The sequence below is a fragment of the Paraburkholderia sp. BCC1886 genome, from assembly GCF_900996245.1.
In the GTDB taxonomy this organism is placed as follows: Bacteria; Pseudomonadota; Gammaproteobacteria; order Burkholderiales; family Burkholderiaceae; genus Paraburkholderia.
On record NZ_CAAJGK010000107.1, the window covers coordinates 57,672 to 285,030 of the forward strand.

208 protein-coding genes, 4 tRNA genes, 1 other RNA gene and 1 pseudogene (2 of these 214 only partly in view) are annotated in these 227,359 nt (G+C 62.8%); 121 read left to right on the plus strand and 93 right to left on the minus strand.

Annotated features, from left to right (window positions below; translation table 11 throughout):
* The 6 genes from rluB to truB form a co-directional block, all read left to right on the plus strand.
* Positions 1-1,048: the 3' portion of a 23S rRNA pseudouridine(2605) synthase RluB gene (rluB, locus tag FQ746_RS30660; RefSeq protein ID WP_144113570.1), read on the plus strand. Its footprint begins 872 nt before the window's first position; only the last 1,048 of its 1,920 coding nucleotides appear in the window; its start codon lies beyond the left edge, outside the window; its stop codon occupies positions 1,046-1,048.
* A gap of 402 nt (positions 1,049-1,450) precedes the next feature.
* A complete protein-coding gene (gene rimP / locus FQ746_RS30665) occupies positions 1,451-1,909 on the plus strand; it encodes a ribosome maturation factor RimP (RefSeq protein WP_144113571.1) in 459 nt (152 codons plus the stop codon).
* Positions 1,906-3,381, plus strand: coding sequence for a transcription termination factor NusA (gene nusA / locus FQ746_RS30670; RefSeq protein ID WP_144113572.1), 1,476 nt, complete (start codon positions 1,906-1,908; stop codon positions 3,379-3,381). The genes rimP and nusA overlap by 4 nt, the downstream gene beginning before the upstream one ends.
* A 94-nt stretch (positions 3,382-3,475) precedes the next feature.
* The gene (gene infB, locus FQ746_RS30675) at positions 3,476-6,436 is read left to right on the plus strand and encodes a translation initiation factor IF-2 (RefSeq protein ID WP_144113573.1); all 2,961 of its coding nucleotides are present in this window, start codon (positions 3,476-3,478) and stop codon (positions 6,434-6,436) included.
* A 132-nt stretch (positions 6,437-6,568) separates the two neighbouring features.
* The gene (gene rbfA / locus FQ746_RS30680) at positions 6,569-6,934 is read left to right on the plus strand and encodes a 30S ribosome-binding factor RbfA (RefSeq protein ID WP_144113574.1); all 366 of its coding nucleotides are present in this window, start codon (positions 6,569-6,571) and stop codon (positions 6,932-6,934) included.
* A 95-nt stretch (positions 6,935-7,029) separates the two neighbouring features.
* A complete protein-coding gene (gene truB, locus FQ746_RS30685) occupies positions 7,030-7,965 on the plus strand; it encodes a tRNA pseudouridine(55) synthase TruB (RefSeq protein ID WP_144113575.1) in 936 nt (311 codons plus the stop codon).
* 84 nt (positions 7,966-8,049) lie between these two features.
* Here truB and FQ746_RS30690 read toward each other — a convergent pair whose 3' ends face one another.
* The 4 genes from FQ746_RS30690 to FQ746_RS30705 all read right to left on the minus strand — a co-directional run bounded on the left by FQ746_RS30690 (position 8,050) and on the right by FQ746_RS30705 (position 13,041).
* On the minus strand, positions 8,050-9,612 hold the full coding sequence (locus FQ746_RS30690) for a DHA2 family efflux MFS transporter permease subunit (protein ID WP_144113576.1): 1,563 nt from the start codon (positions 9,610-9,612) through the stop codon (positions 8,050-8,052).
* Positions 9,613-9,651: 39 nt separating this feature from the next.
* Positions 9,652-10,872, minus strand: coding sequence for an EmrA/EmrK family multidrug efflux transporter periplasmic adaptor subunit (locus FQ746_RS30695; RefSeq protein WP_144113577.1), 1,221 nt, complete (start codon positions 10,870-10,872; stop codon positions 9,652-9,654).
* 86 nt (positions 10,873-10,958) lie between these two features.
* Positions 10,959-12,476, minus strand: a complete 1,518-nt coding sequence (locus FQ746_RS30700; RefSeq protein ID WP_144113578.1) for an efflux transporter outer membrane subunit — start codon at positions 12,474-12,476, stop codon at positions 10,959-10,961.
* 46 nt (positions 12,477-12,522) lie between these two features.
* Positions 12,523-13,041, minus strand: a complete 519-nt coding sequence (locus FQ746_RS30705; RefSeq protein WP_144113579.1) for a MarR family winged helix-turn-helix transcriptional regulator — start codon at positions 13,039-13,041, stop codon at positions 12,523-12,525.
* A gap of 320 nt (positions 13,042-13,361) precedes the next feature.
* Here FQ746_RS30705 and typA point away from each other — a divergent pair, with 320 nt between their 5' ends.
* Entirely contained in the window at positions 13,362-15,188 is a 1,827-nt protein-coding gene (gene typA / locus FQ746_RS30710; protein WP_144113580.1) for a translational GTPase TypA, read from the plus strand.
* 112 nt (positions 15,189-15,300) lie between these two features.
* Here typA and FQ746_RS30715 read toward each other — a convergent pair whose 3' ends face one another.
* Positions 15,301-16,158 carry a hypothetical protein gene (locus FQ746_RS30715; protein WP_144113581.1) on the minus strand — a complete coding sequence of 286 codons (858 nt, stop codon included), beginning with the start codon at positions 16,156-16,158 and terminating at the stop codon, positions 15,301-15,303.
* A 657-nt stretch (positions 16,159-16,815) separates the two neighbouring features.
* Here FQ746_RS30715 and FQ746_RS30720 point away from each other — a divergent pair.
* From FQ746_RS30720 to FQ746_RS30740, 5 genes are all read left to right on the plus strand, one after another.
* Positions 16,816-19,677, plus strand: coding sequence for a 2-oxoglutarate dehydrogenase E1 component (locus FQ746_RS30720; protein ID WP_144113582.1), 2,862 nt, complete (start codon positions 16,816-16,818; stop codon positions 19,675-19,677).
* A gap of 125 nt (positions 19,678-19,802) precedes the next feature.
* Positions 19,803-21,086 carry a 2-oxoglutarate dehydrogenase complex dihydrolipoyllysine-residue succinyltransferase gene (gene odhB / locus FQ746_RS30725; RefSeq protein ID WP_144113583.1) on the plus strand — a complete coding sequence of 428 codons (1,284 nt, stop codon included), beginning with the start codon at positions 19,803-19,805 and terminating at the stop codon, positions 21,084-21,086.
* Between the two features lie 171 nt (positions 21,087-21,257).
* A complete protein-coding gene (gene lpdA, locus FQ746_RS30730) occupies positions 21,258-22,688 on the plus strand; it encodes a dihydrolipoyl dehydrogenase (RefSeq protein ID WP_144113584.1) in 1,431 nt (476 codons plus the stop codon).
* A gap of 90 nt (positions 22,689-22,778) precedes the next feature.
* Complete coding sequence (zapE, locus tag FQ746_RS30735) at positions 22,779-23,876, plus strand: cell division protein ZapE (protein ID WP_144113585.1); 1,098 nt, start codon at positions 22,779-22,781, stop codon at positions 23,874-23,876.
* Positions 23,877-24,060: 184 nt separating this feature from the next.
* A complete protein-coding gene (locus FQ746_RS30740; RefSeq protein WP_144113586.1) occupies positions 24,061-24,513 on the plus strand; it encodes a transposase in 453 nt (150 codons plus the stop codon).
* Between the two features lie 126 nt (positions 24,514-24,639).
* On the opposite strand, the gene FQ746_RS30745 is transcribed toward FQ746_RS30740, so the two are convergent.
* The 3 genes from FQ746_RS30745 to FQ746_RS30755 form a co-directional block, all read right to left on the minus strand.
* The gene (locus FQ746_RS30745; protein WP_144113587.1) at positions 24,640-25,122 is read right to left on the minus strand and encodes a DUF2147 domain-containing protein; all 483 of its coding nucleotides are present in this window, start codon (positions 25,120-25,122) and stop codon (positions 24,640-24,642) included.
* 234 nt (positions 25,123-25,356) lie between these two features.
* Positions 25,357-27,057, minus strand: a complete 1,701-nt coding sequence (locus FQ746_RS30750) for a ShlB/FhaC/HecB family hemolysin secretion/activation protein (RefSeq protein WP_144113588.1) — start codon at positions 27,055-27,057, stop codon at positions 25,357-25,359.
* A gap of 569 nt (positions 27,058-27,626) precedes the next feature.
* A complete protein-coding gene (locus FQ746_RS30755; protein WP_144113589.1) occupies positions 27,627-29,168 on the minus strand; it encodes a collagen-like triple helix repeat-containing protein in 1,542 nt (513 codons plus the stop codon).
* Positions 29,169-29,839: 671 nt separating this feature from the next.
* On the opposite strand from FQ746_RS30755, the gene FQ746_RS30760 reads away from it, so the two are divergent.
* The 14 genes from FQ746_RS30760 (at position 29,840) to FQ746_RS30825 (ending at position 43,804) form a co-directional block, all read left to right on the plus strand.
* Positions 29,840-30,013 (plus strand): Flp family type IVb pilin, encoded by a 174-nt coding sequence (locus FQ746_RS30760; protein WP_144113590.1) that lies wholly within the window; start codon positions 29,840-29,842, stop codon positions 30,011-30,013.
* Between the two features lie 152 nt (positions 30,014-30,165).
* A complete protein-coding gene (locus FQ746_RS30765; protein ID WP_144113591.1) occupies positions 30,166-30,666 on the plus strand; it encodes a prepilin peptidase in 501 nt (166 codons plus the stop codon).
* Entirely contained in the window at positions 30,663-31,160 is a 498-nt protein-coding gene (locus FQ746_RS30770) for a TadE/TadG family type IV pilus assembly protein (protein ID WP_144113592.1), read from the plus strand. Before FQ746_RS30765 ends, FQ746_RS30770 begins: the two co-directional genes overlap by 4 nt.
* 91 nt (positions 31,161-31,251) lie before the next feature.
* A complete protein-coding gene (gene cpaB / locus FQ746_RS30775) occupies positions 31,252-32,214 on the plus strand; it encodes a Flp pilus assembly protein CpaB (RefSeq protein WP_144113593.1) in 963 nt (320 codons plus the stop codon).
* Between the two features lie 41 nt (positions 32,215-32,255).
* A complete protein-coding gene (locus FQ746_RS30780; RefSeq protein WP_144113594.1) occupies positions 32,256-33,716 on the plus strand; it encodes a type II and III secretion system protein family protein in 1,461 nt (486 codons plus the stop codon).
* Positions 33,717-33,848: 132 nt separating this feature from the next.
* Complete coding sequence (locus FQ746_RS30785; RefSeq protein ID WP_144113595.1) at positions 33,849-35,090, plus strand: fimbrial protein; 1,242 nt, start codon at positions 33,849-33,851, stop codon at positions 35,088-35,090.
* A gap of 3 nt (positions 35,091-35,093) precedes the next feature.
* Positions 35,094-36,485, plus strand: coding sequence for a CpaF family protein (locus tag FQ746_RS30790; protein WP_144113596.1), 1,392 nt, complete (start codon positions 35,094-35,096; stop codon positions 36,483-36,485).
* Positions 36,478-37,524 carry a type II secretion system F family protein gene (locus FQ746_RS30795; protein WP_144113597.1) on the plus strand — a complete coding sequence of 349 codons (1,047 nt, stop codon included), beginning with the start codon at positions 36,478-36,480 and terminating at the stop codon, positions 37,522-37,524. The genes FQ746_RS30790 and FQ746_RS30795 overlap by 8 nt, the downstream gene beginning before the upstream one ends.
* A gap of 10 nt (positions 37,525-37,534) precedes the next feature.
* Entirely contained in the window at positions 37,535-38,536 is a 1,002-nt protein-coding gene (locus FQ746_RS30800; RefSeq protein WP_144113598.1) for a type II secretion system F family protein, read from the plus strand.
* 116 nt (positions 38,537-38,652) lie between these two features.
* Positions 38,653-39,450 (plus strand): tetratricopeptide repeat protein, encoded by a 798-nt coding sequence (locus FQ746_RS30805; RefSeq protein ID WP_144113793.1) that lies wholly within the window; start codon positions 38,653-38,655, stop codon positions 39,448-39,450.
* A gap of 25 nt (positions 39,451-39,475) precedes the next feature.
* The gene (locus FQ746_RS30810; protein ID WP_260854224.1) at positions 39,476-39,832 is read left to right on the plus strand and encodes a DUF3613 domain-containing protein; all 357 of its coding nucleotides are present in this window, start codon (positions 39,476-39,478) and stop codon (positions 39,830-39,832) included.
* Positions 39,833-39,908: 76 nt separating this feature from the next.
* Positions 39,909-41,636, plus strand: a complete 1,728-nt coding sequence (locus tag FQ746_RS30815; protein WP_260854225.1) for a TadG family pilus assembly protein — start codon at positions 39,909-39,911, stop codon at positions 41,634-41,636.
* A gap of 15 nt (positions 41,637-41,651) precedes the next feature.
* The gene (locus FQ746_RS30820) at positions 41,652-43,043 is read left to right on the plus strand and encodes a sigma 54-interacting transcriptional regulator (RefSeq protein WP_144113599.1); all 1,392 of its coding nucleotides are present in this window, start codon (positions 41,652-41,654) and stop codon (positions 43,041-43,043) included.
* 47 nt (positions 43,044-43,090) lie between these two features.
* Positions 43,091-43,804 (plus strand): DUF2968 domain-containing protein, encoded by a 714-nt coding sequence (locus tag FQ746_RS30825; RefSeq protein WP_144113600.1) that lies wholly within the window; start codon positions 43,091-43,093, stop codon positions 43,802-43,804.
* Positions 43,805-43,942: 138 nt separating this feature from the next.
* Here FQ746_RS30825 and FQ746_RS30830 read toward each other — a convergent pair whose 3' ends face one another.
* From FQ746_RS30830 to FQ746_RS30875, 10 genes are all read right to left on the minus strand, one after another.
* On the minus strand, positions 43,943-44,143 hold the full coding sequence (locus FQ746_RS30830; protein WP_144113601.1) for a hypothetical protein: 201 nt from the start codon (positions 44,141-44,143) through the stop codon (positions 43,943-43,945).
* A 169-nt stretch (positions 44,144-44,312) separates the two neighbouring features.
* Positions 44,313-44,852, minus strand: a complete 540-nt coding sequence (gene hfq, locus FQ746_RS30835; RefSeq protein ID WP_144113602.1) for an RNA chaperone Hfq — start codon at positions 44,850-44,852, stop codon at positions 44,313-44,315.
* A 277-nt stretch (positions 44,853-45,129) separates the two neighbouring features.
* Positions 45,130-46,050, minus strand: a complete 921-nt coding sequence (locus FQ746_RS30840) for a DUF1571 domain-containing protein (protein ID WP_144113603.1) — start codon at positions 46,048-46,050, stop codon at positions 45,130-45,132.
* A 75-nt stretch (positions 46,051-46,125) separates the two neighbouring features.
* Complete coding sequence (locus tag FQ746_RS30845; protein ID WP_144113604.1) at positions 46,126-47,913, minus strand: AMP-binding protein; 1,788 nt, start codon at positions 47,911-47,913, stop codon at positions 46,126-46,128.
* 124 nt (positions 47,914-48,037) lie between these two features.
* Positions 48,038-49,339 (minus strand): acetyl-CoA C-acetyltransferase, encoded by a 1,302-nt coding sequence (locus tag FQ746_RS30850; RefSeq protein WP_144113605.1) that lies wholly within the window; start codon positions 49,337-49,339, stop codon positions 48,038-48,040.
* 96 nt (positions 49,340-49,435) lie between these two features.
* Positions 49,436-50,383, minus strand: a complete 948-nt coding sequence (locus tag FQ746_RS30855; protein WP_144113606.1) for a MaoC/PaaZ C-terminal domain-containing protein — start codon at positions 50,381-50,383, stop codon at positions 49,436-49,438.
* Between the two features lie 2 nt (positions 50,384-50,385).
* Positions 50,386-51,834, minus strand: a complete 1,449-nt coding sequence (locus FQ746_RS30860; RefSeq protein ID WP_144113607.1) for a 3-oxoacyl-ACP reductase — start codon at positions 51,832-51,834, stop codon at positions 50,386-50,388.
* A gap of 130 nt (positions 51,835-51,964) precedes the next feature.
* A complete protein-coding gene (locus tag FQ746_RS30865) occupies positions 51,965-54,463 on the minus strand; it encodes an acyl-CoA dehydrogenase (RefSeq protein WP_144113608.1) in 2,499 nt (832 codons plus the stop codon).
* 273 nt (positions 54,464-54,736) lie between these two features.
* On the minus strand, positions 54,737-55,618 hold the full coding sequence (locus FQ746_RS30870) for a TetR/AcrR family transcriptional regulator (protein WP_144113609.1): 882 nt from the start codon (positions 55,616-55,618) through the stop codon (positions 54,737-54,739).
* A 378-nt stretch (positions 55,619-55,996) separates the two neighbouring features.
* Complete coding sequence (locus FQ746_RS30875) at positions 55,997-57,217, minus strand: MFS transporter (protein WP_144113610.1); 1,221 nt, start codon at positions 57,215-57,217, stop codon at positions 55,997-55,999.
* Between the two features lie 407 nt (positions 57,218-57,624).
* Here FQ746_RS30875 and FQ746_RS30880 point away from each other — a divergent pair, with 407 nt between their 5' ends.
* The 4 genes from FQ746_RS30880 to FQ746_RS30890 all read left to right on the plus strand — a co-directional run bounded on the left by FQ746_RS30880 (position 57,625) and on the right by FQ746_RS30890 (position 60,723).
* Positions 57,625-57,996 carry an MAPEG family protein gene (locus FQ746_RS30880; protein ID WP_144113611.1) on the plus strand — a complete coding sequence of 124 codons (372 nt, stop codon included), beginning with the start codon at positions 57,625-57,627 and terminating at the stop codon, positions 57,994-57,996.
* 143 nt (positions 57,997-58,139) lie between these two features.
* Positions 58,140-59,438 carry a chloride channel protein gene (locus tag FQ746_RS30885; protein ID WP_144113612.1) on the plus strand — a complete coding sequence of 433 codons (1,299 nt, stop codon included), beginning with the start codon at positions 58,140-58,142 and terminating at the stop codon, positions 59,436-59,438.
* Between the two features lie 267 nt (positions 59,439-59,705).
* Positions 59,706-59,879 (plus strand): hypothetical protein, encoded by a 174-nt coding sequence (locus FQ746_RS34960; RefSeq protein ID WP_186310880.1) that lies wholly within the window; start codon positions 59,706-59,708, stop codon positions 59,877-59,879.
* 7 nt (positions 59,880-59,886) lie between these two features.
* Complete coding sequence (locus tag FQ746_RS30890) at positions 59,887-60,723, plus strand: AraC family transcriptional regulator (protein WP_144113613.1); 837 nt, start codon at positions 59,887-59,889, stop codon at positions 60,721-60,723.
* Here FQ746_RS30890 and FQ746_RS30895 read toward each other — a convergent pair.
* Entirely contained in the window at positions 60,720-61,598 is an 879-nt protein-coding gene (locus FQ746_RS30895; RefSeq protein WP_144113614.1) for an NAD(P)-dependent oxidoreductase, read from the minus strand. The two genes, FQ746_RS30890 and FQ746_RS30895, sit on opposite strands and share 4 nt — an antisense overlap.
* Positions 61,599-61,727: 129 nt before the next feature.
* Positions 61,728-62,270, minus strand: a complete 543-nt coding sequence (locus tag FQ746_RS30900; protein ID WP_260854226.1) for a LysR substrate-binding domain-containing protein — start codon at positions 62,268-62,270, stop codon at positions 61,728-61,730.
* Between the two features lie 87 nt (positions 62,271-62,357).
* Here FQ746_RS30900 and FQ746_RS35390 point away from each other — a divergent pair, with 87 nt between their 5' ends.
* Positions 62,358-62,867 (plus strand): MFS transporter, encoded by a 510-nt coding sequence (locus FQ746_RS35390; protein ID WP_144113616.1) that lies wholly within the window; start codon positions 62,358-62,360, stop codon positions 62,865-62,867.
* Between the two features lie 107 nt (positions 62,868-62,974).
* On the opposite strand, the gene FQ746_RS30910 is transcribed toward FQ746_RS35390, so the two are convergent.
* Together FQ746_RS30910 and FQ746_RS30915 are read right to left on the minus strand one after the other, a co-directional pair.
* Positions 62,975-63,061: transfer RNA gene (locus FQ746_RS30910), tRNA-Leu, on the minus strand.
* Positions 63,062-63,224: 163 nt separating this feature from the next.
* A tRNA-Leu gene (locus FQ746_RS30915) sits at positions 63,225-63,311 on the minus strand.
* A 326-nt stretch (positions 63,312-63,637) separates the two neighbouring features.
* Between FQ746_RS30915 and rnr the strand changes: the two genes are divergently transcribed.
* The 3 genes from rnr (at position 63,638) to rpiA (ending at position 67,934) form a co-directional block, all read left to right on the plus strand.
* Positions 63,638-66,178 (plus strand): ribonuclease R, encoded by a 2,541-nt coding sequence (rnr, locus tag FQ746_RS30920; RefSeq protein ID WP_144113617.1) that lies wholly within the window; start codon positions 63,638-63,640, stop codon positions 66,176-66,178.
* A gap of 247 nt (positions 66,179-66,425) precedes the next feature.
* Positions 66,426-67,172 carry a 23S rRNA (guanosine(2251)-2'-O)-methyltransferase RlmB gene (rlmB, locus tag FQ746_RS30925; protein WP_144113618.1) on the plus strand — a complete coding sequence of 249 codons (747 nt, stop codon included), beginning with the start codon at positions 66,426-66,428 and terminating at the stop codon, positions 67,170-67,172.
* A gap of 66 nt (positions 67,173-67,238) precedes the next feature.
* On the plus strand, positions 67,239-67,934 hold the full coding sequence (rpiA, locus tag FQ746_RS30930; protein WP_144113619.1) for a ribose-5-phosphate isomerase RpiA: 696 nt from the start codon (positions 67,239-67,241) through the stop codon (positions 67,932-67,934).
* A 97-nt stretch (positions 67,935-68,031) separates the two neighbouring features.
* On the opposite strand, the gene FQ746_RS30935 is transcribed toward rpiA, so the two are convergent.
* Positions 68,032-69,282, minus strand: a complete 1,251-nt coding sequence (locus FQ746_RS30935) for a glycosyltransferase family 4 protein (RefSeq protein WP_260854227.1) — start codon at positions 69,280-69,282, stop codon at positions 68,032-68,034.
* Positions 69,283-69,493: 211 nt separating this feature from the next.
* Between FQ746_RS30935 and FQ746_RS30940 the strand changes: the two genes are divergently transcribed.
* Together FQ746_RS30940 and FQ746_RS30950 are read left to right on the plus strand one after the other, a co-directional pair.
* Positions 69,494-70,711, plus strand: a complete 1,218-nt coding sequence (locus FQ746_RS30940) for a glycosyltransferase family 4 protein (RefSeq protein ID WP_144113621.1) — start codon at positions 69,494-69,496, stop codon at positions 70,709-70,711.
* Between the two features lie 443 nt (positions 70,712-71,154).
* Positions 71,155-71,580, plus strand: coding sequence for a type II toxin-antitoxin system HigA family antitoxin (locus FQ746_RS30950; RefSeq protein WP_144113797.1), 426 nt, complete (start codon positions 71,155-71,157; stop codon positions 71,578-71,580).
* A gap of 61 nt (positions 71,581-71,641) precedes the next feature.
* Here FQ746_RS30950 and FQ746_RS30955 read toward each other — a convergent pair whose 3' ends face one another.
* The 10 genes from FQ746_RS30955 to FQ746_RS31000 all read right to left on the minus strand — a co-directional run bounded on the left by FQ746_RS30955 (position 71,642) and on the right by FQ746_RS31000 (position 84,931).
* Positions 71,642-72,160, minus strand: a complete 519-nt coding sequence (locus tag FQ746_RS30955; protein WP_144113622.1) for a hypothetical protein — start codon at positions 72,158-72,160, stop codon at positions 71,642-71,644.
* A 179-nt stretch (positions 72,161-72,339) separates the two neighbouring features.
* On the minus strand, positions 72,340-74,727 hold the full coding sequence (locus FQ746_RS30960; protein ID WP_144113623.1) for a polysaccharide biosynthesis tyrosine autokinase: 2,388 nt from the start codon (positions 74,725-74,727) through the stop codon (positions 72,340-72,342).
* 102 nt (positions 74,728-74,829) lie between these two features.
* Positions 74,830-75,783 carry a glycosyltransferase family 2 protein gene (locus FQ746_RS30965; RefSeq protein ID WP_144113624.1) on the minus strand — a complete coding sequence of 318 codons (954 nt, stop codon included), beginning with the start codon at positions 75,781-75,783 and terminating at the stop codon, positions 74,830-74,832.
* Positions 75,784-75,785: 2 nt separating this feature from the next.
* A complete protein-coding gene (locus tag FQ746_RS30970; protein WP_144113625.1) occupies positions 75,786-77,192 on the minus strand; it encodes an undecaprenyl-phosphate glucose phosphotransferase in 1,407 nt (468 codons plus the stop codon).
* Between the two features lie 35 nt (positions 77,193-77,227).
* Positions 77,228-77,962, minus strand: coding sequence for a Crp/Fnr family transcriptional regulator (locus tag FQ746_RS30975; protein WP_144113626.1), 735 nt, complete (start codon positions 77,960-77,962; stop codon positions 77,228-77,230).
* Between the two features lie 629 nt (positions 77,963-78,591).
* Entirely contained in the window at positions 78,592-81,156 is a 2,565-nt protein-coding gene (locus FQ746_RS30980) for a glycosyl hydrolase 2 galactose-binding domain-containing protein (protein WP_260854236.1), read from the minus strand.
* 77 nt (positions 81,157-81,233) lie between these two features.
* Positions 81,234-82,301: a DUF1839 family protein gene (locus FQ746_RS30985; protein WP_144113628.1), complete on the minus strand. Its 1,068-nt coding sequence runs from the start codon at positions 82,299-82,301 to the stop codon at positions 81,234-81,236.
* On the minus strand, positions 82,298-83,398 hold the full coding sequence (locus tag FQ746_RS30990; RefSeq protein ID WP_144113629.1) for an amino acid--[acyl-carrier-protein] ligase: 1,101 nt from the start codon (positions 83,396-83,398) through the stop codon (positions 82,298-82,300). Before FQ746_RS30990 ends, FQ746_RS30985 begins: the two co-directional genes overlap by 4 nt.
* Before the next feature lies 1 nt (position 83,399).
* Entirely contained in the window at positions 83,400-84,683 is a 1,284-nt protein-coding gene (locus FQ746_RS30995) for an acyl-CoA dehydrogenase family protein (RefSeq protein WP_144113630.1), read from the minus strand.
* Positions 84,680-84,931 carry an acyl carrier protein gene (locus FQ746_RS31000; RefSeq protein WP_144113631.1) on the minus strand — a complete coding sequence of 84 codons (252 nt, stop codon included), beginning with the start codon at positions 84,929-84,931 and terminating at the stop codon, positions 84,680-84,682. The genes FQ746_RS30995 and FQ746_RS31000 overlap by 4 nt, the downstream gene beginning before the upstream one ends.
* Positions 84,932-85,281: 350 nt before the next feature.
* On the opposite strand from FQ746_RS31000, the gene FQ746_RS31005 reads away from it, so the two are divergent.
* Genes FQ746_RS31005 through FQ746_RS31030 form a run of 6 tightly spaced genes read left to right on the plus strand, consistent with a single transcriptional unit; the run spans position 85,282 to position 93,312 of the window.
* Positions 85,282-85,815 (plus strand): GNAT family N-acetyltransferase, encoded by a 534-nt coding sequence (locus FQ746_RS31005; RefSeq protein WP_144113632.1) that lies wholly within the window; start codon positions 85,282-85,284, stop codon positions 85,813-85,815.
* Positions 85,816-85,856: 41 nt separating this feature from the next.
* Positions 85,857-87,371 (plus strand): O-antigen ligase family protein, encoded by a 1,515-nt coding sequence (locus FQ746_RS31010; protein WP_409932450.1) that lies wholly within the window; start codon positions 85,857-85,859, stop codon positions 87,369-87,371.
* Between the two features lie 56 nt (positions 87,372-87,427).
* Positions 87,428-88,612, plus strand: a complete 1,185-nt coding sequence (locus FQ746_RS31015) for a glycosyltransferase family 4 protein (RefSeq protein WP_144113634.1) — start codon at positions 87,428-87,430, stop codon at positions 88,610-88,612.
* Positions 88,609-89,802, plus strand: coding sequence for a glycosyltransferase family 4 protein (locus tag FQ746_RS31020; RefSeq protein WP_144113635.1), 1,194 nt, complete (start codon positions 88,609-88,611; stop codon positions 89,800-89,802). The genes FQ746_RS31015 and FQ746_RS31020 overlap by 4 nt, the downstream gene beginning before the upstream one ends.
* Before the next feature lie 13 nt (positions 89,803-89,815).
* On the plus strand, positions 89,816-92,212 hold the full coding sequence (locus tag FQ746_RS31025) for a hypothetical protein (RefSeq protein WP_144113636.1): 2,397 nt from the start codon (positions 89,816-89,818) through the stop codon (positions 92,210-92,212).
* Positions 92,209-93,312, plus strand: coding sequence for a glycosyltransferase family 4 protein (locus FQ746_RS31030; RefSeq protein ID WP_144113637.1), 1,104 nt, complete (start codon positions 92,209-92,211; stop codon positions 93,310-93,312). The genes FQ746_RS31025 and FQ746_RS31030 overlap by 4 nt, the downstream gene beginning before the upstream one ends.
* 64 nt (positions 93,313-93,376) lie before the next feature.
* Here FQ746_RS31030 and FQ746_RS31035 read toward each other — a convergent pair whose 3' ends face one another.
* Positions 93,377-94,852, minus strand: a complete 1,476-nt coding sequence (locus tag FQ746_RS31035; RefSeq protein WP_144113638.1) for an oligosaccharide flippase family protein — start codon at positions 94,850-94,852, stop codon at positions 93,377-93,379.
* 179 nt (positions 94,853-95,031) lie between these two features.
* On the opposite strand from FQ746_RS31035, the gene FQ746_RS31040 reads away from it, so the two are divergent.
* From FQ746_RS31040 to lepB, 5 genes are all read left to right on the plus strand, one after another.
* Entirely contained in the window at positions 95,032-95,979 is a 948-nt protein-coding gene (locus FQ746_RS31040) for a glycosyltransferase family 2 protein (RefSeq protein ID WP_144113639.1), read from the plus strand.
* A 130-nt stretch (positions 95,980-96,109) separates the two neighbouring features.
* Complete coding sequence (locus FQ746_RS31045; protein ID WP_144113640.1) at positions 96,110-97,987, plus strand: serine aminopeptidase domain-containing protein; 1,878 nt, start codon at positions 96,110-96,112, stop codon at positions 97,985-97,987.
* Positions 97,988-98,454: 467 nt separating this feature from the next.
* Positions 98,455-99,174 carry a FadR/GntR family transcriptional regulator gene (locus FQ746_RS31050; protein ID WP_144113641.1) on the plus strand — a complete coding sequence of 240 codons (720 nt, stop codon included), beginning with the start codon at positions 98,455-98,457 and terminating at the stop codon, positions 99,172-99,174.
* A gap of 84 nt (positions 99,175-99,258) precedes the next feature.
* Positions 99,259-100,284, plus strand: a complete 1,026-nt coding sequence (locus tag FQ746_RS31055) for a Gfo/Idh/MocA family protein (RefSeq protein WP_144113642.1) — start codon at positions 99,259-99,261, stop codon at positions 100,282-100,284.
* A 202-nt stretch (positions 100,285-100,486) separates the two neighbouring features.
* Positions 100,487-101,188 carry a signal peptidase I gene (lepB, locus tag FQ746_RS31060; RefSeq protein ID WP_144113643.1) on the plus strand — a complete coding sequence of 234 codons (702 nt, stop codon included), beginning with the start codon at positions 100,487-100,489 and terminating at the stop codon, positions 101,186-101,188.
* Here lepB and FQ746_RS31065 read toward each other — a convergent pair.
* The 7 genes from FQ746_RS31065 to FQ746_RS31095 form a co-directional block, all read right to left on the minus strand.
* The gene (locus FQ746_RS31065) at positions 101,182-101,841 is read right to left on the minus strand and encodes an amino acid ABC transporter permease (RefSeq protein ID WP_144113644.1); all 660 of its coding nucleotides are present in this window, start codon (positions 101,839-101,841) and stop codon (positions 101,182-101,184) included. The two genes, lepB and FQ746_RS31065, sit on opposite strands and share 7 nt — an antisense overlap.
* 224 nt (positions 101,842-102,065) lie before the next feature.
* The gene (locus FQ746_RS31070; protein ID WP_144113645.1) at positions 102,066-102,869 is read right to left on the minus strand and encodes a cystine ABC transporter substrate-binding protein; all 804 of its coding nucleotides are present in this window, start codon (positions 102,867-102,869) and stop codon (positions 102,066-102,068) included.
* Positions 102,870-103,002: 133 nt separating this feature from the next.
* Positions 103,003-104,025: a quinone-dependent dihydroorotate dehydrogenase gene (locus FQ746_RS31075; RefSeq protein ID WP_144113646.1), complete on the minus strand. Its 1,023-nt coding sequence runs from the start codon at positions 104,023-104,025 to the stop codon at positions 103,003-103,005.
* Between the two features lie 99 nt (positions 104,026-104,124).
* Positions 104,125-104,946: an arginyltransferase gene (locus tag FQ746_RS31080; protein WP_144113647.1), complete on the minus strand. Its 822-nt coding sequence runs from the start codon at positions 104,944-104,946 to the stop codon at positions 104,125-104,127.
* Between the two features lie 130 nt (positions 104,947-105,076).
* Positions 105,077-105,814: a leucyl/phenylalanyl-tRNA--protein transferase gene (gene aat / locus FQ746_RS31085; protein WP_144113648.1), complete on the minus strand. Its 738-nt coding sequence runs from the start codon at positions 105,812-105,814 to the stop codon at positions 105,077-105,079.
* 9 nt (positions 105,815-105,823) lie between these two features.
* Positions 105,824-106,369 (minus strand): NUDIX hydrolase, encoded by a 546-nt coding sequence (locus tag FQ746_RS31090; protein WP_144113649.1) that lies wholly within the window; start codon positions 106,367-106,369, stop codon positions 105,824-105,826.
* Between the two features lie 235 nt (positions 106,370-106,604).
* A tRNA-Met gene (locus FQ746_RS31095) sits at positions 106,605-106,681 on the minus strand.
* Between the two features lie 217 nt (positions 106,682-106,898).
* Here FQ746_RS31095 and FQ746_RS31100 point away from each other — a divergent pair.
* A complete protein-coding gene (locus FQ746_RS31100) occupies positions 106,899-107,396 on the plus strand; it encodes a heme-degrading domain-containing protein (protein WP_144113650.1) in 498 nt (165 codons plus the stop codon).
* 10 nt (positions 107,397-107,406) lie between these two features.
* Positions 107,407-107,739 (plus strand): DMT family transporter, encoded by a 333-nt coding sequence (locus FQ746_RS31105; protein WP_409932453.1) that lies wholly within the window; start codon positions 107,407-107,409, stop codon positions 107,737-107,739.
* A gap of 22 nt (positions 107,740-107,761) precedes the next feature.
* Here FQ746_RS31105 and FQ746_RS31110 read toward each other — a convergent pair whose 3' ends face one another.
* Positions 107,762-108,103: a hypothetical protein gene (locus FQ746_RS31110; protein ID WP_144113652.1), complete on the minus strand. Its 342-nt coding sequence runs from the start codon at positions 108,101-108,103 to the stop codon at positions 107,762-107,764.
* A 66-nt stretch (positions 108,104-108,169) separates the two neighbouring features.
* Complete coding sequence (locus FQ746_RS31115) at positions 108,170-108,361, minus strand: hypothetical protein (protein ID WP_144113653.1); 192 nt, start codon at positions 108,359-108,361, stop codon at positions 108,170-108,172.
* Positions 108,362-108,674: 313 nt separating this feature from the next.
* Here FQ746_RS31115 and FQ746_RS31120 point away from each other — a divergent pair, with 313 nt between their 5' ends.
* Positions 108,675-108,950 carry a hypothetical protein gene (locus tag FQ746_RS31120; RefSeq protein ID WP_144113654.1) on the plus strand — a complete coding sequence of 92 codons (276 nt, stop codon included), beginning with the start codon at positions 108,675-108,677 and terminating at the stop codon, positions 108,948-108,950.
* Complete coding sequence (locus FQ746_RS31125; protein WP_260854230.1) at positions 108,950-109,414, plus strand: DUF1488 domain-containing protein; 465 nt, start codon at positions 108,950-108,952, stop codon at positions 109,412-109,414. The genes FQ746_RS31120 and FQ746_RS31125 overlap by 1 nt, the downstream gene beginning before the upstream one ends.
* Before the next feature lie 7 nt (positions 109,415-109,421).
* On the opposite strand, the gene FQ746_RS31130 is transcribed toward FQ746_RS31125, so the two are convergent.
* Positions 109,422-110,390, minus strand: coding sequence for an NAD-dependent epimerase/dehydratase family protein (locus FQ746_RS31130; protein WP_144113655.1), 969 nt, complete (start codon positions 110,388-110,390; stop codon positions 109,422-109,424).
* 133 nt (positions 110,391-110,523) lie between these two features.
* Between FQ746_RS31130 and FQ746_RS31135 the strand changes: the two genes are divergently transcribed.
* Both FQ746_RS31135 and FQ746_RS31140 read left to right on the plus strand, forming a co-directional pair.
* Positions 110,524-111,243 (plus strand): TetR/AcrR family transcriptional regulator, encoded by a 720-nt coding sequence (locus FQ746_RS31135; RefSeq protein WP_144113656.1) that lies wholly within the window; start codon positions 110,524-110,526, stop codon positions 111,241-111,243.
* 149 nt (positions 111,244-111,392) lie between these two features.
* Positions 111,393-112,523 carry an enoyl-CoA hydratase/isomerase family protein gene (locus tag FQ746_RS31140; protein ID WP_144113657.1) on the plus strand — a complete coding sequence of 377 codons (1,131 nt, stop codon included), beginning with the start codon at positions 111,393-111,395 and terminating at the stop codon, positions 112,521-112,523.
* Between the two features lie 79 nt (positions 112,524-112,602).
* Here FQ746_RS31140 and FQ746_RS31145 read toward each other — a convergent pair whose 3' ends face one another.
* Positions 112,603-113,028: a hypothetical protein gene (locus tag FQ746_RS31145; RefSeq protein WP_144113658.1), complete on the minus strand. Its 426-nt coding sequence runs from the start codon at positions 113,026-113,028 to the stop codon at positions 112,603-112,605.
* Positions 113,029-113,434: 406 nt separating this feature from the next.
* On the opposite strand from FQ746_RS31145, the gene ssuD reads away from it, so the two are divergent.
* From ssuD to FQ746_RS31165, 4 genes are read left to right on the plus strand one after another with little or no spacing between them, the layout of a single operon-like run.
* Positions 113,435-114,595 (plus strand): FMNH2-dependent alkanesulfonate monooxygenase, encoded by a 1,161-nt coding sequence (ssuD, locus tag FQ746_RS31150; RefSeq protein ID WP_144113659.1) that lies wholly within the window; start codon positions 113,435-113,437, stop codon positions 114,593-114,595.
* A 44-nt stretch (positions 114,596-114,639) separates the two neighbouring features.
* A complete protein-coding gene (gene ssuC, locus FQ746_RS31155) occupies positions 114,640-115,473 on the plus strand; it encodes an aliphatic sulfonate ABC transporter permease SsuC (protein WP_144113660.1) in 834 nt (277 codons plus the stop codon).
* Positions 115,470-116,450: an ATP-binding cassette domain-containing protein gene (locus tag FQ746_RS31160; RefSeq protein ID WP_144113661.1), complete on the plus strand. Its 981-nt coding sequence runs from the start codon at positions 115,470-115,472 to the stop codon at positions 116,448-116,450. Before ssuC ends, FQ746_RS31160 begins: the two co-directional genes overlap by 4 nt.
* A gap of 48 nt (positions 116,451-116,498) precedes the next feature.
* Positions 116,499-116,714, plus strand: coding sequence for a molybdopterin-binding protein (locus FQ746_RS31165; protein WP_115782798.1), 216 nt, complete (start codon positions 116,499-116,501; stop codon positions 116,712-116,714).
* An 83-nt stretch (positions 116,715-116,797) separates the two neighbouring features.
* On the opposite strand, the gene FQ746_RS31170 is transcribed toward FQ746_RS31165, so the two are convergent.
* On the minus strand, positions 116,798-117,064 hold the full coding sequence (locus tag FQ746_RS31170; RefSeq protein WP_144113662.1) for a hypothetical protein: 267 nt from the start codon (positions 117,062-117,064) through the stop codon (positions 116,798-116,800).
* Positions 117,065-117,187: 123 nt separating this feature from the next.
* On the opposite strand from FQ746_RS31170, the gene FQ746_RS31175 reads away from it, so the two are divergent.
* Positions 117,188-117,550, plus strand: a complete 363-nt coding sequence (locus tag FQ746_RS31175; protein ID WP_144113663.1) for a glyoxalase superfamily protein — start codon at positions 117,188-117,190, stop codon at positions 117,548-117,550.
* 82 nt (positions 117,551-117,632) lie between these two features.
* Here the strand turns inward: FQ746_RS31175 and FQ746_RS31180 are convergent.
* Positions 117,633-117,708 (minus strand) — tRNA-His (locus FQ746_RS31180).
* 95 nt (positions 117,709-117,803) lie between these two features.
* The gene (gene dusA / locus FQ746_RS31185) at positions 117,804-118,805 is read right to left on the minus strand and encodes a tRNA dihydrouridine(20/20a) synthase DusA (RefSeq protein WP_144113664.1); all 1,002 of its coding nucleotides are present in this window, start codon (positions 118,803-118,805) and stop codon (positions 117,804-117,806) included.
* 374 nt (positions 118,806-119,179) lie between these two features.
* Here dusA and FQ746_RS31190 point away from each other — a divergent pair, with 374 nt between their 5' ends.
* Both FQ746_RS31190 and FQ746_RS31195 read left to right on the plus strand, forming a co-directional pair.
* Complete coding sequence (locus FQ746_RS31190; protein ID WP_144113665.1) at positions 119,180-119,446, plus strand: hypothetical protein; 267 nt, start codon at positions 119,180-119,182, stop codon at positions 119,444-119,446.
* A gap of 238 nt (positions 119,447-119,684) precedes the next feature.
* Positions 119,685-119,924: a hypothetical protein gene (locus FQ746_RS31195; protein WP_144113666.1), complete on the plus strand. Its 240-nt coding sequence runs from the start codon at positions 119,685-119,687 to the stop codon at positions 119,922-119,924.
* Positions 119,925-119,998: 74 nt separating this feature from the next.
* Here FQ746_RS31195 and FQ746_RS31200 read toward each other — a convergent pair whose 3' ends face one another.
* Entirely contained in the window at positions 119,999-120,319 is a 321-nt protein-coding gene (locus tag FQ746_RS31200; RefSeq protein ID WP_144113667.1) for a hypothetical protein, read from the minus strand.
* Positions 120,320-120,590: 271 nt separating this feature from the next.
* Here FQ746_RS31200 and FQ746_RS31205 point away from each other — a divergent pair, with 271 nt between their 5' ends.
* Complete coding sequence (locus FQ746_RS31205) at positions 120,591-122,081, plus strand: tetratricopeptide repeat-containing sulfotransferase family protein (protein ID WP_144113668.1); 1,491 nt, start codon at positions 120,591-120,593, stop codon at positions 122,079-122,081.
* A 9-nt stretch (positions 122,082-122,090) separates the two neighbouring features.
* Here the strand turns inward: FQ746_RS31205 and FQ746_RS31210 are convergent, their stop codons facing one another.
* Together FQ746_RS31210 and FQ746_RS31215 are read right to left on the minus strand one after the other, a co-directional pair.
* Entirely contained in the window at positions 122,091-122,336 is a 246-nt protein-coding gene (locus FQ746_RS31210; RefSeq protein ID WP_144113669.1) for a hypothetical protein, read from the minus strand.
* A 212-nt stretch (positions 122,337-122,548) separates the two neighbouring features.
* Positions 122,549-122,764: a DUF3820 family protein gene (locus FQ746_RS31215; RefSeq protein ID WP_144113670.1), complete on the minus strand. Its 216-nt coding sequence runs from the start codon at positions 122,762-122,764 to the stop codon at positions 122,549-122,551.
* A gap of 148 nt (positions 122,765-122,912) precedes the next feature.
* On the opposite strand from FQ746_RS31215, the gene FQ746_RS31220 reads away from it, so the two are divergent.
* Together FQ746_RS31220 and FQ746_RS31225 are read left to right on the plus strand one after the other, a co-directional pair.
* The gene (locus tag FQ746_RS31220; RefSeq protein WP_144113671.1) at positions 122,913-123,965 is read left to right on the plus strand and encodes an NADP(H)-dependent aldo-keto reductase; all 1,053 of its coding nucleotides are present in this window, start codon (positions 122,913-122,915) and stop codon (positions 123,963-123,965) included.
* Positions 123,966-124,151: 186 nt separating this feature from the next.
* The gene (locus FQ746_RS31225; protein ID WP_144113672.1) at positions 124,152-124,574 is read left to right on the plus strand and encodes a hypothetical protein; all 423 of its coding nucleotides are present in this window, start codon (positions 124,152-124,154) and stop codon (positions 124,572-124,574) included.
* Positions 124,575-124,604: 30 nt separating this feature from the next.
* Here the strand turns inward: FQ746_RS31225 and FQ746_RS31230 are convergent, their stop codons facing one another.
* Together FQ746_RS31230 and nodI are read right to left on the minus strand one after the other, a co-directional pair.
* Positions 124,605-125,432, minus strand: a complete 828-nt coding sequence (locus tag FQ746_RS31230; RefSeq protein ID WP_144113673.1) for an ABC transporter permease — start codon at positions 125,430-125,432, stop codon at positions 124,605-124,607.
* A 72-nt stretch (positions 125,433-125,504) separates the two neighbouring features.
* The gene (gene nodI / locus FQ746_RS31235; protein ID WP_144113674.1) at positions 125,505-126,449 is read right to left on the minus strand and encodes a nodulation factor ABC transporter ATP-binding protein NodI; all 945 of its coding nucleotides are present in this window, start codon (positions 126,447-126,449) and stop codon (positions 125,505-125,507) included.
* Between the two features lie 160 nt (positions 126,450-126,609).
* On the opposite strand from nodI, the gene FQ746_RS31240 reads away from it, so the two are divergent.
* Complete coding sequence (locus tag FQ746_RS31240) at positions 126,610-127,092, plus strand: universal stress protein (RefSeq protein ID WP_144113675.1); 483 nt, start codon at positions 126,610-126,612, stop codon at positions 127,090-127,092.
* Positions 127,093-127,157: 65 nt separating this feature from the next.
* Here the strand turns inward: FQ746_RS31240 and FQ746_RS31245 are convergent, their stop codons facing one another.
* The 3 genes from FQ746_RS31245 to lexA form a co-directional block, all read right to left on the minus strand.
* Positions 127,158-127,817: a DUF2939 domain-containing protein gene (locus FQ746_RS31245; RefSeq protein WP_144113676.1), complete on the minus strand. Its 660-nt coding sequence runs from the start codon at positions 127,815-127,817 to the stop codon at positions 127,158-127,160.
* Between the two features lie 116 nt (positions 127,818-127,933).
* Positions 127,934-128,389 carry a hypothetical protein gene (locus tag FQ746_RS34965; protein ID WP_186310882.1) on the minus strand — a complete coding sequence of 152 codons (456 nt, stop codon included), beginning with the start codon at positions 128,387-128,389 and terminating at the stop codon, positions 127,934-127,936.
* A gap of 68 nt (positions 128,390-128,457) precedes the next feature.
* Positions 128,458-129,108 carry a transcriptional repressor LexA gene (lexA, locus tag FQ746_RS31255; protein ID WP_144113677.1) on the minus strand — a complete coding sequence of 217 codons (651 nt, stop codon included), beginning with the start codon at positions 129,106-129,108 and terminating at the stop codon, positions 128,458-128,460.
* Positions 129,109-129,418: 310 nt separating this feature from the next.
* Here lexA and FQ746_RS31260 point away from each other — a divergent pair, with 310 nt between their 5' ends.
* From FQ746_RS31260 to FQ746_RS31280, 5 genes are all read left to right on the plus strand, one after another.
* Positions 129,419-130,459: a sulfate ABC transporter substrate-binding protein gene (locus FQ746_RS31260; protein WP_144113678.1), complete on the plus strand. Its 1,041-nt coding sequence runs from the start codon at positions 129,419-129,421 to the stop codon at positions 130,457-130,459.
* A 170-nt stretch (positions 130,460-130,629) separates the two neighbouring features.
* On the plus strand, positions 130,630-131,553 hold the full coding sequence (gene cysT / locus FQ746_RS31265; RefSeq protein ID WP_144113679.1) for a sulfate ABC transporter permease subunit CysT: 924 nt from the start codon (positions 130,630-130,632) through the stop codon (positions 131,551-131,553).
* A complete protein-coding gene (cysW, locus tag FQ746_RS31270) occupies positions 131,550-132,593 on the plus strand; it encodes a sulfate ABC transporter permease subunit CysW (RefSeq protein ID WP_260854231.1) in 1,044 nt (347 codons plus the stop codon). Before cysT ends, cysW begins: the two co-directional genes overlap by 4 nt.
* Entirely contained in the window at positions 132,593-133,651 is a 1,059-nt protein-coding gene (locus tag FQ746_RS31275) for a sulfate/molybdate ABC transporter ATP-binding protein (RefSeq protein ID WP_144113680.1), read from the plus strand. Before cysW ends, FQ746_RS31275 begins: the two co-directional genes overlap by 1 nt.
* 81 nt (positions 133,652-133,732) lie before the next feature.
* Complete coding sequence (locus FQ746_RS31280) at positions 133,733-134,659, plus strand: CysB family HTH-type transcriptional regulator (protein ID WP_144113681.1); 927 nt, start codon at positions 133,733-133,735, stop codon at positions 134,657-134,659.
* 111 nt (positions 134,660-134,770) lie between these two features.
* Here FQ746_RS31280 and FQ746_RS31285 read toward each other — a convergent pair whose 3' ends face one another.
* The 3 genes from FQ746_RS31285 to FQ746_RS31295 all read right to left on the minus strand — a co-directional run bounded on the left by FQ746_RS31285 (position 134,771) and on the right by FQ746_RS31295 (position 137,790).
* Positions 134,771-136,090, minus strand: coding sequence for an MFS transporter (locus FQ746_RS31285; protein WP_144113682.1), 1,320 nt, complete (start codon positions 136,088-136,090; stop codon positions 134,771-134,773).
* Between the two features lie 73 nt (positions 136,091-136,163).
* Positions 136,164-136,916, minus strand: coding sequence for an SDR family NAD(P)-dependent oxidoreductase (locus FQ746_RS31290; protein WP_144113683.1), 753 nt, complete (start codon positions 136,914-136,916; stop codon positions 136,164-136,166).
* 28 nt (positions 136,917-136,944) lie between these two features.
* A complete protein-coding gene (locus FQ746_RS31295) occupies positions 136,945-137,790 on the minus strand; it encodes an ureidoglycolate lyase (RefSeq protein ID WP_144113684.1) in 846 nt (281 codons plus the stop codon).
* Between the two features lie 152 nt (positions 137,791-137,942).
* On the opposite strand from FQ746_RS31295, the gene FQ746_RS31300 reads away from it, so the two are divergent.
* Both FQ746_RS31300 and FQ746_RS31305 read left to right on the plus strand, forming a co-directional pair.
* Positions 137,943-138,932 (plus strand): LysR family transcriptional regulator, encoded by a 990-nt coding sequence (locus tag FQ746_RS31300; RefSeq protein ID WP_144113685.1) that lies wholly within the window; start codon positions 137,943-137,945, stop codon positions 138,930-138,932.
* A gap of 86 nt (positions 138,933-139,018) precedes the next feature.
* Entirely contained in the window at positions 139,019-140,044 is a 1,026-nt protein-coding gene (locus FQ746_RS31305; RefSeq protein WP_260854232.1) for an asparaginase, read from the plus strand.
* Between the two features lie 53 nt (positions 140,045-140,097).
* On the opposite strand, the gene lysM is transcribed toward FQ746_RS31305, so the two are convergent.
* From lysM to gcl, 4 genes are all read right to left on the minus strand, one after another.
* Positions 140,098-140,595, minus strand: a complete 498-nt coding sequence (lysM, locus tag FQ746_RS31310; protein WP_144113687.1) for a peptidoglycan-binding protein LysM — start codon at positions 140,593-140,595, stop codon at positions 140,098-140,100.
* A gap of 500 nt (positions 140,596-141,095) precedes the next feature.
* On the minus strand, positions 141,096-142,004 hold the full coding sequence (locus tag FQ746_RS31320) for a 2-hydroxy-3-oxopropionate reductase (protein WP_144113689.1): 909 nt from the start codon (positions 142,002-142,004) through the stop codon (positions 141,096-141,098).
* 43 nt (positions 142,005-142,047) lie between these two features.
* On the minus strand, positions 142,048-142,845 hold the full coding sequence (gene hyi, locus FQ746_RS31325) for a hydroxypyruvate isomerase (RefSeq protein WP_144113690.1): 798 nt from the start codon (positions 142,843-142,845) through the stop codon (positions 142,048-142,050).
* A gap of 90 nt (positions 142,846-142,935) precedes the next feature.
* The gene (gcl, locus tag FQ746_RS31330) at positions 142,936-144,711 is read right to left on the minus strand and encodes a glyoxylate carboligase (protein WP_144113691.1); all 1,776 of its coding nucleotides are present in this window, start codon (positions 144,709-144,711) and stop codon (positions 142,936-142,938) included.
* A gap of 147 nt (positions 144,712-144,858) precedes the next feature.
* Here gcl and FQ746_RS31335 point away from each other — a divergent pair, with 147 nt between their 5' ends.
* The 8 genes from FQ746_RS31335 to FQ746_RS35395 all read left to right on the plus strand — a co-directional run bounded on the left by FQ746_RS31335 (position 144,859) and on the right by FQ746_RS35395 (position 150,070).
* Positions 144,859-145,773 (plus strand): LysR family transcriptional regulator, encoded by a 915-nt coding sequence (locus tag FQ746_RS31335; protein WP_144113692.1) that lies wholly within the window; start codon positions 144,859-144,861, stop codon positions 145,771-145,773.
* Positions 145,774-145,950: 177 nt separating this feature from the next.
* The gene (gene rpsF, locus FQ746_RS31340) at positions 145,951-146,325 is read left to right on the plus strand and encodes a 30S ribosomal protein S6 (RefSeq protein ID WP_144113693.1); all 375 of its coding nucleotides are present in this window, start codon (positions 145,951-145,953) and stop codon (positions 146,323-146,325) included.
* Positions 146,326-146,375: 50 nt separating this feature from the next.
* Entirely contained in the window at positions 146,376-146,675 is a 300-nt protein-coding gene (gene priB / locus FQ746_RS31345) for a primosomal replication protein N (protein WP_144113694.1), read from the plus strand.
* A 2-nt stretch (positions 146,676-146,677) separates the two neighbouring features.
* Positions 146,678-146,953, plus strand: a complete 276-nt coding sequence (gene rpsR, locus FQ746_RS31350; RefSeq protein WP_144113695.1) for a 30S ribosomal protein S18 — start codon at positions 146,678-146,680, stop codon at positions 146,951-146,953.
* A gap of 27 nt (positions 146,954-146,980) precedes the next feature.
* Positions 146,981-147,433 (plus strand): 50S ribosomal protein L9, encoded by a 453-nt coding sequence (gene rplI / locus FQ746_RS31355; RefSeq protein WP_144113696.1) that lies wholly within the window; start codon positions 146,981-146,983, stop codon positions 147,431-147,433.
* Positions 147,434-147,590: 157 nt separating this feature from the next.
* Positions 147,591-148,979 (plus strand): replicative DNA helicase, encoded by a 1,389-nt coding sequence (locus tag FQ746_RS31360; protein WP_144113697.1) that lies wholly within the window; start codon positions 147,591-147,593, stop codon positions 148,977-148,979.
* A gap of 430 nt (positions 148,980-149,409) precedes the next feature.
* A complete protein-coding gene (locus tag FQ746_RS31365; protein WP_144113698.1) occupies positions 149,410-149,874 on the plus strand; it encodes a hypothetical protein in 465 nt (154 codons plus the stop codon).
* Between the two features lie 64 nt (positions 149,875-149,938).
* Positions 149,939-150,070, plus strand: coding sequence for a hypothetical protein (locus tag FQ746_RS35395; RefSeq protein ID WP_260854233.1), 132 nt, complete (start codon positions 149,939-149,941; stop codon positions 150,068-150,070).
* A 22-nt stretch (positions 150,071-150,092) separates the two neighbouring features.
* Here FQ746_RS35395 and FQ746_RS31370 read toward each other — a convergent pair whose 3' ends face one another.
* From FQ746_RS31370 to FQ746_RS31380, 3 genes are all read right to left on the minus strand, one after another.
* Positions 150,093-150,443, minus strand: a complete 351-nt coding sequence (locus tag FQ746_RS31370) for a hypothetical protein (RefSeq protein WP_144113699.1) — start codon at positions 150,441-150,443, stop codon at positions 150,093-150,095.
* Positions 150,440-150,943, minus strand: a complete 504-nt coding sequence (locus FQ746_RS31375; protein ID WP_144113700.1) for a glycoside hydrolase family 73 protein — start codon at positions 150,941-150,943, stop codon at positions 150,440-150,442. The genes FQ746_RS31370 and FQ746_RS31375 overlap by 4 nt, the downstream gene beginning before the upstream one ends.
* A gap of 193 nt (positions 150,944-151,136) precedes the next feature.
* The gene (locus tag FQ746_RS31380; RefSeq protein ID WP_144113701.1) at positions 151,137-151,751 is read right to left on the minus strand and encodes a GIY-YIG nuclease family protein; all 615 of its coding nucleotides are present in this window, start codon (positions 151,749-151,751) and stop codon (positions 151,137-151,139) included.
* 271 nt (positions 151,752-152,022) lie between these two features.
* Here FQ746_RS31380 and FQ746_RS31385 point away from each other — a divergent pair, with 271 nt between their 5' ends.
* The 4 genes from FQ746_RS31385 (at position 152,023) to FQ746_RS31400 (ending at position 155,496) form a co-directional block, all read left to right on the plus strand.
* Positions 152,023-153,108: an NINE protein gene (locus FQ746_RS31385; RefSeq protein ID WP_144113702.1), complete on the plus strand. Its 1,086-nt coding sequence runs from the start codon at positions 152,023-152,025 to the stop codon at positions 153,106-153,108.
* Between the two features lie 29 nt (positions 153,109-153,137).
* Positions 153,138-153,680 (plus strand): hypothetical protein, encoded by a 543-nt coding sequence (locus FQ746_RS31390; RefSeq protein ID WP_186310883.1) that lies wholly within the window; start codon positions 153,138-153,140, stop codon positions 153,678-153,680.
* Between the two features lie 453 nt (positions 153,681-154,133).
* Complete coding sequence (locus tag FQ746_RS31395) at positions 154,134-154,817, plus strand: hypothetical protein (protein WP_260854234.1); 684 nt, start codon at positions 154,134-154,136, stop codon at positions 154,815-154,817.
* Between the two features lie 37 nt (positions 154,818-154,854).
* Positions 154,855-155,496, plus strand: coding sequence for a Shedu anti-phage system protein SduA domain-containing protein (locus FQ746_RS31400; RefSeq protein WP_144113703.1), 642 nt, complete (start codon positions 154,855-154,857; stop codon positions 155,494-155,496).
* Between the two features lie 8 nt (positions 155,497-155,504).
* Here FQ746_RS31400 and FQ746_RS31405 read toward each other — a convergent pair whose 3' ends face one another.
* Positions 155,505-156,632, minus strand: coding sequence for a protein kinase family protein (locus tag FQ746_RS31405; protein WP_144113704.1), 1,128 nt, complete (start codon positions 156,630-156,632; stop codon positions 155,505-155,507).
* Positions 156,633-156,996: 364 nt separating this feature from the next.
* Between FQ746_RS31405 and FQ746_RS31410 the strand changes: the two genes are divergently transcribed.
* The 3 genes from FQ746_RS31410 to FQ746_RS31420 all read left to right on the plus strand — a co-directional run bounded on the left by FQ746_RS31410 (position 156,997) and on the right by FQ746_RS31420 (position 159,591).
* Entirely contained in the window at positions 156,997-157,746 is a 750-nt protein-coding gene (locus tag FQ746_RS31410) for a hypothetical protein (protein ID WP_144113705.1), read from the plus strand.
* A gap of 208 nt (positions 157,747-157,954) precedes the next feature.
* Positions 157,955-158,581 carry a DUF47 domain-containing protein gene (locus FQ746_RS31415; protein ID WP_144113706.1) on the plus strand — a complete coding sequence of 209 codons (627 nt, stop codon included), beginning with the start codon at positions 157,955-157,957 and terminating at the stop codon, positions 158,579-158,581.
* The gene (locus FQ746_RS31420; protein WP_144113707.1) at positions 158,581-159,591 is read left to right on the plus strand and encodes an inorganic phosphate transporter; all 1,011 of its coding nucleotides are present in this window, start codon (positions 158,581-158,583) and stop codon (positions 159,589-159,591) included. Before FQ746_RS31415 ends, FQ746_RS31420 begins: the two co-directional genes overlap by 1 nt.
* A 45-nt stretch (positions 159,592-159,636) precedes the next feature.
* On the opposite strand, the gene FQ746_RS31425 is transcribed toward FQ746_RS31420, so the two are convergent.
* The 12 genes from FQ746_RS31425 to FQ746_RS31485 form a co-directional block, all read right to left on the minus strand.
* Positions 159,637-160,443 carry an SDR family oxidoreductase gene (locus FQ746_RS31425; protein ID WP_144113708.1) on the minus strand — a complete coding sequence of 269 codons (807 nt, stop codon included), beginning with the start codon at positions 160,441-160,443 and terminating at the stop codon, positions 159,637-159,639.
* 99 nt (positions 160,444-160,542) lie between these two features.
* Positions 160,543-161,631 (minus strand): C40 family peptidase, encoded by a 1,089-nt coding sequence (locus FQ746_RS31430; RefSeq protein ID WP_144113709.1) that lies wholly within the window; start codon positions 161,629-161,631, stop codon positions 160,543-160,545.
* A 205-nt stretch (positions 161,632-161,836) separates the two neighbouring features.
* On the minus strand, positions 161,837-163,738 hold the full coding sequence (locus FQ746_RS31435) for a PhoH family protein (RefSeq protein ID WP_144113710.1): 1,902 nt from the start codon (positions 163,736-163,738) through the stop codon (positions 161,837-161,839).
* Positions 163,739-164,085: 347 nt separating this feature from the next.
* Positions 164,086-164,547, minus strand: coding sequence for a peroxiredoxin (locus FQ746_RS31445; RefSeq protein WP_144113711.1), 462 nt, complete (start codon positions 164,545-164,547; stop codon positions 164,086-164,088).
* Between the two features lie 134 nt (positions 164,548-164,681).
* Positions 164,682-165,575 (minus strand): polysaccharide deacetylase family protein, encoded by an 894-nt coding sequence (locus FQ746_RS31450; RefSeq protein ID WP_144113712.1) that lies wholly within the window; start codon positions 165,573-165,575, stop codon positions 164,682-164,684.
* A gap of 10 nt (positions 165,576-165,585) precedes the next feature.
* Positions 165,586-166,632 carry a bifunctional UDP-4-keto-pentose/UDP-xylose synthase gene (locus FQ746_RS31455; protein ID WP_144113713.1) on the minus strand — a complete coding sequence of 349 codons (1,047 nt, stop codon included), beginning with the start codon at positions 166,630-166,632 and terminating at the stop codon, positions 165,586-165,588.
* Positions 166,629-167,564, minus strand: coding sequence for a formyltransferase (locus tag FQ746_RS31460; RefSeq protein ID WP_144113714.1), 936 nt, complete (start codon positions 167,562-167,564; stop codon positions 166,629-166,631). The genes FQ746_RS31455 and FQ746_RS31460 overlap by 4 nt, the downstream gene beginning before the upstream one ends.
* On the minus strand, positions 167,561-168,604 hold the full coding sequence (locus FQ746_RS31465) for a glycosyltransferase (RefSeq protein ID WP_144113715.1): 1,044 nt from the start codon (positions 168,602-168,604) through the stop codon (positions 167,561-167,563). The genes FQ746_RS31460 and FQ746_RS31465 overlap by 4 nt, the downstream gene beginning before the upstream one ends.
* Positions 168,605-168,610: 6 nt before the next feature.
* Entirely contained in the window at positions 168,611-169,762 is a 1,152-nt protein-coding gene (locus tag FQ746_RS31470; RefSeq protein WP_144113716.1) for a DegT/DnrJ/EryC1/StrS family aminotransferase, read from the minus strand.
* 192 nt (positions 169,763-169,954) lie between these two features.
* Entirely contained in the window at positions 169,955-170,326 is a 372-nt protein-coding gene (locus tag FQ746_RS31475) for an SMR family transporter (RefSeq protein WP_144113717.1), read from the minus strand.
* 25 nt (positions 170,327-170,351) lie between these two features.
* Positions 170,352-172,136 carry an ArnT family glycosyltransferase gene (locus FQ746_RS31480; protein ID WP_144113718.1) on the minus strand — a complete coding sequence of 595 codons (1,785 nt, stop codon included), beginning with the start codon at positions 172,134-172,136 and terminating at the stop codon, positions 170,352-170,354.
* Positions 172,137-172,403: 267 nt separating this feature from the next.
* Positions 172,404-172,778, minus strand: coding sequence for an Mth938-like domain-containing protein (locus tag FQ746_RS31485; protein ID WP_144113719.1), 375 nt, complete (start codon positions 172,776-172,778; stop codon positions 172,404-172,406).
* A 453-nt stretch (positions 172,779-173,231) separates the two neighbouring features.
* Here FQ746_RS31485 and FQ746_RS31490 point away from each other — a divergent pair, with 453 nt between their 5' ends.
* The 6 genes from FQ746_RS31490 (at position 173,232) to moaE (ending at position 179,552) form a co-directional block, all read left to right on the plus strand.
* Positions 173,232-174,479: a pyridoxal phosphate-dependent aminotransferase gene (locus tag FQ746_RS31490; protein ID WP_144113720.1), complete on the plus strand. Its 1,248-nt coding sequence runs from the start codon at positions 173,232-173,234 to the stop codon at positions 174,477-174,479.
* A gap of 103 nt (positions 174,480-174,582) precedes the next feature.
* Complete coding sequence (locus FQ746_RS31495) at positions 174,583-175,914, plus strand: homoserine dehydrogenase (protein ID WP_144113721.1); 1,332 nt, start codon at positions 174,583-174,585, stop codon at positions 175,912-175,914.
* 8 nt (positions 175,915-175,922) lie between these two features.
* A complete protein-coding gene (gene thrC, locus FQ746_RS31500) occupies positions 175,923-177,374 on the plus strand; it encodes a threonine synthase (RefSeq protein ID WP_144113722.1) in 1,452 nt (483 codons plus the stop codon).
* 170 nt (positions 177,375-177,544) lie between these two features.
* Complete coding sequence (gene glp, locus FQ746_RS31505) at positions 177,545-178,789, plus strand: gephyrin-like molybdotransferase Glp (protein WP_144113801.1); 1,245 nt, start codon at positions 177,545-177,547, stop codon at positions 178,787-178,789.
* Positions 178,790-178,806: 17 nt separating this feature from the next.
* On the plus strand, positions 178,807-179,064 hold the full coding sequence (moaD, locus tag FQ746_RS31510; protein ID WP_144113723.1) for a molybdopterin converting factor subunit 1: 258 nt from the start codon (positions 178,807-178,809) through the stop codon (positions 179,062-179,064).
* A gap of 8 nt (positions 179,065-179,072) precedes the next feature.
* Positions 179,073-179,552, plus strand: a complete 480-nt coding sequence (moaE, locus tag FQ746_RS31515) for a molybdopterin synthase catalytic subunit MoaE (protein ID WP_144113724.1) — start codon at positions 179,073-179,075, stop codon at positions 179,550-179,552.
* A 34-nt stretch (positions 179,553-179,586) separates the two neighbouring features.
* Here the strand turns inward: moaE and FQ746_RS31520 are convergent, their stop codons facing one another.
* Positions 179,587-180,174, minus strand: coding sequence for a group III truncated hemoglobin (locus tag FQ746_RS31520; protein ID WP_144113725.1), 588 nt, complete (start codon positions 180,172-180,174; stop codon positions 179,587-179,589).
* A gap of 250 nt (positions 180,175-180,424) precedes the next feature.
* Here FQ746_RS31520 and FQ746_RS31525 point away from each other — a divergent pair, with 250 nt between their 5' ends.
* A complete protein-coding gene (locus tag FQ746_RS31525; protein WP_144113726.1) occupies positions 180,425-180,928 on the plus strand; it encodes an RrF2 family transcriptional regulator in 504 nt (167 codons plus the stop codon).
* 130 nt (positions 180,929-181,058) lie between these two features.
* Positions 181,059-183,656 carry an ATP-dependent chaperone ClpB gene (gene clpB, locus FQ746_RS31530; RefSeq protein WP_144113727.1) on the plus strand — a complete coding sequence of 866 codons (2,598 nt, stop codon included), beginning with the start codon at positions 181,059-181,061 and terminating at the stop codon, positions 183,654-183,656.
* A gap of 139 nt (positions 183,657-183,795) precedes the next feature.
* Here clpB and FQ746_RS31535 read toward each other — a convergent pair whose 3' ends face one another.
* Positions 183,796-184,224, minus strand: coding sequence for a YidB family protein (locus FQ746_RS31535; protein ID WP_144113728.1), 429 nt, complete (start codon positions 184,222-184,224; stop codon positions 183,796-183,798).
* A gap of 257 nt (positions 184,225-184,481) precedes the next feature.
* Positions 184,482-185,072: a ComEA family DNA-binding protein gene (locus tag FQ746_RS31540; RefSeq protein WP_144113729.1), complete on the minus strand. Its 591-nt coding sequence runs from the start codon at positions 185,070-185,072 to the stop codon at positions 184,482-184,484.
* A gap of 332 nt (positions 185,073-185,404) precedes the next feature.
* On the opposite strand from FQ746_RS31540, the gene FQ746_RS31545 reads away from it, so the two are divergent.
* Together FQ746_RS31545 and FQ746_RS31550 are read left to right on the plus strand one after the other, a co-directional pair.
* On the plus strand, positions 185,405-185,896 hold the full coding sequence (locus FQ746_RS31545; RefSeq protein ID WP_144113730.1) for a MerR family transcriptional regulator: 492 nt from the start codon (positions 185,405-185,407) through the stop codon (positions 185,894-185,896).
* Positions 185,848-186,237 carry a carboxymuconolactone decarboxylase family protein gene (locus tag FQ746_RS31550; RefSeq protein WP_144113731.1) on the plus strand — a complete coding sequence of 130 codons (390 nt, stop codon included), beginning with the start codon at positions 185,848-185,850 and terminating at the stop codon, positions 186,235-186,237. The genes FQ746_RS31545 and FQ746_RS31550 overlap by 49 nt, the downstream gene beginning before the upstream one ends.
* On the opposite strand, the gene FQ746_RS31555 is transcribed toward FQ746_RS31550, so the two are convergent.
* The 8 genes and pseudogenes from FQ746_RS31555 to trxA form a co-directional block, all read right to left on the minus strand.
* Positions 186,234-187,643: an MATE family efflux transporter gene (locus tag FQ746_RS31555; protein WP_144113732.1), complete on the minus strand. Its 1,410-nt coding sequence runs from the start codon at positions 187,641-187,643 to the stop codon at positions 186,234-186,236. The genes FQ746_RS31550 and FQ746_RS31555 overlap by 4 nt on opposite strands.
* 2 nt (positions 187,644-187,645) lie before the next feature.
* Positions 187,646-189,406, minus strand: a complete 1,761-nt coding sequence (locus FQ746_RS31560) for an ArnT family glycosyltransferase (protein WP_144113733.1) — start codon at positions 189,404-189,406, stop codon at positions 187,646-187,648.
* Positions 189,407-189,695: 289 nt separating this feature from the next.
* Positions 189,696-189,962: a type B 50S ribosomal protein L31 gene (locus FQ746_RS31565; RefSeq protein ID WP_144113734.1), complete on the minus strand. Its 267-nt coding sequence runs from the start codon at positions 189,960-189,962 to the stop codon at positions 189,696-189,698.
* 153 nt (positions 189,963-190,115) lie between these two features.
* A complete protein-coding gene (locus FQ746_RS31570; RefSeq protein ID WP_144113735.1) occupies positions 190,116-190,949 on the minus strand; it encodes a M90 family metallopeptidase in 834 nt (277 codons plus the stop codon).
* Between the two features lie 16 nt (positions 190,950-190,965).
* Positions 190,966-192,522, minus strand: coding sequence for an MFS transporter (locus FQ746_RS31575; protein WP_144113736.1), 1,557 nt, complete (start codon positions 192,520-192,522; stop codon positions 190,966-190,968).
* A 209-nt stretch (positions 192,523-192,731) separates the two neighbouring features.
* Positions 192,732-193,184: pseudogene (locus FQ746_RS31580) on the minus strand (MerR family transcriptional regulator); the annotation flags it as partial.
* Positions 193,185-193,389: 205 nt separating this feature from the next.
* Positions 193,390-194,658 (minus strand): transcription termination factor Rho, encoded by a 1,269-nt coding sequence (rho, locus tag FQ746_RS31585; protein ID WP_144113737.1) that lies wholly within the window; start codon positions 194,656-194,658, stop codon positions 193,390-193,392.
* Between the two features lie 275 nt (positions 194,659-194,933).
* Positions 194,934-195,260: a thioredoxin TrxA gene (gene trxA, locus FQ746_RS31590; protein WP_054039468.1), complete on the minus strand. Its 327-nt coding sequence runs from the start codon at positions 195,258-195,260 to the stop codon at positions 194,934-194,936.
* A gap of 467 nt (positions 195,261-195,727) precedes the next feature.
* On the opposite strand from trxA, the gene ffs reads away from it, so the two are divergent.
* The 8 genes from ffs (at position 195,728) to FQ746_RS31630 (ending at position 204,176) form a co-directional block, all read left to right on the plus strand.
* Positions 195,728-195,826, plus strand: an RNA gene (ffs, locus tag FQ746_RS31595) — signal recognition particle sRNA small type.
* A 214-nt stretch (positions 195,827-196,040) separates the two neighbouring features.
* Positions 196,041-198,788 carry a DNA polymerase III subunit gamma/tau gene (locus FQ746_RS31600; protein ID WP_144113738.1) on the plus strand — a complete coding sequence of 916 codons (2,748 nt, stop codon included), beginning with the start codon at positions 196,041-196,043 and terminating at the stop codon, positions 198,786-198,788.
* Positions 198,789-198,846: 58 nt separating this feature from the next.
* On the plus strand, positions 198,847-199,173 hold the full coding sequence (locus FQ746_RS31605) for a YbaB/EbfC family nucleoid-associated protein (protein ID WP_007182071.1): 327 nt from the start codon (positions 198,847-198,849) through the stop codon (positions 199,171-199,173).
* A gap of 178 nt (positions 199,174-199,351) precedes the next feature.
* Positions 199,352-199,948, plus strand: a complete 597-nt coding sequence (gene recR / locus FQ746_RS31610) for a recombination mediator RecR (RefSeq protein WP_144113739.1) — start codon at positions 199,352-199,354, stop codon at positions 199,946-199,948.
* An 81-nt stretch (positions 199,949-200,029) separates the two neighbouring features.
* Positions 200,030-201,286, plus strand: a complete 1,257-nt coding sequence (locus FQ746_RS31615) for a CaiB/BaiF CoA transferase family protein (RefSeq protein ID WP_144113740.1) — start codon at positions 200,030-200,032, stop codon at positions 201,284-201,286.
* 70 nt (positions 201,287-201,356) lie between these two features.
* The gene (locus FQ746_RS31620) at positions 201,357-202,394 is read left to right on the plus strand and encodes an ABC transporter substrate-binding protein (protein ID WP_144113741.1); all 1,038 of its coding nucleotides are present in this window, start codon (positions 201,357-201,359) and stop codon (positions 202,392-202,394) included.
* Between the two features lie 91 nt (positions 202,395-202,485).
* The gene (locus FQ746_RS31625) at positions 202,486-203,298 is read left to right on the plus strand and encodes an ABC transporter ATP-binding protein (protein WP_144113742.1); all 813 of its coding nucleotides are present in this window, start codon (positions 202,486-202,488) and stop codon (positions 203,296-203,298) included.
* Between the two features lie 53 nt (positions 203,299-203,351).
* Positions 203,352-204,176 carry an ABC transporter permease gene (locus FQ746_RS31630; RefSeq protein ID WP_144113743.1) on the plus strand — a complete coding sequence of 275 codons (825 nt, stop codon included), beginning with the start codon at positions 203,352-203,354 and terminating at the stop codon, positions 204,174-204,176.
* A gap of 84 nt (positions 204,177-204,260) precedes the next feature.
* Here the strand turns inward: FQ746_RS31630 and FQ746_RS31635 are convergent, their stop codons facing one another.
* The gene (locus FQ746_RS31635) at positions 204,261-205,235 is read right to left on the minus strand and encodes an NADPH:quinone oxidoreductase family protein (protein WP_144113744.1); all 975 of its coding nucleotides are present in this window, start codon (positions 205,233-205,235) and stop codon (positions 204,261-204,263) included.
* Positions 205,236-205,437: 202 nt separating this feature from the next.
* Here FQ746_RS31635 and surE point away from each other — a divergent pair, with 202 nt between their 5' ends.
* From surE to rlmD, 6 genes are all read left to right on the plus strand, one after another.
* A complete protein-coding gene (gene surE / locus FQ746_RS31640; RefSeq protein WP_144113745.1) occupies positions 205,438-206,196 on the plus strand; it encodes a 5'/3'-nucleotidase SurE in 759 nt (252 codons plus the stop codon).
* The gene (locus tag FQ746_RS31645; protein WP_144113746.1) at positions 206,193-207,254 is read left to right on the plus strand and encodes a protein-L-isoaspartate(D-aspartate) O-methyltransferase; all 1,062 of its coding nucleotides are present in this window, start codon (positions 206,193-206,195) and stop codon (positions 207,252-207,254) included. Before surE ends, FQ746_RS31645 begins: the two co-directional genes overlap by 4 nt.
* 5 nt (positions 207,255-207,259) lie before the next feature.
* On the plus strand, positions 207,260-208,192 hold the full coding sequence (locus FQ746_RS31650; RefSeq protein ID WP_144113747.1) for a peptidoglycan DD-metalloendopeptidase family protein: 933 nt from the start codon (positions 207,260-207,262) through the stop codon (positions 208,190-208,192).
* Positions 208,193-208,203: 11 nt separating this feature from the next.
* Entirely contained in the window at positions 208,204-209,274 is a 1,071-nt protein-coding gene (gene rpoS, locus FQ746_RS31655; protein WP_144113748.1) for an RNA polymerase sigma factor RpoS, read from the plus strand.
* 4 nt (positions 209,275-209,278) lie between these two features.
* A complete protein-coding gene (locus FQ746_RS31660) occupies positions 209,279-210,055 on the plus strand; it encodes a 3'-5' exonuclease (RefSeq protein WP_144113749.1) in 777 nt (258 codons plus the stop codon).
* 84 nt (positions 210,056-210,139) lie between these two features.
* Positions 210,140-211,558 (plus strand): 23S rRNA (uracil(1939)-C(5))-methyltransferase RlmD, encoded by a 1,419-nt coding sequence (rlmD, locus tag FQ746_RS31665; RefSeq protein ID WP_144113750.1) that lies wholly within the window; start codon positions 210,140-210,142, stop codon positions 211,556-211,558.
* Between the two features lie 119 nt (positions 211,559-211,677).
* Here the strand turns inward: rlmD and FQ746_RS31670 are convergent, their stop codons facing one another.
* Complete coding sequence (locus tag FQ746_RS31670) at positions 211,678-212,538, minus strand: outer membrane protein assembly factor BamD (RefSeq protein ID WP_144113751.1); 861 nt, start codon at positions 212,536-212,538, stop codon at positions 211,678-211,680.
* A 38-nt stretch (positions 212,539-212,576) separates the two neighbouring features.
* On the opposite strand from FQ746_RS31670, the gene FQ746_RS31675 reads away from it, so the two are divergent.
* The 11 genes from FQ746_RS31675 to FQ746_RS31725 all read left to right on the plus strand — a co-directional run bounded on the left by FQ746_RS31675 (position 212,577) and on the right by FQ746_RS31725 (position 226,336).
* The gene (locus tag FQ746_RS31675) at positions 212,577-213,992 is read left to right on the plus strand and encodes an RluA family pseudouridine synthase (RefSeq protein WP_144113752.1); all 1,416 of its coding nucleotides are present in this window, start codon (positions 212,577-212,579) and stop codon (positions 213,990-213,992) included.
* Complete coding sequence (gene pgeF / locus FQ746_RS31680; RefSeq protein ID WP_144113753.1) at positions 213,989-214,855, plus strand: peptidoglycan editing factor PgeF; 867 nt, start codon at positions 213,989-213,991, stop codon at positions 214,853-214,855. Before FQ746_RS31675 ends, pgeF begins: the two co-directional genes overlap by 4 nt.
* A 619-nt stretch (positions 214,856-215,474) precedes the next feature.
* Positions 215,475-217,346 (plus strand): class I poly(R)-hydroxyalkanoic acid synthase, encoded by a 1,872-nt coding sequence (gene phaC, locus FQ746_RS31685; protein ID WP_144113802.1) that lies wholly within the window; start codon positions 215,475-215,477, stop codon positions 217,344-217,346.
* 222 nt (positions 217,347-217,568) lie between these two features.
* Positions 217,569-218,750, plus strand: a complete 1,182-nt coding sequence (locus FQ746_RS31690; RefSeq protein WP_144113754.1) for an acetyl-CoA C-acetyltransferase — start codon at positions 217,569-217,571, stop codon at positions 218,748-218,750.
* Between the two features lie 180 nt (positions 218,751-218,930).
* Positions 218,931-219,671, plus strand: coding sequence for a 3-ketoacyl-ACP reductase (locus FQ746_RS31695; protein ID WP_144113755.1), 741 nt, complete (start codon positions 218,931-218,933; stop codon positions 219,669-219,671).
* A 137-nt stretch (positions 219,672-219,808) separates the two neighbouring features.
* A complete protein-coding gene (phaR, locus tag FQ746_RS31700; protein ID WP_144113756.1) occupies positions 219,809-220,426 on the plus strand; it encodes a polyhydroxyalkanoate synthesis repressor PhaR in 618 nt (205 codons plus the stop codon).
* 169 nt (positions 220,427-220,595) lie between these two features.
* Positions 220,596-221,624: a tRNA dihydrouridine synthase gene (locus FQ746_RS31705; RefSeq protein ID WP_144113757.1), complete on the plus strand. Its 1,029-nt coding sequence runs from the start codon at positions 220,596-220,598 to the stop codon at positions 221,622-221,624.
* A gap of 18 nt (positions 221,625-221,642) precedes the next feature.
* Positions 221,643-223,028, plus strand: coding sequence for a 30S ribosomal protein S12 methylthiotransferase RimO (rimO, locus tag FQ746_RS31710; RefSeq protein WP_144113758.1), 1,386 nt, complete (start codon positions 221,643-221,645; stop codon positions 223,026-223,028).
* Positions 223,029-223,143: 115 nt separating this feature from the next.
* A complete protein-coding gene (gene bktB / locus FQ746_RS31715; protein WP_144113759.1) occupies positions 223,144-224,328 on the plus strand; it encodes a beta-ketothiolase BktB in 1,185 nt (394 codons plus the stop codon).
* Positions 224,329-224,413: 85 nt separating this feature from the next.
* Positions 224,414-225,028 carry a hypothetical protein gene (locus FQ746_RS31720; protein ID WP_144113760.1) on the plus strand — a complete coding sequence of 205 codons (615 nt, stop codon included), beginning with the start codon at positions 224,414-224,416 and terminating at the stop codon, positions 225,026-225,028.
* A gap of 120 nt (positions 225,029-225,148) precedes the next feature.
* A complete protein-coding gene (locus tag FQ746_RS31725; RefSeq protein WP_144113761.1) occupies positions 225,149-226,336 on the plus strand; it encodes a cystathionine beta-lyase in 1,188 nt (395 codons plus the stop codon).
* A gap of 244 nt (positions 226,337-226,580) precedes the next feature.
* Here the strand turns inward: FQ746_RS31725 and serB are convergent, their stop codons facing one another.
* Positions 226,581-227,359 carry the 3' portion of a phosphoserine phosphatase SerB gene (serB, locus tag FQ746_RS31730; RefSeq protein ID WP_144113762.1) on the minus strand. Its footprint extends 61 nt past the window's final position, so only the last 779 of its 840 coding nucleotides appear in the window; the start codon falls outside the window, past its right edge; it ends in the stop codon at positions 226,581-226,583.

A 227,359-nucleotide genomic window follows, 5' to 3' on the forward strand; every position in this document is an offset into this window, starting at 1 on the left:
CGTCAGTCACGCCGACCCGGAAGGCCGCGCGTCGGTATTCGACAACCTGCCGCCGATGAAAACGGCCAAATGGCTCGCAGTCGGCCGTCTCGACTTCAATACCGAGGGTCTGCTGATGCTGACCACCTCGGGCGATCTGGCCAACCGCTTCATGCATCCGCGTTATAGCGTCGAGCGTGAATACGCGGTCCGGGTGGTCGGCGAACTGGCCGAAGGCATGCGTCAGAAGCTGCTGCATGGCGTCGAGCTGGAAGACGGCCCGGCGAATTTCCTGCGCATCCGCGACGGCGGCGGCGAAGGCACCAATCACTGGTATCACGTCGCGCTCGCCGAAGGGCGTAATCGCGAAGTGCGCCGCATGTTCGAAGCGGCGGGTCTGATGGTCAGCCGTCTGATCCGCACGCGACATGGCCCGATCTCGCTGCCGAAAGGCCTGAAGCGCGGCCGCTGGGAAGAACTCGAAGACAACCAGGTTCGTGCGCTGATGTCGTCGGTCGGGCTCAAAGCGCCGGCCGAAGAGCGCGGCAGCCGCAGTGCGGCGCCGGAGCGCAAGCAGCCGGATCCGATGCAAACGTCGATGGGCTTTATCAACCGCGAGCCGGTGCTGATGTCGCACGGCCGGTTCGAGCAGCAGGCGCCGCGCGGTCAAGGCCGTCGTGGTGCGGCAGGCGGATTCGGCGGTGGGACGGGCGGTGGCTTCGGCGGGGGCAGCGGCGGCGGTACGGGTGGCTACGGAAATCGCGGCGCCGGCCGTGGTGCCGCGGGCGGCTTCAGCGGCCCGATGGGCAGTGGTGGCGCGCCGGGTCCGCGTGGCGGACGTGGTGACGTCGACGGCAACCGTGCGCCGAGCGGCAACGGTAATCGCGCGGCGGGCGGCGGCAAGCGGCCGGGCGGCGCGAACCCCGGCACTGGCGGCGGTCCGCGAGGCCCGGGCGCCAATCGCGGCGGTAACGGCAACCGCAGCGGTGGCAGCAACGCCAACGCTGGCGGCGCAAATCGTGGCGGTGCGGGCGGCGGTGCGCCGCGCGGCCGGTCGCGCGGGCGCTAGGCATCGGTAGCGAAAAAGGGGCAGATTCTTTGCCCCTTCGCTATGGTGCTGGCCTGAGATGTTGCTTGGGCTTTGCGCCAGGCGACGGCACGCACCGGTCGGCCGCGAAAGATTCCCATGAAATCAAGCGGAAATGCGCTCTGCGCAGCGTCCAGCGGTTTGCGTTTGGGCTGAAAAATGGCTACAATCGCGGAGTCGCTGGGCGTGCGGCTTTTCATGTGCGGCTCAGGTGCGACCACCGGCAATAAGATGATGGGCGTTTAGCCCATTTTTTTTTGCCGCTCAGTTTAAGTGGTTCGGCATCTCGGGTAGCACGAACGTGCGCCGGCTTGGCGCGCGGCCCGCATTGGTTGTTTGCAAAACAAGCGGCAGGCTCGCTGCGCGAACATCTATGAGGGCAATGTGCAACTGACGGAACTGATTGAAACCACGGTCGTGGGACTCGGCTACGAGCTCGTCGATCTCGAGCGCACCGGGCGCGGCATGATGTGCATTTATATCGACCAGCCGTCCGGCATTGCGATCGAAGATTGCGAGAAAGTCACGCGTCAGCTCCAGCACGTTCTAACGGTCGAAAATATCGATTACGAGCGGCTCGAAGTGTCGTCGCCGGGTCTCGACCGCCCGCTGAAAAAACTAGCGGATTTTGAACGCTTCGCAGGCAGCGAAGTAGTAATCACATTGAAAAAGCCATTGGACGGACGGAAATCGTACCGGGGCATCCTGCATGCTCCGCAAGGCGAAACGATCGGTCTGGAATTTGAAGGGAAGGAAGGCGCCGCGATGCTCGATTTCACGCTCGCGGACATCGATAAGGCACGCCTCGTTCCGACAGTTGACTTTAGGAGCCGCAAACAATGAGTCGCGAAGTGTTGATGCTGGTGGATGCGCTGGCACGCGAGAAGAACGTCGACAAAGACGTGGTATTTGCCGCGCTCGAAGCGGCTCTCGCTTCGGCCTCCAAGAAACTCTTCGAAGAAGACGCGGACATCCGCGTCCAGATCGACCGTGAAAGCGGCGAGCACGAAACGTTTCGCCGCTGGAAAGTGGTGCCGGACGAAGCCGGTTTGCAGGAACCGGATCAGGAAATCCTGCTGTTCGAAGCACGCGAGCAGCAGCCCGAAATTCAACTCGACGAGTTCATCGAAGAACCGGTGCCGTCTATCGAGTTTGGTCGTATCGGCGCGCAGGCCGCCAAGCAGGTCATTCTGCAAAAGGTGCGCGATGCCGAGCGCGAGCAGATCCTGAACGACTTCCTCGAGCGTGGCGAGCACATCATGACCGGCTCGGTGAAGCGCCTCGACAAGGGTAACTTCATCGTCGAAACGGGTCGTGTCGAAGCGCTGCTGCGCCGCGACCAGCTCATTCCGAAGGAAAACCTGCGCGTGGGCGACCGCGTGCGTGCCTACATCGCCAAGGTCGATCGCACCGCTCGCGGTCCGCAGATCGAACTGTCGCGTACGGCGCCCGAATTCCTGATGAAGCTGTTCGAAATGGAAGTGCCGGAAATCGAACAGGGCCTGCTGGAAATCAAGGCGGCCGCGCGTGACCCGGGCGTGCGCGCCAAGATCGGCGTGATCGCTTACGACAAGCGCATCGACCCGATCGGCACTTGCGTCGGCATTCGCGGTTCGCGTGTGCAGGCCGTGCGTAACGAGCTTGGTGGCGAAAACGTCGACATCGTGCTATGGTCGGAAGATCCCGCCCAGTTCGTGATCGGCGCGCTCGCGCCGGCAGCCGTCCAATCGATCGTCGTCGACGAAGAGAAGCACTCGATGGACGTCGTCGTTGACGAAAACGAACTGGCCGTCGCGATCGGCCGTAGCGGCCAGAACGTGCGTCTTGCCAGCGAACTTACCGGCTGGCAAATCAACATCATGACGCCGGACGAATCTGCGCAGAAGCAGAACCAGGAGCGCGGCGTACTGCGCGACCTGTTCATGGCGCGTCTCGATGTCGACGAAGAAGTGGCCGACATCCTGATCGACGAAGGCTTTACCAGCCTCGAAGAGATCGCTTATGTGCCGCTCAACGAAATGCTCGAAATCGAAGCTTTCGACGAAGACACCGTCCACGAACTGCGCAATCGCTCGCGCGACGCGTTGTTGACGCAAGCCATCGCGAACGAAGAAAAAGTTGAAAATGTAGCGCTCGACTTGAAGAGTGTGGACGGCATCGACGCCGACCTGCTCGCCAAGCTGGCCGAACATCAGATCCAGACGCGCGACGAGCTCGCCGAGCTGGCTGTGGATGAACTGGTCGAGATGACCGGAATGGAAGAGGATGCCGCTAAGGCGTTGATCATGAAAGCACGTGAACACTGGTTCCAGTGAGAAATGACCATGGCGCACTAAATTGAACGCGGCCGTCAGGCCGCATGACCCGATGCTAACCGCAAGGAATCGGTCCTTGCATTAAGAGGAATGAATGGCGAGTAACAACGTAGCCCAATTTGCCGCGGAACTGAAAATGCCTGCAGGCGTGCTGCTCGAGCAGCTGCAAGCAGCAGGCGTCACAAAAGCGAGCGAAGCCGACACTTTGTCCGAGACGGACAAGGCACGTCTGCTCGATCACTTGCGCAAGTCTCACGGCTCGACTGATGCAGACAAGCGCAAGATCACGCTGACGAAACGGCATACGTCGGAGATCAAGCAGTCCGATGCGACGGGCAAAGCTCGCACCATTCAGGTCGAGGTGCGCAAGAAGCGTACTTTCGTCCGCCGCGACGAAACCTCCGCGGAAGGCGGAGATGCATCGAATCATGTGGCCGAAGAAGCGGATGTCGACGACCTCGAACTCCAGCGTCGTGAAGAAGAAGCGCGTCACGAAGCCGAACTGCTCGAAAAGCAGGCTCAGGAACTGAAGGCGCGTCAGGAACAGCTCGAACGCGAAGAAGCCGAACGTCAGGCGCGCGAAGAGGCTGCCGAAGCCGAACGTCGTCGTGCCGAAGAAGAATCGGCGAAAAAGCGCGCGGCAGCGGAAGCCGCCGCACGCGAGCAAGCCCAGAAGTCAGCTCCCGCCGCAACTGCTCAACCCGCAGCGGCGGCCGTGAAGGCCGAGCCGGCAGCGGCGGTCGAAGCCAAAGCGCAACCGGCCGAACAGGACGACGAGCGTGCGGCCGCGGAACGTGCCGCCCAACGCGAAGCCGCGAAGAAAGCCGAAGACGCAGCCCGTCAGGCCGCGGAAAAGACGCGTGCGGAGCAGGAAGAAATCTCGAAGCGTCGTGCTGCGGCCGAAGCCGAAGCACGCGCTATCCGCGAGATGATGAACACGCCGCGTAAGGCGCAGGTCAAGGCGCCGGAACCGGCACCGAAGCCCGCCGAGCCAGCCAAGGCCGCGGAAGCGAAGGGCACGCTGCACAAGCCGGCGCGCCCGGCAGGCGAAGCACCGGCGCGTCCGGCTGCGAAGAAGCCGGCAGCAGCGGCTCCGGCCGCCACGACCGCACCGTCGGCTGGCGACAAGAAGAAGCCGGGCGGCGGCAAGGGTGGCTGGCAGGACGACGCAGCGAAGCGCCGCGGTATCAAGACGCGCGGCGACTCGAGCGGCGGTGTCGATCGCGGCTGGCGCGGTGGCCCGAAGGGTCGCGGCAAACATCAGGATCAGAACACCACGTTCCAGGCGCCGACCGAACCGATCGTGCGTGAAGTGCACGTACCGGAAACCATCACGGTTGCCGATCTGGCGCACAAGATGGCAGTGAAGGCTTCGGAAGTCATCAAGTCGATGATGAAGCTCGGCCAGATGGTCACCATCAACCAGATGCTGGACCAGGAAACGGCGATGATCATCGTCGAGGAACTGGGTCATCACGCGGTGGCGGCCAAGCTGGACGATCCGGAAGCGATGCTGGTCGAAGGCGAAATCAGCGATGCGGAATCGTTGCCGCGTCCGCCGGTCGTTACCGTCATGGGTCACGTCGACCACGGCAAGACCTCGCTGCTCGACTACATTCGCCGCGCCAAGGTGGCAGCGGGTGAAGCGGGCGGGATTACGCAACACATCGGCGCTTATCACGTCGAAACGCCGCGCGGTGTCATCACGTTCCTCGACACGCCGGGTCACGAGGCCTTCACGGCCATGCGTGCTCGCGGTGCGAAGGCAACCGACATCGTGATTCTGGTGGTCGCAGCCGACGACGGCGTGATGCCGCAAACGAAGGAAGCGATTGCTCACGCGAAGGCAGGCGGCGTACCGCTGGTCGTCGCTATCAACAAGATCGACAAGCCGGACGCCAATCTCGACCGCGTCAAGCAGGAACTGGTGGCAGAAGGCGTCGTGCCGGAAGAGTACGGTGGCGATTCGCCGTTCGTGCCGGTGTCGGCGAAAACCGGCGCAGGTATCGACGATCTGCTGGAACAGGTTCTGTTGCAGGCCGAGGTGCTGGAACTGAAGGCGCCGGTCGAAGCAGGCGCGAAGGGTCTGGTCATCGAAGCGAAGCTCGACAAGGGTAAGGGTCCGGTTGCGACGATCCTGGTCCAGTCGGGTACGCTGAACCGCGGTGACGTGGTGCTGGCCGGTAGCGCATACGGTCGCGTTCGGGCCATGCTCGACGAAACCGGCAAGCCGACCAAGTCGGCCGGCCCGTCGATCCCGGTCGAGATTCAAGGTTTGTCGGAAGTGCCGCAGGCAGGCGAAGAAGTCATCGTCATGCCGGACGACCGCAAGGCGCGTGAAGTCGCACTGTTCCGTCAAGGCAAGTTCCGCGACGTCAAGCTGGCCAAGCAACAGGCCGCGAAGCTCGAGAACATGCTCGAACAGATGGGCGAAGGCGAAGTGCAGTACATGCCGCTCATCGTCAAGGCCGACGTGCAGGGTTCGCAGGAAGCGCTGGTGCAGTCGCTGCTCAAGCTGTCGACCGACGAAGTCCGCGTGCAGATCGTGCACGGCGCAGTGGGTGGCATCAGCGAGTCCGACGTCAATCTGGCAACGGCGTCGAAGGCGGTCATCATCGGCTTCAACACCCGTGCGGATGCTCAGGCGCGCAAGCTGGCCGAGTCCAATGGTGTCGATATTCGCTACTACAACATCATCTATGACGCTGTAGATGAAGTGAAAGCCGCGATGTCGGGCATGCTGGCTCCGGAAAAGCGCGAAATCGTCACGGGTACGGTCGAAGTGCGTCAGGTCTTCAAGGTACCGAAAATCGGTGCAGTGGCCGGTTGTATGGTCACGGACGGCTTCGTCAAGCGCTCGTCGTCGGTGCGCGTGCTGCGCAACAACGTCGTCATCTTTACGGGCGAGCTCGATTCGCTCAAGCGCTTCAAGGACGATGTGAAGGAAGTCCGCCAAGGCTTCGAGTGCGGTATGTCCATCAAGAACTTCAACGATATCGTCGAAGGCGATCAGTTCGAAGTCTTCGAGGTGACCGAAGTCGCGCGTTCGCTGTAATTCACGCGGCACGGCTCAAGGGGCGGAGCGGGCTTTCATGGCCGCTCCGCCCATTCTTTTTGGGCCGACCGCTCGCGCTGCACCCGGCGCGAACCACTTTTTGCATCCGTCTGAACGGATCACCTAATCACCATGCCTAAAAAACGTTCTTCTCCCAATCGCAACGTGCAGATCGCCGATCAGATCCAGCGCGATTTGTCCGAACTGCTGCGCGAGGTCAAGGATCCGCGTATCGGTCTCGTCACGATTCAAAGTATCGAGCTGACGCCCGACTATGCGCACGCGAAGGTTTATTTCACGACGCTGACCGGCGACCCGAAGCAAACGCTCGAAGCGCTCACGCACGCGGCCGGCCATCTGCACAATCAGCTGTTCAAGCGGCTGCACATCCATACCGTGCCGACGCTGCATTTCCACTACGACCAGACCATCGAGCGCGCTGTCGAGATGTCGCGTCTGATCGACGAGGCCAACGCCAGTCGGGCGAAAGAAGACTGAACGCACGGCCGCGCCTGGCCGGGGCCGTGCGGCCCAGGCACTGGGCGCGTCGCCGGGCCACTCCGACACTCTTCAGACTCTTCCGTCTCTCCCACATGACCGCACCTCAACGCCCCCGCGTGCCGCGTCGCGCGCTCGACGGCGTCCTGTTGCTCGACAAGCCGATCGGACTGTCCAGCAACGACGCGTTGATCCGCGCAAAACGTCTCTATCTCGCGAAAAAGGCCGGCCATACCGGCACGCTCGATCCGCTCGCGACAGGTTTGCTGCCGCTGTGTTTCGGTGAAGCCACCAAGTTTTCGCAGGATCTTCTCGAAGCCGACAAGACCTACGAGGCGACGATGCGCCTCGGTATCCGCACGACTACGGGCGATGCGGAAGGCGAAGCGATCGATACTCGCGAGGTCACCTGTGACGAGGCGGCGGTCGCGGCAGCTTTGCTGGCTTTCCTCGGCGATATCGTGCAGATTCCGCCGATGTATTCCGCGCTCAAGCGCGACGGCAAGCCGCTCTACGAATATGCGCGTGCCGGGCAGACGGTCGAGCGACAAGGCCGCCAGGTGACGATTCTCGCGCTCGAGATGCTGGCTTGCGCGCTTCCCGATGTGACGTTTCGCGTGACCTGCAGTAAGGGCACGTACGTGCGCACGCTTGCCGAAGATATCGGCGAGGCGTTGGGATGTGGTGCGCATCTGGTGGCGCTGCGCCGCACGGGCGTCGGCGCATTAACGCTGGAGCACGCAGTCACGCTGGACGCGTTATCCGATGCGAGCGAGAGCGAGCGCGACGGCTGGTTGCAACCGGTGGACGCGTTGCTGTCCACGTTCCCGCCCGTGAGTCTCGATGACGACGCCACCCGGCGCTTCCTGCACGGCCAGCGGCTCAAGCTATCCGAGCTCGCGCTCACGCCCGATGCGGCGAACGCACCGCGCGTACGCGTCTACGCGTCGGACGGTCGGCTGCTCGGCGTCGCACGGCCCGGAGAAGGCGTGCTCGCGCCGGAACGACTCGTCGTGACGGCGGCGGGGTAGAACGGAAAAAGGCGGGACCGCCATACAAGCGGTCCCGCCTTTTTTAAGCCAGCCGCAACCGAAGCCGCGTACCGGCCCGAAGCCTCAATGCGCGGCCGCAGCCGCCGCCCCCGCATCGCCACCCGCGCGTTCCGGCCGCGTAATCCAGATCAGCGCAATCAGCGCAATGAAAATCCCCGCGGAAACGAAGAACAGATCGTTCACCCCGAGTTGGGCCGCCTGCTGCGTGGCCATGGTGTTGAACAACCCATACGCCTGCGACTGACTGAAACCCGCCGCGCCCATTTGCCGGATCGACTGATCGAACACCGGGTTATACGCGTTGGCCTGCTCGGCGAGTTGCGCGTGATGCATGATGGTCCGATGGTCCCATGCCGTCTGAAAAATCGACGTGCCGATACCGCCACACATGATCCGCACGAAATTCGACAGACCGGAAGCGGCCGGAATCCGGTTACCCGGCAAGCCCGACAGCGTGATCGACACCAGCGGAATGAAGAATCCGGCCATGCCGATGCCCTGAATGAACGTCGGCAACAGCAGTGAAAAGTTATCGACGCCGGTGGTGTAGCGCGAGCGCATCCAGAAAACCAGTGCGAAGACGATGAACGAGGCAGTCGCGATATAGCGCGGATCGGTGCGCGGCAAAATCTTGCCGGTGATAGGCGAGAGCAGCACGGCGAAGAGGCCCACGGGCGCCATCACCAGACCGGCTTCGGTGGCGGTGTAACCGATGTCGGTCTGCAGCCAGAGCGGCAGCAGCACGAGATTGCCGAAGTAAAGCCCATAGCCCACCGACAGCGCCACCGTCCCGCCGGTGAAATTGCGTTTGCCGAACAGCTTGAGATCGACCACCGGATGCTCGGCAGTCAGTTCCCACACGATGAAAAACGCGAGCGCAATGACCGCGACGAGCGACAGAACGATGATGGTTGTCGACGAAAACCAGTCGAGGTCCTTGCCCTTGTCGAGCATCACTTGCAGCGAGCCGACCCACACGATCAGCAGGCCCAGACCGACACCGTCGATCGGCGCCTTTCTGATGACCGAGTCGCGGTTGCGGAAGATCATCCACGTGGCGACCGCGGCAATCGCGCCGACCGGAATGTTCACGTAGAAAATCCAAGGCCACGAGATGTTGTCCGAAATCCAGCCGCCGAGAATCGGCCCGGCCACCGGCGCGATCAGCGTCGTCATGGCCCACATCGACAGCGCCATCGGCGCCTTGGCGCGCGGATAGCTGGCGAGCAGCAAGGTTTGCGACAGCGGAATCATCGGCCCGGCTACCGCGCCCTGCAACACGCGCGAGGCCAGCAGGAACGGCAGTGTGGGCGCGAGGCCGCACAGCCACGACGAGATCACGAACAGCACGATCGACGCCATGAACAGCCGCACCTGACCGATGCGGTCGGTGAGCCACCCGGTCAGCGGCACGGAGATCGCGTTCGCGACCGCGAACGAGGTGATGACCCACGTGCCCTGGTCGGACGACACGCCGAGATCGCCGGAAATCGACGGAATCGACACGTTCGCAATCGACGTGTCGAGCACGTTCATGAACACGGCAAGCGACACCGCGATGGTGCCGATCACCAGTTGCGCGCCCTCGAGCGGCGGGTGAGGGACTTGCGCCTGAGCCTGAGCCATTAGTTGGAAAGCCTGTTCTTGTTCGTCACGCGGACCGGATCAGCTTGCGGAGGCTTTGCCGGCGCCGGCTTGAGTGGACTTTTGCGTGCCGCCGTTCGGGCCCGCGTTGGCCGCGATGATGCGGGCGATTTCCGCGTCGGCCTGATCGCCGTACTTCTCGAACACGTTGGTCTGATAGATCGTGTTCGGCGCTTCGCCCAACTGGCCGCCGTTGTCGTCCTTGATGGTCACGTCGGCCTGCATCGACAGACCGATACGCAGCGGATGCTGTTCGAGTTCTTTCGGATCGAGGGCGATCCGCACCGGCAGACGCTGCACGACCTTGATCCAGTTACCCGTCGCGTTCTGCGCGGGCAACAGCGAGAACGCCGAACCCGTACCGGCCGAGAAACCGACCACCTTGCCGTGGAACACCACCGACGAGCCGTACACGTCGGCCGTCAGTTCGACCGGTTGGCCGATGCGCATGTGCTTCAGTTGGACTTCCTTGAAGTTCGCGTCGACCCAGACGCCGCCGAGCGGCACGATCGCCATCAGCGGGGTGCCCGGCGAGACGCGCTGGCCGACCTGCACCGAGCGCTTCGCGACATAGCCGGTGACCGGCGCCGGCAGGTTGTTGCGGGCGTTGTTCAGATACGCGTCGCGCACCTTCGCGGCGGCGGCCTGCACGTTCGGGTGATTCGCGATCGACGTGTTGGCGGTCAATGCGCGGTTCGACGCCAGTTGTTGCTGCGCGGCGTCGACGGAGGCTTGCGCGCTCTTCACGGCGTCGCGTGCGTGGGAGATTTCTTCCAGCGAGACGGCGCCGGTCTGGGCGACCGTCAGACGACGTTTCAGGTCGTCCTGGGCGCGTGACAGATCGGCCTGACGCTGGGCGACTTGCGCCTGATACTGGTTGTCGTCGGCGAACAGCCCGCGAACCTGGCGGACTGTTTGTGCGAGGTTCGCTTCGGCCTGTTCCAGCGCGACCCGCGCGTCCGCCGGATCGAGTACGACGAGCGGGTCGCCGGCCTTGACGGTCTGCGTGTCGTCGGCGTTCACGGCGACCACGGTGCCGGTGACCTGCGGCGTGATCTGCACGACGTTGCCGTTCACGTAGGCGTCGTCGGTGTCTTCATGGAAGCGCGCGATGAGGAAGTAGTACAGGCCGTACGCGATTGCGGCAATCAGAATGACGATGACGAGCAGCGTCATCATGCGTTTGCGTTTGCCGTTGTTCGCCGGTTGTGCGGGGGCCGCGGGCTGCTGGGGGGTGCTCATTGATGTGCTCCGGTTCTCTCAAGCGTCTCGTTTATTCGGATGATCTTGCGTATTCGATCAGGCTGCGATGTCGATTCGATGTGGGCTCAGTTCGCCGCGGCGGTCGCGGCCGTGGCTGCCGTGGCCGACGCCGGGGCGTCGGTCGGCACCACGAGGCTCGTCTTAGTGGCGTCGAAACCGCCGCCGAGCGCCTTGATGAGGCCGATCTGCATGTCGCGGCGGCGCATCGTCAGACTGGTCACCGTCTGTTCCGCAGAAAGGCGGTTCTGGTCCGCGGTCAGCACCTGCAATTGCGGCGACAGGCCGGCCTTGTAGCGGATCACCGCGAGCTGATAAGCCTTGGAAGACGCATCCAGCGCGCGTTGGGCGTCGCCGGACTGCTTGTCGATCGAGCGAATGGACGACACTTGCGTGGCCACGTCCGACAACGCGTTGATCAGCGTCTGGTTGTAGTTCGCGACGTCGAGGTCGAAGTCGGCATAGCGGCCCTTTAGTTGCGAGCGCAACGCGCCGGCGTCGAAGATCGGCAGGTGGATCGCCGGTCCGAGCTGAACCTGGCGGCTTGCCGCGGTGAAGAAACGGCCCCAGCCGAAGGCGTCGAAACCGAAGCCGGCCGCCAGATTGATGTCCGGGAAGAATTCGGCCTTGGCTTCTTTGACGTCGTGCATCGCGGCTTCGACCTGCCAGCGCGCGGCGACGATGTCGGCACGACGCGCCACGAGGTCGGCCGGCAGGTTGTCGGGCAGCGACACCGCGCCACCGCTCGTCAGAACCGGCTTGTCGATCTGCAGGCCGCGGTCCGGACCCTTGCCGAGCAGCGCGCCCAATTGATAGCGCACGACGGTGATCTGGCCATCGATGTCGGTCAAATTCGATTGACTGGTGGCGATATTGCCGTTGGCCGTCTGACGTTCGACATTGGTGTCGAGCCCGGCGGCCACCCGGCCGTTGGCGATGCGGCCGATATCCTGACGATTGGCGATTTCGCGCGCGGCGATATCGCGGAACGCATACAACTGAGCGAGCTGGTTATACGTGCTAGCAACCGACGCCGCGAGTGTCACGCGAGCCTGCTGCATGTCGGCCTCGGCCGCTTTCTCCTGCGAGACGGCCTGCCCCAGCCGTTGCCGGTTCTTGCCCCACAAGTCGAGATCCCACGACGCGCTCGCCAGCACGTTGTTTTCGCTATACCACGTGCCGCCATACGGAGGCGGGTAGAGCGCGTTGCCCGAGAACAGCTCGCGATTCCACGAATAGCTGCCGTTCACCTTCGGCGAGAGCGCCGAGCGCGTGCTCTCGATATACGACGACGCCTTCGCGACCCGCGCCTGGGCTTGCGCGATCGACGGATTGCCTTCGAGTGCTTCGGCGATCAGCTTCGTCAACTGCGGGTCGCCGAACTGGTTGGCCCAATCGAGCGACGGCCACTGGCCGCCCTGGCCGGACAGACTCTGGGTGGACTCGTACTGAGCCGACGACGCGATCTGCTTGTCGCTTTTCATACCGAAGTAGTTCGCGCACCCCGTGAGGGCGAACGCCGTCACCGCGGCGGCGACAGCGGCCCGGCGCGAAAGCACGGGCGCGGACAGGGAATGGGATTTCATCGCTCGTCTCTTTGCGTGGAATGTAATGATGGACGCTGCAAGCAAATTATTGCGATTTGCTTTCAAGATTACCTGTTGCATCACGGGTTAGCCCCGTATGTTCGCCCGAATTGACGAGCACGCGACGTAGCATGCTCTTCAGGAAGCCGACCTCTTCGGCCGTGAAACCGCCCAGCAGATTGTCCAGCACGCCGTTGAAGATGGCCGGCATTTTTGCGGCGATTTCCTGACCTTCCGTGGTCAATGCGAGGCGGACGACCCGGCGATCTTCGTTACTGCGAACCCGGGTGAGCAGACCGCGTTTTTCGAGGCGGTCGACGAGGCGGGTCACTGCGCTGGCGTCGATGCCGTATTCGCGGGCGAGTTCGGCGGCCAGCAGGCATTTGCCGCTTGCCACCATGAACAGGATGCTGCCTTGCTGGCTGGTGATTCCCAATTCAGCCATGCTGCGTTGGGTAATCAGGTTCGACATGGTCGATTTCACGCGGGAGAGCAGGTAGCCGACGCTTTCGCCTAACTGATACTCACTGAGGTCCGGCGTAGGTGTCGGAGACGGCTCGGTCATGATTCTCGTGCGAAAGCAATGGTTGACTAGGCAGGATTATAGTGGGCGCTTCATTGACGCGGCAAGCGTTATTCCAGCTTAGGCAAGGATCTATCTCGCTCAGCGAGAGAATCGGCGCGGCTTTCAGCGGATTTCGCCGACTTTCGTGGCGGCGTTTTCCGACGGATCGACGGGTTGAAGTCGCTAGGGCTATCAGGGAATACCAGAAAGCGTCATTGTGTCGTGCTATAATGTTGGGTTCCCAAAAGTGCGCTTTGGGCTTTGTTGGCTTCGTACACAATGCTGCTTTGCTGGCGCACTCAAACTGTCTCCAGGTTCCTATGACTCGCGCCCTACGCAACATCGCCATCATTGCCCACGTCGACCACGGCAAGACCACGCTCGTCGACCAACTGCTTCGCCAGACCGCCACGTTCCGCGACAATCAGCAGCTCACCGAGCGCGTAATGGACTCGAACGACATCGAAAAGGAACGTGGCATCACGATTCTTTCGAAGAACTGCGCGGTCGAATACGAAGGCACCCACATCAATATCGTCGACACGCCGGGCCACGCCGACTTCGGCGGTGAAGTGGAGCGCGTGCTGTCGATGGTCGACTCCGTGCTGCTGCTGGTCGACGCGGTCGAAGGCCCGATGCCGCAAACGCGCTTCGTGACCAAGAAAGCGCTGGCGCTCGGCCTGAAGCCGATCGTCGTGATCAACAAGGTGGACCGTCCGGGCGCGCGCATCGACTGGGTGATCAACCAGACGTTCGACCTGTTCGACAAGCTCGGCGCGACCGACGAACAACTCGATTTCCCGATCGTCTACGCCTCCGGCCTGAACGGTTATGCAGGGTTGACGCCGGACGTGCGCGAAGGCGACATGCGCCCGCTCTTCGAAGCCGTGCTGCAACACGTGCCGGTCCGCCCGGCCGACCCGGCAGCCCCGCTGCAACTGCAAATCACGTCGCTGGATTACTCGTCGTATGTCGGCCGTATCGGCGTGGGCCGTATCACGCGCGGCACGATCAAGCCGGGCATGGCCGTCGCCGTGCGCTCGGGTCCCGACGGCGCGATTCTCAACCGCAAGATCAATCAGGTTCTGTCGTTCAAGGGCCTCGAACGCGTTCAGGTCGATTCGGCTGAAGCTGGCGACATCGTGCTGATCAACGGTATCGAAGAAATCGGTATTGGGGTGACCATCTGCGCACCGGAACAGCCGGAAGCGCTGCCGATGATCACCGTCGACGAGCCGACGCTCACCATGAACTTCCTCGTCAACTCGTCGCCGCTGGCCGGCCGCGAAGGCAAGTTCGTCACGAGCCGTCAGATTCGTGACCGCCTGATGAAGGAACTGAATCACAACGTCGCGCTGCGCGTGAAAGAAACCGGCGACGAAACCACGTTCGAAGTGGCAGGCCGCGGCGAATTGCACCTGACCATTCTGGTCGAAAACATGCGTCGTGAAGGCTACGAGCTGGCCGTGTCGCGTCCGCGCGTGGTCATGACCGAAGTCGACGGCGTGAAGCACGAGCCGTACGAAAACCTGACCGTCGACATGGAAGACGGCCATCAGGGTGGCGTGATGGAAGAGCTGGGCCGCCGTAAGGGCGAAATGCTCGACATGGCATCGGACGGCCGCGGCCGTACGCGTCTCGAGTATCGTATTTCGGCACGTGGCCTGATCGGCTTCCAGTCGGAATTCCTGACGCTCACGCGCGGTACCGGCCTGATGAGCCACACGTTCGACTCGTATCAGCCGGTCAAGGAAGGCGCGGTCGGCGAACGTCGCAACGGCGTGCTGATTTCGCAGGACGACGGCGCTGCGGTGGCCTACGCATTGTGGAAGCTGCAGGATCGCGGCCGTATGTTCGTGTCGCCGGGCGAGCCGCTGTACGAAGGCATGATCATCGGTATTCACAGCCGCGACAACGACCTCGTCGTGAATCCGATCAAGGGTAAGCAACTGACCAACGTGCGTTCGTCGGGTACGGACGAAGCGGTGCGCCTCGTGCCGCCGATCCAGATGTCGCTGGAATACGCGGTCGAGTTCATCGACGACGACGAACTGGTCGAAGTCACGCCGCAATCCATCCGTCTGCGCAAGCGTTACCTGAAGGAACACGAGCGTCGCAGCGCGAGCCGCAAGGGCGCAGTGGACTAAATAAGCATCGTTCGTCGGCGGCTCTGTGCCGCCAGGATGATCGAAAAAGCCGCTCCGGGCTAACCCGGAGCGGCTTTTTTTCGGATGTCGGCGACATGCTGCCGGCGCGGCGTTACCTCAGTTCGTCATGGTGAGAGGCTAAGTGAGGTCGAAGGAAATTCAGCAGATCAGGCGGCTCGAGCAGATTGTTATTGCCATTCGGCGGCGGGACCGACGCGGTTTCGGGCAATGCGCCCCAATCGCGCGAACTTGGCGGACTGAAAAATAGCACCCGGTTGGGCGCGGCCGCGTAGTTGTCCTCGGAATAGGCGGTATTCATGTAGCCTCGCAAGCCCGTTCGCATCTGCTCCAGACTGTCGTAGGTAAAGACCCCATTGTTCGGATCGAAAATGGCGTAGCGATCGGCGGGGCGATTTCCTGCGCCATGGGCGTCGTCCGGCAGATGTTGAATCAGCAACACATGACCGCTATCTGCGGGGCCGCTTGCGTCGGTGCGCTGGATACCGACCCGCACGTATGCAAGACCGCCCGGCGGTATGTCGCCCATGCTGTCCAGCAGACCTTCGATCCGCGTCTCTCGCGGCGAGGTGCCGTCGACATTCAGATTCAGTTCCGAAGACTGGCGATAATGCCGCAAGCCCAGCGCAGTCGGATTGCTCTGAAACGAGTCGATGTTGTGGTAGAGACTCGTCGCGTTATCTCCGCCACGATCCATATCGTTGTTCATGCTGTCGACGGCTAGCGGCAGGGTGCTCGTTTGCCCGTCACCGGTATAACTGCGGTCGATGCGCCGAAGCGTTTCGCGTGCAATGCCTTCGCAGGTTCCGCGACCTTCGTCGCCGCGTGTCTGCGCGCGTTCGAACTGATCGAATCTGACGTGTGACGAAGCAGTCTGGTCGAGCGCTTCGCCACCGCGGCACTCGCGGAATTCCGACCGGAAGCACGTGCCCAGCAGATTGCCGCGCTTCATACGCGTGTGATCCTGATGCAAGTTGTCCGCACGGTGTTCAGCGGGCGCGTCCCTGGCGCTCGCCGCGCGCGCCAGAGGCGCGTTGACCGACCGCTGATCCGTTGTTCGGCCATACCGGCCGGCAAAATCATATTCGGAAAAAATCGGTGTTGCACGGGACGTACTGGCCTTCGAGTCATGCGATCGCGCGACCGTTTCCGAAGACAAGGTCTGCCGTGATGCGCCGACGAAAGGGGTGAAGAAATCCATCTGCTGCTCTCCATTGAAATTAAACGAAACAAAGGCGGAACAGCGCGCCGGTTCACAGCGATCCCGGCACAATCAGTCGAGCGTTGGCGCGGGATTCATCTGTGGCGACAGTGTGTGGAAAACGCGCCCAGGCGGGGTAATGGATAGCCATCACAGGCGTTGTGCGGCGCTCCCCGGCGTATGAAAAAGCCCAGAAATTGCGGGATTTCCGCACAGTCGCCCCGAGCCGGTACGTTTGCCCGCGTTCTATATTGGCTATCCGTTCTGTGCTATGCTCCCCGGGTGCAAAGTTTTAGGTCCTTCCAAGCAAGACTTGATTCGCGCAATCCGCTAAACGGTCAGGCCGTGTCGCGGAAGGTTCTGTAACCCGCTATTTCTCGAGAAACTCGAAGAAAGGTGAGCGTAAAAATGATGAAGCAATTCCAGTCGAACTCCTATCTGTTCGGCGGCAATGCTCCGTACGTTGAAGAAATGTACGAAGCGTATCTCGACAATCCGGCGTCAGTGCCCGAGAACTGGCGCAGCTATTTCGATGCGTTGCAGAACGTCCCCGCATCGGATGGTACGAATGCCAACGACGTGGCCCATGGCCCGATCGTCGAATCTTTTGCCCAGCGCGCGAAGGCGAATGCTTTCATTCCGCGTACGGCAGGCGGCGGCGAAGATCTCGCTACTGCGCGCAAGCAGGTTTATGTGCAGTCTCTCATCGGCGCATATCGCTTCCTCGGCTCGCAATGGGCCAATCTCGATCCCCTGAAGCGCCGCGAACGTCCCGCAATCCCCGAACTCGAACCCGCGTTCTACGACTTCACCGAAGCCGACATGGACCAGGAGTTCAGCGCCACGAATCTGTATTTCGGATTCGAGCGTGCGTCGCTGCGCGAGATCGTCAAGGCGTTGCGTGACACGTATTGCGGCACGATCGGTGTCGAGTACATGTACCTCAGCGACCCGGAGCAGAAGCGCTGGTGGAAAGAAAAGCTCGAGTCGACGCGTTCCACGCCGAGTTTCTCGAACGAGAAGAAAAAGCACATCCTGAATCGCCTGACGGCCGCTGAAGGCCTCGAGCGCTTCCTGCACACAAAATACGTCGGCCAGAAGCGTTTCTCGCTCGAAGGCGGCGAAAGCTTCATCGCGTCGATGGACGAAGTCGTGCGTCACGGCGGCGCGAACGGCGTGCAGGAAATCGTCATCGGCATGGCCCACCGTGGCCGTCTGAACGTGCTGGTCAATACGCTCGGCAAGATGCCGGCGGACCTGTTTGCCGAATTCGAAGGCAAACACGTCGACGACCTGCCGGCCGGCGACGTGAAGTATCACAAGGGTTTCTCGTCGGACGTTTCGACCGACGGCGGCCCGGTTCACCTGTCGCTCGCGTTCAACCCGTCGCACCTCGAAATCGTCAACCCGGTGGTCGAAGGTTCGGCGAAGGCCCGGATGGACCGTCGCGGCGACGACAGCGGCCTGCAAGTGCTGCCGGTACAGATCCACGGCGACGCGGCTTTCGCCGGCCAGGGCGTCGTGATGGAAACGCTGAACCTTGCGCAAACGCGCGGTTACGGCACGCACGGCACGCTGCACATCGTCATCAACAACCAGATCGGTTTCACGACGTCGGACCCGCGCGACTCGCGCTCCACGTTGTATTGCTCGGACGTCGTCAAGATGATCGAAGCGCCGGTGCTGCACGTGAACGGCGACGATCCCGAAGCAGTCGTTCTGGCCACGCAACTGGCTATCGACTTCCGGATGCAGTTCCACAAGGACGTCGTGGTCGACATCGTCTGTTTCCGCAAGCTGGGTCACAACGAGCAGGACACGCCGGCCGTCACGCAGCCGCTGATGTACAAGACCATCGCCAAGCACCCGGGCACGCGCGCACTGTACGCTGAAAAGCTGGTGCAGCAAGGCGTGATCACCGCGGAACAGGGCGACGAATTCGTCAAGGCGTATCGCAAGGCCATGGACGAAGGTCATCACACAGTCGACCCGGTGCTCTCGAACTACAAGAGCAAGTACGCGGTGGACTGGGTTCCGTTCCTGAACCGCAAGTGGACCGACGCAGCGGACACGGCCGTGCCGCTCGCCGAACTCAAGCGCCTTGCCGAGCGCATCACCACGATTCCGGAAAACTTCAAGGTTCACCCGCTGGTCGAGCGCGTCATCAACGACCGTCGCGCGATGGGCCGTGGCGACGCGAAGCTCGACTGGGGCATGGGCGAGCATCTCGCGTTCGCCTCGCTGGTCGCGTCCGGTTACGCCGTGCGTCTGACCGGTCAGGATTCGGGCCGCGGCACGTTCACGCATCGTCACGCGGTGCTGCACGATCAGAACCGCGAACGCTGGAACGACGGCACGTACGTGCCGCTGCAGAACATTGCCGAAGGTCAGGCAAAGTTCAACGTGATCGACTCGGTGCTGTCGGAAGAAGCGGTGCTGGGCTTCGAATACGGTTACTCGACCGCCGAGCCGAATACGTTCGTCGCGTGGGAAGCGCAGTTCGGCGACTTCGTGAACGGCGCGCAAGTCGTGATCGACCAGTTCATCTCGTCGGGCGAAGTGAAGTGGGGCCGCGTGTCGGGTCTTACGATGCTGCTGCCACACGGCTACGAAGGTCAGGGTCCGGAGCACTCGTCGGCACGTATCGAGCGTTTCCTGCAACTGTGCGCAGACCACAACATGCAGGTCGTTCAGCCGACCACGCCGGCGCAGATTTTCCACCTGCTGCGCCGTCAGATGATCCGCCTGTTCCGCAAGCCGCTGATCGTCGCCACGCCGAAGTCGCTGCTGCGTCACAAGGAAGCCGTGTCGGATCTGTCGGAACTGGCCAAGGGTTCGTTCCAGCCGGTGATCGGCGAAGTCGACGACACCATCGACGCGAAGAAGGTCAAGCGCGTCGTGGTGTGCTCGGGTCGCGTGTATTACGACCTGCTCGCGCATCGTCGCGAAACGAAGGCGAACGACGTCGCAATCGTCCGTATCGAACAGCTCTATCCGTTCGCACACAAGCAGTTTGAAACGGAAATCAAGAAGTACGACAACGCGACGGAAGTGGTCTGGGTGCAGGACGAGCCGCAGAATCAGGGCCCGTGGTTCTACATCGAGCATCACCTGAAGGAAGGCATGAAGGACGGACAGAAGCTGGCGTACAGCGGCCGTCCGGCTTCGGCTTCGCCGGCAGTCGGCTATTACGCGAAGCACTACGAGCAGCAGAAGGCGCTGGTCGAAGGCGCGTTCGGCCGCCTCAAGAGCTCGTCGATCGCCAAATAAACATCACAACCGAACCGGGGAAGCGCAGCGCGCTTTCCCGTGCCGCTTTAACGGGGCACCGAGGTTCGAAGGCGGTCGTCGTTCACCGCGCCGTCACCCGATACGCATCCAGGAAGATATTCATAATGGCTATTGTTGAAGTCAAGGTTCCCCAGCTTTCCGAGTCGGTCTCGGAAGCCACGATGTTGCAGTGGAAGAAGAAGCCCGGCGAGGCTGTCGCAGTCGACGAAATTCTCATCGAAATCGAGACCGACAAGGTCGTGCTCGAAGTGCCGGCACCGTCCGCCGGCGTGCTCGCACAGATCATCGCGAACGACGGCGACACCGTCACGGCCGACCAGGTCATCGCCAAGATCGACACCGAGGGCAAGGCAGGCGAAGCTGCGGTCGAAGCCGAAGTGAAGCCGGCTCCCGAAGCAGCGCCGGCTCCGGCCGCCGCACCGGCACCGGCTGCCCAGGCTGCCGCTGCAACGGGCACGAACAACTCCGCATCGCCGGCGGCCGGCAAGCTGATGGCCGAGAAGGGTCTGGGCGCGGGCGACGTGTCCGGCACGGGCCGCGACGGCCGCATCACCAAGGGCGACGTGCTGACCGCCGGCGCACCGGCTGCAAAGGCTGCGGCTCCCGCACCGGCCGCCGCACCGAAGGCGGCCAAGCCGTCGCTTCCGGACGTCAAGGCACCGGCATCCGCCGACCAGTGGCTCAAGGACCGTCCGGAACAACGCGTGCCGATGTCGCGTCTGCGTGCGCGTATCGCCGAGCGTCTGCTCGAATCGCAGCAAACCAACGCCATTCTCACGACGTTCAACGAAGTGAACATGGCGCCGGTCATGGACCTGCGCAACAAGTACAAGGACAAGTTCGAAAAGGAACACGGCGTGAAGCTGGGCTTCATGTCGTTCTTCGTGAAGGCGGCGGTTCACGCGCTGAAGAAGTTCCCGCTCGTGAACGCATCCATCGACGGTAACGACATCGTTTATCACGGTTACTTCGACATCGGTATCGCGGTCGGTTCGCCGCGCGGTCTGGTGGTGCCTATCCTGCGCAACGCCGACCAGCTGAGCCTCGCCGACATCGAAAAGAAGATTGCCGAGTTCGGCCAGAAGGCCAAGGACGGCAAGCTGTCGATTGAAGAAATGACCGGCGGTACGTTCTCGATCTCGAATGGCGGTGTGTTCGGCTCGATGCTGTCGACCCCGATCATCAACCCGCCGCAGTCCGCGATTCTGGGCGTGCACGCGACCAAGGAACGCGCCGTGGTCGAAAACGGCCAGATCGTGATCCGTCCGATGAACTACCTCGCGCTGTCGTACGACCACCGCATCATCGACGGTCGCGAAGCCGTGCTGTCGCTGGTCGCCATGAAGGACGCGCTGGAAGATCCGGCCCGTCTGCTGCTCGACCTGTAATTACGGGTCCGCTGGCGCCGGCTTGTCATTGCACGAGCCGGCGCCATATGAGTACCACGCGAAGCACCACGCGGTACTACGCAAGCACCCAGCATCCAGCATTCCGCAGTACAGGAACGACGCGCGCCGCGAAGCGCGGCTGCGTGTCGTCCCGTCATCCAAAGGATTGTCATGTCCAAAGAATTTGACGTCGTCGTGATCGGCGCAGGCCCTGGCGGCTATATCGCGGCTATTCGCGCCGCCCAGCTCGGCAAGACGGTTGCATGTATCGAAAAATGGAAGAACCCGGCCGGCGCGCTGAAGCTCGGCGGCACGTGTCTGAACGTGGGTTGTATTCCGTCGAAGGCGCTGCTCGCGTCGTCGGAAGAGTTTGAAAACACCTCGCATCACCTCGCGGACCACGGCATTACCGTGTCGGACGTGAAGGTCGACATCTCGAAGATGATGGCCCGCAAGGAAGGCATCGTCGAAAAGATGACCAAGGGCATCGAATTCCTGTTCCGCAAGAACAAGATCACGTGGCTCAAGGGCCACGGCAAGTTCACCGGCAAGACGGACGCCGGCGTGCAGATCGAAGTGAGCGGCGAAGGCGAAACCGAAACGGTCACGGCCAAGAACGTGATCATCGCGACGGGCTCGAAGGCGCGTCATCTGCCGAACATTCCAGTCGACAACAAGATCGTCGCCGACAACGAAGGCGCACTGAGCTTCGAATCCACGCCGAAGAAACTCGCCGTGATCGGCGCGGGCGTGATCGGTCTGGAACTCGGTTCGGTGTGGCGCCGTCTGGGCGCGGACGTGACCGTGCTCGAAGCCCTGCCGGAATTCCTCGGTGCCGCCGACCAGGCGCTCGCGAAGGAAGCCGCCAAGCAGTTCAAGAAGCAGGGTCTGGACATCCACGTCGGCGTGAAGGTCGGCGAGATCAAGACGACCGACAGCAGCGTATCGATTGCCTACACGGACAAGGACGGCAACGCGCAGACGCTCGAAGCCGACCGCCTGATCGTGTCGATCGGCCGTGTGCCGAACACCGACAATCTCGGTCTGGAAGCGATCGGCCTGAAGGCCAACGAACGCGGCTTCATCGACGTCGACGAGCACTGCGCGACGGCCGTGCCCAACGTGTATGCGATCGGCGACGTGGTGCGCGGCCCGATGCTCGCGCACAAGGCGGAAGACGAAGGCGTGCTGGTGGCCGAGATCATCGACGGTCAGAAGCCGCATATCGACTACAACTGCATTCCGTGGGTGATCTACACCGAACCGGAAATCGCGTGGGTCGGCAAGACGGAACAGCAACTGAAGGCGGAAGGCCGCGAAGTCAAGACGGGGCAGTTCCCGTTCATGGCGAACGGCCGCGCGCTCGGCATCAACAAGGCGGATGGTTTCGTCAAGATGATCGCCGACGCGAAGACCGACGAACTGCTCGGCGTGCACATCATTTCGGCCAACGCGTCGGACCTGATCGCCGAAGCCGTGGTGGCGATGGAGTTCAAGGCGGCGTCGGAAGACATCGGCCGCATTTGCCATCCGCACCCGTCGCTGTCGGAAGTCATGCGCGAGGCGGCGCTGGCCGTCGACAAGCGCGCGCTGAACATGTAATGACGCGCACGCCTGACTGAGCAGCACTTCGGCATTACCACCAAGGCGGGCGGGTTCAATCCCTCCCGCCTTTCTTTTTGCAGCGCCACGATGAACGTCACCGAATACTACGAAAAAGAACTGCAGACGCGGGGTTATCAATCTGACCCGGCGCAGCGCGCGGCGGTCGACCGTCTACAGCGGTGCTGGGAAGAGTGGGTCGAGTACAAGTCGCGCCGCTCGAACGCGCTCAAGAAGCTCATCAATCGCCCGGATCTGCCGCGCGGCGTGTACATGTGGGGCGGCGTCGGGCGCGGCAAGAGCTTCCTGATGGACAGCTTCTACATGATCGCGCCGGTGCAGCGCAAGACGCGGTTGCACTTTCACGAGTTCATGCGCGAAGTGCATCGCGAACTCGAAGAACTGAAGGGCACCGCCGATCCGCTCGACGAACTCGCACGCCGCATCGCGAAGCGTTACCGGCTGATCTGCTTCGACGAATTCCACGTATCGGATATCGCCGACGCGATGATTCTGTATCGTCTGCTCGACAAGCTGTTCGAGAACGGCGTGCAGTTCGTGATGACCTCCAATTACGATCCGGACACGTTGTATCCGGACGGCCTGCATCGCGACCGCATGCTGCCGGCCATCGAGCTGATCAAGTCGAAGCTGGACGTGATCAACGTCGACGCGGGCATCGACTATCGGCAACGTACGCTGGCGCAGGTCGAGGTGTATCACACGCCGCTGGGCGCGGCCGCCAACAAGGCGCTGCGCGACGCTTTCTCGAGCCTCGCCGCGGTCCCCGACGAGAGCCCGATCCTGCACATCGAGAAGCGCGAACTGAAGGCCTTGCGACGCGCGGACGGCGTCGTATGGTTCGACTTCGCAACGCTGTGCGGCGGTCCGCGCTCGCAGAACGACTACCTCGAACTGGCGAGCCGCTTTCACGCGGTGATTCTCGCCGACGTGCCGCAGATGTCGGCGCGCATGGCGTCGGAAGCGCGCCGCTTTACCTGGTTGATCGACGTGTTCTACGACCATAAGGTGAAGCTGCTGATGTCGGCCGCGGTGCCGCCGGAGCAACTCTATGTCGACGGGCCGATGGCCAACGAATTCACGCGCACCGTGTCGCGCATCGTCGAAATGCAGTCGAAGGAATATCTCGATGCGCCGCGCCGGACGGTGGATACGTCGCTAACCTGACGACTGATGCGAAACGGATAGGGCGGCCCATTGAACGGCGCGAAGCGGCTTTTGCGATAGGCCGCTAACCGCTTGCCGAGCATGCGGCGTCGGGTGCCGCATTTTCAAGATTCGGATTGGTCTTATATGCCGTCCGCGGACGACTGGATATCTTCTTTGTCATGGATCTGACAAAGGAGAAGCCATGAACCCGTACCGAGATATCACCGACGAAGAATGGCAACGTGTTGCCCCGTTGCTTCCTGAACTGCGTCCGCGCTCCGAGTTGCGCGGCAGGCCGCTGGCCAATACGCGGTCCGTGCTGAACGGCGTGCTGTGGGTGATGTACAGCGGCGCCACCTGGTCGGCCATGCCGCGCAAATACCCGTCTTATCAAACCTGTCATCGGCGCTTCAAGGCGTGGCATGAGTCCGGCGTACTGAAACGGGTCATGCAACAGCTGTTCGGCGCCGCCAGCGACGAACTCTGCAGTCTGATGGAAGCCCGTATGCGTATTCACGTGGCTCCCGCGCAGAAGCCGTTAGAGGCCGAGAAGCTCCCACCCGTTGCACCGGCCGTCTACGCTCCGTCGTCGGCCAAGCCACTGCCGTCCTCGCCCTTTGCTTTTGCGTCGTCGCCGTTCAAACACGCGGCATGACACTTCCCTCCAGCCGGTTTCAAATACGGCAACGGCCGAACGGGCAAAGCCCGCCGGCCGTTTTATTCGCCGTTTTATTCGCCGCTTTATTCTTGAGTTAAAGCTACGTCGTAACCCGCCAGCGTTCTATTGCTGACGAATCCAGGTTTGCGAACGGCCAAGCAACGCAACGCCGATATAACCGCGCACCACCAGCTTGTTGCCACCGTCTTCCAGGTGCATCTTGCACTTGTACAGCTTGCCGTTTTCCGGGTCGAGAATCTGGCCGTGATCCCAGCCGTCGCCGTCCTTCTGCATATCGCTGATGATGGTCATCCCGAGAATCAGCTGGTCCTTGCGGGAGTCGGTGCAGGCGGTGCAGCGGCGCTCGGGCTGGTCGTTCGCACCGAGCCCCTTGATGACCTTGCCGCTCAGCGATCCGCCGTTATCGGCAATCTGTACGAGTGCTTTGGGCTGGCCGGTGTGATCGTCGATGGTCTGCCACGTGCCGACCGCTGAGTCGGCCTGGGCCATCGCGGTGACGACGCTGGCGAGCAATACGCCGGCGAGTGCGGCGTGGCGGACCGTTCTAACGGCGAGTGTGCGAGCGCGTCGCGTGAATTGAATCATTGTCTTCCTCCTTGATTAAAGACGGCGCGATCATGGTCGCGCAGTGTTCTCGGCATCTCGGGTGGCGGAGTCCTGCGACCACCGTGACGCCTGGTATCGACTCTCAGGTTCGATTGAGCTGTCCCCGGTGTGCGAGCGGCGTATGGCCGTCACACATCGTTTGCGCAGAATACGGGAAACTGCGCGCGCCGTTTGATAGAGGAACCTCTAATCGAGGCGCGCCACCCGAGACGATCAATTCAACTGATAGGAGAAAGTCGCGTTCACACGGGGACTACGCGACGCACTTTCCACCGGTGCATCGCCGATCGGTTTGGCCACCGACAGATCCAGGCTGTAGTACTTCGTATCCGAAATGCGGAAGCCAAAAGCAATCGACGACAGCCGCGAAGGCGAGGGTGTACCGGCATGAAGGAACACGCGCGCCATATCGAACGAGATGTACGGCGTGAACGTGCGCAGATACGTGAAGCCCGGTGCGAACGCACGGTTCACTTCGAATATCGCGCCCCAACCCGAGTCGCCCGACGCTTCGCCCGGTTCATAACCTTGGGCGAAACGCTGCGCGCCGAACGAGATCTGCTCCGAGGTCGGCAGCGATACCGGACTGTACTGACCGGTCAGCGAAATCGACGTGCCGATCTTCAACGGCCACTCGTTGGTTTGCGAAAAGCTCGCGCCGGTCCGCACGAAATTGATCGATGCGGGGTTGACGATCGTCGTGCCGGGCACGTTCGAGTCGCCGGATTTCGAGGCGCCCAGAATATCGAAAGCCTTCGCCACGTTGATGCTCGCGCGGCGCACCTGACCCGGCTGCACGTTCGCGTAGTCGGCTTGCAACTGCATCACGCGCACTTGTGAGCGCAAGCCGATTTGCGCGCCCGTATCGTTGTTGTGATAACGGTCCTCGTCATGCGAGGCGTACACCGATGCCGTGCCCGTCAGACTCTGCGTCGAGCTCAACAGAATCGGGTAAACGAGCGACCCGCCGACCTTGTCGTTGATCACCGTGCGCTGAACATAATTGGGCAGACCCGGGTTGTCGGTCGGATTGCCGCGATAGTGCGATGCGTCGATCTTCGCAGTCAGTCCATCGGTACCCACCGGCACCGCGGCGTGCGCGGCAAGATACGTGACGTTGTTGCGACCCTTCGGCAGCAGCGCCGAAATGCTCAACTGTTCGCCGAGCGAAGTCAGGCCGTTTTCGGTGGCCGTCAGCAGGCCTTGCAAGCCAGGCTGGTTGGAAGCGATACCGGCGCTCACATCGAAGGGTTTGCGGTCGACGTTCAGCTCGAGCGTGGTGGCGCCGTCGGTGTTCTGCGGCGGCGCGACGTTCGCCACCACTTTCACGCCCGGCAGCAGACCGAGCACGTTCGTGTAGCGGTCGAACGTTGCGCGCCGCAGCGGCCGGTCCGCGGTGATGTGCTCGGCGATCGCGCGAATCTTGTCTTCCATCGCGCCGGGTTTGCCGGTCACCTTGACCGCGGACACGTAACCTTCCACCACCGTCACGCGCACCACGCCGCCTTCGAAAGTCTGCGCTGGAATGAACGCGAGCGAGAGCGCATAGCCGCGTTCCTGGTAAAGCTTGGTGACGCCGTCCGCCACCTGGATCAGGTCGCCGATCGTGATGTCTTTACCGACTAGCGGCGTGAAGCGCTGCGCGACCTGATCGAACGGAATGGACTTCACGCCCTCGACCTGTACGCGCGTGGGCGTCAGATGGCGGGCGAGGAGTTCCTGGAGTTGAGGGGCTTGCGGTGCGACCTCGACGGTCACGTTCGGGCCGCGGTCGGGCGCCTTGATTTGCGGCAGCGTTTCCAGCGGATTACCGCCGCCGGCGGGACGAGCCTGAGCTCGTGCATCTACCTGCATCGTGCTGGCGGCGAGCGCCGCGAGCACGACGGTCCATTTACTGCCGTACCCGAGTTTCATCGGATTCTTCCTCGTATTGCCCATCTTGTTTTGCGCGCGTGGCGCCTCGTCGGGCGGATCGCGATCGCTTATGTGTGGCTCGACGCATACTGCCATGCCTGTCTGTATTACGTCACGCGCTCCGCGTAGCTTGAGCACGAAATGCAACACACGTGGAACATGTGATGACACGGACTGCTGAACCATGCTGGACGAGTCATCGAGCACGATCTCGCGAACCACGGCGATGGCAGGTCTTGCTTCACGACGCATCGGTTTATGTATGTCGCATCACTAACGGACTGCTCTGTATAACCGGTGACTGACCTGCGCAAGGCAGGCAGCAGGAAGAGTCGAAAAACGTTGGGTGGACATGCGCGCTCCTCTCTATCTCTTATCGCTGTCCTGGCCGAATGTCTTCGTCGACCGGAGCAACGATGTCCCGGCTTTTGGTCCCGGTGTTCCCGGGCTTTTTTGGGGTCTCAGGTTCTATGCTTTCGGACTTCGTTCGGGTAGCGCAAACGCAGCAGGCCGGCCGCGCTTGCGTTATCCCTCGATGGCGGCAGGCTTGCCGCCATCGTCGGTGGCACTTACTTCTTCGACAGACCGCCGAGCAGACCCGTGACGAGCGACGTCACCGGCGACAGCAGGTTGCCGGACGAGCTGCTGCTGGTGGTGCTCGACAGGCCGGCAACCGTGGTGGTCGTCGTCGCGGTCGTCGCTGTCGTCGCGGTTGCGGTCGTGGTGGTCGTGGTCGCTGCGGCGGCGCCGCCGAGCGCGCCGGTCACGCTCGACAACAGGCCGGTGACCGGAGCGAGCGGGCTGCTGGTGCCGCCCGTCGCGCTGCTCAAGCCACTCGTCACGGTCGAGAGAAGGCCCGTGACAGGCGCGAGAGGATTGCTGCTGCCGGTGGTGGAACCGCTAGCTGCGCCGGTCAGCGTGCCGGTCACGGTCGAGAGCAGGCCGGTGACCGGTGCGAGCGGGCCGGTGCTGCCGCCCGTGGCGCTGGTCAACGAACCCGTCACCGTCGTGAGCAGGCCCGTGACCGGTGCCAGCGGGCTGGTGCCGCTGGCGCTGGTGCCGCCCGTCAGACCGCCGAGTACGGTCGTGAGCGAAGCCAGCGGGTTAGTGCTGCTGCCGCCGGTGAGCAGACCGCCGACCGAGGCCACGGTCGTGCCGGTTGCGTTCACCGTCGAGCCGAGTGCCGTCGTGATCGGGTTGTTGCCGGTGCTGCTGATCGTGCTGCCCACCTTGCCGATGCCGCCGCCGAGCGTACCGAGCAACGTATTCAGCGGCGCGCCGAGGCCGGTGGCGGTGCCCACTGTTTGCGTCGTCGACGCGATGACGGAAGTGATCGGCGTGATGGCGGTGCTGAGCGTCTGCGTGACCTGCTCGACCGGGCCCGTCGACAGGGCCGTGGTGAGCGTGCCGCCGCCGTTGGTGACGGCGCCGCCGAGGGTCGATACCAGACCGCCGAGCGGCGACGTGAGAGCGGACAGCGGAGCGAGCGGGCCGGTACCGAGGCTCGTCACGAGCTTGCCGGTATCGGTGACTGCGTTGCCCACGTTGCCGACGACACCACCGACGCTCGCGACCGTGGTACCCACTGCGTTGTTGCCGGTGCCGAGCTGGCCGAGCCCGGCGTTGACCCCATTGCCCAGCGTCGACACCGCCGAGCCGAGATCCGATACGACGGCGCCCGTTGCCTGCGTCGTTGCCGTGCTGACGCCCGGCAGCGTTTGCGAGCCGATGACCGTGCCGATGCTCGACACAGTTTTACCCGCGCCGTCGATCACACCACCCGCATTACCTGCCACTGTGCCGAGAGCATTGGAGGTCGCCGTGGTGGTCGAGCCGGTTCCAGTGCCCGTACCCGTACCTGTGCCGGTACCTGTTCCCGTGCCCGTGCCCGTCCCGGTGGTGCTGCCGGTGGTGGTACCCGAGCCACCCGACGCCGATGATCCGCTTCCGCCGCTGGTCGAGAGAGTTCCGCCGGCAGAGCCGCTTCCGTCGCTGCCCGTGCCGGAACTGAGGCTTCCGGAGCCGCCGCAGGCGGCCAGAGAGAGCAGAGCAGCAACGCTTGCTGCGATCAGGGTTGTTCGTACAGTGATGCTGGTCGTTTGAATGGTCATGGCGCCCTCGAGTTGAATCTGTAGTTAGGTGGTGCTGCGTGCCTATATCTGCACAAGCCATGCCATTTCTGCGGAGCAACGCGAAAGATTTTTTGAGCGATTGGTGAAAAGCCATACGCAATATGGTTTTCAGGGCATTGGTGGAGTGCGTTCCGAATCAGATAACCGGCTTTAAAAACGATCGGCTAAACGTTTGCGCGGGATGCGTAACGTTACGAGTCCGGGGCGTCGTTACGGCGTGTCGCGTAACGCAACCGTGATACGGCTTCCTGATTCGATTGAAACGGGAGGTTCAAACGTTCTGTTCAAACAAACATTTAGTGGGGCGAATCTAACCTATGGTTAGTCCTATGTGCTGCGGCCTACAGATTGTCGTTAACTTGAGTAGTGGTTAAAACGCATACAGTGCGTGGCCCGCAGCATCGAACAATTGCTTAAATATGTTTGTTCGGATATAAAACGCGGAAGCATCAGGATTGTTGAGGGAGGTGGGTTATCGAACAGACAGCTCATAAAAATCCGTATCACTGATGGTGGCTGCAAGGCAGGGCGCGCACGGCGTAACACGTGAGACCGAGGAATGAGAGACCGCCGGTCCGCAACGCTGGTAAACCCTGGCGCTAGAAGCAGCTGGTATAGAACGAAATCAAATCAAGTCCGAGGGTTCAAAAATGAAAAAGCTTACGCAGCGTTTCCTGAGAGAAAACAAAGGCGTGACGGCAATCGAGTATGGTCTGATTGCGGGGCTGATGGCGGTGGCACTGGTCACAGCTGTTGGATACGTCACCGGCGGTCTGAGTACTGCCTTCCAAAGCATTGCAACGGTCCTTACCAGCCACAGCTGACAACTCGATGGCGGCAATTTTCTACGAGCGCAATTGAGGCGCGTCGGCTTCGGCCGACCGGCTCTTTGTGAACTCTTGAAAACAGTCATTTGATATCAATGCGAATTGCTTAATGCGGTTCGCATTGAGTTATCTCGCGTGTCGAGTCCATTATGATTTTGTCAGCTGCCAGTATTCTATTTATCGCATGGACTGCGGCGGTCGCTATATGCGATTGCCGCAGTCGGCGCATTCCCAATTCGCTAGTCGTTGCCGGGTTGGCGGCAGCATTTATTTGCGCGTTCTTTCAGTACAGCCCATTTAATGTCCCGACCGGCCAGGCGGTAATAGGCGCCGTGGTCGGGTTGCTGGCGTTGCTGCCGTTTTTCGCACTCGGCGTAATGGGCGCGGCCGACGTCAAGGTATTCGCCGTACTCGGCGCATGGTGCGGTGTCCATATGCTGCTCGGACTCTGGATCGTCGCCAGTGTGGCGGCGGGTCTGCATGCACTCTGGCTGCTGATCACGACGCGCACCCGGCTTCCGGTCATCGGCCGCTCGGCTACGCCGACTTTCGCGGTAGCCGGCAAGGCATCGACACCCTATGGCGCATGTCTCACGGTGCCGGCCTGCGCGTGGCTCCTTTTGCAACTGTCCAATAGCGTGCCGAGATGAAAACTTCAGTGAACCAGGTCGCAGCGCATCGGAGCCTGTTCGATCGTTCCCGCCGTGCGCGTCGCCAACGCGGTGCGATGGCGGTTGAATTCGCGATGGTGTTTCCGCTGTTCTTCGTGGTGGTCTACGCCATCGTCACCTTCAGCCTGATGATGGTGGCCCAGCAGAATCTCACGCTGGCCGCGGAAGAGGGCGCGCGCGCCGCGCTGAACTGGCAGACCAACACGTCCGTGCAAAGCGCGCTGACCAACCGCGGAGCGGCTGCGTGCAAAGCAGCTGCAGCCGTCACTGCCTCACTCGTGTCGACAGCTACCTGCACGTCCACTTCCACCGCTTGCGGAACGAACAACGCGATGTGGTGCGTCAGAGTCCTGTTGAGCTACAACTATCTCGCGCACCCCATCCTGCCCGCTATCCCATTCATCAGCATGACGATGCCGAAGTCGCTGAACAGCGCCGCCACCGTCCAGATCAACCCGGAGAACCTTCAGTGACGCACGCGCCGGCCTTTCGCCTCCCTGTCCAGCAGCGCTCGTCCGGGCGCTCGCACGGTCTGGCATCGTTTAACCGACGCAGTGAGCTGTCATGCCGAACCTGACCAAAATTCTCGCTGGCGTATTGATCGTCATCGCCGTGCTGCTAGGTGTTTTTGCCTGGACCCTGGGCCGCCGTCCGGCTCCTGTGGCGCCCTCCACGGCGGTGCAGGCCAGTTTCCCGGTCGTCGTCGCGACGCACCCGTTGCCGGCCGGCAAACCCATTACCGCCGACGCGCTGCGCGTGCAGTCGCTGCCGATCAATCCGAGCGGCGCGTTCACGGATCCGGCGCAGCTCGTCGGCCGTGTGCCGAGCGCGGACATCGGTCCCGAATCGCCGGTCGTCGAATCGCAACTGTCGTCCGGTCTCGCGGAACACATCGAGCCAGGCGAGCGCGCGCTCGCGGTACGGGTCGACGAAAGCAACGCGGTGTCGAACCGCCTGCGGCCCGGCAATTTCGTCGACGTGTTCTTTACGCTCAAGCGCGATGGCAGCGGCATGAACGGCGAAGTGGATCAGACCCAGGCCCGTCTGCTGATGTCGAAGGTCAAGGTGCTTGCATTCGGTAGCGCGACCGTGAGCGGAGATAGCGCCGCCGATCCGAACGGCGCGGTACGCACGGCCGTCCTCGCGGTGCCGGTCGCCGACGTCGACCGTCTGACGCTGGCCGAGAGCGCGGGGCGCCTCGTCTTCGCGTTGCGTAATCCTAAAGATAACGACGTCGTCGACGCCACCGCGTTTGCACCTCTGCCTGGTGTGCTCAAGGTGGTGGCTCGCGCAGGCACCGGGGCTTCGACGCCGGACTCGACATTGGACTCGACGAAGGCTGCGGCCGGCGTATCGCTCGACGCCTTGTCGGGCATGGGCAACGCCGCCACGCCGGCCGCGAAAATCGCGCCGTTACCGCATTTCCCGGCGCCGGCGCCGATGCGCACGGCGGGGAACGCGACGAACAGTACAAAAAGCGGTATCGAAGTGATACGGGGTGGGCGAGCCGAGACGGTCGCCTGGTAGCAGTTTTCGGGAGCGGGCGGGCCACGCGCGTCCATAAATACATGACAAAACGGATTTTTGTATTCGGTAAGGCAGCCTGTGTCAGCGCGGCGTTGCTGGCCGTGCCGGGCGCCGGCCATGCTGCGAGCGCTGCCGACACCACGCGGCACACCCGTCAGGCGCGAGCGGCGAAGCCGGCCACGTCCGCCGAGCCGCAGCAGGCATTGACGGCGCAAACCGTAGCGCTGACGGTGGGTGGCCAGCAGCAGGTCGCGACCGGCCATGTCTTGCAGCGCATCGCGCTGGGCGACCCGACCGTCGCCGACGTGCTGATCCTGAAAGGTGCGGGCCGCAGCGGCGTGCTGCTGGTCGGCAAGGCTGCGGGCACGACCTCGCTGATGGTCTGGGAGCGCGGCCAGGACGTACCGGTGAAATACACCGTCACCGTGATCACGCCGGCCGCCGCGTCGTTGCTGGGACCGGATACGCCGAGCGTCAACGTACTCGGCGGCACGGCATTGGTAGCGGGCTCGGCGTCGACCATGGAAGCGCATCAACGCGCCGTCGTGGCAGCCGAAGGATCGCTGGGCAAGGGTGGTGCGGCGGGTAAGGACGGTGGCGTCGCGGTCGACGGTTCGGTGTTCGATACCTCGACGATCGCGAGCCGCTCGGTGGTGCAGGTCGACGTGCGGGTCGTCGAGTTCAGCCGCTCGGTTCTGAAGGAAGCGGGCTTTAACTTCTTCAAGCAGAACAACGGTTTTACGTTCGGTTCGTTTGCGCCGTCGGCGTTGACCTCGGTGTCGGCGACGGCAGGGTCCGCGCCGACGCTGACGAGCACCTCGCCGATCACGTCCGCATTCAACCTGGTGTTCAACTCGGCTTCGCACGGACTGTTCGCCAACCTGAGCCTGATGGAGACCAACAACCTCGCGCGCGTGCTCGCGGAGCCGACCCTGGTGGCGCTGTCCGGTCAGAGCGCGAGTTTCCTCGCGGGCGGCGAGGTGCCGATTCCGGTGCCGCAGGGGCTCGGGTCCACGGCAATCGAATTCAAGTCGTATGGCGTCGGTCTCACGCTGACCCCGACGGTGTTGAGTCCGCAACGCATTGCGCTGAAGGTCGCGCCCGAAGCCAGTCAACTCGACTTCGCCAACGCGGTGACCATCAGCGGCGTGTCGGTGCCGGCCTTCACGACGCGGCGTGCGGATACGACGGTCGAACTGGGTGATGGCGAGAGCTTCGTGATTGGCGGTCTGATCGACCGGGAGACGGCGTCGAATGTGTCGAAGGTGCCGTTGCTGGGCGACCTGCCGATCATCGGCGCGTTCTTCAAGCAGTTGAGTTACCAGCAGAACGAGAAGGAGCTGGTGATCATCGTGACGCCGCATCTGGTCTCGCCGCTGGCGAAAGGCGCGACCTTGCCGTCGACGCCGGGCGAGCAGTCCGAGCAGCGTAACGCGCCGGTGTGGCGTTCGCTGATCGAAGGCGTGGCGGCCGGCGACGCGGCGCCCGGGTTTTCGAAGTGACGCCGGTGGTCGCCCGGGCGACATACCGGTCTGGTGTAGAGGCAAGTCGACGGGCGTGCGAATCGCGCGCGTTCGCTGACACGCAGTACGACGCGGCGGCTCCCCAGCCGAACCCGCAAAAGGATGTTCACCATGAACGCGAGAACATATTCATTGACTGAACGAGCAGTCACCGACCACTTCGTGTTCGCGTCGCTCGCCGACGAACACGTGCATTGGCTCGGCCAGACGCTGATCGGCGTCGGCGCAGTCGAGTCGGCGACGCTCGATCCCGCGATGCTGATGCAGCGCATCGCGACGCTGAATCCGTCGCTGGTGTTCGTCGACTTTTCCGGCGGCCGCGGTGCCGCGGCGAGCGCGGCAGCGAGCACGGTGCGCACCGCGTATCCGACGCTGCAGATCGTCGCGCTCGGCTCGCTCGCCGAACCGGAGAGTGCGCTGGCCGCGCTGCGTGCCGGGGTGCGCGATTTCATCGACCTGTCGGCGCCGGCCGAGGACGCGCTGCGCATCACGCGGCAGGTGCTCGACAATCTGGTCGAACCGGTCAGCCGTCATGGCCAGGTCACCGCGCTGCTCGGCGCGCGTATCGGCATGGGCGTGAGCACGCTGGCCGCCAATCTCTCGGTGATGCTGCAACGGCGCGACGTCGCGCAAGGCAAGCAGGCCGCGCTGCTCGATCTGGGCTTGCCGGCGTCGGACGGTTCGCTGCTGCTGAACACGCGCAGCGAATTCAACTTCGTCGAAGCCGTGCGCAATCTGCGCCGCTTCGATCAGACCTTCGTGCATACGGCACTCTCGCATCATTCGAGCGGTCTCGCGATCACCACGCTGCCGCCCAATCTCGCCGATATGCGCGAGGTGTCTTACTCGTCGTCCATCGGCTTGCTGAACCGCTTGCGGGCCTTCTTCGACCAGCAGATCGTCGATCTCGGCGGCTTCACGAATAGCGAGTTCATCTCGCACGTCGTGCAGGCCGCCGACGAAACGTGGCTCGTCTGCGACCAGGGCGTCGCGTCGATCGTCTCCGCGGTCGGCGTGCTCGATGCGCTGCGCGAAGAGGGCGTGGACACGACGAAGGTGCAACTGATCGTCAACAAGTTCGACGTCGACCTCGGCCTCGCGGCCGCGCAGATCGCGCAACGTCTGGACATTCCGTTGCTGGCCTCGTTGCCGGAGCGGCGCGTCGCGCTCGGTCAGGCGGTCAATCAGGGACATCTGCTGGCCGATTCGGCGGCGCGCGACCCGTATGTCCGCGCCCTCGATCCGCTCATCGAGCGACTCGCCGGCGCGAGCCAGGCGGCGCCGGGCGCGCGTGGCAAATCGACGTTCGGCTCGCTCAAACGATTCATTCCAACCTCTAACAAGCGGTCATAAACGATGGCAAAAGAGATTGAATTTGCCGACGACGCGCCTTCCTTCGCGCATAGCCAGCAGTTCCAGGACATCAAGAACGCGGCGCACGAACATCTGCTCACGCGTATCGAGGAACTCGGCTCGGAGTTCGGCCGCTGGTCGCGTAACGCGATCAACCAGTTCGTCGATCTGGAGATGGACAGCTTCGTGCGGCTGCGCCGGATCCCGATCAACGAGAGCGAAGTTCGCCTGATTGCCGAGGCGTTGACCAAGGAACTGGCGGGCTTCGGTCCGATCGAGGATCTGCTTGCCGACCCGGCCGTCGAAGACATTCTGATCAACGGCTACAACGACGTGTACGTGTCGCGCCACGGCATTCTCGCGAAGATCCAGATGCGCTTTGCCGACAACGCGCATCTTCTGCGTATCGTGCGACGCATCCTCGCGCCGATCGGCCGGCGTCTGGACGAATCGAATCCGATGGTCGACGCGCGTCTGCCGGACGGCGGACGGCTGAACGTGGTAATCGAGCCGCTGTCGATCGACGGCCCGATCGTCTCGATCCGGAAGTTCCGCAAAGACCCGTTGCGTCCCGACGATCTGCTGGCCAACGGCACCTATAGCGAAGAAGTCGGCGCGCTGCTGCAGGCTGCGGTCGCGGCGCGTTGCAACGTGCTGGTGTCGGGCGGGACGAGTTCGGGCAAGACGTCCTTGCTGAACGCGCTGGCGTTTCATATTCCCGAAGCCGAACGGGTCGTGACGATCGAAGATACGGCGGAGCTGTCGCTGAATCACCCGCACGTGGTGCGGCTCGAAACACGGCCGGGCGGTTTCGACGGCGCGGGTGTCGTGACGATTCGCGACCTGCTGCGCAATACGTTGCGGATGCGGCCGGACCGCATCATCGTCGGCGAAGTGCGCGGCGGTGAAGTGCTGGAAATGCTGCAGGCGATGAACACCGGCCACGACGGGTCAATGGGCACGGTCCACGCAAGCTCGCCGCGCGAGTGTCTTTACCGGCTCGAAATGCTGGCGGGTTTCGCGGGTTTCCAGGGGACGGAGTCGAGCTTGCGTCGCCAGATCGGCAATGCCATCGACTTCATCGTGCAGATCGGACGGCTGTCCAATGGCCGCCGGCGCATTCTGTCGGTAACCGAAGTGACGGGGCTCTCCGACAACATCATCGCGACGCAGGAGCTGTATCGCTACGAGCCGATCGTGACGGCCGAAGGCGAGGAACTCGATAACTGGGTGTCGCTGGGCATTCACCCGCATTCGCCGAAGCTGGCGCGGTTCCGGCAGGCGCTGGGCGGCGCGGTCGCGGGCAATGGCTTCGGCAACGCCGGCTTCGGTGGTGGAGGCGGCGGTTTTGGCGGGGGCGGTGGTGGTGGATTCGGCGGGGGCTTCAATGTCTAGCACGGTACTGGTCTTCGCTGCGCTCGCGCTGTTGTGCGCGGCGGGTGCGCTGCTGCTGTTGCAGCGTAGCGCGCAGCGTAAGGATCAGATGAGCGCCGAGCGGTTCATGGATAGCCGGATGGCGTCGGCGGCGGCTGCCGCGACCGGTCCGGCGGGCGGCAACGGTGCCGCCGGCGGTTCGCGCGCGGCGCCGCAGGCGCGTCCTGCGTCGGCCTCCGCGTCCGCAGCCGTGATGATCGCGCCGACGGCGCCGGCCGCGGGTGCCGATTGGGGTCTGCGTCTGCGCTATCAGCAGGCTCGCCTCAATTTCATCGTGCAACGCGCGATGGCGCGGGCCGGCATCGCCAATGCGCGTATGCCGGTATTGCTGACCCTCACGGTCGTGCTGTTGCTGTGCATCTGGGCCACGAGCCTCGGCGGACTGGCGGCCGGGGGCGCCGCGCTGTTCGTCTGCGCGACGTTCATCTATTTCCTCGTGACGATCCGCATCAACAAGCGGCGTCAACGGATCGTGCGGCAACTGCCGTTGTTTCTCGATGGCATCGTGCGTCTCATCACGCTGGGCAACAGCGTGCCCGCGGCGTTCCAGTCTTCCTTGCTGACGACCGAAGCGCCGCTGCGCGAATGTCTGGACCATGTATCGCGGATGCTGCGCGCCGGCGTCGAAATCGATCGCGCGCTCTATCAGGTGGCGGTCATTTACGACGCGCGCGAACTCGAACTGGTCGGAGCGGTGCTGCGTCTGTCGGTGAAATACGGCGGTCGCGCGGACGTGATGCTCGACCGTATTTCGTCGTTCATGCGCGACCTCGAACAGGCCGAGCGGGAACTCGTGGCGATGTCGGCGGAAACGCGCCTGTCGTCGTGGGTGCTGGGGCTGCTGCCGATCGGCATCGGCGGTTTTCTGATTCTGACCAACCCGAAATATTTCGGGACGATGTGGTTCGACCCGACCGGCCGCAAGCTGGTCTACCTCGCATTCGGTTTGCAGGTGCTCGGTTCGTACCTGCTGCATCGCATGGCAAAGCTGAAGAGCTGAAGGACAGAAGATGGAAGCTCATCGCGTAGGCGCACTCGCACTCGGTCTGGCCTCGTTGGCCGTACTGCTGATCGCGGCCGTGCTGATCGTCCGTATCCTCGCGGTGCGACGCAGCGAGCGTACGCTGGTGCGCGCACTCGACGCGCGCGCCGTGCAAAGCGCCGCGCTCGCCGCGGCGGCGCGCGGCCCCGATCGGGCCGACAACGGCGCGCCCGCGCGGAGCGCGCGGCCGCGCGGCGTGAAGGGGCTGCTCGATCGTTTCGCGCATGCGGGCGTGCGCTGGCTCGATACGCCGGTCGGGCGGCAGGTGGTGGCGGAAGAAGACCGGCGGCTGCTCGAACAGTGCGGTTTCGTCGATACGCGCACGCGCGGTCTGTTCCTGATCGCGCGGGTGGTCGGCGTAGTGGTGCTGCCGCTCGCCGCCGGCTTGCTCGCGGGCGGTCATATGTCGGGCCTCACTTACCTGACCTTGATGATCATGGCGGCGGCGGTCGGCTTCATGGCGCCGAAGATTTACGTGACGCGGCGGGCGAGCCGGCGACGCGAAGGCGTCGTCGAAGAGTTGCCGATGATGGTCGATCTGCTGCGCTTGCTGCAAGGCGTGGGGCTCTCGCTCGATCAGAGTCTGCAGGTGATGGTCAGCGATTTCCGCTCGGTGTTGCCGGTGCTGTCGAGCGAACTGGAAATCGCGCAGCGTCAGTTCGTGGCGGGCCGCACGCGCGAGCAGTCGCTCAGCCGCTTGTCCTCCAGCTTCAATAACGAGGATCTGAATTCGGTGGTGCGCCTGCTGGTGCAGGTGGACCGCCACGGCGGCGCGGTTCAGGAGCCGCTCAAGCAGTTCGGCGACCGTCTGCGCGACGCACGACGCGCGATGTTGCGCGAACGGATCGGCCGTCTCACGGTGAAGATGACCGGGGTGATGATTCTTACGCTGTTGCCCGGCCTGATGATCGTCACCGCCGGGCCTGGCGTGCTTGCCGTCGCGAAGTCGCTGAACTCGATGCATCGTTGAGGATTTGAATCATGGTTCACGGTAATCCGGTCTGGTCTTTCAAGCGCGGCACGAAGCGCAGCGGGGCGCGCGCGGGCGCCGCGTCTTTTGCGTCTTACACGTCGGTCGCGGTGTGCATGTTGCTGGGTGCGTGCGCGTCGAGAGAAGCCGGCTACGGCGTCGGACCGCAAGCCGAACGTGCGATGTTCGCGCAGCAGCAGAACGGCAAGGAGCCCGCGCCGGATACACCCGGCATGTATCTCGGGCTGATCGATCAGATGCAGTCGCAGGGGCTCTACTATGCGTCGCTCGCGCATATCGACGCGTACGAAAAGCAGTACGGTTCGACGCCGGAAATCCTGCTGTTGCGCGGCGACGCGCTGCGCATGACCGATCAACCGGCAGCGGCCAGCACGGCGTATACGCAGCTCCTGAAGACGCCGCTCGCGGCTCGCGGTTATCGCGGACTCGGTCTGCTGGCGGGCGGAGCCGGTGACTTCGACGGCGCGACGAAAAATTTGCAGCAGGCCGCGCAGCTTGCACCGACCGATCCCGTCACGCTGTCGGATCTCGGTTACGCGCGGCTGCGCGACGGCGATGTGAATGGCGCGCGGGTGCCGTTGATGCAGGCGGCGCAACTGGATCAGAAGAGCGTGAAGATCGTCAGCAACCTCGTGCTGTTTCTGCTCGCGAGTGGCGAGCAGGCGCAGGCGCTGGCGGTGATGAACCAGCAGAAGCTGGCGCCCGAAGTGCGCGTTGCGATTCGTGGCGACGCGGCGCGGGTGGCGGCAGCGGAACGCGCGCGTGCAGCGGGGGCGCAGACGTCGGTAACACCGGCCGCGTCGGTGCCGTCGCAATCGGGTTCGGCAAGCGCCGTGGCCAGTGCGCAAGGCGTCGAGCCGGCGCCGCGCCTGTTGCAGCGATTCGCGCAATGAACGGCGAGGCAATCAGGGAAAAGACATGAAAAAAGAATCGATGAAACGGGGTAGGACGATGACGACGGTGCGCTCGATTTTCCGCTTGGCGCTCGCGCTTGGATTGACCGTTGGCGGCGCGAACCTCGCTCTCGCGCAATCCGGCGAAGCGCAGGCGCCGGTCGCGCGCAGCGAAGTCGGTCATGCGACGCTCAGCTGGCTCGATCTGCAACGTAGTAACGCGCAGGCCGCCCCTGCGACGCCGATGCTGGGCGCCGAGGCGGGACTCGCGTATCGCCGTTATCTGGAATCGTTCAAGAGCAAGATTCCGGATCTTTACCAGTCGGCGTTGGGCTCGGGCGGTTCGCAGTCGGGCTCCGGGTCGGGCACGGGTTCGCATTGATATGCGCCTGCGCCTGCTTCCCATGATCTTTGCCCGGCGTGCGGTGGGCCCAGCGCACGCGCGTCGTCGGCGCGCGGTGCCCGCACGCCGTCAGCATGGTTCGATCGCGGTGACGGCGGCCATTTTTCTCGGCCTCGCCGTCGTGGCGCTCGGCTCGCTCGACATCGGCAATGTCTACTACGCGCGCCGCCAGTTGCAGCGCACCGCGGATATGGCGGCGCTCGCGGGTGTGCAGGTGATCAGCACACCGTCGGGTTGTACCGCGGTCACGAACGCGGCGCAGTTGAACGCAACCAGCAACGGCTTCACCGCCGACGGCAAGACGACGACGCTGACCACCACTTGCGGGCGCTGGGACACGACGTCAAAAACCTATTTCGGCACGACCGGCAATCCGCTGAATGCCGTGCAGGTCAAGGCTGCGCAGAAGGTGCCTTATCTGTTTCTCGGCCCGGCGCGCAATGTGTCGGCGACGGCAACGGCGCTGAGCACGAATATCGATGCGTTTTCGCTGGGCACGTCGCTCGCGACGATCAACACGCAACAATCCGCGTTGCTCAATGCGATTCTCGGCGGGCTGTTGAAGAGCACGGTTTCGCTGAGTGTCGGCGATGTGCAGAGCCTCGCGACCGCGCACATCAAACTCGGCGATCTGATGACGGCGTTGAGTGCGTCGACGATGCAGGGCTTGCTGCAAACCACCGTGAGCTATCAGAACCTGATGCTGGCGATGGTCGCCGCGCTGCAAGCCGGCGGCGACACGATCAACGCCGCGATTCTGCAGAAGGTCGCGGTGTCGATTCCCGGTGGGCAAAACATCACCATCGGGGATGGCGGTACGTCGGCGCCGGGACTGCTCGCGCTCGGACTCGCCAACGCCAATTCCGCCGCCACGGCGACCATCAACGCGTTCGATGCGCTGATGGTCGCCGCACAGATCGCGCAGAGCAATGCAAGCGGTACCGCGCCGGTGATCAACGTGGCTGCCGGCATCGCCGGCGTGGCGGGCCTGACGCTGCAAGTCATCCATCCACCCGTGCTGGCGGTGGGTGAGGCCGGTACGAACGCAGACGGCACGCCGCGCACGAAGGCGCGCACGGCGGTGGTGAATGCGACGGTGCAATTGACGCCGGTGCTGTTTGCCAATCCGCTGGTGATCGGCGTGCCCGGCGTGCTGGCGGTGTCGGTATCCGCTTTGAGCACGCCGCTGGTGTTGAGCCTGAACGCGGGTAGCGGCAAGGCGGTGTTGACTTCGGTCGATTGCGAAAGCAGCAAGGCCGCCACCAATGCGGTGATCACGGCCAAGCCGGCGATTGCCAATGTCTGTTTGTCGGGTAGCACCTCCTGCTCCGGGTCGGTCAACGTCGCGTCGGTGACGGCATCGGTGCCGCTGCTGACGGTGACGGTCGCGAACGTGGCGTTGAATAGCACGGGCTGGTTGAGTCTCGGACCCAGCGCCTCGACGCCGCTGACCTTCAACGGTTCGACAGGCAGCTTCGACTCCACGCAAAGCGTCAATTCCAATGCAATCGGCAGCGACGCGTCGGCATTGACCACAGGCGTGCTCAACGTGCTGCCCACCATGCTGCAAATCGGGTTGCTGAATAATGCGATCAACATTTCCAGTCTGTTGCAACCTATCCTGACTGGCGTCGCTAACGCGCTGACGCCTTTGCTTACCCCCGTATTCGGTCTGCTCGACACCGTGCTGGTGCCCACGCTTTCCCTATTGGGCGCACAGGTCGGCATTGCCACCGTCCACAACATGTCGCTCCAATGCGGCGTCGCGCAACTAGTCAACTAGCGTAACCAAGACAAGATGAGAACCACCACCAAAATCGAGGAACTCGATATCTACGTCTGGGAGGGCAAGGCCGACATCGTCGACCGGGTTGCACGCTGCATGGCGAGCTTCGAAGTCGAAGTGATCCGCGCGGACGACATTGCGATCTCGCCCGAACGGACCGCGATGCGCCCGTCGCTGGCGATCATCAGCGTCTCGGTGATCGAAAGCGGCGCGCTGGTCATGCGCGACTGGCAAGCGGCGCACGGCATTCCCGTCGTGTGGGTCGGCGCCGCGCCGCGCGAACACGACCCGGCTGCGTATCCGTCCGAGTATTCGCATATTCTGCCACTCGATTTCACCTGCGCCGAACTACGCGGCATGGTCATGAAGCTGGTGCTGCAATTGCGCGCGCATAGCGCCAAGACGCACGCGTCCGACAGCATGATCGCCAACTCGGAGTGCATGCAGGCTTTGCTGCACGAGGTCGACACCTTCGCCGATTGCGACACGAGCGTGCTCGTGCAAGGCGAGACTGGCGTGGGCAAGGAGCGCATCGCGCAATTGCTGCACGAAAAACATACCCGCTACGGCCAGGGTCCGTTCGTCGCGGTCAACTGCGGCGCGATTCCGGACGGCCTGTTCGAGTCGCTCTTTTTCGGTCATTCGAAAGGCTCGTTCACCGGCGCGGTTGTCGCGCACAAAGGCTATTTCGAACAAGCCGACGGCGGCACGCTGTTCCTCGACGAAATCGGCGATCTGCCGCTCTATCAGCAGGTCAAGCTGCTGCGCGTGCTCGAAGACAGCGCGGTGACGCGCATCGGTTCGGCCACGCCGATCAAGCTGGACTTCCGGCTGGTCGCGGCCACCAACAAGCATCTGCCGCAACTGGTCAAGGACGGGACGTTCCGCGCCGATCTCTACTACCGGCTCGCCGTGATCGAACTGAAGATTCCGTCGCTCGAAGAGCGGGGCGCGGTCGACAAGATCGCCATCTTCAAGGCGTTCATTGCGCAGATCGTCGGCGCCGATCGTCTCTCAGCCTTACCGGATCTTCCCTACTGGCTCGCCGACGCCGTCGCCGATACGTATTTCCCCGGCAACGTGCGCGAGTTGCGCAACCTGGCCGAACGGATCGGCGTGACAGTGCGCCAGATCGGCGCATGGGACGCGGCGCGTTTGCAGCGTCTGCTGGCGCTCGCGCGAACGAGTCAGCCGGTGCCCGCGGAAAGCGCCGCCGAAGTGCTGGTGGATCGCAGCAAATGGGATATGGCCGAGCGTAGCCGCGTGATCGCCGCGCTCGACGCAAACGGCTGGCGGCGGCAGGATACGGCACTGTATCTGGGCATCAGCCGCAAGGTTTTGTGGGAGAAGATGCGTAAATACCAAATTTTTGATGAAGAGCCTGAAACGCGCGAAAGTGAGTAATAATGAGACGGCTTTTTTAAAACAAAAACTGTTCAAGCAGGATTTACATGGACCGAAAGTCGAATCTACGACAGATTGCGTTGGCCGCATTGATCGCGTTGGGCACTGTTCAGGTTGCCGGCGCGCAGGCTTTGGCAAATGGCGCGAGCGCTGCCGTCGTTTCCCAGCCGGGTACCACGGCTCCGTTGCCGGGTACGCCGCAGGCAGGTCAGCAGGGCGCGACGGCCCTGACGCCGGACGAAGCAAAGCAATCCGCCGCGGGCAATGTCGCGGAACTGCAGCAAATGATCCGCGGTTCCGATCTGAGCGAATTGCGCACGACGTACAACGGCAGCTACGGTGCGAGCCTGCTGTTCTACGGTAAGGAGATGACGTATTACGTCGCGTTGTTCCAGCAGAAAAACTTCTGGCGCGTCATCAAGACGCAAGATGCGACGCGCGCGGACATGATCTATCAGGGTTTCGCCCGTCAGACGCAGCAGTTGTCGGAAGTGGAAATTCGCCGCACCCAACTCGAGGCGCAAAAGGCCTTTACCGAACGGATGATCGCCTTGTCGCAAGACCGTGCGAATCGCCTGCAGGCCGATCTCGACGTGGCGCATCAGCAGCAGAGCATCGTCGCGAGCCAGCAGCAGCAAACGCGGGCCGAAGCCACTGCGTTGGCCCAGCAGAAGGCCAGCGCGCAGGATCAGTTGAAGGCGGCACAGCGCCAGGTGCGCGAACTGCAGCGTCAACTGGATAGCGGGTTGCCTACGCAGTAATCGACGCGCGATGCAGGCGGGAAGGGTGGCTTGAGAGGGCTGCGCTTCTTGCCGCGCAAACTGCCGGGGTGTCTTGCGCGAGCCATTCGTGGTTGATCGACGAGCCGCTATTCTGCGGCTTCGCTTTCCCATCTTTCCCTAGTGTCGTTTCCCGGTTTTGGCCGGCGAATCGTGCGTCGGCGCATGAGCAGGCTCGCTCATATCCACGGAAACCGGATCGCTGGCGGGAAAACTTTCGTCGAGCGCCTCGTCGAGCCGACTTTCCGCTGAGGCGGCCGATTCCTCGGACTGTTGCGGCGTTTCTTTGGCGTGCGCAGGGGATGGCTTTGGCCGGGTCATGACAGGCTCCATGGGAAGAAAGTCGATGTTCCAGCATAAAGCAAAGCGGTAGCTTCGAGTCGAGAACCTGCTGACTCGGACAGCGGACTTGCAAGGGAAGAGTTTGCTGCGAGGAATTTCGCAGCGGCCCAGATGCGCTTAAGGCTTCCGGACCGCCGGGGCGGTGCGTTTATTCGCTGCCGCCGTTGTTGCCACTACCGTTGCCGCTATTGCCGCTATTGCCGCTATTGCCACTGTTACCACCATGATTGCCGCCGCCATGGTTGCCGCCGTCGCCGCCGCCCGTGCCGAACAGGCGCCGACGCCGTGTGACGACCACCGGGCCGTCCGACGTCCCGCTGCGCTCGGGCGCCGGCCGGTCGGACGATGCGCCATACGATTCGCGGGGTTCGCGGGGTTCGCGCGGTTCACGATGATGGTCACGTGGCTCACGCGAACCGTGCGGGCCGCGTGTGGTGTGTTCGCCGTGCGCAGGGCGGCCGGTACGAGGCGCCGGACGCGTGCCGGTGTCGAGCTGGACCGTCGAGATCGCGCGCTTGTAGATGCCTTGCAGGCCAACCGGCGTGCGCAGCATTACCAGATACTGATCGAACGACTCGATACACCCGGTCAGACGAATGCCGTTGACGAGGTAAATCTCAACGCGCTTTCGTTCTTTGCGCGCTGCGTTCATAAAGTCGTTTTGCGGATGCGATTCTGCAGAAGCCATGGACAATTCAGGTTAGAAAGACGGTTGTTCGCCGCGATTCTACCCTGTGTGGGGGCAGACCGTCGGCGGGCGAACTGCCGTCCACTATAACGGCTTGTGCGCACATAAGCATCCGATAACTATTAGCTGTAACGTTGCGTTACGAATCTGCCGACGAATAGCGCGCTCTTCGGACAGCGAAACCCCGCCCACGCCCGCCTGGCGGATAAAGCAAGCTACCAGGCAACCTCAGTCGCAAGCGGTTTGCGACGCGCGGCAATGTGCCGCGCTCGATCGATCAGAATTTATACGCCTTGTTCTTCGGATCGAAGGTCGCGTCGTCGAACGTCGTCGGCGTGATGGTCTCGAAGACGATCTTCTCGAAGATATTGCCGTCGTTCCCATACGACTCCACCGTGCGGAAATACGGATGCCGGAGATCGAGTCCGAGCGTCTCCTTCTTCGCATAGAACTGCGGCTGACCGGTCGGCGTTTCGAAAGTGAAGGCGACCACCCGCACGCCGTCGATCGTTTTGACTTCCACCTGCGTCGAGCGCGGCAAACCGGCGGCGATGTATTTCTTGCCCTCGCTCAGGTATTGATCGGCGATGTACTCGGTGCCGAGATCGCGGACCTGATGGTTCGACTGCGCGCGCGCCAGCGAGCCGGTCAGCGAGGTCCACAGCGGCATCACGTTGAGCATGCCGCCCAGGTGGCCGTACATCTCGTCGCTGCGTTTGGACTCGTCGTAGATGATTTCCTGGCCGGCATGCGCGCCGTCCGGCAGCCAGCGCGCGTAGATCCGCAACGGGTCGTGGGCAATGCGCACCAGCATGTGGTCGGCCTTGTCGGGCCACTGACCATGTATGCGCTCCGTGCGCGACATCGTCAATTCGTAGGACGGGTAACCGTTCGGCCCTTCCTTGATATAGCGCGGCAACGCGAGCGGATCGAGCGACTGGAACAGCGCGACCAGTTGGGCGTCGTCGAGCTTTTCCATCGCGCCGCTTCGTTGCGCGGCGCGCAACCATTTGACCTGCTGATCCAGTGTGAGCTTGCCGACCTGCGACGACGGCGTGGTCGGCGCGGCGACCGCGCTGGCGGTCTCCAGCGGCGGCGGGGTGGCATCGTTCTGGGCGAACGCGAGCGGCGCGCCCAGCGCCAATGCGGCGGTGAGCAAGGTGCGGTTCAGCAGGCCTACGGACAGGCTGCGCTTCATGAGTCTCTCCGGAAAGTGGCGCCAGCAATGAGAGGGCGCAATGTGCGTGCCTGTCGGTTGGCTCTCATTTCTCCGTCAAACCGCCTTCTGCTTCGCTAACTCTTCGTCGCGCAACGCACGACGCAGGATTTTGCCGACATTGGTTTGCGGCAACTCGTCGCGGAACTCGACCAGCTTCGGCACCTTGTATCCCGTGAGATTTTTGCGGCAATGGGCGATGACCTGCTCGGCGGTCAACGAGGGATTGCGCTTGACGATGAACACCTTGACGCGCTCGCCCTGTGCCGCGTCCGGCACGCCGATGGCCGCGACTTCGCGCACGTCCGGATGCGCGGCGATCACGTCTTCTATTTCGTTCGGATAGACGTTGAAGCCCGACACCAGGATCATGTCTTTCTTGCGGTCGATCAGGCGGATATAGCCTCGCGTGTCCATCACGCCGATATCGCCGGTGGCGAGCCAGCCGTCCTCGTCGAGCACCTTGGCGGTTTCTTCCGGGCGGTTCCAGTAGCCCTTCATGACTTGCGGGCCTTTAACGCACAACTCGCCCGCCTCGTCGATGCTGGCCCAACTGCCGTCGTCCTTGCGAAAGCGCACCTGGGTGGACGGGGCGGGCAAACCGATCGAGCCTTCGAAGTCGCGCAGGTTCGTGATCTCGACCGGATTCATCGAGACGATCGGCGAGCACTCGGTCAACCCGTATCCTTCGATAATCGGTTTGCCCGTCACCTTCTTGAAGCGCTCGGCGACGGATTTTTGCGTGGCCATGCCGCCCGCCATCGCCAGCTTCAGATTCGAGAAGTCGCGTTTGCAGAACTCCTCGTTCTCGAGGAACGCGTTGTACAGCGTATTCACGGCCGTCATGCCGGTGAACTTCTCGTGACGGATGATCATCATCACGCGTTTCATGTCGCGCGGATTCGCAATCAGGATGTTGCGCCCGCCGAGTCCCATGAAGATGAGCGCATTCACCGTCAGCGAGTAGATGTGATAAAGCGGCAGCGGCGTGAGCACGGTTTCGATTTCGCCGGTCAACTGGCCTTCGGACCACGCCTTCGCCTGCAGCAGATTGGCGATGATATTGCGGTGCGTGAGCATCGCGCCTTTGGCGACGCCGGTCGTGCCGCCGGTGTACTGCAGGAACGCAATGTCCTGATGCGCGAGCCGCACCGGCGTCAATGGCCGCGAGTAACCGGCCGACAGCGCGTCGAGTAGCGACACGGCCTGCGGCAGCTTGTACGCCGGCACCATCTTCTTCACGTGCCGCAGCACGAAATTCAACAGACGTCCCTTCAGATTGAGGCCGTCCGCGAGCAGGTCGCCGAGCCCGGTCACGATCACGTTCTGCACCTTTGTGCCGGGCAGCGCGTCCTCGACGGTCTTCGCAAAGTTCTCGAACACGATGATGGTTTGCGCGCCGCTGTCCTTGAGCTGGTGCGCAAGTTCGCGCACGGTATAAAGCGGATTGACGTTGACCACCACGCCGCCGGCCTTCAATACGCCGAACAGCGACACCGGATACTGGAACGTGTTCGGCAACATGATGGCGACGCGCTCGCCGGGTTTGACGCCGAGGCTTTGCAGATACGCCGCGAACGCCGTCGCCTTGCGGCCGAGTTCGCCGTAGGTCATGTTCGCGCCGACGCTCACGTACGCGACCCGCTCGCGGAACTGCGCGATGCACTCGTCGAAGAACTCGACGACCGACTGATACTGGCCGACGTCGATTTCATGCGCAACGTCCGCGGGATACGACGCGTACCAGATGCCGTCGGTGTTGGGCGCGCTCGCCGCCGCGCTGGCCGCCGCTACCGGTTCCAAGGCGCTCGGTGCGCTTGCTTGAGTCGTGCTGGGCTGGTTCATCGTCGTCTCCTGAAGCCGTGGCTTCCTTTGTCTGTGCGCTGGTCTCGCGGCCAGTCATCGAGCCAATCAAAAGCAATGTCGAAGCGCTTGTTGTGCGACGCCGATGCGCTCGCCGTGTTCTCTCTCAGCGCTCCAGAATCGCGACGACGCCTTGGCCGCCCGCCGCGCAGATCGAGATCAGTCCGCGCGCGGTGCCGGCCGGTTTGTCGAGTTGCGCGAGCAGCTTGGCCAGCCCAGCGACGATCCGCCCGCCGGTCGCCGCAAACGGGTGGCCGGTTGCGAGCGAACTGCCGTTCACATTCAGCTTCGTGCGATCGATCGCGCCGAGCGGCGCGGACAAACCGAGTTGCGTGCGGCAATACTCTTCGTCCTGCCATGCGGTGAGCGTGCACAGTACCTGTGCCGCAAACGCCTCGTGGATTTCGTAGTAATCGAAGTCCTGCAAGGTGAGTCCGGCACGGGCGAGCATACGCGGTACCGCGTAGGCGGGCGCCATCAGCAAGCCTTCTTTCTTGTCGAAGAAATCGACCGCGGCGCTTTCCGACCAGCTCAGATAAGCCAGCACGGGCAGTCCACGCGCGGCGGCCCATGCCTCGCTCGCGAGCAGCACCGCGGACGCGCCGTCGGTCAACGGCGTCGAGTTGCCCGCGGTCAGCGTGCCGGCGTCGCGGTCGAACACCGGCTTCAAACCCGCGAGCTTTTCGAGCGTCAGGTCTGCGCGCAGGTTGTTGTCACGGGCGAGGCCGCGATACGGCGTCATCAGATCGTTGACGAAACCGCGCGCATAAGCGTCCGCAAGCTTGCGATGACTCTCGTAGGCGAGTGCGTCCTGAGCCTCGCGCGAAATGTTCCAGCGCTTGGCCATCAACTCGCAATGTTCGCCCATCGAGAGTCCCGTACGCGGCTCGCCGTTACGCGGCAACAGCGGCTTGAAAAACATCCCCGGGCGCAGTTTGGTCAACGCGCCGACACGTTGTCCGGTGCTGCGGCCGCGGTTGGCTTCGAGCAGGATCTTGCGCATCTTTTCGTTGACGCCGATGGGCGCGTCCGAAGTCGTATCGACGCCGCCCGCAATGCCGGCTTCGATCTGTCCGAGGGCGATCTTGTTGGCGACCAGGATTGCCGCTTCGAGTCCGGTGCCGCACGCCTGCTGCACGTCGTAGGCGGGGGTTTCCCTGGCGAGCGTAGTGGACAGCACGGACTCGCGCGTCAGGTTGAAATCGCGCGAATGCTTGATGACCGCGCCGGCCGCGACTTCACCCAGACGTTCGCCATGCAGGTTGTAGCGATCGATCAGGCCTTGCAGCGTGAACGTCAGCATGTCCTGATTCGACGCCGTCGCGTAGGTGGTGTTCGAGCGGGCAAACGGAATCCGGTTGCCCCCGACGATGGCGACGCGGCGCACGGCTGGCAGCGGGTTGGACATGCTCGGCTCTCCTTTTTCCTTGAAGCGTTTTCTGGTGGATGAACAGGGTGATGCGCTTACTTTGCGTCGTACATGGCGGGTTCCGTGCGGCGCGCGTCATTGCAGCCGCCATTGCATGCGGCCGCGCAAATGCGGCTTTTCGCCGGCGATGTCACGCACTTCGAGTTCCCGCTCGATCAGCGAGGGTGACGCGCTCCACAACGTGGCTTCGCCCGGCAGCAGCATCGGCACCTTGAACTCGGCGGACAGCGTGGCTTCGGCGAGCGGCTTGGGCGGTTGCAGCGCGGCGGCGGCGCGCGCGAGTGTCCACATGCCATGCGCGATCGCGCGAGGAAAACCGAATGCTTTCGCCGAGAGCGCGGTGACGTGAATCGGGTTGTAGTCGCCGGATACTTTGGCGTAATCGCGGCCGAGCTGCGGCGGCAGTTGCCAGCGTGCGATGCGCTGCAACGCGTCCGTGTGCACGTCGAGTGCGTCGAGCGGGTCGCCGCTCGCGGAGACGCCGCGCTTCAGATAGACGCTGTCGCCGTCCCATACCGCTTCGCCGCGCCGGTACATGCGCGTGTGCAGCACCAAGGCCTGGCCCTTGTCGTGGCGCAGCAGCGCGCCGAATTCGACTTCGACGCGCAACATGTCGCCTGGCGTGAGCGGCTGACGCAGTCGCACGTGGTTGCTCAGATGAACGAGCCCGAGCGCGGGCCATGGAAACGTCGGATCGGTGAGCAGCAGCAGATGCAGCGGAAACGCGAGCAGATGCGGATAGGTGAGCGGCACGCCATGCTCGGGAATGAAGCCGCATACGCGGGCGTAACGGGTGATCGCTTCGGGTTCGAGCGCGACGGCGGGGCGCACCAGACGCAACGCAGGCAGTTGCGCGGCGCGTCCGCGTTTGACGATGCCGGTGAGCGCGCGCGAGTAGAGTCTGGCCGGCGCGGGCAGCGGTTCGACGACCAGCGTCTTTGCGCGACGCCCGGCGCTGTCCGTTGCGTCCGACGCGCGGCGCCCGCCCGGATCGCCTGAAGATGGATCACCCGGTTCGCGCATCGTCAGGCTCCGATCAGGCTTTGGCCGCAAACCCGCACGACCTGGCCGCTTACGCCCGCCGATCCGGGATGCGCGAGCCACGCGATGGTCTGCGCGACGTCCACCGGCTGGCCGCCCTGGCTCATCGAATTCATGCGGCGGCCGGCCTCGCGGATGGTCAGCGGAATTTTCGCGGTCATTTGCGTTTCGATGAAGCCCGGCGCGACTGCATTGATGGTGATGCCGCGCGCACGCAGATGCGGCGCCATGCTTTGCACCCGGCCGATCACGCCGGCTTTCGAGGTCGCATAATTGGTCTGGCCGAGATTGCCGGCAATCCCGCTGATCGACGAGACGCCGATAATGCGCCCGCCCTCGCGCAGAATGCCGGCCGCGAGCAGCGCGTCGTCAATGCGTTCCTGCGCGCTGAGATTGATGTCGATGACGCTTTGCCACGCGGCGTCGGTCATCTTCGCGATGGTTTTGTCCTTCGTGATGCCGGCGTTGTGCACGACGATATCCACGCCTTCTTCGGCGAGTGCGGCGGCGATCTGCGCGGGCGCTTCGGGCGCGGCGATATCGAAGGTGAGGGCGGTGCCGTTCAACTGGCGCATCGTCGTTTCCAGCGCGTCGCGCGCCGATGGAATGTCGATGCCGATCACGTGCGCGCCGTCAGCCGCGAGGACGCTCGCGATAGCCGCGCCGATGCCGCGAGCGGCACCGGTGACGACCGCGCGTTTGCCGGCGAGTGGGCGTTTCCAGTCGAGGGGCAGCGCGGCTTGCAGGGATGCGAGGTCGGTGGCGGCGCTGCTGCTCGCAGTGTCTACGCTCGCTTCGATCCGCACGACCTGTCCCGACACATACGCCGATCGCGGCGACAGAAAGAACCGCAGCGTTGCTTCGATCCCGCTCTCGGCGCCCGGCGTCACATACAGCAGATTCGCGGTGATCCCACGTCGTGCTTCCTTGCCGAGCGAACGCGTCAGGCCTTCGAGCGCGCGTTGCACGGTCCACTGGCGCGGCGTGCTGCAGCTTTCCGGCGGCCGTCCCAATACGACGATGCGACCGCATTTGCCGAGCGAGCGCAGCGTGTCGTGAAAGAACGCATGCAGCGGTTCGAGTTGCGTGCTGTCTTCGATACCGCTCGCGTCGAACAGCAGCGCGGCAAGCTTTGCCGACGAGCCCGGGTCGGCCGCTTCGAAACGCCCGGTCATCAGTTCGTGGCGATTCGCGAGCGGCACCCATTGCCCGACGCTTTCGTGCGCGACGCTCGTCACGCCGATGCTCGCGACGAGATCCGCCAGCGCATCGAGCAGTTGCGGTTCGCGTGCCGCGCCGATCGCGACAAGGCCGTCGAATTCGGGCCGCTCCGGTCGATAGCGTCGCAGCACTTCGGGCTTCGGCAAGCCGAGCGAGCGCGCGAGGCTCGCGCCGAACGGCGAATTGACGAAGTTGAGGTAAGAGTCTTTCATCGGGTTCGATGCTCCGCTGGCCACGTGAGGTCTTCGCGCAGAAAGGCCCGCGAAAAACGCATCACATGGGTCAGTTTGCGCTGAGCCGGGCGCGCTCGACGAGCGGCGCCGGCCGGGTTATCCGGACCGCTCAGGCGGCCATTTCCAGCGATTTCTCGAGCGCGTCCTTGCGTTTTTGCAGGCTTGCGACCATGTCGAAGTCGGCCGGGAAATCGTCGACCTTCACGACCAGCGCACCGTAACGCGCATAGTCTTCGAGCACGCGGCGATCGTCGGCGTCGATCAGGCCTTTCTTCTGTGCGGCGTCGGTCCAGGCGGCCAGATTCGACAGGCTTTGCGGCATTGGCGCGAGCAGGCCCTGCTTGACCGCATCGCGCAGCTTCTGGTCGATCTGCGTGAAGCGCGGGTTCAGTTCGAACACGAGTTCGCCGTAACCGAGCGCGTCGACATCCGGATGCGGCACGTACGAGTCGGACACGAGACGGTTGCGCGCTGCGCCGGGTGTCTGCATCAATTCGGCGATGGCCGTGCCAAGACGGTCCGACGGTTCGCGATACGGCAGGCCGAACGGAAACGCGAGGACGCGCACCAGTCCGGCAGCCAGACGGTTCGGGTAATTGGCGAGCACGCCGTCGAGCGCGTGTTGCGCCTTGTACAGCGAATCTTCGACGCCCCAGCGCACCAGCGGCAGGTCGCTCTCCTGACGGCCTTCGTCTTCGAAACGCTTGAGCGTCGCCGAGATCAGATACAACTGCGACAGCACGTCGCCGAGCCGGCCCGAAATACGCTCACGACGTTTCAGGTCGCCGCCGAGCACGAACATGGAGACATCGGCAAGCAACGCGAACGCGGTCGAGATGCGGGTGGCGGCGCGATAGTACGCATGCAGCGGCGCATGCGCCTTCGTCGGTCCGGCAATGAACGCGCCGCCCGTGATGCCGTACACGAAACTGCGCACGACGTTCGACAGCGTGAAGCTCACGTGACCGAAGAACGCCGCGTCGAAATCGCGCAACGCCTTCGCGCGATCCGTCTCGCGGGTCGCGGCCATTTCCTTCAGCACGTACGGATGACAGCGGATCGCGCCCTGGCCGAAGATGATCAGGCAGCGCGTGAGGATGTTCGCGCCTTCCACGGTGATGGCGATCGGCACCTGCTGATAGGCGCGTGCGAGGAAGTTCGACGGTCCCATGCAAATGCCCTTGCCTGCGGCGATATCCATCCCGTCGTTGATGACGGCGCGTGCCCGCTCCGTGATGTGATACTTGGCGATCGCCGAAATGACCGACGGCTTTTCGCCGAGATCCACCGCATGCGCCGACAGGCGACGTGCGGCGTCCATCACGTAGAGGTTGCCGCCCATGCGCCCGAGCGCTTCCTGCACGCCCTCGAATTTGCCCACGGCGGTGCGGAACTGACGGCGCACGGCGGCATAGGCACCGGTGCCGCGCACGGCGATTTTCGCCATGCCCACGTTGGACGACGGCAGCGAAATCGCGCGGCCCGCCGCGAGACATTCCATCAACATGCGCCAGCCGTTGCCGACCTGCTCGCGCCCGCCGATCACCCAGTCGAGCGGAATGAAAACGTCCTTGCCCGAGTTCGGGCCGTTCTGGAACACGGCGTTGAGCGGCCAGTGACGGCGGCCGATGTTGACGCCCGGATGGTCGGTCGGAATCAGCGCGCAGGTGATGCCCGGTTCGTTCTCCGTGCCGAGCAGATGGTCCGGGTCGAGCGCGCGGAAGGCGAGGCCGAGCACCGTGGCGATCGGCCCGAGGGTGATGTAGCGCTTGTCCCACGTGACGCGGAAGCCGAGCGTTTCGCGGCCTTCGAACGTTCCCTTGCAGACGATGCCGACGTCGGGAATCGCCGCTGCGTCGGAGCCGGCATAAGGGCTCGTCAGCGCGAAGCAGGGGATTTCGTCGCCGCGGGCGAGACGCGGCAGATAGTGGTTCTTTTGCTCTTCCGTGCCGTAGTGCATCAGCAGTTCGGCGGGGCCGAGCGAGTTCGGCACCATCACCGAGACTGCGGCGGCGGAACAGCGCGTCGCCAGCTTCATGATGACCTGCGAATGCGCGTAGGCGGAGAACTGCTTGCCGCCGTACTGCTTCGGAATGATCATGCCGAGAAAGCCGCGTTCCTTGACGAACTGCCAGGTTTGCGGCGAGAGGTCTTGCCAGACCATCGTGGTTTCCCAGTCGTTTGCGAGGTCGCACAACTGCTCGCATTCGACGTCGAGAAAGGATTGTTCTTCGGCGGTGAGCGTGGCCGGTCCGTAGCCGAGCAGCTTGTCCCAGTGCGGACGTCCCGAGAACAGATCGGCGTCCCACCAGACGGTGCCGGCTTCGATCGCGTCACGTTCGGTCGGCGACATCTCCGGCAAAATTTTGCGGAAGACGTCCAGTACCGGTCTGGTGAGCAGACGCCGGCGCAAAGGTTTGAAGGTAAGCAGCAAGGCGGGCAGGACGAAGACGATGGTCAGCACGGTGGTGGTCACCGGACCGGCCGCGCCGCTCAGATGCGCGGCCGCCACCCAGACGATCATGAAGGCCAGCCACCATGCGGCACGCGCCTGAACGTAGACCAGCGCCAAAGCGGCGATGACGAGCACTAGGATGAACCACGGCATGACGTTTCCTCCTGTTTCGATGATGCGTGCAAACGCCTCCGCGGATGCGGACGGTTTGCGTTATGTTGATCTTTCCGCGGACGGTGTCTCTGGTTCCGTCTGCGTGTGTTCTGCTGGGTTGCTGCTCGCGCTCGTTGATTCTTTATTCGTCGATTCGTGTGCTTGTCGCGGTTGCGGTTCGACAGTTTGAATCCGGTTACGTGCGGGAATTAGACGTGTGACTCAGGTGTGCTTCGTGCTGCCGGGTCACACGTCGTTGCTGCGTGGTCGAAGCTATGCGAGGCCGTGCATCGCGTGATGAGACGAACTCGCTTCGATGCTGCCGCTACGGCGTTCGCCATCCGTCGATGCCGACGATGCTTCGGCCGTGCCGTTATGCTCCGATGCGAATTCGGCGGCCGCGTTGCCTTGCCCGGCTGCGGCCGGTTCCCCGGAACCCGGCGTGCCGCTCTCGGCTGCATCGCCCAACACGGCGGCGAAGGTCGCCAGTTGCGAGCCGTCAGGCAGCGGGGCTTTGAGTGCGGCCACCATGAGCGAGGCGAGGCGTGCGATCAGTTGCAGATCGTTCATCGACTTGCCTTGCGAGAACTCCGAAATCAGGCTGTCGGTGTCGGTGCCGGCCAGCACACCCGACAGCGCACCGATCGCGAAGTGCAGACGCCAGCCCAGTTCTTCACGCGGCAGATGCGGCAATGCACGCTGGAACGCATCGAAGAAGCGGATGGCCACCGACTCGTAATGCGCATTCAGAAAGTCGCGGATGAACGCCGAGGGATCGGTATAAGCGCGTCCCAGCAATCGCAGAAACGCCTTGCCGCCCACTTTCGGATCGCGCGACAGACGCAAGGCCGGAATGAACATCGCACCGAGCACGTGCTCGCAGGTGAGCCTGTTGCCAAGCATCGCGTCGAATCGATCGAGCAGCTTGACGCGTTCCTGATTGAGCCGGTCGAGCCGGCGTGACAGCATCGAGTGAATCAGCGATTCCTTGCTGCCGAAGTGATAGTTGACCGCAGCGAGATTCACCTCGGCGCGGGATGTGATCTGACGGAGCGACATCGCCTCGTAGCCGCATTCTATGAAGAGTGTTTCGGCGGAATCGAGGATGCGTGACTTCGTATCGCCGGCGTGCCGGCCTGTTGTGCGAACTGCCATGTTGCGTCTCCCAGTTGCCGGGCATCCGGCCCGCAAACAAGCGATTCAAATGTCGATTTGAAACAGCCGTTTTTTTCAGGATAAAAAAATACTAGGTTCCGATCAAGGGTCCGTTGTGGACTAACTCCTCTAGAAGACCTGATGAAGGTCGGTTGCAAACCCCGCTCACAACGCCGCTGTACGCCTTGGCGAGCGGCAATAAAAAAGGCCGTTCCGATAAGAATCGGAACGGCCTCGTATGGCTTGACTGCTTGTGCTGCTATTTGTTTGGCCTTGGCTTTTAGCTTTGGCTTCTTGCGAAGCCATGGCGGTTCGAGCCGCCTTGGCGCCTATTGTGCCTGATATTGGCTCGCTGAAATAGCCGTTTAGTTCGAACGCTTAAAGCTGCGCTGCAACCTGCTTGGCCGACTGCGTCATGTCGATACCGCGACGTTCGCGACTGAACGGAATCAACACGGCGATCACGACCGCCACGATGCCGATCACCACGGCCATCACCATCGCATAGTTGTTGCCGTGCGATTCGGCGGCGCTTGCTTGCAACGGACCGTTGACCGACGCGATCAGATTGCCGAGCTGGTACACGAGCCCGGGGAACGTCGCGCGAATTTCATCGGGCGAGATTTCGTTCAGATGCACGGGGATCACGCCCCACGCGCCTTGCACCGAGATCTGCATCAGGAACGCGCCGACGGCGAGCAACACCGGCGTCGTCGAGAAGGCCCACAACGGCAACACCGGCAATGCAATCAGCGCGGCGATGAAGATCGCGCGCTTGCGACCGATCTTTTCCGAAATCGAGCCGAAAAACAGCCCGCCGATCATCGCGCCGACGTTCAGCGTGATCGTGATCCACGACACCGTGTGCGCATCGAACTGATGCTGCACACGCAGGAACGTCGGATACAGATCCTGCGAGCCATGCGAGAAGAAGTTGAACGCGGTCATCAGGACGATCGCGTAAAGCGAGAGCTTGACGTTCTGTTTGAGCGTCGCGAGCAAACCGGGTCGCGTTTTCTTTTCGAGCGTCTGGAAGGCCGGCGATTCCGGCACGTGGGCACGCACATACAGCACGAGCAACGCGGGCAGCACGCCGACGAAGAACATGCCGCGCCAGCCGATGTATTGATAGAAAACACCGAACACGACCGACGCCAGCAGATACCCGCTCGGGTAACCTGCCTGCAGCAAACCGGAGACGAAGCCACGCGCTTTCGGCGGCACGGTTTCCATGGTCAGTGCGCCGCCGACGCCCCATTCGCCGCCCATCGCGATACCGAACAGTGCGCGCAAGACCAGCAACGTGGTGAGATTGGGCGAGAAACCCGACAGCAATTCCAGCAACGAAAAGCACGCGATGTTGACCATCAGCGTGGGGCGGCGGCCGTACTTGTCGGCAAGCCAGCCGAAGATCAATGCGCCGACCGGCCGCATCATCAAGGTCAGCATAATGCCAAAGGCAACTGCCGGGATTTTCGTATTGAATTCCGCTGCGATATCTTTCAATACGAACACCATTAGAAAGAAATCGAATGCGTCGAGCGTCCAGCCTAGATAGGCAGCGATCGTGACGTTTCTTTGTTCCCTGGTCCAGCTCATTGATTTTTCTCCTGAGTCTCTAATAACCCGTGTTTCACGACGGGCGGCTCTGCAGCCCCGTACGCCCCGTGGCTTGGGCTTCGAGCGAGTGTACGCTGACTGTTAAACGCTTGCATGAATGAACCGGCGTTTATCGGTATTAATACCTGGAATGAATTGGATCGTGAATCTCGATCTTTATCGAAATGTCGGGTAAATGTAATTATTGTATTTGCCCCGTTTGTCATGGCGTTTGTTTTTTGTAATGTTCCGGTAGATTTGCCGACCCGTTTATCGGTGCAATGGTGTCGCCCGAAAAACGCGGCGGATAGAGGAGATGCTCGCCCGATTCGGTTGGCTGCCTGCCGACCGCACAGGTATAAAAGCAGCTCGCGGCGTTTAGACCGCGCATCCAAGGGAGACGAACAATGACGATACTGCATCAATGCCTGCTCATCGTGGCCATTTTGCCTCTGCTGTGGACCATGCTCGCGAAGGCCAGCAAACGCTACGACAACCACGCGCCGCGGGCTTACCTGGCCGGCCTGGAGGGCTGGCGCGGGCGCGCCAACGCGGCACAGCAGAACGCGTGGGAAGCGCTGGCGATGTTCACCGCCGCCGTAGTCGTAGCCGGTCAGTCCGGCGGCGCGAGTCCGTGGATCGACCGGCTCGCTATCGGCTTCGTGGTCACGCGCCTTTTGCATGGCCTGCTTTATCTGGCGAATCTCGCACCGTTGCGCACGCTGATCTGGTTTGTCGGCGTCGCGTGTGTAGTCGGGTTGTTCTTCGTCGGCCATTGACGACAACGAGCGCACTGCAGAACATGACAAAAGCTAGATATATGCAATGAGCGCATGAATGGCGAAGAAAAATCCATTTGTCTCATGATGTGCGTCACCTTTAAGATGGCCGCCATCCCATTATTCACGGCGGCCGACGCGCCATGTCCAATCCTGCTTACGTCACCGAACCCGCGCGGCGCGCGCATAGCCCCGCCTCGACGCTCGCGCTCGTCACGCTACTCACGGGTGTGGGTGCGGGTCTCGGCGGCATGCTGCTAGCGTTGCTGCTGCACGCCATCCAGCATCTCGCCTTCGGCTACAGCCTCGACCACGTCATCAGCCCCGAAACTTTTCTGCAGGGCGTCACGGCGGCTTCGCCCGAACGGCGACTGCTGGTGCTGACACTGTGCGGAGTCGTCGCCGGCCTCGGCTGGTGGACCCTGTACCGCTTCGGGCGGCCGCTCGTCAGCATCCGTCAGGCGGTCAAATCCGACGATCCGCAGATGCCGCTGTTGAGCACCGTCGTCCATGCGTTATTGCAGATCGTCACCGTCGCGCTGGGCTCGCCGCTCGGCCGCGAAGTCGCGCCGCGCGAGATCGGCGCGGTGTGGGCAGGCTGGTTATCGCGGCGCGCGGGCCTTTCTGTGGCGGACAGCCGGATCATGGTGGCGTGCGGAGCGGGCGCCGGTCTGGCGGCGGTCTACAACGTGCCGCTGGGCGGCGCGGTATTCGTGCTGGAAGTGCTGCTCGGCACGTTCGGATGGAAGGCGCTGGTGCCCGCCGTGGCGACATCGGCGATAGCGGCCTGGGTCGCGCAATGGGGCCTCGGCAACGAACATCAATATCGGGTTCCCGCGCTCGCGTCGAACCTATCGCTCGTTGTTTGGGCCGTGGTGTGCGGACCGATCTTCGGCGTCGCGGCGTGGGGCTTCACGGAACTGACGAAGCGCGCCCGCGCGTCGGTGAACAAGGACTGGCGCTTGCCGGTGCTGTGCGTGCTGAACTTCGCGATCATCGGCGCGTTGGCGATCTACTTCCCGCAATTGCCCGGCAACGGTAAAGGTCCGGCGAGCCTCGCGTTCGACAGCAGCCTGAGTATCGGTCTCGCGGCAGCCTTGCTCGTGTTGAAAGTCGCGATTACGACCAGCAGTTTGCGCGCCGGTGCCGAGGGCGGTTTGCTGACGCCGGGTCTCGCGAACGGCGCACTGCTCGCCATCGTGCTCGGCGGCATCTGGAGTCTGTTCTGGCCGGGCGCGACGATGGGCGCGTTCGCGGTGATCGGCGCCGCGGCCTTTCTCGCCGCGTCGATGCAGATGCCGATTACCGCCGTCGTACTGGTCTTCGAATTCACGCGTATCAGTCAGGATTTTCTGATTCCCGTATTGCTGGCGGTCGGCGGTTCGATACTGACTTTTCAGGCCGTCACGAATGCGGCGGCGAGTGGGAAGAGACACGGCTGAAAATCCGTCGAGGCCTGCCAGATCCAGTCGTCATTGTTGCCGTGAATAGAGCAGTAAACGCGCCGAAATCCGGTGGCACACGAAGCGACATACTTATTGTCGAAGCCTGATTCGACTCGACGTTTTTCAACGCAACGAAAGTGGAAGGCGTGTTATAAAGTCGGCGGATTGTTAGTCACCTGGAGACACGGGATTGACGAATAAGAATGACAGCTTTGAGCTCATCTGTCGGGCATCTGCATTAATTGCGATAAGCGTTATCGACACGTGCCCACTTTAATCCTCACGACTTCACGCCCGCACCCTTATCAGCGATCGTATCGCTGGGAAAGTCACGTCATCGAATTCTTTGCGATCGGGACCGCGGTTGCGCCGCTGCAGAAAGAGATCGATGCGAAAGATATTCCTGCGCCGACGCTGGTGCTGTCGGTGAACGACTGAGGCCGGCATGAGCGACGCGCGCGATCGCATCAGACTCGGTGCCGGAGGCGAAGGAATCGAGCGTCTGGAAGCCAGGTTGCATGGCAAGGCGTTCGCGCCGCATCGGCACGACTCGTACGCAATCGGTATCACGGTGGCAGGCGTGCAGACGTTTCGCTTTCGCGGCACGCAGTGGCATTGTCTGCCCGGGCAATGCCACATCCTTCATCCCGACGAGCTGCATGACGGCGGCGCCGGAACGAGTGACGCATTCGGCTACCGGATGCTGTATATCGATCCCCGGCTCGTGCAGGAGGCGTTGCGCGGACAGCCGCTGCCCTTCGTGGCGAATCCGGTGGTGGATGCGGCGAGATTGATCGGCGGCGACGATTTTCCTCTGTGGGATATGGACGACGCGATCGACGATGTGAAGCGTATCGATCTCACGGTTGCGGTGGTCAATCTGCTTGCGCGCGGGGTGACGGGCGGCAATAAGGTGGCGGAGGTGGCCACTGACGGGGCCACCAGGGTCGGCGCCGGTTTGCTCGACCTCCGCGCGCTGTCGAGAGTTAGGGAACGGATTGCCGCGAGCCCGGCAGAACGGCATGCGATGCAGGAATTCGAAGCCTTGTCCGGCCTCGACCGATGGACGCTCGCGCGGCAGTTCCGTGCCGCGTTCGGCACCAGCCCGAGCCGTTTCCGAGTTCAGCGGCAGCTCGATCATGCGCGTGCGCTGATCAAACAAGGCCGCCCGCTCGCGGATGCCGCGCTGGAAGCCGGGTTCGCCGATCAGAGTCATCTGTCGCGGCAATTCAAAAGCGCTTATGGGCTCACGCCGGCGAGATGGGCGTCGGCGATCCGCTAACTGGTGGTGTCGGTGCGGGCTTCGATCGCGCGGATAACCGCCACCATGTCCGACTGTCCCAAACCCAACTCCTGCGTTTCACCATAAAGCGCGTAGCACGCGTCCAGCAGCGGCGACGCCAGTTGCGCGCGTCGCGCCGCTTCGGCGATCAGTCGGTTGTTTTTGAGCACATCGGTGATGCCCGCCTGCACGGCGAAATCCTGTTCGAACAGCTTCGCCAGTTTGACGCGCGAGACGTTGCTGGCCATCGGCCCGGCATCCAGAACCGCTACGAACTTGTCGAGTTGCAGCGCGTGACGCTCGGCGAAATGAAACGCCTCCGTGAGCCCCGTGACCATGGTGATCAGGAAGAGATTGACGGCGAGCTTCATCAGCAGCGCGTTCGGCACCGCGCCGCAATCGACGGTTTGTCTGCAAACGGGCTGGAGTAGCGGACGCACGGTTTCGATTGCGGCCGGGTCACCGGCCAGCATCGCGACCAGTTGTCCTTCTTCGGCCGGCTTTCGCGAGCCCGACACCGGTGCTTCGACGTAGTGACCTTGCGCGGCTTCGATGTCGGTGGCCAGCGCCCGCGAGTATTCCGGCGATACCGTGCCCATCTGCACGATGGTCCGGCCTCGAACCAGAGTCGGGAAAGCGGCGCTGCCGCGCTGGAGCACGGAGTCGATGGCTTCGTCGCTCGCGAGCATCAGGACGACGACTGACGTTTTGCTGAAAACGTCCGAGGGTGTGGCGGCGACCAACGCGCCGGCTGCCGCGAGCGCCTGAGTTTTGTCTGCGTTGCGGTTCCACACTACCAGCTGTATTCCCGCGCGCGCCATATTCAGCGCCATCGGTTCGCCCATGACGCCGATGCCTATGAAACCCACTTGCATATCGCACTCCCGGAACCGATAAGTTGAAATTAGTGAAGGGTAATCGGGAAACGAGGAGGGCGTCTTGAAGGGTTGTGAAGGACTGGCCTTGCCTGAACGAACCTCCGACGGTCGGCTCGCGTTTGCCCTTCAGGCGAGCGTTGGAATGTTTGCGCTGGACGGTAATTCGCCCGCAGCCGAGCGTGTCCGATGCTCTCGAAAGGCGGCCGCAATAGTTCGCAATGCGCCTTTTGACCGGGCATCCGACAAATTGGCGTGCAATACGATCTCGGACGAAGGCAAGGGAGGCAACTGGAATTTTGCGCCGACATCGATGAGATCGAGGGGGGCGACCCGTTGCGCCAGCGGGGCGATTGCCAAACCGGCAGAGACAGCCGCGGTGACTGCCGCCATTCCGCCGCCGACGAAGACTTCGATCCAGTCCAGGCCCGCCGCATCGAGCGCGCGCGTCGCGACGCTCCTGACACCACAAGACGTGGCGAGTGAGGCGAGCCTGATGGGCCCGCCCATCCTATGCTCGAAGCTCGGCGCTGCAAACCAGCTAAAGCGCTCCAATGTCAGCACATCGCCGTTGCGACGATCGTCCTCTCTGCGGACAATTACGGCATCCAGCGTGCCGCGCTCGAAGGACTCAAGCAAATTCGGCGACCCCTCGATCCGGACTTCGATCAAAAGAGCGGCTTCGTACGCATTGAGACGGGCCAGCAGCGTCGGAAGCTCCGGTCCTATCTGGCCTCTTCTCTCTATCTGCAGGGCGGGATGAGACTGACGGCAGTTGATGCCGGTATGCGTATGCTTCCCGTTGGCATTGGCTATTTTCTCGCCTCATTCGCTGCGGCGAGCATCCTGCATCGTCTTGGGCCACGTGCTTTGACACTGGGCTTCGCCATTCAGATGCTTGGACTGGTGGTGGCAATCATGGCCGTCTCTGGAATTCTGGCGGGAGGTTTCGGAGCTGGGCTCCTGATTGCGGGGATTGGATTCGGCATTTCAATGCCGTCGATTATCAAAGCGGTAATCAGTGGCATCGATCAGCGTCATGCCGGGCTCGCATCGGGAATCGTTATGTCCTCTTTGCAGGTCGGTGGCGCCGTTGGAGTCGCGATGGTGGGGGGCGTGTTTTTCAGCACGCTTGGCAGTGGTGTGGAGCTTTCGTCCTATGCGCATGCCTTCAATGTATCGACGATGTGCAATGTCGTTCTGATGGCGCTGGGCGGTGCGCTGTCGCTGAGGATGCCGGCCCTCCGTCATGCGATGAAAGGCCGATAACACGTTGCGAAGATGAACGTGTCGGTGGAACACAAGCAGTCTGCAGAAACAAAAAACCCCGTAAGACGAAAATCTTACGGGGTTTCTCGAACTACTTATACAACTGATGGTGCCCAGGAGAGGACTCGAACCTCCACGGTGTTGCCACCGCTAGGACCTGAACCTAGTGCGTCTACCAATTCCGCCACCTGGGCACGTTTTGAAACTAGACCGCCATTTTATCGAGATGATGCAGTGTGTCAATCCCTGCTCACCACAATCTCCTGCTGCTTCGCTGACTGCTGCTGCTTACTACTGCTTGCCTTCACACTAAAAACAAAGCCGCCTGAATGAAGAAGGCGGCTTTGTTTCGAATCTTGGTGCCCAAGAGAGGACTCGAACCTCCACAGTGTTGCCACCGCTAGGACCTGAACCTAGTGCGTCTACCAATTTCGCCACCTGGGCAGGTGATCAACAGCAAAGAACGCCATTATAGCGACAGATTCGTGCCTGTCAAGCGTTTGCCCGAACTCGCCCGAACCGCGCCATCGCGAGGCTGAGCGCGGCTCGCAGCGAATATCGGAGGGGCGCTTGGCGCGCTGGACGGGTGTTAGAATGCCTCGCAGTAGTTCGTTGGCACGGTGCACACAGCCCGTCGGACTCAGCTTTGAACGAGCCGGACCCAAGCAGTTTTTTCAGTGCATTCGCCAGTGCACGCAAGTGCAACTGCAAGTGAAACCAAGCGTCGAGCAAACGCTTTTTCAGCCGAGCCACATCGCCGACCGACGTCCATGCAACGAGAAAAAATCATCGACAAGCCCTTGAGTAAATTCCCGTATCCGATTCCTAGCCGCGAAGAAATCCTCGGCGTCCTGCGCACGAGTGAAGCGCCGCTTGCCGCGAACGACATCGCCGAAGCCTTGTCGATCAAGCGCCAGGAGCGCGAAGGATTTTTCAAGCGTCTAGGTGCCATGGAGCGCGACGGCCAGATCCGGCTCGATCAGCGCAATCTCTACCAGCTCACCCATCCGTCGAATTTCGTCGCGGGCCGCGTCCAGGGCCATCGCGACGGCTTCGGTTTTCTCATTCGCGACGACGGCCAGGACGACTTGTTCCTGCCCACCGGCGAAATGCAGAAGGTGATGCACAACGACCGCGTGCTCGCGCGCATCGTCGGCTACGACCGGCGCGGCCGCCCCGAAGGGCACATCGTCGAGGTGACGGACCGCGCCAACAAACGCGTGATCGGCCGCTTGCTCAGTGAAAACGGCGCGCTCATCGTCGCGCCCGAAGACAAGCGCATCGGTCACGACATCCTCATCGCGCAGAACACGAAGAAGGCCAAGGTCGGCCAGGTGGTCGTGGTCGAACTCACCGATTTCCCGAGCCGGCATTCGCAACCGCTCGGACGCGTGGTGGAAGTGCTCGGCGACATCGACGACCCGGGCATGGAAATCGAAATCGCGGTGCGCAAGTACGGCGTGCCGCACGAATTCAATCAGGCCGCACTCGACGAAGCGGCGAAGCTGCCCGACGAAGTCCGGCCGTCGGATGCGCGTCATCGCATCGATCTGCGCGACGTGCCGCTCGTGACCATCGACGGTGAAGACGCCCGCGACTTCGACGACGCGGTGTATTGCGAGCCGGTGCAGGTGGGTCGCGGCGAGGGCTTCCGTCTGATCGTCGCGATTGCGGACGTCTCGCACTACGTGCATCCGAAAAGCGGGCTCGACGCCGACGCGATCGAGCGCAGCACGTCGGTCTATTTCCCGCGCCGCGTCATTCCCATGCTGCCGGAGAAACTCTCCAACGGCTTGTGCTCGCTGAATCCGCACGTCGACCGTTGCGTGCTGGTGTGCGACATGATCGTCACCGCGCGCGGTGAAGTGAAGGCTTATCAGTTTTATCCGGGTGTGATGCATTCGGCTGCGCGTCTGACCTACACGGAAGTCGCGGCGGTGCTGAAGAATACCAAGGGACCCGAGGCCACGCGCCGTGCCGCGTTGCTGCCGCAGCTACAGAATCTGTACGGCGTGTACAAGTCGCTGTTCGCAGCGCGCCAGAAGCGCGGCGCGATCGACTTCGACACCACCGAGACCTACATCGTCTGCAATGCGCAGGGCAAGATCGAGCAGATCGTGCCGCGCACCCGCAACGACGCGCACAAGCTGATCGAAGAGTGCATGCTGGCCGCGAACGTGTGCGCCGCCGACTTCCTCAAGCGCAACAAACACCCTGGTCTGTTCCGCGTGCATGCGGGCCCGACGCCGGAGAAGCTCGAAAACCTGCGCACGTTCCTGCGCGGCATGGGCCTCACGCTGAACGGCGGCGACAAACCGCACGCGAGCGACTACGCCGCGCTGATGGCGCAGATTCGCGAACGGCCCGACGCGCAGATGCTGCAAACCATGCTGCTGCGCTCGATGCAACAAGCGGTATATAGCCCGGACAACATCGGTCACTTCGGTCTCGCGTACGAAGCGTATGCGCACTTCACGAGCCCGATTCGCCGCTATCCCGACCTGCTGACGCACCGCGCCATTTACGCGATCCTGCAAGGCCGCAAGTATCAGCCGGAGCCGGCGGCGGGTATCGAACTGAACACCGCGCTCTCGCCGCGTGCCCGCGCCATGCAGAAGGCCGACGACGAATCGCGCGGCCGTCAGCGTTCGACCAACGTGGCGATCTGGGAAGAACTCGGTCTGCACTGTTCGGCCAACGAGCGTCGCGCCGACGAAGCCTCGCGCGACGTCGAAGCCTGGCTCAAGTGCTACTTCATGCGCGACAAGCTCGGCGAAGAATATGGCGGCATGGTAAGCGGCGTGACGTCGTTCGGCATCTTCGTGCAACTCGACTCGCTGTTCATCGAAGGCCTCGTGCACGTGACCGAACTCGGCTCGGACTACTTCCAGTACGACGAGATCAAGAACGAGTTGCGCGGCGAGCGCACGGGTATCCGTTATCGCCTGTCGGACCGCGTGCGGGTGCAGGTGAGCCGCGTCGACCTGGATGCGCGCAAGATCGATTTCCGTCTGGTGCGTGATACGCCGATCAAACCGTCCGCGAATCGTCAGGCGCCGGTCGACAAGTCGTCCAGCGAAAACAGCAGTGCTCGCGGCGGTGCGCGCGTGCGTTCGTTGCCGCCGCAGGAAGGCGGCACGGGCAACGCGGGAAGCGCTGCCGCGCCAGGCGGGCGGCGCAGCAAGAAAGCCGCGCCCGCGCAAACCGCGGCCGTGAAGGAAGCGCGCGCTGCCCGCGGCGCGGCGAAGAAACATAGCGCCGCGAGCAAGGCTGCACCCAAGCCGCAACCGCAGGCCCGCAAGAAGCGCTGAGGTTTCGACGGCGCGACCCGTAGGGTCGCGGCCGGCTAACGCCTGACATCGCGCGCAACGGATACGTGTCGACGTGTCCGTTGCGCGCGTTCTGCTTTTCATCGAGGTCGTGGTTCCGGCCACGGCCCCGGCTCTCGCCCGGTGTTGCTCCCGGGCGGCGTGCCGGGCCGGGAACCGACAGTCGATTTCGTCATCATCATCGCAGCGCGCGCACGGCCGGCGCGCTCAATCAAAGGTTGTATCAGTCATGTCACGTCTTAAGGTTTTATACGGTTTCCATGCAGTGACCGCCCGTATCCGTCACGATGCGTCGACGGTCGAAGAGGTCTATTACGACGCCACGCGTAAAGATCGCCGCATGACCGAGTTTCTGCACGCGGCAAAAGAAGCCGGCGTGCGTCTGATCGCCGCCGACGAAACGCGTCTGTGGGGGCTCGCGCATACCGAGCGTCATCAGGGCGTGGTGGCACGCGCCGGCGACATGCCGCTCGCGCAGAACCTCGCGGAACTGCTCGACGGAATCAACGGCTCTCCGCTCATTCTGGTGCTGGACGGCGTGACCGATCCGCACAATCTCGGCGCCTGCCTGCGGGTGGCCGACGCCGCCGGCGCGCACGCGGTGATCGTGCCGCGCGACCGCGCCGTCGGTTTGAACGCGACCGCTGCGAAAGTCGCGAGCGGGGCAGCCGACACCGTGCCGTACATCACCGTGACGAATCTGGCCCGCGCGCTGCGCGAGTTGAAGGACGCCGGGGTGTGGGTAGTGGGAACGGCCGGCGAGGCCACCAAGAGCCTCTACGAGACCGAGCTGGACGGTCCCGTGGCTCTGGTGATGGGCGCTGAAGGCGAGGGCATGCGCCGCCTCACGCGCGACACCTGCGACGTCGTCATGCAGATTCCGATGGCGGGCACGGTCGAAAGCCTGAATGTCTCGGTGGCCTCGGGCGTGTGTCTGTTCGAAGCGGTGCGTCAGCGCTCGGTGAAGAAGAAGTAACCGGAAGAAGTAATCGCGCCCGCTACTCCGGTAAACTAGCCGTTTTTTACTGCTCGCCCGCATCCCATGACTCAAGACGAACTCAAGCAACTGGTCGGCCAGGCGGCCGCCGATTACGTCCTCGCCAACGTGCCGGAAGGCTCGATCGTCGGCGTCGGCACCGGCTCGACGGCCAACTGTTTCGTCGACGCGCTCGCGGCGAACAAGGCCCGTTATCGCGGCGCGGTGTCGAGTTCGCTCGCCACCACCGCACGTCTGCAATCGCACGGCTTCAAGATTCTCGACCTGAACGAAATCGATTCGCTGAAGGTGTACGTGGACGGCGCCGACGAGATCGACCATGGCGGCGCGATGATCAAGGGCGGCGGCGGCGCGCTGACGCGCGAGAAAATCGTTGCGTCGGTGTCGGAAGTGTTCGTCTGTATCGCCGACTCGAGCAAGCTCGTCGACACGCTCGGTCAGTTTCCGCTGCCCATCGAAGTCGTCCCGATGGCGCGTACCGCGATCGGTCGCCGCGTCACGGCGCTCGGCGGCGTGCCGGTCGTGCGGGTCACCAAAGAGGGCGTGCCGTTCATCACCGACAACGGCAACGAGATCATCGACGTGAAAGGGCTCAGCATCAGCGACCCGCGCACGCTCGAGACGCATATCAACGCATGGCCGGGTGTGGTGACCGTCGGACTGTTTGCGGGCCGTAGCGCGAATCTCTGCCTGCTCGGCACCGACACCGGCGTGCGTACCATCGAGTACGCCAGGAACTGATCGCGTCGTTTCGCTGTGTTTGAAACGGGCCTGCTTTTCAATCGAAGCAGGCCCGTTTTTCATTCCGGCGTTTGAAAGACTAACGCGACGAACAAGGCTAACGCGCGGCTTCCTTGATCGCCTGCGTCATCCGCTGCAGATACGTCTCGACGGAGAATTCCGAGCGCGCGTCCATGACGGCTTGATCCGCGAGTCGCTGCGCGAGCGCGGGGTCGGCGCGCAACGTGCCGATGGCCTCGGCCAGCGCCGCACTGTCCCCGGGCTTCACGAGCCAGCCGTTGCGCGCGTGCCGCACGATCTCGGTCACGCCGCCTGCCGCCGCCGCAATCACCGGACGAGCCGCCGCCATGCCTTCGACGATTACGCGGCCGAACGGCTCGGGTTCGGTCGACGTGTGCAGGATCACGTCCATCGCCTTCATCCACGCGGGCACATCGTCCTGAAAGCCCGCGAAATGCACGCGATCGGCGACGCCCAGCGCCTGCGCCTGTGCGTGCAGACGCTCGGCATACGCGTCCTCGCCGAACAGCGGCGCACCCACCAGCACCAGATGAACGCCAGGCAGCCGGGCTAATGCTTCGAGCGCGACATGTTGCCCCTTCCACGGCGCGAGCCGGCCAAACAGACCCGCAATCCACGCCTGCTCGGGCAGGCCCAGACGGCGGCGCAGCGCGCCTGTGTCGCTGCCGTCGATACGGTTGAAGGCCGCGGCATCGATACCGTTGTAGATGACCGGCACGGTGTCCGCTGCGATGCCCGTGAGGGCGCTCAGCGAGCGCGCCGACGCCTGCGAGTTCACCACAACCTGATCGACCGCGAGCCGCACCAGCCATTTGACGATGGCGAGTTGAACGCGTCCGAAATGCTCGCGCGTGAGGATGTCGTGCTGATACCAGATGACCGGTTTGCGATGCAACGGCTTGCCAAGCGCGCCGAGCACCAGCGCCTTCTGCGTGTTGAGAAACAGTACGTCGAATGCGCGCGCTCTCTCTGCGATTGCGCGGACCTGGCGCAGGATGCCGGGGATCACGCGCAGACACTTCGACCACGATGCCTGACGCTCGATGCCGGAGACGCTCGCGTCGCTCATCACCTGAACGCGCGCGCCGAGTGCTTCGAGACGCGTGCGGAACGGCCCGTCGGAGAGCAGCATGACTTCGCTGCGTTCGGTGCAATGCCCGGCCAGTTGCAGCAACGCGAATTCCGCCCCGCCGAGCTGTCCGCTCTGATCGACGAACAGCACGCTCGGGACCGTATGCGCGCGGCTCATCGCGGCGGCTTGCGACGGCCCGGTCGGCGAAACCGGAGCGCCGGGCGAATCGAGCAGCGTGGACTGCAAACGTGGCATGGAGTGAGCGAGGGGCGAAGCTTCGATCGTCGGGCGCATAGGAAGGCGAGTAATAGATTTTTTCACCGGCTCGCAGGAGGCGAGTGGCGAGACTTAATTATTCGCGTACTGTCACGCGCCGAATGTGGGCACGCGCACGCACGGCAGACGATCTGACACCTACACTCGCTGCTATGCCCAAGAGGCGCTTATTCGATAGACCGGGGGGATCATGAAAGTGGCGATCGTGCACGACTGGCTCGTCGAACCAGGCGGCGCCGAGAAGGTGCTCGAGCAGATTATCGAGTGCTTTCCCGATGCCGATCTATTCAGCCTCGTGGATTTTCTCGAGGACCGCAGACCGCTGGCCGGCAAGCCCGTGACGACGTCGTTCATTCAACGTTTGCCGTTCGCGCGTCGCCGTTATCGCGCGTATTTGCCGTTGATGCCGCTCGCAATCGAACAGTTCGATCTGTCTGGCTACGATCTGATCATTACGAGTTCTTACGCGGTAGCGAAGGGTGTGCTGGTCGGACCGGACCAGACGCATGTGAGCTACGTGCATTCGCCCATGCGTTACGCGTGGGACCTGCAGCACCAGTATCTGCGTGAAGCGAATCTGACGCGCGGACCGAAGTCGTGGGCCGCGCGCATTCTGCTGCATTACCTGCGTGGCTGGGACTCGCATTCGGCCAATAGCGTCGACCGTCTGATCGCGAACTCGCACTTCGTTTCGCGGCGCGTGATGAAGACGTATCGACGCGATTCGGCGGTGATTCCGCCGCCGGTCGACGTGCACGAATTCGAGCTTTGCACGCGCAAGGACGACTTCTACCTGACCGCATCGCGAATGGTGCCGTACAAGCGTATCGATCTGATTGTCGAGACGTTCAATGCCACGCCGCATCGCAAGCTGGTGGTGATCGGCGACGGTCCCGACATGGCTGCGATTCGCGCGAAGGCCGGGCCGAACGTGACGATCATGGGATATCAGCCGTTCGAGGTACTCAAGGATCACATGCAGCGTGCGAAAGCTTTTGTGTTCGCTGCGGAAGAAGACTTTGGCATCGTGCCGCTCGAAGCCCAGGCTTGCGGTACGCCGGTGATTGCTTTCGGGAAGGGCGGTGCGCTGGAAACAGTGGTGCCGGTTGGCGAGGCGCATCCGACCGGCGTGTACTTTGCGCGGCAGACGGTCGTGTCGATGCTCGATGCCATCGATCGTTTCGAACGCCTGCGCGAACAGATTACGCCGCTTGCGTGCCGTGCGAACGCCGAGCGTTTTTCGGCGGCGGTATTCCGGCGTGCGTTCATGGCCGAAGTGACGCGCACGATTGCAGCGGCTGGGCAGCGTCATCGTATCGCGCCGGTGGAGCGTATCGAACACGAGCCGGCGAGTCAGGATCTGCGCTGGAAAGTGGAGCCGGCGCAAAACAGCAATTGGGGTCGATGACGGTAGTGGTTTGCCGGAACGACCTATGGGGGCGGTGCGATGTTGCGACCGCCCTCGAAGTATGTCCGTTGTACTGCAGTAATCCGTTCCTTCTGGCCTTGCCCCGATGCAAGCAGTTCGATGCGCAAACGGGCATGAACGAGCAGGGCGGTTGATATCGAAGTAAGCGTTGCTGGATTTTTTATAAACAGACATCCGGGCGCGCGCAGTGCGCTATTGAAGCAGTACTCACTGGTGCAGGCTTGCCTCGCGTATGGCTATAAGGACCTGAAGAGGACTTTCGCCGGCATGGAATTCGTACCGCCGCAATACACCGATTTCGATGTGAGCGGCAATCGTGTTTCGGATCGTCGCGGCGATTCACTACAACAGGCCGTCGTATTCGTTCGTCATGTACTGACGTGTTCGATGTACGACCTTTGGACGAGGAAGAATTTAATCTCATGAATGCCGATCGCCTTCCGGGAGGCTTTCCTCCCGACATCGCTCAAACGTGGGCTGCGTTGCAGGCGCAATTGCCTATCCGCCCCATTCGTAACGAACAGGACTACGAGATCATGGTGCGTCTGGCCAACTCGTTGTCCGATCAACTCACCGGTAACGAAGGAGAGCCGCTGAGCGATCTCTTTGCGATCGTTTCGGAACTGGTGAGAACCTGGGAAGTACATAACGTGACGATTCCTAAAGCGGAGCCGCGCGAAGTGCTGCGGCATCTGCTGGAAACGCACGGGCTCAAGCAGAAGGATCTGATCGGGATCGCGTCGCCGACCGTGGTGAGCGACATTCTTGCGGGGCGTCGTGCCATCAGCAAGAAAGTGGCGAAGGCGCTGGCGGTCAGGTTTCAGACGGATGTAAGCGCGTTTTTGTAGTGGCGAAGCGGGGCCGTCGCGGTGGGTTGCCGCGGGGGTCCTGCTTTTGCTGATTCAAAGATCAAGCATCTAGTGACTCCCGACACCAGGTTCCGTCACCTTTCAGCGTCTCAACCTTCTTGCTCTCATAGTCGTAAAGCAACCACTGCTCGTCAGATCGTTCGCCTTCGTTCAGATAGGGCCATGTTGCAAGCTCTCCGCCAAGATCAAATCGAAAGACCGTTTTTACATTTTGCGGTACGACTTCCACCGAGAGCAGAATTTGTCCGTCGAGATGTTGCAGCGCGTCATTGATGGCTCCGTCTGACGCCTCGTTGTCGGCAAGCCATACGCCGTTCGAGCAGATGGTCCAGTTGCACATATGGATCCAAAGGTGCCATCGTCCGGATACGATTACTCTACGGCGATTTGCCAACTCGCGGACATCAGGCGACGCCGATCGAGACAGATGGGGTTCGCTAATCTGAAGGTGTGGATATCCGTACTCCATGGTGATGAATGATCCGACGCCCTTGCGCACTTGCCAGACGTGCAGGCCGCAGATATCCGAAAAAGCATTAGTTATCTTGTCGCGCAACATGGCTTCGCCTAATTATCGGTCGGACAGAACATATCCCAACGAAGATATCCAAACCCGAACCCAATTCCTATGCGACGCATCATCACGTAACGTAAAAACCTCCTCGCAAAACCAGCCCGAAAAGCAAAAAGAGCGCACCATCGGTGCGCTCTTTTTTGCCAACCAGAAACAACCCGACCCTACCGCTTGATCCCCGTATCCAGCGGATCCGCCGCCGAATAGTTATACGCATAAGCGTAGTCATACGTGCCGTTCTTATTGTGACTCTTCAACGGCACCGCATTCATCACGCCACCCACCACGCGAGCCCGCGCGCGCCGCAACTTCTTCAGCGCATCGGCAACGTGCCCTTCGGTGTGCGCACCCGCACGCATCACCAGCACCGTCGATCCCGCCAGATGCGCGATTACCGCGGCATCGGCCACCGCGAGCAAAGGCGGCGTATCGACGATCACCAGATCGAACTCCTGTTCGAGTCGCGCGAGGATTTCACCGAAGCGCGACGACGTGAGCAGTTCCGACGGATTCGGCGGATGCGCGCCCGACGAAATGAAGTGCAAGCCTTCGACTCCGGTCGAACGCGCCGCCGTTTCCAGATCGACCTGGCCGGTCAACAGTTCGGTCAAACCACCTTGCGGCGAGCGGCCGAGATATTGCGCGAGCCGGCCGCGTCGCAAATCGGCGTCGATCAGCAACACCTTCTTGCCGGATTCCGCGAGTAGCGCCGCGAGGTTCGCGCACAGGAAGCTTTTGCCATCGGACGGTGCCGGGCTCGTAATCGCGACGATGCGATTGGGCGCGTCGATCAAACCGAACTGCAACGTGGCGCGCAGTCCGCGCAGACCTTCGACTGTCGTATCGTACGGATGCGTTTTCACCAGCAGCGGGCGGGTCGCAGCCTTGCCCGAATGAATCACGGTTTGCGTCCCCACGGCTTCAGAAGCAGCACCCGGTCGCAGCCGTTGCATGACACCGGCAAGCGTGCCCGTCGCGCCTTGCACTTCGCTAGGCGTCGAGCGCGGCGCGGGCAGGGCGGCCGTGCGCATCGCACTCAACTGACGGTCACTGCGCGCCTGTTCCGGGCTATACGAAATCGAGCCGAAAATCGGCAACTGGAAACGTCGTTCGACGAACTCGGGATCGGCCACGCCGGTGAAGAACGTGCGGCGGCAGAACGCAAACAGAATGCCGCCGATCACGCCGAGCACCGTACCCGCCGAAATCACCAGCGCCGACTTCGGACGCACCGGTTCGGACGGCAACAACGCGTCGTCGAGAATGTGCACGTTGCCGACCGTGCCGGCGCGTGAAATCGACAACTCCTGGGTCTTGTTCAGAATCGCGACGTAAATATCTTCCGCGACTTTGGCGTCGCGTTGCAGCGCGACCGCATTACGTTCCGACGTCGGCAGCGCATTGAAATGGCTGTCGAACTTCGTCTTCTCGTCGGCGAGCACGGCGAGTTGCGCATCGATCTGCTGGATCTCCTGGCTTGCCGGGGTGAAGCGCTGCAGCAGTTGCGCACGTTGGACACGCAGCGTGGCGATCTGCTTTTCGTAATCGATACCGCCGGAGAGATACGCACCGGCTTCCTGCGTCGGCTGGAACGAACCCACCTTCGACTGATAGTTCGACAACGCAGTCTCGGTACGCTTCACTTCCGCGCGCAGATGCGGCAGTTCGCTATCGAGGAAGGTCAGCATGCGGTTCGCTTCTTCCTGAGCGCGTTCGGTGCGTTGCGCGAGGTACGAGGCCGCCACGGCATTCACGATCGCGGTGATGGCATGCGGGTCCGTACCCGTGTACGACAACTGCACCATACCCGTATCGTGACCTTTCTCTCCCACTTGCAGGCCGTTCGCGAGCGCGGATACGGCATCGAGCTGGTTGAAGCGGGTCACGTAGAACTCGGTGCCTGGACGCGCGACCAGCGTTTTGACCAGCAACGTCACGCCGTTTCCGCTAGCGGTCTGACCGGCCACGCCGCTCAGCAAGCGCTGGCCGAATGCATCGCTAAGCTCGTAGCGATGATCGTCGAGCGCGTGCAAAGTCAGACGCGCGCCTTCGAGCGCCTTGGGCACCGAGATCGAATCGACCGCGAACTCTTCGCCGCCCCACGCATACGAACGCATGCCGAACGCGGCGCCTAGCGGATGACCCGGATGCGCGAACAGCGTCGAGATCTTGCCGAGCACCGGCATCGTCTTCGCCGAAGTGCTGAAGTTCAGCTTGAACTGCTCGACCACGGGCTCGACCACCGCACGGCTGCGGATCACTTCGATTTCCGCATCGGTGCGCAGCGGCGCCGTGGCCGGCAGCACCGAAGGCGCATTCTGATTCTGCGTGCCGCCGGTGTTGCTGCTCTGCGTGTCGATCTGCAGCAGCGCGTCGGCGGAATAGATCGGCGTGGCGAGCTTGGTGTAGATCACCGCCGCGAGAATCACGCTTGCGGCAATGCCGATCACCCAGCCGATCTGATCGGTGACCATCCGCAGCAGGTCGCGCATCACGGCGTCTTCTTCGCTACTGGGTGCCGGTCCATGTTCCAGCATGTCGTAGGTGCTCATAGCGTTACTCCGTTGCGTTCATGCGCATCGACACGTCGACCCGCGGCAATCGTTCTGATAGTCATGTTGTGGTCCTCATGAGAAGCGGATTGCGCCGATTGCTCAGCGCATCGCTTCCTGCCATGCCCCGCGCATTGCGCGTAAACCGACTCGCCATTTGCGAAAAGCGAGTGCCGCGCCGCCGCGTTCGAATGCCAACGACAATGCGCGCAGGAACCCCGGGTCCGCACGATCGCCGATCAGCGTCGAGTAAGCGACGAACGCCCATCGGCCTGGCGGCGTCAGGTATTCGCACATGATGAGTCGGAGATTGAAAGACGCGTTATAGAAAGCCGCGTCGTTGAAAGTAAAGCGCTGGTCTTCATCGCTGCGTTGCGCCGGAAAATGTTCCACCAGCAGCGACGGGTCGTAAATCAGCGTCCAGCCGCGCCGTTGCACGTCCAGACTGAAGGCCATTTCGCAGTGAACCTGTGCGCCGGTGCCGCGCAGGCGCGCGTCGAAGCGCAGCGTGCCGATTGCCGCGCGGCGCCATGCCATGTTCACGCCCTTGAGCACCTGCACCTCGCGCGCCGAACCGTGGCCGATGTGATGGTTGCCGATGGTCCGGCCATACCAGCGCACGAGGCCGACGCGCAGTTTCTGTCCCTGCAGGATGCCGTTGCGTTCGTGCACGATGTCGCGTCCGCCGATGCCGCCGAGCGACGCATCGCTCTCGAATGCGCGAGCAATGCGCGCGATCCAGTCGGTATGCGGCGCGGCGTCGTCATCGGTAAAGCAGAGTACGTCGCCCGTCGCGCTGTCGATGCCGCGGTTGTACGCGGCCACCACGCCGGGCCGCTCGACCAGCACCAGACGGCGACGCGAATCGGCACTGTGCATATCGTGCGTGCGCAGCCAGTCGAGCGTCGCGTGGTCGTCGTGTCGCGCAATCACGATGATCTCGTCGGCACGGCGTTCCTGTGCGGCGAGCGCAGCGAGGCAGCGCGCCAGATCGGCGGTGCGCCGGTAAGTCGGCACGATGACGGAGACTTTCAAGGACGGGTTCCGGATGGGCATGATCAGAATGCGTTGCGGCCGACGAAGCCCTTGAACACCGTGATGAACACGATCTTCATGTCGAACCAGAACGACCAGTTATGGATGTAGAAGAGATCGAACTTCACACGCGCTTCCATCTTCTCGACTTTGGTCGTGGCGCCACGGTAGCCGTTCACCTGAGCCCAGCCGGTAATGCCGGGCTTGATCCGGTAGCGGTGCATGTAGCCGTACACGCGATCCTTGTAGAGATCGTCGTGTTCGATCGCATGAGGACGCGGACCGACCACGGACATCTGACCGAGCAGCACGTTCAGGAACTGCGGCAGTTCGTCGAGACTGGTGCGGCGCATGAAGCCGCCGAGTTTCGTGATGCGTGAATCGTTGCGTGTCGCCTGCGTGATCTGTCCGTGCGCTTCGCGATGCACGCTCATCGAACGGAACTTGTAGATGCCGAACGGCTGACCGTCCACGCCTTTGCGCGTCTGGCGGAAAAACACCGGACCGGGCGAGCCCAGCTTGATGCCGATAGCCAGCGCGATGAACACGGGCGCGAGCGCAATGAGCGCGGCCGCCGCGAACAGCCGGTCGAAGATCAGCTTCGGCCACATTTGCGGCGACGACAGCGGCGACGCGCTCAGGTTGAGGGTCGGCAAACCGACCACGTCGACCAGTGCGTGATTAAAAAGCGAGAGGCTGCGTACATCGGGAATGAAGCGCAAATTCACAAAGTCGTTTCTGAACATGTGCGTGAAGCGATAGATCGTGCGCTCTTCGGATAACGGCAATGCCAGCCAGATTTCATTGATTTTCTCTGCACGCACCCTGGCGGCGAACGCGTTCAGGTCGGTCAGAACCGGCAGGCGGTTCGGACGCTTGTGATCCTGACCAGCTTCGTCGAAGCCGCTAGCGTCGAAGGCGTAACTGGTGTCGAACAGGCAAACTGTTCGGAAGCCGGCTTGCGGCGCATGCTCGAGGTGAGCCAGCAGCGTGCGCGCGAATCCCGGTGCGCCGACGATCGCCACCGTGCGGAAGTTGAGTCCGCGGCGACGCACGACGCGCAGTGCGAGATGCACCGTACACTTCGTCGCGACGATCAGCGCGCCGGCAATCAGCGTCGAATAGCCGAGCCACAAACGCGACACCGCATCCATGCGATGCAACGTGAACGCCAGCAGGAGCGCGGTGGCGACCACCACGAGCCATGCACCGACCACGCGCGCCAGTTGCGCTACCAGTGGCTTGCCGCGCCATGCTTCGTACACGCCGAAGGCCGGAAACAGCAGCAGTACCAGTACGCAATTGAAAGCGATCAGGAGCCGTTCGATATCCGATAAAGCGACCGGCGTCGCGAAGCGCATCCGGTGAGCGAGCAGACCGCCCGCGATCACACAGAGCGCGTCGACGCAGCGCGCAGTATTCCTGAACATGGTTGATTCTACCTAGTAGCCAGATGAAGCCTGGCTTATTCGACGGTTTCGGCTTGACGCAGACGCGGCAGCAGGCGGTCGAATTCGCGTTTCACGAGGCCGTAGCATTCGCAGGCACGTGCTTCGAGACCCTTGCGGTCGAGGATTTTGATGTGGCCGCGGCTATGGTGAATCAGGCCTTCGTCGTGCAACTTGCCGGCTGCTTCCGTAATCCCTTCGCGGCGCACGCCGAGCATGTCGGCGATCAGTTGCTGGGTGACCGTGAGGTCGTTCGATGCCACGCGATCCACTTCGATCAGCAGCCAGCGGCACAGTTGCTTGTTCAACGCGTGATGACGATTGCACGCGGCGGTCTGTGCGACCTGCGTGAGCAGAGCGTGCATGTACAGCAGCATCAGGCGGCGCAGGAAGTCCGAGCGGCCGAACTGCTGCTTGAGTGCCTGGGCGCTCATCCGGTAAGCGAAGCCGGCGCATTGCACCTGCACGCGGTTCGGCATGGTTTCGCCACCGGTCAGAACCGGTACGCCGGTCATGCCTTCACGGCCGACCGCGGCAATTTCGACCGAGCTGCCATCTTCCATCGTCGAGAGCATCGAGATGATGGCGGTAGTGGGGAAGTAGACGTGATGAATGCGTTGACCGGAGTCGCACAGCAGTTGCTCGTTGCGTAGATGGACCAGTTCCAGATGGGGAGCTAGCGCTTGCCATTCGTGGGACGGCAGTGCGCCGAGCAAATGGTTTCCGTGCAGATCGGATTGGAGTGTCAACATGATCGGTCCTCGCATGGGGCCACGCGCTGCGCGGCTCCTGTTTTTTGATCCGATGCCTGCATCCTTGATTTAACAAATGCTGCCTGGCTAGCAGCGTGGATGAACAGGATCGGCCCCGTATTGGCCTTTTGCACTGCCGCGATTTCTTCTCTAACCCGTAGCGGCGATGCGATGTTGCAATCTCCTATTAGCGAGGAGCGTGCCAATGGCAGGGAAAACCAGCACTGGTGCGGCGCAGCGCACATAGCCTTAGCGCCGTGCGAAGCCAATTGATGCTTTTTGTTTCATTTATGTACAACGCATGAGAGTGAACCCGCCCGCGGCCCGGGTATTTTTGTTCGAGGCAAGTCGTTGATCGGATTGGGATGACAACTGCCTGGCAGCGCTTTCGGGCACCCGTCTCAAGTTTGCATCACGCATATTCGGCGCGTGGCGACAGGGCGTCCGCGATGTGCCGGAATTGATTCAGAACTGTTCTATGGGTTGGGTGCGGTGCCGCACGGAGTGCCGTTTTATCGTAGGAACCCAGCCTTCGAAGCCCTCGACGAATCGTCGGACCAATGCGATGGATTCGCTCAACGCGAGGTTTTACGCGGCTTGCGAAGGGATAGCCAGATCGTGGCGGACAGTCAGCCATAAAACGTGGCCGATATCGCATTGACTGCGCGTACTTCACCGCACGGCGCCAGCTTTGTTGCATTGGCGTTAATCGCAGAGTTGGATGCGGACACAACTATCCTGGAAAATGGGATACGCGGGATCAACGCGATGATTCGTTTCTGATCGGGCGGCAGATGAAACCAGTCGCGTGCCGCGCGAAAGTGCGGGTCATTGATATGAACGAAGCGTGCGAAGCGCTTCGCTTCGACGACGAGCTGCCATTGGTCGCCCGTGCGCTCGACGCTCACGATGAGACCGAGGTCGTGCCGCTCGACCGCACGACGCTCGGGCAGGTGAAACGCTTCTGAAACGATGTTGCCCGTCGTCGCATCGCGAAGTGTTGCAATCGTGACATCGTGCGCGCGCGGACCGAAGCGATAGGCGTGCGTGAAGTCGAAGAATCGTCCGAGCAATGCCGCGGCGCTGAGGCGTTGCGCGCTGCGTGGCGGCAACTCGATCGGCTCGCTGGCGGACACGACCTTGACACAACCGTCGCGCAGGCAAACCAGATCTAGTTGCGCGTGCAACGTTTGCGCGCGTTCGTTCAGCAGATGCAGATCGAGCCCGTTGAGGCCTTCGTCGGTGATGCCGAGGTGGATGGGTTGCAACGTTTGCGCGAGCCCGTGGTAGGCGCTTTTAGGCCGTCCTGTTGCGTCTATCAAGCCCCAGCCAGCGCCCGCGCGTAGATCCTGCCATTGCCAGACCAGCCCGCCGGCGCAACTCGAGCCGTTGCGGCGCCATTCGGCGAACACCTCGGTCATCAACTCGGCGACCACGGCGCGCGAGAGGTCGAGGTAACGTTCCGGGTCTTCATAGCGCAGCCGTGCCGGCTGCACGCCGTAAAGCGTCTGAAGATAGTGATCGCGCACGTCGTCGAAATCCCACCCCGCGCCGGGGTCGCGCGGCACCGCCGCTTTCCAGCGCGGGTCGTGCGGATGAATCGTGCCGAGCGCTTCGTGCAGTGTCACGTCGTCGGGCACGTTGGCGAAGGCCAGGCATTCGGCGGCAAATCGCACCTGCGAACGGCGCACGTCGTCGAGCGGTCGTTGATATGCGCCGACACCGTAGTAATGGCTGATGCCTTCATCGGTGGAAAACGGCCACGTGCCGCCCGAAGGCGAATTGCCGACATACGGTACATCTGACCTTTCTTCTGCAACGACTGTGGGCAGCAATTCGGTAAAGATGGATTGCGCGCGCATCTCGGCGGGCAAGCCGAACATGGCTGCCTGCTGATCGACCTCGCTGCCGCCGCACAACACCGCGAGCGACGCGAAGCGACGCGTGCGAATCAGAAACTGCCGCGCTTCCGTTTCGACCGACGCGCGAAACGCAGCGTCGTTGGGATAGTCGAAATTGGCCAGCGCAAAATCCTGCCAGACGAGAATGCCGTATTCGTCGGCAAGGGCGTAGAACAGGTCGGACTCGTACACCATCGTGCCGCCCACCCGCAGCATGTTCATGCCGGCCTCGCGGGCCAGCGCGAACGCGTTGCGCAACTGCGCCTCGCTGCCGGCCAGCGTGACGAGGTCCGCGCTGGTCCAGCAGGCGCCGCGACAGAACACCGGCGTGCCGTTCACGTGCAGCGCGAAGCCTTTGCCGTCCGCGCCGCGATCCACGTCGAGTTGACGAAAGCCGACATTGCCCAGCGAATGGCGCACGGCTGCGCCATCGTGTTCGTCGACGGCGAGCGTCAATGGATAGAGCACGGGCTCGCCATGGGTATGCGGCCACCAGCGTTGCGCGTCCGGCACGCGGACGGTGCCGCTCACTGTGTACGGGTCGTCCCACTGCAACGCCGCGACGACCGGGCCGCATTGCAACGAAGCCTCACACGCGGCGGTGTCGTGCGGTTTCAGAAAACGGAGCGTGAGCGAAACGGTTCCGGCGTCGCCATCGAGCCGAGTCCTCAGGTCGATCGTATCGAATCCGTGCGGGGCGTCGCTCAGCATCTCGACAGGACGCCACGGGCCGACGGCATGGACCGACGGACACCAGCCCGGCATGTGCCCGAGCAGCGTCGTGCGCACGTTGCGCAGCGTGGGCGGCGACACGAGGCGCGGACGCCAGCGGGCGCGAGATCTTTTGGCGGCCAGTGCCGGCGTCAGCGAACGGAAGCAGAGTACGAGCGCGGTACTGCCGTTCAGTGTCACGTCGAGATCGTGCGACACGAACATCGAGTCGGAGTCGAGACGTTTGGTACCGTCCACCCACACCTCGCAAATCGTGGCGAGTCCGTGCAGGCGCAACCGCCGATGGCCACTGCCGCCCAGCGCCAGTCGATACCAGTGGTCGTCGAGCGCGAGCGGTGCAGGGTTGGCGATATCGAACGAGCCGGCATCGCGGCGAGCGCTCGCGACGGTGCCAGGCACCATCGCGGCAAGCCAGCCTTCGGCAGGCAGACCGGCAGGCGATTCGTACGCGGCGGGCGGCGTGCTCAGGCATTGCCAGCCTGTATCGAGACGCTGCGGCCACGGACTGGCTGCAGCGAGGTCGAGCACATCGTTCGTATTATCAGTCGTTTTATCCGCCACCAAATCCAGCGTCGTTGCTTGCACGGCGAGTTCCAGATGAGTCCTTCAAAGCCGCCACATCGTCTCGAAGCACGGCTTCACAGCACGAGCGCGGCGAGCGGCGGCAAGGTTTTTTCGTAAGCGCGTTCGAGCATGTCGAAACAGTCTTCGCACAGATCGCGGCGCCCGCGCGCGATCGCGCGCACGAGCCGGAACTGCATCACCATCGACTCCGACGCGATGCTCTGTGCCGACGCGGTAATCAGCGAGGGAATCTCGAAGCCCTGCACGCTGAGCCAGTTCAGATATTTCGCCAGCGACTCGAAATTCGCGCCTAGTTGCCGCATCAGGTTGAACGCGTACAGATGGAAATACGGTTCGCCCCGTTCGAGCAGCGTCTCCAGATGCTCGGGAAACGCGGCCCGCCATGCGGAGATCGGGTTTGTCAACGGCCGCCGGCTCAGATGCGCGCACAACAGTTCCGCCGAGGTTTCGGCAAGCGCGGTGCCTTCGAGCGCGGGGCGCGTCTGCTTGACGAATTCCGCGTAGGGGAACAGCAGGTCGGCCTGCTGGGCGAGATGCGGCAGCTTGCGAAACACGCCGTCGTAATCGTCGCCGTCCAGCACGTAATAGCCGGTGTTATGAAAATAGCCCAGCCGCCGCGAGTCGGGATCGATGAAATCGATTCCGACCGTGGTCTTCGAATGCTCGCGCCGGTACGACGTCGCGCGCGTATCCGGCAGGTAATGCGCATCCACTTCCACCAGCACCGTATTGCCGCGGCGGGTCTGGGTCAGCACGCGCGCTTCGAGCGAATCGTAAATGGCAAGCTCCTGCGCTTGCGTGCCGTAAAGCTGTTCGAGGTCTTCGAGCGGAAACTTGAAAAACGTGAACTGGTCTCCCTCGAAGTCCTGCGTAACGGTAAAGCCGAACGCCGCGCGCGGATCGAGCCCGTAAGCATGCAGCACTTCGATCCACACATCGATGTAGCAGTTGGTCTCCTGCCACACGCGCTCGCCGCGATGCAAAACATGCGGCACGTGCTCGCGCTGGCGCGCTTCCGGTGTCACCACCGGAGCGCTATGCGGCGTCGCCAGATGCAGACGTCGCGGCGTGGGCAAGGCGGAAAGCGTGCCGGGCGGTCGCGGCGTCGGCGATGGGTTCATGCATCGGCTCCGGCGTCGGCGGCCGCAGCGAGCGTCGACGTGTGCGTTGCCATACCCTGCGCAACGATTCCGGCGGTGTCTCCCCACAGCAGCGCGCGCACGTCGTCCGGCCACGCGTTCACGTCGAACCCGTGATGGCGGAACAGCGCCAGCGTAATGCGCTCCATGCCGAAGCCGACACAACCGGTATGCGCGACCGCGCCGTCGTCGCATTCGATCTTCCAGATCGCGCCGAAGTGGTCCATGTGATAGTTGAACGACAGGCACGCGGTTTTGCTGTCGGGGTTCGCCACCGGAATCAGCAGTTCGAACTTGAGCGCCTGCGCACGCTGACTGTCTGCAATGATCTTGCCGCCGCGACCGAAGAACGGATCGTTGGCGAGGTCCACTTCGACCGGCAGTTGCAGCAGCGTGACCAGCAGCGAGCCGCGTTCGATCCACATCTGACGGAACGCCATCACCTGTTCTGCGTTGCCGAGGCGCACGTATTCGCGCTGGCGGAACATCTGCATCCGGCCCGGATCGAGCGACGGTTCGTGACGGAAGCAGTACGACATCACGTCGATGGTGCGGCCGTCTTCGGGCAACGGACCGCGCCGCGCCATCACCGGATAGATCGGATAGCACGCGGCCGGCGTCAGTACCACGCGGGTCGGCTTCTGCTGCTCCATCCATTCGTCGCTGCGGTCGTCGTCGCTGTCGGTCATCGCGTCGTCGAGCGCGCGCAGCAGACGGCGGTGGCCGCCGTCGTTGCCGCAGAACGAGTGGATCGTGCCGGCGAGCGTCGGGAAGCTCTTCAGATATTCGCTGTCCTCGAAGTCGGTACGGCGCATGGCCGGCGGAAAGCGCAGCACTTCGGGCGCCTGGTCCGCGCCGAGGTGCGTGATCGCCACGTTGACGCGCTCCAGCACGTCTTCGAATACCTGACTGCGGCCGTACAGACCGTCCTCACCGGTGTCGATCAGCAGACCCGCGGCGAGCAGTTCGTCACGGAAGGTCGGTGCCGCCGCGGCCACGGGTGCCGTGGCGCTGGTGGAAGTGTCGGTCGTGTCGGTCCCCGCCGTCGCGAGCGCGGCGATATCGGTCATCGTGTTCATCTCAAACTCTCCCCGGTGCGGCTGGTCGTTGCGCGAGCAACAGGCTCGCCGTGTTATTTGCGATGCGGTCGTTGTTGATCATCAGCGGCGCGGAGTACAGGTCGCGCAAATGGCGCCCGACGCTGTACGGCGTGCCGTTGCGATAGCCGGCCATGCCGCAGATCATCAGCACTTCCTGCACGACCTGCAGCGCAGTGGTGGACATACTGGTCTTCAGCGTGTTCATGTCGGCCGCGAAGCCGAGTTGCGCGGCTAGCGGCGCGTCCGCTTGCGCGGCGCCCCGGCGTGACAGGCTCGCGGCTTGTGCCGCGGCGAGCGCGCCGGACACGCGCGCCTGCATCATCTGCAGCAGACCGACCGCTTCCGACAGGCGCACGCCGCCTGGCGGCAGCGAACCCGGTTTGGCGCGTGCCTGAGCGCGAAAGAAGGCCTTCGCGCGATTGACCGCGTCGCCGGCCACGCCGGTCCACACGGAGGCCCACAACGTGTGCGAGACCGGCAGCATGGTCTGATCGGCGATCTCGGCAAACGGCGCGGGCAGGATCTGTTCGGCCGACCCGCTTGCGACGAGGCGGAAGCCTTCGCTGCAGGTGCCGCGCATGCCCATCGAGTCCCAGCCGCCGCGTTTTTCGAGTTGCGTGTCTTCGCGCAAGGCGACGATCAGTACCTGATCGGCCGCAGGCGATTCAGCGGTGCGACGCGCCGTGACCAGAATGCCGTCGGCATGGGCGCCATACGAAATCGTCGGCGCGAGCTTTTCGATTTTGAAGCGCTCACCGTCGAGTTCGACCGCACACGCACTGGTGCGCATGCTGCCGCCGATGGTCTCTTCCGAAGTCGCCGACGCGAGCAGCCACTGATGCTCGACCAGTTGCGACATGAAACGCCGGTGCCATGCGGCGGTGCTGCCATGTGCCTCGATGCAGGCCACCTGAATCTGGTGCATCGCGAACACCATCGCGGTGGACGCACAACCCTGCGCGAGTATTTCGCAGAGCGCGCCGATGTCGGCCAGCGACAGTCCCGCGCCGCCGAGCGCGAGCGGCACCATCACCGAAAGCAGGCGCTCGCGTTTGAGCGCCTCGAAGGCTTCGCGTGGAAAGCGGGCTTCGCGATCCACCGCATCGGCGAATTCGGCGGCCACGGCCGCGCAACGCTGCGCGGCCGCGCGCCAGCCGGATTCGGTTCCGACTGCCGTCAGCACGACGGCAGGATCGTCCGGCGGCAAGGCCGGATCGGCCTGCGGCGCCGCGAGGGCGACCGCATCCAGCAGCGGGGCGTTCATGCGGCCGCCTTCGCCTGTTGCAACTCGGTGACGGCGGCCGCCATCGCGTCGATGCTGGAGAACAGGCGCCGCGTCAGCAGACGATCGGGAATCTCGATGTCGAATTCATCTTCGATGGCCAGCATCAGATGCACGGTCGCGAGCGAGGACAGGCCGGCCGCGTAGAGGTCCGCGTCGTCGGCCAGCGTGTCCGGCGAGACGTCCAGACGGGCCGATTCGGAAAGGATGCGTCGCAATGCAGTTTTCATGGTGTGGTGCCCCCAAATGGTCAACGGTCACTTCGGTAGTCCTGGCATCGGGCACGTCTGCGTGGTGGATTGTTTGTGATTCATCGCAGCGCCCGACGACAACCCGGCACATTCACGGGAACGACGCAGCGCGGGGCGGTTGCGTCTTTCCGGGTTCGAGCAGGCCGTTTCTGCTGGCTCGCTGCGAGGCTTTGTGCCGATGACCCGTATTTAAGAATCGTCAACGCCTGGCGTCAGTGCGATGGCGCACGGAAACACGCGTTTCGCGGACGTACCGTGTAGCCAATGCAACGGGTCTGGCGTCGAGCCAGGCCGTCATCGTTGAAACTCCTGGACCGGTAGGGAACGTGATGAACTGGAAAACGCTGGAATTCGAGCAGCTTTCGGCGCGCGAGCTGTATCTCATCTTGCGGGCGCGCAGCGCGGTGTTCGTGGTCGAACAGTCGCATGTCTGTCTCGATGCCGACGGTCACGACGAACACGCATTGCACGTGTTCGCAGCCGACGACATGACGCGGCCTATGCCGATTCTCGCTTATGCGCGTGTGCAACCGGGCGATGCCGAAGACCCGGAGATCACCATCGACAAGGTGCTGACGAGCCCGTTGCGACGCGGCGACGGCACCGCCGAACTGCTGCTCGAACGGGTGCTGGAAGCGATTGCCGAGCGCTGGCCCGGTCACGCGGTGCGGGTTGCCGCGCCGCTCGGCTTGCGCGACTTCTATACGCAGTTCGGCTTTCGCAAGAGCGAAGGGCCTTACCTCGAGCATGGTGTGCCGTACATCGGACTGACGCGCCAGGTGCGCAGCAGTTCGACGCGCTTCGCTGCGTTGCGCCGGCAGCGCGACGGGGCGGAACTCGTCAACACGTTCGAATTGCTGTGATGGCGCGCGTACTCGTTACCCCTTCGTCGGCGCGCTCCGCCATGACCACTGCCGGCGCGTCGCGCCGGACCCAGGTCGACGCGGTGCCGGCTGCCGTGCGTGCGAGGCTTGCTGCGCTGGCGCGCGGCGGCGATGCTTCCAATGCGTCCAGCAGCGCGAAAAAAGGTCTGCGCCATCCACTGCGCGCACCGTTGCTGCTGTTCGCCGTGACCCTGGGACTCGTGCTGCTGCATCAGGGCAGGCTGGTCGAAATGTTCTTCCCGCTCGGCGCCTTAGGCGTCGCTGCGTTCCTTTACTGGCGCTCGCCGGCGCATTACGTCGGCTTCGTCTGCTGGCTGTTCTTCCTGACTCCGGAAGTGCGCCGGCTGGCCGATTTCGTCGACGGGTCGTTCAATCAGCAGAGTCCGATCATGGTCGCGCCGTTGCTCGCCGTCGCGCTGACGGGCCTGACCTTGCTCAAGCACCTGCCGATGCTGGGTCAACGCCGCGCCGCGCCGCTGGTGCTGATCGTGATCGCGCTGCTGTATGCGTACATCGTCGGCATGGCCCAGGTCGGCCCGGCTGCCGCGACCTATACGCTGATCAACTGGCTTTACCCCGTGCTGCTCGCGTTCTACATGACGGTGACGTGGCGTCACTATCCCGACTATCACCGCGTGCTGCTGAAAACCTTTGTGTTCGGCGGCCTGCTGATGAGCGCGTACGGCCTGCTCGAATTCGTTTCGCCGATGCCGTGGGACGCGTTCTGGCTGGTGGCCTCGAAGATGGAATCCGAAGGCCAGCCCGTGCCGTTCGGCATGCGCGTGAGCAGCACGATGAATTCGTGCGGCCCGTTCGCGGTCACGCTGATGACGATCCTGATCATGTCGCTCGCCGCGCGCGGCCGCACGCGCATCGTGCTGGGCTGCGTCGGGGTTCCCGTGTTGCTGCTGACGAGTGCACGCAGCACGTGGGGCGGTTTCGCGATTGCACTGGTGTATCTGTTCGCGATGCTGCCCGGCAAGAGCCGTGTGCGTTTGTTGGCCGGCGTGCTCGGGCTCGCCGTGATGGCCGCGCCGCTGCTGATGATCGACCAGATTGCCGACCCGGTCCTGCAGCGTTTCAGCACCGTGCAAAACCTCGGTCAGGACAACAGCTTCCAGGCGCGCACGGAGTTCTACAAGAGTTTCATGTCGTCGGCCTTGACCGACATTGCCGGGCAGGGGCTCGGCACGACCGGCCTCGGCTCGCGCCTGTCGGACGACAAGTCCGCCCCCGCAATGGCCGATTTCGATAGCGGCCTGATGGAAGTGCCGTTCGTGATGGGCTGGCCCGGCACGCTGCTCTACACCACCGGCGTCGTGATGCTGCTGTGGCGCGCGTATCGCGCGAGCCGCCAGCGCGCGGCCGACCCGCTGGCGACCACCGGCGTCGCCGTCGCCGTCGCGATCTTCGCCATGATGGTGTTCATCAACACGCTCACGTCGGTGTCGGGGATGTTCTTTTTTCTCGGTGTGACCTTGCCGGTGATTTCGCTGCGCTATGCACAGGAGAAGCACGGGCGGCAGGGGCTGTAAGCGGGGTTGTCACGCTGCAATAAAAAAATTCGTAGAACAAGGACCAAGGACCAAGCATGCGGATTCTCATCGTCACCCACGTCGTGCGTAGAAACGACGGGCAAGGGCGCGTCAACTACGAGATCGTGCAGGCCGCGCTGGCGGCAGGACATACCGTCACGCTGCTCGCCGCCGAAGCGGCCCCGGAGTTGGTGCAGCACCCGCGGGTGCGTTTCGTCCAGGTCGCGACCAGCCGGTTGCCGACCCGACTTCTGCAGTATCAGCTGTTCGCATGGCGCTGCGGCGCATGGATGCGTGCGCACCGGTCGGAGTTCGACGTGGTGCACGTGAACGGCTTCATCGCGTGGGCGCGCGCCGACGTCAACGCGGCGCACTTCGTGCACGACGGGTGGTATCGCTGCGGCTTCTATCCGTTCCGTCTGCTCGGCAGCTTCTATCACGCGTATCAGGTGCTGTACACGCTGCTGAACATCCATTGCGAAAAATGGGCGTTCCGTCATGCCGAGGTCATCGTCCCGGTTTCGCAGAAGGTGGCGGGCGAAGTGCGCGCGCTGGGCGGCAGCATCGCCGACGCGCGCATGCAGGTCATTCACAACGGCGTGGACGTCGACGAGTTCACGCCGGGTGCGCCCGAGCGCGCCCGCTTCAATTTGCCGGACGCGCCGTTCATGTTGCTGTTCGCCGGCGACCTGCGGATGTCGCGCAAGAACCTCGACACGGTGTTGCATGCGCTCGCGCATACCGCGCCGAACGTGCATCTCGCGGTCGCGGGGATTTTGCACAACAGTCCCTATCCCGCGCTGGTGGCCTCGCTCGGTTTGACCGGCCGGGTCCATTTCACCGACATGGTGATGGACATGCCCGCGCTGATGCGCTCGGTCGATGCGTTCGTGTTTCCGTCGCGTTACGAGCCGATGGGTCTCGTGTTGCTCGAAGCGCTGTCGGCCGGTTTGCCGGTCATCACGGTGCGCACCGCCGGTGGCGCCGAAGTCATCACCGCGGATAGCGGCATCGTGCTCGACGATCCGAACGATGCGCGGGCGCTCGCCGTCGCAATCGAACGCCTCGCCAACGAACCCGACTACGCACGCCAGCTCGGCGCCCATGCCCGTGAAGTTGCGCGCAGCCTGAGCTGGGAGGCGATGGCCGAACGCTATCTGTCGGTCTATGAACAGATCCATGCGCGCCGCGCGCCCGAGGCGCTGCCGGCCCGCTGCTCAACCGCATCGGTGGAACTATGAATTTCGCGTCAATCGACTCACCCGGCGACTCACCCGGCGACTCGCCAATCGACTCGCTGCAAATCGGCATGCACTGGTTCAACGAACGGCCGGGCGGTCTCGACCGCATGTTCAAGTCCCTGATCGATACGCTGCCCGCGCAGGGTGTCAACGTGCGCGGGATGGTGGCGGGCAGCCCGAACGTGTTCGATGCGTCGGGCGGCCGCGTGCTGGCTTTCGCCGGTGCGCAGGAGCAACTCGGCACCCGCTTGTGGGGTTCGCGCACCCAGTCGCGCGTGCTCAGCGCGGCGAAGATGCCGGACGTCGTCGCGTCGCATTTCGCGCTCTACGCGGCGCCGACGGCGGGCGTGTTCCGGCGCGTGCCCAAGGTCGTGCATTTTCATGGACCGTGGGCGGCGGAATCGCATCCGGGCGGCGGTGGCGGCTGGTCGCGCGCGATGCGCATCGCCCTCGAACGCTTCGTGTATCGCGGCGCGACACGGCATATCGTGCTGTCGCAGGCGTTCAGTCAGGTGCTGCAGCAAACCTATGGCGTGAGCGAAGAAACCATTCGCATCGTCCCCGGTTGCGTCGATGTCGCGCAGCTGAATTCGCGCGCGACGCAGCGCCAGGCGCGTCAGCGGCTCGGCTTGCCGCACGACCGGCCGCAGGTGTTCTGCATGCGGCGTCTGGTGTCGCGCATGGGTCTCGAAGATCTGATCGACGCGATGGCGGTCGTCAAGCTGGCGGTGCCCGACGTGCTGCTGACGATTGCCGGCAAAGGTCCACTCGAAGCGGAATTGCGCGGGCGTATCGTGGCGCGCGGCCTCGAGGACAACATTCGCCTCGCCGGCTTCGTGCCCGATGCGAAAGTGCCGTTGTGGTATCGCTCGGCCGATCTCTCGGTGGTGCCGACCGTGGCACTGGAAGGCTTCGGCCTGACCACCATCGAATCGCTCGCGGCCGGTACGCCGGTGCTGGTGACGCCGGTCGGCGGCCTGCCGGAAGCGGTCGCGCCGTTGTCCGCCGATCTGGTGCTGGAGTCGGGCGGCTACAAGGCGATCGGCGAAGGCATCGTCGATGTGCTGCTGGGCCGTCGCACGCTGCCGGACGCACAGGCGTGCCGCGCCTATGCGCGCCGCCATTTCGACCGCCCGGTGATCGCGGCGCAGGTCGCGCACGTCTATCGCGAAGCGATCGGCGCGTTCTGATGCGCCGGTAATCATGCGACGTCCCGCACGAAAATCCATCGACCGTCTGGTGCTGGTCGCCGCGCTCGCGTTGCCGCTGGTGGTGCTGCTGGCCGCAGGCGGTTCGGGCTCGGGTGACGGCCGGCTGAATCCGGCCAGCGCCGCCGAAGTCGCGCCGGGCAATGCAAGCAACGCGAGCAACGCAAGCAACGCAGATGCCGACGGGTCCGGCGCGCCGCTGCAATATCGAACCTCGTGGGTCGGCAACACATGGGGTTTCGGCGATCACCGCTGGATGCAGATCGACGTGCAGGCCATTGCGGTCGCCGCCGACGGCGAGGTTTTCACCAACGCGCCGTGGGACGAAGCGGGCGGTGAACTGGGCCAGTACCGCGACGGCGATCTCGTGCGGCACGGCGGCGAATCGCATGGCTGGGGAATGATGGGCGGCGACGCAATCGCCGTGAACGACGAATACGTGTACGTCGCGCAAACCATGGTCAGCCTCGGCAACGAAGAGGCCAAACACCGGCCGTCGCCGCACGAAGGCGAAGAGTGGACCGGCGTGGCGCGTCGTAGTCGCGCCGACATCCGCGACGGCGTGCCGTTTGCAGGCCAGCTCAAATTTCCCGAAGGCAGCCGGCTCGCTTACCGGCTGATCGCGTCGTATCCGGCCAAAGCCGATTACGCGATCCGCGGGCTCGCGGCGGATAACCGGCAACTGTTCGTCTCCAACCCGCTCGATAACCGCGTCGAGATATTCGACGCGCAGACGATGCAGCCGGCGGGCAGCTTCGCCGTGACTGAACCCGGACGTCTCGCACTCGCGCCCGACGGCTCGTTATGGCTGATCGAAAAGAGCCGGACGGCGGGGCAGCAACGCGTGGTGCATCGTGCTCGCGACGGTTCGCCACTAGGCGACCTGACGCTACCGGCCGGCGTGGTGCCCGTGGACATCTCACTCGACGCACGCGGACGGTTGCTGATTGCCGATAACGGTCCGCGGCAGCAGGTTCTGATTTTCACTGCCAGCCAGGACGCCAGCGCCGGCATGCAACTCACGGCGAGCTTCGGCGAGCAGGGCGGTATCTATTCCGGTCGCGCCGGTGCCGTGGGACCGAGGCGCTTCAACGGCCTGACCGGCGTTGGCGTCGATCGTGCGGGCAACCTGTACGTCTCGATGAACGGCGCGGGACCGCGAACCTTCGGCGCAGGCCCGAGCACTTTCGACGGCGCGCTGCTCGAAAGCTATACGCCCGACGGCGCGCAACGGTTCAGCCTGCAGGGCCTGTTGTTCGTCGACGGCGCGCAGGTCATGGACGGTTCGCCGCCCTCCGTTTACAGCGGCAGCAAACGCTTCACGCTCGATCTGTCGAAGCCCGTCGGCCACGAATGGTCGTATGCCGGTTACACGGCCGACCGTTTCCGCTATCCCTACGATCCGTATTTCCATCTCTATCTGGGCGGCCAGCGCGGCATGCCGATGGTGCGCGAAGTGGGCGGCCACCGGCTGCTCTTCACGACCGACATGTACTCGTCGTTCCTGCGCATCTACCGCTTCGCCGACGATCGCGAAACCGCGATTCCGGCAGGCCTGTTCGCGCAGTCGCATATCGACGGCGCATGGCCGCCGCATCAGCCGGCGCATGGCGAATGGATCTGGCGCGACGTGACGGGCAACGGCGATTTCTCACCCGCCGCGTTCGATCAGCACGCCGCCAGTACCGATGCGCCGTCGCTGCGCGGCTGGTGTGTCGATAGTCAGGGCGGCGTATGGCAAGGCACCGAATCGCAGGGCATCCGCTATTTCCCGTTGCAGGGTTTCGACCGGGTCGGCAATCCGATTTACCGTTATTCGGCGATGCGGCAGTTCCCGATGCCCGCGCCTTTCAACCGCATCGCGCGGCTCAACTACTCGTCCGACAAGGACACGCTGTTCATCTCCGGTTCGACGCCGGCGCATCCGTTCGTGCAGGACAACTGGAACGGCGCCGGTTCGCAACTGGCGCGTTACGACCACTGGCGCAGCGGCAAGCCGGTGCTGCGCTACGTGATCGATCTGCCCGATCGCGGCAAACCCGACTGGCTGTCGATGAACGGCATCGCGGTGGCGGGCGCCTATGTGTTCGCCGTCGAAACGCGCAGCGCGATCGTGCACGTGTACGACCGCGAGGACGGTCATGAGATCGGCCGGCTTGCACCCGGCAAGGAAGTCGGCTCGGCGAGCGGCTGGACCGACGTGCCCGCGCCGATGACCGCATATCGCCTCGCCTCGGGCGAATACCTCGTGCTGGTCGAGGAAGACGCGCGCGGCAAGGTGCTGATGTATCGCTTCATGCCGCCGGCCCAGACGGCCAGCGCGTCTTCGTCTTCTTCGTCTTCGTCCTCTTTGTCTTCCACTCACGGCAACCACGTTGCAGCGAACCCATGAAAATCATCCATCTCGCCAATCATGCGCAGACAGTCGGCAACGGTATCGTCAACGTGATGGTCGATCTGGCGTGCCTGCAGGCGCGCGCCGGCCACGACGTGACGGTCGCCTCGGGCGGCGGCGGCTTCGAAACGCTGCTCGCGCGTCACGGCGTGCGGCACGTGCTGCTCGCGCAGTCGCCACGGCCCGCGCGTTTGCCGGCGATGATCGCCGGCTTCAACCGGCTCGTGAAGGACGTGGATCCCGACATCGTCCACGCGCACATGATGACCGGCGCGCTGGTCGCGCGCTTCGGCGTGTTGCGGCGGCGCTTCGCACTCGTCACGACGGTCCATAACGAGTTTCAGAAGAGCGCGTCGCTGATGCGGGTGGGCGATCGTGTGGTCACCGTCAGCGAGGCTGTCGCGGTGGCCATGGCGAATCGCGGTATCCCGCCGGCGCGTTTGAGCGTGGTGCGCAACGGCACGGTCGGCACGCCCCGGCTTGCGGATCGGCCGGAGACGTTGAAGGCGCCGCTCGCGCATCCCAGTATCGTGACGGTGGCGGGCATGTACGAACGCAAAGGCATTCGCGATCTGCTGCAGGCGTTTGCGCTGCTGCGCGAACGGATGCCGCAGGCGGCTCTCTATCTGGTTGGCGAGGGTCCCGATCGCGAAGCCATGCAGGCCTATGCCGTCGAACTCGGTCTCGAACAGCACGCGCATTTCGTCGGCTTTTCGGCGGATCCGCGTGCCTATCTCGCGCAGGCCGATATCTTCGTGCTGGCGTCGCATAACGAACCGGCGGGACTGGTGCTGTGCGAAGCGCGCGAAGCGGGTTGCGCGATCGTCGCGACGCGGGTGGGCGGAATTCCGGAGATGCTCGATGGAGGCGAAGCGGGTGTTCTGGTGCCGCCACACGCACCGGCAGCGATGGCCGAAGCCTTCGGCAAACTGCTGGGCGATCGCGAGGCTCACGCGGCGCTTGTCGCACGCGCCACGCAGAATCTCGAGAAATTCACCGTGCAGAGTGTGAGCGACGCGTATCTATCGGTTTATGAACGCACGCTCGCCAACTGCCAGCCGCGGCGCTTTGCGGATATGGTCACGCGGTTGGGGTAAGCGGGAAGGAAGGGTTGGTTGAATACCGGGCTCCACGGAGCCCGGTTTGCATTGGTAGCCTGAATCAGCCAGCCGACATCAGCTTGCCGAAGAACAGCGTCACGCGCGCCCACTGCTTGTAGACCACGCTGCGCAGTTCGCTCGATCCATGCAACGACATGCCCAGATTGGCGGCTGCCAGCAGCAGTGCGACGCCGACGAGCGTCGGCAGTGCGCTGATCGAATCGGCGAGTGCCAGCGCGACCAGCAGGAACATCAGATGCGCGAGCATATTGCGCACGATGGACCACACATGCAGTCGCGCGAACACCAGCAGCACACCGTAGTCGAACAGCGCCTTCAATACCACGACGACGCCTGCGCCCATGATGCCGAACCAGTGAATCCCGCCCCACAGCGCGGCGGCGAACACCGGCAACTCGAGCCAGCTGACGCCGGCTACGTAAGCGGGGCTGGTCTGCGCCTGAATCAGGATGCCGAGAATGCCCGACTGTCCGCTGAGCCAGACGCCCAGCACGAGCACGCTCGCCACCGGCGCGGCGGCCGCAACGGTCGGCCCGAGCCAGAGCAACAGGAACGGCTTCAGCGCGAACAGCGCGACGATCACGCAGGGCGTGAACGCGCCGTTCAGAAAAGCCAGCGCGCTGTGCGCGAGCGCGTCGGCATCCGCACGCGAAACGGCGGACAGACGCGGAAACAGTGTGCGCACCATCGCGGTCGGCAACAGGTTCAGGCGCGTGATGAGATTCTGCGGCGTCGCGTAATAGGTCACGAAGCGCGCGCCGAGCAGACCGCCGACGAGCACCCGGTCGAGCGTCGAGGCAATCATGCTGGCGCCGGAGAACAGCAGCATCCAGCGTCCGTAGCGGAACAGTTCGGCCATCACGTGCCATTGCGGCATGCGCACGCGGCCAATTCCGATCGCACGAAACGCGGCGGCGCCGAGCAGCAGTCCGCCGATCAGACGCGCGATCACCGCAGCGGGAATCACCACCGCCAGCGACGGCGAGAAGCAGAAGATCGCCGCCAGCGGCAACAGTTGAAACAGCGCGGTGCCGAGCGTCTGGTTGATGTTGAAACTCGTGAAGCGTTCCACTCCGTTGATCGCACCCGCGAACACCCACGACACGTTCGCGATGGGCACGGCAATGGCGATCCACGGCAGGCTCGCCATCACTTCGCGCTGGAAGGCCGGTTCGATCTTCACGCCATGCGTGATGTAGATGACCGTGCCGAGATAGATGAGCAGGCCGCCGACGATGCCGGTGCCCAGATTCATGAACCACGCGCTCCAGAAGATCCGTTCGATCGAGTCGTCGTCGGCGGCGCGCGCCCTGGAAATCTGGTTCTCGGTCGCGAGGCTGGTGCCGAGATCGAGCACGCTGAAATAGCCGATCAACGTCCACACCAGGTTGATCACGCCATAGCGCTCGACGCCCATCAGGTGGATGTAAGCGGGAACGGTGACGAGCGAGACGAAGGTCGGCGCAATCGCGCCGGCGAAATTGATGAAGATGTTCTTGACGATACTTCTTTCCATGGTGCTTTGTCCGGCGGCTGAAGTCAGGCAAGGATGATGTGCGATATTGCCCTGGCGGCCCGCGCGTCTATGTGGTTGGCCGTACAGATAGTCATGATCCGCCAGGGTTAAATCCGGGTCAGAGGCACGGATAGTGCCGCGGCGCGCTATTGCGCCAGACCATCGAACGGGGTTGAACCATGAACGCGCGGCTGATCTCCATCTGCATTCCCACCTGCAATCGGCCGGCCTTGCTCGAACAGGCGCTCGACAGTTGCGCCGCGCAGAACTGGGAAGAACTCGAAATCGTGATCGGCGACGACTCGCGCGACGACAGCGCCGAACAGGTCGTCGCGCGCTTTCGCGAGCGCAGCCGGGTGCCGGTCCGTTATGAACGCAACGTTCCGCGGCTCGGTCAGGCCGCCAATGTGAACCGGCTGTTCGCCCGCGCTCAGGGCGCGCGTCTCGTGCTGCTGCACGACGACGATCTGCTCGACGCTAGCGCGCTGACGCTACTCGACGCGTGCTGGACACGGCATCCCGATCTGACGGCCGCGTTCGGCAAACAGCGCGTGATCGCCGACGACGGCACGCCGCGCGCGCAAGCCACCGAAGCCCTGAACCGCGATTACCGCCGCGTGCCCGAACGGGCCGGCCGCCTGCCGGTTCCGGCGCTGGCCGGCATCGACCAGATGTTCCCCAATAACGGCTTCCTCGTGAACACCGAAGCGGCGCGACGCATTGCGTATCGCAGCGTCGAAGAGGTCGGCGAGGCCTGTGACTTCGACTTCGGTTTGCGGCTTTGCGTGGAAGCGGCGGGTATCTGTTTCGTCGACGAATTCGTTTCGATCTCGCGCGAAACCGCGCAGTCGATTTCGACCGATGCGTTGCCGGCGATGCATGCGTTCGCGCAATTGCAGGCGAGCCGCGTGCCGGGCGCCGCGCAGGCCGCGCGTGACGATGCGTTGCGCCGTGTCGCGCCCCGCGCTGCGTCCGCGTTTGCACGAGCCGGTGAACCGGCGGCTGCATGGCGGGTGTTGCTGTCGAAGCACTATCCCTTGCGCGACCGCCTGCGCGCGCGGTTTCTTTATCACGTGTTGCTTGCGACGCGTTCGACCTTCGCCTTGCGCGCGTCGCACGGCAAATGAGGCATGCGTCCGACGCTTCGTGCGACGCGCTCGACGTGCAGAGCGCGGGTGCTGTGTGGCTGGGCGTACAGAGTCGCGTCGTGGCGTTTGCTGTAATCAATGAAAGCGTCGTCTGGTTCAGGAGCGTAGTGTGAAACCCATTGTTTTCAACGGTCAGTTCGGCTGGTTGCACGAGGCCGCGGGGCCGACCGGTGTCGTCTTGTGCAGTCCCTTCGGTTATGACGCGTTGTGCACGGCGCGCGGCATGCGCAGGCTGGCCGAACGGCTCGCCGCGCGCGGCACCTCGGTGTTGCGCTTCGATTACGCGGGCACCGGCGACTCCGCCGGCGAACTCGGCGATGCCGACGAGCCGGGGCGCTGGCGTGCGTGGATCGACGGCATCAAGCAGGCCGTCGCGCTGCTGCGCGAGCAGACCGGCGTCGAACGGGTGACGCTGTGTGGCTTGCGTCTCGGCGGCATGCTGGCCGCACTCGCGGCCGCGGAACTCGGCGACATCGACGGACTCGTGCTGCTCGCGCCGGTATTGTCCGGGCGGCACTATCAGCGCGAATTGCGCGCGCATTACCGGCAATGGCTGGCGATGCCGGCCGCGATGGATTGCACGCCCGAACCCGAGACCGATGAATTCGTCGAGGCCTACGGTTTCCGCCTCTATCGCGACATGCTGACGAGTCTGCGCGAGGTCGACCTGCAACGCGATGCCGCGCGGCCCGCGCGGCGCGTGCTGGTGCTCGACTCGCTCGACCCGGCGCGAATCGATGCACTGGTCGCGCATTATCGTGCGCAGGGTATCGACGTCGAGCGGCAAGGCTTCGACGAATACGGTCGGTTCATGCTGGAGGCGCTCGATAGCGAGATTCCGCAGGCGGCGTTCCAGTCGATCGAGACCTGGGTGACCGAAGGCGATGCCGGCGCGATGAACGTGGCCGCCGACGCGGCATTGGCTCATGCGCAGTCCGGAGAACGGGCAGCGTCGTATGCGGTGGCGCGCGATGTCGTCGAAGCGCCGGTATGGCTCGACGACGGCAAGCTGTTCGGCATCTATTGCACGCCGGATGCGCGCATCGACGCGGACCGCCCGGCGGTGTTGCTGCTCAACACCGGCGCGGTCTCGCGAATCGGCAACGCGCGTCTGGGCGTGCGCTTCGCGCGCCGTCTCGCGAAACAGGGCATCGCTTCCTTGCGCGTCGATCTGGGCGCGCTCGGCGATAGTTTGCCGTCGCGCGACTCGGCCAGCCTCGACTCGTTGCACTCGCAAACCAGCATCGATCAGGCGGCCGCCGCGGCGCGCTGGCTGAGCGAAGAGGGCCATCGCGGCGCGGTGCTGGTGGGCGTTTGCGCGGGCGCTTATGTCGGACTGCATGCGGCCGCGCGCGAACCGGCGGTCGCCGGTGCCGTGCTGGTCAACCTGCAGCAGTTCGTCTGGCGCGACATCTGCGACGACAACGGCAAGCCGACCGTCTCGCTTGCCGCGTTCGGATCGACGCGTACGTATCTGCGCTCGATGTGTCAGCCGCGCAAATGGCTGCGCGTGCTGAAAGGACAAAGCGGTGGCTGGCCGGTGGCGCGCGAACTGGCGGGACGCTTTGCGGCGCGCATCGGCTCGACTTTGGCGGATCGGGTCGAACGCCTGTGCGGTCTCGAACTCGGGCCGAAAGAAACGCGCCGGCTATTCGCAACGCTGCAGTCGCGCGGCGTGGCGACCAGTCTGTTGTACGGCAAGCTGGATGAAGGCGTGGAGTCGCTCGAGCGCGACTTCGGCGTGCGTGGCGCGCGCTTGCAGCGCTTCGGTAACACGCTGGTGAGTTTTGCCGCGCATACCGATCACGCGATTCTTTCCGGCAGTGCGCAGGAAAACGTGATGTCGCATGTCGAGGACTTCTATCGGGCGTCGTTCAGCGAAATCGGACAGACGTCGGGCGCAGCATTGCGCGCGGCGCCGCGTGTGCGCGGTGTGCAGTGGCTATTCCGGCGGCATCGGGCATCGCGCCTGTCCGAAGAAGGCTGATCGGCGCGGGCTCGATCGCTCGGAAAGCGGATGCAGGCACGCGCGGTGCTCGTTGGCTGAGGCGGGCTCGGCGTGTCGAATTCCTGCGTTGCCGTGCGATGCACGGTTGTTCTCCGAGCCTGCCAATCCACGCAATTTCAGGCGTGCTGCCGTTGTCTCGTGGCCGGGTCGTCCGAAGCGGTATCGGCCAGACAATCTGTTTCCTTACGTGCGTCTTCGCACGAAACAAACACGGCAACACCGTCACGCTTGAGATGCCGTCGCATGGCGACTCCGAACGTCTCGCGTTACAGGAACGAAACGTTTCTTCAGAGGGATAACCCTGTCAGGAGGTTTCCCAACTGGCGCAACGGTTTTGAAGCTAGCAACGTAGCGTAGACAAGCGGTGCATCGATATACCAAGGACAGAGAGGGGCCGCTCGTTCAACCGACGACGCGGGGATGAATACCGCTTCGGGGAGAGTGTCATGGAACAGGCAAACAAAGATCGCTCGCTGGTCAGCAAGGTCATGGACGGGCTCGTCACGGGCATCGTCGAGGAAAAGTACGGCGCGATTCTGCCGCCGCAGGATGTGCTGTCGAAAGAGTTCGACGTCAGCCGTACGGTGATGCGCGAGGCTCTGTCGATGCTGCTTGCGCGCGACATGCTCGACGTGCGTCCGAAAATCGGCACGCGTATCCGCTCGATGAGCGACTGGCGCATGATCGACGAGGACGTCGTCAACTGGCGCTTTCGCGCGAAACCCGATCCGTTGTTCATGCGCGACGTGATCGAATTCCGGCTGCTGATCGAACCGCGCGCTTCCGCGCAGGCGGCCGAGCGCGGTAGCGCCGCGGACGTCGCGGCAATTCGCGAGGCATTCGACATGTTTCGCGTGATCCAGCCCGGCGACGGCGGTTATCAGGAAGCGGACGAGCTGTTTCATAGCCGCATTCTCATCGCGAGCGGCAATCAGTTTTTCAAGCAGATGGCGGCGATCATTCGCGGCGCGCTGTCGACCGCGAATCCGCTCGTCGTGCAGCGCGACGGCTTCTGGGAGAGCGCGGTGAGCTCGCACCTGCACGTGGTCGAAGCGATCGAACGGCGCGATCCCGAGGCGGCCGAGGCGGCGTCGCTCGCGATGATCGCGCTCGCCGCGAGTGAACTGGACGACAGCTTCTCGATCGAGCAAACGGTGCGCGGATAAACCGGACGGCGCACGGCGCTCCCCTCGATGGGCGACGTGCGCGACAATGGCGGCTGTTCGCCACTGCCCGGATTCGAAGCCACGATGACGCTTGCTCCCTCCGCTGTCTCCGCTACCTCCTCCTCACACGACACACGCCCGGACGACCTGGTTCGTTGGGGCGTCGTCGGCACCGGCCGGATTGCCCGCCGTTTTGCCCAAGGGCTCGCGCATGTACCGCATGCGCGAATTCATGCTTCATGGTCGCGCCGTGCGGCTCCCACCCAGGCCTTCGCTGACGGGTTCGGCGGCGAGCCGTGCGCGAGTTTCGACGCGCTGCTCGCGAGCGGCATCGACGCGCTCTACATCGCCACGGTTCAGGACAGTCACGCCGGGTATGCAATCGCCGCGCTGCAAGCCGGCCTGCATGTGCTGTGCGAAAAGCCGGCCACCATCAACCGGGAACAACTCGAACGCGTGATCGAAGCCGCGCGGGTGAACGACCGGCTTTTCATGGAAGCGATGAAGCCGCCGTTTTATCCGCTCTACAGAAAGTTGCGCGCGCATCTTGTCGCCGATCCGATCGGCACCGTCGGTCTCGTGCGCGCGGGCTGTTCGGTGCCCGGCGTGCCGGACGATCATCCGTCGCTGTCGTTCGAGCATGCGGGCGGCGCGCTGCTCGATATCGGCATCTATGAAATGTTTCTGGCGGTCGACTGGCTGGGTGACGTGCGCGAGGTGCAGACGCTCGGGCGGCTCGGCAAGACTGGCGTGGACACGTTCGCGAGCCTGAACAGCCAGCACGAGCAGGGCATCGCGCAACTGTTCTGCGGGCTCGATCTGCACGGCAAGGGCGACGCGCTGCTAATGGCGGGCGCGGGCCACGTGACGATACACGAGCCGTGGTGGAACCCGTCGCGCGCGACGATCCGTTACGCGGACGGCCGCGTGGTCGAACTCGACGAGCCGTTCGAAGGCGGCGGCCTGAACTACGAGACCGCGCATTTCTGCGAGCTGATTCGAACCGGACAGAAAGAAAGTCCGCTAATGCCGCATAGCAAATCCCTGCAGATGATCGCGATGGCGGACGCCGCGCGTCAGGCGCTCGGGTTGAAATTCGCGGGGGAGTAGCGCGCGGGAATTTCGGCGACGGAAGTGGGGTACGCTGTGCGCCCTCGTCGCGGCAGGGTTTCGCATAGCGGTGATACGATCTGCGCCGGCATGCGAGCGGCCATGGCACAACCGGTCGGCCTGTCATGCCGCACATGCCGTAACTGCCGCACATGCCGTAACTGCCGCACATGTCGAATACTTCCCGTAGGAGCCGCTGGCCATGCGCTTGCTCGTAAAACTGTGGCGCGACAACAAGAGCCTCGTCGCGTTCATCCTGCTGATGGTGCTGTTTCGCAGCGCCGTCGCCGACTGGAACGTGGTGCCGAGCGGCTCGATGCTGCCGACCATTCGCGAGGGCGACCGCATCTTCGTCGACAAGATGGCCTACGACCTGCGCGTGCCGCTCACGCATATCGCCATCGCCCATCTGCACGACCCGCAGCGTGGCGACATCGTCACGGTCGACTCGGCCGCCGCGCACGAGTTGATGGTCAAGCGGCTGATCGGCTTGCCCGGCGACCGCGTCGCGATGCGTGACAACGTGTTGTACGTGAACGGTGTGCGCGCCGATTACCAGCCGCTGCAACTCAAGCCTTTACCCGGCGACGCCGCTTCACCCGGTGACTATCTGACCGAACGCTTCGACGGCGTTGCGCACACGGTGCGGCTCGCGCCCGACGCGCCGAGTCCGCGCAATTCGTTCGGCCCGGTGACGGTGCCGCGCGACGAATACCTGATGCTCGGCGACAATCGCGACGACAGCGCCGATTCGCGCTACTTCGGTTTTTTCCCGCGCAAGGAATTGATGGGGCGCACGCGCAATGTTGCGTTTTCGCTCGATCCGCAACGCCACTTCATGCCGCGCTTCGAGCGCTTCGGTGTGGCGCTCGACAGGACGCCGGCGCTCGCCGCCGTTCAGTGACCCGACGGTAAGGCGAGCCGCCGTTCGTACCAGCGTTGCAGCAGTTCGAGCGCCTGGCACAGTACCCAGTACACCGCGGCCGCAGCCAGATAAAGCGGTAGCGGCTGATACGTCGACGCGATGATTTCCTGCGCGCTGCGCAGCAGTTCGGTCACGGTAATCACCGACACCAGCGAGGTGTCCTTGATCAGGCTGATCAAACTGTTCGACAGACTCGGCACCGCAATGCGCAACGCCTGCGGTGCAATGACGTAGCGCAAGGTCTGACGCCGCGACAGTCCGAGGCTATAGGCGGCCAGCCACTGACCCTGATGAATCGCCAGAATCGCGCCGCGCATGCTTTCCGACAGATACGCGGCCACGTTCGCCGACAACGCGATCACACCGGCGGGCGTTGGGTCGAGCGAAATGCCGAAGCTCGGCAAGCCGTAATAGATCACGAAGATCTGCACGAGCAGCGGCGTGCCGCGCATCACGCTCACGTAGACACGCGCGATCCAGTTCAATACGCGGTTGTGGCTGACGCCCATCAGTGCGAGCACGGCGCCGGCCAGCAGGCCGAACAGCATCGACAGAACCGCGAACTTGACCGTCAGGACGGCGCCCTGTGCCAGCACAGGAAGCGATTGGACGAGCAGGGAAGTGGTGGACATGAGCGGATTGAGGTGGTTGGCGCGGCAAAGCGCCCATCATAAGTGCGGGCGTAGGTGTTGGCCATATGCGCTTGCGGGAGCGCTTGCAGTTGCGGTGGCCGCCGCGCTTGCGGCCGCGCTAGCCGCCGCACTTGCAGCCGCGCTTGCAGCCGCACTTGCAGCCGCGCAAATGCACGAAGGGCGGCATCGTCGACGATGCCGCCCTTCGCTGCTTCAGGCGAGACTTACTTGACCGGCTTGCTGACGTCGATACCGAACCATTGGTCCGAAATCTTCGTGAACGTGCCGTCCGCTTCGAGCTGGGTCATCGCGTCGTCGATCGCCTTGGCGAACTTCGGGTTGCCCTTCCTGAACGGAATCCCCGACGGGTTGCCGGCTTCGAGCGTCGCACCCGTGCGCAGCGGCAATTGCGAGTTCTTCAGCAAATACGCGAGCATCAGCCGGTCGTTCAGCGCCGCGTCCAGACGGCCGGCGGCCAGATCGCGCAGATACTCCGGCGCGCCCGGATACGTCTTCACGTCGATGCCCGGCACCGACTTCGCCATATCCATGTAGTTGGTGCCGAGGCCGACGCCGAGCTTCTTGCCCTTCAGATCGTCGAGCGACTTGAACTGGCGCGTGTCGTCCTTACGCTGGATCAGTTGCGCGGCCGAGAACGTGTAGCCCGGCGAGAAATCGAGCGCCTGCTTGCGCGCGTCGGTGATACCGACCTGGTTGACGATCACGTCGAACTTGCCCGCCTGCAGACCGGCGATGATGCCGCTCCACTCGGTCGTGACGAATTCCGGCTTCACGCCGAGTTTGGCGGCGACGGCCTTGGCGATGTCGACGTCGTAGCCGACCAGTTCGCCCGACGGCGCCTTCGAGTTGAACGGCGGGAACGTCCCTTCCAGACCGATGCGCAACGTGCCGCGCTGCTTGACCTGGTCGAGCAGGTCGTCGGCGTGGGCCGAGACGGCCGTCAGCGCGTTGAACGACATGCCGATCACGCCGGCCAGCAGGATTTTCTTCAGCAAACCAGATTTCATTGTTGTTCCTTGTTTGACGGACGGTGGGTCCGCGATTCGACACGCGAGAGCATAGCAATGCGGACTATCGAAACCTAAATACCGTTTGTTTATTTCTATATTCCGCCGACGCGGTCTCGCGAAGCGCGGTCGATCAACGCAGCGCCTGCACGCATTCGGCGACCAGCGCGGGGCCTTTATAGATGAAGCCCGTGTACACCTGAACCAGCGACGCGCCCGCCGCCAGCTTGGCGCGCGCGTCCTCGCCCGAGAAAATGCCGCCCACGCCGATGATCGGCACCGTGTCGCCGACCTCGGCGCGCAGCTTGCGGATCACTTCGTTGGACGCGTCGAAGACCGGTTTGCCCGACAGGCCACCGGCTTCGTCGCCATGCGGCAGACCGGCGACGGCGGTGCGCGAGAGCGTGGTGTTGGTTGCAATCACGCCTTCGAATTTGTGCTTGAGCAGCGTGTCGCCGATCGATTTGATCTGCTCGTCGTCGAGGTCGGGCGCGATCTTGAGCGCGAGCGGCACGAGCTTGCCGTGCAGGTCGGCCAGACGCTGCTGCTTGTCCTTGAGCGCCGCGAGCAGCGCGTCGAGTTCGTCGGCGCCTTGCAGCTGACGCAGGTTCTTCGTATTCGGCGACGAGATATTGACCGTCACGTAGCCCGCGAACGGATACACGCGTTCGAGGCAGTACAGATAGTCGTCGGCGGCGCGTTCTATCGGCGTGTCGGCGTTCTTGCCGATGTTCAGCCCGAGTACGCCGCGATAGCGCGCGGCCTGCACGTTTTTCACGAACTGGTCGACGCCGGCGTTGTTGAAACCCAGCCGGTTGATGATGCCGTTTGCCTGCGGCAGGCGGAACATGCGCGGGCGCGGATTGCCCGGCTGTGCGCGCGGCGTGACCGTGCCCACTTCGATGAAGCCGAAACCTAGCGCGGCCAGCCCGTCGATGCAGGCGCCGTCCTTGTCGAGGCCGGCGGCGAGCCCGACCGGATTACGGAATGTCAGCCCCATCACCGTACGCGGCGAGTCGGGCACCCGCGGCGCAAGCGCCCCGGCGAGGCCGGTGCGGCCGGCGGCGCCGATCACGCGCAGAGTCAGGTGGTGAGCCTCTTCCGCATCCATGCGGAAGAGTTGGGCGCGTACGAGCGGGTAGAGGGAGCTGAACACGAGGCGAAGCCGGGCGGCCGGAAAATTGGTAACCCGGCATTTTAACGGCTTTGGCGGCTTTAATGAGACCGGCTTGCGGAGCGTGCGCGTTTCTGAACGTCAGGGCCTCAGCGGCCCGCGTTTGCCGTGAATCGCGGCTTCGACGGGGGGCAGTTCCGGGCCGTGCGGATCGAGCGCCTGCCAGTTGCCGTCGATCAACCCTTCGAGCGGCTGGAAATTCGCCTTGTACGCCATCTTCGGGCTCTCGCGAATCCAGTAGCCGAGGTAGACGTACGGCAGTCGCAGGCTGCGCGCCTGTTCGATCTGCCAGTAGATGTTGTAGGTGCCGAAGCTGGTGTGCGGGAGTCCCGGCTCGAAGAAGGTGTACACGGACGAAAGCCCGTCGCCGAGAATGTCGATCATGCTGATCATCCGCAAGATGCCGGGCGCTTCGGGATGACCGGGCAAGGGTTCGCGGAATTCGACCAGCCGCGAGTTGATCCGGCTTTGCAGCAGAAACTGTTCGTACTGGTCGCGACTGTCGCGGTCCATGCCGCCGCCGGCATGCCGGGCCGACTGATAACGCATGTAAAGCGCGTAATGCTCTTCGTCGTAATGGAGTGGTGCGACGGTGGCGACCATGTCGCCCTGCTTCTTCCAGATGCGTCGCTGCGTGCGGTTGGGCTCGAAACGGTCGACCGGCACTCGCACGGGAACGCAGGCGCGGCAGCCGTCGCAGTACGGGCGGTAGGTGAACACGCCCGAGCGCCGGAAGCCGGCTTTGACGAGGTCGGTATAGACGTCGGAGTTGATCAGGTGACTGGGCGTCGCGACTTGCGAGCGCGCGATGCGTCCGTCGAGATAACTGCAGGGGTAAGGCGCAGTTGCGTAAAACTGCAGCGCCGACAGCGGTGAAAGAGGCAGCTCGTTGGGATGAGTCACGTTGGCAGCTCTCGAAGCATCTCTGGTAGTGCAAACCCGGCGCCTCGGGCGGTGACCCGCGGCTCTTTCAGTGGCTGGATGAACAGTGGCTAAACAGACATGAATGAAACCGGGTTCGGCCTGATTCTTTCTACGCCGCTCGCGCGACCATATCGAGCAGCACGGACTTGTCGAAGTGCCAGGGAATCGGCGGGGCATCGACCGATGCGCGAACGTGTGCGACGAACGTCTTGCGCGCTATCTCGCGACCGCCCAGCGACGCCAGATGCGACGTATTCTGCTGGCAGTCTATCATTTCTATTTCATGACGTCGCAAGTGTCCGACCAGTGCGGAGAGTGCCATTTTCGAGGCATCCGTGACATCGGCGAACATCGATTCACCGAAGAACATCTTGCCGAACGACACACCGTATAAACCACCCACACGCTCGCCTTCGAACCACGTTTCGATGCTGTGCGCATCGCCGTTACGATGCAGCGACGAATACGCTTCGATTACGTCGGCGGTGATCCACGTGCCGCGCTGTCCTTGTCGCGGCGCTTGTGCGCAGGCGCGCATCACGGCGGCGAAATCATGGTCGACGCGGATTTCCCACGCGTCGTCGCGCAGCACCCGCTTGAGCGTTTTGCGCAGCGAGGGCGACACTTTGAATTCGGCGGGATAAAGCACCATGCGTGGATCGGGGCTCCACCACAACACCGGCTGGCCGTCCGAGTACCACGGGAAAATGCCGCGCCGGTAGGCTTCGATCAGGCGTTGCGGAACCAGCTCGCCGCTGGCCGCGAGTAGACCCGCCGCACCGCTTGCCGCACCGAGTGCGCGCTGAACGGGTGGAAACGGATCGTTGGGTCCGAGCCAGGGAACCATGCGCGCCGCTCAGCCTTCACGCAGCGAGCGGAAGATATCGCCGGTGTGGAGACCGAAGCTGCCGGCCGCGCGGTCGGCGAAAAAGAAGCGCAGGGTTTGGCCGACGGTGGGGAAGGCAATCTCGTCCCACGGAATTTCGTGTTCTTCGAACAGCTTCACTTCGAGACTTTCTTCGCCGGCTGCAATGTCGAGATCGAGCAGACGCGCCATGTAGAAGAGATGAACCTGATGCACGTGCGGCACGTTCAGCAGCGAGTACAGGCTTTGCACTTCGACGCGCGCGCCGGCTTCTTCGAGTGTTTCGCGCGATGCTGCTTCGGCCGTGGTCTCGCCCATTTCCATGAAGCCCGCGGGCAGTGTCCAGTAGCCGTAACGCGGCTCGATGGCGCGGCGGCATAGCAGGACTTTGTCGTCCCAGACGGGAACGGTGCCGACCACGTTGCGCGGATTCTGATAGTGGATCGTGCCGCAACTGCCGCAGACGAAACGCTCGCGATTGTCACCCGGCGGAATGCTCAGGCTGACCCCGTGACCGCAGACAGAACAGAATTTCATAGGAAGGGGACGAGAAAGGGTGATGGGAGTTTATCACTGGGGCGCGGGTTTTCTGCGCACGCGCTGGAGGGATTCGCAGGCGATTGGCGGGATGCTCGTGACGAGCGGGTGACGCAGGGCGGGGAGAAGAAGAGGGGATGCTGGGCGATGACGAAAGGCCGGTGCAACGTTTAACGAGAACCCGCGCCGCAAACAAAAAAGGCCTGCCGGTTGGGCAAGCCTTCAATACGTTTCTTGGTTGCGGGGGTAGGATTTGAACCTACGACCTTCGGGTTATGAGCCCGACGAGCTGCCAGACTGCTCCACCCCGCGTCCGTCGAAGAAAAGAGTATAGCGTAACGCGAAAGCCAACGCAATAGCCCAGTAAGAATCTACTTCAAGTGCGATTCTGTTCGAATGAGAGGAATGAGAGGACATGCATTCGCGACAGGCTAAAATTCCACGTCTCTCTGGCGCGGGCCGCTTTACATCTTCGCTTTGCAACTTCGTTTTGCCTCGCCGCCTTCACTCACTCCTCGCATCGAACTCCATGGATATCGCTCACGACCTGCAGGTAATTGCCGCTCAGGAACATACGCTGGTGTTCCCTCACTTCGACGCCGACCGCGCCTGGCAACTCGGCGCCTATCTGCACGAGGTCGCGAAGGCGCGCGGGATTGCTGCCGCCATCGACGTGCGTACGTTCGGCCAACCGCTGTTCTTCAGTCTGCTCGACGGCGCCACGCCGGACAACGTCGACTGGGCACGCCGCAAGGGCAACACGGTCGCGCATTTCCGGCGCAGTTCGTACGCCATCGGTCTGAAAATGCAGCAGGCGCACAGCACGCTCGCCGAGAAGCACGGCTTGCCGGCGACCGAATACGCCTCGCACGGCGGCGCGTTTCCGTTGACGGTGACAGGCGCCGGCGTGATCGGTTCGATTACCGTATCGGGCCTGCCGCAACGCGCGGATCACGAACTGGTGGTCGAAGCACTGTGCGCGCATCTCGGCCACGACTACAGCTTGCTCGCGCTTGCGAAGGCTTGAGTCGATGCGTTTGCCTCCTTATGCCATCCTGTCGATCGCGATCGTCGCCGAAGTGATTGCGACTTCCGCGATGCGTGCTTCCGAAGGGTTCTCTCGTTTGCTGCCGTCTGTCGTCGTGGTGCTGGGTTACGGCGTGGCTTTTTATTGCCTGTCCTTGACGCTCAAAAGCATTCCGGTCGGGATCGTCTACGCCATATGGTCGGGCGCGGGCATCGTGCTGATCACGCTGGTCGCGCTCGTGTTGTACAAGCAGGTGCCCGACTTGCCGGCCATCATCGGGCTCGGGTTGATCATTGCCGGCGTGGCCGTGCTGAATATCTTTTCGAAGATGCAGGCGCACTGACCTGCTGATTCACTGATCCGCGTTATTTGCAGCGCACGATCATCGAGCGGTTCTTGACGTTGGCCGAGACGACGTTCGTGACGCTGCCGCCGGTGGTGCCGCCTTCGTCGTTGTCTTTCGACACGATGTCATAGCCGGTCGCGCCGCACGCTTTGCCGGCCTGCACATAACACGATGCCCAACTCGAGGCCGCATCGGCTCCGCTGCAGTTCACAGCGAAGCCGGTCTGGCCGTTCGGCAGATTGATCAACGACGTGGTGTTCGACGACGCGCAGCCGCTCAGGATCGAGCCGAGGCCCAGCAGAAGGGCAGCGGCCAACGCCGCGGAGAATGCGCCGCGGCGCGATTGCGTCATGGAATGCATCGTGATGTTTCCTTTCAAATTGATGATCCGGTCGCGCGAGGTTCACTGGAAAGCGCGCACCGCCGGCTAGGACACGTCGATCGTAATGCCGGCCGCGTTGACCTGCCGGCGGCTTTCTTCGCCGCTTTCGGTGGCCGCGTCTTCCCAGATGCTGATGGCTTTCGGAATGTCGATGCCGTGGCTTTCCGCATAAGCGAACCAGCGGTTCGCGGCGTCCGGCTCAGGCAATTCGTGGCTTTGCAGAAAATATTTTCCCATATCACGCTCCCCGTATTCGAAATGACGTCATTGCGTTAGCACGGTTCGTGCCGATCGCGCATGGATCGACCCATGCCTGGACTTACGCTTCGACCCACGCTTCGACCTTCGCAGGCCTGAAACGTGCGGGCGCGCGATCCTGCTTGTGCTTGCACGTCGAACTTATTCGCGCGCCGGGCGCCTTACTAACTCGCTTGCTGCGAACGTGTCGCTGTGCGGACTCACGTAGAGGGAAGCACACCGGAACACGCGCTCGAGCGTCTATAAATGCACGGGCCACGTCCCGCATCGAATGCAACCAGGGAGAATGAATATGGCTGAACGGGTCAGCGGTCCTTATCGCGGCTATTACATCAGCGCGGCTGCGCGCCTCGTGCCAGCAGTCGACGGCGCCACCGCCACGGAGTCGACGGGCGGCACGTACGTCGGCTCCGTGAGTCTCGCGGAGCACGGTCCCGACGATCCGCGCCGGATAGAAACCTTGATCGACCTCGGCGACGAGCAGCGTTTCGGCAGCGAAGACGAAGCGCTCGCCTTCGTCGAACAGGCCGGCCGCGACTACGTGGACCGTCTGCTAGGAGGTCGTTGATGGCGGTCCGTGCGACGGCGAAGCCGGCACCCGCCGCAGGCTGGACCGAGGTCCAGCCGCGCGAGTACCATACCGGGGTTGTCGCGGGCCGCCCGGTGCCGACCGGGACCGGCCTCGCGCCGGAACCTTCTGATGAGGCGACCATGGACATCCGGTTTCCCGCGGACGCGCCTGCCTACCGCGATTCCAACCTCACCGTCGTGTTTCCCGCGCTGGTGGACGGCGAACCCGTTCCCTGCGCGATTTCGGTCGAAGCGCTCGAAGATCACTTCGGCGTTCATTCCACGGACCCGGAAGGCTGGATACGCGCCTTCGATGCCGGCCGTCCACACATCGAGGCCGTGGCCCGCGAGCATCTGCAGATTGGGCGGGGCTCGCCGGTGCTGCTCAAGAGCGGACATTTTCCGCCGGGGAATGTCGAAACCGATGGAGCGAGCCACGGCGGCCACCAGGTCGGCAACTAGCTCGCCACTAAGCAGGCAACCGAGCCAGATCGCGGGCCGCCTCGAAGCTTTGCCGGATGCCTTGCTCGTACGAAGTCTTCCCGATCGGCCCGAGCAGGGCGCTAAGCGCCGAATCGTCGAGCACGACGGGCTCGGACAACAGGTAATTCATCTCCACCATTTCCCGCATCAACGGATTGAACAGGCCGAACAGGCGCAACAGCGTCTTGCCGGCCACCGTCAGTTTCGGCGGGCGGCCTGCCAGCGCGTAAGCCTGGCGTGCGATTTCCCGCTGTGTGATGGTTCCCGTGCCCGCCAGATGCCACCAGCGGCCATACGCTGCGGGCGTGCGCGTCAACGCTTCGACCACGGGGCCGACATCGGGCAGATAGACGAATTCGTGCGGGACATCCACCGGACCGACCATCTGCGCGCGCTTGCCGCTGGCCGCACCTTCGAATACGCCGTTTAGCAGACTGCGCTCGACGCCGGGGCCGTAAAAGTCCGGCAGACGCAGCACCAGCGTCGACAAGCCGTGATGTCCGTGCGCGGCCAGCACCAGGTTTTCCTGTGCGAGCCGCATCTTTCCTTTGAACGTATGCGGTTCCCGCGGATGGTTTTCGCCGATGGGGTTCCCGTGCGCGCGGCCATACGGATAGACCGTGCCGATCAAAATGAAGCGCTCGACCCCCGCGGCGATCACACCGGCGAGCGTCTTTTCCATCAGCGGCGGGTGCTCGGCGAATTTGTCGTAGGGCACGCCGACCAGATAGACCACTGTCTGCAGACCGGCCGCCGCGTCACGGATCGACGCGGGGTCTTGCGGATTCCACACCACGATTTCCGCATGCGGATCGTGTCCGAATGCCGCTTCGAGCGCGTCGTACGAGCGTCCGATCACCCGGTAATCGCGGCCCGCCGCGCTGAGCGCCGCACCGATGACCCGTCCCGCCGCACCCGCGGCACCCAGTAACCCAACCTTTCCCAAGCCTTGCATGACGACTCCCAATGGTGGCAGGACGCGCATCGTGCGCAGCCTCGCTGATTCATGAAAATTTAATAAACAGTGTTCAGTGAACGGTGTTCAGTTTAAATTGACTTTTCAGTTTGTCAACCGGAGAATGGCGGCCATGGGAATCCCGGAACGAAAGACTCGCCAGAAAGAGGCGCTGCGTGAGCGCATCCTCGATGCGTCGCGGCGCATCGTCATGCGTGAGGGTTTTGCGGCCTTGTCCATGCGCAAGATTGCCGACGCCATCGAATATTCGCCCGCCACGCTCTATCTGCATTTCGCGAGCCGCGACGAGATTGCCCGGGCGTTGTGCGAGGAAGGCTTCGCGCAATTGCTGGCGAGCTTCGTGCCGCTCGCGCAAATCGTCGATCCGGCCGAGCGGCTCAAAGCGCTGGGCCGCGCTTACGTGGCGTTCGGCGTTGCGCATCCCGAGACTTACCGGCTCATCTTCATGGAAGACCCGAGCTATACCGGCGCCGCGCTCGGTGCGGCGCCATCGACGGAAACGGGTGACGGAGCGATCGCCACGAACGGCGATGCCGACGCCGCCGTGCTGCATATGATGGTCGGCGCCCTCGACGAACTCAAAGCGGCGGGGCGTCTGGCCGAAGCGGTCGACACCACGGTCTGGGTCGAAGCATTCTGGGCGACCTTGCATGGCATCGCTGCGCTCAATCTGGCGTGCCCGGTGTTTCCCACGGTATCGCTCGACGCAGTGGTGGAGATGGCCCTCGACACGTGGCTCGGTGCGACGGCCACGCGGTTGCCAGGTGAGGCGAGCGCGCCACCGGCCCGCAAGAAGGCAGCGAAAGCGGCGGGCGAAGAACCTGAAAAATGAGTGGGCGCCGGGTCGACCCATGAATTGACCGCCCTCCGACTCGGCCCACGAGTGCGCCGACAACTGCCGCTCACACCCGCCCGCCATCCGCCCCCAACGCGTGATAACGTTCACCTCCTGTTCAATCTAGCGCCATCGCGCCGCTCTCCATGTCCATTTCCGCCTCGCCTGCCGCAAGCGACGAAGTCGCGACACACGTAGCCAACCGCATCGGTTTCATCGAACTCGAACGGCCGAAGGCGCTCAATGCGCTGTCCACCGGCATGATCCGCGCGATCCACGCGGCGCTCGAACAATGGCGTGAAGATCCCGACGTGCTCGCGGTGGTCATCCGCAGCCAGCATCCGCGGGCGTTCTGCGCGGGCGGCGACATCCGCTTCCTGTACGAGTCGGCAAAACGCGGCGAGGACGCTGCACGCGACACGTTTTTCACCGAGGAATATCGCCTCAATCACGCCATCTTTACGTATCCGAAGCCGTATATCGCGTTGATGAACGGCGTAGTGATGGGCGGCGGCATGGGCATTTCGCAGGGCGCGCATCGTACCGGCGGTCTGCGAGTCGTGACGAACTCGACGAAGATGGCGATGCCCGAAACCCGTATCGGCCTGTTCCCGGATGTCGGCGCAAGCTGGTTTCTGGCACGCACGCCGGGTGCGATCGGCCGCTATCTGGCGGTGACCGGCGAGACGATCGGCCCGGCGGACGCGCTGTACGCCGGTCTCGCCGATGCGTATATCGACGACGAAGCGCTGCCCGCGCTCGTCGACACCTTGCATAGCGAGCCGTTCCAGCGCGGCGCGGACGTGGTGGCCCACATCGCTCATGCGTGCGAGGCGCACCAGGTCGTGCCGCCGGCCGACACTGCGCCGCTGGCCAGGGCGCGCGCATGGGTCGACCGGCATTTTGCGTTGCCCGACGTCGCGCAGATTCTGGTGTCGCTGCAGGGCGAGAAAGAGGGCGACGCCGCCGGTTGGGCCGAGCAGACCATCGCCGTGCTGCGCGAGCGTTCGCCGCTGTCGATGGCCGTATCGCTCGAGGTGGTCACGCGCGCGGAAGGCTCGATGTCGGACGTTCTGCGCGGCGATCTCGATCTGACGCACACGTCTTTCCTGCATGGCGACACGGTCGAAGGTATTCGTGCACGCATCATCGACAAGGACAATGCGCCGCATTGGCGCTTTGCCCGCATCGAAGACGTGAGTGCCGCCGAAGTGGCGAAGATGTTCGACAGCCCATGGCCGGCGGACCAGCATCCGCTTCGCGATCTGCGCGGGTAATCGGCTAATCGGCTTGTCGACGAGATGCCGGCCCTTCGCTAAACGCAGAGCAGCCGGCACCGAAGACGGAAGCCCGTCCTCAGGCTTCGTCTTCGCTCGCCATGAAGGCGCGCATGAACACCAGCGCGCCCCATCCCCACATGGCATTGGCTGCGAATCCCACGGCGAGGCGCGGCAACATGTTGCCACTCGGCCAGATGCCGCGTAGCGGATCCACCACGAACACGCTCGCCGCCGTCAGCGCGATGCCGCCGAATACGAAGGCCGGCACCCACGGCGCGCGCCGATGCGGTGCGACGCGCAGCAGCCATGCCATCAACACCGCCCAGAACGCGCTCCAGATAGCGTTGGCAATGAATTCGGGCAAGCCGAGCGGCAGAAACGGTGCGGTGGAGAATCCGGTTGGATCGATGAACGCGGCGGCATGCAGCAAGGCCAGCGTCGATTCACGGAAGAACAAAGAAGCCAGAAAGCCGGCGATGAACGGCAGGATGATTTTTTGCATGCATTGCACCTGCGGGGTACAGGCGGCGTCACGCGCATGGCCTGCACCGGATTGTCGGAAAACGTGCGCCATTATATAGATGGCCCGGCCGTTTCCAGCGTCCACAAAGTACAACAGCCGTATGCTAAAGCGTCGGGCTAATCACGAAAGTGGAAAACCTAAGCTCAAAAAAATCGTTCAAAAGCCGCGGCCCGATCCCTAGACTGTCTCCTCATACAGACGGCGTATGCCGTTCGCAGCCGTTCAAGCCTGCTTAATCGAGCTGTCCACTCTCCGTTCATTTTTGCGTCGTAGGGCCGTGCCGCGCGCATGGCGGGATGCGCGCGGCCGGCTCGTGCGCAGTCTCTCGCGAACCTCCGACGCATCGTCCCGATCCATCCCATTTCGAACATTGCAGGAGCAGCAAATGAATGTGTTCTGGTTCATTCCGACTCATGGCGACAGCCGTTATCTCGGTACGTCCCAAGGCGCACGCGCAGCCGACTACGATTACTTCCAGCAGATTGCCGTGGCCGCCGATTCGCTCGGCTACGAAGGCGTGCTGCTGCCGACCGGCCGCTCCTGCGAGGACGCGTGGGTCGTCGCGTCGAGTCTGATTCCCGCGACCAAACGCCTGAAGTTCCTCGTCGCGATCCGTCCGGGGCTGTCGTCGCCGGGACTCGCCGCGCGCATGGCCGCGACGTTCGACCGCCTGTCCAATGGCCGTCTGCTGATCAACGTCGTGACGGGCGGCGACGCCGCCGAACTGGAAGGCGACGGCGTGTTTCTCGATCACGACACGCGCTACGAAGTCACCGACGAATTCCTGCACATCTGGCGCCAGCTGTTGAGCGCTTCGCACACGAACGACGCCATCGAGTTCGAAGGCAAGCATCTGACGTCGAAGGGCGGCAAGGCGCTGTACCCGCCGGTGCAGAACCCGCATCCGCCGCTGTGGTTCGGCGGCTCGTCGGCGGCGGCGCATGACATTGCCGCCGATCACATCGATACCTATCTGACCTGGGGCGAACCGCCCGCAGCCGTCGCGAAGAAGATCGCCGACATTCGGGCGCGCGCGGAAGCCAAGGGTCGCAAGATCAAGTTCGGTATCCGCTTTCACGTCATCGTGCGCGAGACCGAAGAGGAAGCATGGGCCGCCGCCGACAAGCTGATCAGCAAGCTCGACGACGAAACCATCGCACGTGCGCAGGCTTCGTTCTCGAAGATGGATTCCGAAGGTCAACGCCGCATGGCCGCGTTGCACGGTGGCAAGCGCGGTGGCCGCGCGGAGCTGGAGGTGTATCCGAATCTGTGGGCCGGTGTCGGCCTCGTGCGCGGCGGTGCGGGCACGGCGCTGGTGGGCAGCCCCGAACAGGTCGCGGCGCTGATGAAGGAATACACGGATCTCGGTATCGATACGTTCATTCTGTCCGGCTATCCGCATCTCGAGGAATCGTATCGCTTCGCCGAACTGGTGTTTCCGCTGTTGCCGAATCGCCAGAGCAAGATCGCGAACGGTCCTCTGTCGGGTCCGTTCGGCGAGATCGTCGGCAACAACTATCTGCCGAAGGCGGCGAGCACGAGCTAAGCCATCGCCCGGGCAACGAGTAACGACGAACGAGGAACGCAAACATGGCTCAATCAACTGTCAGCGCGAAGGCTGGCACTCACACGGACGCGGGCGGTGTGCTGCGTCGCGTCGGCGCGCATCTCGCGCCGTGGCTTGCGCCGCTCATCATCCTGCTGGCGTGGGAAGTCGCCGCGCGCAGCGGAATTCTGTCGACGCGGGTGCTGCCCGAACCGCTCGCCGTGGTGAAGGCGGCGTGGTCGCTGATCCAGTCCGGCGAAATGTGGGCCGACGTCAAGGTGAGCACGTGGCGGGCGGTGTCCGGTTTCGCGATCGGCGGCGGCATCGGGCTCGTGCTCGGTCTGGCCACGGGTTTGTTCAAGCCCGCTGAAATCGTGCTCGACTCGACAGTGCAGATGGTCCGCAACATTCCCGCGCTCGCGATGATTCCGCTCGTGATCCTGTGGTTCGGTATCGAAGAAGAAGCCAAGGTGTTTCTGGTTGCGCTCGGCGTGTTCTTCCCGATCTACGTGAATACGTTTCATGGGATTCGCTCGGTGGACGCCAATCTGATCGAGATGGCGCGCAGTTATGGCGTCAAGGGTCTCGCGTTGTACCGGCACGTGGTGCTGCCGGGCGCGTTGCCGTCGATCCTCGTCGGCGTGCGCTTCGCGTTCGGTCTGATGTGGGTCACGCTGATCGTCGCCGAAACGATCTCCGCGCAGTCCGGCATCGGCTACATGACGATGAACGCGCGTGAGTTCCTGCAAACCGATGTCGTGGTGGTCGGGATCCTGCTGTACGCCGCGCTCGGCAAACTGGCCGACATGCTCGCCAAGGCGCTCGAGCGCGTGTCGCTGCGGTGGCATCCGGCTTATCAACGAGGAGCAAAGACATGAGCGGCACGACACTTTCGTCGTCGTTCGGCGGTATCTCGGGCAGCGATCTCGAAGCTGAACTCGCTCAGCCGCGCATTGCGGATCACGAAGCCGAAGCGGCCCGTGAAACTCACGAGGCTCACGAGGCGTCGGGCGTCGAACGGGCGGACGTGCTGACGCGCAACGACAGCGGCCGCTCGGGCGACCATGCGGTCGAATTGCGTGGCGTCGGCAAGCAATACGGCGAACGGCACGTACTGTCGGATTTCAATCTGTCGATCGAGCGCGGTAGTTTCGTCGCGATCGTCGGCCGCAGCGGCTGCGGCAAATCGACCTTGTTGCGACTCGTCGCCGGGTTGGAAAAAACCACGGCCGGCACGCTCGAAAAGCGCACCGAAGATGGCCGGCCCCTCGACACGCGGATCATGTTTCAGGACGCGCGTCTGTTGCCGTGGAAGAGCGTGCTGCAGAACGTCATGCTCGGTCTTGGCCGTAGCGCGCGCGAGGATGCGCGTGCCGTGCTGGCCGAGGTCGGTCTGCTCGAGCGTGCCAACGACTGGCCCGCGCAACTGTCCGGCGGTCAGCGTCAACGCGTGGCGCTGGCGCGCGCGCTGGTGCATCGGCCGCAGTTGCTGCTGCTCGATGAACCGCTCGGCGCGCTCGACGCGTTGACGCGCATCGAAATGCACGCGCTGATCGAGCGGCTGTGGCGCGAACATCGCTTCACCGCGTTGCTGGTGACGCACGACGTGCACGAAGCCGTGGCGCTCGGCGATCGTATTCTGCTGATCGAAGACGGTCGCATCGCGCTCGATCAGCCCGTGCCGCTCGCGCGTCCGCGGGCCCGCGCGTCGGCCGGTTTTGCCGCGCTCGAAGACCATGTGCTGCAACGTGTATTGAAGAACGCGCCCAACGACGATGCGCTCGCTTATCGCGCGTTCGACGTCGCGGACGGCGAGCGCATCGTGCGGCCGACCGACGTGCGCTGGGCCGTCTGACCTGACTTTTGCTGGCTGTTCAAACCGTCTTTTCTGGAGTCTTTCGCTATGAGCATTTCCGCTATCAACGTACGCAATCAGTTCAAGGGCAAGGTCAAGGAAATCATCCGCGGCTCGGTGGTGTCCGAGGTCGACGTGGAAACGCCCTTCGGCATCGTCACTTCGGTGATTACGACGCGCTCGGTCGACGAACTCGATCTGAAGGTTGGCTCGGAAGTGGTGGCGCTGGTGAAGTCCACCGAGGTGTCGATCGCCCGGCTGTGAGGAGGGTGTGTCTGACGCTTGACGCTTGCTAGTTGACGGCGCCGGGTTGCGGAATGGTCCGCGCGGCGCCCGTCATACGTCGATTATTTTGCGTTCGCCCCGCTTGCCGGCGGCGCGTGCATCATCTTGTCGTTGGTCGGTTTGGTCGGGCGCTTGATCGGCATGTTGTCCGGGTTGCTCGAGCCTGCCGCGCCCGATGCGGCTTCGGGTGATTTGATCATCGGCTCGCCGCTGTTCTGCTGGGCCGATGGCGCCGTTTGCGCGAATGTCGTGACTACGCACGCAGCCGACAGGCTGAGCACGCCACAGACGCTCAGCAGGTATTTGTGCCGCCATTTGGTCCGGTTCATCACGTCCTCCTATGTTTGTCTCGCCTCGGCCTGACGGCACGCAACCCGCATGCCTCGGGATGAGTGACGGCGATTCGATCGCAGATTATGCTGACGCCTCGTTCCATTTGCCGGAGAGTCGTCATGCACCTTTCACGAGCCATTCCCATTATTCGTATTTTCGCGGAAGAGAAAGCCCGCGAGTTTTATATCGACTTTCTCGGCTTTGCCGTGGAGTGGGAACATCGGTTTGAAGATAATTTCCCGATTTACTTGCAGGTCAGGCGCTCGGATCTGATTCTGCATTTGAGTGAGCATCATGGCGATGCGACACCGGGGTCGACGATATTCGTGCCGATGCGCAAGGTCGATGCGCTGCAAGCCGAGCTTGAAGGCAAAGACTATAAGTTCGGGAAGCCGGTGGTGCAGGAGTTGCCGTGGGGTAAGGTGCTGGAGACCGTCGATCCGTTTGGAAACCGGATCCGATTTTGCGAGGAGGCGGGGTAGAGCGGGACGGGAGACCAAACAAAAACGCCACCGTGAAAACACAGTGGCGTTAGTCGAATCTTTGAACTGCTTTTGAATTCTTTGGGGTGGCTGATGGGGCTCGAACCCACGACAACAGGAATCACAATCCTGGACTCTACCAACTGAGCTACAGCCACCACTGAAAATCTACCTCTGCTCAGCTTGCTTGAAAAACTTGCGTCGCCGAGAAGAAACGAGATTATACGAACACGAATCCCGTTTGCCTAGTCCTTTATTCAAAAATTTCGACCGGCTCGCGCAGATGCTGCCTGGCCTCATCGAAGATGCTTAGATCGCGCGCAGCGAGTCGCTTGCTGTCGGACAAAACGCGACGCCAGCCACGCGCGCCGGCCTCGCCGCGATAGAGCCCGAGCGCGTGACGCGTTATCGCGCCAAGGTAGGTGCCGCGCGCCATCTCGGCCGCGCAGTATTCGATCAGCTTCGCCTCGATCTGCTCGCGCGTGAGCGGCGTGTCGGTCGCGCCATAGAAGCGCGCATCGACATCGGCGAGTACATAGGGGTTGTGATAAGCCTCGCGGCCGAGCATTACGCCATCGACGTGCTGCAAATGCGTTTCCACTTCGTCGAGCGTCTTGATCCCGCCGTTGATAATGATTTCCAGATGCGGAAAGTCGCGCTTGAGTTGATACGCGTAATCGTATTTGAGCGGCGGGATCTCGCGATTTTCTTTCGGGCTCAAGCCCTTGAGAATCGCATTGCGCGCGTGGACGACGAACACCGTGCAGCCCGCATCCGCAATCGTGCCGACGAAATCGCGGACGAAACCGTAGGCTTCGACCGCATCCACGCCGATGCGATGCTTGACCGTCACCGGCACGGTCACCACGTCGCGCATGGCCTTCACACAGTCGGCGACGAGTTGCGGCTCGTTCATCAGGCACGCGCCGAATGCGCCGCGTTGTACGCGCTCGGAGGGGCAGCCGCAGTTCAGATTGATCTCGTCATAACCCCATTGCTCGCCGAGACGCGCCGCGCGTGCGAGGTCGTCCGGTTCGCTGCCGCCGAGCTGCAACGCCACGGGCGCTTCGGCTGGCGTAAACGCCAGATGTCGCGGCACGTCGCCATGCAGCAGTGCGCCGGTCGTGACCATCTCCGTGTAAAGCCACGTGTGGCGGGAGATCGTGCGGTGCAGGGAACGACAATGGCGGTCGGTCCAGTCCATCATGGGCGCCACGGATATTCGGCGGGGGCTGGCAGTGCAGTCAGAAGACATGAGGGGATGACGGCTTGAAACAAACCGGAATTTTACCGCAATTGTATAAATCGCCGCCCGACTGGAGCGTCGAGAAGGGTGGCGAACCGTCGCAAAACCGGACTTTCTGAATAGGCCCGCACCTTATCCGCCCCGCCAGCAAGGTCTTTGGGGCTTCAAACGCCATCGGGGAAGGGTCTGACCGTCGCTGAGCCTTGCCCTGTTTGGCTCAGACCGATTGTTTCAGTTTCAAGAATAGTAATTTCAGTATATCGAGATAAAAAGCCAATAGTACGGGTATACACTGCCTCCCATCGACGTTGCAGCCAGGCCTCACCAGACACACCTGCGACGCCTTCTTGAACTGAAGTCGTAACGTTATCGGAGTTTCCATCATGAAGACCAAATTCGTCGCCGCCCTGCTGATCGCCGCTTCTGCTTCGATCGCTGCTCCCGCATTCGCCAGTGGCTACGGCCCGGCACCGTTCTATCGTCCTTCGGTTGGTGCTCCTGCTTCGCAACAAGGTCAGAACTCGCAAACCGTTGCCGCTGAACAGCGCAACGCACAAGTCAACGCCTACGGCGGCGTGCACAATGCGACGTCGCAATCGGGTTCGCGTGATGTGACGCCGGCTCAGCAAGCAGTTTTCTTCGGTAACTAACCCGTTGCTGTCGCGATGATTGTCCACGAGACAATCGTCGAACCGGGCGCCGCGCATGATCCGATCATGCCGGCGCCCGGTTCCGTTTGCGCCTTCTGAATTCACTGCGTTATCAATCCGATATTGCCCGTTTCGATGCTGTCGTTTTAACGGCCATGCTACGATTTTTTATCGTTTCGCAAAGGCTTACCAAACCAGCGCTTTTGCATTTCGCTTTCATTACATTTTTAGAGGCTTTATGGATTTCGAACACTGTGGCTTTCGCGTGTCCACGCATGTCGTCCCGGATGAGGCTGGTGTTCAATGGTTGTGTCGCGCCGATATCGAACGCGCCGACGGCGATAGTCTGAAGGGTGCGCCCGAAGGGCTCGAACTCACCATTCCGCGTCTGAAAATCGATCCGTTAATGGCAGTCAGCGCGCTCGAACATCAAGCGAAAAGTGCGATTGACGATTGGTGTCGTCAGCTTAAGAACTGAATAAGACATAGCGCTGCCCATTCGAGGGTTAATTGGGCTCGCGCTACACCGGTCAAGCAGTATGGACGATGTCGTCAATGTCCATGACCGCCACCATGTCCGCCGCTGTGGCCCCACGAGTTTCCGCCGTGCCCGCCACCCCGGCCGCCGCCATGCCAGCCGCCATGCCCCCCGTGGCCGCCGTAGCCGCCATAACCTCCATAGCAGCAGCCTCCACCGCCCCAGATGTTGATTGAACTGTAGGCCGGCCCGTACGGCGCGCCATAGCCGTAACCGTAGTCGGGGTAATAAGGTTGGGCATAGCCGTAACCGTAGCCGTAGCCCGGCGCGACTGCACAACCGGCGAGACTGGCCGCCGCTGCCAACAGCGCGATCGATATGACGAATCTGCTCACGATACCTCTCCCAATATTTCTTCTGCCTACCAGTGAGAAGACTCGCGAGCGACGGAGTTCAGGCGTATTTGTGTCCGCACATTACCGACGTGATCTCGCCGTTCGCCGTGATGACGCCTTGAATTGCGACCGAATGCTGCGGGGTATGCTCTGCGCCATTCTTTCCGTCTCTTACCAGTTCGCCTCTCCGTAACACTTGGTTAAATTTCTGCAATGGGACTGTAGGGCACGACTGATAAGTTCGCGCGAATCCTGCCACCATCCGCCGCCCATGAAGCAAGATTCCAAGCCGGCGACCGCCTTGTCCCAACGCGAAGAAGGTGACGCTTGCGCCGCGCGCGGCGAGTTCGACGCCGCGCTTCATCGTTACGAGGCCGCGCTTGCACTCGATTCCAGCGATCCGCGCAGTCACGAACGACTCGCTGCAACGCTCGCGACGTTGCATCGTTACCCCGAGGCCATCGATCCATACCGCGCGGCGCTTCGATTCGAACCCGACAATGCCGATCTGCATCACGGTCTCGGCTGGGCGCTGGAACAGATGCATCGGCTCGACGAAGCAGTGGGCGCCTATAGGGATGCTGCGCGTCTCAACCCGAAGGCGGACGGCTCTCAGAACAACATCGGCAACTGTCTGCAAGCGCTCGGGCGTTTCGACGAAGCGCATGAAGCCTATCGTCTGGCGATCGAAGCCGCGCCGCGCGTTCCGCTCTATTACCGCAACTTCGTGCAAACGAAACGTCTCGCCGTCGACGATCCGGCATTTGTCGCGATGGAGCGACTGGTCGGCGAAGCACACACGCTCCCACCGGCCGCTCAGGTCGATATTCACTTCGCCTACGGGCAGGTGCTGTCCGACGCGGGCCGTCACGACGCTTCGTTCGACCATTTCCTGAAAGGCAATCGGTTGCAGCGCGCGCAGATGCATTACGACGAAGCGCAGTCGCTCGGTCTCTTTGCACAATTGCCGACGCTGCTCGATGCCGGTTTGCTGAAGGCGAAGGCGAATCTCGGCGATCCCTCAGCGGCGCCGATCTTTATCGTCGGCATGCCGCGCTCCGGTTCGACGTTGATCGAACAGATTCTGGCGAGTCATCCGCAAGTGTTCGGGGCCGGTGAGCGCACGGAATTCGGCGCGGCACTCGTGCAAAGCATCAGCCGCGAGCCGGGCGATCCGCTGAAGATTGCGATCGACGGCTTGCGCGACGTTCGGCCCGCGGCGCTGGCAGCGTTGGGCGCGGATTATCTGCAACGTATACGCGAAGCGTTGCCGCACGACACCACGCATTTCACCGACAAATACCCGTTCAATTTCATGAATGTCGGATTGATTCATCTCGCGCTGCCGAATGCGCGCTTCATTCACAGCCGACGCTCGCCGTTGCAAACCTGTCTGTCGATTTTTTCGCGGATTTTCCACGACGTGCCGTTCGGTTACGACCTCGCCGAACTCGGTCGCTACTATCGTGCGTACGATGCGTTGATGGCGCATTGGCAAAGCGTTTTGCCGCCGGGTGTGATGCTCGAAGTCAGGTATGAAGAACTGGTCGACGATCTCGAAGGCCACGTTCGCCAGATGCTCGGACATTGCGGGCTGCCGTGGGACGATGGCTGTCTCGCGTTTCATCGGACGACACGGCGGGTGAGTACGGCGAGTTCGGCGCAGGTGCGCCGTCCGCTCTACAAGAGCTCGCTGCAGCGCTGGCAGCCGAGCACGGAGTTGATTCAACCGCTACTCGATGCACTCGGCCCTGTAGCTTGAGTGGACCGATCAATGCATCGCAAGCGTCGTGTGATGCAAAGCCGGATACACGCCGACGATGAATGCACCGTACAACACGGCCATCGTCACGCCGCCCGCCGTCCCCCACACATCGCGCGATAAAGCACCCTGGCGGAAATGCACGGGCAGTCCGACGATCAGATAACCGAGTATGAAGAAACCGATCACCGCCCATACAGGCGAGACGTCATGACCGAGGAATTCGACGAAAGCAGGTAGTTTGATTGGCGGCATGATGAACGATGAGAGCACGGGCGGAAATGAGCGAGCGACCGGCCGCGACCTGGCGGCGCGTGCGGACATCCGCCGATTTAAGTCCACTCGCGAACGCGACGCAAGCAAAAGACTGTATGCATTTGTACGGCCGCCACTGCGTGCTTTCTGTCGCCTTCCATCGATGATTCAGCGCGCTTTCATAGCGAGGCTTTTAACGCTTGCCCAACGCTCTATTTACGTTTGCGCAGCGGTTCGAGCAAGGGCTTCAAACCGTTGTGATCGATCTCCTGCATCAAGGCCAGCAAGCGGCCGATTTCGCCGGGCGGAAAGCCCTGGCTCGCGAACCAGTTCAGGTAGTGACCGGGCAGGTCGGCAATCACGCGGCCCTTGTATTTTCCATACGGCATCACGCGCGTAACAAGCAGTTCGAGGTGTTCGGGATTCATCGCAGATGAGCGCAGAGGGGAGAGGCGAGCCAGGTTGCGAGCGGCCGGCAAGCAGCCGTTGAAGCATTCTAGCGTGCGATGCAGGCAGCGCGCGGGCATGGTAACGTCTTGCGCTTTATGTTCAAACACTCAACACAGGACAAGTTCGATGGAATACCGCAGACTCGGCGACTCGGATGTGCAAGTTAGCCTGATCGGTCTTGGCACCATGACGTGGGGCGAGCAGAACACCGAACAGGACGCGCACGCACAGATCGATTACGCGTTGGACCACGGCGTCAATCTGATCGACGCCGCTGAAATGTATCCGGTGCCGCCGCGTCCCGAAACGCAAGGTTCCACCGAGCGTTATATCGGCACGTGGCTCGCGCAGCATCGCAGCGCGCGCGACAAAATCGTGCTGGCGACGAAGATCGCCGGGCCGGCTCGTCAGCCGCACAATCCGCGTCATATCCGCGGCGAGGGCAATCAGTTCGATCGCAAGAATCTCACCGAAGCGCTGAACGACAGCCTGAAGCGTCTGCAAACGGACTACGTCGATCTGTATCAATTGCACTGGCCGGATCGCAGCACGATGACGTTCGGCCGTCCCGCGTATCCGTGGGTCGACGATGCGTATACGGTGCCGATCGAAGAAACGCTGTCGGTGCTCGCCGAGTTCGTGAAGGCCGGCAAGGTGCGGCACGTCGGCGTGTCGAACGAGACGCCGTGGGGTGTCGCGCAATTTCTGCGTGCCGCGGAAAAGCTCGACTTGCCGCGTATCGTCAGCATCCAGAATCCGTACAGTCTGTTGAACCGCACGTACGAAGCGGGCTTGTCCGAATACGCGCATCGTGACCACGTCGGCCTGCTCGCCTATTCGCCGCTGGCTTTCGGTTGGCTGTCGGGTAAATACGAGGGCGGCGCGCGACCGGCGGGCGCGCGGATTTCACTGTTCGAACGCTTCCAGCGTTACAGCAAGCCGCAAGCCGTGCAGGCGACCACGCGCTACGTCGAACTCGCGAAGCGTCACGGTCTGTCGCCCGCGCAATTCGCGCTGGCCTTCGTCAATAGCCGGCCGTTCCTGACGAGCAATCTGATTGGCGCGACATCGCTCGATCAGTTGAAGGAAAACATCGGCAGCGCCGATGTGAAACTCGCTCCCGACGTGCTCGCGGAAATCGATGCGCTGCACGAGTTGCAGCCGAATCCGGCGCCCTGAGCGCCCGGCAGTCCGCTGGCAATCTCCCAGCCGGAAGCGAAATCACCACCTAAACTGTGGTGGACGGGACGGCCTGAAGCGCTGCGATGCACCGCAGTGGTAGGATTCAGGCCGAAAAAATCCAGAGCGGCGCCCGACCCGTGCGGCGTGCCGCTCCCCACCGAGCGATAGGACTCAGGACATCGAATGGCGCAACAGAAAACCAATCCGAAACTCGAACAGGCGCTCACGCGCGGAGATCTTGCCATTCGCCAGGCGAATTCGGCACGGGCCACGGCCTTGTTGCGGGCGCTGGGCAAAATGGTCATCGAGGCATCGGCCACGATCGGCGTGGAAGCCTTCACGCTGATTCCCGATGGCGACAAGATTTACGATCCCGCAGATGGCCTGTGGCCGCAGGAGTTGCAGATTTCGCTCGACGGCCCGGTTGAAGACTCCGACCCGGACGAACTGCGCACCATCCGCCTGATCGCCGACGATCCGGGCACCGTGTTCCGGGTGGAGTGGCAGCGCGCCGACGGGAAAATCGGCCGCCAGGACGGCGGACCCTTCGCGACGGTGGCGTTTATCTCCGACGTGGACATTCCCTGGACCGACGACGAAGACTGAGGTGTCGGCTTCGTTGCCGGTGGGCCTTCGTCACTTCATCATGCGACGGCGGAACAGCACCGCCGACGCGACGAAGCCAATCAGCACATACGCCGCCAGCACCGCAAGGTGCAAGGCGGGATGATCGAACGGCCGGCCGAGCATGGCCGGCCGGATAAGATCGACGGCGTGCGCCAGCGGCAATAGCTGCGTCACCACTCTGGCGGCCGCGGGCAATTGTGCGACGGGGAAGAACACGCCGGAAAGCAGCAGCATCGGCGTCAGCACCAGCGTCTGATAAAACATGAAGAAGTCGTAGGACGGCGCCAGCGCGGTGACCACCATCGCGAGGCTGGCGAACGCCAGGCCGGTCAGCACGATCACCGGCAATGCCAGCAGCATCGACGGAAAATTCGCGTAACCGAGCGCGCCGGCCACCAGCATGATGGCCGCGCCGGAGAGCACCGATTTGCTGGCCGCCCAGATCACTTCGCCGAGCACGATGTCGCCCAGACTCAGCGGTGTATGCATGATCGCCTCCCACGTGCGTTGCACGTGCATGCGCGAGAAGCCCGAATACATGGCTTCGAAACTCGCCGACATCATCACGCTCGAGGCCACCGTGCCCGCCGCCAGAAAAGCGATGTACGACACGCCGTCGACGTGCCCGACCATCAAGCCCAACCCGAAGCCAAGACCGAACAGATAGATCATCGGGTCCGCGAGGTTGCCGAACATCGACGCAATGGCGAGCTTGCGCCACACCAGATAGTTGCGGCGCCAGACCGCGATCCAGTTCACGGCGTTCGCGGGCAGGGCGGCGAAGGTCTCGGACTGTATCGATGGGTCGCTCGGCGGGTCGTGCGGGCGTGCGTTCATGGCGTGGGTGTTCCCGGCGGATTCGATGGAGATAAAGCGGCGGTGTGCGAGTCGATGTTGGGAGCGATCACGTCAGTCCTGCATCTCGCGACCGGTCAGCCGCAGAAACACGTCTTCCAGATTGGCCGGCCGGTGCAGATAGCGCAGATCGGCGCGCGCCTTGAGACGCGCATGCAGCGCCTGGGTGTCGTTGCCGTCGCTGTCGTCGCCGATATAGCAGAACAGCGTTTCGCCGCTGATCTCGGTCTGCTGGACGAGCGGCGCCAGTTCGTCGCGCAACGCGAGCGGATCCGGTCCGAAGATCTCGATGACGTCACAGCCGATCTCGGTCGCGATCAGTTCGCGCGGCGCGCCTTCGGCGATCTTGCGACCTTCTTCGATCACGCATAGACGGTCGCACAGTCGTTCGGCCTCTTCCATGAAATGCGTGGTCAGCAGGATCGTCTTGCCGCGCGAAAGCAGCGAGCGCAGCCGTTCCCAGATCAGATGCCGTGCCTGCGGATCGAGGCCGGTGGTCGGCTCGTCCATAATCAGCACGTCGGGATCGTTGACCAGCGCGCGCGCCAGGGTGAGACGCCGCTTCATGCCGCCCGACAGTTCACTCACGCGTGAGCCGGCCTTGCTCTCGAGGCGCGCGAATTCGAGCAGCGACGGCACCATGTCGCGGCACTCCGCGGCGCTCAGCCCGAAGTAACGGCCGAACACCAGCAGGTTTTCGCGCACGGTGAAATCGGGATCGAGATTGTCGAACTGCGGCACCACGCCGACGCGTGTCCGCGCGACGCGTGCGCGCTGTGGAATCGGCTCGCCGCACAGGCGGATACGGCCGGCATCCGGCGCGGCGAGGCCGAGCAGCATGCGCAGCGTGGTGGTTTTGCCCGCGCCGTTTGGGCCGAGCAGGCCGAAACATTCGCCGGGGGCTACGTGAAACGACAACCCGTCGACGACGGTTTTCTCGCCGTAGCGCTTTTCGACCTGGTGGAATTCAATGGCGGCTTCGGACGTGGCTTCTTGCATGAATTGGGCGGGTCTCCGGGAATCCCGTATCGGCGCACGGTAGGGGTGCTTATTCTAGGGTATGAGCCGGGGCCTACCTGGCGTTTTCCATCCCTTGCAAGCTGAATTGCGGTGCACCATGATTCCTTTACGCCGCGAGCGTCGCGGAAAGGGAGAAACCATGGCGAGCTATCAGAAAATACTCTTGTGTTACGACGGCTCGCGTGAGGGCCGCAAGGCACTGCGCTGCGGCGCCGATCTGGCGTTGGACCTCAAAGCGGAAACGCATCTGCTCTCGGTCGTCGACATGCGCTCGAGCATTGCGCAAAGCGCGGGCCTGTTGACCGATGTGGCCTGCGGCAGTTTCGAAAAGACGGCGCGCGACATCCTGCAGGAAGGCGTGAACTGGCTGACCGAGCGCGGCGTCACGGCGGAGGGTCATTTCGCGTTCGGCCATCCGGTTGACGAGATCGCCAATCTGGCCAACCAGTTGCACGTGGATCTGGTCGTGGTGGGCCACCGTTGCCGCACCGGCCTGTCCCGATGGTGGATGGGGGCGGGCAACACGCCGCTGCTCGACCGGATCTCGTGCAGCATTCTGGTGGCGTGTTCGTCGGCTCAGGAGCAGGAACAGGAGCAGCACGAGCAGCCGCGAGCGGCCTGATGGCACGAGCCGCGGCGATATCACACAGGTTGGGTGTACAGACCGGCATGGTGCCGGTCTGAGCGTTACTCGTTCAGATCGACGGCGGCCAGCTTCCACGAGAACAGACCCTCTCGCTGGAAGATTGCCGAGTAACGCGCGTTGCCCGCGCCGTGCTGGTAAGTCACGGCGAACTGGTTCAGACCGCGATAACCCGCCGTTGTGTCAGGTGGCTGTGCCGGTGTGGTTTGAGACGCGGCCGGCGAAGCCGCCGGGTCGGCCGAGCCATTATTCGCCGCGCCGGGCACCGGCGCAGCTTGCGGGTTCGAAGGAGTTTGTGGGTTCGAAGGGACCGGCGGTCGCTCACCAGGGTTGCCTCGTGGCGGCATGCCGTTGAGGAGTGCCGCCACACCGTCCGGCGTCGCATAAGCATCGACCAGCGGGCCAATTAACGCTACGCCGATCATCGCGCCGATAGCGGCCAGCGGATTGCCCTCGCTATGCGCCGTCACCCGACGCGTCAGCAATGCGCCTACCTGCTGTTTCAGGCTCTCCCGTAACGCCGGAAAATCGACATATTGATCGACGGTTTGCGCGTCGCGCGCGTCCGCCGCGCGTTTGAGCCGGTTCAGTGCGAGATATGGCGACGCATAGGCGAGACCGAGTGCGACGATTACCACGAGCACGATGAACGCGATGATGAGCGAGCGGGTAGTGCTACGTCCTGTACGGGTTGAAACAACCATTGCGTGGGGCTCTCTTTTCAAGGTGATCTAACGTGGACAACGGCCATGCCGAAACGATCCCGGCACGATCCCGAAACGATCCCCCGTTGAGAGAGCCAGGCCTTAGCAGCCCAGCTTCACCCCTCGAACACCGCGCCATGCACATTGGCTTCGTCCGCGATGCAGCGGTCGATCATGCGGCACACCGCGTCGACATTGCCCACCATGATGAGCCGGGACGGACCGTGATACACGCGCACCGGCGCGCGCCGTGCCGGCTCGGCCGTATTTAGTCCGGCGTTCAACGACACCCGGGCAAACGCCGGTAAGGACGAAGGCAGCGCGGCAGCCGCGCCAGCACGCGACCCGGAACCCGATACGGGAGCCGAAGGCACCGCCGAACCCCGCCGCGAAAAATCAACCGAAATGTCAGCCGAAATGTCGGCCGCAAAGTCAGCGGGCGTATCGAACAGCGACAGGTTGTGCGCCGTGGATGCCGCGGAAGCCGCGAGCAATGAGCAGGGCACCAGCTTGCGCAAATGGCGCAGGCGACCGAACTGGCGGAAAGGCAGCAGGCGGGCAAGGCGTTCCATAAATCTCTCCAGGCGATTCAACGTTGGGGCAGCTTCGGAAACCACGAGCGGGACCAGGCTCGCAACCGTTAGAACTCGCCCGGGCGAATAAGCCCGACGGCGATCCCTTCCAGCGCGAACTCCGCGCTGCCGGTTTCAACAAAGATGTTTTCGTAATCAGGGTTCTCGGCAATCAGCTCGAGCCCGTTGGGACGGCGTTTCAGGCGTTTGACCGTCACGTCGTCGCCCAACCGCGCGATGATGATCTGGCCGTCTTTCGCTTCGCTTTTCTTTTGCACCGCCAGCAGGTCGCCGTCGAAAATGCCGGCGTCGCGCATGGACAGCCCGCGCACCTTCAACAGGTAGTCGGGTTTGCTGGAGAACAGCGCCGGGTCACACGCGTAATGCTGGGCAATGTGTTCCTGCGCGAGGATTGGGCTACCCGCAGCCACCCGGCCAATGAGCGGCAGCGATAACTGCATGATGCTGGCGTGCGGCAGCGTGAACTGATGCGGGGAGTCTTCCGGCCCGGCCAGCAGGCGGATGCCGCGCGATGCGCCGGCCGCCAGTTCGATCACGCCCTTGCGCGCCAAAGCCCGCAAATGCTCTTCGGCCGAATTGGCCGAGCTGAAGCCGAGTTCGGCGGCGATCTCCGCGCGGGTGGGCGGAAAGCCGGTGCGTTCGATAGCCCGGCGGATCAGATCGAAAACCTGCTGCTGTCGTGCGGTGAGTTTGGTCATGGCGCCACTGTATGGATGAACAGGTAGCTGTATTTTTATACAGTATCGGCGGCATTTCAAGCTTTACTTTAAGTTCGCGTCGAAGAGCGACGCTGCAGCGCCCTGTATCGACGTTGGAGCGGGCTATTACACGTCGTGACACCTTATCTGGCTGCCATTACCACTTTTAGGTATTAAAGCATGAGAAAACATTATTTTTAATGATGAAAGCCCTTCGATAGACTGCCTCCCAGTCGGGTTCATGTGTCTGTGACCGCGACGCAAAACAACACCACACGCTATTCAAGACTACGACGCGGAGAAAGTTGGCATGAATCATCAGGGCAAGAGCTTGACGGGCACGACCAGAAAACTCATCGCAGCGCTCGCCTTCGGCGCCGCTGCGACACTCGGCGTCATGGCACAGGCGCATGCGGCCGACACGACGCTGCTGAACGTTTCCTACGATCCGACGCGCGAGTTGTATCAGGACGTCAATCAGGCGTTCGGCAAGGAATGGAAAGCGAAGACTGGCGAGACGGTCACGTTCAAGCAGTCGCACGGTGGCTCGGGCGCACAGGCCCGCTCGGTACTGGACGGCCTGCAGGCCGACGTCGTGACGCTGGCGCTGGCCTACGACATCGACGCGCTGGCGAGCAAGGGCATCGTCGACAAGGGCTGGCAGAAGCGCTTGCCGGACAATGCGTCGCCGTACACGTCGACGATCGTGTTCCTCGTGCGCAAGGGTAATCCGAAGCACATCAAGGACTGGGACGATCTGGCCAAGCCGGGGGTGTCGATCGTCACGCCGAATCCGAAGACCTCGGGCGGCGCGCGCTGGAACTATCTGGCCGCGTGGGCGTATGCGGAACATCTGCCGGGCGGCAACGCGCAGACGGCCAAAGACTTCGTCAGCAAGGTCTACAAGAATGCGGGCGTGCTGGATTCGGGCGCGCGCGGCGCGACCACCAGCTTCGTGCAACGCGGTATCGGCGACGTGCTGATCGCGTGGGAAAACGAGGCGTTCCTGTCGCAGAAGGAATTCGGCGCAGACAAGTTTGAAATCGTCGTGCCGTCGGTCAGCATTCTGGCCGAACCGCCGGTTGCCGTGGTGGACAAGGTGGTCGACAAGCACGGCACGCGCAAGCTCGCCGAAGCGTATCTGAACTTCCTGTACAGCGAAGAAGGTCAGGAAATCGCCGCGCGCAACTTCTATCGTCCGCGTTCGAACAAGGTGCCGGCCGACCTCACGGCCAAGTTTCCGAAGCTGAAGCTGTACACGGTCGACGATTCGTTCGGCGGTTGGGCTAACGCGCAGAAGACGCACTTTGCCGACGGCGGCGTGTTCGACTCGATCTACTCGCCGCAATAAAGCGCGCATCGACGTGCAATAACGCAGTCGCACGACCCAGCGGTGAGACCCCTCGCGGCAAGTGCCCGGGCGTCTCACCCAGCAAGAAGGCGCGCCCCAGGGCGCGCTTTTTGGCTGACCGGAGGGCCGCAACAGGCGCCGCCGGCCTCAACCCTGAACGAGTACTCCGCATGACGACGTTGACCTTCCGGAAACCGAGCGCATTGCCCGGTTTCGGCCTGACTCTCGGCATCACGGTGGCTTATCTGAGCCTCGTGGTGCTGATTCCGCTGGCGGCGACCTTTCTGAAAACCGCGACCCTCGACTGGGCGCAGTTCGTCCGCGCGGTGAGTTCGCCGCGCGTGCTCGCCTCGTACCGGCTGACGTTCTTCTCGGCGCTCGGCGGCGCGCTGATCAACGCGGTGTTCGGCTTTCTGGTGGCCTGGGTGCTGGTGCGCTACACCTTCCCGTTCAAGCGCATCGTGGATGCGGTGGTCGATCTGCCGTTCGCGTTGCCGACCTCGGTCGCCGGTATTTCGCTCGCCGCCGTGTATGCGGGCAATGGCTGGATCGGCCAGTTCCTCGAGCCGCTCGGTATCAAGATCGCGTTCACGCCGGCGGGCGTGCTGGTTGCGCTGACCTTCATCGGCTTGCCGTTCGTGGTGCGCACGGTGCAGCCGGTGCTCGAGGAGTTCGAACGCGAGCAGGAAGAGGCGGCTGCGTGCCTCGGCGCCTCGCGCTGGCTGACGTTTCGCCGCGTCGTGTTGCCGGCGGTTTTCCCGGCTTTGCTGACCGGTTTCGCGCTGGCTTTCGCGCGCGCGCTCGGCGAGTACGGCTCGGTGATTTTCATCGCCGGCAACGTGCCGATGAAGTCCGAAATCACGTCCTTGCTGATCATCACCAAGCTCGAGCAATACGACTATGCCGGCGCGACCGCGCTGGCGGTCGTGATGCTGGTGGTGTCGTTCCTGATGCTGCTGCTGATCAACACGCTGCAGTGGTACTTGCAGCGCCGCACGAGCCGCGGCGGAGCAGGGCCCGCGCCGGGCGCGGCGGGCACCGCGAGCGGCGCGAGTGTGGCGAGCGTCGGCTCGTTCGGCGGAGGTGCGCAATGAGCGGCCAGCCCGTGAAGGGCGGCGAACATGGCTCGACGCACACCCCGACGCCGGCAGCGGTCGCGGTCGCGCCGCGCGCGCCGTTGAACGTTGCGCGGCGCCCCGATCCGGTGACCGAACCGCCCGTGGTGCGCTGGCTGCTCACCGGGATCGCGCTGCTGTTTCTCGCGCTGTTTCTGGTCGTGCCGCTGGTCGCCGTGTTCTACCAGGCGTTGAGCAAGGGCATCGGTTTCTATCTGGAAGCGCTCGCCGATCCGGATGCGCTGTCGGCCATCAAGCTCACGGTCATTACCGCGGCGATTGCCGTGCCGCTGAACCTTGCATTCGGCCTCGCGGCCTCGTGGTGTATCGCGAAGTTCGAATTTCGCGGCAAGGCGCTGCTGACCACGCTGATCGATTTGCCGTTCTCGGTGTCGCCGGTCATCTCGGGTCTGGTCTACGTGCTGATGTTCGGCGCGCAGGGCTGGTTCGGCCCGTGGTTGCAGGACCATAACGTGCAGATCATTTTCGCCGTCCCGGGCATCGTGCTGGCGACGATCTTCGTCACGTTCCCGTTCGTTGCGCGCGAACTGATTCCGTTGATGCAATCGCAGGGTAACGACGAAGAAGAGGCCGCCCATGTGCTCGGCGCGTCAGGCTGGCAGATTTTCCGCCGCGTCACGCTGCCGAACGTCAAATGGGGCCTGCTGTACGGCGTGATTCTGTGCAACGCGCGGGCGATGGGCGAGTTCGGCGCGGTGTCGGTGGTGTCCGGCCATATTCGCGGCCAGACCGACACGATGCCGTTGCACGTCGAAATTCTCTACAACGAATACAACTTCTCGGCCGCGTTCGCCGTGGCGTCGGTGCTGGCCTTGCTGGCGCTCGTGACGCTCGGCCTGAAGCTGCTTGCCGAGCGCCACATGTCGGCGGAACTGTCGGCCGCGCGCGACGTGCCCGCGTATGCCGGGCCGGCGTCCGCTTTGTCGACGGTTTCTGCCTCGACCCCTTCATCGCAGCAACAGGCAGTCAAGCACCCGCTCAAGCAAGGAGAGCTGTAATGGGTATCACCGTACGTAACCTGCAGAAGCGCTTTGGCGATTTCGTCGCGCTCGATAACGTGTCGCTCGATTTCCCCCCGGGCGAACTGGTTGCGCTGCTCGGGCCCTCGGGTTGTGGCAAGACCACCTTGTTGCGCGTGATCGCCGGACTCGAGTATGCGGACAGCGGCCAGGTCGTGCTGCAAGGACAGGACGTGGCGACGGTCGGCGCGCGCGAGCGCGAAGTCGGCTTCGTGTTCCAGCATTACGCGCTGTTCCGCCATATGACGGTGTTCGAGAACGTCGCGTTCGGACTGCGCGTGAAACCGCGCAAGGAGCGGCCGTCGGACGCGGTGATTCGCGAGAAGGTTCATGAACTGCTGAAGCTCGTGCAACTCGACTGGCTCGCGCAACGCTATCCGTCGGAACTGTCGGGCGGCCAGCGGCAGCGCATCGCGCTAGCCCGCGCGCTCGCGGTCGAGCCGAAGGTGCTGCTGCTCGACGAACCGTTCGGCGCGCTGGATGCAAAAGTCCGCAAGGAATTGCGCAGCTGGCTGCGCCGTCTGCACGACGACCTGCATATCTCCACGCTGTTCGTCACGCACGACCAGGAAGAAGCGCTCGAAGTGGCCGACCGTATCGTCGTGCTCAATCGTGGTCACGTGGAGCAGGTAGGCAGTCCGCAGGATGTCTACGACCATCCGCAAACCTCGTTCGTGTACGAGTTTCTGGGCGCGGCGAACCGCCTGCACGGCAACGTGGATGCGAGCGGTTTCGTCGTCGATGGCGCGGCGTTGCCGGTGACGATCCAAGCCGGTTTCAGCGGACCGGCGTTCGCGTACGTGCGTCCGCACGACCTGCAGTTGTATCCGCAGGCGTCGGGGCATCGCGAAGGCATCGTAGTCGACGTGCGGCGCGTGGTGACGCTCGGCGGCTCGGTGCGGGTCGAACTCGCGAGCCGCGAGGGCAACGTGCTCGAAGCCGAACTCGATCGCGAATCGTGGCGTGAGCTGCAACTGTCGATCGGCGACGGCGTGACAGCGGTGCCGCGCGCGTTGCGCGTATTCCCTGCGCCGTAAATGCAAAGAGGCCGCGTCGAATCGCGCGGCCGGTCGGACGAATTCGAATAACTTCACTCTGGCAGAATCGGAGATATAACGATGAATTTCCAGCAACTGCGCTTCGTGCGCGAAGCCGTGCGTCAGAACATGAATCTGACCGAAGTGGCCAATGTGTTGTACACGTCCCAGTCGGGCGTGTCGAAACAGATCAAGGATCTGGAAGACGAACTCGGCGTCGACATTTTCATCCGCCGCGGCAAGCGTCTGACGGGCCTGACGGAACCCGGCAAAGCGGTGCATCAGCTGATCGAGCGGATGCTGCTCGATGCGGAGAATCTGCGCCGCGTCGCGCGTCAATACGCCGATCAGGACAGCGGCCATCTGGTCGTGGCGACCACCCACACGCAGGCACGCTATGCGTTGCCGAAGGTGATCCGCCAGTTCACCGAAGTGTTCCCGAAAGTGCATCTCGCGCTGCGTCAGGGCAGCCCGCAACAGATCGCGCAGATGATCATCAACGGTGAAGCCGACATCGGCATCTCGACGGAAGCGCTCGACCGCTTCCCGGATATCGTCACGTTCCCGTGCTATTCATGGCATCACGTGGTGGTCGTGCCGAAGGATCACCCGCTGGTGGGCCGCGAAAACCTGACGCTCGACGATATCGCCGAATTCCCGATCATCACTTACGACCAGGACTTCACGGGCCGCTCGCACATCGACCAGGCGTTCGCCAAAGCGGGTGCGTTGACCGACGTCGTGCTGACCGCGATCGATGCCGACGTGATCAAGACTTACGTCGAACTGGGCATGGGAATCGGCGTGGTGGCGGCCATGGCGTACGACCCGAAGCGCGACACGGAACTGGTCGCGCTGGATACGCAGCATCTGTTCGAAGCGAGCACGACGCGCGTCGGTTTGCGCAAGGGCGCGTTCCTGCGCGCTTACGCTTACCGTCTGCTGGAAATGTTCGCGCCGCAACTCAACGAAGCGGAAATCGCCGCGCAATTGCGCGAAGCGGTTTGAGTTCGCTGCAACGCCCAGCGTCGAAGCTCGAACGGTGAATCGATGAAGCGATGAAGCAACGCATGCTGCCGTCCAGTCGGACGGCAGCATGCTCTCAAAGATCGACCCGCCTCAAGCCCGTTCGTAGAGCCGTTTCGGCAAGCCCCACGCAATCAGCACGAAGGCCAGCACACACACCGCCGCGACCACGTACAAACCGAGCGTCGCGCTGCCGGTCGTATCCTTCACTTTGCCGACCATATACGGCGTGACGATGCCGCCGATCTGTCCCAGCGAGTTGATCAACGCGATGCCCGCGGCAGCGGCCACGCCGCTGAGAAACCGTTGCGGCAATACCCAGAACAGACCGATGGCGGAAATGATGCCGGTCGCCGCCGCGGTCAGGCCGATCACCAGAACCAGCGTGTTCTGACTGAAAAACCCGCAAACGAAGTAGCCGACGCCGCCTGCCAGCGCACACAGCGCCAGATGCCAGCGGCGCTCGCCGGTTCTGTCCGAATGACGCCCCAGCCAGACCATCGTGATCGCCGCGACGATATACGGCAGCGAAGAGATCAGACCGATCACGAACGTGTCCTGCGTGCCCGCCGTGCGGATCAGTTGCGGCATCCAGAACACCAGGCCGTAGATGCCGGAGGCCAGACAGAAGTAGATGAGCGACAGCGTGTAAGTGGCGGGCTCGCGCAGCGCCGGGCCAAAACGATGCACGGCTTGCGAGTCTTTTTCGCCTTCGACGATGCGGCTCCAGACCGTCTTTTCTTCGGGGCTCAGCCATTTCGCGCTCTGAATCGAATCGTCGAGCATGAAGATGACGACGAGGCCGAGCAGGATCGACGGAATGCCTTCGAGCAGGAACAGCCACTGCCAGCCGGCGAGTCCATGCAGCCCATGAACGTACTTCATGATGCCGCCCGAAATCGGACCGCCGATAATGCCGCACAACGCGATGGACGCCATGAACAGCGTGTTCGTGCGGCCGCGCACTTCCCGCGGAAACCATTTCGTGAAGAAGTACAACGCGCCCGGCACGAAGCCCGCTTCGAGCGCGCCGATGATGAAGCGGATCACGTAAAAGCTGACCTCGTCCCGCACGAACATCGTGCAGGCCGACGCAATGCCCCACGTAATCATGATGCGGGCGATCCACAAACGCGCGCCGACCCGATGCAGGATGAGGTTGCTCGGCACCTCGAAGATCAGATAGCCGACGAAGAATACGCTGGCGCCGAGGCCATACACCGCATCGCTCAAGCCTAACTGGCTTTGCATCTGCAGTTTCGCAAAGCTGATGTTCACGCGATCCAGATACGCGCACACGAAGCAGATGACCAGCAGCGGAACGAACCGCCAGAAAATCCGCTTATAGATGTGGCCGGCGACAGAGGCGTCGCTGGTCAGGGGTGACAAGGCAGGCGCCGCCGGTTGGTTCATTGTCGGTCTCCGTCATGGTTGTTGTACTGGTTTCCTGCAAGCGGCTCGATGCGCTCTGCGGTGCATGCTACGCCTAGTAAGTGGCGCGGCCGCCGGACAGATCGAACACCGCGCCGGTCGTGAAGGAGTTTTCCTCCGAGACCAGCCACGCGACCATCGCGGCAATCTCCCCGACGTTGACGAAGCGTCCACGCGGGATTTTCGACAGCATGTAGTCGATATGCTCCTGCGACATCTGATCGAAAATCCGTGTCTTCGCGGCCGCCGGCGTAATCGCGTTGACCGCGACGTTCCTGCCGGCCGTCTCTTTGCCGAGGCTCTTGGTGAGCGCAATGACGCCGGCCTTCGACGCGCTGTAGGCCGACGCATTCGGATTGCCTTCCTTGCCGGCAATCGACGCCACGTTGACGATGCGGCCGTAATTGCGCGCCACCATGCCGGCGACGATCGCCTTGTTGATGTTGAACGTGCCCGTCAGATTGATTGCGATGACCTTCTCCCATTCGTCGTCGGGGTAGTCTGCGAGCGGCGCGTTGGGTCCGGCAATGCCCGCAGAGTTGACGAGTACGCTGACATCGCCTTGTTGTTTCGCGGTCGCATCTGCCGCGGCCTTGACCTGCAGCGTGCTGGTGATATCCACCTGATAAGCCTGCACCTGGTCGCCCGCTTTGAGCGTGTCGCGCGCGGCTTCCAGTGCGCCTGCGTCGCGATCCCATAACGCGATCTTCGCGCCGCCTGCCAGCAGACGTTCCGCGACGGCGTAGCCGATGCCGAGCGCGCCACCGGTGATGACGGCCGTCTGTCCTTCGAAATCGTATCGATTCATGTCGAGTCCACTCGTGTTGAGATTGAGGTCAGGCGCCGATGACGCGTTGAGTCTGCTCGCCGAGTCCGTCGATGCCCAGTCGCATTGTCTGGCCGGCCCGCAGGAATACCGCTTCGGGCTTGATGCCCATGCCGACGCCCGGCGGCGTGCCGGTGGCGATCACGTCGCCCGGGTACAGCGTCATGAAGCGGCTCAGATACGCGACGATTTCGGGCACGCGGAAAATCATCGTCGCGGTATTGCCGTTCTGATAGCGCTTGCCGTCCACTTCGAGCCACAGGCCGAGTGCATGCGGGTCGGCCACTTCGTCTCGCGTGACGAGCCACGGACCGATCGGACCGAACGTATCGCAACCTTTGCCCTTGTCCCAGGTACCGCCGCGTTCGAGTTGATACGCGCGTTCCGACACGTCGTTGATCACGCAGAAACCGGCCACATGATCGAGTGCGTCGGCGGCCTCGATGTAGCTCGCCTGTTTGCCGATCACGACGCCCAGTTCGACTTCCCAGTCGGTCTTCCCGGAGCCGCGTGGTATCTTCACGTCGTCGTTCGGGCCGACGACCGCGGAGGTCCATTTGTTGAAGACGATCGGCTCGGCGGGGACGGCCATGCCCGATTCCGCCGCGTGGTCGGCGTAGTTCAAACCGATGCAGATGAATTTGCCGATGGCCGCGACGCACGGTCCGATTCGCGGATTGCCGTCGACTACCGGCAGCGTGGAGAGATCGAGTTGCCGCAGTCGCGCGAGCGCTTCATCGGACAGGTTTGCACCGGTGAGGTCGCCGATCGTTGCCGACAGGTCGCGAATCGCACCGTTCTCGTCGAGCACGCCTGGCTTCTCCTGGCCGGGCTGGCCGTATCGCAGCAGTTTCATAGGGAATTTCCTGGTTGCCGATTAAGGTTCTGAATAAGGTTCTAAACACAGCGTCGCTCGTGTCGGTCGAGCCGGCCTGTCTTTCCAGAATCGCAGTCTATAAAGTCACGCGCCGGGCGCCTACTGACAGTCGTGGATCGTGGAATAACTAAATGACATCTCCGGATTTACCCTCGTTTCACGCAATCGGCTCGCGATTGCGTTTTCGCCAACTGAGATTGCTGATCGCCATCGACGACACGGGTTCGCTGCATCGCGCGGCCGAGCAGTTGTCGATGACGCAACCGGGCGCGAGCAAAGCGTTGAAGGAAGTGGAAGACACGTTCGGCGCGGAACTGTTCGCGCGCCACACGCATGGGTTGGTGCCGAACGAACTCGGCCACTGCGTGGTGCGTTATGCGCGACTGATCGGCACCGATCTCGACCATCTCCGCGAGGAGATGACGGGCATTCTGCGCGGTCAGGGCGGACGCCTCGCCGTGGGCGGCGTGGCGGGTTCACTGCCGACGATACTCGTGCAGGCCGTGCTGAAGTTGAAGGAGAAGCAGCCGGCAATTTCGATCGAGCTGTTCGAAGACACCAGCGCGCGGCTTCTGCAATTGCTGAGCGAAGGGCGGCTAGATCTCGCGATCTGCCGTGCGTCGGTGGCGGGTCAGCCGGAATTGTTCGATGTCGAGTTGTTTCTGGAAGAGCGAGTGAGCGTGGCGACCGGTCCGCGACACCCGCTGGCATCGGCCGCCGAGGTGACGCTCGAGCAGTTGGCGCAATTTCCGTGGGTGATGTTTCCGAGCCAGATGCCGCTGCGGACGCTGCTCGAACGCGAGTTGATCGAAGCAGGGCTGCCGTTGCCTGCTCACGCGATCGAAACCTCGTCGACATTCGGCAGTCTTTTGTTGCTGGCCGAAAGCAATGAACTCATCTCGCTGTTCTCATTCGAGACGGCGGCGTTTTTCGAAAGGCAGGGGATTATCAAGCGCTTGCCGATCGACATCGCTTCGCGCGTCGAGCCGTATGGGATCGTGCGGCGACGCGGAAGCGGACTGTCCGCCGCGGCGCGGATTTTTATCGAAGAGTTGCGCATTCATGCGGCGACGCTGACGCGTAGTGGACTCTATGCCGGACCGGTGGACGCGGCGCAGTAATGCCGATGGGGCGATCATTTACAATCGCGCCCATGAAACTTTCCACTTCTTCTTTTTCTTCCTTTTCTTCTTCCACGCCCCCAGCCATGTCCGACGAAAGCGCGCAACCGCTCAACCCATCGCCGCTGCCGCGCATCGCCGTGCTGGCCACCGGCGGCACGATCGCCGGTGCGGCGCCGGACGCGACCAATACCTCGGGTTATCGGGCGGGCGTGGTCGGGGTCGACCAGTTGCTGCAGGCCGTGCCGTCACTGTCGACGCTCGCGCGCATCGTGCCCGAGCAGATAGCCAGCGTGGACAGCAAGGACATGACGTTGGCGCTCTGGACCACACTCGCGCAACGCATCAACACGTTGCTGGCGACCGACGACATCGACGGCGTGGTGGTGACGCATGGCACCGATACGCTGGAAGAAACCGCATATCTACTGCATCTGACCGTCAAATCGGACAAGCCGGTCGTGCTGACCGCGGCAATGCGTCCGGCCTCCGCCCTGTCCGCCGACGGTCCGTTGAATCTGCAGAACGCGGTCACCGTGGCGGCGCAAAAAAGCGCGCGCGGGCAGGGCGTGCTGGTCGCGTTCAACAACCGGATTCACAGCGCACGCGATGTGGTCAAGACGAGCACCTATGCGGTGGATGCATTCCAGTCGCCGGAGATCGGCGCGCTCGGCTGGGTCCAGGATGGCCGCGTCGAGTTTCAGCGCGGCGTCGTGCGCGCACATACGCTGGCGACGGAATTCGTTATCGGCGCGAACTGGCCGAACGTGGAAGTCGTGGTGAGCTATGCGGGCGTGTCGCGGATCGTCGTCGACGCGCTGGTTGCGGCGGGCGTGCGCGGCATCGTGGTGGCCGGTACGGGCAATGGTTCGATTCATGCGTCGATGCAGCAGGCGCTGGCCGATGCGGCGTCGCAGGGTGTGGTCGTGGTGCGGGCTTCGCGTGTGGGCTCGGGGCATGTGATGCGCAACGGCGCGGCCGCCGACGACGCGCTGGGTTTTGTCAGCGCGGGCTCGCTGAATCCGTACAAGGCGCGCGTGTTGTTGATGCTCGCGCTCGCCGCCGGCGGAACCGGCCCGGTCGCGCTGCAAAAGATATTCGATACGTATTGACGGTGTGGGAGATAACGTTGCGCATGCGCCAGGCGCACGCGCAACGCTTTGCATTACACCGCCGGAATGACCAATACCTGACCCGGATAAATCTTGTCCGGGCTCTTCAGCATCGGCGTGTTGGCCTGAAAAATCACGTCGTTCTTCGCGCCGCTGCCGTAGTACTTCTCTGCGATCTTCCACAGATTGTCGCCCGATACGACGGTGTGAAACTGCGTGGGTGCGGCGGCGGGTTTCGTGACGGTCAACTGGTCGTCGACCTTGTCGACGTTGTGCACGTTGCCGGCGGCAACCAGGATCTTGTCCTTGGTCGGTTGATCCGCGGCTTCACCGGACACGGTGACGGTATGGTTCGTGCCGTCGTAGGTGACGGACAGATTGGTCGCGTCGAGACCTTGCGTGCGGATATACGTGGCGATGGCGTCGCCGGCGGTTTTATTCAATGCGGCAAGGTCGGGTGCGGCGGCCGGTGCGGCGGCGGCTTGTGCGGGGGCAGAGGCTGCGCCGAACAGCTTTTCGCCGGCGTCCTTGATAAAACTGAGAATACCCATTGATGACACTCCTGACGTGACGGCGCAGGCGGCAAGCCTGGAAGCTGAGCGATTGAAACGCCTGCGACCGGAGTCAACGAGTGTAGGAGAAAAGCGCGCGGCGATGTGTCAAAAATGGTCGAGGGATGCGCGCGCAATTGCAAGCAGATGTGAGCGGCGGCACGTAGCGGCACGTAGCGGCAAGCGCAGTTCTGCGTAACGATTCGCGTGAATGCACGCTCGCAGGCACCCGGCAGGAAGACGTGCGGACGACTTGCGCGAATGTCTTCGTGCGAGAGATTGGCGGATAAAGCATGGCGATGAAATCCGACAGCCGGACACCCGACGACGACGTCTGACCGACCAAGGCTTCCCCGGCGTCGCCGGGTGCCGCTGCGGACCCTGCCTGGCCACTCTCAGCCCAGAGCGGCCATTTTGCCCATGATGTCACGCACTTCGCGTGACATCACGAGCGCCCCACCTTCAAGAGCGGCCGCCTTGCACAGCCGCTCTCTCTCTTATCAGGCCGCTTTCGCTTCGGCGCCCGGCGCCTGTGCCACTTCGTAGTTCGCCATGATCTCGAGCGCGCGCACCATCGCCGAGTGATCCCACGCCTTGCCGCCGTTCGCCGCGCATACGCTGAACAACTGCTGCGCGCTCGCCGTATGCGGCAACGCGATGCCCAGCTTGCGTGCGCCGTCGAGCGCGAGGTTCAAATCCTTCTGATGCAGTTCGATGCGAAAGCCCGGCTCGAACGTGCGCTTCGTCATCCGTTCGCCGTGGACTTCGAGAATGCGCGACGAAGCGAAGCCGCCCATCAACGCACGACGCACGCGTTCCGGATCGGCGCCCGAGCGCGACGCGAACAGCAGCGCTTCCGCCACGGCCTCGATGTTCAGCGCGACGATGATCTGGTTCGCGACCTTGCAGGTTTGGCCTGCACCGTTATCGCCGATCAGCGAGATGTTCTTGCCCATCAGTTCGAACAGCGGCTTCGCCTGCGCGAACGCGTGCTCGGGGCCGCCGACCATGATGGTCAGCGACGCTTCCCGTGCGCCCACTTCGCCGCCGGACACCGGCGCGTCCAGGTAGTCCACGCCGAGTGCGTTGATCTTGCGGGCGAATGCCTGCGTGTCGAGCGGCGAGATCGAACTCATGTCGATCACCAGCTTGCCCATCGTGAGGCCCGCGGCGACGCCGTCGTCGGCGAACAGGACATTGGCCACGTCCGGCGTGTCGGGCACCATGATGACGACGATGTCGGCAGCCTGTGCGACTGCGGTGGAATTCGCGACGACGCTCGTGCTCTTTGCCAGATCGTCGGGGACCGGATACGCGCCGTTCACGAACAGCGTGTGACCGCCCTTGATGAGATTGCGCGCCATGTGCGCGCCCATGATGCCGAGGCCGATGAAACCGATCTTTGCCATGAGAGTGTGTCTCCAGAGTCGTTGGGGGTGAGGGCCTGTAGGATCAGGCGGCGGCGCGGGCTGCGTCGCGGGTTTGTCCCAGCCAGGCGAGGCCGGCGGCAGTCGTCGTGCGCGGTTTGTATTCGCAGCCGACGTAGCCTTCGTAGCCGAGCGTGTCGAGCAGATCGAAGAGGAACGGATAGTTGATCTCGCCCGTGCCCGGCTCGTTGCGCCCCGGGTTATCGGCGAGCTGGATATGCGCGATCTGCAGCAGATTCTTTTTGATGGTCGCCGCGAGTTCGCCTTCCATGCGTTGCATGTGATAGATGTCGTATTGCAGGAACAGATTGTCCGAGCCGACCGCGCGAATCACGTCGAGCCCTTCGCTGGAACGTTTCAGTGCGAAGCCCGGAATGTCGTACGAGTTGCACGGCTCGACCAGCAGCCGGATGTTCGCGCGGTTCAGTTCGGCCGCGGCGAAACGCAGGTTCTCGACGATCGTCGTGCGCGCCTGGTCGGCGTCCACGTTCGCGCCCGGAATGCCGACGAGGCAGTTCAGTTGCGGCACCTTCAACGCCTTCGCGTATTCGATTGCATGGCCCACGCCGTCCCGGAACTCGCTCACGCGATCCGGCAGGCAGGCGATGCCGCGTTCACCCGCTTCCCAGTTGCCGGCGGGCAGGTTGTGCAGCACGAGTCGCAAACGGTTCTGCTGCAGACGTTCGCTCAGCTCGGCGATTTTATACGGGTAGGGAAACAGGAATTCCACGGCGTCGAAGCCCGCATCCGCAGCGGCCGCGAAACGGTCGAGGAACGGCACTTCGTTGAACAGCATCGTGAGGTTGGCAGCAAATTTCGGCATGGTGCGAAGGTCTCTCTGGTCGGTCGGATGAAGGGATGAAACTTGGTCTTGCAATCAGTCGTGCAATCAGTCTCGCAATCAGTCGTGCATTCAGTCGAGCATGCTGATCGCGGTCGGCGCATCGGCGCGCTGTTCCGCCAGTTCTTCGAACTCGTTGATCGCGTCGATTTCGGTGCCCATCGAGATGTTGGTCACACGTTCGAGAATCACTTCGACGATTACCGGCACGTTGAACTCGGAGAGCATCGACTGCGCTCTCTGCAATGCAGGCTTCAGCTCTTCCGGCTTGAACACGCGAATCGCCTTGCAGCCGAGGCCTTCCGCGACGGCGACATGATCCACGCCATAGCCGTTGGTGTCGGGCGAGTTGATATTCTCGAAGCCGAGCTGCACGCAGAAGTCCATGTCGAACGCGCGCTGCGCCTGGCGGATCAGGCCGAGATACGAGTTGTTCACCACCACGTGCACGTAGGGCAGCTTGAATTGCGCGCCTACGGCGAGTTCTTCGATCATGAACTGGAAGTCGTAGTCGCCCGACAGCGCGACGATCGGCCGCTGCGGATCGGCGACACGCACGCCGAGCGCCGCCGGAATCGTCCAGCCGAGCGGACCGGCCTGACCGCAGTTGATCCAGTTGCGCGCCTTGTAGACATGCAGGAATTGCGCGCCGGCGATCTGCGACAAACCGATCGTGCTGACGTAGCAGGTATCGCGGCCGAACACCTGGTTCATCTCTTCGTACACGCGTTGCGGCTTCATCGGCACGTTGTCGAAGTGCGTCTTGCGCTGCAGCGTCTGCTTGCGTTGCTGACACTGCGCGACCCATGCACTGCGGTCTTTCAGCTTGCCCGCCGCTTGCCATTCTTTGGCGACTTCGACGAACAGTTCGAGTGCGGCCTTCGCATCCGACACGATGCCGAGGTCCGGTCCGAACACACGGCCGATCTGCGTCGGCTCGATATCGACGTGAACGAATTTCCGGCCCTTCGTGTACACCTCGACGCTGCCCGTATGACGGTTGGCCCAGCGGTTGCCGATGCCGAGCACGAAGTCGGCGGCGAGCATCGTCGCGTTGCCGTAGCGGTGCGAGGTTTGCAGGCCGACCATGCCGGCCATCAGCGGATGGTCGTCGGCAATCGCGCCCCACGACATCAGCGTCGGAACGACCGGTACGCCGAGCGTTTCGGCAAAGCTCACCAGCAGATCTTCAGCCGCGGCGTTGAGAACGCCGCCGCCGGAGACGATCAGCGGCCGTTCGGCATCGTTGAGCAACGCGAGTGCGGCTTCGATCTGCTTGCGCGTGGCTTTGGGTTTGTAGACCGGCAGCGGTTCGTACGTATCGATGTCGAACTCGATCTCGGCGAGTTGCACGTCGATCGGCAGATCGACCAGCACCGGGCCCGGGCGGCCCGAGCGCATCAGATGAAACGCCTGCTGGAACACGCGCGGCACCAGCGCCGGCTCGCGCACGGTGACAGCCCACTTGGTGACGGGCTTGGCGATCGATTCGATATCGACGGCCTGGAAGTCTTCCTTGTACAGACGCGCACGCGGCGCCTGACCCGTGATAGCGAGAATAGGGATCGAGTCGGCCTGAGCGGAGTACAAACCGGTGATCATGTCGGTGCCCGCCGGACCCGAGGTGCCGATGCACACGCCGATATTGCCCGGCTGCGCCCGCGTATAGCCTTCGGCCATGTGCGACGCGCCTTCGACGTGCCGCGCCAGTACATGGCTGATATTGCCCGCGCGCCGCATGGCCGAGTAGAACGGGTTGATGGCGGCACCCGGTACGCCGAATGCGGTGTCGATGCCTTCTTTTTCGAGCACCAGCACGGCTGCGTCGACGGCTCTCATCTTGGCCATGAATGTCTCCTGACTTGTCGGGGAATGTCTTTGGGAATCGGCGTTTCGAAGTGTTGAACGAACTTTAGGCGTCACGGAAAGGTTTGATAAGATCAGCCCGAGTCGCTTATTTCGAAACAAAAAGTATGGAATGGCGGGAGACACGAGATGGACCGTTTCAAGCAGATCGAGACCTTCGTGCGGGTTGCCGATGCCGGCAGCCTTGCGGCGGCGGCGCTGGAGGAGGGTGTGTCGCCGGTCATACTCGGGCGGCGCATCGACGCGCTGGAAAAGCGCCTTGGCGTCAAGCTGATGTACCGCTCGACACGGCGGCTGGTGGTGAGCGAAGAGGGCGCCGCGTTTCTGGAGCGCTGTCGCGGTCTGCTCGGCGAGTGGGATCAGGCGGAAAACGAATTGAGCGCCGGGCGGCGCGCGATCAACGGGCATCTGATCGTGTCGGCGCCGGCGGCTTTCGGGCGCAAGCACGTGGCGCCGTTGGCGCCGGCCTTCCTCGCCGATAAACCGGAGTTGCAACTGTCGTTCAACCTGACCGATCGGGTGGTCGATCTGGTGCGCGAGGGCTACGACCTGTCGATCCGGATCGGCGGGTCGGTCGATCCGAACTTCGTCGCCGTCAAGCTGGCGTCGAACCGGCGCGTGGTGTGCGGCACGCCCGCGTACTTCCGCGCGCACGGCAAACCGAAGACGCTGGACGATCTGCCGCGCCACAACTGCCTCGCGTTCAACCTGCAAGGCGGACAGAACCGCGGCTGGTATTTCCGGCGTAACGGCAAACTGGCGACGGTGCGCGTGGGCGGCACGCTCGATTGCAACGACGGCGAACTGCTGCACCGCTGGGTGTCGGAAGGACTCGGGCTGGGCTGGCGCTCGACGTGGGAAATCCAGCAGCAACTGGCACGCGGCGAACTGGAAACGGTGCTCGACGAGTACGCGCTGCCCGACTACGACATCCTCGCGGTGTATCCACAGCAGCGCTACGTGCCGTCGCGGGTACGCTACTTCATCGATTATCTGAAAGAGGTGTATTCGAGCGACGACTACTGGAACCGGCCGTCCTATTAGTCGGCCTTGCAATGGCCGGGCGGCGTAAATCGTTGAAAACGCTCTGGTTTCAGGTGTTCGATTATCGGGATATCTTGCAACCCGTCCCTTTACGGGTTATAGTCTTGGGCTTCTCACTTGCCACACCGGTCCGACGCCCGGGTGGCTTTAATCCATAAGTCAGCACAAGGAGTGAATATGCGTCATTACGAAATCGTATTTATCGTGCATCCGGATCAGAGCGAGCAAGTGCCCGCCATGATCGAGCGTTACAAGAGCACGATTACCTCGCACGGTGGCCAGATCCACCGCATCGAAGACTGGGGCCGTCGCCAACTGGCCTACATGATCGAGAAACTCGCGAAGGCTCACTACGTCTGCCTGAACATCGAATGCGACCAGACCACGCTCGACGAGCTGGAACACGCATTCAAGTTCAACGACGCAGTTCTGCGTCACCTCATCGTCAAGCTGAAGAAGGCCGAAACCGGCCCGTCGCCGATGATGAAGGAAGTGCAGCGCGAAGAAGCCAAGAAGTCGGCTGCTACGCAACCGTCCGAAGCGCAGGCTTAAGACACACTATTTAAGCTACCAGGTCGAGCGTCGCGCTCGTCAAAAGGCTCATGAACCGGCTGCAACTTACGGCCAGCGTCGTCGAACGCGAACCGGTGCGGTACACCCCCGCCGGCGTTCCGATTGCAGGTTGCACGTTGCAGCACCGCGCGGAAGTCGTCGAAGCCGGCATTACCCGGCAAGTCGAACTGACCATGCAGGCGGTAGCCGCAGGCGAGGCGAGCGGTAAGCTGGAAGGCTGTCAGATGGGCGTGGAAACGCTCTTCACCGGCTTCCTGGCAAAAAAGCACCGCAACGCAAGAACACTGGTATTTCACATCACAGCATTGCAGGACATTGGAAAGGACTGAACATGCCCCGCCCGACTGGTAAGAAATTCGACAAACGTCGTCAGCAACAAAATCCGCTCTTCAAGCGCAAGAAGTTCTGCCGTTTCACGGCCGCTGGTGTCGATCACATCGACTACAAAGACCTCGATACGCTGAAGGACTTCATCGGCGAAAACGGCAAGATCACGCCGGCGCGTCTCACGGGTACGAAGTCGCATTACCAACGCCAGCTGGATACGGCAATCAAGCGCGCACGTTTCCTCGCGCTGGTGCCGTACACCGACCAGCACAAGGCCTAACCCGACGACGCGATAAGGAGCATCCGAATGCAAATCATTCTTCTGGAAAAAGTCGTCAATCTGGGTAACCTGGGCGACATCGTGAAGGTCAAGGACGGTTACGCACGTAACTTCCTGATCCCGAAAAAGCAGGCTCGTCGTGCAACGAAGGAAGCGCTGGCTGAATTCGAAGTTCGCCGCGCTGAACTCGAAAAGACCGCCGCTGAAAAGCTGGCAGCCGCTCAGGCTCAAGGCGAAAAGCTGGCAGGCTCGACGGTGCAAATCGGTCAGAAGGCTGGCGTCGACGGCCGTCTGTTCGGCTCGGTGACCAACGCCGACATCGCCGACGCTCTGGTCAAGCAAGGCTTCGCAGTGGAAAAGGCGCAAGTGCGTCTGCCGGAAGGCCCGCTGAAGATCGTGGGCGACCACGCAGTTCAGGTCTCGCTGCACACCGACGTTCTCGTCGAAGTGACGGTGGCCGTGCTGGGCGAACACGTCTAAAGACGCAAAGCAGCTGCCAGCCGGGTTGCTGGCAGATGGCTTAAGAGAGGCAGGGGCCGGGTGACCGGCCCCTGCCTTTTTTCATGCCCGCCTGGCGTACATCGAAGTGCAGGTTTTTTGTTTCCTCCCGCGCGCTTTACCCCGATAATTCCCCTCCATGAACGCACCGTCCAAAGATCCCCAACTCGAGTCGCTAAAAGTCCCGCCGCATTCGATCGAGGCCGAGCAATCGGTGCTGGGCGGCCTGCTGCTCGACAACGCGGCATGGGACCGCATCGCCGACTTCCTGTCGCAGAGCGATTTTTATCGCTACGACCATCGGCTCATTTACGAACACATCGGCAAGCTGATCGCGGCCACGCGCCCGGCCGACGTGATCACCGTGTACGAGTCGCTCGGCACCGCGGGCAAGGCGGAAGAGGTCGGCGGGCTCGCCTACCTGAATGCGCTGGCGCAAAACACGCCGAGCGCAGCCAATATCCGCCGTTACGCGGAAATCGTGCGCGATCGTGCCGTGTTGCGCCGGCTGGTGTCGGTAGCCGACGAGATTTCCGCCGACGCGTTTAATCCGCAGGGCAAGGAAGTGCGCCAGTTGCTGGACGAGGCCGAATCGAAGGTGTTCTCGATTGCCGAAGACGGCGCGCGCGGCACCCAGGGCTTTCTCGAGATTGGACCGTTGCTGACCCAGGTCGTCGAGCGTATCGACACGCTATATCACACGGCTAATCCGAGCGACGTGACCGGCACGCCGACCGGCTTCGTCGATCTGGACCGTATGACGTCCGGCATGCATGGCGGCGAGTTGATCATCGTTGCAGGGCGTCCGTCGATGGGTAAGACCGCGTTCTCGATGAATGTCGGCGAGTACGTTGCAGTTGAATACGGTTTGCCAGTAGCGGTGTTTTCGATGGAAATGCCCGGCTCGCAACTGACCATGCGGATGCTCGGCTCGGTTGGCCGGCTCGACCAGCACCGGATGCGAACCGGGCGATTAACCGACGAAGATTGGCCGAAGCTGACACATGCCGTGCAGAAGATGAGCGAAGCGCAGATTTTTATCGACGAGACCGGTGGTTTGAATCCGATGGAACTGCGCTCCCGCGCGCGCCGGTTGTCGCGGCAATGCGGCAAGCTCGGCCTCATCATCATCGATTACCTGCAGTTGATGAGCGGTTCGTCGTCAGCCGGTGAAAACCGGGCGACCGAGATCTCGGAAATCTCGCGCTCGCTCAAAAGTCTCGCCAAGGAACTCGATGTTCCGGTCATCGCGTTGTCGCAGTTGAATCGTGGACTGGAACAGAGGCCGAACAAGCGGCCGATCATGTCGGATCTGCGTGAATCCGGCGCTATCGAGCAGGATGCGGATGTGATCCTGTTCATCTATCGCGACGAAGTCTACAACCCTGATAGCCCCGACAAAGGCACTGCGGAGATCATCATCGGCAAGCAGCGGAACGGCCCGATCGGCCCTGTTCGACTGACTTTCCATGGTCAATACACGAAGTTCGATAACTTTGCGGGCGCGCAAAACTTCTACAGCGATTGATCCGCCAAAGCAGACGACAGCGTCAAGGGAACTGCAAGCAGTAACTGCGGCTCATGTTGTAACGACGCTGTCAAAAGTGCGGTAGCGATCCCGGACCGGTACAATGTGGCGGTTTTATGTCAGCCAAAAACGTGACTTATCTCCGGGATCCCAATGTTCGGTCGATTCATGCCCACCGCGGGCAAGTTTCTAGGGAAAACTTCGCGATAGGCGCATTCCTATCATGCAGTCCCCGTTTTTAAGACCTTGAAAAGTCTAGATTTTTTGAGAAAGTGCGATTGGAGCATCTGTAACGCACGAGTCACAAGTACGTATTTTTTACGTACGTACGCCCCTGAACTTCGGTTACTTTGCGTACGCAAAACCACCGGGGGCCACATGACATCAAACCTGAAATTCAAGACCGCGCGGGCCAAGCTGGAACCGCGCCGTGCCCCTTACTGGTCCGCCTAAGCTTGGCGTACTTATCGGCTTCCGAAAGGGGGCAGCAACAGGCGGAACGTGGATCGGTTGCACTCGCGACGCCAGCGGCACGTACCAGTTCACGTCACTGGGAAGCGACGCCACGAAGGAATACGACGAAGCCAGCCGGGAAATCGCCAAGTGGGCGGAGGAACTGGCTAAGGGCGTCCAGAACGACCGGAAATTGACGGTTGCCGACGTATGCCGCGCCTATGTCGCTAATCGCCGGATCGAGAAGGGCGTTACCACGGCATACGACGTTCAGAAGCGCTTTGAGCGATATGTATTCTCGGAGACATGCGCTATCCGCAAAGGGGAAAAGATGCCCAGCGGACGGAAGAAGCACGTTGAGGCGTTTGTGTATGACCGACGTATTGGAGATATCCCGTTCGCCAAACTTCAGCCGGGCGACGTTCAGCAGGATCAACTATGAATAACCCACAAGAAGCCCTTAAAGCAAAAAACTCACTAAGCCTCTGTCTGACGAACTGGTTCGCGTGAACATCGAAGTCACACCGCAAATGCGCGAAGACCTGAAGGCGTACGTGCGCGCGAATAACGCGACCATCGCCAAGGTATTGCGCGCGATGTTTGAACTTCACCTATATCCGGAAAATCCGGTGCAGTAATGTTCCAGCCCACACGACCGACCTAGTCAGTCTTGGGTATCTTTCGCAAGGGAACGAAATGCTCGCCGTCATAAGCGTTGGTAACAGCATGTCCGTCACTCTTTCGCATTCGCACGAAAAAGAGTGTTGGTGAAGTATTGGTTGCGCCGCCACATTCCGCTGAATGATTTTCGCGGACGCGCACCTCGTAACTCTTGCCTTGGTCGAACGTATCGAAGAAGAGGCATTCGGTCCTGTCCGTCGAGAGCTGATATTTAGTAACCAGCTTTGAGGCTAGTAACGCTGCTGCATTGTCGTCCGGCACCGCCAGCGGTTTTGCGCAGGCTGACGCGCAGGTAACAAGGAGCGCAACTGCAACCGTCCATCGGGTCATTGCGATTGCCCCGCATCGTACTGGTCGAGATTGTGCGCGCGGATTATGGCATTCAGTTTCGTTGCGTAGTGCTGGTCAGTCGCATAGCCGCCGTGCTGAAGCGCAATAGCGCACTTGCTGGCACTCCGTTGCGTGTAGCAAACCCGGAATTTCGGGTTGCTGCTGATGGTCCGGGCGTAATCGTCTGCGGCATCATCAAAACCTGTGTATGCGCGGAACGTTCCCTGTATCTGTACGGACGCCCCATTCAGAATTTCGTGCGTGGTGAACGTCGCTGAACTTCCGTCCGGTGCGCGCCCCTTCACGCCGAAATAAGCGTTGCCAACTACGCGGCGTCCCCAGTTCGTTTCCAGCGCAGATTGCGCGAGGACGATTCCCGCCGGGATGCCAAATCGCCGCTGGATCGCTTGCGCCTTGGCAAGATGATCGGCAATAAACGCGGTTACGTAAGCCGGTGAAGACGGTGCTGCCTTGGATTTATGTGCGTGGTGTTCAGGCATTTGGCAATCCCACTGAAAGCAAATAATACAAAGACTGTAGCAGAGCGGTTGGTTTGACGAAACTAGGCTAGCGCTCCGTTTCCCCACTTAATGCGTAGTGAATAGCTAGCCGTGCGGTACCCCAACTACATCCAAATAATTCGCTAAGGTATTTTTTTGGGCAGCTCGAATTCCGTATTTGTTTTATGCCTTGTTACCCCCAACAATCACAATCTGCGCCGCAGCCTGGGGGCATTGAGCATTCATATGCAACCGGAGGATTGCTTAAATCGGTTGCCTGATACCGAACTCTGCCGCTATCAATTGGAGGTTCCCACGAATAAATAACTCCTTTGTCACGTTCGTGGCAGTGGTAACAGTGCATGTATTGATTAAATTTTTCATAAAGGAAATCATGAACTATCTGTTTAGCAAAGAACGAATTGATAGAAAACCACTCGGTTTTCCGGCCCGTACGGGGATGCCTCATCCGCTCATAGTCCCGTTCAATCATTTCATGCACAGCACCTTCTATTAACTCAATGGTGCTTGGATGTACACCATCCCTGATCTTGAAAGCACATAGCAAGGCATAGTACCGGTTCTGAGTGCCACCGGCTCTTGATCCGGGCGTGCCAATGGTCCGCCCAATCTTCGCCTCACGATCATTCCGTGTGTCCAATCCGATGTAAATCCAACCAACATTCGAGTTTTCTTGCCGGAGGCGTTCTCGTTCAACGTGCGCCTCCTTGAGATCATCATAATCGTTCTCGTCGAAGTCGTCTTCCCAATACTTATTTATTGCCATTTCGATACCCCAGATTGACACGGCATATTATATCGAATGAGTTGATTATGTGAGGCTGGGACGCCCAAATGGAACATCTCTCTGGTAACTATGATCCTCGCCTTGGGCGGAAACTAAACTTTTGATTTTATACAATAATTTTAGTGTTCAAATTTTTCCAAGGCAAGCAAAGCGCCGGTTTGCTCAAATTTTTCGGGTGACCTCTAAAGAAATGGTCTCATGTTGCCGTAATGTCGGTGGGGCCAGCAGGTTCATTCAATCAACGAAAAATATTGAGATAACGAGGGAACGCATGGAAGTTATGAACGGAACTACTCCGCGAACCACAGTGCACGCAATCGGGGACCACGCTCTTCACCGCAATTTACATCAAGCGCAGACCCGTTCTGCTTTTGCCGCGTACCTACTCTGGTTTTTCCTTGGCTCTGTCGGTGCACACCTGATGTACACGCGCCGCTGGGTCATGCTCACCGCCCATTACCTGTTACTGATTCTGGTAGGTTTCGGTATTGGAATGGTCGTGCACGGTAAAGAAATTCAAAACGTATTCTTCGGATTGGCAGCAGTATGGGGCGCAATTCTGCCGTTCGGAATCTTTAGCTTCCTCGGCATGTGTATCTTGTTTGCGCAGGTGAATTACTGCAACGAAGATTCTGCGTTGCGGCTGGCTGGAATCAAGCCGAAGCTCACGCGCGTGACTGAGCGTCTAGTTATCATCGTGTCAGTCGGTGTTTTTCTGATGTTCGCTGTGATCATGTCGTATTTTCCGGACGCTGTTGTTCGAGACAGTGTGTCCACGACGCCTGACACTGTTACGGCTCCTTCGGCACAGACACCTTCGGTGCAACCATCGAGTCCTGAGGTCAGCAGCGCGCCTGCCGCGAACGTCGAGCAGGGTAATGTTCAACCCCAAGCAACTGTGGCAGAAGCGACTTCACAAGTAGCGGCGGTGGCAGAGGCAGCGCCAGCACAAGACCAGCAAGCACCGGCACTGGCACCGGCACAGCCTACGCAGGACAGCGCTACTCAATCGTTAGACCCTGCTACGGATTTGAACACAACGCCAAATCAGATGTATGGAACAAGTTTCGATTGCGGCAAAAGCCACTCACAGAATGAGTATCTGATTTGCCACACGCCGGCACTTGCTATCGCAGACGTGAAGCTTGCTAACTCGGTAACTGCAGCTAAAAACGCAATTGCTCCGACAGACTTGGATGCTTTCAAGGATCGGATGCGTGGACAATGGAACTTCCGAGAAAAGCACTGCAATGATGTCGCTTGCTTGAATACGTGGTACCAGTATCAAACTAGTACGATGGCACTCATTGAACAAACCCGGAACGCGGCGGCTCGCGTGGATACTCCACAAAACTGATCGTCAATCAGAGTTAGCGAAAGGCGGACATGCACACCATATTCCGGCAGGGACCCACAACGGGAGTCAGTCTAGGGCTTTATGATTTTGAAAGAGATTTCAAAAATCTATGTCACCAGCACATGCGGGAGAAACGCGCGCGGGCCTTCGCCTTCATTTTTTACAATATGAGCGATGGGCCGGTCCGAAAAGCTTTGAAGGCGGATGGATTCAAGGTGTTAAACGCCGCCTCCGGCAAAGACGTCACCATATATTATTTGCACGAAGGTGCTGAATTCCAGATGAATCAATTCAATCGGCAATTTCTGCGAGTCTTAAACATCAGGGAGCAAGCTTCGCCTCCGTGTATGGCGTTCTTTCGCGTGAGTGGCGAGTCTATCGAAGACGTTGATATAAAAACCATTGAGCCTAGCTTGCTTGATTCGCACATAATTGTGCAGCAAATGGAGCAGCACATACGCGACTATATAAAAGCGTTGAACAGCGAAGGCGATCTGACGGGCATAACTCCTGTTCCGCTTCCGGCTCTGTTCAGGTTGATGGGGATGATGAGTCGCGCCACTCCGTACTGACTGAAATGTAGCGATTCTGCACCGCGCAAGAGCCCCGCCTTGGCGGGGTTCCTCAATTTGAAATATCAAGTAATCAACAACAGGGTTTTAACCTTGCCTTCAATCCAGCTAAGCGGCCTGTCGCGCCCGAATCCGCCCGCAACCGGCTCGTTCCTAGCTAGTCCCGGATGCTAGTATTTCTAGGGGCGTGTTTCCCCCGATCATCGTTCTGGTAAAGTAAACCCGTAAAAACTACACGCTACTCAAAATGCCGATCAAAAAACCGGGATTCCTTCCTTTGCCGACTGGACGGCTGCCCAGCGGCGCAAGGCCTGTAGTTGGCCCCGTCATCATCACTCCTGGTAGCAAAGCAACGGCGGGTGTCATTGGTCAACGCATGCAGCCGGTCCCGAAAGGGAATGGCGGCAATGGGAGCGGCGGCAAGTCTGGTGGCGAGAAGAAGTAGACCCAAGCGTGGCAACTCGACGGGTACGGGGCGAAATTCGCGAGTCGTCCGGACAAAAGGATGCGAGGGAGCGCGCAAAGGAGCGCACGCGTATTCACGAAAGGGAGCGCGACAACCTCGCAAAACTGCGTATATCAAATGCGGAAAACCTAGATAAATCGGTTTTGACTTACTCGGGCGCGGGGCTTGGGTTGTCGCTAGGCTTTCTCAAGGACTTCATTCCCATTCGGGAAGCCAAGCTTGCTTGGGCGCTGTATGGTTCGTGGATTGCATTCACTGTTGCGATGGTGTTGGTTATTGCTTCGTACGTCGTCAGCCAGATGGCGGTCGAAGTTCAGTTTGACCGTGCGGAACGTTATTACGAGGACCGCGAGGAAGATGCGCGCGACGAGTGGACCAAGACCGAGAAGGTCGCGCAGCATCTGAACGGATGGATATACGCGACGGCATTTGGAGTCGGGCTGTCGCTGACGATTCTCTTTGTGTCAGTCAACTTGAATGGGGCCAACATGGCGAACAAAAGCGAGAAGGGCGGAAACTGGGCCTTTGCCCAAGATGGGGCAATCGGCACGAAGATGCAGCGAGCTGAGAAAGGTGTCACGGGCGGGAAATTGCAGCCAGTAAGTCCTGCCACACCGAAACAGCCGACGCCCCAGCCGCAAGCAGGCAATGCACCTCAGAATAAGAAGTAATGCTCTGCGACCGTAGCGCTCTACTCGGGGTATTTCGATGAAACCGAGGCTGGCCTCAGAGGTTTGGGACGAGATTCGCGCGCGTGATCCTCTTCGCGACTTTTATAGCCGCTGGGATACGGTGGACGAATCCGACATTGACGCCTTGAGTGATGCGCTGGATTCGGCTACGCGTGAAGAAGATATCCAGCAGTTCCTTCAGGCCAACCCCAAATACCTAATTCAACATCTTGGCGGGGGACATGGCCGTTGGATCATTCCGAAGCAGCGCCTTGGCGTGCAGCATGTGACGGACTTTATGATCGGAGAACGGGATTCAATGGGTTTCCGCTGGCAAGCGGTGGAGCTTGAAAGTCCATTGGCAAAGATGTTTACGAAGTCTGGCAATCCGTCTGCCCCTCTAACTCACGCGATCCGCCAGATACAGGACTGGCGCATGTGGCTCGCGGTGAATCAAAATTACGCTGCACGCGACAGGGGCGAAGACGGCCTAGGCCTCACGGAGATTCATCCGGACGTGCAAGGGTTGATTATCATGGGGCGGCGGGCGACAGAGTCTGAAGATACTCGGCGGCTTCGTCGGCAGATAGGGCGCGATAGCAAGATTGAGATTCACACGTTTGATTATCTTATTGAATCGCTTATTGGACGTGTGAAAAGTCTCAAAAAGTCACTGTAACAATACCTCTAGAACGGAATGTCGTCGTCCATGAACGGGGGGGGTTGGGTATGGCGCGGCATTGCGTCAAATCGGCTGTGCAGATTTGCGATAATGATTTCTTGCTTTTCGCGTGAGGCCTTCCTGAAAAGCGTAAGAAAATTTTTCAAAGTATTGACTTCGAAATTAGCGCGTTTGCTGTATTTATATGCCCCATTAATAAAGCAGCTTGAAATGGCTGTCGGATTGGGTAGGAAATCTTCAAGCCTTACCTTGCGATAAATTTCCTCAAGTTTGGTTGCTATGACCGAGGCCGGAGAATGGTATTTTGCGTCTGCCTCAATGGATCTCAGTAGATTGGAGAGGCTATCTGCAAATTCAAGATAGCTGTTCCGCTCGCCAGATGAGAAATCGCTGTCAAAATCTGTGGCAAGAATCGCACTTTTCGCTTCGGAGAATGAGCCAATTCGTCCATTCGGCTCAATCCGGCACATACAATCTAAAAGATCGCCGTGCTTGAACGCTTCAATATGCAGCTCCCGGATGATTTTCTCGAATAGTTTTCCGACAAAGTAGACTTCGGTGCGAAAGTCATAAATCGATTCTTTGAATTCGTTGGGTAAGTCGCACCACCAATTCAAGGAAATGCTTTTGTTGTAGTCGCCATCTGAGGTTGCTTGCTTCCCAAATCCAAAATCTATTATTTTGACGACGTTGCCGGAAGTGATGAGAATGTTGCTTTCCCGGATATCGCGGTGCAATATTCCATTTTTCTCAAGATAGGCGAAACCATCTATTGTTTGTGTGAAAATATCGTTAATGTTATCTGATGATATGAGTAAGTGCGTTCCAATATCCATGCCGCTCACGTATTCCATCAAAATATAGCCAGTATTTTGCTTGGGAAAGAGGTGATAATTGAACACCCGCACGATATTCGGATGATTCAGTAGATGGAGTAGTTTTATCTCTCGGACGAAGAGGTCAAAGAATTGAGGGGCGTGTTCTGAATTCGCCGGTTCGTATTTTTTGCAGGCGAAGCGCTCGTTGATAACCGGATCGTGAAGTAGAACGGTGTTGCCCGTTGCGCCTTGGCCAAGGCGTTTTTCTAGCACGAAATCCTTTTGCCGCACAAATTTGACCACTTGGTTATCCATCTTCAGCACCCCCCGCCTCAATACACATGTTATCCGGGTATTATCCGCTGGTTTGGCCCTAATGTGTCAGGCTCACATAGCTGCTGTCAGTACCATTGAAAGCCGGGCGAAGGTCAGTCGTGCCCGCTCCGCGCCTTGTCAGTGCTCTTTGCGTGGGAAGCATCGAAACGGTCTGCGAGAGGGCTAGCAGTTGCGGGGCGCGGGCTTCGCGCGACTAGCTGTCTTGCGCTATCAAACCCTTGCTGGCGACTGCGGCCGATGGCTAGTCAGAATTATCTAAAATGACCTGACTCCAGTCCGAAGATGGTTGGAGTGTCCGGATTGCCTGTGAGGCTTTAGACAGGCCAGTCGATGACGAAACGAAATGAACGAGGTATGGATGGAAACCTGCGCGCACAGCAATCTGGCGCTATCGCTCGATCGGTGGCAGGAGTGTCACTGGTATCTACACCAGATGGAAGCGAATTACCATGAGCCGGAGCCATTCCGCTATTCATGCAATTCGTTCCTTCGTGCTATCAAGGAAGTCCCCCAAGCCTTGACTAACGACTTGCAGCGGCATCCCGGCGAGAAGTCAAAAATCAAGCCGTTGCTGGACGCAGTTTCCTCAAACGCCCTCATGCAGACGCTTGGCAAGCGACGCGACTTCGTTGTTCACCACGGTGCTCTTCAGCTGAAAAGTCATGGTCGGATTGGAACGACGGAGGGTGCGACAATTAAGGTCGTCATTCCGTTCGCTGTCTACCCGACTGAGACGTCGGATGAAGCGTATGAGCGTTACAAGGCTATGTGCAAAACGAACAAGGTGCTTCGCGGCTTCGGGCCAGACTGCGACTCCGCGCCTGCGCTCTGGCGCACTTGGATGATCCCGCAATTCCCTGACCGAGACCTGCTCGACGTAGCGGTTGAAGCCTGGAGGACGCTCGGCGAATTGCTTTCCGGTGCTATTGAGGCGTTCGGCGGCGAAAAGCTCGACCTGAGCTTGCCCTGCCGTCATGATCCGGCCCAGGTGCAGATCAAGCGCTTCAGCCAGTATGAATTCTTCTTGAGTGTCGATGGCATCGACCTGAAGGAGGAAGAGCGGAAATGGCGCGAGCAAGAGGCTAAGGGGTGACCGACGCGTGATAGACACGCGTTGCGGGCATCTCTACGTGCCAACGCGTGCGCGCTTTCCGTTAGAATCGCGCATTGTCACGAACCCGACACATAACTTCGGGCCGAAGTGGATTTACGTACAGATTACGTACTAGGTCTTTTTGATTTCGTGATTGGCGATGTAAGTTGTTGATTTTACACGCAAAATCAGATTATCCGGAGTTAAAATGTTTGGTAGGTTCATGCCCACCGAGGGCAAGTTCTTTGAAATTTTCAATGCGCACGCAACGTGCATCGTCTCGGCGAGCCACGAACTCGAACTGCTGATCGACAATCTGCAGGATGCCGAAACCCACAAGCAGAATGTGCAGAAGGCCGAAAAGGCCGCTGACAAGCTCACGCACGAAACCATCGATCTGCTGCACAAGACTTTCATCACGCCGCTCGACCGCGACGAAATCCACAAGCTCATCACCACGATGGACGACATCCTCGACCTGATGGAGGACGTCGCCACGGCTATTTCTTTGTACGACGTGCAATTCGTCACGTCCGAGGCGAGTCAGCTGGCGCACATTTGCACGGCGACTTCCGAGCGCGTGCAATACGCGGTGAGCCTGCTGTCGGACATGAAGCAGGCCAGCCAGATCCTGAAGGCCTGCGAAGAAATCGACCGCCTCGAATCGGAAGCCGACCGGGTGCTGCGTTCGGCCATGTCGAAGCTCTTCCGCGAAGAAGACAACGTCAAGACGCTGATCAAGCTGAAAGCCATTTACGAACTGCTCGAAACGATCACGGACAAATGTGAGGACGTAGCGAACATCATCGAAGGCATCGTGCTGGAAAACGCCTAATGCAATCGATCCAACTCGCTATCTGGGTCGTCGTCGGTCTCGTCGCCGTGGCGCTGATCTTCGACTTCATGAACGGTTTTCACGACGCGGCGAATTCCATCGCCACGGTCGTTTCGACCGGCGTGTTGAAGCCGCAGCAAGCCGTCGCGTTCGCGGCGGCGTTCAACGTCATCGCTTATTTCGTGTTCCATCTGAAGGTGGCCGCTACTGTCGGTAAAGGCACGATCGACCCGGTCATCGTCGACCATTACGTGATTTTCGGTGCGCTGGTCGGGGCGATCGGCTGGAACATCATCACGTGGCATTACGGCATTCCGTCCAGTTCGTCGCATGCGCTGATCGGCGGTCTGGTGGGCGCCGCGCTGGCCAAATCGGGTTGGGGGTCGCTCAACATCGATGGCTTGCTAAAAACAGTAGCTTTCATTTTCATCTCGCCGCTGCTTGGTTTCGTGCTCGGTTCGTTCTTCATGCTGGCGGTGTCGTGGATCTATTTCCGCACGCCGCCGAGCAAGGTCGACCGGCGCTTTCGCCGGCTGCAACTGGTGTCGGCGGGGTTGTATAGCCTGGGACACGGCGGTAACGACGCGCAGAAAACCATCGGCATCATCTGGATGCTGCTGATCGCGACCGGCTATGCGTCGTCGCTTGCCGACGCGCCGCCGCTGTGGGTGATCGGCGGCTGCTATCTGTCGATGGGCGTGGGAACGCTGTTTGGAGGCTGGCGCATCGTCCGCACGATGGGGCAGAAAATCACCAAGCTCAAGCCGGTAGGCGGTTTCTGCGCGGAGTCGGGCGGGGCGATCACGCTGTTTACCGCTTCGTGGCTCGGCATTCCGGTGTCCACCACGCACACGATTACCGGCGCCATCGTTGGCGTCGGCGCGACGCAAAAGCTCAGTGCAGTGCGCTGGGGCGTGGCCGGCAACATCGTATGGGCGTGGATTCTGACGATTCCGGCCTCCGCGGCGCTCGCTGCGGCCGGCTGGTGGGTCGGCCACCGGTTGATGTAAACCGAAAAGCGGGCGCCCGGTCGGCGCCCGCTTTGTGACGATCGCTCAAATCAGCGGCGCGCTGCCGCCATCCATCGGGACAATCGCGCCCGTCACGTAACTCGCGCGGCTACTGGCCAGAAACAGCGCGACATCCGCAATTTCCTCCGGCTTCGCATACCGCCCCAGCGGCACTTTCGCTTGACCGCGCGCGAGCGCATCCGCGCTGTCGATACCTTGTTGCGATGCCTCCAGCTTGACCGCTTCCTCGACGCGTTCGGTGAGCGTCGAACCCGGGTTGATCGCGTTGATGCGAATGCCGTAGCGCGCGTAGTAGTGGGCGAGGCCCACGGTGGCCAGCATCAGCGCGGCGTTCGCGGCGCCACCTGCAATATGAATGTCGCTCGCGATCTTGCCGCCCATGCCGATGATGTTGACGATCGTGCCGGGCGCGCCGCCCTGACCGGATTTCGCCCGTTCGGCCATGCGCCTCAGCACTTCCTGCTGCGGGTAGATGTAGGGGAAATACTTGGCTTCCATGGTCGCGCGGAACGCGTCGGCATCGAGCGTCTCCGGGTCGTAGCGGCGAGCCGCGCCGGCGCTGTTGATCAGCACGTCGATCGGGCCCACGGCCGTGCTGACTTCTTCGACGATTTCGGCGGCGCTATGCGATTCGTGCAGATCGGCGCGGGTCCGGTGCACATGCAAGCCTTCCTGTTTCAACTGCTCGTAGGCGCGCGCCAGATTGGCGGGATCGCGCGACACGATCGCGACTTTGGCGCCCTCCGAAGCGAAAGCCCGCGCGCACGCGAGCCCGATGCCTTTGCTGCCGCCTGTGATCAACACCACTTTGTCTTTGAGACCGAGATCCATTGTCACCACCCGCTGTCGGAAGAATACCGGTGAAGATAGCAGATCGACGGGCTGGCCGTGACGGGCTCGCGGGTAGGTCGCAGCGATCCCCGAGCGATGTCAGAAGTTGCCGTTCGCGAAACGGGCGATGGGGTCGTCGGTGGTCTGCGTGGGCGCGGGCATGCCGCGGGAAGCAGTGGAGGCGCGCATGATCTGCACTCCGCTGTCGGTGGAGTCCGCCGCCTGCGCTTGCCGCGCCTGGCGAGCTTGCCGCTCGGCCAGCGAGGCGCTCGGCGGCGGCGGCTCGAAAGCGTCGGCGGCGGCATCGATCGGATCCGGTGCGCGGGCGACGGCGGCCGGCAGGGCGGGCGCGCGCGCTGTCGTCGCCGATGGCTGGACTGGAGCGGTGGCTACGCTGTAATCAAGCGTTCGAGCCGGCACGACCGTCGGCGCAACGGCACCCGCTTCGCGGGCCTGTTGCTGAGCGGCGGTCAAGGCGGGTGGCGGAGGCTCGAAGGAATCGGCTTGAACGCTGGTGTTGCCGACGCTGCCAGTAGCGCTTGCCGCAGCCAACGCCGGTCCCTGAGGCACGGTAGGCACCGTCGGCACTATCACCGGTTGCGGCGCCGCAGCCTGATAAACCGGCGTATCGAAAGGTGCAGGCGTGGCCGCCGGCGCGGCCATCCGCCGGATGCCGTCGAAGCGTTTGGCCCAATAAGGATTGGTCAGATAATCGAGCCGCACGGTCCCGCCCGTCGACGGCGCATTGACGAAACGCAGCTTGCCCACGTAGATCCCAACGTGCGAATGCGCGCGTCCCGTCGTGTTGAAGAACACCAGATCGCCAGGCGCGATCTCGTTCGGTTCCACCGACTCACCACGTCCGCTCATATCCGCGGTAGTCCGCGGCAGGTTCACCGAAGCCGCGCGCAACAGGACGTAGCGAACCAGACCGCTGCAATCGAAGCCGCTATCAGGCGTATTGCCACCCCAGCGGTACGGAATGCCGACGAGACCCATCGCCTGAATCGAGATTTCCTCGCGGCCGATGCTGTGATCGACGAAATTCGGGAAACCCGGCGGTGGCGCGTGATAAGCGCCGTTCGCGACGACGATCGAGCCGCCCGCGCGCGACGACGTCTTCTGTGGCGCACCGGCGCAAGCGGCGAGCAGCAGGACGGTCAGCAGCGAAAAGGCAAGTCGGCGCATGGACGAACAGCGAGCGTAAACACTCGTTTAATGGCGAACGGTGGTCGGATGGTAGCCGGTCCCATCAGGCTTCGGCAAGATTTCTTGACAATTTACTTGAAGTTCATGTGCTAAGTGTGGCAATAACCCGCTACGCCGCTAATGAAAAAAAGCCGCGCCGGTGTGACCCGGCGCGGCTTTTTGCGGCAAAAAAACGCTATAGAGCTTAAAGGATTTCGGACGCGTAATCGGCCAGGCGCGACCGCTCGCCGCGCGCCAGCGTGACGTGTCCGCTGTGCGCCCAGCCCTTGAAGCGATCCACCACGTACGTCAAACCCGAACTGCCTTCGGTCAGGTACGGCGTGTCGATCTGCGCAATGTTGCCCAGACAGATGATCTTCGTGCCCGGACCCGCGCGCGTGACCAGCGTCTTCATCTGCTTGGGCGTCAGGTTTTGCGCCTCGTCGATAATCAGATACTTGTCGACGAACGTACGGCCGCGCATGAAGTTCATGCTCTTCACCTTCAGCCGCGAACGGATCAGTTCCTGCGTGGCGGCGCGACCCCATTCACCGGCCGCATCGTCGGTTTTCTGCAGGACTTCGAGGTTGTCGTCGAATGCACCCATCCATGGCTGCATTTTTTCCTCTTCCGTACCCGGCAGAAAGCCGATGTCTTCGCCGACCGGCACGGTCGCACGCGTCACGATGATCTCGTTGTAGCGCTTGTCGTCCAGCACCTGCGCGAGACCGGCCGCGAGCGCGACCAGTGTCTTACCGGTACCGGCCTGGCCGAGCAGCGTGACGAAATCGATTTCCGGGTTCATCAGCAGATTCAGCGCGAAATTCTGCTCGCGATTGCGCGCCGTGATGCCCCACACGTTGTTCTTGTGGTGACCGTAGTCGCGCAAGGTTTGCAGCAGCGCCGTCTTGCCGTTCAGTTCGCGCACCAGCGCATGGAACGCCGGCTCGCCGTTCTGCGGCTCCAGATAAACGAACTCGTTGACCAGCATCGAAGCGCACAGCGGACCCGTCACCCGGTAGTACGTGGTGCCGGTTTTGGTGTCCTGCCAGCTCTCCATGCCCTTCGCGTGCTTGACCCAGAAATCCTGCGGCAGCGCGCGAATGCCGGAGTACAGCAGATCGCTGTCTTCGAGCACCTGGTCGTTGAAGTAATCTTCGGCGGGCAGCCCGAGCGCATGCGCCTTGATGCGCATGTTGATGTCTTTCGACACCAGTACGACCTGGCGATCGCTGCGGTCGCGCTGCAAGGCGCGCACCACGCCGAGAATCTGGTTGTCGGCCTTGCCTTCCGGCAGACCTTCCACCGGCTCGATGGCCGTCAGCTTGGTCTGGAAGTACAGACGCCCGGATGCCTCGCGGCTACCCAGACGCGCCAGCGAAATGCCGTCCGACATATTGCCGGCGTTCGCCACCAGCGCGTCCAGCGTGCGGCTCACCTGACGCGCGTTACGCGCGACTTCCGACATGCCTTTCTTGTGGTTGTCGAGTTCTTCCAACGTCATCATCGGCAGATAGACGTCGTGTTCCTCGAAACGGAACAGGCAGCTCGGGTCGTGCATCAGCACGTTCGTGTCGAGCACGAACAGCTTCTGCATTTCGACCGGGTCGGTGGCCGCGCCGCGTTTTTTGGTGGTGCCGCGCGTGCTGGGCGCGGCGGCGGGTTTGACCGCGTCGGCCTGCTTCGCGCCGGGCGCACGGGCGACCACGGGTTCTGGCTGCGCAACCGGCTGCGCAGCCGGCGTGTTCGCCTCGACTTGGGGACGCGCTGCGGGAACCGGCTGCAACAGGGCAGCGGTCTGTTTCGATTTGCGGCTGGGCGAACCTGTGCGGCGGGTGGGTTCGGCCTGATCGGCAACAGATGCGCTGGACGTAGCCGCGGCGCTCGACGGCACCGGCCGCAAGGTCGTGGCGGCATTGGCGGCGTGCGCCATCGGCGTGGCGACGTTGGCGCGGCCGTAATCTGCCGGTTCGGCGCCCGTTGCTGCGGCATCGCCTTCATTCGCCTGTTTCTTCGCGGCGGAGCGCGCCGGGGTGGCGGCTTTGGCCTTGTATTCGTCAGGCGGCAGGAGATTGCCGAGCTTGCTGGGGGGGGTAGGCAAAGGCATGGTTTCCCTCGAAAAAATCGAAGCACATATCGTGCGCCGCCTGTCGCATTCTGCCGGTGCCGAAGCTCGCGCACGCAGATTGCGCCCGGAGGCGCGCATTCGGTCTAGAGATGCCGGTTCGCCTGGTCTTCGATCGGCTCCTTAACGGGAGCGCGCAACCCTGTGAACGAAAGGCCGCGCGCAATTGAAAAAGCCGCCGCCCCGGCGTACGGGGCAAGCGGCTCGCCTACTGTGTTCGCGGTGCGGCTCACGACTCCGACGAAACCGGCAAACCGGCCGTCGAGTCTGGCGCAGCGAAGAAGAGTTTGGGATGGACAGGCACTCATTGCGGGCCAATATAACGTGCCTCAAAGCGCTTGTACAGCCTCCAGAATATCGTCGACGTGGCCCGGCACTTTCACGCCGCGCCATTCGTGACGCAACACGCCTTCGGCGTCGATCAGGAACGTCGAGCGCTCGATGCCGCGCACTTCCTTGCCATACATTTTCTTCAGTTTCATGACGCCGAACAGCGCGCACAGCGTTTCTTCCGGATCGGAGATGAGCGGGAAGGGCAGGTCGAGCTTGGCCTTGAAATTGTCGTGCGAGCGCAGGCTGTCGCGCGATACGCCCAGCACTTCGGCGCCGGCCTTGCTGAATTTCGGATACAGATCGCGGAATTGCAGACTTTCGGTGGTGCAGCCGGGCGTGTTGTCTTTCGGATAGAAGTACAGCACCACCTTTTTGCCCTGCAGCGCTGACAGCGTGATCTCGCCGCCGGTAGCGGGCGCGGTGAAGTCGGGGACGGGTTGGTCGACTGCGATGGGCACGAGTTTCTCCGGTTGTTATGGCTGGCGCCGCGCAACTAAGGCGGCGGCCTGGCGTCGAGGCTTGGGGAGGTCGACCGTTGCGCGGCGGATTCTCGCGCGACGGCCGGTCGTCAGAGCGGCGGTGCTTCGTCCAGTCAACGCTGGATGATCAACTCGCCGGAACGTCCTGGAATTTCACCCCATGTAACAGGGTACGATGGCAGCGTGTCGCGGTCTAGCGTCGCGTAGTAATCGCCCATGGTGGCAAACGTGTGGCCTTGCGCGCGCCAGCCTTGCAGCAACTGTTCGAAGATCGGCGCGAGCTTCTGGCCTTCGAGTTCCGCGTGCAGCGTGAACACCTGATCGTGCGGATTGTTCTCGGTGCGTGCGAGCATCCACGCGGCCACACTGTGTTCGTCGATACCGTCCACGCCGAGCACTTCGTCGAGCGTGGGCAGCGTGGTCGGCATCTGCACGTGAGCGAGCGTCCGGCCGTTCAGCACCGGTAGATAAGGGGAGTGGCCACGGCCGTCGGACGCGTACTTCATACCCCATGCGTCGATCTGTTCGAACGCGTGGCCGTTCATCTGCCAGCCCGCCGCGCCGTGCGTCGAGGGCGGTGCGCCGAAGATCCCCGTGAACCGCTCGTAGCTGCGCTGCATCTGCTTGCGGGTCCACGCTTCGTCCTGCTTCCTGACGTTGTCCTGCCAGTACACATGATCCCAGGTGTGAATACCGCACTCGAAACCCGCTTCGTGAATCGCGCGCATCTCGGCCGCGCTCTTCACGCCGATATCCGGCCCCGGCAGCAAGACGCCGTACATCAACTGCCGGATGCCGTAGTGCTCGACCACCGAGGTGCGCGACACCTTCTTCAGAAACCCCGGCCGCAATACGCGGCGCATGGCCCAGCCGGTGTGGTCGGGTCCGAGGCTGAACAGGAAAGTCGCGCGCGCCTGGAAGCGATCGAAGATGCGCGCAAGGTTCGGCACGCCTTCGCGCGTGCCGCGCAGCGTGTCGACGTCGATCTTCAGGACGATACGGGCCAAGTGACGTGCCTTATTGCTGTTCGACGAGCGCGCGCGCTTCGCCGACGTGACCGCGATACGCTTCGAAAATCTTGCGCAGCGCTTCGTCGAACGTGGTGACCGGCGCCCAGTCGAGTTCCTGCATTGTGTTGTCGATTTTCGGCACGCGATTCTGCACGTCCTGATAGCCCGCACCGTAATACGCGCCCGACGAGGTTTCGATCAGCTGAACCTGCTTGGCGGTGTCCGCGTATTCGGAGAATTCGGCGGCCAGATTCAGCATCTTGTGCGCAAGCTCGCGCACCGAGAAATTGTTGGTCGGGTTGCCGATGTTGTAGATCTTGCCCGACGCCACGCCGTCTTTATTTTCGATGATCTTCATCAGCGCGCCGATGCCGTCGTCGATATCGGTAAACGCACGTTTTTGCGCACCGCCGTCCACGAGGCTGATGTGCTCGCCGCGCACGATGTGGCCGAGGAACTGCGTGACCACGCGCGAGCTGCCTTCCTTCGGCGTGTAGATGGAGTCGAGGCCCGGGCCGATCCAGTTGAACGGGCGGAACAGCGTGAAGTTCAGACCTTCCATGCCGTAACCCCAGATCACCCGGTCCATCAACTGCTTGGAGCACGCGTAGATCCAGCGCGGCTTGTTGATCGGGCCGTACGACAGTTGCGATTCTTCCGGATCGAACTGCTCGTCGGTGCACATGCCGTAGACCTCGGAGGTCGACGGAAACACCAGATGCTTGCCGTACTTGACCGCCGAACGCACGATCGGCAGGTTCGCTTCGAAGTCGAGTTCGAACACGCGCAGCGGCTGCTTGACGTACGTGGCGGGCGTGGCGATCGCGACCAGCGGCAGGATCACGTCGCATTTCTTGACGTGATATTCGACCCACTCCTTGTTGATCGTGATGTCGCCTTCGAAGAAGTGCATCCGCTCGTGATTGATGAGGTCGCCCAGACGTTCCGTCTGCATGTCCATCCCGTAGACTTCCCAGTCGGTCGTCTCGAGAATGCGTTTGGACAGGTGGTGGCCGATGAAGCCGTTCACACCCAGAATCAGGACTTTTTTCATGAATGACGGGGAGTTTGAATGAGCTGGGCGAATCCGGCCGGAGTAACGGCGGCGTCTTTGCCGTTCTGCGAGTGCCGCAATTCGTGGATGGCGATGGCGCGGCCGTCGCCGCATATCGCAAAAATGGCATTATCGCTTACGTGCAGGCCCGGGGGCAAATCCGAGCGGAGCGCGCCGGGCGGCGCCAGACGGGCGCGCGCGACGATGAAACGATGGCCGTCGAGATCGGTAAACGCGCCGGGATAGGGCGGCGCGACCGCGCGGATCAGGTTGTAGACCTGCTGCGCCGTTTGCGTCCAGTCGATCCGGCCGTCTTCCGGCTTGCGCCCGCCGTAATAGCTGCCTTGTGTCAGGTCGTTCGGCAGATGCGGCGCCTCGCCGGCCAGCAAGGCCGGCAGCACGCGCCAGAGCGTCTGTTCGGCGGCGACGGTGACCTTGTCGAACACTTGCGCGGCGGTGTCGTCGGGCAGAATGGGTACCGGCGTTTGCGCGATGATCGCGCCCGCATCGGGCTTCGCGGCCATTTCGTGCAGCGTCGCGCCGGTTTCGTTCTCGCCGTGTATCACCGCCCAGTTGGTCGGCACCCGGCCACGGTACTTCGGCAGCAGCGAGCCATGCATGTTGTACGCGCCGCGGGTGGCGAGCGCCAGCAGCTCGACGGGCAGCATGTGCCGGTAATAGAACGAGAAGATGAAATCCGGCCGCGCGGCGCTGAGGGCCTCGTGCAGTTCCGCGCTCTTCGGGTCGGCCGGCGTAAGCACCGGAATGCCGTGCTCCGCTGCCACCGACGCGACGCTGCCGAACCAGATGTTCTCGGTCGGACTGTCTTCGTGCGTGACGACCAGCGCCACTTCGACGCCGCGTGCCAGCAGCGTCAACAGGCAGCGCACGCCGACGTTGTGATACGCGAAAACGACCGCGCGTGGCTTCATGAGGGGGTGTCCTGATCGAGCAGCGGCGCGGCTTGCACACCGTGCACCACGGTCTGACGCGGCGCTTCGGTCACGGTCGTGCCGTCGCGTTGTTCGAGGATGGTTTGCACCAGATAACGCGGCCGCGCGCGCACCTGCTGGTAAATCCGGCCGATATATTCGCCGAGCAGCCCGAGCGCGAAAATGATCACGCCGAGCAGGAAGAACGTAATGGCGAACAGCGTGAACACGCCTTGCACTTCCGCGCCGATGATGAAGCGGCGAATCAGCAGCAGCACGAACAGCGCGGCCGAGCCGAGCGACAGGATCACGCCGATGAACGACAGCCACTGCAGCGGCACCACCGAGAAACCGGTGACGAGGTCGAAATTCAAACGGATCAGCGAATACAGCGAGTATTTGGATTCGCCGGCAAAGCGCTCTTCGTGTGCGACTTCGATTTCGACCGGATTCTGCGCGAACGTGTACGCCAGCGCCGGAATGAACGTGTTGATTTCGCCGCAGCGATTGATCGTATCGATGATGTGCCGGCTGTACGCCCGCAGCATGCAACCCTGGTCGGTCATCTTGATGCGGGTGATGCGCTCGCGCAGACGGTTCATCACGCGCGAGGCCTTGCGGCGCCACAGGCTGTCCTGGCGTTGCAGGCGGATCGTGCCGACGTAGTCGTAGCCTTCGCGCATCTTGTTGACCAGCTTGCTGATTTCTTCGGGCGGGTTCTGCAAGTCGGCGTCGAGCGTAATGACGATGTCGCCGCGCGACTGCTCGAAGCCCGCCAGAATCGCCATGTGCTGGCCGTAGTTTCCATTCAGCAGGATCACACGCGAGGTGTCGGGCCGCGCGCGGAACTGCTCCGCGAGCAGGGCGGCGGATTTGTCGCGGCTGCCGTCGTTGATGAAGATCACTTCATACGACGTGCCGAGCGCGTCGAGTGCCGGGTAGAGGCGCGCGAACAGCGCGGCCAGCCCGGCTTCCTCGTTGTACACCGGGATGATGATCGACACTTCCGGTGTGACGGCGCGATGTTCCGAATAACTCATGTCCGCTTATTTTCCGTATTGTTCGCAAATTTCGTTGACCGCCTGGCAGACCCGCGCCACGTCGCTATCGCTCAATTGCGTGAAGAGCGGCAACGTGACCGTGCTGGCACCGTAATGCTCGGCGTGCGGGAACATGCCTTCGCTGAAACCGCGCGCGCGGTACAGCGAGAACAGGTGAATCGCAGGATAGTGCACGCCCGAACCGATGCCGCGCTCTTTCAGGTGATTCATGAATTCGGCGCGGGAAATCGACAGCCGGTCGAGCGGCAGCGTGACGAGGAACATGTGCCAGTTGCTGTTCTCGAAATCCGCAAGCGGCAGGCCCAGCCCCAGTTTCACGGCTGCGCCGCCTTCGAGGCCGGCGAAATACGCGCGCGCCAGCTTTTTGCGCTGCGCGGTGAAACGCTCGATGTGCTGCAACTGCCCGAGGCCGACCCGTGCGGCCACGTCCGTGAGGTTGTACTTGCCGCCGAGCAGCTCGCAGTCCATGCCGTCGAAGCCGGTGCGCACGATGCCTTGCAGACGGTATTTCTGCGCCAGCACCGCTTCCTCTTCGTTGTTCAGAACGAGGGCGCCGCCTTCGATCGACGTCAGATTCTTGTTGGCGTGGAAGCTGAACGACACGATGTCGCCCAGCCGGCCGATGCGCTCGCCGCGCCACGTGGCGCCGAACGCCTGCGCGGCGTCTTCGATCACGCGCAGCTTGTGCGCGCGGGCGATTTCGTACAGACGGTCCATATCGACCGGCAAGCCCGACAGATACACCGGAATCAGCGCCTTGGTGCGCGGCGTAATGGCTTTTTCGAGCAGGTCGAGGTCGATGTTGCGGGTCGCCGGGTCGATGTCGACGAACACCGGCGTTGCGCCGACTTCGTAAATCACGTTGCTGGTGGACACCCAGGAAGCGGGCGTCGTGATGACTTCGTCTCCAGCGCCCACGCCCGCGATGCGCAGGCCGATTTCGAGCGTCGCCGTGCCGGAATTGAAGGTGCGCACCGGGCGGCCGCCGCAGTAGTCCGACAGCGCGGCTTCGAACTTCTGGTTCTGCGGTCCGGTGGTAATCCAGCCGGAGCGCAGCACGTCGACGACGCCCTGAATCGTTTCTTCATCGATTTCGGGTTTGACGAACGGCAGGAACGGGACTGATGACTGGCTCATGAATACGTCGCTCGATTGAGAGGGAAACAGGCCGAGGAGGGCGCGCAGTCGCACACACCACGCGCAAACTCCGGGCCGCGGCCGGGGAAGACAGAATCGGCGGAACCCGCACCCGCGCAGGCGAACCGCAGTCGATGGACACAAATGGTAATCAGCGCGGCGGGATAACGCGAGCCCCGCCACACCTGCCGCCTAGCTGCGCGCCAGCACCACCACGCCGATCAGGATCACGCCGATGCCCACCAGCTTCTGCACCGACATCACTTCGCCGAACAGATACCACGCGGCGAACGCGTTGACGACGTAACCGAGCGACAGCATCGGGTAGGCGATCGACACGTCGACGCGCGACAGCCCGACTACCCACACAGCCACGCTGATCACATAGCAGGCCAGCCCGCCGATGATCGGCGGCTGCGTGGCGAGCCGGAACGCGATGGGCAGAATGTTCGCACGGGTGAATTCGAAGTGTCCAACGGCATTCGTGCCCGCTTTGAGCAGCAACTGCGCGCCGGCGTTCAACGTGACGCCGGCGAGGATGCAAAAGAGCGAAATCGGGTTCATCGGGCGGACGGGTCCTCAGATGGGGTCATGACTGGGGTTTTTCTACGTGTGTAGCAACGTGCGTAGCGACGGGCGTAGCGGCGGGCGTAGCGACGCCCGCCGCAGGCGCTAAGGGCGTGGCCGCCGGACCGGCGAGCGGCTTCATCACCACCACGCGGCGCGAATCGCGCGCGATCAGCTGCATCGGCAACTGTTCCTTCAAAAAGCGCTCGTAGGTTTCCGGCGGCAGCAGCGCCAGCGCGTAGCGGTCGGCCTTCCAGATGGGAATCCATGCGGCGATCGACGGCACCCATTTCTGCGGCTCGACGGACACGCCGAACGTAAGTTCGTCGGCGTGCTCGACCATGATCGTCGTGTGATCGACGTAGAAAGGCAGCGTGTGATCGAGCACGCCGACCGAGTAGAACGGCGTGTCGGGCGGCAGCTTCGCGAGCTGCGCCTTGATGGCGGGCGCGAGCAGCACGCCGGAGCTTTGCCGGCCGAACACGTCGTGCCCGGTACCGGCGATGCTGCCGAGCAGCAGCCACGCCGCACCGAAAGCCGCCACGGCGCCGAGACTGCCGTTACGGCTGCGGCGGTTCGCCCAGAGCGCGGCGAGCGTGAGCACAAATGCCACGCCGAGCGCGGCCAGCACCCATCCCCGGAATTCCGCGTACAGCGCGGCCGGGTTGCGCTCGCTGCCGAAGCGCGTCATGAACAGCGCGGCAAACGCCGCCACGACCAGAAACAGCGCGTAGCCGGCCAGATGACGCCGCCACTGCTCGCGCGTGACGAGCGGCAGATACATGCCGATCAACAGCGCGATGGGCGGCGCGATCGGCAGTGTGTAAGACAGCAGCTTGGAGTGCGACGCACTGAAAAACAGGAAGATGAACGCGGTCCAGACCAGCATCAGCGTGACCGGCGCGAAGCCGTTGGGCTGGCGCGGCAGACGCCAGGCGTGCCGCACGCTCTGCACGGCCACCGACAGCCACGGCAGGAAGCCGACCAGCAGAACCGGCACGAAGTAGTAGAACGCACCGGGGCGATTCTGTTCAGGCGTCAGATACCGCTTGAACTGCTGCACGATGAAGAAGAAATTCAGGAATTCGGGGTTGCGCTGCTGCACCAGCACGAACCAGGGGGTGACGATCGCGAAAAAGACGATCAGGCCGCCGATCAGATGCAGGCGCTTCCACAGCGCCCAGTCGCGGGCGGCGAGCGTGTAGAGCACGAGCACCGCGCCCGGCAGGATCAGGCCGACCAACCCCTTCGAGAGCACCGCCAGCGCCATCGAGCCCCAGCACACATACATCCAGCCGCGCACGCAGCCGGTTTGCAGACCGGGCCGTTGCGCGAGCAGCAGCGCGCAGAGCGTGACTTCCATCCAGAACGACAGGCCCATGTCGAGTGTGTTGAAGTGGCCCATCAGGTTCCAGTACGGAGAACTGGCCAGCGCGATGGCCGCGAACACGCCGGTCGCCGCGTTGAACACGCGCGCGCCGGTAAAGCCGAGCAGCAGCACGCCCGCGAAGCCGGTCAGCGCGGTGTAAAGCCGCGCCTGCCACTCGCCGATCCCGAACCACGCGAAAGTCAGCGCGTTGAACCAGGTTTGCAGCGGCGGTTTCTCGAAATACTTGTAGCCGTTGTAGCGCGGCGTGATCCAGTCGCCGGTGACGAACATTTCGCGCGCCATTTCAGCGTAGCGGCCTTCGTCGCTAGGCAGCAGATGGCGCCAGCCCAGCGGTACGAACCAGATCACGGCGAGGGCCAGCACCAGCAGCAGGATCGTGGTGCGATTGAGCGGTAGCCTCGTCGGCGTATCGTTCATGGATGTCAACCAGGTTTGGCGACGCCGCGGTGGCGGCGAAGCGGAATTGTTTCGAAACGTCGCGCGTCCCGACCGCGCTTGCCGGTAGGGAATGATGGCGCGCAGTGTACGTGATCGGCGAGGGCGCGGCGAGGACTTGCAAAACGCCCGCCGACGTGCGTGGCCTGACCTGGCGCGTCACGGGGCTGCGCCCGCCGGGCGGTCGCGTCGGGTGGTCGCGCCGGCCGGCGGGAAGCGATGCCGGCCGCCGTGCGCAACGAGCCGCCGTCAACCTTCGATCAGCAGCGCGGCGGCGACCTTGCGGCCCTCGGCCATCAGGATGTTGTACGTGCGGCAGGCGGCCTTGAAGTCCATGGTTTCCACGCCGATGCGTTTCGCAGTGAGGGCCGCGGTCAGGCGCGGATGCGGAAAGCGCAGGCGCTCGCCGCTGCCGAACACCACCACCTCGGGCGCATAGTCCACCAGCATCGCGAAATGATCGGCGCTGAGCGCCTCGAAGGAAGCCACCGGCCAGGCAATGACGGGCGACTCCGGCAGCACGAGAATGCTGCCCGAATGCCGCACCAGATTGATTTCGACATAGTCGGCGCCGTAGCCGGTGACGGTATTGAGGGCGCCGCTCGCATCCTGATGTAATTTCAAATCGATTTTCCGAAGTCGTCGTGGAGCGTTCCGAGTGCCGGCTGGCGGGCACGAAAAAGACGCACGAGCAGGACAGAAGCCGTAAAAAAGCGGCCGAAAGGCTTGCCGTTGCGGGTCGCGCATTGCGGAAGTCGGCCAAAATCCGCTAAATTATAACTTTTTGGCTGCCTTGCGGCGCCCATCCTCGTGTGCCGCCATAAGTGAAGCCGAGGAGCCGGACGGTGCGGCAGGTGCGGCCCGCGACTATCTGTCTTGCGTGTCCAGCACGCGTCCAGCACCTATCTGGCGCGCGTCAAGCGTTCGCTGCCGGCTACCATGACCGGCCATGCTGCCCGACAATTACCCCTTTGGCGGATTGGCCCGGTCCCCGTGTTCGATCCGGCCCCGCTGGTTCGCCTCCGGCCTCCGGCCTCAGGCCTCAGGCCCCCAAGAAGCCTTATCAACCAGGATGAAGTGCCCGCCGTGAAACCGATTCTCAAATCCAACAAGTTGTTGAATGTCTGTTACGACATTCGCGGGCCCGTTCTCGACCACGCCAAGCGGCTCGAAGAGGAAGGCCACCGCATCATCAAGCTGAACATCGGCAATCTGGCGGCGTTCGGTTTCGAGGCGCCGGACGAAATCATCCAGGACATGATCCTGAACCTGCCGGGCTCGTCCGGGTATTCGGATTCGAAAGGGGTGTTCGCCGCGCGCAAGGCGATCATGCACTACACCCAGCAAAAGGGCGTGCACGGCGTCGAACTGGACGACATCTACATCGGCAACGGCGCCTCCGAGCTGATCGTGATGGCCTTGCAGGGCCTCTTGAACGACGGCGACGAAGTGCTGCTGCCCGCGCCGGATTACCCGCTGTGGACCGCCGGCGTGAGTCTGTCGGGCGGCACGCCGGTGCACTACATCTGCGACGAATCGAACGGCTGGATGCCCGATCTCGACGACATCCGCGCCAAAATTACGCCGAACACCCGTGCGCTCGTCGTCATCAACCCGAACAATCCGACCGGCGCACTGTATTCGGACGAACTGCTGCTCGGCCTGATCGACATCGCGCGCCAGCACGGCCTCGTCATTTTCGCCGACGAGGTGTACGACAAGATCGTCTACGACGGCAGGCAGCACACGTCGATGGCGGCGCTCTCCGAAGACGTGCTGACGGTCACGTTCAACAGCCTGTCGAAAAGCTACCGGTCCTGCGGCTACCGCGCCGGCTGGATGTTCATTTCGGGGCTGACCGGCGAAAATCGCCGCCGCGCCAAGGACTATTTCGAAGGGCTCGGCATTCTGGCTTCCATGCGTCTGTGCCCGAACGTACCCGGCCAGTATGCGATCCAGACCGCGCTCGGCGGCTACCAGAGCATCAACGACCTGATCGTGCCGAGCGGGCGCCTGTACAAACAGCGCGAACTCGCGTATGACATGCTGACTGCGATCCCGGGCGTCACCTGCGTGAAGCCCGACGCGGCGCTCTACATGTTCCCGCGCCTCGATCCGAAGATGTATCCGATCCAGGACGACCAGCAGTTCATCCTCGATCTGCTGCTCGCGGAACGCGTGCTGCTCGTGCAAGGCACCGGTTTCAACTGGAAAACGCCGGATCACTTCCGCGTCGTGTTCCTGCCGAACGTGGACGACCTTGCCGATTCGATCAACCGGATCGCGCGTTTTCTCGACGGCTATCGCAAACGTCACACGGCCTAGCGCACACTGGCGAACGGCGCGGCGGCCTGGTCTGCGCCCGCAGTTGTTCCGCCCGGGTCCGACACCCGTTTCCTTTTAATCTTTACTCGACAACACACGCTGCATGGAACCGATCAAAGTTGGACTGCTGGGCTTCGGCACGGTAGGCAGTGGCACCTTCACGGTACTGCGCCGCAATCAGGAAGAAATCAAACGTCGCGCGGGTCGCGGCATCGAGATCGCGCGCATTGCCGTGCGCAATCCCGCCAAGGCGAGCGCGGCGCTCGGCAGCGAGGCCGCCAGCATCGCGCTGACGGACGATTTCAATGCGGTAGTGGACGATCCGTCGATCGATATCGTGGCGGAAATGATCGGCGGCACGGGCGTGGCGCGCGACCTCGTACTGCGCGCGATTCGCAATCGCAAGCATGTGGTCACGGCCAACAAGGCGCTGCTTGCGGTGCACGGCACGGAGATTTTCGAAGCCGCGCACGCCACCGGCGTGATGGTCGCGTTCGAAGCGGCGGTGGCGGGCGGCATTCCCATCATCAAGGCGCTGCGCGAAGGGCTGAGCGCCAATCGCATCCAGTACATCGCGGGCATCATCAACGGCACCACGAATTACATTCTTTCCGAAATGCGCGACCGCGGCCTCGATTTCGCGACCGCGCTGAAGGCCGCGCAGGAACTCGGTTATGCCGAAGCCGATCCGACCTTCGACATCGAAGGCGTGGACGCCGCGCACAAGGCCACCATCATGAGCGCGATCGCGTTCGGCGTGCCGGTGCAGTTCGACAAGGCTCACGTCGAAGGCATCAGCAAGCTTGCGGCAATCGACATCAAATACGCGGAAGAACTCGGCTATCGCATCAAGCTGCTCGGCATCGCTCGGCGCGCGGCGCAGGGCATCGAGTTGCGCGTGCATCCCACGCTGATTCCGGAAAAACGTCTGCTCGCCAACGTGGAAGGCGCGATGAACGCGGTCGTCGTGCATGGCGACGCGGTGGGCACGACGCTGTACTACGGCAAGGGCGCGGGCGCGGAGCCGACCGCGTCGGCGGTGGTCGCCGATCTGGTCGACGTCACGCGGCTGCATACGGCCGACCCGGAGCACCGCGTGCCGCATCTCGCGTTCCAGCCGGACAGCTTGTCCAGCACGCCGATCCTGCCGATCGACGACGTGACCAGCAGCTACTACCTGCGCCTGCGGGTGGCCGACGTGACCGGCGTGCTGGCCGACATCACGCGCATTCTGGCCGATCGCGGCATTTCGATCGACGCGTTGCTGCAAAAGGAATCCGAGCACGTCGACGCCATCGGCAAGGGCGAGACCGACATCATGCTGATCACGCACGAAACGGTCGAAAAGAACGTCAATGCGGCGATTGCCACCATCGAAGCGTTGCAGACCGTCGTCTCGCAAGTCACGAAGCTGCGCATGGAAGCGCTGAACTAGGCCGAACTATGAACTACCTTTCTACGCGCGGCGCCGGAGCCGGCGAGCATCACACTTTCTCCGACATCCTGCTGGGCGGCCTCGCGAAAGACGGCGGTCTCTATCTGCCGGCGCAGTATCCGCGCGTGAGCGACGCCGAACTCGCGCGCTGGCGCACGCTGTCGTACGCCGATCTCGCGTTCGAGATTCTCTCCACGTTCATCGACGACATTCCCGCCGAGGATCTGCGCGCGCTGACGCGCAAGACCTACACGCCCGCCACCTACTGCAACGTGCGCGACGACGAAACCGCGGCGAACATCACGCCGCTCAAAACGCTCGGCATCGAAAACGGGGCGCCGCTGTCGTTGCTGGAGTTGTCGAACGGGCCGACGCTCGCGTTCAAGGACATGGCGATGCAGTTGATCGGCAACCTGTTCGAATATGCGCTGGCCAAAGAGGGTGAGACGCTGAACATTCTCGGCGCGACTTCCGGCGACACCGGCAGCGCCGCCGAATACGCGATGCGCGGCAAGCAGGGCATTCGCGTGTTCATGCTCTCGCCGCACAGGAAGATGAGCGCGTTCCAGACCGCGCAGATGTATAGCCTGCAGGACCCGAACATCTTCAACATCGCGGTGGAAGGCGTGTTCGACGACGCGCAGGACATCGTCAAGGCCGTCTCGAACGACCACGCGTTCAAGGCGAAGTACAAGATCGGCACGGTCAACTCGATCAACTGGGCGCGCGTCGTCGCGCAGGTCGTGTACTACTTCAAGGGCTACTTCCAGGCAACGAAATCGAACGACGAGCGCGTGTCGTTCACGGTGCCCTCGGGCAACTTCGGCAATGTGTGTGCCGGTCATATCGCACGCATGATGGGCCTGCCGATCGAAAAGCTGGTGGTCGCCACCAACGAAAACGACGTGCTCGACGAGTTTTTCCGCACTGGCATCTACCGGGTGCGCAAGGCCGCGGAGACGTATCACACCACCAGCCCGAGCATGGACATTTCGAAGGCGTCGAATTTCGAGCGCTTCGTGTTCGACCTGCTCGATCGGGATCCGGCGCGCGTGCTGCAACTGTTCCGCGATGTCGAGGAGAAGGGCGGTTTCGACCTCGCGGCGAGCGGCGACTTCGCGCGCGTGAAGGAGTTCGGCTTCGTGTCCGGTCGCAGCAGCCACGCCGACCGCGTGGAGGCGATTCGCGACGTGTTCGAACGCTACGACACGATGATCGACACGCACACGGCCGACGGCCTGAAGGTCGCGCGCGAACATCTTCAACCCGGCATTCCGATGATCGTGCTGGAAACCGCGCAGCCGATCAAGTTCGGCGAGACGATTCGCGAAGCGCTGCTGCGCGAACCGGAGCGGCCGGCAGCGTTCTCGGGACTGGAAGCCTTGCCGCAGCGTTTCGAAGTGCTGCCCGCCGATGCGCAGCAGGTCAAGGACTTCATCGTGGCGAATACGGGCGCTTGAGCCCGGCGCGGACCCGCAGCGCGCTGCTCGCCGGCATGCCGGCATGCCGGCGAGTTGCGTGGTCTGGCGTATCGCGCACCGGACATCACCGGCCGCGCGCTCGCCGCTACAATGCTTTTTTCTCTGCGGCTTCGACACACCCGATGTCCACACCCACGCCCCGCGCTCCCATGCTCGCCACCGCCGATGCGCTGGCGACGCTTCTCGATGCCGCTCACCCGATTGCCGGCACCGAATCCATCCCGACATTGCAGGCACTGAATCGCGTACTGTCCGCCGACGTCACGTCGCCGCTCGACGTGCCGCCGATGAACACCAGTTCGATGGACGGCTACGCCGTGCGCAGCGCGGATTTCGGCGCCGCCACGGAGGTACGCTTGCCGGTCTCGCAACGGATTCCCGCCGGTCATGCGCCGCAACCGCTCACGCCGGGCAGCGTGGCGCGTATTTTCACCGGCGCGACGGTGCCTCCGGGCGCGGACGCGATCGTCATGCAGGAACAGGCCGAGGTGGCGGGCGACGAAGTCACGCTGCTGCATCGGCCGCAGCCCGGCGAATGGATCACGGCGCAAGGCGCGGATATCCGTAGCGGCTCGGTCATCCTGCCGGCCGGCACGCGGCTTTCGCCGCAGGCGCTGGGGCTGGCCGCCTCGGTCGGCTGCGCTGAACTCGAAGTGCGCCGCCGCGTGAAAGTCGCGGTGTTCTTTACCGGCGACGAATTGACCATGCCGGGCGAACCGCTGAAACCGGGCGCCATCTACAACTCGAATCGCTTTACGCTGCACGGTCTGCTCGACAAGCTCGGCTGCGAGGTGACCGACTACGGCATCGTCGCCGATCGGCTCGACGCCACCCGCGCCACCTTGCGCGAAGCCGCGCAGGCGCACGACCTGATCCTCACCTGCGGCGGCGTGTCGGTCGGTGAGGAGGATCATGTAAAACCGGCCGTTGAAGCCGAAGGCCGTCTCGCCATGTGGCAGATCGCCATGAAGCCGGGCAAGCCGCTCGCGTTCGGCGCCGTGCGGCGTTCTTCGCAGAGCGCCGCCACCGGCGCCACGCCCGGCGCGTCCGGCGAAACCTTTTTCATCGGCCTGCCCGGCAATCCCGTCTCCAGTTTCGCGACCTTCCTGCTGTTCGTGCGGCCTTTCATCCTGAGTCTGGCCGGCGTGCACTCGGTCGCGCCGCGCGCGCTGTCGTTGCGCGCGGACTTCACGCAGGCCAAGGCCGATCGCCGCAACGAGTTTCTGCGCGCGCGTATCAATCCGGCGGGCGGTCTCGATCTGTTTCCGAACCAGAGCTCGGCCGTGCTGACCTCGACGGTGTGGGGCGACGGTCTGATCGACAATCCGCCGAATCATGCGATCGCAGCGGGTGAGACCGTCCGCTTCATCCCTTTCTCCGAACTGCTGAACTGAGCCGCGCGCGCCATTCCATGAAAATCCAACTCCGCTATTTTGCGAGCGTGCGCGAAGCGCTCGGTACCGCCGATGAAACCGTCGATCTGCCCGACGGCATCGCCACGGTCGGCGACGTGCGCGGCTGGCTGCGGGTACGCGGCGGCGTCTGGGCCGAGGCGCTAGCCGAAGGCCGCGCACTGCGCATGGCCTGCAACCACGAGATGACCGACGCCGGCACCCGTCTCACCGACGGTTGCGAGGTCGCGTTTTTCCCACCCGTCACCGGCGGTTGAGGCGAGCCATGCCGATTCGTGTCCAGACCGAAGATTTCGACCTCAGCGCGGAGGTGGCAGCGTTGCGCGCCCGCAATCCGAAGATCGGCGCGGTGGCGTGCTTCGTCGGGACGGTGCGCGATCTGAACGACGGCAGCATCGTCGAAACCATGGAGCTCGAGCACTATCCGGGCATGACGGAGAAATCGCTGGAAGCCATCGTCGTCGACGCGCGCGAGCGCTGGCCGGGCATCGAGGTGCTGATCGTGCATCGGGTCGGCAAGCTGTATCCGCTCGATCAGATCGTGCTGGTGGCGACGACCGCCGCGCATCGCGGCGACGCCTTTGCGTCCTGCGAATTCGTGATGGATTATCTGAAAACCCAGGCGCCGTTCTGGAAGAAAGAAAAGACCGAAACCGGCGAGCGCTGGGTGGACGCCCGTGTCACCGACGACGCGGCGCTGGCCCGCTGGGGCAAATCATCGGACGGCTCGAAGCCTAGGGAATAAGCGTTAGCGGTACGCCGAAGCGTGGGTGGCCTGTTCAGTCTTCCTGCTTGCCGACGATTCGCGTCGGAAACGGCTCGCCAGGCGGACGCGGACGTAGCGGCGGCTGCGTCGGAGCATGGGCGGCATGATCGCCATTCGCGCCATCCGCGTTATCCGCATCCCGGGTCCGCCGACGCGGCGCGACTCGCTCGAGCAAGGCCAGTTGCTCCGCCGGAATCGTGTAATCCCAACCGAACCGGCTCAGCTGCAGACTCTGCGCGATGCGCAGCGCCGGTTCCATGAAGCGGACCGCCGCCGCCGGCCGATAGCGCGATTCGACCGTATCCAGGAACAGATACAGCCAGCGACTGAAGTGTTGCGGCTCGATGCCCGCGAGCGGCTGATGCGCCTGCTGCACGTTGCCGCGATATTGCTTCGCCCCCAGCACGAGGCTGCTCCAGAAACTGCACATTTTTGGGAGATGATCGTCCCAGCGCCCTGCGAGGCTCGCGTCGAACACCGGACCGAGCAGCGGATCGGCACGCACGCGATCGTAAAACCCATAGACGAGTTCACGGATATTCGCTTCGGTGGGTTCGGCTGCGCGCTCGAGTGCCGGCGCGGCGGGGAAGGTCGGATTCATCGATTTGCGACGGGAAGAAGGTGCTACACGGTGAAACGCACCGAAGTAGACTGCGATTACCCCGCTTTTCGTAAGAATGCGCGGGTCATGAACCGTTAATATTGCAGCCGAAAGACCAACACCGACTGTCGACGCAAAATAACAAAATATGCGTCGCGCCCGCATCTTATGGCGAAGAGACAGCCGCCGGCAACCCTTGCGTCGACGCGGTTTTCCCCGATCGCGGCTTGCGCTCATCGTGAAGCTGCTTATGCGACTCACCGACTACACGGACTATTCCCTGCGCGTGCTGCTGTATCTCACCGTGCGCGGCCAGGGCCTGTCGACGATCCAGGACATCTCGGACTCGTACGGCATCTCCAAGAACCATTTGATGAAAGTCGTGCAGCGTCTCGGCGAACTGGGCTGGATCGACACGGTGCGCGGGCGCAATGGCGGTCTGCGGCTCTCGGAGCAGACCAGCGCGCTGACGATCGGCGAGATCGTCCGCGCGACGGAAAACGACTTCGCGCTGGTGGGCTGCTTTCCGGATCAGCAGGGCGAGCGGCGCGCGTGTGTGATCAGTCCGCAGTGCCGTTTGCGCGGCGTGATCGAAGCGGCGCGCAATGCTTTTTTCGCGGAACTCGACCGCTGTACGATCGGCGAGGTCGCACAACCGCTCGGTCCGCTGGCGGCGTTGCTCGGCTTGAACAGCGTGATACCGATCGTGCCGATCGGACAGCCCGGGCCGGCCGGCCCGCAGCTAGCCGGGTGATGGCGAGATAACCGGGCGATGGCAGTTCATTCGCGACAATTGTCAAATAGTTGTCGCTCGCTGCAAAAAACCGCTTGAAACCCGCGTAAAACGCCTCATTTTGGTGGTAATTGAAATTGGAGGTCTCTCAATGAGAATCGACAAACTTACCACTAAGTTCCAGGAAGCACTGGCCGACGCGCAGAGTCTCGCGGTCGGTCACGACAATCAATATATCGAACCGGTTCACGTCCTCTCGGCGCTCGTCGCCCAGCAGGACGGCTCGGCGCGCTCGCTGCTGTCACGGGCCGGCGTGCACGTGCAGGCACTGCAAACCGCGTTGAACGACGCCATGACGCGCCTGCCGCAAGTGCAGGGCACGGACGGCAACGTGCAGATCGGCCGCGAACTTACCGGCCTGCTCAATCAGGCCGACAAGGAAGCGCAAAAACTCAACGACACGTTCATCGCGAGCGAGATGTTCCTGCTCGCGGTCGCCGACGACAAAGGCGAAGCCGGCCGCGTCGCGCGTCAGCACGGCCTGTCGCGCAAGTCGCTCGAAAGCGCGATTGCCGCGGTGCGCGGCGGTTCGCAGGTGCATAGCCAGGACGCGGAAAGCCAGCGTGAAGCGCTGAAGAAATACACCGTCGACCTGACCGAGCGCGCACGCGCCGGCAAGCTCGACCCGGTGATCGGCCGCGACGACGAAATTCGCCGCTCCATCCAGATCCTGCAACGCCGCACCAAGAACAACCCGGTGTTGATCGGCGAGCCGGGCGTGGGTAAGACCGCGATCGTCGAAGGGCTCGCGCAGCGTATCGTCAACGGCGAAGTGCCGGAAACGCTGAAGGGCAAGCGCGTGCTGTCGCTCGACATGGCGGCGCTGCTGGCCGGCGCCAAGTATCGCGGCGAGTTCGAAGAGCGCCTGAAAGCCGTGCTGAGCGACATCGCCAAGGACGAAGGGCAAACCATCGTCTTCATCGACGAAATTCACACGATGGTCGGCGCGGGCAAGGCCGAAGGCGCGATGGACGCGGGCAATATGCTCAAGCCCGCGCTCTCGCGCGGCGAGTTGCATTGCGTGGGCGCCACCACGCTCGACGAGTATCGCAAGTACATCGAGAAAGATGCGGCGCTCGAACGGCGGTTCCAGAAAGTGCTGGTGGACGAACCGTCGGTGGAAGCGACCATCGCGATTCTGCGCGGGCTGCAGGAGAAGTACGAACTGCATCATGGCGTGGACATTACCGACCCGGCCATCGTCGCCGCGGCGGAACTGTCACAGCGCTATATCACCGACCGTTTTCTGCCCGACAAGGCCATCGACCTGATCGACGAAGCCGCGTCGAAGATCAAGATGGAAATCGATTCGAAGCCCGAAGAAATGGACCGGCTCGATCGTCGCCTGATCCAGTTGAAGATCGAACGCGAGGCCGTCAAGAAGGAAAAAGACGAAGCGTCGCAAAAGCGTCTGCAACTGATCGAAGAAGAAATCGAGCGGCTCAATCGCGACTACTCGGACCTGGACGAAATCTGGACCGCCGAGAAAGCGGCGGTGCAGGGCAGCGCGCAGTTGAAGGAAGAGATCGAGAAGACTCGCGCGGAAATCACGCGCTTGCAGCGCGAAGGCAAGCTCGAGAAGGTCGCCGAGTTGCAGTACGGCAAGCTGCCCGGGCTCGAAGCGCAGTTAAAGGAAGTCACACAGGCCGAGGCGAAGGAGCAGAACAACCCGACGCGTCCGCGGCTGTTGCGCACGCAGGTGGGCGCCGAGGAAATCGCCGAAGTCGTGTCGCGCTCCACCGGCATTCCGGTGTCGCGCATGATGCAGGGCGAGCGCGAAAAGCTGCTGCAAATCGAGGAGAAACTGCACGATCGCGTGGTCGGTCAGGACGAGGCGATCACCGCGGTGGCCGACGCAATCCGTCGCTCGCGCGCAGGTCTGTCCGATCCGAACCGGCCGTATGGTTCGTTCCTGTTCCTCGGGCCGACCGGCGTGGGCAAGACCGAACTGTGCAAGGCGCTGGCGTCGTTCCTGTTCGATTCGGAAGACCATCTCATCCGTATCGATATGAGCGAGTTCATGGAGAAGCATAGCGTCGCCCGTCTGATCGGCGCGCCGCCGGGATACGTGGGCTACGAGGAAGGCGGTTACCTGACCGAAGCCGTGCGTCGCAAGCCGTACAGCGTGATTCTGCTGGACGAAATCGAGAAGGCGCACCCCGACGTGTTCAACGTGCTGCTGCAGGTGCTCGACGACGGCCGCATGACCGATGGCCAGGGCCGTACCGTGGACTTCAAGAACACGGTCATCGTGATGACGTCGAACCTCGGTTCGCAGGTTATCCAGTCGATGGTCGGCGAGCCGCAGGAGTCGGTGAAGGACGCGGTCTGGGAAGAGGTCAAGCTGCACTTCCGGCCCGAGTTCCTGAACCGGATCGACGACGTGGTGGTGTTCCATGCACTCGACCGCTCGAACATCCAGTCGATCGCACGCATCCAGTTGCAGCGGCTGCACGAACGGCTCGCCAAGCTCGACATGCAGTTGATCGTGTCGGACGAAGCGCTCGAACACGTCGGCAAGGTGGGCTACGATCCGCTGTTCGGCGCGCGGCCGTTGAAGCGCGCTATCCAGCAGGAGATCGAAAACCCAGTCGCCAAGCTGATTCTGGCCGGCAAGTTCGGTCCGAAGGACGTGATTCCGGTGGAGTTGCACGACGGCCAACTGGTGTTCGACCGGGTCGTGCATTGAGCGACTTGCAGCGAGGCGTGACCTCGTAAGAGGCCGGCGCCTGGCCAGGAAGAGGAAAGCGGCAACGAAGCTGATTCGTTGCCGCTTTTTTTTTGCGGGGTGGCGCGTTGGGTTGCGTGCTATGCGGCGGCCAGCCTACTTAAGCGTTGCCCTTCCCAAACAGCGCCGACAGTCCACCGAGCGCACCCAGCACCGTCGTCGAGTTCAGTTTGCCTTCGGCGGGCACTTCGCCTTCGGGCGTGGCGGCATTCACCACGTGCGGCAGAATCTGCGACAGCAGGCCGGTAACCTGATCCGGCTGCACGCCGGCTTTGGCGGCGAGGTTCGTAACCGTTTCCGAACCGAGCACGCTATGCAGCGCATCGGCGCCGATCGGCTGGTTCTCGCCGTTGCTGACCCACGACGACACGACGTCGCCGAGGCCTTTCTCCCTGAAGCGTTCGATCAGGCCATTCAGGCCGCCGGGCTGGTTGTTCACGAATTCGAGCGCGGTGGTGATGAGGGCTTGCTGGCCGCCGCCTTCGGGCGATTTGCCAACCAGGGAACCGAGTGTGTCGAGTAGGCTCATGACGGTCTCTCTTGAATGCCGACGCGTGTTCGACGGTCGGCGGGTGGAAGCGCCGCACGGTTGTGCGACGCCGGTACGAAGAAGCGCGAGGCGGCCGACTTGCCGCTGCTCGCGGCAGCGTGGCGGCCTGACGACGTGACGACGTGACGACGTGACGACGTGACGACGTGACGACGTGACGACGTGACGACGTGACGACGTGACGACGTGACGACGTGACGGCCTGGCGTTGTGGCTGCCTGGCCGCCCTGGGAGTGTCAGGCGCCGCCGGATGCCGCTGCTGCCGAGGCTGCCTTGCTCTTCTTCGCCTTCTTCTTCGAGGTCTTGCTGCCGGACGCGTCGGCCGGCGCGCTGGCGGTGGCGGTAGCCGGCTCTGCTGCATCCGAAGCCGCGGCGGCTTTGCTCTTGCGTTTCGATTTGCTGGGTTTCGCGCCGGAGGCGGCGTCGGTGGCGGTCGGGGCCGGGGCCGGTGTCGCAGCCGGCGCCGCCGTGGTCGCGGGCGTCGCGGTCGCCGTTGCCGGGCCGGGGATGGTCTTGCTGGCCGCCTTGGTCGGCGTCTTCACGCCGCTCGGCGGCGCCGACGAACCGTTGATCGTCAAACCGGCTGCTTCGAGGTTGGTCACCGACTTCGTGCCGATGCCTTTGACACGCGTCGCGAGGTCGTCCGCGCTCTTGAATGGGCCGTTCTTGCTGCGTTCGTCGATGATGGCTTTAGCATGCACCGGGCCGATGCCCTTTACGGATTCGAGCGCCGCCTGATCGGCGGAATTCACTTCGACTGCCGCCGCGAATCCGGCCGACAGCGACAACGCCAACGCAACGCAAAGCATCACAAGCTTCTTCAGCATGGCAAGCACTCCATCGAGAGCAAACAGTTAGCGGGAAACGGACGACGCGGCCTGGCCAATCAGGTCGCGCCCAAACCAAAAAAGGTTTAGGGAAGCATAGGACAAATTGCGCGCCCCTTTTACGAACGCCGACGATTTATACCGATCGATTCGTGACAAGTAAATCAGTGTGAAGACGATTTGAAGCTTTTGCCCGCAGATAAGGCTGTTGTGAGTTTATCGATCAATACCGGCCGCCATAAACCCGCCAGTCGCTCCAATACAGCAGACGAAAATGACAGCGCTCGCCGCTTGACTTAGAGTGCACTCGAAGTCCTAACCTGAGTTCCGTCATGTCGATCCAGTCGAAACCACTCACCATCGGGCAAGTCGCCGACGTCCTCGGCGTCTCGACGCACACGCTGCGCTACTACGAACAGGCCGCGTTGATCCGGCCGGTCGGGCGTTCGCGGGCGGGGCACCGGCTGTATTCGCCGGCCGATCTCGATTGGCTGAGGTTCCTGATGCGCCTGAAGGCGACCGGCATGCCGATCGCCGGGATGCAGGCGTTCGCGGCATTGCGGGCAGAGGGAGCGCCGACCGTAACCGAACGACGTCTGAGTCTGGTGGCGCATCGGGACGCGGTTTTGGCGCGGATCGCCGAGCTGCAAAGCAACCTTGGCGCGATTGTCGACAAGATTGCCACCTACGAGGCGATCGAAGCGGCGGCCGGTTTCGATGCGTCTGGACCGACTGACTCCACTCAACCGCAACCAGAACAGGAACAGGACTCGCCATGGAACACGCACACCACGACCGCTACAGCCGGGGCTGGGAAAAACTGAAGGAAATCGACGGCGCGGCCGGCGAACAGGTCATCGCGTCGCTCGCACTGATTGCGCCGGACTTCGGCCGTCTGCTGATCGAATTCGGCTTCGGGGATATCTACAGCCGCCCGCAACTCGATCTGCGCGCGAGGGAGATCGCGACGATCGCCTCGCTGGCCACGCTCGGCTGCGCGCAACCGCAATTGAAGGTGCATATCGAGGCCGCGCTGAATGTCGGCTGCACGAGAGAAGAAATCGTCGAGGTGTTCATGCAGATGGCGCTATACGCCGGGTTTCCAGCGGCATTGAACGCGTTGTTCGCGGCGCGCGAGGTGTTCGCGCGTCACGATGGGGACTAGCGGGCTGCGTCCGCGTCCGCATCTGCGTCCGCATCTGCATTCATTCCCGGCGTGGCGCCGGCTTGCAGATACCGCCGGCTCACCACGCGCCAGTAAATCAGCAGACCGGCGCCCGCAATCGCCAGACTCGCCATATTCGCGACCCAGAAGCCGCGCGCGCCGGTGAGCCAGTCGGGTGTCGTGCCGGTAACATCGAAGCCGAGCGCGTAACCGCCGCCCAACCCCACGCCCCACAGCGCGACCGCGTAGATGACGGTCGGCACCACCGCCACCTTGTACGCGCGCAGCACGAACGCGGTGGTGATCTGCAGCGCGTCGAACAGATGATAGAAGACGACGATCAGCACGAGCGGCATCGCCGCCGCGAGGACCTGGGGATCGGGCGTGTAGGCGTGAATCACGTACGGTCGCAGCGCCAGCACGATCGCCCCGTAGCAGCACGCGATGATCACGGCCATCGTGATGCCATGCCGCGATAGCGCCCGCGCGTCCGCCGGACGATGCGCGCCGAGTGCCTGAGCGACCAGCGTCGACGAGGCGATGCCGATCGACAGCGGCGTCATGTACAGCACCGCGCCGAAGTTGGCGGCAATCTGATGCCCGGCGAGCGTGGTCGTGCCGAAGCGCGCGATGAACAGCGCCATGAACGTGTAAGACGTGACTTCGATCAGATACGACAGGCCCATCGGCACGCCGAGCCGCAACTGTGCCGCCTGACGTTGCCAGACCGGCCAGCAGAAGCGCGAAAAAATTCCGAACGGTTTGAATACCCGTACCCGCGTCAGCAGAGTCAGGCCGACCAGCGCGAGTCCCCAGTTGATCGCGGTGCTGGCGAGCGCGCAGCCCGGTCCGCCGAGCGCCGGCACGCCGAATCCGCCGAAGATGAACCACGTGTTGAGCGGAAACTTGAGCAGCAGGGCGCCGATCTGCAGGATCATCACGAGCCGCGGCTGGCCGACCGCATTGCTGATCGAGCTATAGACGCGAAATGCGAGTCCGGCTGGCAACCCGAAGGCCAGAATCTGCAGATACGCGACCGTGCGCTCGTGCAGTGCGTCGGGCACGCGGGCGAGGTGCAGCATCGGCTGCGGGAAATAAAGAATCAGAAAGCCGATCACGGTCAGCACGAGCGCAAGCCACAGGGACTGGCGCGTTTCCTCGCCGATCTCGGTATAGCGCCGCGCGCCGTAGAGTTGCGCGGTGATTGGCTGCAGCGCCGTCAGAATGCCGGTCAGACTGATATAGACCGAAATGTAGATCGACGAGCCGAGTCCGAGCGCGGCCAGATCGACGGCCGAGTAGCGGCCGACCATCGCCGTGTCGACCACGCCGAACGCGATGATCGCCAACTGGCCGATCAGCACCGGCCACGCGAGTGCGGCGATCTTCCTGACGTCGGCGAACATGCTCAGTCGGCCTTTCTGCGCCAGATGCGGCGTTTGACGGTCGGCGGCGGAATCGGCCGGTCGATCCGCACGTACAGCCGGAAGCGTTCGTCGCGGTCGGCCACGCGGCGGCCTTCCCACACCAGCTTCCATGCGAAGTTCGACATTGCGCTCGGGTCGCCGTAGTCCTGCGTATCCTGACGCAGGATCACGTCGCAATCCTGGTCGAAGGAGAAGTGCATATCGCCGAAATAGGCGAAGGTCGCAATCTGCGCATTGCCCAGACGCACCGGCGAAATGCAGGTGTAGTCCTCGGGCAGATGCGCGGCGATCTGCTCGGCGACGTCCTTATACGTGCGGCTGTAGTTGACCACCGGCAGCCACAGCGTCATCAGCAGAACCCACATCAGCGTGGTGCCGGCGCTGGACAGCACGACGCTGCGCCACAAGACCTTCGGATGGCGCGCGAGCCGCCAGCGCACCAGCACGAACCAGCACACCGTCACCGCGACCGCGCAGACGAACGACAGAATCTTGAACTGCGGCGCGAAGCCGGGCGCGAGGCGCGCGAGGTTGCGCGCGAGTTGATGCGGAAAACCCGTCAGGCCGGCGATGTAGACCAGCCACACGAAGCTGCCGAGAATCGTGAAGCTCAACAGCGCGAACCAGTCGATCGCATTGATCGCGCCGCGTTTGAGTGTGGGCAGCGCGAACGCGGCGAGCACCGCGAGCGGCGGCAACAGCAGCATGTAAAGACGGTTCGATTGATGCGCCTGCAGAATCACCAGCACCAGCAGCGGCCCGATGACCGAAAGCGGAATCGCGACGTGCGGCGCGCGCCGCAGACCCGACCAGCTGAACCATGCCCACAAGGCCAGCGGCCACGCGGGCCAGGTGAAGAGCGGCAGGTTTTTCAGCGCGTAAGCCGCGACCGAACCCGGCGGTCCGGCAAACGAACTCACGCTCACGTGCACCCATTGATTCAGGTACCAGACCGCGTCGTCGGGAAAAGCGGCGATGGCGGCGATCGGCCAGGCAATCGACACCACGAGCGCCACCGGCAGACCCGCCAGCAGCAGCCAGCGCGAGCGCGTCTCGCGCACGATCAGCGTCATCGCCAGCGTGCCCAGCAGCAGCGCGCCGACCAGCACCGGACTGCTCGCGAGCGTGACGAGGCCAAGCGCAAGACCCCAGATGAGCGCGCCCTGAACCGGCTTGTCGATCATTCGCACGAGCCCGTACACGAGCATCGCGATACCGACGAACTGCGCGAGTTGTGGCGTGGTTTCGTGACCGCGTTCGGCAAGACCGAAGCAGGCGAGCAGGATCAGCAAGGCGCCGTCGGCAAGCGTGCGGCCATAATCGCGCGGTTCCGGTTCGCCGCCGAACGCATATTTGAACGGCTGGATCTCGGCGCGGCGGCCGAGCAGATAGGCGGCATACCAGACGAACGCGCAGCCCGCACAGAACAGCAGGCCGGTGAAGACGCGCGATGCGTTGCTCGCATCGACCCAGGGCGCGAGCGCGCGGATCGAACTGGCGCCGAGCCAGTAGCCGAGCGGGCCGTCTTCAGTCAGGTATTTGCCGACCAGGTTGGGCAGCAGCCAGTCGTGCGCGCTGCCGTTGGCCATGGTCCACATGACGCCGAAGCCGGCTGCGTCTTCGTTCTTCCACGGGTCGCGGCCGAACAGGCCGAACGACGCGTAGACGATACAGATGGTCAGCAGCAGCCAGCGCGGCAAGGCACTGGTCGCTGAGGCAGTCAGGCGAACGACAGGTCTCATGCGGTGTATGTGTGTTCTGGGTGAGCGGTGCTACGGGAACCCGAGGCCGGTCGCAGTGGCAGACGCGGTGCAGCACGCTGTGGCAAACGCAGGGCCGACCATCGTGTCTGGCTGGAAGGGCCGATCTTGAGCATCCGGCATTGTAGTCGTGCGGCGTGATGCGCGTCACGAGAGCGTTCGCAGAAAGCGGAAGCGGGCGTAACGAGGCGACGCGGCGTAAAAAAAGGGCAGCTCGCGCTGCCCTTTTTTGCTGCTTCGAAGCCGGCCGTAACCGGCGCCGAGGCGGATATTACTTTGCTGCTGCCTTGCCGGTAGCGCGCGTACCGAACTTCTTGTTGAACTTCTCGACGCGGCCTGCCGTGTCCATGATTTTTTGTTGACCGGTGTAGAACGGATGCGATTCCGACGACACTTCGATCTTGGCCAGCGGATACGTCTTGCCTTCGAATTCGCCGGTTTCACGCGTGTTGATGGTCGAGCGCGTGATGAATTTGAAGTCGTTCGACATGTCGATGAACAGGACTTCGCGGTAATTCGGGTGAATGCCTTCTTTCATGGTCTTTCCTTTAATCTGGCGGTAGCCAACCCGCGAGCCGCCGCTTTGAAGCGGACGGCATCTAGGCGCGAGCCACTTGCCTATGGTCGAAAAACCGCGATTATGCCAGAAAATCAGACGGTTGACGAACGGCGGGGCGGTTTTTCGCCGTTTTCAGGCAGTCGTGAAAGCCAGGCCGACCTGCGCCGGGTCCTGACGGTAATAGCGCGCAAGTAGCCGGTAAAGCTCGGGATACGCAGCCTCGAACGCTTCGGGCGCAACGAACAGCGCCTCGCTGCAGACCGCGAAAAACTCCGACGGGTGATCGGCCGCATACGGATCGATCAGCGAATCGCGTTCGAAACGCGTCCAGCGCCGTTGCGGCACCGCATCGACCTGGGCGCAGAAGTGGTCGTACGCGTGGTCGAACACGTCCGCCCAGCCGCTCGAGTCCAGTGGCGCGTGCCAGCGGCGCACGAGCGGCGGGTGGCCGTCCGCTTCGCCGTTCAGCATGTCGAGCTTGTGCGCGAATTCGTGGATGACCACGTTGTAGGCGTCGCTGCCGCCGGTCATCTGCGCGTCTTCCCATGACAGCACGACCGGGCCGCCTTCCCACGCTTCGCCGCTTGCGTCCTGCTCGACTTCGTGCACCACGCCGTCTTCGTCCTCGACCGTCTTGCGGATCACGAATTCGCCCGGATAAACGATCACGCCTACCCAGCCGCGGTACAGATCGAGACTCAGGTTCAGTACCGGCAAACAGGCTTGCGCGGCGATCGCGACGGTCATCGCGTCGGTGAGTTCGAGGTCGTGCGCCGTCGAGAATTCTTTCTGCGCGATGAACAGGCTCGTCATCTCACGCAGACGCGCGAGATCGGGCGCTGCGAGGCGGGCGAGAAACGGCAGGCGCTCGAGCGTCGCTTGCCAGAGCGCGTCGTCGATCGCGTAGTCGCGCAGCGCGCGGTCGCGGCGGCGCGTGCCTAGCCATTGGGTCAATTTCGAGAACATGGCCTGATGAAGCCTTTTAGTCGATCCGCTTTTGCCACGCGGCGAACAGGCCGCCGCATATCGCCACGCCGATCAGGAAGTAGAAGCCGTCCAGCGAACTCAGAAAGCTGGCCTGCTGCGCGACGCTCCGGCTGATCGTCACCAGCGCCAGCGCATGCGCGTCCGAAGGCGGCCGGCCGGCGGCGGTGAAGCTTCGGGTCAGCGCGGCGAGCGCGTTCTGAAACACCGGATTGTACGGATTCACGAACTCGGCGAGGCGACTTTGATGCAGGGCGAGCCGATGCTGTTCGACGATGATGACCGATGCGGTCGCAAACGAGATGGTCAATTGGCGCACGATGTTTTTCAGCCGGTAGCCGTGCGTGAATTCTTCGATGGCAAACACGCGGAACGTCAGATTGGCGACCGGCAGCACGATGAAGAGCAGCAGCAGACCGCGCAGCAGCATCGGCAGAATCAGCGCGGCTTCGCCGACGCCCGGCGACATGCGCATCATTGCTGCGCAGGTGAGCGCGGCCAGCCCGAAGCCCGGCACGATGATCCACTTCTTGTGCGGCAGGAGTTTGGCGTAACGGAAGTAGAAGAAGAGCGCGCTCGCGGAAATGAGCGAGGTGATGCCGACCAGCTGGCCGGCGTTGTCGACCGGATAATCCAGGCCGCCTTCGAGAAAGCGCGAGATCAGATAGCTCAACACCGTCGAGATGTAGTAGTAGAACATGTACAGCACGAGCCCAACCTGGAAGACTTTCTCGCGCAATGCGTGCAGACGCACGAGCGGCGACGGGTGATGCCATTGCTGATACGCGAACCAGCCCAGCGCGACGAGGCCGGCGAGCGTCAGCAGAATCAGTCCGGGCGATGCGCTGAACAACTGGAAGCGCACCTGCTGCATCACGATCTGCAGCGCGCCTTGCGCGAACGCGAAAATCAGGTAAGGCCAGAAGTGCGCCGAGCCGCGCTCCTCCGGCAGGCGGTTGCCGCTGTCGGGCAGCGCGAGCAGGGCGAGCAGCGCGAACAGCACGCCCACCGGCGCGGTGCAGGCGAACAGCGCGCGCCAGTCGAAGTGGGCCACCAGCTGACCGCCGATCAGCGGTGCGAGCGCGCTGCCGAGCACGATCATCAGAAGGAACGCGCGGGTGGCCGCCGGTCGCTGTTGCGGCTTGAAACTCATCTGGATCAGGATGCGGCAGGTACCCATCATCGGGCCGATGAAGTAGCCTTGAAAGCCGCGCGCCAACGCGAGTTCGAACGAGGATTCGCAGAGCGTCGACGCGACCGCCCCCGCCGAATACAGCAGCATGCAGGCCGCGACGTAACGGCGATAACCGAAGCGCTCGACCCACCACTGTTGCTGCAGGATGCCGAGCACCGCGGCCACTGCGTACGAGCTGGAGGCCCACACCAGTTCGTCGGGCGACGCGTTGATGCCGCCGGCGATGTAACTGGTGAAAAACGAGAAGATGGCGTTGTCGAAATAATCGAGGCCGGTGACGATGGCCAGCACCCAGGGGAAGAAGTCGCCGCGCAGTTTGTCGACGCTCAATAGCGGCACGCGGGGCGCGTTTGCGCTCATGACAGGTCGCCTGGTTTGCTGCGGGCGCGTGTGGGTTTGCGGGTGGGTTTGCGGGTGGTTGTGCTCTTCGGCGAGGTCGCATCGGGTGATGATGCGTCGGGCGCCGATGCGCCGGGCGTCGATGCGTCGGGCGCCGATGCGCGGGGCGTCGATGCGCCGGGCGCCGCTACGCCGGGCGTCGCTACGCCGGGCGTCGCTACGCGTACTTTGCGGCGTTGTTCTAGCAGGGTGTCGGCGTTTTCGCCGGCGAGGCGCCGTTCGAGATAGTCCAGATCGGGCGCGAGATCGGCGCGCAGCTTTTGCGCTTCCTTGAGCTCACGCCGCATCGACTCGATGCGCGCGTCGAGCGCATCCGCCTGTTCGGCGATCGCATCGCGAATCTGTTGCAACGATTCGAGCGAATAGCGATGACCGCCGTCGACCGGTTCGAGTGGCCGCTTCAACATCTCGGTCACGCTTTGCAGTGAAAAACCGAGCGAGCGCAAACGCAGAATGCGTCCGAAACGTTTCAGGTCTTCTTCGTCGTAGAGCCGGTAGCGGCCCTCGCTGCGCGTGGGCGAAACGAGGCCGCGTTCCTCGTAATACTTCAGCGTGCGCGGCGTGACGCCGAGTCGTTCGGCGGCATCGCGCACGGTGAGTGGGGCGGACGTGTCTTTCGGCATAAGAGATCGGCTTCTCGAGGCAGTCGGCATTGTACTTCAACGTGTACGTTCACGTACATCTTGCGGCAACCGGCCGCAAAAGCATAAGCGTGAGGATTAGCATCAGAAACGCGGGCGAAAAAAAACCGCTCGGGCTCGTGAGCGGTTTCTCGTATGGCGCGACGCCTTCAGGCGTCGTTTGTCACTGTTGCTGAAGCGCACAGCTTTAGCTGTTGCCGCCCCGGCGCATCATGTCGAAGAACTCGGAATTGCTCTTCGTCTGGCGAATCTTGTCGAGCAGGAATTCCATCGATTCGACTTCATCCATATCGTGAATGAACTTGCGCAAGACCCAGATTTTTTGCAGCACTTCGGGCTTGATCAGCAGTTCTTCGCGGCGCGTGCCGGACTTGTTCAGGTTGATCGACGGATAGACGCGTTTTTCAGCGAGACGACGTTCCAGATGCACTTCCATATTGCCGGTGCCCTTGAACTCTTCGTAGATCACGTCGTCCATGCGGCTGCCGGTTTCGATCAGCGCAGTGCCGATGATTGTAAGCGAGCCGCCTTCTTCGATATTGCGTGCCGCGCCGAAGAAGCGCTTCGGACGTTGCAGCGCGTTGGCGTCGACGCCGCCGGTGAGCACCTTGCCCGAGGCCGGCACGACCGTGTTGTAAGCGCGCGCGAGACGCGTGATCGAGTCGAGCAGAATGACCACGTCGTTCTTCATTTCGACGAGGCGCTTGGCTTTCTCGATCACCATTTCGGCGACCTGCACGTGACGCGCGGCGGGTTCGTCGAACGTGGAGGCGATCACTTCGCCGGCCACCGAACGCTGCATTTCGGTCACTTCTTCAGGACGTTCGTCGATCAGCAGCACGAACAGCACGACATCCGGATGATTCTGTTTGATGGCATGCGCGATGTGTTGCAGCATCACGGTCTTGCCGGACTTCGGCGAGGCGACCAGCAGACCGCGTTGGCCTTTGCCGATCGGCGCGATCATGTCGATGATGCGGCCCGTGACGTTTTCTTCGCCACGCATTTCACGTTCGAGCAGCAGCACCTTGTTCGGGTGCAGCGGCGTCAGATTTTCGAACATGATCTTGTGCTTCGAGGCTTCCGGCGGCTGGCCGTTGACCTTGTCCACCTTCACCAGCGCGAAATAACGTTCGCCGTCTTTCGGCGTACGCACTTCACCTTCGATCGTATCGCCCGTATGCAGGTTGAAGCGGCGGATTTGCGACGGGCTGATATAGATATCGTCCGTGCTGGCGAGGTACGAAGTTTCCGGGGAACGCAGGAAACCGAAACCGTCCGGCAGCACTTCGAGCGTGCCGTCGCCGAAGATCGTGTCGCCCGTTTTGGCTCGTTTTTTTAGAATGGCGAACATCAATTCCTGCTTGCGCAGGCGGTTCGCACTTTCGATCTCGAGGCCGTTGGCCATCTCGATCAATTCGGACACGTGCAGAGTCTTAAGCTCGGATAAATGCATACGGAGAACCCGCGGGAGAAGGTGCGACGAAATGAAATCTGGGAGAAGAATGAGCGGAACCGCTCATCAAAGGACTTGGACGTCTTATCGACGTTTTGTGGATTCTAGCATAGCACACGCCAATTTCCGCCAGTGCGACGGTGTGGCATGTTTGTTAATGAGCGTGTTGTCGCACGACAACACGCTCATTCTGCAAGCCGGACGCCTCGAACTGAAAGTGGAGGCGTTGCTATGAGTACTTGCAGCAGGCTATACGACGGGTGTTACAGCGGCGATTACAGATTTCCGTCGAGGAATGCCGTGAGTTGCGACTTCGACAACGCGCCGACTTTTTGAGCGGCGACCGCACCGTTCTTGAACAGGATCAGCGTGGGGATACCGCGCACGCCGAACTTGACCGGCGTCGATTGATGTTCGTCGACATTGATCTTGGCGATTTGCAGGCGATCGGCGTAATCCTTTGCGACTTCGTCGAGGATCGGCGCGATCATCTTGCACGGACCGCACCATTCAGCCCAGAAGTCGAGCAGCACGGGTTTATCGGATTTCACGACGTCCTGTTCGAACGATGCGTCGCTGATATGCTTGATTGATTCGCTCATTGTATGAATACCTCTATCGGTTCGAGGCCCGCCTGAATTGCTCGCCACGATACGTCAAAATCTAGGGGAAACTTCCGTTCGCACTTCGTTCGCTTTACCGCCACCCAAGCCTCCGGACTCGATACCCAATCAGTGAAAACCCGATTGGGAAGGGCAGAAGGCTCGCCGTGGCGGGTCATCGGTACGGCAGTTTAGCTTAATTCGCTATGTGCTGCCGGTGGGCGATAGTACCCATCAGGGGCAGGGGGCCAATGGCTGCCGACGATGTGTCGCCCAAGGTGTTCACGGCTACGATTCGTCACGACGGAGCTTATGTGGTGGCCGGTCGGGCAAACACAAGTGGCTTCGCTTTTCGACATGCAGTTACGTAGAGGGGGACGGCGGCACGCGCGCCGAAGACGCCCGATTCGCTGCTTTGTTCGTATTAACAGTCGCATGTTGGTGCAAGCGATGATAGAATCTTTCGTGACGGGCCTCCTCGCATGGAGGGATGGTCAATCTGGTCAGGTCGGGAACGAAGCAGCCACAGCCGTTTTCCACCAGTGCCGAGGGTTAGGCTCGTCACCTTCCTTTTTCCTGCAGTGTGTTTCCGCATATCACTATCTTCTTCTTGTTGGTCCGTCCGTTGGTTCGTTGGTCAGTTCGCTCGTCCTCTGCTTTTCCCGCAAGTCTCTCCAGGTCTTCTCCCGGTCGTCAGCCAGATCAAACGCAATGACAGCGTGCGTTCGCGTGCCGTTTCGATTCGGTTTTGCACGCCATCGTTACTGATACAATTTCCGGATGACCTATCAAGTTCTCGCACGCAAATGGCGGCCGAAGGATTTCGCTTCGCTCGTCGGACAGGAGCACGTGGTGCGCGCGCTCACGCACGCGCTCGACGGTGGCCGTCTGCATCACGCCTATCTGTTTACCGGCACGCGCGGGGTCGGCAAAACCACGTTATCGCGCATCTTTGCCAAGGCGCTGAATTGCGAGACCGGCGTGACCTCCACGCCATGTGGCGTGTGTCGTGCATGCCGTGAAATCGACGAAGGCCGTTTCGTCGATTACGTCGAAATGGACGCCGCGAGCAACCGCGGTGTCGACGAGATGGCGGCGCTACTCGAACGCGCGGTTTATGCGCCGGTCGACGCGCGCTTCAAGGTCTACATGATCGACGAAGTGCACATGCTCACCAACCACGCGTTCAACGCCATGTTGAAGACGCTCGAAGAACCCCCCGCTCACGTCAAATTCATTCTCGCCACGACCGACCCGCAGAAAATTCCGGTCACGGTCCTGTCGCGCTGTTTGCAGTTCAATCTGAAGCAGATGCCGGCCGGGCACATCGTGTCGCATCTCGAGCATATCCTCGGCGAAGAACAGGTTCCCTACGACGCGCAGGCGTTGCGTCTGCTCGCGCGCGCCGCCGACGGGTCGATGCGCGACGCGCTTTCGCTGACCGACCAGGCCATCGCCTATTCGGCCAATCAGGTGAACGAGGAAGCGGTACGCGGCATGCTCGGCGCGCTGGACCAAAGCTACCTGATCCGTTTGCTCGACGCGCTGGCCGACGGCGACGGTGCGGCCGTGTTGTCGGTGGCCGATGAAATGGCGCTGCGCAGCCTGTCGTTCTCGACCGCGTTGCAGGATCTGGCGAGTTTGCTGCATCGGGTCGCCTGGGCGCAGTTCGCGCCGTCGTCGGTGCTGGACGAATGGCCGGAAGCGGCCGATCTGCGTCGCTTCGCCGACACGCTGAGCGCGGAGCAGGTGCAACTGTTCTATCAGATCGCCACGATCGGCCGCAGCGAGTTGGGCCTCGCGCCCGACGAGTACGCGGGTTTCACGATGACCTTGTTGCGCATGCTCGCGTTCGAGCCGGCGCCGACGGGCGGCGGTGGTGGTGTGGCCGGCGGCGGACGTGCCGCGGGTGCCGCAGGTGCGGGCGCCGGCAAACGCGCCGCGGCTTCGGCGGCGCTCGCCGCGCCGCAGCGCGCGTCGGCTGCGCAAGCGACACCCATCGCCGCGAGTCCAGTCGCCGACGTTCCAGCGGTCAATGCCAGGCGCGTGGATGCATCGCCCGAGACTTCCAGCGCAACTTTCTCGAAGCCGGCCGCGGACGCTCCAGCGTCAACGCAAGATCCGCAGCCTGCAACTTCCAGCGCGGCTTCCGCGAAGCCGGTTGCGGATGCACCGGTAGCATTGCAGGATCCGCAGCCTGCAGCGGTTCCCGCTCCAGGTGCTGCAACGCCGGTCGTCGACGACAATGCGGCAGCGCTGGTCGACACGCCTGCGGCGAGCGGATCCGCGACCAACGAGGCATCGTCCGGGTCCCCGGAACCCGCGCAGGCAGTTGAGCAGATGGCTCCGGCCCGCAAGTTGGCACCTTGGGAAGACGCCGACACAGCGGCTGCATCGTCGGAACGTGCGAGCAACGCGTCCGAATCCACCGGAGCTATCCGCGCAACGGCTTCTGCCGATGCACCGTCTGCTGAGCCCGTCATGGCTGCCGCAGCGCAAGCGGTGCAAGCCACGGTGCCGCAGGTTGCCACACCTGTTGCAGTCGCAGTCGAGGCTGCCGCAGCTTCCGCCGCCACACCCGCTGCGGCACCCGCGCCGCGCCGCGCAGGCGGCGCGAGCGAAGCGCTAAACGTACTACGAAGTGCCGGTCTGAAAGTGTCGCCCGAGCGGGGTCGCGCTACCGCAGGTGCGTCTGTGCCGCCAGTCACGCCTAAGCCCGTCGCGCCCCGCGTGGTCGTCAACGTGCCGACGCCGGGCGCACCGCGCCGCGCCGCTGAACCGAACTCCGCGCCCGCTGCCGCCACACGCGCAGCAGCGCATCCGGCACCGCCCGTCACGCAAAACGGCTCGGCATCCAACGGCTCGTCACACAATGCCCCGAGCCACAACCACGCATCCCCGAACGACTCGTCGGTCCCGCCCTGGGACGACATGCCGCTCGACGAATACATGCCGTTGACCGCCGCCGACGAGGGCTACTACGGCCTGCCCGACGACAGCGACATGCCGGTCTTCGACAGCGGTCCCGACGACGTGCGCATGCAGTCCGCCGCACCATCCGCGCCGCCGCCCGTGGTCGATCAGCGTCCGCTGCCGCCGGCCGTCCCGCTCGATCCGCTGGGCTTCACCGGCGACTGGCCCGCGCTCGCCGTCGATCTGCCGCTCAAGGGCATCTCGTATCAACTCGCGTTCAACAGCGAACTGATGGCGCTCGAGGGCAGCACGCTCAAGCTGAACGTGCCGGTCCCGCAATATGCCGAAGCCTCACAGGTCGCCAAGCTTAAAATCGCACTCGTCGAACGGCTCGGCCGGAACGTCGATCTGCTGGTCGAAGTCGGCCCGGCCCGTCGGACTGCCGCCGCGCGCGATACCGCGCTGCGCGCCCAGCGTCAGCAGGAAGCGGAACGCGAAATCGGCGCCGATCCGTTCGTCCAATCGCTGATCCGCGAATTCGGCGCGCGCATCGTGCCCGGCTCGGTCCGACCGTTGACACCGGATGCCGCGAACGGCGCGTCGCCGGCCCACTGATTTCCCGCGCTTTCGCGCACCCGAATCCAGATTCACGCTATCAAGAAGGAGCATGTCCATGATGAAAGGCCAACTCGCCGGGTTGATGAAGCAAGCCCAGCAGATGCAGGAAAACATGAAGAAGATGCAGGAGCAACTCGCGCTGATCGAAGTCGAGGGGCAGTCGGGCGCCGGTCTCGTGAAGGTGACGATGACCTGCAAGAACGACGTGCGCCGCGTTTCGATCGACCCGAGCCTGCTGGCCGACGACAAGGACATGCTGGAAGACCTGGTCGCCGCCGCGTTCAACGACGCCGTGCGCAAAGCCGAAGCCACCGCCCAGGAGAAGATGGGCGGCATGACATCGGGTCTGCCGCTGCCGCCGGGTTTCAAGCTGCCGTTCTGACGCCGCGGCGCGGTCCGCTTCGATCTCCAGCATGTTCCGTCGCTGCCCTTGGTTGCGACGGAACATTGCATTGAAGCGTTGAAGCGTTGAAGCGTGACTTAGCGCCCGGCAGGTGTGCCGAACCCTCCGTTTTGCGAACCCACATGTCACGCCTTCTCCACCTCGACGCCGATCTCGCATGAAACAACCTTCCGCCTTGTCGGCGCTCGTCGAAGCCTTGCGCGCCCTGCCCGGTGTCGGGCCGAAATCCGCGCAGCGCATGGCGTATCACCTGATGCAGCACGACCGTGACGGCGCCGAAAAACTCGGCCGTTCGCTCCTGTTCGCGACCGAGCACCTGCAGCATTGCGAAAAGTGCAACACCTTCACCGAAGCGCAGATCTGCGAAGTCTGTCTCGACGAAGAGCGCGACCCCACGTTGCTGTGCGTGGTCGAAACGCCCGCCGACCAGATCATGCTCGAACAGACGATGACTTACCGTGGCCTGTATTTCGTGCTGATGGGACGGCTTAGTCCGCTCGACGGCATCGGTCCGAAGGAAATTCATTTCGACCGCCTGGTGCGCCGCGCCGAGGACGGTATCGTCAAGGAAGTCGTGCTCGCCACCAATTTCACCAACGAAGGCGAAGCCACCGCGCATTACCTCGGCCAGACGCTCAAGGCGCGCGGTCTCGCGGTGACGCGTCTTGCGCGCGGCGTGCCGGTCGGCGGCGAACTCGAGTATGTCGACGCCGGCACGATTGCCCGCGCGATGCTCGACCGGCGCACGCTTTAATAAAACAGCGCGGCGCACGCTTTGACACACAGCGCCGGCCGCCCGCGTCCCATCGACGCGGCAAAGCATTCAAGGAGACCCATGAGCGCCACCCCTGACTCCGCTTCGAACCCCACCCCCGACACGCCCGACGTCAATGCTCCCAGCGGCCCGCTCGCCGGCGTCAAGGTACTCGAACTCGGCACGCTGATCGCCGGGCCGTTCGCGGCACGCTTTCTCGGCGAGTTCGGCGCCGAGGTCATCAAGATCGAAGACCCGAAAGGCGGCGACCCGCTGCGCAAGTGGCGCAAGCTCTACCCGGAAGTCGGCGGCACGTCGCTCTGGTGGGCCGTGCAGGCGCGCAACAAGAAGTCGATCACCATCAATCTGAAAGCGGAAGAGGGCAAGGAGATCGTGCGGCGGCTCGCAAAAGAGGCCGATATCGTCGTCGAAAATTTCCGGCCCGGTCTGCTCGAAAAACTCGGCCTCGGCTACGACGTGCTGTCCGCGGAAAATCCGGGGCTCGTGATGGTGCGACTCTCGGGCTACGGCCAGACCGGTCCCTATCGCGACCGGCCGGGCTTCGGCGCGATCGCCGAATCGATGGGCGGCCTGCGTCATATCACCGGCTATCCGGACTTGCCGCCGCCGCGCATCGGCATTTCGATCGGCGATTCGATCGCCGCGCTGCACGGCGTGATCGGCGCGTTGATGGCGCTGCATCACAAGCAGGTGAACGGCGGCAAGGGGCAGGTCGTCGACGTCGCGCTGTACGAGGCCGTCTTCAACATGATGGAGAGCGTGGTCCCGGAGTACGGCGTCTACGGGATGGTGCGCGAGCGCACCGGCGCGTCGCTGCCGGGCATCGTACCGTCCAATACCTATCCGTGCCGTGACGGCAGCGTCGTGATCGGCGGCAATAGCGATCCGATTTTCCGGCGGCTGATGATCGCCATCGAGCGCGACGACCTCGCCAACGATCCCACGCTCGCGCATAACGACGGCCGCGTGCCGCGCACCCAGGAGATCGACGGCGCGATTGCGGCGTGGCTCGCCACGCGCAGCATCGACGAAGCGCTCGCGGTGCTCAACGCGGCCGACGTGCCGGCCGGGCGCATTTTCAGCGTCGCCGATATGTTCGCCGATCCGCAGTTCATCGCGCGTCAGATGATCCAGCGCTTCAAGTGGCAGGACGGTCACGAAATCACGCTGCCGGGGGTCACGCCGAAGCTTTCGGCCACGCCCGGCGAGACCCGCTGGCTCGGCCCGGAACTGGGTGAACATACCGATGAAGTCCTGCAATCGCTAGGTTATGATGCTGACCACATTGCAAGCTTGCGCGCGCAACAGATAGTCTGAGCCCGGCGGGTTGGCGGCATGCCCGGCAAACACAGACAAAGACAAAAAAATAGTTTGGAGACTGAAGACCATGCAACGCAGAACCTTCCTCGCCGGTACCGCCGCGCTCGCGGGCGCCTCGCTCGGCGCTACGCCGTTCGCCTTCGCTCAGGGTAAACCTGAAACCACCAAAGTCTCGGTCGCGGTCGGCGGCAAGAACCTGTTCTACTACCTGCCGCTCACCATCGCCGAGCGCCGCAACTACTTCAAGGACGAAGGCCTCGACGTCGAAATCTCCGATTTCGCCGGCGGCTCGCAGGCCTTGAAGGCCGCCGTCGGCGGCAGCGCGGACGTCGTCTCGGGTGCCTTCGAACACACGCTGTTGCTGCAGGCGCAGAAGCAGTCGTTCCGCGAATTCGTGCTGCAGGGTCGCGCGCCGCAAATCGTGCTGGCGGTGTCGAAGAAAACCATGCCGAACTACAAGTCGATCGCCGACTTGAAGGGCAAGAAAATCGGCGTGACCGCGCCGGGTTCGTCGACCTCGATCATGGCGAGCTTCGTTCTGGCAAAGGCCGGTTTGACGGCGAAAGACGTCGCGTTTATCGGCGTGGGCGCCGGCGCCGGCGCGATCGCCGCGCTGCAGTCCGGGCAGATCGACGCGCTTGCCAACCTCGACCCGGTGATGACCAAGCTCGAGCGCACCGGCGATATCCGCATCGTGTCGGACACCCGCACGCTGGTCGATACGCGCAGCGTGTTCGGCGGCGATATGCCGGCCGGTTGCATGTACGCGTCGCAAAGCTTCATCACGAAGAATCCGAACACCACGCAGGCGCTCACCAACGCGATGGTGCGCGCGCTCAAGTGGTTGCAGACGGCGACCGGTAGCGAACTGATCAACACGGTGCCGGAAGGGTATCTGCTCGGCGACCGCGCGGTGTACCTGGACGCCTGGCAACACGTGAAAGAAGCGATGTCGCCGGACGGTCTGATGCCGGTCGACGGTCCCGCCACGTCGCTGAAAACCTTGCAGGCGTTCGACCCGGCGGTGCAGGGCAAACCGATCGATCTGTCGAAGACGTGGACGAACGACTTCGTGAAGAAAGCGCTGGCGACCGTCAAGGCCTGAGCGAAGCGCTGCGGCTCTTCGCTGCCGGCCGCGCCACTGCAAGCCGCGCCGCACTTTATCCAGAAACCGATTTACCGAAGCGAGCCGAACGATGACCGTTGCCGCCCTGGCGCTCGAGAACATCACCTGCACGTTTGCTGCGCGCGACGACCGCGCGCAGCGTTATACGGCGGTCAAAGACACCACGTTGCGTATCGCGCCGGGCGAGTTCGTCTCGGTGGTCGGCCCGACCGGTTGCGGCAAGTCGACCTTGCTGAACGTCGGCGCGGGTTTGCTGGGCCCGTCGTCGGGCAAGGTGACGGTGTTCGGCGAGCCGCTGAGCGGCATCAACCGGCGTGCGGGCTACATGTTCCAGGCCGATGCGCTGATGCCGTGGCGCCCGGCCATCGACAACGTCATGGCCGGTCTTTCGTTTCGCGGCGTGCCGCCCGCCGAAGCGCGCAGCAAGGCCGACGAGTGGTTAAAGCGCGTGGGTCTGGGCGGATTCGGCGACCGGTATCCGCATCAGTTGTCGGGTGGCATGAGAAAGCGCGTCGCGATGGCGCAGACGCTGATTCTCGATCCCGACATCATCCTGATGGACGAGCCGTTTTCCGCGCTGGATATCCAGACGCGTCAGTTGATGGAAAACGAGTTGCTCGATTTGTGGGCGGCCAAACGCAAAGCGGTGCTGTTCATCACGCACGATCTCGACGAAGCCATTTCGATGTCCGACCGCGTCGTCGTGCTGTCGGCGGGACCGGGTACGCATCCGATCGGCGAATTCACGATCGACTTGCCGCGTCCGCGCGATGTCGCCGAGATTCGCGCGCATCCGCGTTTCGTGGAGTTGCACGCGCAGATCTGGAGCGTGCTGCGCGACGAAGTTCTGAAGGGCTACCAGCAGCAACTCACCGCGGTTTGAGCCGGTGATTTGCGTCTATCGTCGAAGGTTTAAGGTCTGAGGCAAATCGAGTCATGTGGAAGACGTTGCGCCCGAATCGGGCGAATCTGGTGATCTGGCAATGGCTGCTGCTCGTCCTGTGCTTCGCGCTCTGGTACGTGCTGACCAGCCCGACGCTGCTGCCGGCGTTCTATTTCGACGATCCGAACAAGGCCGCGTTCTTCTTCGGCGAGCCGCAGAAGGTCTTGCAGCGCATCTGGGAATGGTTCACGGGCGGCGAAATCTACCTGCATCTGTGGATCACGCTGGTCGAGACGGTGCTCGCGTTCGTGCTCGGCACCGCGTTCGGATTGGGCGTGGGGCTGTGGCTCGCGCTGTCGCCACTCGCGAGCGCGCTGTTCGATCCGTACATCAAGGCCGCCAACTCGATGCCGCGCGTGATTCTCGCGCCGATTTTCGGCGTCTGGTTCGGCCTGGGCATCTGGTCGAAGGTGGCGCTCGGCGTGACGCTGGTGTTTTTCATCGTGTTCTTCAACGTCTATCAGGGCGTGAAGGAAGTGAGTCCCGTGGTGCTCGCCAACGCGCGCATGCTCGGCGCGAATCGCAAGCAGTTGCTGCGCTTCGTCTATCTGCCGAGCGCGATGAGCTGGGTGTTTTCCAGTTTGCACACGTCGGTGGGTCTGGCGTTCGTGGGCTCGGTGGTGGGCGAATATCTGGGTTCGGCGCGCGGTGTCGGCTATCTGATCCTGCAGGCCGAGGGCACCTTCGACATCAACACGGTGTTTGCGGGCATTCTCGTGCTGACTGCGTTCGCGCTGATTCTCGATGCGATCGTCGGCATCGGCGAGCGGCGCCTGATGAAGTGGCAGCCGAAAACCGGCGATACCGAAAAGCTTTGATCGGCTGAAAAAAACGGCGCATGGGTCGAAGACCGTGCGCCGTTCTGCTCGTGCGAATGCTTCTGCGAATAACCGAACGAACGGCTAGGGCGTGACCACCACCTTGCCGATCACCCGACGCTCCGCCATATCGCGCAACGCGCGCCCCGTGTCGTCGAGCGCGTAGCGAGCCGACACATACGGTTTGAGTCTGCCCGCGGCAATCCAGCCGGTCATCTGTTCGAACGCGGCCTGATTGTGCTGCGGCTCGCGTTTTGCAAAATCTCCCCAGAAAACCCCGACCAGACTCGCGCCTTTGAGCAGCGTGAGATTGAGCGGCAGTTTTGGAATCTCGCCGTTCGCGAACCCGACCACCAGATAACGCCCACGCCAGCCGATGCTGCGAAACGCCGGCTCCGCATACACGCCGCCAACGGGATCGTAAATCACGTCCGGTCCGCGGCCGTCGGTCAGCGCCTTGATGCGCTCACGCAGATCTTCCGTGCTGTAGTTGATGGTCGCGTCCGCGCCGTGCTTCACACAGGTGGCGAGCTTCTCGTCGCTCGACGCGGCCGCGATCACGCGTGCGCCGAGCGCCTTGCCGATTTCCACCGCCGCCAGCCCCACACCGCCGGCCGCGCCGAGCACCAGCATCGTCTCGCCGGCCTGCAACGCGCCGCGGTCGACCACCGCGTGATGCGATGTCCCGTAGGCGAGCGTGAACGCCGCGGCCAGATCGAAATCGATGCCATCGGCGAGCGGCACGCAAGCCTCGGCCGGTGCCAGCGCCTGTTCGGCAAAGCCGCCCGAGCCGGTGTATGCCACCACGCGCGAGCCGGGCGCGAACTGCGTGACGCCCGCGCCGACCGCGCGCACGACGCCGGCCACTTCCGCGCCGGGCGTGAAGGGCAGTGGCGGTTTGAACTGGTATTTGTTCTGGATGATCAGCACGTCGGGGAAGTTGACGGCGGCGGCTTTCACGTCGATCACGACGTGACCGGGCGGCGCCTCGAGATCCGGTAAGTCCTCGACGATCAGGCTCTCCGGCGGCCCGTATTCATTACAGCGAATCGCACGCATCGTGTCTCCATATCGATCAGGGTTCGCAAGCCGTCCGAGTGTAAAACAATCCGCACGGCCGTGCGGATCCGGCGTGTTCCAGGACGCGGACAGAGCCGTGCGCAGTGGCTCACGGCGGTCTGTGCGCAGGCGTGTCGAGCATGCGTCGTGCACCGTCGGGTGTGTCGTTCGCGCGCCATCTTTCCTCGGTTACAATCGCCGGATGCGAATCCTACTCAGCAATGACGACGGTTATCTGGCGCCCGGCCTTGCCGCGCTTTACGAAGCGCTCAAGCCGATTGCCGACGTGACCGTGATGGCTCCCGAACAGAATTGCAGCGGCGCGTCGAACTCCCTGACGCTGTCCCGTCCGCTGTCGGTGCTGCGTTCGGCGAATGGCTTCTACTACGTGAACGGCACGCCCACCGACTCGGTGCACATCGCGCTGACCGGCATGCTCGACCATACGCCCGACCTGGTCGTGTCGGGCATCAACAACGGTCAGAACATGGGCGAAGACACGCTGTATTCGGGCACGGTCGCGGCCGCGACCGAAGGCATCATGTTCGGCGTGCCGGCCATCGCGTTTTCGCTGGTCGATAAAGACTGGGTCCACCTGGATGCCGCGGCCCGGGTCGCGGCCGAAATCGTCGCGCATTATCTCGAACAGCCGTTGCCTGGGCATCCGCTGCTGAACGTCAATATCCCGAATCTCCCTTACGAACAACTCGAGGGCTGGCACATTACCCGGCTCGGCAAACGGCATCCGTCGCAGCCGGTGATCCGCCAGACTAACCCGCGCGGCGAACCCATCTACTGGATCGGCCCGTCGGGCAGTGCGCGCGACGCCAGCGAAGGCACGGATTTCCACGCGGTCGCCAACGGCCGGGTGTCGATCACGCCGCTGCAACTCGACCTCACCCATACGCAGATGCTGCCCGCAGCACGCGAATGGGTCCGCGCCGGCAGCGGCATTTCATGACGAACGAGCGCGCCAGGCGCTTTCCGCTCGGCCTCGAGGACCTGGTGCGCGAACCGCGCCGGCCCGAAGGACGTCCGGGCGAAGTGCGCGCGGCGGCGCTGGCCGCGAGCGCGGCGCTGAACGCGCGTCCGCCGGCGGGCAAGCCGGGAGCGCCGGGTGCGGGCGCTAAAGCTGGGGCGGGGAAGCCGCAGCAGTCGCAAGCGTCGCCAGCTCATGGTTCGGCGTCGGCTTCCGCAGCGCAGCAGGCGAGGGGGCAGCAGGCGAGGTCGCACGTCAAGCCGCAAACCCGGCCTTCCGTTCAGGCGCCGCTTCAGTCGTCGGCCAGGCCTCAAGGCGTCACGCCGCCCAAACCCATGGCCGCGCGGACCGGCGAGCGCACGGGTTCGCCGAACGTCGCGTTGAACGGCGCCCTGGCGCTGACATCGGAACGGGTTCGCGAACGGATGGTCGAACGCCTGCGTTCGAACGGCGTGACCGATCAGCGCGTGTTGAATGCGATGTCGGCGGTGCCGCGCCACATGTTCGTCGACCCGGGTCTCGCGGCCCAGGCTTACGAAGATGCGGCGTTGCCGATCGGGCATCACCAGACCATCAGCAAACCGTCGGTGGTCGCGCGCATGATCGAACTCGCCGCCGCGGGCCGCGTGCTGAACAACGTGCTCGAGATCGGCACCGGTTGCGGATACCAGGCGGCGGTATTGAGCCAGGTCGCGCGCGAGGTGTATTCGATCGAACGCATCAAGCCGTTGTCCGAACGCGCGAAAACCAATTTGAGGCCGCTGCGCATTCCGAATATCCGTTTGCATTACGGCGACGGGCGTCTCGGTTTGCCGGCGGTAGCGCCGTTCGATGCGATCGTGATCGCCGCGGCGGGGCTCGACGTACCGCAGGCTTTGCTTGAACAACTGGCGATCGGCGGCCGGCTAGTCGCACCCGTGGGCTCGCAGGATGGCCAGAATCAGGTGCTGACGCTGGTCGAGCGTCTCGGACCCGCGCAGTGGCGCGAGTCGCGACTCGATCGCGTATTCTTTGTACCCTTGAAATCCGGAGTGATTTGACACCGATGAGTATGCTGCGCGCGATGCAAAGAACCAGCCTGAATGGCCCCATGACCGTAACCCAGCGTAGCGTGTGCGTGCTCGCCTTGTCCCTGTTGATGTCCGCCTGTGCATCCCGGCTCGACCCGGCGCCCGTGGTCGACCGCACGGGTGGCGGCACACTCGGCACGACCGGCACCCAGGCTGCGCAACCGGCCGTGCCGCTCGGCCCGCCGCCGCCGGGCTATTACCGGGTGAAGCCGGGCGATACGCTCTACCGCATCGCTCTCGAGAACGGCCAGAACTACCGCGACATTTCCGCCTGGAACAACCTGACCAACCCGAACCAGATCGAAGTCGACCAGTTGCTGCGTGTGGCGCCTCCGGGCGCGAACACGGCGGCGCTGACGCCGGGCGTGTCGACCGCGCCAATCGGTAGCGGTGCGCCGATGCAGAGCGCGCCGCTTGGCAGCACACCGTCTGCGACGGGCGCGACGGCAGGTGGCGCGACTCCGCCGCTCTACGGTCCGACGGCGTCGAACGCGCCGGTCGCGCCGCCGCCCAGTAGCGACGCGAGCCCCAGTGCGGGCGGCAATGTCGCGTTGGCGTGGCCGGTGCGCGGCCCGATGCTCGGCACGTTCAACGATTCGACGAACAAGGGCATCAATATCGGCGGGGCCGCGGGCGACCCGATCAAGGCTTCCGCCGATGGGCGTGTGGTTTATGCGGGAAATGGGCTGCGGGGTTACGGCAATCTCATTATCATCAAGCACGATGCAACTTTCCTCACCGCGTATGCACATAACCGCTCTTTGATGGTAAAAGAGGGGGATGCGGTGACCAAAGGGCAGAAGATCGCTGAGATGGGCAATAGCGATTCCGACCGCGTAATGTTGCATTTCGAAGTTCGCCGGCAGGGCAAACCTGTCGACCCGCTAAAGTATTTGCCGCCGCAATAAGCGATACGACCATGCCGAAACCGAAGCGCCGCCCGCCGCAAGCCGAATCTGATACGACCAGTCGTGCCAAGTCCGCTGCGGAGGACGAAAGCGGCGCTTCGGAAGTCGAAGAAGAAATCGCAGAAGAACGCGAGTCCGAAGAACGCGAGGGCAGCGCGGAAGAACGCGGCAGCGCCCGCGAAGCCGCCCCGGACGCCGACGATTTTCGCGCCTTGCTGCAAGCGGAACTCACCGCCGACACCATCCAGCATTATCTGAATCGCATAAGCGTTAAACCGTTATTAACGGTCGAAGAAGAACAGAAATATTCGCGCCTTGCCAAGGCCGGCGAATTCGAAGCGCGACAGGTGATGATCGAACGCAATCTGCGACTGGTCGTCAGTATCGCCAAGGGTTATCTGAATCGCGGCGTACCGCTGCTCGATCTGATCGAAGAAGGCAATCTCGGGCTGATGCACGCCATCGAGAAATTCGATCCCACGCGCGGTTTCCGTTTCTCGACTTACGCGACCTGGTGGATTCGTCAGAGCATCGAGCGGGCCATCATGAACCAGGCGCGCACGGTGCGTCTGCCGGTCCATGTGATCCGCGAACTCAATCAGGTGTTGCGTGCAAAGCGCCACCTGGAAAAAAACTCGATGAATTCCGGTGAGGCCGCCGAGCGCCGCGACGCCAGCATCGACGACATTGCCTACCTCACCGGCAAAACCACCGACGAAGTCACCGACATCCTCGCGTTGAACGAGCACACCGCGTCACTCGACGCGCCGCTCGATCTCGATCCGGCGAGCAGTCTGCTCGATCTGCTCTCCGACGATCAGAGCCAGTCGCCGGATGCCGAAGTGCAGCATCGCGAACTCGAAACGCTCACACGAGCGTGGCTCGCGCGTCTGTCGGACAAGCACCGCCATGTCATCGAGCGGCGCTTCGGACTGAACAATATCGAACCGGCCACGCTCGAAGAGCTGGCCGATGAAATGGGCCTCACGCGCGAGCGGGTGCGCCAGATCCAACAGGAAGCGCTGGTTCGACTGAAGCGCTTCTTCGCCTCCAACGGTGTGCGCAAGGACGCCGTTCTCTAAGCTGATGACACCGATTCTTGTATTCGACATCGAGACCATTCCCGATGTCGCCGGCATACGCCGCCTCGAAGATTTACCCGCCGACCTCACCGATGCCGAAGTGGCCGAGCACGCGTTCGCCGCGCGCCGCGAAAAGACCGGCAGCGATTTTCTGCCGCATCACTTGCAGCGGATCGCGGCAATCTCCTGCGTGTTTCGCGACAACAACGGCTTTCGCGTGCGGTCGCTCGGCACGCTTGAAGACGGCGAGGCCACGCTCGTGCAGTCGTTTTATCGCGTGATCGAGAAATACACGCCGCAACTCGTGTCGTGGAACGGCGGCGGATTCGATCTGCCGGTGCTGAACTACCGGGCGCTGGTCAACGGCATTCCCGCGTACCGTTTCTGGGATCTCGGCGAGGACGATCGCGAGTTCAAGTGGAACAACTACATCAGCCGCTATCACGCGCGGCATACCGACCTGATGGACGTGCTCGCGCTGTACTCGCCGCGCGCCAACGCGCCGCTCGACGCGCTCGCGAAGATGTGCGGTTTTCCCGGCAAGATGGGCATGGACGGCAGCCAGGTATGGCACGCATACCTGGCCGGTCAGATCGAGGAAATCCGTAATTACTGCGAGACCGACGTCGTCAACACCTACCTGCTGTATTGCCGCTTCCAGCTGATCCGTGGCGCGTTCTCCGCCGAAGAATACGCGGACGAAATCGCGCTCGTGAAAAGCGTGCTGGCGCAGGAAACGGCGCCGCAATGGGCCGAATACCTGGCCGCGTTCGGGCAGTAGACGCGGCACGCCGTCCTCCCGGCAGGCGGCGGCCGGCGCTTCGTCTACAATCTCGCCTTTCCCCAAGTTGTCAGGAAGTCGCAGGTGTCCCGAACTGCCCCTCATCGCCGCTCGCCGAAGCGCCAGAAGCCAGCGCCTGCGCCGCGCGCACGCGTCATTACCGGCGACGAGCCGATCATCGACATCGTTTCGCTCGATATGGAAGCGCGCGGCGTCGGTCGTACCGCTGGCGAAGACGGCACGCCCGGCAAAGTCGTGTTCGTCGAAGGCGCGTTGCCGGGCGAGCGCGTCAGTTATACGACGCATCGCAGCAAGGCAAAATTCGAGCAGGCCGAAGTGGTGCAGGTGCTGCGCGAAAGCGTGATTCGCACGACCCCCAAATGCGTTTACTTCGATACCTGCGGCGGCTGTTCGATGCAGCATCTGGACATTCGCGCGCAGGTCGCCGTCAAGCAGCGCGTGCTCGAAGACAATCTGCAGCATCTGGGCCGCCTGCGGCCCGAGACGGTGTTCCGGCCGATTCATGGGCCGGCGTGGGGCTACCGGTATCGCGCGCGTCTCGCTGTGCGTTATCTGCCGGAAAAAGGCGGCATGCGCATCGGCTTTCATGAGAAGAAGAGCAGCAACATCGCGGATATGAAGACCTGCGAGGTGCTGCCGCCGGCCATTTCGGCGATGCTGATGCCGCTGCGCTTCATGATCCGCAAGCTGTCCATTCATGACCGTCTGCCGCAGATCGAACTGGCGGTGGGTTCGTCGGTCACCGCGCTGGTGCTGCGCAATCTCGATCCTCTGAGCGCCGCCGACGAGCAGCTTCTGCGCGATTTCGCCGACGAACACAAGGTGCAATGGTGGCTGCAGCCGGGCGGTCCGGAGACGGTCGCACCGTTTTATCCGCTCGACGGCGAGCTCGACTACACGTTGCCGGAGTTCGGCATCCGCATGCCGTTCAAGCCGACCGATTTCACCCAGGTGAATCACGCGATCAATCGTGTGCTGGTGAGCCGCGCGCTGCGACTGCTGGCGCCCGCCGCGGGCGACCGCGTGCTGGATCTTTTCTGCGGCATCGGCAACTTCACGTTGCCGCTCGCGCGGATTGCGCGGGAAGTAGTGGGTATCGAAGGCAGCGAGGTGCTGACATCGCGTGCGCTCGCCAATGCCGGGCTGAACGGCGTGGCGGGGCATACGTCGTTTGCCTGCCGCAATCTGTTCGAGGTCGGCGCCGACGATATGCGCGCGCTCGGCCACTTCGATAAATACCTGATCGATCCGCCGCGGGAGGGTGCGCTGGCGGTCGCGAGAGCGCTCGCGGAAATCGCCCAGAGCGGTCAGGGCTCGCTGCCGGAGCGTATTGTTTATGTGTCGTGCAATCCGGCGACGCTTGCGCGCGATGCCGGCGTGCTCGTGAACGACGCCGGGTATCGGCTGGTGGGAGCGGGCGTGGTGAACATGTTCCCGCACACGTCGCACGTGGAGTCGATCGCGTTATTCGAACGAGGTTGATGCGCGGGAGATCGGGGTCTTTGGGCCTCGGCCCTTCGGAGCTGGCGGCGCTCGATGTTAAAAGCAAAACGCCACGACTTTCAAGGTCGTGGCGTTTTGCTTTGAGCAGTAGGTGCAGCTTAAAACTGCCACCACTGTTTCGCGGTACCGGGTCTTGCATGGCCCGTGATATACGGGCTGTCCGGGAACGTGCCGGCGAGAATTCGCTTGGTGTCGTCGGCCAGTTGCGGCTGGTTCAGTCTCTCGTACGACAGCATCATGATGTGCAGTGCGTCTTCGATTGCCGGAGCATTCTTGTACTCCGTCAACGCCAGTTGCGCCCGGTTGATGGCAGCAACGTAAGCGCCACGGCGGTAGTAGTAGTCGGCCGCATGAACTTCATGCGATGCCAGCGCGTTCACGATATAGCGCATGCGCTGAGCGGCGTCCGGCGCATACTTGCTGTTCGGATATTTGTCGACCACGACTTTGAACGCGTCGTACGATTCGCGGAGCGACTTCGGATCGCGTTCGCTCATGTCCTGGCCGGAGAAGCGGCCGAACAGACCCAGATCGTCGTTGAAGTGGATCATGCCCTTCAGGTAGTACGCGTAGGAGATGTCCGGGTGATCCGGGTGCAACTGGATGAAGCGGTCGATGGCCTGGTCGGCGGCGGCGTTTTCGTTATCTTTCCAGTTGCAGTAGGCCACGTTGATCTGGGCCTGCTGGGCGAAATGGCCGAACGGGTCGCGGCCTTCAAGCATTTCGAAGTACTTCGCGCACTTGCCGAAGTCTCCGCCGCTCAAGGCGTCGTTCGCCTCCGTATATAATTTGTTGTTGTTCCACGTAGCCGTTTCGTCGGTCTTTTCCGGCAGACCGTGACAAGCCGCAACAACGGCGACGGCTGCGGCACACGCAATGTATCCGGCCACTTTTCTGGCCGTCTTCTTGATGGCCGCCAAATTGTTCGCCGCTTCAGTGATGGTGTTCAAGGCTCGCATTTTCCAGTCTAGCTTTACGTCCAGGTGACCCAGACTCAATGACCCGCTCAAATACTCCAGGCGCCGCAACCGGTGCCGGGAATAGCAACGAAGATTATAGCGTAAGCGCCGACCCCTCCGACGTGTTGGGGGCCGATGCGCTCGACGACGACCTGGCCGGCGAGGCCCTTGCCGCCGCGGCAGCCGCCGCACTCGTGCCGACCGTCGCCAATCGCGTCACCGACGAGACGCCGCGCAGCATCGTGGTGCCGGACGAACTGGCCGGGGAGCGCCTCGACAAGGTCATGGCGCGGCTGTTTCCCGAGTTCTCCCGCAATCGCCTGCAAAGCTGGATCGAAGCGCAGCGGGTGCACGTCGACGGCAAGCCGGCAAAGATCCGCCAGCCGGTGCCGCTCGGCGCCACGATTGAGCTCACGCCCGACCTGCTGCCCGAGCAACTGGCCTTCACGCCGGAGCCGGTGCCGCTCGAAATCGTCTATGAAGACGACACCCTGGTGGTCATCAACAAGCCCGCCGGCATGGTCGTGCACCCGGCCGCGGGCAATTGGAGCGGCACTGTCCTCAACGGGCTGCTGTACCGCTACGGCGATGCCGCCGCCGGCCTGCCGCGCGCGGGTATCGTGCACCGGCTCGACAAGGAAACCTCCGGGTTGATGGTCGTGGCCCGCACGCTCGAGGCGCAAACCGACCTCGTGCGGCAGTTGCAGGCGCGCACGGTCAAGCGTCGCTATCTGGCGCTGGTGTGGGGCAACATGCCCGAAGAAGGCACCATCGACGCGCCCATCGGCCGCGATCCGCGCGAGCGCACCCGCATGGCGGTGGTGACGAGCGCATCGGGCAAACCGGCGCGTACGCATTTCCGCCGCGTCGATACGGCGATCTGGCAGCAGCAGCCGGTAACGGCCATCCATTGCGATCTGGAGACCGGCCGCACGCATCAGATTCGCGTGCATCTGGCGCATACCGGGCATCCGCTGCTCGGCGATCCGGTCTACGGGCATGCGCGCGGCCGGCGCTCAGTGAAGCCGCTGCCGGACGGTTTCGCCCGCCAGGCGCTGCATGCCTGGCGACTCGGCCTGATCCATCCGAAAACCGGCCGCACCATGCAATGGCGCGCCGACGTGCCGGAAGATATGGAAAGACTGTCGGCGGCGCTGGGCCTTGGGCGCGACGATGCCGGCGAGTTCGACCAGACCTACTACGAGGACGAAGACTACGACGCGTCGCTCGACGAGGACGATGAAGAAGACGACGCGCTCGACGCCGGCGACGACTACAACGACGCGGACGAAGACGAAGACGCCAGCGACGAAGAGCACGACGAAAAGCACGACGAAGAGCACGACGAAGAGCACGACGACGCGCACGACGACGCGCATGACGACGCGCACGACAACGCGCACGACGACCAGGAGCAAGACTCCGATCCTCACGGCAAGGACCCCCACGCATGAGCCTGCCCGAGCTAGGTTTCGCCGACGTCGTAAAGCCAGCCTGGAACGTCTCGCTGCGAGTACGAGCGCTCGTCACCACGCGTAACGGCGGCGTGAGCGAGCCGCCGTTCGGTCGCTGGCAGAATGGCGTCGATCTGCCGGGCGGCCTGAATCTCGGCATGAAAGCCGGCGACGACCCGCTCGCGGTCGCTGCCAATCGCGCGCGGTTGCTGAAACTCGCGGGCGTCGACGAGGCCGCGTGGCTCGAGCAGATTCACGGTGCCGGCATCGTGAGCGCCGAACAGGCGCTCGCGCAGACGCGCACGGACGGCACGCCGACGCGCGCCGACGCCAGCGTCACCGATCGTCCGGGGACGGTCTGCGTGGTGATGGTCGCCGACTGCATGCCGGTGTTGATCTGCGATGCGGCCGGGCGCGCGGTCGGCGCGGCGCATGCGGGTTGGCGCGGTCTCGCCGCCGGCATCGTCGAACAGACCGCGCAGCGCGTGGCCGAACTCGCGGGCGCGGCGCCTCGCGAACTGCACGCGTACCTCGGTCCGTCGATCGGACCCAGCGCCTTCGAAGTCGGTGCGGATGTGCGCGACGCTTTCATGGCTAGCGCCGATACCACCGATACCGCACTACGCGAAGCCACCTCGAGCGCGTTCCTCCCGCATCCGCAAAACGCGGGCAAATATCTCGCCAATCTGCCTGCGCTCGCACGCTTGCGTTTGCAAAAGCTCGGCGTCACGCGGATTAGCGGCGGCGACCTGTGCACGGTCACCGAACGCGAGCGTTTCTATTCCTACCGCCGCGATCGCGAAACCGGACGGATGGCCGCGCTCATCTGGCTCGACGCCACGACGCAATCGATCAGCGACTGACCGGCCGTCATAATCGTGTGCTAATTAGAACGTCCAGGAGGTTCGCGGATGCTTCGCGCAACGCGTTCCTCGACACTCGGTTATGAGGGTTTATCGGGAGTCGCGCGAGCCAGTTTTGCTGCACTGCCAGAAATCTCCCCGCATGCGTCGATCTGCCGCCGAAACGCTCCGCCAACGAACGGATCGATGCGGATAAACGCTTGCAAAGCGGACGGTTTTTTCTTGTTCCGGTATGCCGATTCAATACGCCTTCAAAAGCGCGATCTTCTACACAGGGAAAACGATAATTAAAAAACTATCGCACTGCGGCAAAATCGGGAACAAGCATTGACATGCCTTGCGATGGGGAGCAAGAATGTTCCTCACAGCTCCTCGTACAGGAACAGGGCGTGACGAGGTCGCGAGTCATCATTGCCCGCGTGCGCACGAACCTGCCTCTCAACCGTCCGCAAGGACTCACCGGTCAAAAGCAGGTATGGCAGCATCACATTCCCGAGCTTCCCCCCGCACGAAATCCTCGACGGAAGAGGCGCAGCCGGCTGGATCGAACAGCAACGGCGCGAGTGGCAGAAGCGGCACGAATACTCACGGCCCGGCCAACCCGACGCCGGCCGCGAGCATGCAGCAATTCTTCGAGACGTGGGTGAACGCCTGGCGTTCGTCGGGTGCAGCGCCCGGCGTCAATGGCTTGCCGTTCTCGTTTCCGCCCATGCCCGGCATGCCATCCGTGGGAATTCCGCCTGTCGGCCAATGGGGAATGCCCACGGGCGTCGGGGGAGGCGTCCCCGGTCTTCCTCCGGTCCCGTCCTTCCCCGGTCTGCCCGATTTCAGCAAACTGATGGGCGGCGCGATGCCTTCCATGCCGTCGTTCGCCGGGCTCAATCTGCCGACTGCCGCGATTCCCACCGAGCGTCTGCAGAAACTGCAAGCCGATTATTCGCGTGAAGCCATGGCGCTGATTCAACAGGCCACGAGCGCGACGAACAAAACCCCCGAACTCAAGGACCGCCGTTTCAGTTCCGACGCGTGGACGTCGACGCCCGCATACGCATTCACCGCCGCCTGGTATCTGCTGAACGCGCGCTATCTGCAGGAGATGGTCGACGCGCTCGACGCCGAACCCAAGGTTCGCGAGCGCATCCGCTTCGCCGTTCAGCAATGGACCGCGGCGGCGTCGCCCTCGAACTTCTTCGCGTTGAATCCGGAAGCGCAGAAGACCTTGCTGGACAGTCAGGGCGAAAGTCTGCGGCAGGGCGTGATGAATCTGCTCGGCGACCTGCAGCGCGGCAAGATTTCACAAACCGACGAATCGGGTTTCGTGGTCGGCAAAAACCTCGCGAACACCGAAGGCTCGGTGGTGTTCGAAAACGAACTGATGCAGGTCATCCAGTACAAGCCACGTACCGCGACCGTGCGCGAGCGGCCGCTGCTAATCGTGCCGCCGTGCATCAACAAGTTCTACATTCTCGACCTGCAACCGGATAACTCGCTCGTCGCCCACGGTCTCGATTCGGGGCACCAGGTGTTTCTCATCTCGTGGCGCAATGCGGATGCATCGATCGCGCACAAGACGTGGGACGACTACATTGCCGAGGGCGTGCTGCAAGCCATCGCGACCGTGAGCAAGATCAGCGGGCGCGAGCAGATCAACACGCTCGGCTTCTGCGTTGGCGGCACGATGCTCGCCACCGCGCTCGCCGTCGCGGCCGCGCGCGGCGAACATCCGGCGGCATCGATGACGCTGCTCACCGCGATGCTCGATTTCAGCGATACCGGCGTGCTCGACGTGTTCGTCGACGAGGCTCACGTGCAGATGCGCGAGCAAAGCATCGGCGGTAAGAACGGCGCGGCACCCGGCCTGATGCGCGGCTCCGAATTCGCCAACACGTTCTCGTTCCTGCGCCCCAACGACCTGGTGTGGAACTACGTGGTCGACAACTACCTGAAGGGCCGCACGCCGGTTCCTTTCGACCTGCTGTACTGGAACAGCGACTCGACCAGTCTGCCCGGCCCGATGGTCTGCTGGTATCTGCGCAATACGTATCTCGAGAACCGTCTGCGCGAGCCGGGTGTCGTCACCACGTGCGGCGAGCCGATCGACCTGTCGAAAATCGACGTGCCGACCTTCATCTACGGGTCGCGCGAAGACCATATCGTGCCGTGGCAGACCGCTTATGCATCGGTGCCGCTGCTGTCCGGTCCGCTGAAATTCGTGCTCGGCGCGTCGGGCCACATTGCGGGCGTGATCAATCCGCCTGCAAAGAAAAAGCGCAATTTCTGGATGCTGTCCGGCGACGCACAAACGCTGCCGGAGACGGCGGACGAATGGTTCGAGCAGGCCGACGAAGTGCCGGGTAGCTGGTGGCCGGAATGGACCACGTGGCTCGACCAGTACGGGGGCAAGAAAGTGAAGCCGCGGGCCGACGCGGGATCGGCCGGGTTTCCGGTCATCGAGCCGGCACCGGGCCGCTATGTACAGCAGCGTGAGTAGAGCCGTGAGCCGAGGGCGTGACTTGAGGCTCTAACCCGGCGCTGTCCCGCGGCGCCACGGCCCGGACCAACGGCCCGGACCAACGGCCCGGACCAACGGCCCGGACCGTCGGCCCGGATCAACAGCCGCGCCGGCCGCGACGACGAAGGCGCGCATGCAACGGAATTTTCAACTTGACGGGCAACGGCGTGGCATCAGCCGACGAGCCCGGAGGACAAGCAAATGACTGATGTAGTGATCGTATCGGCAGCCCGCACGGGCGTCGGCAAATTCGGCGGATCGCTGGCGAAGATCGCCGCGCCCGATCTCGGCGCGGCCGTCGTGCGCGCGGTGCTCGAACGCTCGGGGCTGAAGCCCGAGCAGGTCAGCGAGGTGATTCTCGGGCAGGTGTTGACGGCGGGCTCGGGCCAGAACCCGGCGCGTCAGTCGCTGATCAAGGCGGGTCTGCCGGCCTCCGTGCCGGGCATGACCATCAACAAGGTGTGCGGTTCGGGTCTGAAGGCCGTGATGCTGGCGGCCAACGCGATCATTGCGGGCGACGCCGACATCGTGATTGCGGGCGGTCAGGAGAACATGAGCGCCGCACCGCACGTGCTGCCGGGTTCGCGTGACGGGTTCCGCATGGGCGACGCGAAGCTGATCGACTCGATGATCGTCGACGGCCTGTGGGACGTGTACAACCAGTACCACATGGGCGTTACCGCGGAAAACGTCGCACGCGAATACGGCATCACGCGCGAACAGCAGGATGCGTTCGCGGCGCTGTCGCAGAACAAGGCGGAAGCCGCGCAGAAGTCCGGCCGTTTCGACGACGAAATCGTGCCGGTCGAGATTCCGCAGCGCAAAGGCGAGCCGCTGCGTTTCGCGACCGACGAATTCGTGCGTCACGGCGTGACGGCCGAATCGCTGGCCGGCCTCAAGCCGGCGTTTTCGAAGGAAGGCACGGTCACGGCGGCCAACGCGTCCGGTCTGAACGACGGCGCGGCCGCGGTGCTGGTGATGTCGGCAAAGAAAGCCGAGGCGCTCGGCCTGACGCCGCTTGCGCGCATCAAGGCCTACGCCAATGCCGGCGTCGATCCGAAGGTGATGGGCATGGGCCCCGTGCCGGCATCGCGCCGCTGCCTCGAGCGCGCGGGCTGGACGCCGGCCGACCTCGACCTGATGGAAATCAACGAAGCGTTTGCGGCACAGGCGCTGGCCGTTCATCAGCAGATGGGCTGGGACACGTCGAAGGTCAACGTGAACGGCGGCGCGATTGCCATCGGTCACCCGATCGGCGCGTCCGGTTGCCGGATTCTCGTCACGCTGCTGTACGAAATGCAGAAGCGCGATGCGAAGAAGGGCCTGGCATCGCTCTGTATCGGCGGCGGTATGGGTGTGGCGCTGGCGCTCGAGCGTGCCTGAGAAGGCCCGCCACGAATCGGCAGCGGATGATGTTCGCGCATCGCGGGCGCTTCACGGCTCGCGCGGTGCGCGCCTGGAAGTCGCCTCGTCGGCCGGTCGCCCGGCAGCTACGGAGATGAAGCCACGGACGAGGGATGAGGCAGCCAGTCGGCGCCTCGAAAACGAAAACGGAGTGGAGTGATGACACAGCGAGTTGCGTACGTAACGGGCGGAATGGGCGGCATCGGCACGAGTATCTGCCAGCGTCTGCATAAGGAAGGCTTCAAGGTCGTCGCGGGCTGCGGCCCGAACTCGCCGCGCCGCGTCAAGTGGCTCGAAGAGCAGAAGGCGCTCGGCTACGACTTCGTTGCCTCCGAAGGCAACGTCGGCGATTGGGAATCGACCAAGGCCGCGTTCGACAAGGTGAAGGCCGAGGTCGGCGAGATCGACGTGCTGGTCAACAACGCGGGCATTACGCGCGACGTGGTGTTCCGCAAGATGACGCACGAAGACTGGACCGCGGTGATCGACACCAATCTGACCAGTCTGTTCAACGTCACCAAGCAGGTGATCGACGGAATGGTCGAGCGTGGTTTCGGCCGCATCATCAACATCTCGTCGGTGAATGGGCAGAAAGGGCAGTTCGGCCAGACCAACTATTCGACGGCGAAGGCCGGCATTCACGGCTTCACGATGTCGCTGGCGCAGGAAGTAGCGACCAAGGGCGTGACGGTCAATACCATTTCGCCGGGTTACATCGGGACGGACATGGTGAAGGCGATCCGTCCGGACGTGCTGGAGAAAATCGTCGCGACGATTCCGGTGCGCCGACTCGGTCAGCCGGAAGAAATCGGCTCGATCGTCGCGTGGCTCGCGTCGGACGAATCGGGTTTTTCCACAGGGGCGGATTTCTCGCTGAACGGCGGTTTGCATATGGGCTGAGCCGGCGGCGCGCGACTCTCAAGGCCGCGCGCGCCCCGTCTCAGATGGTTCCGGCGGCGTCTCGATCGTGCAATGCCCCGATTGCACGGTCGGTATGACGTCGTTTCCGCGCTCGACTTGCGCTCAAAAGGCGTTACATGACCACTACTACAAAGAAAACAGCCGACCGACTGATCAAGAAATATCCGAATCGTCGGCTCTACGACACCGAGACAAGCACCTACATCACGCTGACGGACGTCAAGCAACTCGTGCTGGATCAGGAGGAGTTCAAGGTCATCGATGCCAAGAGCACCGAGGACCTGACGCGCGCCATTCTGCTGCAGATCATTCTCGAAGAGGAGAGCGGCGGCCTGCCGATGTTCTCGTCGCCGATGCTCTCGCAAATCATCCGTTTTTACGGTCATGCGATGCAGGGCATGATGGGGACCTACCTGGAAAAGAACATTCAGGCGTTCATCGACATTCAGGCAAAACTGGCCGACCAGTCCAAGAACCTGTACGAAGGCAAGACGATGAACCCGGAAGTCTGGTCGCAGTTCATGAACATGCAGGCGCCGATGATGCAGGGCATGATGACCAGCTATATCGAGCAGTCGAAGAACATGTTCGTGCAGATGCAGGAGCAGATGCAGACGCAGGCGAAGTCGATGTTCGCCACGTTCCCGTTCACACCGGGCGCTGCGGGCGCGGCAGCGCCGGCGGCGCCGGCGTCGGCGACTCCGCAGGGCAATCCGGAGTCGGAGAAGAAGTAACGCGCGGTGCGCCGCAGGCCTCGAGGCCGAAGGCGGCGCATCGATCGGGCGGGCTACAATGTGCGGCTTCGCCTGATCGCCCATACCGCTGCCGCATGCTGTCAAGTCTGCTTCCCCACGTTTACGGCGCTCACGACGTTCACCGCCATTTTCCGGCGCGTTCCGTCCGATGAGCCGTCTGTATCTCGCCCCGATGGAGGGCCTCGCCGATTACGTCCTGCGCGACGTGCTGACCGGCACGGGCGCGTTCGACGGTTGCGTGTCCGAATTCGTGCGAGTCACCGGCTCGGTGCTGCCCGAGCGCGTCTACGAACGTGAGACGCCCGAAGTGCTGCATGGCGGCTTCACGCCGGCGGGCACGCCGATGGTGATCCAGCTGCTCGGCAGCGACCCCGAATGGATGGCGCGCAATGCGGCTTACGCGGCCACCTTGTCGCCGCACGGCATCGATATCAATTTCGGTTGTCCCGCGAAGGTCGTGAACCGCCACGGCGGCGGCGCGATGCTGCTGGCCGACCCCACACAGCTCGAGCGCATCGTTTCGGCCGTGCGTGCCGCGGTGCCGGCCGGTATCCCCGTCACGGCGAAAATGCGCCTCGGCGTCGCCGACAAGTCGCGTGCACTCGATTGCGCCACGGCGCTGGTTGAAGGCGGCGCGGCCTCGCTCGTCGTTCATGCCCGCACACGCGACGAGGCGTACCGGCCGCCTGCGCATTGGGAATGGATCGCGCGGATCGACGCCGCCGTGGATGTGCCGGTGATCGCCAACGGTGAAGTGTGGACGGTGGACGACTGGCAGCGTTGCCGGGAAGTCAGCGGTTGTGCGGACGTGATGATCGGGCGCGGCGCCGTGTCCGATCCCTTCCTCGCCGAGCGGATCCGCGGCCGACTGCCGCCGGTCCCGACTGCGGGGGAATGGCCCGCAGTGCTGAGTCTTATCGCGTCCTATCTGACGAAGCTGCACGCGCGCGTCGCATCGCGCCACGAACATGGGCGCGTGAAAATGTGGCTCAGCTATCTGAAACGCACCTGGCCGGAAGCGGCGGAACTGCATGCGGCGATTCGGAGGCTGCACGATTCGCGCGATATTTTCGCGGTGATCGAAGGGGCGCTGGAGGAGGCGGGAGGAAGCAACGCGACGCCAATTCAAAGACTTACGAGCGGTCAGAGTGCCGAACCGCTACAATTCGGGGTTTAACGTATTCAAGCGGTCCCCATGTCTGCCACTCCCCCTGTTGCCCCGTCTTCCGCGCCGAAGGTCGGTTTCGTTTCGCTCGGCTGCCCGAAAGCTTTGGTCGACTCCGAGCAGATCATCACCCAGCTTCGCGCCGAGGGTTATGAAATCTCCGGCACGTACGACGGTGCGGACCTCGTGGTCGTCAACACCTGCGGTTTCATCGACGAAGCCGTTCAGGAAAGTCTCGACGCCATCGGCGAGGCACTGAACGAAAACGGCAAGGTGATCGTCACCGGTTGTCTGGGTGCGAAGAAAAGCGCCAGCGGCACCGGCCTGATCGAAGAAGTCCATCCGAAGGTCCTGGCCGTCACCGGCCCGCATGCGATGGGCGAAGTCATGCAGCACGTTCACAACTATCTCCCCAAGCCCCACGACCCGTTCGTCGATCTGGTGCCGGCGGCCGGCGTCAAACTCACGCCGCGTCACTACGCGTACCTGAAAATCTCCGAAGGCTGCAACCATCGCTGCACGTTCTGCATCATCCCGTCCATGCGCGGCGACCTCGTGTCGCGTCCGGTCGCCGACGTGATGCTCGAAGCGGAAAACCTCTTCAAGTCCGGCGTCAAGGAACTGCTCGTCATTTCGCAGGACACGAGCGCGTACGGCGTCGATGTCAAATACCGCACGGGTTTCTGGAACGGCAAGCCGATCAAGACGCGCATGACGGACCTGGTCGGCGCGTTGGGCGAACTCGCGGCGCAATACGGCGCATGGGTACGTCTGCACTACGTGTACCCGTATCCGAGCGTCGACGAAGTCATCCCGATGATGGCCGAAGGTCCGTTCAAGGGCCACGTGCTGCCGTATCTCGACGTGCCGTTCCAGCACGCGCATCCGGAAGTCCTGAAGCGCATGAAGCGGCCGGCCAATGCGGAGAAGGTCATGGAGCGCGTCAAGGCATGGCGCGCCATGTGCCCGGACCTGACGATTCGCAGCACCTTTATCGCCGGCTTCCCCGGCGAGACCGAAGAGCAGTTCGAAACGCTCCTCGACTTTATCCGCGAAGCGGAACTGGATCGCGTCGGCTGTTTCGCGTATTCGCCGGTCGAAGGTGCGACCGCCAACGAACTCGACGGCGCATTGCCCGACGAAGTGCGTGAAGCGCGCCGCGCCCGCTTCATGGAAGTCGCCGAAGAAGTGTCGGCCAGGCGCATCGCGAAAAAAGTCGGTAAGACGCTGAAGGTGCTGGTCGACGAAATCAATGCGGACGGCGGCATCGGCCGCACGGCTGCCGATGCGCCGGAAATCGACGGCGTGGTGTATATCGCACCGTCCGTCAAGGCGTCCAAGCGCTACAAGGTCGGCGATTTCGTGTCGGTCAAAATCACCGGCGCGGACGGCCACGACCTGTGGGGCGAAGTCTGACGTCCGGTTTCTGACTACGAACTGGGCGAGCAGTGCGCGACGAAGCGAGGCGGGCCGGTGGCCCGGCATCCGCCCACACGGGATCATCTTGAGACACTAACGGGAGGAGCGAGCGATGCAACGGGAAGTCGTAGTGGTGAGTGGTGTGCGCACGGCAATCGGCGGTTTCGGCGGCAGCCTGAAAGATTTTCCGCCGACCGATCTCGGCGCGCGCGTGGTCCGCGAGGCGCTGGCCCGCGCTCATGTGTCGGGCGATGAAGTCGGCCACGTGGTGTTCGGCAATGTCGTGCACACCGAACCCAAAGACATGTACCTGGCCCGCGTGGCAGCAATCAACGGCGGCGTCGCGCAGCACACCCCGGCACTCACCGTGAACCGCCTGTGCGGTTCGGGCCTGCAGGCCATCGTCTCGGCGGCGCAAAGCGTGCTGCTCGGCGACGCCGACATCGCGATCGGCGGCGGGGCGGAGAACATGAGCCGCGCCCCTTACTCGATGCCCGCCGCGCGCTTCGGTCAGCGCATGGGCGACGCGCGCCTCGTCGACATGATGGTCGGCGCGTTGAACGACCCGTTCCAGTCCATTCACATGGGTGTGACCGCCGAGAACGTCGCGCGTAAATACGATATTTCACGCGACGCGCAGGACGCACTCGCGCTCGAGTCGCATCGCCGCGCGGCCCACGCCATCACCAGCGGCTACTTCAAGGAACAGATCCTGCCGATCACGATTCCGTCGAAGAAAGGCGACGTCGTGTTCGATACCGACGAGCACACGCGCATGCAGGCGACCCCCGAGGATTTCTCGAAGCTCAAGCCGGTATTCGCGAAGGAAAACGGCACGGTGACGGCCGGCAACGCGTCGGGTATCAACGACGCCGCCGCGGCCGTCGTGCTGATGGAGCGCAGCGTCGCCGAACAGCGCGGCATCAAGCCGTTGGCGCGGCTCGTGTCGTACGCGCATGCGGGGGTCGATCCGGCATATATGGGCATCGGTCCGGTGCCGGCGACGCAGAAGGCGCTCGAGCGCGCCGGCCTGACGGTCGCCGACCTCGACGTGATCGAAGCGAACGAAGCGTTTGCCGCGCAGGCCTGCGCGGTCAGCAAGGAACTGGGCTTCGATCCGGCCAGGGTCAATCCGAACGGTTCGGGCATTTCGCTCGGTCACCCGATTGGCGCGACCGGTGCGTTGATCACCGTGAAGGCGCTGTACGAACTGCAACGCGTCGGCGGCCGTTATGCGCTGGTGACGATGTGTATCGGCGGCGGGCAAGGCATCGCGGCGATCTTCGAACGGATCTGACGCGCGCCGTCGAAGGCGGTCGACCACGCTGCCGGTAACACGGCAGGCAAGAGGAATAAAGAAGGAATAAAGAGGAAAGAAGCGCATGCGGGAAAGCAAAGCGAATAACGGAGCAAGGCGGCGCAACGGCGCAATGGCGAGCGCGGTCGCGCTGCTGCTGGCCGGTGCGGCGACGATCGGACTGGCCACGCCGGCATCGGCCGAAAGCGATGCCGTGAAGCAACTGGCGGCGCCCGCGCCGATCCAGTTGCCGCTGCGGCCGAGCCCCGAATTCGCGAAATTCCCGCGTCTCGTCGGCACGTTGGGCGGACGTCAGATCGTGTTGCGACTCGGCGCGAAGACCGACGATCCGTCCGGCGTGCACGGCGAGTATCAGTACATCGACAGCGGCCAGGTCATCCTGATCGCCGGCGACCGTCAGGGCGACACGCTCGAAGTCGAGGAGTCGAACGACGGTACGCAGATCACCGGCAACTGGGTCGGCAAATTCGCAGCCGACGGGACGCTCGCGGGTGACCGGATGAACGTCGACGATTCCGATCCGCAACCGTTCGACTTGAAGCCGTTAGCAGCAGGGCAGGCAGTGCCTGCTGCGAATGCTGCGGCGCCGTCAGCGGCATCCGGTGCAACGGCGGGTGCGGCGGCGAAATCCACGGGCCACGCGGTGGGCGGCGTGAGCAACCTGTCGACCGGCGAGTAAAGCCAACGTGCGCGGACGACCTGCGCACCGTGCGCGCCACGGTCCGCAACCCCCACCGTTCCTCCCAGTCGTTTCCCGTTCAGGCCGGTGCCCGCCGGCCATTCAAACCGACTTTCACACATGACCCAATCCAAACTCAATCGCGCTCTGCAAACCCGTATCGTGCGTGCCGAGGATCGCCTGACGCCCGGCTTCGAGTCGTTCTCGACCCCGGTCACGCGGGCGTCGACGGTCGTGTTCCCCGATCTGGCCACCATGCGCGCGCTCGACTGGAAGAACGACGCGCAATGGCGCTACGGTCTGCACGCGACACCCACTTCGCTCGTGCTCGCGCAGCGCCTCGCGACGATCGAAGGCGGCGAGCATGCGTTGCTGCAACCGTCCGGCCTGTCGGCGATTTCGAACGTGTACTTCGCGTTCGTCAAGTCGGGCGACGACGTGTTGATTCCCGATAACGTGTACTCGCCGAATCGCGATCACGGCGACTGGCTGGCGCGCGATTTCGGCGTGAGCGTGCGTTACTACGATCCGCTGATCGGCGCGGGCATCGCCGATCTGATTCAGCCGAACACGCGCCTCATCTGGCTGGAAGCACCCGGCTCGGTGACGATGGAAGTCGCCGATGTGCCGGCCATCACGGCGGTGGCACGCGCGCGCGGCGTCGTCACGGCCATCGACAATACGTGGTCGGCGGGCATCGGTTTCCGTCCGTTCGATCACGGCGTGGATATCTCCGTGCAAGCGTTGACCAAGTACCAGTCGGGCGGCGGCGACGTGCTGATGGGCGCGACCATCACGGTCGATCGCGAACTGCATTTCAAGTTGAAGAGTGCGCGAATGTTCATGGGCATCGGCGTTTCGTCGGATGACTGCTCTCTGATCCTGCGCAGCCTGCCGAGCATGCAACTGCGTTTCGCGGAACACGACCGCGCGGCGCTGTCGCTCGCGCAATGGTTGAAGACGCGGCCGGAAATCGCCGCGGTGCTGCATCCCGCATTGCCCGACTGTCCGGGCCACGAGTTCTACGAGCGCGACTTTACCGGTGCGGGTGGGCTGTTTTCGGTGGTGTTCGACGGCCGCTATAGCGCGGCGCAAATCGATACGTTCTGCGAGTCGCTCGAACTGTTTTCGCTCGGCTGGAGCTGGGGCGGCGCCAACAGCCTGGTAATGCCCTACGACGTGGCGTCGATGCGCTCGCCCGGCAAGTGGCCGCATCGCGGCACGCTGGTGCGCTTCTATATCGGTCTGGAAGACGCGGCGGATTTGCGCGCGGATATCGAACAGTGTCTGACGGGACTGGCCGGGTAGATCGGCTCAAGCCGGTTCGAGTCAACTAGGCCGTTCGGCTGAATGGTGCTCGTCCGGTGACATCGATACGATGGGTTCGTCCTGACTACCGGTTGACCCCCCGTGAACCATGCCGACAATCTGCGGGCCGACTTTCGGCCCGATCTCGATGCCGATCTCGATGCCGATGCGGGTCGCAAGCGCCGGCGCTCGGCGCATCGCAAGGGCGTCGATCCGCGCATCGAGGAAAGACGCCCGACCGCGCTCAGAACAGACGCAGCAGTCCGTCCAGTCCGACGTAATTGAACGACACGCTGGCCGCTTCGCGCACCACCGGCTTGGCGCGGAACGCGACCGACAGGCCCGCTGCCGCCATCATCTTCAGATCGTTGGAGCCGTCGCCCATTGCAATCGCGCGGGTCGGTTCGATGCCGATTGCCGTGCAGGTCTCGCGCAAAGTGCGCGCTTTCACGTCGGCGTTGACGATTTCGCCGATTACTTTGCCGGTCAGCTTGCCGTCCACGATCTCGAGCGTATTGGCGCGCGTGAAGTCGAGACCGAGCCGCGCTTTCAGCTTCTCGGTGAAGAACGTGAAGCCGCCCGACACCAGCAGCGTTTTCAGGCCTGCAGCCCGCGCGCCGGCCAGCATCTGCTCCGCGCCGGGCGAGAGTTGCAGGCGCTCTTCGTACACGCGTTCCAGCGCGCTTGCGTCGAGACCGGCGAGCAGCGCCACGCGGCGCGTCAGACTCTCGTTGAAGTCCTTGATTTCACCGCGCATCGACGCTTCGGTGATGGCGGCCACTTCGGCCTTCAAACCGCAAAAATCGGCGATCTCGTCGATGCACTCGATGGTGATCAGCGTGGAATCCATATCCATCGCGACCAGCCCGAAGTCGCGCAACTGGCGACCGGCGTCGATGAATGCGTAGTCGAGCCGATGGGTGCCGCAGTAGACGTCGAGGTCGCCGCGTTGCGCCGGGTCGGCGTCGTGAATGCGAAGCGCGTTCGCGTCGATGCTGCTGGCGCGCGGGCCGCGAGCGAGCG

What these genes read in the sequence shown, in the direction of transcription:
- FQ746_RS30870 (WP_144113609.1), bottom strand. Translation starts at nt 55,618, where the DNA reads ATGGCAGTTCGCACAACAGGCCGGCACGCCGGCGATACGAAGTCACGC.
- hyi (WP_144113690.1), bottom strand. Translation starts at nt 142,845, where the DNA reads ATGCCGAAATTTGCTGCCAACCTCACGATGCTGTTCAACGAAGTGCCG.
- FQ746_RS31545 (WP_144113730.1), top strand. Translation starts at nt 185,405, where the DNA reads ATGTCGATCCAGTCGAAACCACTCACCATCGGGCAAGTCGCCGACGTC.
- rho (WP_144113737.1), bottom strand. Translation starts at nt 194,658, where the DNA reads ATGCATTTATCCGAGCTTAAGACTCTGCACGTGTCCGAATTGATCGAG.
- FQ746_RS31560 (WP_144113733.1), bottom strand. Translation starts at nt 189,406, where the DNA reads ATGAGACCTGTCGTTCGCCTGACTGCCTCAGCGACCAGTGCCTTGCCG.
- FQ746_RS31375 (WP_144113700.1), bottom strand. Translation starts at nt 150,943, where the DNA reads ATGCCTGAACACCACGCACATAAATCCAAGGCAGCACCGTCTTCACCG.
- FQ746_RS31090 (WP_144113649.1), bottom strand. Translation starts at nt 106,369, where the DNA reads ATGAAATTCTGTTCTGTCTGCGGTCACGGGGTCAGCCTGAGCATTCCG.
- FQ746_RS31000 (WP_144113631.1), bottom strand. Translation starts at nt 84,931, where the DNA reads ATGAAAACTGCATTGCGACGCATCCTTTCCGAATCGGCCCGTCTGGAC.
- FQ746_RS30880 (WP_144113611.1), top strand. Translation starts at nt 57,625, where the DNA reads ATGACGATACTGCATCAATGCCTGCTCATCGTGGCCATTTTGCCTCTG.
- FQ746_RS30825 (WP_144113600.1), top strand. Translation starts at nt 43,091, where the DNA reads ATGGACCGAAAGTCGAATCTACGACAGATTGCGTTGGCCGCATTGATC.
- FQ746_RS31170 (WP_144113662.1), bottom strand. Translation starts at nt 117,064, where the DNA reads ATGAACCGGACCAAATGGCGGCACAAATACCTGCTGAGCGTCTGTGGC.
- nodI (WP_144113674.1), bottom strand. Translation starts at nt 126,449, where the DNA reads ATGCAAGAAGCCACGTCCGAAGCCGCCATTGAATTCCACCAGGTCGAA.
- FQ746_RS31300 (WP_144113685.1), top strand. Translation starts at nt 137,943, where the DNA reads ATGACATCTCCGGATTTACCCTCGTTTCACGCAATCGGCTCGCGATTG.
- FQ746_RS31070 (WP_144113645.1), bottom strand. Translation starts at nt 102,869, where the DNA reads ATGAAATCTGGTTTGCTGAAGAAAATCCTGCTGGCCGGCGTGATCGGC.
- FQ746_RS31390 (WP_186310883.1), top strand. Translation starts at nt 153,138, where the DNA reads ATGCACACCATATTCCGGCAGGGACCCACAACGGGAGTCAGTCTAGGG.
- moaE (WP_144113724.1), top strand. Translation starts at nt 179,073, where the DNA reads ATGCCGATTCGTGTCCAGACCGAAGATTTCGACCTCAGCGCGGAGGTG.
- FQ746_RS31065 (WP_144113644.1), bottom strand. Translation starts at nt 101,841, where the DNA reads ATGTCCACCACTTCCCTGCTCGTCCAATCGCTTCCTGTGCTGGCACAG.
- FQ746_RS31620 (WP_144113741.1), top strand. Translation starts at nt 201,357, where the DNA reads ATGCAACGCAGAACCTTCCTCGCCGGTACCGCCGCGCTCGCGGGCGCC.
- FQ746_RS31360 (WP_144113697.1), top strand. Translation starts at nt 147,591, where the DNA reads ATGAACGCACCGTCCAAAGATCCCCAACTCGAGTCGCTAAAAGTCCCG.
- typA (WP_144113580.1), top strand. Translation starts at nt 13,362, where the DNA reads ATGACTCGCGCCCTACGCAACATCGCCATCATTGCCCACGTCGACCAC.
- gcl (WP_144113691.1), bottom strand. Translation starts at nt 144,711, where the DNA reads ATGGCCAAGATGAGAGCCGTCGACGCAGCCGTGCTGGTGCTCGAAAAA.
- FQ746_RS31145 (WP_144113658.1), bottom strand. Translation starts at nt 113,028, where the DNA reads ATGCAAAAAATCATCCTGCCGTTCATCGCCGGCTTTCTGGCTTCTTTG.
- FQ746_RS31275 (WP_144113680.1), top strand. Translation starts at nt 132,593, where the DNA reads ATGGGTATCACCGTACGTAACCTGCAGAAGCGCTTTGGCGATTTCGTC.
- FQ746_RS31285 (WP_144113682.1), bottom strand. Translation starts at nt 136,090, where the DNA reads ATGAACCAACCGGCGGCGCCTGCCTTGTCACCCCTGACCAGCGACGCC.
- FQ746_RS31120 (WP_144113654.1), top strand. Translation starts at nt 108,675, where the DNA reads ATGGCTGAACGGGTCAGCGGTCCTTATCGCGGCTATTACATCAGCGCG.
- FQ746_RS30875 (WP_144113610.1), bottom strand. Translation starts at nt 57,217, where the DNA reads ATGAGCTGGACCAGGGAACAAAGAAACGTCACGATCGCTGCCTATCTA.
- FQ746_RS31705 (WP_144113757.1), top strand. Translation starts at nt 220,596, where the DNA reads ATGAGCCGTCTGTATCTCGCCCCGATGGAGGGCCTCGCCGATTACGTC.
- FQ746_RS31335 (WP_144113692.1), top strand. Translation starts at nt 144,859, where the DNA reads ATGGACCGTTTCAAGCAGATCGAGACCTTCGTGCGGGTTGCCGATGCC.
- moaD (WP_144113723.1), top strand. Translation starts at nt 178,807, where the DNA reads ATGAAAATCCAACTCCGCTATTTTGCGAGCGTGCGCGAAGCGCTCGGT.
- FQ746_RS31135 (WP_144113656.1), top strand. Translation starts at nt 110,524, where the DNA reads ATGGGAATCCCGGAACGAAAGACTCGCCAGAAAGAGGCGCTGCGTGAG.
- rpsR (WP_144113695.1), top strand. Translation starts at nt 146,678, where the DNA reads ATGCCCCGCCCGACTGGTAAGAAATTCGACAAACGTCGTCAGCAACAA.
- FQ746_RS31600 (WP_144113738.1), top strand. Translation starts at nt 196,041, where the DNA reads ATGACCTATCAAGTTCTCGCACGCAAATGGCGGCCGAAGGATTTCGCT.
- FQ746_RS30855 (WP_144113606.1), bottom strand. Translation starts at nt 50,383, where the DNA reads ATGCGCGAACCGGGTGATCCATCTTCAGGCGATCCGGGCGGGCGCCGC.
- FQ746_RS31635 (WP_144113744.1), bottom strand. Translation starts at nt 205,235, where the DNA reads ATGCGTGCGATTCGCTGTAATGAATACGGGCCGCCGGAGAGCCTGATC.
- FQ746_RS31465 (WP_144113715.1), bottom strand. Translation starts at nt 168,604, where the DNA reads ATGAGTTATTCGGAACATCGCGCCGTCACACCGGAAGTGTCGATCATC.
- FQ746_RS31415 (WP_144113706.1), top strand. Translation starts at nt 157,955, where the DNA reads ATGTTTGGTAGGTTCATGCCCACCGAGGGCAAGTTCTTTGAAATTTTC.
- lpdA (WP_144113584.1), top strand. Translation starts at nt 21,258, where the DNA reads ATGTCCAAAGAATTTGACGTCGTCGTGATCGGCGCAGGCCCTGGCGGC.
- cysT (WP_144113679.1), top strand. Translation starts at nt 130,630, where the DNA reads ATGACGACGTTGACCTTCCGGAAACCGAGCGCATTGCCCGGTTTCGGC.
- FQ746_RS30940 (WP_144113621.1), top strand. Translation starts at nt 69,494, where the DNA reads ATGAAAGTGGCGATCGTGCACGACTGGCTCGTCGAACCAGGCGGCGCC.
- ssuC (WP_144113660.1), top strand. Translation starts at nt 114,640, where the DNA reads ATGGCTCAATCAACTGTCAGCGCGAAGGCTGGCACTCACACGGACGCG.
- bktB (WP_144113759.1), top strand. Translation starts at nt 223,144, where the DNA reads ATGCAACGGGAAGTCGTAGTGGTGAGTGGTGTGCGCACGGCAATCGGC.
- FQ746_RS30935 (WP_260854227.1), bottom strand. Translation starts at nt 69,282, where the DNA reads ATGCCACGTTTGCAGTCCACGCTGCTCGATTCGCCCGGCGCTCCGGTT.
- FQ746_RS30965 (WP_144113624.1), bottom strand. Translation starts at nt 75,783, where the DNA reads ATGCCCATCCGGAACCCGTCCTTGAAAGTCTCCGTCATCGTGCCGACT.
- zapE (WP_144113585.1), top strand. Translation starts at nt 22,779, where the DNA reads ATGAACGTCACCGAATACTACGAAAAAGAACTGCAGACGCGGGGTTAT.
- FQ746_RS31455 (WP_144113713.1), bottom strand. Translation starts at nt 166,632, where the DNA reads ATGAAAAAAGTCCTGATTCTGGGTGTGAACGGCTTCATCGGCCACCAC.
- FQ746_RS31555 (WP_144113732.1), bottom strand. Translation starts at nt 187,643, where the DNA reads ATGTTCGCCGACGTCAGGAAGATCGCCGCACTCGCGTGGCCGGTGCTG.
- FQ746_RS31410 (WP_144113705.1), top strand. Translation starts at nt 156,997, where the DNA reads ATGAACGAGGTATGGATGGAAACCTGCGCGCACAGCAATCTGGCGCTA.
- FQ746_RS30705 (WP_144113579.1), bottom strand. Translation starts at nt 13,041, where the DNA reads ATGACCGAGCCGTCTCCGACACCTACGCCGGACCTCAGTGAGTATCAG.
- FQ746_RS30690 (WP_144113576.1), bottom strand. Translation starts at nt 9,612, where the DNA reads ATGGCTCAGGCTCAGGCGCAAGTCCCTCACCCGCCGCTCGAGGGCGCG.
- FQ746_RS31420 (WP_144113707.1), top strand. Translation starts at nt 158,581, where the DNA reads ATGCAATCGATCCAACTCGCTATCTGGGTCGTCGTCGGTCTCGTCGCC.
- FQ746_RS31305 (WP_260854232.1), top strand. Translation starts at nt 139,019, where the DNA reads ATGTCCGACGAAAGCGCGCAACCGCTCAACCCATCGCCGCTGCCGCGC.
- FQ746_RS30865 (WP_144113608.1), bottom strand. Translation starts at nt 54,463, where the DNA reads ATGCCGTGGTTCATCCTAGTGCTCGTCATCGCCGCTTTGGCGCTGGTC.
- phaC (WP_144113802.1), top strand. Translation starts at nt 215,475, where the DNA reads ATGCAGCAATTCTTCGAGACGTGGGTGAACGCCTGGCGTTCGTCGGGT.
- FQ746_RS31495 (WP_144113721.1), top strand. Translation starts at nt 174,583, where the DNA reads ATGGAACCGATCAAAGTTGGACTGCTGGGCTTCGGCACGGTAGGCAGT.
- FQ746_RS31425 (WP_144113708.1), bottom strand. Translation starts at nt 160,443, where the DNA reads ATGGATCTCGGTCTCAAAGACAAAGTGGTGTTGATCACAGGCGGCAGC.
- FQ746_RS31125 (WP_260854230.1), top strand. Translation starts at nt 108,950, where the DNA reads ATGGCGGTCCGTGCGACGGCGAAGCCGGCACCCGCCGCAGGCTGGACC.
- truB (WP_144113575.1), top strand. Translation starts at nt 7,030, where the DNA reads ATGACCGCACCTCAACGCCCCCGCGTGCCGCGTCGCGCGCTCGACGGC.
- FQ746_RS31020 (WP_144113635.1), top strand. Translation starts at nt 88,609, where the DNA reads ATGAATTTCGCGTCAATCGACTCACCCGGCGACTCACCCGGCGACTCG.
- FQ746_RS31385 (WP_144113702.1), top strand. Translation starts at nt 152,023, where the DNA reads ATGGAAGTTATGAACGGAACTACTCCGCGAACCACAGTGCACGCAATC.
- FQ746_RS31460 (WP_144113714.1), bottom strand. Translation starts at nt 167,564, where the DNA reads ATGAAGCCACGCGCGGTCGTTTTCGCGTATCACAACGTCGGCGTGCGC.
- FQ746_RS31405 (WP_144113704.1), bottom strand. Translation starts at nt 156,632, where the DNA reads ATGGATAACCAAGTGGTCAAATTTGTGCGGCAAAAGGATTTCGTGCTA.
- phaR (WP_144113756.1), top strand. Translation starts at nt 219,809, where the DNA reads ATGACCACTACTACAAAGAAAACAGCCGACCGACTGATCAAGAAATAT.
- FQ746_RS31625 (WP_144113742.1), top strand. Translation starts at nt 202,486, where the DNA reads ATGACCGTTGCCGCCCTGGCGCTCGAGAACATCACCTGCACGTTTGCT.
- FQ746_RS30750 (WP_144113588.1), bottom strand. Translation starts at nt 27,057, where the DNA reads ATGAAACTCGGGTACGGCAGTAAATGGACCGTCGTGCTCGCGGCGCTC.
- odhB (WP_144113583.1), top strand. Translation starts at nt 19,803, where the DNA reads ATGGCTATTGTTGAAGTCAAGGTTCCCCAGCTTTCCGAGTCGGTCTCG.
- FQ746_RS31220 (WP_144113671.1), top strand. Translation starts at nt 122,913, where the DNA reads ATGGAATACCGCAGACTCGGCGACTCGGATGTGCAAGTTAGCCTGATC.
- FQ746_RS31540 (WP_144113729.1), bottom strand. Translation starts at nt 185,072, where the DNA reads ATGCTGAAGAAGCTTGTGATGCTTTGCGTTGCGTTGGCGTTGTCGCTG.
- FQ746_RS31110 (WP_144113652.1), bottom strand. Translation starts at nt 108,103, where the DNA reads ATGCATTCCATGACGCAATCGCGCCGCGGCGCATTCTCCGCGGCGTTG.
- FQ746_RS30700 (WP_144113578.1), bottom strand. Translation starts at nt 12,476, where the DNA reads ATGAAATCCCATTCCCTGTCCGCGCCCGTGCTTTCGCGCCGGGCCGCT.
- FQ746_RS34965 (WP_186310882.1), bottom strand. Translation starts at nt 128,389, where the DNA reads ATGGAACGCCTTGCCCGCCTGCTGCCTTTCCGCCAGTTCGGTCGCCTG.
- FQ746_RS31115 (WP_144113653.1), bottom strand. Translation starts at nt 108,361, where the DNA reads ATGGGAAAATATTTTCTGCAAAGCCACGAATTGCCTGAGCCGGACGCC.
- FQ746_RS31525 (WP_144113726.1), top strand. Translation starts at nt 180,425, where the DNA reads ATGCGACTCACCGACTACACGGACTATTCCCTGCGCGTGCTGCTGTAT.
- rpsF (WP_144113693.1), top strand. Translation starts at nt 145,951, where the DNA reads ATGCGTCATTACGAAATCGTATTTATCGTGCATCCGGATCAGAGCGAG.
- FQ746_RS31670 (WP_144113751.1), bottom strand. Translation starts at nt 212,538, where the DNA reads ATGCGAGCCTTGAACACCATCACTGAAGCGGCGAACAATTTGGCGGCC.
- FQ746_RS31040 (WP_144113639.1), top strand. Translation starts at nt 95,032, where the DNA reads ATGAACGCGCGGCTGATCTCCATCTGCATTCCCACCTGCAATCGGCCG.
- FQ746_RS31290 (WP_144113683.1), bottom strand. Translation starts at nt 136,916, where the DNA reads ATGAATCGATACGATTTCGAAGGACAGACGGCCGTCATCACCGGTGGC.
- FQ746_RS31035 (WP_144113638.1), bottom strand. Translation starts at nt 94,852, where the DNA reads ATGGAAAGAAGTATCGTCAAGAACATCTTCATCAATTTCGCCGGCGCG.
- FQ746_RS31055 (WP_144113642.1), top strand. Translation starts at nt 99,259, where the DNA reads ATGACGCTTGCTCCCTCCGCTGTCTCCGCTACCTCCTCCTCACACGAC.
- FQ746_RS31430 (WP_144113709.1), bottom strand. Translation starts at nt 161,631, where the DNA reads ATGCGCCGACTTGCCTTTTCGCTGCTGACCGTCCTGCTGCTCGCCGCT.
- FQ746_RS30785 (WP_144113595.1), top strand. Translation starts at nt 33,849, where the DNA reads ATGAACGCGAGAACATATTCATTGACTGAACGAGCAGTCACCGACCAC.
- FQ746_RS30960 (WP_144113623.1), bottom strand. Translation starts at nt 74,727, where the DNA reads ATGAGCACCTACGACATGCTGGAACATGGACCGGCACCCAGTAGCGAA.
- FQ746_RS30885 (WP_144113612.1), top strand. Translation starts at nt 58,140, where the DNA reads ATGTCCAATCCTGCTTACGTCACCGAACCCGCGCGGCGCGCGCATAGC.
- FQ746_RS31615 (WP_144113740.1), top strand. Translation starts at nt 200,030, where the DNA reads ATGAGCGCCACCCCTGACTCCGCTTCGAACCCCACCCCCGACACGCCC.
- FQ746_RS31690 (WP_144113754.1), top strand. Translation starts at nt 217,569, where the DNA reads ATGACTGATGTAGTGATCGTATCGGCAGCCCGCACGGGCGTCGGCAAA.
- rbfA (WP_144113574.1), top strand. Translation starts at nt 6,569, where the DNA reads ATGCCTAAAAAACGTTCTTCTCCCAATCGCAACGTGCAGATCGCCGAT.
- FQ746_RS31025 (WP_144113636.1), top strand. Translation starts at nt 89,816, where the DNA reads ATGCGACGTCCCGCACGAAAATCCATCGACCGTCTGGTGCTGGTCGCC.
- thrC (WP_144113722.1), top strand. Translation starts at nt 175,923, where the DNA reads ATGAACTACCTTTCTACGCGCGGCGCCGGAGCCGGCGAGCATCACACT.
- FQ746_RS30990 (WP_144113629.1), bottom strand. Translation starts at nt 83,398, where the DNA reads ATGAACACGATGACCGATATCGCCGCGCTCGCGACGGCGGGGACCGAC.
- FQ746_RS30760 (WP_144113590.1), top strand. Translation starts at nt 29,840, where the DNA reads ATGAAAAAGCTTACGCAGCGTTTCCTGAGAGAAAACAAAGGCGTGACG.
- FQ746_RS30800 (WP_144113598.1), top strand. Translation starts at nt 37,535, where the DNA reads ATGGAAGCTCATCGCGTAGGCGCACTCGCACTCGGTCTGGCCTCGTTG.
- FQ746_RS30805 (WP_144113793.1), top strand. Translation starts at nt 38,653, where the DNA reads ATGTTGCTGGGTGCGTGCGCGTCGAGAGAAGCCGGCTACGGCGTCGGA.
- FQ746_RS30850 (WP_144113605.1), bottom strand. Translation starts at nt 49,339, where the DNA reads ATGTCCAACCCGCTGCCAGCCGTGCGCCGCGTCGCCATCGTCGGGGGC.
- FQ746_RS30820 (WP_144113599.1), top strand. Translation starts at nt 41,652, where the DNA reads ATGAGAACCACCACCAAAATCGAGGAACTCGATATCTACGTCTGGGAG.
- infB (WP_144113573.1), top strand. Translation starts at nt 3,476, where the DNA reads ATGGCGAGTAACAACGTAGCCCAATTTGCCGCGGAACTGAAAATGCCT.
- ssuD (WP_144113659.1), top strand. Translation starts at nt 113,435, where the DNA reads ATGAATGTGTTCTGGTTCATTCCGACTCATGGCGACAGCCGTTATCTC.
- FQ746_RS30895 (WP_144113614.1), bottom strand. Translation starts at nt 61,598, where the DNA reads ATGCAAGTGGGTTTCATAGGCATCGGCGTCATGGGCGAACCGATGGCG.
- rnr (WP_144113617.1), top strand. Translation starts at nt 63,638, where the DNA reads ATGCAACGAGAAAAAATCATCGACAAGCCCTTGAGTAAATTCCCGTAT.
- FQ746_RS30840 (WP_144113603.1), bottom strand. Translation starts at nt 46,050, where the DNA reads ATGAAGCGCAGCCTGTCCGTAGGCCTGCTGAACCGCACCTTGCTCACC.
- FQ746_RS31470 (WP_144113716.1), bottom strand. Translation starts at nt 169,762, where the DNA reads ATGAGCCAGTCATCAGTCCCGTTCCTGCCGTTCGTCAAACCCGAAATC.
- hfq (WP_144113602.1), bottom strand. Translation starts at nt 44,852, where the DNA reads ATGGCTTCTGCAGAATCGCATCCGCAAAACGACTTTATGAACGCAGCG.
- FQ746_RS31260 (WP_144113678.1), top strand. Translation starts at nt 129,419, where the DNA reads ATGAATCATCAGGGCAAGAGCTTGACGGGCACGACCAGAAAACTCATC.
- FQ746_RS30975 (WP_144113626.1), bottom strand. Translation starts at nt 77,962, where the DNA reads ATGTTGACACTCCAATCCGATCTGCACGGAAACCATTTGCTCGGCGCA.
- FQ746_RS31005 (WP_144113632.1), top strand. Translation starts at nt 85,282, where the DNA reads ATGAACTGGAAAACGCTGGAATTCGAGCAGCTTTCGGCGCGCGAGCTG.
- FQ746_RS30970 (WP_144113625.1), bottom strand. Translation starts at nt 77,192, where the DNA reads ATGTTCAGGAATACTGCGCGCTGCGTCGACGCGCTCTGTGTGATCGCG.
- FQ746_RS30995 (WP_144113630.1), bottom strand. Translation starts at nt 84,683, where the DNA reads ATGAACGCCCCGCTGCTGGATGCGGTCGCCCTCGCGGCGCCGCAGGCC.
- FQ746_RS31660 (WP_144113749.1), top strand. Translation starts at nt 209,279, where the DNA reads ATGACACCGATTCTTGTATTCGACATCGAGACCATTCCCGATGTCGCC.
- FQ746_RS31565 (WP_144113734.1), bottom strand. Translation starts at nt 189,962, where the DNA reads ATGAAAGAAGGCATTCACCCGAATTACCGCGAAGTCCTGTTCATCGAC.
- FQ746_RS31370 (WP_144113699.1), bottom strand. Translation starts at nt 150,443, where the DNA reads ATGACCCGATGGACGGTTGCAGTTGCGCTCCTTGTTACCTGCGCGTCA.
- FQ746_RS31645 (WP_144113746.1), top strand. Translation starts at nt 206,193, where the DNA reads ATGACGAACGAGCGCGCCAGGCGCTTTCCGCTCGGCCTCGAGGACCTG.
- cpaB (WP_144113593.1), top strand. Translation starts at nt 31,252, where the DNA reads ATGCCGAACCTGACCAAAATTCTCGCTGGCGTATTGATCGTCATCGCC.
- FQ746_RS30860 (WP_144113607.1), bottom strand. Translation starts at nt 51,834, where the DNA reads ATGAAAGACTCTTACCTCAACTTCGTCAATTCGCCGTTCGGCGCGAGC.
- FQ746_RS31605 (WP_007182071.1), top strand. Translation starts at nt 198,847, where the DNA reads ATGATGAAAGGCCAACTCGCCGGGTTGATGAAGCAAGCCCAGCAGATG.
- FQ746_RS30810 (WP_260854224.1), top strand. Translation starts at nt 39,476, where the DNA reads ATGAAAAAAGAATCGATGAAACGGGGTAGGACGATGACGACGGTGCGC.
- pgeF (WP_144113753.1), top strand. Translation starts at nt 213,989, where the DNA reads ATGAGCCTGCCCGAGCTAGGTTTCGCCGACGTCGTAAAGCCAGCCTGG.
- FQ746_RS31400 (WP_144113703.1), top strand. Translation starts at nt 154,855, where the DNA reads ATGAAACCGAGGCTGGCCTCAGAGGTTTGGGACGAGATTCGCGCGCGT.
- FQ746_RS31725 (WP_144113761.1), top strand. Translation starts at nt 225,149, where the DNA reads ATGACCCAATCCAAACTCAATCGCGCTCTGCAAACCCGTATCGTGCGT.
- FQ746_RS31550 (WP_144113731.1), top strand. Translation starts at nt 185,848, where the DNA reads ATGGAACACGCACACCACGACCGCTACAGCCGGGGCTGGGAAAAACTG.
- surE (WP_144113745.1), top strand. Translation starts at nt 205,438, where the DNA reads ATGCGAATCCTACTCAGCAATGACGACGGTTATCTGGCGCCCGGCCTT.
- FQ746_RS30780 (WP_144113594.1), top strand. Translation starts at nt 32,256, where the DNA reads ATGACAAAACGGATTTTTGTATTCGGTAAGGCAGCCTGTGTCAGCGCG.
- FQ746_RS31225 (WP_144113672.1), top strand. Translation starts at nt 124,152, where the DNA reads ATGGCGCAACAGAAAACCAATCCGAAACTCGAACAGGCGCTCACGCGC.
- FQ746_RS31675 (WP_144113752.1), top strand. Translation starts at nt 212,577, where the DNA reads ATGACCCGCTCAAATACTCCAGGCGCCGCAACCGGTGCCGGGAATAGC.
- FQ746_RS31050 (WP_144113641.1), top strand. Translation starts at nt 98,455, where the DNA reads ATGGAACAGGCAAACAAAGATCGCTCGCTGGTCAGCAAGGTCATGGAC.
- FQ746_RS31210 (WP_144113669.1), bottom strand. Translation starts at nt 122,336, where the DNA reads ATGCCGCCAATCAAACTACCTGCTTTCGTCGAATTCCTCGGTCATGAC.
- rimO (WP_144113758.1), top strand. Translation starts at nt 221,643, where the DNA reads ATGTCTGCCACTCCCCCTGTTGCCCCGTCTTCCGCGCCGAAGGTCGGT.
- FQ746_RS31650 (WP_144113747.1), top strand. Translation starts at nt 207,260, where the DNA reads ATGAGTATGCTGCGCGCGATGCAAAGAACCAGCCTGAATGGCCCCATG.
- FQ746_RS30740 (WP_144113586.1), top strand. Translation starts at nt 24,061, where the DNA reads ATGAACCCGTACCGAGATATCACCGACGAAGAATGGCAACGTGTTGCC.
- FQ746_RS31130 (WP_144113655.1), bottom strand. Translation starts at nt 110,390, where the DNA reads ATGCAAGGCTTGGGAAAGGTTGGGTTACTGGGTGCCGCGGGTGCGGCG.
- FQ746_RS31140 (WP_144113657.1), top strand. Translation starts at nt 111,393, where the DNA reads ATGTCCATTTCCGCCTCGCCTGCCGCAAGCGACGAAGTCGCGACACAC.
- FQ746_RS31575 (WP_144113736.1), bottom strand. Translation starts at nt 192,522, where the DNA reads ATGAGCGCAAACGCGCCCCGCGTGCCGCTATTGAGCGTCGACAAACTG.
- FQ746_RS31215 (WP_144113670.1), bottom strand. Translation starts at nt 122,764, where the DNA reads ATGAATCCCGAACACCTCGAACTGCTTGTTACGCGCGTGATGCCGTAT.
- FQ746_RS31480 (WP_144113718.1), bottom strand. Translation starts at nt 172,136, where the DNA reads ATGAACGATACGCCGACGAGGCTACCGCTCAATCGCACCACGATCCTG.
- rlmB (WP_144113618.1), top strand. Translation starts at nt 66,426, where the DNA reads ATGTCACGTCTTAAGGTTTTATACGGTTTCCATGCAGTGACCGCCCGT.
- FQ746_RS31165 (WP_115782798.1), top strand. Translation starts at nt 116,499, where the DNA reads ATGAGCATTTCCGCTATCAACGTACGCAATCAGTTCAAGGGCAAGGTC.
- FQ746_RS30890 (WP_144113613.1), top strand. Translation starts at nt 59,887, where the DNA reads ATGAGCGACGCGCGCGATCGCATCAGACTCGGTGCCGGAGGCGAAGGA.
- FQ746_RS31015 (WP_144113634.1), top strand. Translation starts at nt 87,428, where the DNA reads ATGCGGATTCTCATCGTCACCCACGTCGTGCGTAGAAACGACGGGCAA.
- FQ746_RS30715 (WP_144113581.1), bottom strand. Translation starts at nt 16,158, where the DNA reads ATGAAGCGCGGCAATCTGCTGGGCACGTGCTTCCGGTCGGAATTCCGC.
- rplI (WP_144113696.1), top strand. Translation starts at nt 146,981, where the DNA reads ATGCAAATCATTCTTCTGGAAAAAGTCGTCAATCTGGGTAACCTGGGC.
- FQ746_RS31695 (WP_144113755.1), top strand. Translation starts at nt 218,931, where the DNA reads ATGACACAGCGAGTTGCGTACGTAACGGGCGGAATGGGCGGCATCGGC.
- FQ746_RS31175 (WP_144113663.1), top strand. Translation starts at nt 117,188, where the DNA reads ATGCACCTTTCACGAGCCATTCCCATTATTCGTATTTTCGCGGAAGAG.
- nusA (WP_144113572.1), top strand. Translation starts at nt 1,906, where the DNA reads ATGAGTCGCGAAGTGTTGATGCTGGTGGATGCGCTGGCACGCGAGAAG.
- aat (WP_144113648.1), bottom strand. Translation starts at nt 105,814, where the DNA reads ATGGTTCCCTGGCTCGGACCCAACGATCCGTTTCCACCCGTTCAGCGC.
- dusA (WP_144113664.1), bottom strand. Translation starts at nt 118,805, where the DNA reads ATGTCTTCTGACTGCACTGCCAGCCCCCGCCGAATATCCGTGGCGCCC.
- FQ746_RS35390 (WP_144113616.1), top strand. Translation starts at nt 62,358, where the DNA reads ATGAGACTGACGGCAGTTGATGCCGGTATGCGTATGCTTCCCGTTGGC.
- FQ746_RS30845 (WP_144113604.1), bottom strand. Translation starts at nt 47,913, where the DNA reads ATGAACCAGCCCAGCACGACTCAAGCAAGCGCACCGAGCGCCTTGGAA.
- FQ746_RS31435 (WP_144113710.1), bottom strand. Translation starts at nt 163,738, where the DNA reads ATGCCTTTGCCTACCCCCCCCAGCAAGCTCGGCAATCTCCTGCCGCCT.
- FQ746_RS31630 (WP_144113743.1), top strand. Translation starts at nt 203,352, where the DNA reads ATGTGGAAGACGTTGCGCCCGAATCGGGCGAATCTGGTGATCTGGCAA.
- FQ746_RS31320 (WP_144113689.1), bottom strand. Translation starts at nt 142,004, where the DNA reads ATGGCAAAGATCGGTTTCATCGGCCTCGGCATCATGGGCGCGCACATG.
- FQ746_RS31190 (WP_144113665.1), top strand. Translation starts at nt 119,180, where the DNA reads ATGAAGACCAAATTCGTCGCCGCCCTGCTGATCGCCGCTTCTGCTTCG.
- FQ746_RS31240 (WP_144113675.1), top strand. Translation starts at nt 126,610, where the DNA reads ATGGCGAGCTATCAGAAAATACTCTTGTGTTACGACGGCTCGCGTGAG.
- FQ746_RS31245 (WP_144113676.1), bottom strand. Translation starts at nt 127,817, where the DNA reads ATGGTTGTTTCAACCCGTACAGGACGTAGCACTACCCGCTCGCTCATC.
- FQ746_RS31100 (WP_144113650.1), top strand. Translation starts at nt 106,899, where the DNA reads ATGGATATCGCTCACGACCTGCAGGTAATTGCCGCTCAGGAACATACG.
- FQ746_RS30765 (WP_144113591.1), top strand. Translation starts at nt 30,166, where the DNA reads ATGATTTTGTCAGCTGCCAGTATTCTATTTATCGCATGGACTGCGGCG.
- FQ746_RS30985 (WP_144113628.1), bottom strand. Translation starts at nt 82,301, where the DNA reads ATGAACCCATCGCCGACGCCGCGACCGCCCGGCACGCTTTCCGCCTTG.
- rpiA (WP_144113619.1), top strand. Translation starts at nt 67,239, where the DNA reads ATGACTCAAGACGAACTCAAGCAACTGGTCGGCCAGGCGGCCGCCGAT.
- FQ746_RS31030 (WP_144113637.1), top strand. Translation starts at nt 92,209, where the DNA reads ATGAAAATCATCCATCTCGCCAATCATGCGCAGACAGTCGGCAACGGT.
- FQ746_RS31160 (WP_144113661.1), top strand. Translation starts at nt 115,470, where the DNA reads ATGAGCGGCACGACACTTTCGTCGTCGTTCGGCGGTATCTCGGGCAGC.
- FQ746_RS31280 (WP_144113681.1), top strand. Translation starts at nt 133,733, where the DNA reads ATGAATTTCCAGCAACTGCGCTTCGTGCGCGAAGCCGTGCGTCAGAAC.
- trxA (WP_054039468.1), bottom strand. Translation starts at nt 195,260, where the DNA reads ATGAGCGAATCAATCAAGCATATCAGCGACGCATCGTTCGAACAGGAC.
- FQ746_RS30770 (WP_144113592.1), top strand. Translation starts at nt 30,663, where the DNA reads ATGAAAACTTCAGTGAACCAGGTCGCAGCGCATCGGAGCCTGTTCGAT.
- FQ746_RS31475 (WP_144113717.1), bottom strand. Translation starts at nt 170,326, where the DNA reads ATGAACCCGATTTCGCTCTTTTGCATCCTCGCCGGCGTCACGTTGAAC.
- FQ746_RS30745 (WP_144113587.1), bottom strand. Translation starts at nt 25,122, where the DNA reads ATGATTCAATTCACGCGACGCGCTCGCACACTCGCCGTTAGAACGGTC.
- FQ746_RS31535 (WP_144113728.1), bottom strand. Translation starts at nt 184,224, where the DNA reads ATGAGCCTACTCGACACACTCGGTTCCCTGGTTGGCAAATCGCCCGAA.
- FQ746_RS30830 (WP_144113601.1), bottom strand. Translation starts at nt 44,143, where the DNA reads ATGACCCGGCCAAAGCCATCCCCTGCGCACGCCAAAGAAACGCCGCAA.
- FQ746_RS31230 (WP_144113673.1), bottom strand. Translation starts at nt 125,432, where the DNA reads ATGAACGCACGCCCGCACGACCCGCCGAGCGACCCATCGATACAGTCC.
- FQ746_RS31195 (WP_144113666.1), top strand. Translation starts at nt 119,685, where the DNA reads ATGGATTTCGAACACTGTGGCTTTCGCGTGTCCACGCATGTCGTCCCG.
- FQ746_RS30790 (WP_144113596.1), top strand. Translation starts at nt 35,094, where the DNA reads ATGGCAAAAGAGATTGAATTTGCCGACGACGCGCCTTCCTTCGCGCAT.
- cysW (WP_260854231.1), top strand. Translation starts at nt 131,550, where the DNA reads ATGAGCGGCCAGCCCGTGAAGGGCGGCGAACATGGCTCGACGCACACC.
- lysM (WP_144113687.1), bottom strand. Translation starts at nt 140,595, where the DNA reads ATGGGTATTCTCAGTTTTATCAAGGACGCCGGCGAAAAGCTGTTCGGC.
- clpB (WP_144113727.1), top strand. Translation starts at nt 181,059, where the DNA reads ATGAGAATCGACAAACTTACCACTAAGTTCCAGGAAGCACTGGCCGAC.
- FQ746_RS30720 (WP_144113582.1), top strand. Translation starts at nt 16,816, where the DNA reads ATGATGAAGCAATTCCAGTCGAACTCCTATCTGTTCGGCGGCAATGCT.
- FQ746_RS30795 (WP_144113597.1), top strand. Translation starts at nt 36,478, where the DNA reads ATGTCTAGCACGGTACTGGTCTTCGCTGCGCTCGCGCTGTTGTGCGCG.
- FQ746_RS31010 (WP_409932450.1), top strand. Translation starts at nt 85,857, where the DNA reads ATGACCACTGCCGGCGCGTCGCGCCGGACCCAGGTCGACGCGGTGCCG.
- FQ746_RS30950 (WP_144113797.1), top strand. Translation starts at nt 71,155, where the DNA reads ATGAATGCCGATCGCCTTCCGGGAGGCTTTCCTCCCGACATCGCTCAA.
- FQ746_RS30695 (WP_144113577.1), bottom strand. Translation starts at nt 10,872, where the DNA reads ATGAGCACCCCCCAGCAGCCCGCGGCCCCCGCACAACCGGCGAACAAC.
- FQ746_RS31570 (WP_144113735.1), bottom strand. Translation starts at nt 190,949, where the DNA reads ATGTTCTCGAAATTGACCCAATGGCTAGGCACGCGCCGCCGCGACCGC.
- FQ746_RS31520 (WP_144113725.1), bottom strand. Translation starts at nt 180,174, where the DNA reads ATGAATCCGACCTTCCCCGCCGCGCCGGCACTCGAGCGCGCAGCCGAA.
- lepB (WP_144113643.1), top strand. Translation starts at nt 100,487, where the DNA reads ATGCGCTTGCTCGTAAAACTGTGGCGCGACAACAAGAGCCTCGTCGCG.
- glp (WP_144113801.1), top strand. Translation starts at nt 177,545, where the DNA reads ATGCTCGCCACCGCCGATGCGCTGGCGACGCTTCTCGATGCCGCTCAC.
- FQ746_RS31205 (WP_144113668.1), top strand. Translation starts at nt 120,591, where the DNA reads ATGAAGCAAGATTCCAAGCCGGCGACCGCCTTGTCCCAACGCGAAGAA.
- lexA (WP_144113677.1), bottom strand. Translation starts at nt 129,108, where the DNA reads ATGACCAAACTCACCGCACGACAGCAGCAGGTTTTCGATCTGATCCGC.
- FQ746_RS31720 (WP_144113760.1), top strand. Translation starts at nt 224,414, where the DNA reads ATGCGGGAAAGCAAAGCGAATAACGGAGCAAGGCGGCGCAACGGCGCA.
- FQ746_RS30755 (WP_144113589.1), bottom strand. Translation starts at nt 29,168, where the DNA reads ATGACCATTCAAACGACCAGCATCACTGTACGAACAACCCTGATCGCA.
- rpoS (WP_144113748.1), top strand. Translation starts at nt 208,204, where the DNA reads ATGCCGAAACCGAAGCGCCGCCCGCCGCAAGCCGAATCTGATACGACC.
- priB (WP_144113694.1), top strand. Translation starts at nt 146,376, where the DNA reads ATGAACCGGCTGCAACTTACGGCCAGCGTCGTCGAACGCGAACCGGTG.
- FQ746_RS31295 (WP_144113684.1), bottom strand. Translation starts at nt 137,790, where the DNA reads ATGAAACTGCTGCGATACGGCCAGCCCGGCCAGGAGAAGCCAGGCGTG.
- FQ746_RS30955 (WP_144113622.1), bottom strand. Translation starts at nt 72,160, where the DNA reads ATGTTGCGCGACAAGATAACTAATGCTTTTTCGGATATCTGCGGCCTG.
- recR (WP_144113739.1), top strand. Translation starts at nt 199,352, where the DNA reads ATGAAACAACCTTCCGCCTTGTCGGCGCTCGTCGAAGCCTTGCGCGCC.